The sequence below is a fragment of the Micromonospora sp. HUAS YX12 genome, from assembly GCF_040215685.1.
In the GTDB taxonomy this organism is placed as follows: domain Bacteria; phylum Actinomycetota; class Actinomycetes; order Mycobacteriales; family Micromonosporaceae; genus Micromonospora; species Micromonospora tulbaghiae.
This window is the reverse complement of sequence record NZ_CP157974.1, coordinates 57672-284649: the sequence shown is the minus strand read 5'-3', so window position 1 is coordinate 284649 and position 226978 is coordinate 57672. Positions and strand designations below refer to the sequence as shown.

Below are 226978 nucleotides of genomic sequence, written 5' to 3'. Positions count from 1 at the left end.
GAACCTCGCCATGATCCGGGACACCGTCTCGTACCTGGTGGCGCAGGGGCGGCGCGTCTTCGTCGACGGGGAGCACTGCTACGACGGGTTCCGGTTCGACCCCGGCTACACCTCGGCCGTCGCGGAGACCGCGCTGGCCGCGGGCGCCGAGCGGTTCGTGCTCTGCGACACCAACGGCGGCATGCTGCCCTCCCAGGTCACCGCCGTGATCGAGGGACTGGTGGCGCGGACCGGGATCGCGCCGGAACGGCTCGGCATGCACGCGCAGAACGACACCGCCTGCGCGGTCGCGAACACGATCGCCGCGGTCGAGGCGGGTGTCCGGCACGTGCAGGGCACCGCCAACGGGTACGGCGAGCGCCCCGGCAACGCCGACATCTTCGCGATCGTCGCGAACCTCCAGCTCAAGCTGGGCATGCCCGTCCTACCGGAGGGCTGCCTGGAACAGATGGTGCGGGTCTCGCACGCCATCGCCGAGATCGCCAACATCGCCCCCGACACCCACCAGGCCTACGTCGGGGCCGCCGCCTTCGCTCACAAGGCGGGGCTGCACGCGAGCGCGATCAAGGTCGACCCGTTGCTCTACAACCACGTGGAACCCGCTGTGGTGGGCAACGACATGCGGATCCTGGTGACCGAGATGGCCGGCCGGGCCAGCATCGAGCTCAAGAGCCGCGAGCTCGGTCTGGACCTGGCCGGCCATCCGGACGCCCTGTCCCGGGTCACCGGGCGGGTCAAGGAGCTGGAGGCCGACGGCTGGTCGTTCGAGGCCGCCGACGCCTCGTTCGAGCTGCTGGTCCGCTCCGAGCTGCCGGACGCCGCGCCGGCCCGGCCGTTCGCGCTGGAGTCGTACCGGGTGATCGTCGAGCACCGCGAGGACGGCGCGGTGGTCTCCGAGGCAACCGTGAAGATCCGGGTACGCGGCGAGCGGGTGATCGCCACCGCCGAGGGCAACGGCCCGGTCAACGCGCTGGACGAGGCGCTGCGGGTGGGCCTGACCCGGCACTACCCGGAGCTGCGCGAGTTCGAGCTGGCCGACTACAAGGTGCGCATCCTGGAGGGCAGCCACGGCACCGGCGCGGTCACCCGCGTGCTCGTGGAGACCGCCGGTGCCGGCCGCGACTGGACCACTGTCGGCGTGCACCCGAACGTGGTGGAGGCGAGCTGGCACGCCCTGGTCGACGCGCTCACCTACGGCCTGGACCGGGCCCGGGTGCCGGGCGGGACGGCGGCCTGACTCAGCCGGCCGGCAGCCTGACTCAGCCGGCCGGCAGGCGCAGCTCGGCCAGCAGCGCGCGGTGGTCGCTCCCCGGCACCGGGTGGGTGCCGGCGGCGCGTACCGCGATGCGCCGGTCCACAAGTACGTGGTCGATGGTGACCGGCGGGAGCGGGTCGCCGTCGTACGGGCCCCAGGTGCCGCCGAACCCGGCTCCCGTGGCGTCCGCCGCGTCGGTGTAGCCGGTGGCGATCAGGTTCCGCAGCGCCGCGTGGTCGAGCGTGGCGTTGAAGTCACCGGCCAGCACGCTCAGCCCGCCGTCCGGGGTGGCCGGTGGCTGGGCGCGCTGGTCGGTCCACCAGTCCGGCACCACGTCCGGGGCGTACGGCGCGGCCGGGTGCGCCGACTCCACCCGCAGCGGCGGCGCCCCCGGCACCGTCACCGTCGCGTACGCCTGGGCGAAGAAGAAGCCCTGGTTGCGCCGGTGACCGGTGTCGCGCAGCGGGTGCCGGGCGTACACGCCGGAGCCGGTCGAGCCGACCTCGGGGATCAGTGACCGGTGCGGCAGCAGCGTGGCCAGGCCGAGCCGGTCGAGCTCGGCCGCCAGCGGCGGGGTGAGTTCCTGCACCGTGAGCACGTCCACCCGACGCGTCCGGACCAGGTCCACCAGCGCCGCCGGGTCGGCCGAGCCGAGGCGCAGGTTGGCGGTGAGCAGCCGCAGTGTCGGCCCGCCGGCGGCGGGCCGGTCGCCGGGGATCGCGCGGGGCGCCACCGTGCCGATCAGCGCCAGCGCGGCGAGGGCGGCGACCACCGCCGGGGCGCGGCGCCGCAGGGCGAGCGCCGCCACCGCCACGACCGGGGCCACGGCGGCGACGTACGGCGTGAACGCGATCGCCAGCACCAGCGGACCGCGTTCCAGCCCGGTCAGGCGTACCGGCGCCCACGCGGCGACCGGCGCGACCGCGAGCCAGCACGCGACGGTGGCGAGGCGGCCGCCCCGGGTGCGGGCCCGGGGCGGGCGCGGCAGGGTGATCATGGCGGTGAGGCTACCCGGATCCGGGGTGGCGTGATGCCCTCCGAAACAATTTCGTGAATTGTTCCTCGCAGTTTTCGGGCATCTTTGCGAATCGGTCGGACACGCAATAACACTATTGACCGCCCCCATTTTCCGGTGCTAGGTTCCACCTGGTTGAGACGTCGCGACTCTCTGTAGTAAGGCCAGCTCACGAGCGGTGCGCTCCCGGCGGATACCCGATGATCCGCAATTTGACGCGCGCAGTCGCCGTATCACCACGGTCTACCAAGGGAGAACTCATGGCCACATTCTTCAAGCGAAAGGCGACGGTGGTGGCGCTCGCCGCGCTGTCGCTCAGCCTGGCCGGTGGCGGGATCGCCGCGGCTGCCCAGTCGGAGGCGAAGCCGCAGCCCGGCGCCCGCCACTCCACGGCGCAGCCGCCGGTGACCGCCGTCGAGCGGCAGGCCGCCCGAACCGCCGTGCGGGCCACCCTGGCGCCACCGGCCCCCGGCCAGGTCGCCTGGGCGGTCGTGGCGGCCAACGGGACCCTGTTGCAGCACTCCGGCAACGTGGTGTCCTCGTTCCGGTTCGCCCCGGGCCCCGGCGTCACCGCCGGGCAGTACCAGGTGCTGTTCGACTACAACGTCTCGGCCAAGTCGTACCACCTGTCCATCGGCACGAACGACTCGGCGAACGTCCCGCCGGGCGGCGAGATCTCAGGCGCGCCACGCACACTGATCCCGAACGCGGTCTTCGTGCAGACCCGCAACTCCACCGGCGGCGCCTCGGACCGGCCGTTCCACATCCTGGTCGCCAACTGACCCGTCCAACCGCACACCGGCCCCTGCTCCGGCGGGGGCCGGTGTCGTGTTCCGTACCGGTGCGGCCGGTGCCGCGCCGCTTCGTGCCGTTCCCGCCCGGCTGGGGAGATGCTGCCGGTCCGGCCCGCCGACCGCCGCCCCGGGGCCGATAATCCGACGTTTGTCGCCGGTCCGGCACGGGAAGCAAGCACCGTGACGGACATCTCGGACACCCCGGCCAGCGTGCTCAGCCCGGTCGACGCCGACGCGAGCGGCGTCGAGCTGGAACAGACCCTCGCCGAGGTCAAACGCGTGATCGTCGGGCAGGATCGGCTCGTCGACCGCCTGCTCACCGCTCTGATCGCCGACGGGCACTGCCTGCTGGAGGGCGTACCGGGGGTGGCCAAGACGCTGGCGGCGCAGACGCTCGCCACAGTGGTCGGTGGCACGTTCTCCCGGATCCAGTTCACCCCCGACCTGGTCCCGTCCGACATCGTCGGCACCCGCATCTACCGCGCCTCGACCGAGCAGTTCGACGTGGAGCTGGGGCCGATCATGGCGAACCTGGTTCTCGCCGACGAGATCAACCGGGCGCCGGCCAAGGTGCAGTCGGCGCTGCTCGAGGCGATGGCCGAGCGGCAGGTCTCCATCGCCGGCCGGAGCTGGCCGGTACCGGACCCGTTCCTGGTCCTGGCCACCCAGAACCCGATCGAGTCCGAGGGCGTCTACCAGCTCCCCGAGGCGCAACGCGACCGCTTCCTGATGAAGGTCGTGGTCGGCTACCCGAGCGACGCCGACGAGCTGGCCATCCTCTACCGGATGAGCACCGAGCGCCCCACCGCGCGTACCGTGCTCGACCCGGTCCGGCTGCGCGAACTCCAGCGCCGCGCCACCGACGTGTTCGTCCACCACGCGCTCGCCGAGTACGTGGTCCGCCTCATCCTCGCCACCCGCGACCCGGAGCGCTTCGGCCTGCCCGACGTCGCGCCCCTGCTGGCGTACGGGGCCAGCCCCCGGGCCACGCTCGGCCTGGTCGCCGCCGCCCGCGCGCAGGCGCTCATCCACGGCCGGGACTACGTGCTCCCCGAGGACATCCGGGAACTGGCGGTGGACGTGCTGGCGCACCGGCTCGTGCTCTCCTTCGACGCGATCGCCGACGGGATCTCCGGCGAGGACGTGGTGCGCCGCGTGATCGAGGCGGTGCCGCCGCCCCGGCTGGTGAACGGGCCCACGGAGACGGTGAACGACCTGGCGGCGGCATGACCGGCGCAGCCGAACCCAGGCTCGCCGATCTCACCCCGGACCAGCGGCTGCGCCGGCTGGAGCTGACGGTGACCCGACGGCTCGACGGCCTGCTGCACGGCCGGTACCGCGGCCTGCTGCCCGGACCCGGCAGCGAGGCGGCCGGCAGCCGCGAGTACCGCCCCGGCGAGGACGAGGTACGCCGGATGGACTGGGCGGTCACCGCCCGGACCACGGTCCCGCACGTACGGGAGGTCGACGCGGACCGGGAACTGACCACCTGGCTGCTCGTCGACGCCAGCCCCAGCATGGAGTACGGCACGTCCACGCTGGACAAACGGGAGCTGGCGGTGGCGGCCGTGGCGGCGGTCGGCTTCCTCACCGCCGGGGTCGGCAACCGGCTCGGTGCCCAGGTGCTCACGCCGGACGGGCTGCGCCGGTTCCCGGCCCGCAGCGGGCGTACCCATCTGCTCGGGCTGCTCCGCGCACTGCTCGGCGCCCCGCGTACCGGAGACGGGCCGGACTCCGACGGCGCGGACCCGCGGGACGCGGCACCGGGCCTGGTCGACGGGCTGGACGGTCTTCAGCGCGTCGCCACCCGGCGTGGGCTCGTGGTGATCGTCTCCGACTTCCTCGACGAGCTGCCCGACGACCCGGACGCCGCGCCGCCGCCGTGGGCCGCGGCGCTGCGCCGCCTCGCGGTACGGCACCAGGTGCTCGCGGTCGAGGTGACCGACCCGCGCGAGCTGGAACTGCCCGACGTCGGCCTGGTCACGCTCGTCGACCCGGAGAGCGGCCGGCACCGCGAGGTGTGGACCGGCGACCCGGGCCTGCGCGAGCGGTACGCGCGTGCCGCCGCCGAGCAGCGCGACCAGGTACGCCGCACGCTGCGCCGGGCCGGCGCGACCCACCTGGCGCTGCGCACCGACCGGGACTGGTGCGCGGACGTCGTCCGGTACGTGCACGAGCAGCGGCGGCTCGCCACGGTGCCGGCCGCCGCCCGCGGAGGTGTCGCATGACCTGGCAGTCACCCGCCCGCCTCTGGCTGCTGCTCGCCGTCGTCGCGCTGGTCGCCGGCTATCTGGTGCTGCAACGGCGGCAGAGCAGGTACGCGGTGCGCTTCACCAACCTGCGCCTGCTCGACCGGGTCGCCCCGCGCCGCCCGGCCTGGCGGCGGCACGTCCCGGCGGGCCTGTTCCTCGCCATGCTCGCGCTGCTCGTGGTCGGATTCGCCCGGCCCGAGGCGGAGGTGCGGGTGCCCCGGGAACGGGCCACCGTGATGGTGGCGGTGGACGTCTCCACCTCGATGCTCGCCGGCGACGTGGACCCGGACCGGTTGACTGCGGCCAAGGAGGCGGGCCGGCGGTTCGTCGACGGGCTGCCGGACGAGTTCAACGTCGGCCTCGTCGCGTTCGCCGGCAGCGCGGCGGTGCTGGTGCCGCCGAGCACCGACCGGGAGGCGCTGCACGACGGCATCGGGCGGCTGGCCGAGGGCATCACCGGCGTGCAGGGCACCGCCATCGGCGAGGCGATCAGCACCTCGCTCGGCGCGGTCAAGAGCCTGGACGCCACCGCCGCCAAGGATCCGCCGCCGGCCCGGATCATCATCCTCTCCGACGGCGCGAACACCTCCGGCACGGACCCGATGGAGGCCGCCGACCAGGCGGTCGCCGCGAAGGTGCCGGTGCACACCATCTCCTTCGGCACGCCCGGCGGCTCGGTCGACCGGGGTGGCCGGGCGATCCAGGTGCCGGTGGACGGCCAGACGCTGCGGGCGGTCGCCGAGCAGACCGGCGGCGGCTTCCACGAGGCGTCCACCACCGCCGAGCTGAAGGACGTCTACGAGGACATCGGCACCTCGGTCGGCTACCGCACCGAGCGGCAGGACATCTCGGCCCGCTTCATCGGTCTCGGGCTGGTCCTGGCGATGGGCGCCGCGGCCGGCTCGCTGCGGTGGTTCTCCCGGCTGCCCTGACCCGCACACCACGACCGCACGACACGTGAGGAGCCAGGCATGGCAGTGCAGACCGGACTCGGCGAGCCACGCGGACCGTGGTTCGTCTCGCCGGAGCTGGACCCGGACGGGCGCGGCTACCGGGACGTACCCGGGGGTGGGCCGGAGGCCGGGCGGCGGAGCCTGCGGCACCGGTTGCTGAGCGTGGCGGCGGTGGTGGCACTGTCCACCGTCTCCGGCGCGGCGGCCGGCACCTGGGCGGCCGACCGGGGCGCGCCGGGACCGTCAGCGGCGTCCGCCGCGCCGGTGCCGGCCGAGCTGGTCACCGCCGCCGGCAAGACGGTGCCCGGGGTGGTCTCGGTGATGGTCGGGGGCCGCTCCGGCGCGTCCGCGTCCGGCTCCGGGTTCGCCATCGACAACGAGCAGCACATCGTCACCAACGACCACATCCTGGCCCGGGGCGGTTCCGGCGCGGTGACTGTGGAGACCTCGGACGGGCGGCGCTTCCCGGCTGAGGTGGTGGGCCGGGAACCGGCCAGCGACCTGGCCGTGCTGAAGGTGCCCGCGTCGGCCGGGTTGCCGCCGTTGCCGCTGGCCAAGGCGAACTCGACGAGGGTTGGGGAGCCGGTGCTCGCGGTCGGGTCGCCGCTCGGGCTCGCCGGCACGGTCACCGCGGGCATCGTCAGCGCGCTCAACCGGCAGGTACGGATCGGCAACGGCCGGCACACGGCGGTGCAGACCGACGCCTCCATCAACCCGGGCAACTCCGGCGGGCCGCTGGTCAACGCGCGCGGTGAGGTGGTCGGCGTGAACACCGCGATCGCCACCATCGACGGCAACGGCTCGATCGGCATCGGCTTCGCCATCCCGATCGACCAGGTCCAGCAGACCGCCGACACCATCATCGGCCGGGGCGGCTGAGCCGCCGGGCGCGGGCCCCCCGCGGAGCCGGCCCGACGCCCGCGCGGCGCCGACCCGGCGCGCCGCGCGGCGCTGACCTGCACAAGCGCCGCAAGATCGGTGCGAAGTGTCGGATATCCGGCGTGGGATCATTGGGGCATAGAAATATTACGCTGAGTATGGATACTGGCGGAGGTGGAGCAAGCTGTCATTGCGGCCCTCCTCGTGGTGGGCCTGATCATCGGCGCCGGTGTCGGCGCGTCCTACGCGCGTGCGAAACGCGGCTGGACGGACTACCAGACGATCCGGACCAGCGTCCCCGGTGCCCGGCGCAACGCCTGGCTCGCGATCCGGGGCGTGGTCGTCAAGCTCGCGGTGATCGCCCTGCTGCTCGTCGGCGCGGCCGCGTACGCGGCGTCCGGCGGCGGCGAGGAGCGAGCCGGTCCCACGCCGAGCGCCACCCCCACCCCGAGTCACCGTCCCGGGCGCTAGCCTCGGGGAGTGGACGACGGACTGCGGGTCACCGATCGGCTCGTCGTGCCCGCCGCCGAGCTGCGGGAACGGTTCTCCCGCTCCTCCGGGCCGGGCGGGCAGGGAGTGAACACCACCGACTCCCGGGTGGAGCTGAGCTTCGACCTGGGCGGCTCGCCGAGCGTCCCGGAGACGCTGCGGGAACGGGCGCTGGCCCGGCTCGCCGGTCGTCTGGTCGGCGGCGTGCTCACGGTCACCGCCAGCGAGCACCGCGCCCAGCTGGCGAACCGGGAGGCGGCCCGCGAGCGGATGGCGGCGCTGCTGCGCGAGGCCGTCGGCCCGCCACCGAAGGCGCGCCGGCCGACCCGCCCGTCCCGTGGCGCGAAGGAGCGCCGCCTGGCCGAGAAGAAGCGTCAGTCCCAGCGCAAACGCGACCGCCGGGTGGACGGCGACTGACCGAAAACCCGTTGAGCCGCCGAGCACACCGATCGGAGAATTCCGCCTCGTGATCGACTTCTCCGTCAAGCCCACGCTCACCGGCGAGCGGGTGGTGCTGCGCCCGTTCCACGACGACGACCTGCCGGCGCTCGCCGAGATCCTGGCCGACCCGGAGGTGGCCCGCCTGACCGGCAGCCCGGCCGGCGAGACGTTCGAGCCGGCCCGGCTGCGGGCCTGGTACGGCACCCGCAACAGCCAGGACGACCGGCTCGACCTCGCGGTGGCGGACCGGGCCGGCGGCACCTGCGTCGGCGAGGTGGTCCTCAACGAGTGGGACCGGGCAAACGCGAGCTGCAACTTCCGCACGCTGATCGGCCCCGGCGGGCGCGACCGCGGGCTCGGCACCGAGGCGGTCCGGCTGATCGTCGGGTACGGCTTCGAGCAGCTCGGCCTGCACCGCATCGGCCTGGAGGTGTTCGCGTTCAACCCGCGTGCCCGGCGCGCCTACGAGAAGGTGGGCTTCGTCGCCGAGGGGACGCTGCGCCAGGTGCTGCGCGACGGCGACGGCTGGGTAGACGCCACGGTCATGTCGATCCTCGCCCCGGAGTGGAACCGGCACCGGGGGCATCCGGAGGGTTGAGCCGGCCGGCGCCGGCTCCGACCCGCGCCGCCCGGCCCCCGGTCAGGGGTGGCCGGCCGGCGCCGCCCGGTCCAGCGCGGCCAGCAGCCGGGCCCGCAACCCGGCGGCGCGCTCGGCGAACCCGCGCTGGGCGGCGGCGTACTCGGCCCGGCCCTCCGGCGTCTCCACCCGCACCGGCGGGTAGCCCAGGTCGGCCAGGTCGTAGGGGCTGGCCCGCATGTCCAGCGCCCGGATCTCCCGGGCCAGCGCGAAGCAGTCCGCCACCAGCTCCGACGGCACCAGCGGCGACAGCTTGTACGCCCACTTGTAGAGATCCATGTTGGCGTGCAGGCAGCCCGGCTGCTCCAGCGTGTGCTGACCCTCCCGGGTCGGCTGGAGCACGTTGAGCGGCCGGGCCGGCGCGGTGAAGAACCGGAACGCGTCGAAGTGGCTGCACCGCACGCCGCGCTCCTCGACCACCGCCGCCGTCGCCGCCGGGCTCAGCCGCAACGGCCAGGCGTTGTGCCGTACCTGCTCCTGGGTCTGCCGGTAGACCATCGCCCACTCGTGCATGCCGAAACAGCCGAACTGCGCCGGGCGCCCGGCGGTCGCCGCGAGCAGCGTACGGATCCAGGCGATCGACTCGGCGCGCCGCGCGCGTACCCGATCGGTGTCGAGGGTGAGCCCGGCGGCGCTCGCGGTGTAGTCCGGGCCGAAACCGGCCGGATCGGCGTCGCGCAGCACCACGCCCGCACCCGGATGCCAGCGGCGCAACTGCGCCGGGCGGTGCGAGTAGTAGGTGAACAGGAAGTCCTCCACCGGGTGCTTCACCCCGGTGCGGCGGCGGGCCAGGTGCGGCGTCAGCCAGGCGTCCACCCGCGCCTCGTGGGCGTGCCGGCGCGCCTGCCAGTCGGCCAGGTCGAGCGCGGGGGCGAGGGCGGCGGTCACACACCCCAGGGTACGACCGCCGCCCGTGCCCGGATCACGCCACGTCCACCCGCACGCCCGCGGAGAAGACGCCGCTGCGCAGCTCCAACCGCTTCGGTGGCTCGTCGCCGCGCATGGTGAACACCAGTGGCAGCAGCACCCGCCGCCCGGCGGCCACCGGCTGGGAGAAGACGTCCCGGCCCAGGTTCGCCACCCGGGTCGCGTCCTCGTCGGCTGCCACCCAGTTGCCGCTCGGCAGGTACGCGCGCTGCAACTGTCCGTGCCAGGTCTGGTCCTCGTTGGTGAGGTTGCGCACCCCGACCGTGGCCAGGCACGGCCGGCCGCCACCGGGCGCCGGTGGCAGGACGTCGGCGCCGCAGCTCACCCGGTAGACGGTGAACTCGAACGCGGTCTCGCGCAGCGGCTGGCCCAGCGCGCCGGTGACGCTGTTGCCCACCCACGCGCCGCTCGTCGGCTGCTTGGTGGTGTCCACGGCGGCCACCCGCTGCGTGGCCGACCAGGCCGCCGCGCCGACCACACCGGCGAGCACCGCCGCCGCCACGCCGACCACGAGCCAGACCGGCGGCCGGCGACGGCGGCTCGCGGGTGACGGCACCGCGGTACGCGGATAGACGGTGCCGCGCTCGGCCGGACCCTGGCCCGGTCCGCCCTGGCCCGGTCCGCCCTGGCCCGGTCCGCCCTGGCCCGGTCCGCCCTGGCCCGGTCCGCCCTGGCCCGGTCCGCCCGGCATGCCTCGGCCGGGTACGCCGCTTCCGGGGGCGCCGGTGTGCACGGCGCCGCCTCCGGGCGTACCGGTGGGCGTCGCGGCGCTTCCCGCGGCCGTGCGCCGGCGGCGGCGCCAGACCGCCCACCACAGCACACCGGCGGTGACCACCAGCAGCGCGGTGAACGCGGCGAGCAGCACCGGCGGCCGCCGCCAGGCCGGGGCGGCGGTGACCTGCGCCGCCGGGGCCGTCGCGGCGCCCACCCAGGTCGCCGTGGCGCAGTCGAACGGGCGGGTGCCGTCCGTGCCGTAGACGCAGGTGGGTGCGGTCACCGAGCGGCCCGGACCGGAAACCGATAGCGCGGTGTGCAGCGTGGTGGTGCTCTTCGCCGGCAGCCGCAGCCGCCAGGTCACCTCACCGGCGCTCATCCCGGCGGGCCGGCTGGCCCGGCCGCCGCCGGTCACCGTGGTGGCCCGCGACCCGTTCGGCAGCTCCTGCCGGACCAGCGTGTCGACGGGTGCCGTGCCGGCGTTGCGGACCTCGATCCGGTAGCCCGGCGCCGGGGTGCCCGACGCGCCCACCGCCACGCTGACTGGGGGCATCGACGGCCGGACCGGGGCCGGGCCGGTGGTCGGCACCGCCGGGGGCACCGCCGGCACGCCGGTCGGGATCGGGGTGGCCGCGGCACCGGGGATGACCGCCGGTGGTGGGGCCGGATGGGCGGGGGCGGCGGCCGCGCGGGGCGTCGCCGGGGACAGCGCCGGTACGGCGGCGATGACGCCGAGGCAGTTCACGAACACTGCCAGGGCCCTGTGGTGTCGTCTCGATGCAGGCATACCAACGAACCTCCGGACCCGAAGCTATGGGCCGCGGCCCGCCGGGCGGGTACGAAGCCGCCATTCCCGCCCCGTCCGGCGCGATCTCGCATACCCTGCGCGGCTCCTGCCGGTCGGTGCCGCCGGCGGCCCGCGAGGGTGGGGCGTGCGGCGGCCGGGGTGTGGCGCCTGCCGGTGTCCGCCGGGCGGCCCGCGGGCGGGGGATAGATTGGCCGGGTGCGTATCGCTCGTTTCGCTCATGCCAAGGGAATGTCGTTCGGGGTCGTCGAGGGCGAGCCGGAGGCCGGGCCGCAGGGCCTGACCATCGCCGAGATCGAGGGCCACCCGTTCGGGCAGATCCAGTTCTCCGGCGCCCGCTGGGCGCTCTCCGACGTCCGGCTGCTGTCGCCGATCCTGCCCAGCAAGGTGGTCTGTGTCGGCCGTAACTACGCCGAGCACGCCGCCGAGCACGGCAGCGAGGTGCCGAAGGAGCCGTTGCTCTTCCTCAAGCCGTCCACCTCGGTGATCGGCCCGCGCGACGCCATCCGCCTGCCGATCTTCTCCAAGCAGGTCGAACACGAGGCGGAACTCGCGGTGGTGATCGGCGCCCCGGGCGCCCGCCGGGCCGACCGGGCCGCCGCCGAGCGGGCCATCTTCGGCTACACCTGCGCCAACGACGTCACCGCGCGGGACCTCCAGCGCTCCGACGGGCAGTGGACCCGCGCCAAGGGCTTCGACTCGTTCTGCCCGATCGGGCCGTGGATCACCACCGGGCTCGACGTCAGCGACCTGGAGATCCGGTGTGAGGTGGGCCGCAACCCGGAGGAGATGGAGGTACGCCAGCTCGGCCGGACGAAGGACATGGTGTTCGACGTTGCGGGACTGGTGTCGTACATCTCGCACGTGATGACGCTGCTGCCCGGCGACGTGGTCCTGACCGGCACGCCGGCGGGGGTTAGCCCGCTCACCGAGGGGGATACGGTCACCGTGCGGATCCAGGGGATCGGGGAGCTGAGCAACCCGGTGGTCCCTGTCGCCTGATTCGCTCCGGTGCCTCGTTTCCGCTGGTCAGGTGGGTTTCGAGGGGTTGGATTTGGCCTGTCGGCACCGGGAGGGTAAAGTTCATTCCCGGCGCCGCAAGGGGCCAATGGGGTATGGGGTAATTGGCAGCCCGACTGATTCTGGTTCAGTTAGTCTAGGTTCGAGTCCTGGTACCCCAGCGCAACCGAGGGTTCGCGAGAACCCTCGGACGCTGGATTCCGGCAGCTCACGCTGACGGAGTGCAATGAAGGTTCTGGCCCCGTCGTCTAGCGGCCCAGGACGCCGCCCTCTCAAGGCGGTAGCGCCGGTTCGAATCCGGTCGGGGCTACAGCACCGACAGCCCGTCCCGTCTCACGGGGCGGGCTTTCTGCTGTCCGGCCACCTGCGCAGGGTGACCCCCCTCGGCGGTGCCGGACGCGATGCCGCTAGACTACTGCCACACCGCCCGGCAGGGTGGTGAAGCAGGAAAAGTGCCTGGCCCCGTCGTCTAGCGGCCCAGGACGCCGCCCTCTCAAGGCGGTAGCGCCGGTTCGAATCCGGTCGGGGCTACATCCACGAACGGCCCGTCTCGCCACGCGAGGCGGGCCGTTCCGCATTCCCCGCCCTGCCCCGTCCCCCGCCCCGTTGATCATGAAGTTAGCGGCAATCGGGGAGATCAAAATTGCCGCTAACTTCATGATCAACGCGAGGGGTGGGGGTGGGCGGGCGCAACCTCGGGGTGGGTCAGAGGCCGGACAGGCGCTGGCCGGCTCGGACGACGGCCATGGCGTGGCGTTCGCCGGGGCGGCGGCCGAGGCGCTCGATCGGGCCGGAGATGCTGATCGCGGCGATCACCCGCCCGGTCCGGTCGCGGATCGGCGCCGAGACGCTCGCCACACCCGCCTCCCGCTCGGCGACGCTCTGCGCCCAGCCGCGCCGGCGCACCTCGGCCAGCGTGCGGCCGGTGAACTTGGAGCGGGGGAGCAGTGGCATGACCGCCTCCGGTGGCTCCCAGGCGAGCAGGATCTGCGCCGCCGAACCGGCGGTCATCGGCAGCACCGAGCCGACCGGGACGGTGTCCCGCAGGCCGCTGGCGCGCTCGGCGGCGGCCACACAGATCCGCTCGTCGGCGCGGCGCAGGTAGAGCTGGGCGCTTTCGCCGGTGGCGTCCCGCAGCGCGGCGAGCAGCGGCTCGGCGGCGGTCAGGAGCACGTCCGGGGCCGCGTTGGCCAGCTCGCCCAGGCGTGGACCCGGGCGCCAGCGCCCCTGGGTGTCCCGGACGAGCATCCGGTGGATCTCCAGCGCCTGTGCCAGCCGGTGCGCGGTGGCCCGGGGCAGCTTGGTGCGTTCAACGAGTTCGGCCAGGCTGGCGCCGTCGACACAGGCGGCCAGGATGACCACCGCCTTGTCGAGAACGCCGACACCGCTCATACTGTGTCCCACAAGCCGAAATTTACCTCCCAGAATTTAGGATGTCCAGATGGTGGGAGTCACTCGACCGAGGACCCTGGCCGAGAAGGTCTGGGACGCACACGTGGTCCGCTCCGCCGCCGGCGAGCCGGACCTGCTCTTCATCGACCTGCACCTGCTGCACGAGGTGACCAGCCCGCAGGCGTTCGACGGGCTGCGTCTGTCCGGGCGCGGGGTCCGCCGTACCGATCTGACGATCGCGACGGAGGACCACAACACCCCGACCGGGTACGACGACCCGGCGTTCCGCTCCCGGCGCGGCGACCTGCTCACGATCGCGGACCCCACCTCCCGCACCCAGATCGAGACGCTGCGCCGCAACTGCGCCGAGTTCGGCGTCCGCCTGCACCCGCTGGGCGACGAGAACCAGGGCATCGTGCACGTCATCGGCCCGCAGCTCGGCCTCACCCAGCCCGGCATGACGATCGTGTGCGGCGACTCGCACACCGCCACCCACGGCGCGTTCGGCGCGCTGGCGTTCGGCATCGGCACCAGCGAGGTCGAGCACGTGCTGGCCACGCAGACGCTGCCGCAGGCCCGCCCGAAGACCATGGCCGTGAACGTCGTCGGCGAGCTGGCGCCCGGCGTCACCGCCAAGGATCTGGTGCTCGCGCTGATCGCGCAGGTCGGCACCGGCGGCGGGCGCGGTCACATCGTCGAGTACCGGGGCGAGGCGATCCGCGACCTCTCGATGGAGGGGCGGATGACGATCGCGAACATGTCCATCGAGTGGGGCGCCAAGGCCGGCATGATCGCGCCGGACGAGACCACGTTCGCGTACCTGAAGGGGCGGCCCAACGCGCCCCAGGGCGACGACTGGGACGCGGCGCTGGAGTACTGGCGGACGCTGCCCACCGACGAGGGCGCGACCTTCGACACCGAGGTCACGCTCGACGCGAGCCGGATCACGCCGTTCGTCACCTGGGGCACCAACCCCGGGCAGGGCGTGCCGCTGGGCGCCACCGTCCCGGACCCGGAGGAGTTCGTCACCGAGCCGGAGCGGGTCGCCGCCCGCCGGGCGCTGGAGTACATGGACCTCACCCCCGGCACCCCGCTGCGCGACCTCGCGGTGGACGTGGTGTTCGTCGGGTCGTGCACCAACGGCCGCCTGGAGGACCTGCGGGCCGCCGCCGAGGTGCTGCGCGGGCGGCGGGTCGCCGACGGCGTACGCATGCTCGTGGTCCCCGGCTCCGCCGCGGTCCGCGAGGCGGCCGAGATCGAGGGGCTGGACAAGGTCTTCACCGAAGCCGGCGCCGAGTGGCGCTTCGCCGGCTGCTCGATGTGCCTGGGCATGAACCCGGACACGCTGAAGCCGGGTGAGCGTTCCGCCTCGACCTCCAACCGCAACTTCGAGGGCCGCCAGGGCCGGGGCGGGCGTACCCACCTGGTGTCCCCGCCGGTCGCCGCCGCCACCGCCGTGGTCGGCCGGCTGGCCGCCCCCGCCGACCTGTAGAAGGGCAGCCGACAGATGGACAAGTTCACCACCCACACCGGCACTGCCGTGCCGCTGCGCCGGTCCAACGTGGACACCGACCAGATCATCCCCGCCGTGTACCTCAAGCGGGTGACCCGGACCGGATTCGCGGACGGTCTGTTCAACGCGTGGCGGGAGGACCCGTCATTCGTCCTCAACGATCCCGCCCATTCGGGTGCGTCGATTCTGATCGCCGGCCCCGAGTTCGGCACCGGATCCTCCCGGGAGCACGCCGTCTGGGCGCTGCGGGACTGGGGCTTCCGGGCCGTCATCTCGCCTCGCTTCGGTGACATCTTCCGCGGCAACGCGCTCAAGGAAGGTCTCCTTCCGGTCGAGCTGGAATTGAGAGCCGTGGAAGAACTGTGGGATCTCGTGGAATCCGAGCCGACCACGCCGATCACTGTCGACCTCGCCGCCCGTCAGGTCCACGCCGGTGACGCCACCTGGGCGTTCCCGCTGGACGACCACAGCCGTTGGCGGCTGATGGAGGGCTTGGACGACATTGGACTCACCCTCCGGCACGAGGCCGAGATCAGCGCGTACGAGGCCGCCCGACCGGCGTTCCTGCCCTCGATCGCCTGACTCCCAGCGCTATTCGCCCCCACCGGTGCATCCGGTGGGGGCGAATCCGTTGCGACACAAGGGCTTTTTTCCACCGAATGTTTGTGTCCAGGCAGCACAGGGCATACCGTGCGCGCAGAATGGCTCGCGTCGAGTCAGTTGCACAATCGGGAGGAAGTCGTGAACAAGGCCGAGCTCATCGAGGCGCTCGCCGTTCGCCTGGGGGACCGGAAGACGGCGACGGCCGCGCTCGACGCGGTTCTCGCTGAGGTCCAGGCGGCGGTCACCAAGGGCGAGAAGGTGGCGATCACCGGTTTCGGAGCGTTCGAGAAGCGCGTCCGGGGAGCCCGAACAGCGCGCAATCCGCGTACCGGCGAGGCGGTGAAGGTCAAGAAGACCTCCGTCCCGACGTTCCGGGCGGGCGCGGGCTTCAAGGAGATGGTGGCCAGCGGCAAGGTGCCGAAGGACACCGCCGCCGCGAAGAAGACCACCGGTGCCGCCAAGGCCACCGGCGGCCGGACCACCGCCGCCGCCAAGAAGACCACGGCGGCGAAGGCCACCAAGACCACCGCGACCAAGAAGGCCGCGCCGGCGAAGAAGGCCGCCGCGACCAAGACCACGGCGGCGAAGAAGACGACCGCGGCGAAGTCCACCGCGGCGAAGAAGACCACCACCGCGAAGAAGACGACCGCGGCGAAGTCCACCGCGGCGAAGAAGACCACGGCGGCGAAGAAGGCGCCCGCGAAGAAGGCGCCGGCCAAGAAGGCCGCCAGCCGGCGCTGACCGGACGGCCCACGAAAGGGCGCCCACCGTTCGCGGTGGGCGCCCTTTCGCATGGGTACGCGTTGACCGCCCGCCGTCGCGCCCCGCAGAATCGCCGTGCCGAAAACCCCCGTCGGTCACGAGAAGAGGCGCCCCGTGCGGCACCGTCACCTCTCCACCCTCACGCTCGCGCTGGGTATCGCGGTCCTGCTGGACGTGCTGCGGGTCTGGCTGCCGTCGGTCATCACCCTGTTCGGCCAGGCCGCCGAGACACCCGCCGAGCTGCTCGGCGCGTTCGCGCTCGGCTGGTTCCTGCTCGCCCTCGCCGCGCCCACGCTCGTACGCCGCATGGGTGCCGCCTCGGTCGGACTCGTCGCCGCGGGTGTGCTGGCGTCGGCCCGGCTGGCGCTCACCGCGCAACCCGGCGGCCCGGCCCAGCTCTGGCTGGCCTGCGCCGGGCTGCTCGCCGGCCTCGTCTGGCTCGCCGCCGTCGCCGCGTCGGTTCCCCGGCCGGTCGCCGGGCTGGCGCTCGGCCTGGCCGGGAACGCGGTCGGTCACGCCCTGCTCGGCACCGAGGATCTGGTGTGGCGCGGCGGCGTGCTCGCCTGGAGCCTGAGCGCCCTGCTGGTGCTGGCGTTCCTGGCCGCGTCGGTGGCGGTACGGCGGGAGCGCACGGCGGCGTCGAGTGCGGATGACGGCGGGTCGCGCGTGTCCACGCCGGGCCGCCGGGCCTGGTTGCTGTGCGGGCCGGCGTTGTTGCTGGCCGGTCAGGTGGCGCTCGCCCCGGCGATCTGGAGCGCCGCCGCCGGCACCGGATCGCCTGACTTCCCCGGTCTCGCCCGCCCGGCCGGCGGATCGCTGTGGGGCGCGCTCGCGGTGTTGCTGTTCCTCGCGGCGGCACTGTTCCGGACGCCGGCGCGCGTGGCCCGGGTGCTGTGGCCGCTGGCGCTGCTGGCCGGGCCGGTGCTGTTCGTGACCGGGCGTCTCGTCCCGGCGTACCTGCTCACCGCCGCCGGTCTCGGCGGCTGCCTGGCGCTCACCGACACGGCCGCCGGCGACGACCGAGCCGCCGCCCGCGACGAGCGAGGCGGTGGCGGCGACCGGACCGGGACGGCCGGGAACGGCGACGACGGGCGGGCGGGGGCGCGGCGCGGACGTGCGGCGGTGCTCGGGATGCTGGTGTTCGCGGTGGCCACGGTGGCGTACTACGCCGCCTACGACCTGGGGTACCCCAACGGTTGGGCGCCGGTCGCCACGGCCGTCCTGGTGGCTCTGGTGGCGGCTACGGCGCCTGTCCGACCCGCCCCGACGTCGCCCGGCGCGGCATCACCCGGTCCGGTGCTGCCCGCCACGGTCCGGGTCGCGGCCCTGGCGGGGCTCACCGCGCTGGCCGGGCTCGCCGCCGCACTGCACGTGCCGCCCGCGCAGGCCCGGGCCACCACCGCACCGGCGGCGGTACGGGTGGCCGCGTACAACATCCGGATGGGGTTCGGCCTGGACGGCCGGCTGGACCTGGACGCGGTGGCCCGGGTGTTGCGCGGCGCGGACGTGGTGCTGCTCAGCGAGGTCGACCGGGGCTGGTGGCTCAACGGCGGCCACGACACGCTGGCGTTGCTGGCCGGGCGGCTGGGGATGCCGTACGTCTTCGCGCCCGCCGCCGACCCGCTGTGGGGCGACGCGGTGCTCAGCCGCTTCCCGATGCGCTCCGGGCAGACCCGGCGGCTGACCGCGCACGGCGCGCCGACCGGGGCGCAGGCCCTCGGCGTCACACTCGACCTCGGCGGCCGGGAGTTGGCGGTGGTGGGCACGCACCTGCAACCGCCGCCCGGCCGGGATCCGGTCGAGCAGGCGGGCGAGGTGGCCGCGTTCGCCGGCCGGTACGCGAACGGCCGTCCACTGGTGCTCGGCGGCGACCTGAACACCGAGCCGGACGACCCGGCGTTCGCCGAGTTCACCCGCTCCGGGCTGGTGGACGCGCTGGCGCCGGCCCGGCCGCTGCGGACCAGCCCGGCCGACGATCCGCGCACCCAGATCGACCACGTCTTCGTCTCGCCGGGCCTGACCGCCGGTGAGGTACGCGCGCCGCGCACCGAGGCCAGCGACCACCTCCCGGTGACGCTCACCGTCACGCTGCCCTGAGCCGGCGCCGCCGCCGCACAACCGGAGCCGCTCACAACCGGAGCCGCTCACAACCGGAGCCGCTCACAGCCGGTCGGCGGCGACCAGCCGGTCACCGGCGAACGGCAGCAGCCAGCCGCCGCCCTTGGCGGTGGTGAAGTCCACGTCCACGCGGCCGGTGAGACGTTCCAGCGCGCCCGGGATCACCTTGCCCTGGCTGCACACCGCGACCGTCTCGACGGCCAGCGCCAGCGCGGTCAGCCGGGCCGCGGCGGCGAGCGCGCACTCCTCGACCTGCTGGCCCGGCGCCGGCTCGTCGAAGTCGCCGCAGACCTCGATCGGCAGGTCCAGCCGGGCCGCCGCCGGGTCCAGCGTCTGCACGCAACGCCGGGCCGAGGCGGACAACAGACGGGCCGGGCGGACCACCGCCACCAGCGGGACCAGCGCACGTGCCTGGGCCCACCCCTGCTCGTCCAGCGGGCGGCCGTGGTCCGGGCCGGTCCAGGTGCCGCGCTTGCCGGCGTGCGCGTGCCGGACCAGCAGCACCGTCGCGGTGACCGGCGGCAGCGCCGCGAACGCGGCGATCACCTCGGCGTCGTGCGGGTAGCTGACCCGGCGTACCGCGTCGTCGACCGGGAACCAGGCCACGTCGTCGACCTCGGTGCCGGGCTGGAAACCGCCGGTGCCGGCCGCCCGCATGGACCAGTAGTCGACCGCCTTGGCGAGACCCTCGCTGCGGTAGCGGACGGTGGGCAGGCGTACCTGCGGCACGGCCCGTACGTCGCTCTCCTCGGCCACCTCGCGGACGGCGGCCAAGAGCGGATGCTCGCCGCGGTCCAGCTTGCCCTTCGGCAGCGACCAGTCGCCGTACCGGGGGCGGTGCACGAGGCAGACCTCGACGCCGGCCGGACCCGGGCGCCACACCACGCCACCGGCGGCCCGGATCCGCACCGGTTCGTCGTCGCTCACCCGCTCACCGTATGCCCGCCCGGCACGCGCCACGGCCCGCTCAGTCCGCCCGGCCGCCGACCCGGCGCAGCAACAGATCCTGGAGGTGGGTCAGCCGCACGTCGCCGTCGCCGGTACGCCGGTGCCAGGTGCCGTCGGCGGCCAGCTCGAACGCGTCCACGTCGGGATCGAACGCGGCGGTGAGGACGTGGTCCAGCTCGGCCCGGGCCACCGGGTCGCTCACCTGCACCAGCGCCTCCACCCGGCGGTCCAGGTTGCGGTGCATCAGGTCGGCCGAACCCATCCAGAACTCGGCGTCGCCGTTGTTGCCGAACCGGAAGATCCGGGAGTGTTCCAGGAACCGGCCGAGGATCGAGCGGACCCGGATGTTCTCCGACAGGCCCGGCACGCCCGGCCGCAGCGTGCACATGCCGCGGATCAGCAGGTCCACGTGCACGCCGGCCCGCGACGCCCGGTAGAGCGCGTCGGTGATCTCCTCGTCCACCAGGGAGTTCACCTTGAACTGCACGAGCCCCGGCATGCCCAGCCGGACGTGTTCGATCTCCCGGTCGATGCGCTCGATCAGGCCGCTGCGGATGCCCTGCGGCGCCACCAGCAGCCGCCGATACGCGGTCTGCCGGCTGTAGCCGGTGAGCACGTTGAACAGGTCGGTCAGGTCGGCGCCGATCTCCGGGTCGGCGGTGAGCATGCCGAAGTCCTCGTAGAGCCGGGCGGTCTTCGGGTGGTAGTTGCCGGTGCCGATGTGGCAGTAGCGGCGGATCTGGTTGCCCTCCTGGCGTACCACCAGCGCGGTCTTGCAGTGCGTCTTGAGCCCCACCAGGCCGTAGACCACGTGGCAGCCGGCCCGTTCCAGCGTGCGCGCCCAGCCGATGTTCGCCACCTCGTCGAAGCGCGCCTTCAGCTCGACCAGCACCACCACCTGCTTGCCGGCGGCGGCCGCGTCGACGAGCGCGTCCACGATCGGGGAGTCGCCGCTGGTGCGGTAGAGCGTCTGCTTGATGGCGAGCACGTTCGGGTCGGCCGCGGCCTGCTCGACGAAGCGCTGCACGCTGGTCGCGAACGAGTGGTACGGGTGGTGCACCAGCACGTCGCCGTCGCGCAGCGTGGCGAAGACGCTGCGCGGCACCTCACCCTCGGCCAGGCGCGGATGGGTGGCCGGCACGAACGACGGGTCCTTCAGGTCGGGCCGGTCGGCCTCGCCGTAGACCTGCCAGAGCGCGGACAGGTCGAGCAGGCCGCGGACCCGCAGCACGTCCTGGCCGTCCATGTCCAGCTCGCGGACCAGCAGCTCCAGCATGTGGTCGGAGATGGAGGCGGCGACCTCCAGGCGTACCGGCGGGCCGAACCGGCGCCGGGCCAGCTCCCGTTCCAGCGCCTGGAGCAGATCCTCGTCGCGGTCCTCGTCCACCTCCACCTCGGCGTTGCGGGTCACCCGGAACAGGTGGCACTCGACGACCTGCATGCCGGAGAACAGCTGGCCGAGGTGCACCGAGATGAGGTCCTCGACCGGCAGGAACCGCACGCCCGGCTGGTCGCGGTGCACCCGGACGAACCGGGGCACGTTGTTCGGCACCTTGACCCGCGCGAACAGCTCCGAGCCGCCGTCCGGGTCGCGTACCGAGACGGCCAGGTTCAGCGACCGGCCGGAGATGTACGGGAACGGGTGCGCCGGGTCGACCGCCAGCGGGGTGAGCACCGGGAAGATGTGCTCCCGGAACCAGGTGCGCAGCCGCTCCCGCTCGGCGTCGTCCAGGTCGCTCCAGCGCAGTATGCGGATGTCCTCGGCGGCGAGCTTCGGCAGCACGTCGTCGACCAGGCAGGCGGCGTGCCGGGCGACCAGGTCGGCGGCCTTGGAGGTGACGAGGTCGAGCTGGGTGCGCAGCGGCAGCCGGTCACCGCCGCGTACCGGCAGGCCGGCGGAGAGCCGCCGCTTCAGCCCGGCGACCCGGACCATGTAGAACTCGTCCAGGTTGCTGGCGAAGATCGCCAGGAACTTCGCCCGTTCCAGCAGCGGGGTGCGCGGATCCTCGGCGAGTGCCAGCACCCGGGCGTTGAAGTCGAGCCAGGACAGCTCCCGGTTGAGGAAGCGGTCCTCCGGCAGCGGCGGCGCGGCCGGCGGGCCCGCCTCGGCGGGGGTCTCGCCGGCCGGGCCGGGGCCCTCCACCGGGTCGAGCGGCTCGTCCAGGCCGGTCGCGCCGGTCGCGTCCGGGTCGGCGTCGAGGCGCTCCTCCGGGGGCCGGGGCTGGCGGAACCGCCCGTCCGGGCCGCGGGTGGGGCGGCCGTTGCGGGGCGTGCCGGGGTCGAGGATCGGTGGCGGGCCGTCGGGGTGCTCGCGAGGGGTGCTCACCACCTCATGATTCCCCGATGAGGGTGAACGGAAAATGAACTCGGGCCAGGTTGTTCAGGCCATCGTCGGCAACGTCACCCGGACCACCTCGCCGTCGGCGTCCCGCTCGATCCGGACACGCTGCCCCAACCGGAGCAGCCGGAGCCCGGAGGCGTCGAACGCGCGGGCCGGGAACGCCAGTTCGGTGCCGTCGTCGAGGAGCAGCACGCCGCTGCGGGTCGACGCGTCGTAGGTCGCCACCGTGCCCTGCATGCCAGCACCGTACTCCACCGCTGCGGCGACCCGGGCCAGCAGCGCGGCGGTGCGCGGCCCCACGCCCAGCCCGGCGGCGTCGGCCAGGTCCGCCGGGGTGTCCACGTCCCGGCGCAGGCTGGGCCAGTCCCCGGCGAGCGGCAGCGCCCCGCTCGCCGCGTGCGCCGCGGCCGAGCCGGGCCCGAACTGCGGCGCCAGCGGCGCCCCGGCCGGCGCGGCGAGCAACACCGTGCCTCCGCCCGGGGCATCGGCCACGAACCCGCGTACCCCCTGGGTGGCCCGCAGCGCGGCGGCCAGGTCGGCCGGTCGCAGCGCCGGCAGGTCGGCGGTCAGGCCGGCCACGGCGGCGCGCGGCCCGGCGACGGCCGCGCCGTGCCGGAACGCCGCGTTCAGCCCGCCGCCGGGGTCGCCCGCCACGTGGGCACCCGCCGCGCCGGCCGCCGCGCTCACCCGCGGGTCGTCGGTGACCACGAGCACCCCGGCGACCGCCGGGCACGCCCGCACCGCGCGCAGCGTGTCGGCCGCCAGGGCCAGCGCCAGCTCCTCATGGGGTACGCCGGGCAGCGCGCCCCGCAGGCGGCTCTTCGCCGCCGGAAGGCGCTTCACCGGCATCACCACGGTCCAGCGGGCCTCAGACACGCCGACCATCCTGCCAGCGAGGGCGCCGGTACCCGCACTGGCCGCAGCGGGGGCGAACAGGCATGATTCTGTGCCGGGGCGCGAGGGCGGATCGAGGAGGCACTGTGGCACGGCGGAGGCTGGGGTTCTGGCGACGGCTCGCCGTGGTGCTGGTGAAGCCGCTGATGACGGTCTGGACCCGGCGCACCTGGCGGGGCATGGAGCACCTGCGCCGCGAGGGCGGCGTGATCCTCGTGCCGAACCACATCTCGCACGCCGACCCGCTCGTGGTCGCGCACTACATCTACGACGCCGGGCGCTGGCCGCGCTTCCTCGGCAAGGCCAGCGTGTTCCGGGTGCCGGTGGTCGGCTCGATCCTGCACCGGTGCCAGCAGATCCCGGTCGAGCGGGGCACCGTCGAGGCGGTCAAGTCGCTGGACAAGCTGGTCGCCGCGCTGGCCGAGGGCGGCGCGGTGGTGATCTACCCGGAGGGCACCACCACCCGGGAGCCGGACCTGTGGCCGATGAAGGGCAAGACCGGCGCGGCCCGGCTGGCGCTGGCCACCGGCGCCCCGGTGGTCCCGATCGCCATGGTCGGCCCGGAACGGATGTTCGACCCGCGTACGGCCCGGTTCGGGCTGCGCCCGCGTACCCCGGTGACGGTGATCGCCGGGCCGCCGGTGGACCTGAGCCGCTGGGCCGGCGCCACGCCGACCCGGCCGATCCTGGAGGAGATGACGGACACCATCATGCTGCGCGTCCGGGATCTGGTCGCGGAGATCCGCGGCGGCACACCACCGCCGCTCTGGCAGCGGCCCGCCCGCACCGGCACCCGGGAGGTCACCGAATGAGCGGGCACGTCGCCGTGCTGGGCGCCGGTTCCTGGGGGACCGCGTTCGCCAAGATCCTCGCCGACGCCGGGCGGGACGTGACGGTCCTGGCCCGCCGGGCCGCGGTGGCCGAGGCGATCCGGACCGGCCGGCACAACCCGGAGTACCTGCCGGGTGTGCGCCTGCCCGAGCGGGTGACCGCCACCGGTGACGCCGCCGAGGCGATCGAGGGAGCCGAGGTGGTGGTGCTCTCGGTGCCCTCGCAGACGCTGCGCGGCAACCTCGCCGACTGGACGCCGTACCTGGCGCCGGACGCCACGCTGGTGTCGCTGATGAAGGGCATCGAGCTGGGCACCACCAAGCGGATGAGCCAGGTGATCACGGAGACCGCCGGGGTGCCCGCCGACCGGGTGGTGGTCGTCTCCGGGCCCAACCTGGCGCCGGAGATCGCCGCCGAGCAGCCGGCCGCCACCGTGGTCGCCGGCACCGACAGCCGCCGGACCGCGCTGGTGCAGGCGTCCATCCGGACGCCGTACTTCCGCCCGTACACCAACGACGACGTGATCGGCTGCGAGCTGGGCGGCGCGGTGAAGAACGTGATCGCGCTGGCGTACGGCATCGCCACCGCGATGGGCTTCGGCGACAACACCCGGGCCATGCTGATGACCCGCGGCCTGGCCGAGACCGCCCGGCTGGGTGTGGCGCTCGGCGCCGACCCGCTCACGTTCGCCGGGCTGGCCGGCATGGGTGACCTGGTCGCCTCCTGCTCGTCGCCGATGGCCCGCAACCGCACCTTCGGCGAGCACCTGGGCCGGGGGGAGACGCTGGAACAGGCCCAGGCGGCCACCCGGCAGACCGCCGAGGGTGTGAAGAGCTGCCTGGCCATCCGCGACCTGGCCCGGGCGCACGGGGTGGAGATGCCGATCACCGAGCAGATCGAGCGGATCTGCCACGAGGGGATGGATCCGCGCCTGGCGGTGGACGCGCTGATGAGCCGTACCGCCAAGCCCGAGTCGTACGAGTGAGCGGAACCGGGATGACGAACGAGCACTGGGGTGACGGCACGCGCAGCGTGCACGCGGGCCTGCCGGACGCCGTACCGGGACAGCCGTTGCTGCCCGGCCCGGTCTTCGCCGCGCCGTACCACCTGGACCCGGAGCGCGGCCCGTCGGCGGCGGTGAACGGGTACGGACGGCCCGACAACCCCACCCGGCGGCTGCTGGAGTCGGCGATCGGGGAGCTGGAGGGCGGCGACTGCCGGGTCTTCGCCAGCGGCCAGGCCGCCATCACCGGGCTGCTGCTGACCGTGCTGCGCCCCGGCGACACCGTGCTGCTGCCCGCCGACGGCTACTACTCGGTGCGCTCGTTCGCCTCCGGCGCGCTGGAGCAGCTCGGGGTACGCGTGGTGCTCGTGCCGACGGCCGGGCCGTACCCGTCGTTCGAGGGCGTCCGGCTGGTGCTGCTGGAGACCCCGGCGAACCCCGGCCTGGACGTCGCCGACGTCCGGGCGGTGGCCGCCGCCGCGCACGCCGCCGGAGCGCTGGTGGCGGTGGACAACACCACCGCCACGCCGCTCGGGCAGCGCCCGCTCGACCTCGGCGCGGACGTGGTGGTCGCCTCCGGCACCAAGGCGCTGACCGGCCACTCCGACCTGTTGCTGGGCTACCTGGCCACCCGCGACGCCGGGCTGCGGGACGCGGCGACCACCTGGCGCAACACCACCGGCGGCGTGCCCGGCGCGTTCGACTGCTGGCTGGCCCACCGGTCGCTGGCCACGCTCGACCTGCGGCTGGCCCGGCAGACCGCGAACGCGCGGGCGCTGGCCGACCTGCTCGCGGGCCGCCCCGACGTCACCGGCCTGCGCTGGCCCGGACGGCCGGACGATCCGGCGTATCCGGTCGCGTCGGCCCAGATGCGGCGCGTACCGGGGGTGCTCTCGTTCGACCTGGGTGACGAGCGCCGGGTGGCCCGGTTCCTCGGCGCCTCCCGCCTGGTGGCCGCCGCCACCTCGTTCGGCGGCCTGCACACCACAGCCGACCGGCGGGCCCAGTGGGGCGACGACACGTCGCCGGGCTTCGTGCGGTTCTCCTGCGGCGTCGAGGACACCGCCGACCTGCTCGCCGACGTGACGGCGGCGCTCGACGCGGCGGGCTGACGGCGTATCGGCCGCTGGGCTAAGGTGACGGGCAGCCACGGCCCGTGCGGCCCCGACCCGAGGAGGTGAGTCCGATCCACCAGCAGAGGACCGGCGCTCCCTCCGAGTCCGCGTCGCTTCGGGGCTGAGGCGACGCCGGGGGCGCCGACGAGCGCTTCCCGAAAGGCTTGCCATGGCATCCACCGTGTTCACCCCCGACCGTCCGGCCCTCGTGCGGCGGCTGCGCGCCGCCGGTTGCGTCTTCGCCGAGGACGAGGCGGAACTGCTGATCGCCGCCGCCGACTCGGCGCAGGCGCTGACCCGGCTGGTCGACCGTCGCGTCGCCGGCCTGCCGCTGGAGCACCTGCTCGGCTGGGCCGAGTTCTGCGGCCGGCGGATCGCCGTACACCCGGGGGTCTTCGTGCCGCGCGGCCGGACCGCACTGCTCGTCGACACGGCGACGGCGCTGGCCGGGCAGGCGCCGGCGGTGCTCGACCTGTGCTGCGGCTCCGGCGCCGCCGCCGTGGTGCTGCACGAGCGGCTGGCGCCCCGCTGGCTGGTCGCCGCCGACATCGACCCGGTGGCGGTGGCCTGTGCCCGGCGCAACCTCGAACCGCTCGGCGTCCCGGTCTATCAGGGCGACCTGTTCGACGCGTTGCCGGCCGGGCGGCGCGGAGAGCTGGACCTGGTGGTGGCGAACGCGCCGTACGTGCCGACCGCTGCGGTGGCCTCGCTGCCGGCCGAGGCGCGCCTGTACGAGGCGCCGGTCGCGCTGGACGGCGGCGCGGACGGCCTGGCCGTGCTGCGCCGGGTCGCCTCCGGCGCGGCCGAGTGGCTCGCACCGGGCGGGCACGTCGTGGTCGAGGCGAGCGCCGCGCAGGCCCCGGAACTGTGCGGCGTGTTCACCGCCGCCGGGCTGGACCCGGCGGTGGTACGCGACGAGGAACGGGAGGCCACGGCGGTGACCGCCCGCCGCCCCGGCTGACCGGGGCGGGGGAGTCCTCGGGGGGCGTGGCGGGTGGGCCGGGCGGGAACTAGCCTCGGGTCAGGCGCGGCGGGAGGCGGTGGCGGTGGGCAGCGCAGGTGTGCCGGTGGTGGTGGGGCTGGACAACGGGGGCACGAGCGACAACGCCACGGTGCTGACCGTCGACGGCCGGTTCCTGGTGGACGGGCTGCTGGAGATCCCGAGCGACGTCGGCGCCGGGCCGGAGGCGGCGGTGGAGGCGCTGGCGCGGGCGTTCGACGGCGTCCTGGCCCACACCGGGGTGCCGCGTGACCTGGTCCGCGCGGTCGGGCTGGACACGCCCGGCCCGGCCAGCGCCACCGGCGTGATCTCGTCCCGTGGCTCGACGAACTTCTCCCAGCCCGCCTGGCGGGGCTTCGACGTGCGTACCGCGCTGGAGCGGCGGCTGGGCCTGCCGGTGGTGTACGCCAACGACGGCAACGCCGCCGCGCTCTACGCCCACCACGTGCACTTCGGCGCCGCGGCGATGGCGCGGTCGTCGGTGTCCGCGATCGTCGGCACCGGGCTCGGCGGGGGCGTGGTGGAGTCCGGCCGGGTGGTCGGCGGCGCGGCCGGCATGGCCGGTGAGTTCGGGCACGTGCACATCCCGCTGGACGGGCTGGTCGAGCCGGACCAGGCGGCGCCGGTCTGCGCCTGCGGCTTCACCGGGGACGCGGAGAGCGTCGCCTCGCTCACCGGGATCCGGCGCAACCTGCTGCCGTACTGGCTGGCCCGGCATCCGGAGCATCCGCTCGCGGCGGAGGAGCCGGACCGGGCGGCGAAGCTGCTGCGCGGCTACGGCGAACGCGGTGACCCGCTGGCCCGCCTGGTGTTCACCCAGCAGGCCAAGGCGCTGGGCCGGCTGTTCACCATCGCGGCCAACTTCACCGACCCGCACGCGTACTTCGTCGGCGGGGGTGTGGTGGAGGCGGCGCCGGAGTTCCGGGACTGGTTCCTCGCCGCCGTCGCCGAGCACACGGTGCTGCGGGAGGAGCAGCGGGCGGTGGCCACCTTCGCGCTGGTGCCGGACCGGGACATGGCCGGGGCGCGGGGGGTGGCCATCGCGGCGCTGGAGGCGGTACGCGGTGCCGTCACGGCCGCCGCCCCACTCGGCTGACGCCGCCGCCTGACGAGTCGCTCAGGCGCGCGGCGGCGCGGCGGTGAACGCGGCCCAGGCGTGCGGCGGGAACACCAGCACCGGGCCGGCCGGATCCTTGGAGTCGCGGACCGCCACCGCGCCGGGCAGCGGCGCCATCTCCACGCACGCGCCCTCGTCGCCGCTGTGGCTGCTCTTGCGCCAGCCGGCCGGTGCGGGGTTCGTGCGGTTCGTGCCGTTCATCTGGTCACCTCTCGTTCAGCAGGCGGAGGAGCTGGTCCCGACTGGCCGCCGGGCTCAGCGCCACGGTCCGCAGGTGCTCCATGATCTTGGCGCAGGTCCGCAGGTCACCCGGCCGGTCGAGGACCATCTGCCCGGCGACGGTCTCCACCGAGGCGATGATCGGATCCTCCGGGTCGGCGAACTCCAGGATGTGCAGCGATCCCCGGGTGCCCCGGTGGTAGCCGGCGGCGAGCGGGATCACCTGCACCGTGACGTTCGGCAGCTCGGCCATCTTCAGCAGGTGCTGGAGCTGGCCGGACATGACCGAGCGGTCACCGACCGGGCGCAGCAGCGCGCCCTCGTCGATGATGGCGTCGAGGATCGGCGGCTCGGCGCCGGAGAGCCGCTGCTGGCGGTCCAGCCGGAGCTGGACCCGCTGCTCCACCTGCTCGTCGGTGAGCGTGTGCGGCCCGCCGCGCATCACCCCGCGGATGTAGTCGGCGGTCTGGAGCAGACCGGGCACCACCGACGGCTCGAAGTTCGCGATGCCGGTGGCCTCGGCCTCCAGCGCGATGAAGTCGATGGTGCGCTGGTCCAGCAGGTACGAATAGGACACCCACCAGCCCGGCTTGCGGGCGTCCTTCGCGAGCTGCACCGCCGCGGCGATGTCGGCCGGGCCCACGCCGTAGCTGATCAGCAGCGCGCGCACGGTGGCGGGACTGACGAGCGTCTGCGCGTTCTCGTAGCGGGACAACGTGCTCCGGGTGCTGTTGATCTCGTCGGCCGCGGTCTCCAGGGTGAGGCCGGCGGCCTCCCGGTGGGTCCGCAGGGCGATGCCGAGCCGTCGGGCCCGGGCGGTCTTCGGCGCCATGCATCGATGGTCGCACATCCCGCGGGAAACCGGGCATGAGAGAAAGCCGATGAGAGTTGCATTCACGCCGGTGAACCTGTCAACGTGTGACGGCGTCCTCACCGCCGGTTGTCGTGGCGACGGTGGTGGTGAGCGACCGGAGGGGATGGGGCGCGCGGTGGTCGGATTCTTCACTCCCCCACGATCCGACCGCCGCGTGCCCCTGCCGGTTCCACGAGACGGGGAGGGGTCCAGCGGTGACCAGGTTCCTGGTGGTCCTGACCGACGTGCGTCCACCGGACGGCACCCGGCGTGACGAACGGACCAGCCCGGAACGCCGCCGTCAGGTGGTCGGCGCGAGCAGCCGGGAGGCGGCCGACCGGATCGCCGGCGCGTTCATGGCGCTGGGCATGGTGCGGGCCGGCCGGCAACGGGTGAAGGTCATCGCGGTCGGCCGCCGGCCCCGGCACCCGGCCTTCTGAGGGATCTCGTTCCGTTACTCCCTGTAGATGTCACCTTGACCGTTTGCCACGCGACTCCGTGTCTCCCCGGGTAACCACCACCGCTTGCGGCAACGCACAGTAAGGTCAGTCGGGTGAGCGCCACCGGCGAGCACGGCCAGCCGCAGTCGCGAACGATGAGGTGACCATGACCACCCCAGGCAAGACCCGTGTGGCGATCGTCTTCGGCGGCCGCAGCCCCGAGCACGGCATCTCCTGTGTCAGCGCCGGCAGCGTGCTGGCCGCGCTCGACCCGGACGAGTTCGAGGTGGTCCCGGTCGGCATCACCCGGCAGGGCCAGTGGGTCCTCGCCAGCGGCGACCCGAGCGGGCTCGCCATCACCGACCGGAAACTGCCGGAGATCACCGCCGGGTCCGGCGCCGAGCTGGTGCTGCGCGCCGATCCCGCCGCGGGTGGCCTGATGGTGCTCGACCCGACCCAGGGGCCGGTCGCGCTCGCCGACGTGGACGTGGTCTTCCCGGTGCTGCACGGCGCGTACGGCGAGGACGGCACCATCCAGGGGATGCTGGAGATGGCCGACATCCCCTACGTCGGGGCGAACGTCTTCGCCTCCGCCGCGGCCATGGACAAGGAGTTCACCAAGAAGCTCTGCGCCGCCGAGGGCATCCCGGTCGGCCCGTACGCGGTGCTGCGCGCCGGGATGTCACTGAGCGAGGAGGACAAGGAGCGCCTCGGGCTGCCCGTGTTCGTCAAGCCGTCCCGGGCCGGCTCCTCGTTCGGCATCACCAAGGTCGACGACTGGGCGGACCTGGACGCCGCGCTCGTCACCGCGCGCGAGATCGACAGCAAGGTGCTCGTCGAGGGCGCGGTGGCCGGCCGCGAGATCGAGTGCGGCGTGCTGGAAGGCGAGGCCGGCGGCGCGCCGGAGGCCTCAGTGCTCGCCGAGGTGCGGATGATCGGCGACCGCGACTGGTACGACTTCGAGGCCAAGTACATCTTCGCCGACGAGGTCTGCGAGTACGACGTACCGGCCGACCTGCCCGAGCCGGTGGCCCGGCAGGTGCGCGACTACGCCACCCGTGCCTTCACCGCGCTCGACTGCTCCGGCCTCGCCCGGGTCGACTTCTTCGTCACCCCGCAGATGGACGTCTACCTCAACGAGATCAACACGATGCCGGGCTTCACCCCGACGTCGATGTTCCCGCGCATGTGGTCGGCCAGCGGGCTGGAGTACCCGAAGCTGGTCAACCGGCTGATCCGTACCGCACTGCACCGCCGCGCCGGCCGCTGACCGCCTGCACCGCCGCGCCGGCCGCTGACCGGCCGGCCGGGCGTCAGGCGGAGCAGCCCGAGGGGGGCTGCTTCGCCGAGGGGACGGAGCTGACGATCGTGTCGGAGATCGAGGTCACCCACTGGAGCGGCGGCTCGTACGACTTCGGCACCCGGACCCGGATCGGGGTCTCCCGGTCGACCGTGGTCAGCACCGTGCCGCCGGCCTCCTCGGCCGCGTGCCAGCAGACCTTGTTGACCGTCCACACCTCGTCGGTGGGCGGGAACTGCGCCGGGCTTCCGCCGCAGGCCACCGTCAGCGCCGGGTCGCCGTACGCGGCGTTCTGCTCCGGGCCCGCGGTGACCGGGCGCTGCGGCAGGTCACGCACGCTGTCCGGGAGCTGCGACATCAGGGCGCGGCAGAGTACGGTCGGGCGCTCGGCCAGCGCCGGGGCGGGCATCTCGACCGGCGCGCTGGACTGCACCCGGGGACTCGCCGACGCGCTCGGCTCGGCGTCCGGCGACTCCGGGGCCAGCTTGGCGAACGTGAAGCCGGCCACCGCCACGGTCACCGGCACCGCGACGAGCGTCGCCCAGAGCGCGGCACGGCGGGTGGCGCCGTCCCGGCGGGGGGAGGTGTCCTTCTCGTCCACTTACAGCCGCACCACCGAACACGTGAGGGTGCGGGTGATGCCGGGCACCATCTGCACCTTGCTGACGATGAGTTTGCCGAGCTCGTCGACGGTGTTCGCCTCGGTGAGCACGACCACGTCGTACGGCCCGGTGACGGCGTCGACCCGTACCACGCCGGCCAGGTCCGCGATCAGACCGGCCACGTCACGCGCCCGGCCGACCTCGGTCTGGATGAGGATGTACGCCTGTACCACGACTCGACCTCCGTCCGTCGCCTCCGGGCGACCCGAAGGGTGAAACTACCGTACTGACCGGCAGTGATCCCTATCGGTTGCCGGTCGGACGCGGTGAGCGAGCACACGCCGGTACGGACAGGGGTGGGACGTGCGGAACGACGCAGCGGAGCGAGGGGACGGAATGACGGTCACTGATGTCGGTGAGTTCGGCCTGATCGACCGGGTGACCGCCCGGCTGGCGCAGGGACAGAGCTGCCTGCTCGGCCCCGGCGACGACGGCGCGGTGGTGGCGGCGCCGGACCGGCGGGTGGTCGCCTCGACCGACGTGCTGGTGGAGGGCCGGCACTTCCGCCGGGACTGGTCGGCGGCGCGGGACGTGGGGCACCGGGCGGCGGCGGCGAACCTCGCCGACATCGCCGCGATGGGCGCCAACCCGACCGCGCTGCTCGTCGCGCTCTGCATGCCGGCCGAGCTGGACCCGGCGTGGGCCGAGGAACTGGCCGACGGGCTGGGCGCGGAGGCGGCGCTCGTCGGCGCGAGCGTGGTCGGCGGGGACATGTCCGGCAGTCCGACGCTCACCATCGCGGTGACAGCGCTCGGCGACCTGGCCGGCCGCGCCCCGGTGGTCCGTTCCGGCGCCCGCCCCGGCGACGTGGTGGCGCTGGCCGGGCGTACCGGCTGGGCGGCGGCCGGCTACACCGTGCTGTCCCGGGGTTTCCGCACGCCCCGGCTGCTGGTCGAGGCGTTCCGCCGCCCCGAGGTGCCGTACGCCGCCGGACCCGCTGCCGCCGAGGCCGGGGCCACCGCCATGATCGACGTGTCGGACGGGCTGCTGGCCGACCTCGGGCACGTGGCGACCGCCAGCGGTGTGGCGATCGACCTGAGCCGGGACGCGTTCGAGGTGCCCCGGCAGATGCGGGACGCGGCGCAGGCGCTCGGCGTCGACCCGTACACCTGGATCCTGGCCGGCGGCGAGGACCACGCGCTGGCGGCGACGTTCCCGGGGGACGCCGCGCTCCCGGACGGCTGGCGGCCGGTCGGGCGGGTGGCGGCCGGCGCCGGGGTCACCGTCGACGGCGCCGCCTACAGCGGCCCGCGCGGCTGGGACCACTTCCGCCGGACGGCGGAATAGCCTGCACCGCCGGCGGACGCCGGAATAGCCTGCACCGCCGACGGACGCCGGAATAGCCTGCACCGCCGGCGGACGGCGGAATAGCCGGCACCGCCGCCGGACGCCGGAGTGATCTGCGTCCGACCCCGGGCCGCCGGGCCGGGCCGGGGGCGGCGGCGGTCGTAACCTGGCACGGTGAGCGAGATCGAGATCCGGGAGCGGCGCTTCGACGCGCCCGAGTCGCAGGCGCTGATCCGGGCGGCGCTGGCCGACCTGGGCGCCCGGTACGGCGGCAGCGGCGACGAGACCCCGGTCGACGCGGCCGAGTTCACCCCGCCGGACGGCACGTTCCTCGTCGCCTACCTCGACGGGCGGCCGGTGGGCTGCGGCGGGTGGCGCAGCCACGGCGAGGACGGCGACACGGCCGAGCTGAAGCGGATGTACACCGACCCGGCGGCCCGGGGCCGGGGCGTGGCCCGCTCGGTGCTCGCCGCGGTCGAGCGGTCCGCCCGCGACCACGGCCGCAAGCGGATCGTGCTGGAGTGCGGCGACAAGCAGCCCGAGGCGATCGCCATGTACACCTCGGCCGGATACGAGCGGATCCCGAACTTCGGCTTCTACAAGGACGCCCCGGGCTGCCTGTCGTACGGCCGCACGCTCTAGCCGACGGAGATCCGGATCTCGCTCGCGGCGCGGCGCGCGGCATTCGCGGCCTCGTCCGGGGTCGCGCCCCAGGCCATCAGGTGCCCGCTGCGGTGCGCCGAGGAGAGCAACTCCGGCACGGTCTGCCCGACCTTCGTCTCCACCTGCACGTCGAGCACGCCCGGCACGCGCAGCGCGTCGCGCCTGCCGTCCACGGCCGTGACCCGGCCGGGCGGGGCGATCAGGAACTCGATCGCCGCCGCGCCGGTCGCCCGCGCAGGCAGCGCCGGCCGTTCGCCGCGCAGGATCCGCAGGTACGCCTCGATGACGTCCCGTTCGTAGGCGATCGAGATGAGCGCGGTGATCATGTCGCCGGGCATCCGGGCCGCGCACTCCACCAGCGTCGGCACGCCGTCGGCGAGGATCCACTCGCTGTGCAGCATGCCGCTGCGGAAGCCGGCCGCCCCGGCGAGACGTACCGCGGCGGCGCGCAGCGCGTCGTGCGCGGCGGCGGGCAGCGCGGACGGCACTGTGTGGCCGGTCTCGACCGGGTAGCGGCCACCGGCGATCCGCTTGTCGGTGACGTTGGCGAAGATCACCTCGCCGTCCGCGACCAGCAGCTCGACGCTGTGCTCGGAGCCGACGAGCAGTTCCTCGACCAGGACACCGGTGGGCAGGCCGCGCTCGGTGGCCTCGGCCGGGTCGGGCGGGGCGGCGCTCGCCGCCCAGCGGGCCGGCACCTCGGCCGGGTCGGTGATCAGCTGCACGCCCAGGCTGCCCGAGCGGCGGGTCGGCTTGAGCACGCACCGGCCGCCGTGCGCCTCCGCGAACTCCACCGCCCGCGCCGGGTCGTCGACCAGCTCGTAGGCCGGGTTGGCCAGCCCGATCCGGTCGGCGAGCAGCCGCATCCGGTGCTTGTCGGAGAAGACGTCGGCGGCCTCCACCCCGGCACCCGGCAGACCGAGCCGTTCGGCGAGCCGGGCGGTGGCGCCGACCGCGTACTCCAGGCCGGGCAGGACCAGCCGGGCGTCGGCGAGGCCGGGCTCGCGGGCGAGCAGGGCGTCGGGGTCGAAGCCGGTCTGGTACTCGGCGGCGACGAGGCGCCCGATCATCGGCAGCCGCTCGGCGAACCGGGTCAGGTCGCGGCGGGCGATCACGTCCGGCTCCTCGACCAGCACCACGCTGCCGGGCGGCAGCTCCTGGTCGAACCAGCTCAGCGAGCCGAACGACGCGCCCACCACCACCAGTTGCTCGCGACCCAGATCGAGGTCCACCGGTCACCCTCCCCACGGCTCGCGCCGGAACCGGACGGCCGGCGCAGCAGCACCCTAACCGGCCGGTACCAGCCGGTCGCCGTACGGTCGGTCAGGGGTGCGGGGGCGGGTCGGTGGATTCGGCGCCCGGGCCGCCGGACACGACAGAAGCCGGCGGACCCCGAAGGGATCCGCCGGCGACCGACGATGTTCCGGTGGCGCTACCGCGTCAGGCGCGGGTGACCTTGCCGGCCTTGATGCACGAGGTGCAGACCTGCAACTTCTTGGTGGTGCCACCACCGGCCGGGGTACGCACCGACTGGATGTTCGGGTTCCAGCGGCGGTTGGTCCGCCGGTGCGAGTGGGACACGTTGTGGCCGAAGCCCGGCCCCTTGCCACAGACGTCGCACACGCTAGCCACGGGATACTCCTGGGATTGAAACGTTCATGAGGTCGCCGCCAGGCGCTGCCCGGGCAACCTGGTCAGGTTACCCGATGACAGTCGGTCCGCCCAACCGGCCCTTTCGCGAGCCCACCCAGCGTACCGGCGTCCCGGCCGGGCCGTCGGCCGGGGCGGACACGCGGCGGACGACCCCGGCGCGTGTCGGTGTGCGCCAGTAGGCTTCCCGACGTGCTGGAGACCCTCGACGCCGCAGCGGTACGCCGCTGGTGCGCGAGCGGGCTGACCGCCCTCCGGACCCACCAGGGCGAGATCGACGACCTGAACGTCTACCCCGTGCCCGACGGTGACACCGGCACCAACCTGGTGCTCACGCTCACCTCGGCCCAGCAGGCCCTGGCCATGGACCTCGGCACGCTCCCCGACGACGGGCACACCCCGCACGGGCACGCGCTGCGGCTGATGGCCCGGGGCGCGCTGCTGGGGGCGCGCGGCAACTCCGGCGTGATCCTCTCGCAGATCCTGCGCGGTCTCGCCGACACGCTCGCCGCCGTGCCCGCGGTGCGCGGGCGGCAGCTCGCCGACGCGCTGGCCGACGCCACCACCGCCGCCTACGCCGCAGTCGCCCGGCCGGTCGAGGGCACGCTGCTGAGCGTGGTCGCCGCCGCGGCACACGCGGCCCGCCGGGCGGACAGCGACGACCTGCGCGCCGTGGCCCGGGCCGCGGCCGAGGCGGCGGCGCACGCGCTGGCGCGTACCCCCGAGCAGTTGCCGGAGCTGGCCCGCGCGGGCGTGGTCGACGCCGGCGGGCGGGGCCTGTGCCTGCTGCTGGACGCGCTGGTCGAGGTGATCACCGGCGAGAGCCCGGCGCAGCCGGCGCCCGCGCCACCCGCCCGCCGCGCGTCGGTCACCGCCGTGCGGGAGAGCGGCTCCGACGCGTACGCCTACGAGGTGCAGTACCTGCTCGACGCCACCGACGAGGCGGTGACCCGGCTGCGCGCCGAGCTGGACGCGCTCGGCGACTCCCTGGCGATCGTCGGCGACGGCGCCGGCACCTGGAACGTGCACGTGCACGTCAACGACATCGGGGCGGCGGTCGAGGCGGGCGTGGTCGCCGGTCGCCCGCACCGGATCAGCGTGACCCGCTTCGCCGACCAGGGTGCCCCGGCACCGCAGGCGCCGCTGCCCGAGGGGCGGGCCGCCGTGGTGGTGGCCACCGGCGCGGGCATCGCGGAGCTGTTCGCCGCCGAGGGCGCCGTGGTGGTGCCCGCCAACCCGTCCACGGGTGAGCTGCTGGACGCGATCCGGGCCACCGGCGCCGCCCGGGTGGTGGTGCTGCCGAACGACCCGAACACCCAGTCGGTGGCGAGCGCGGCGGCCAAGGAGGCGCACGGCCTCGGCGTGAAGGTGAGCGTGGTGCCGACCCGCTCGCCGGTGCAGGCGCTCGCGGCGCTGGCCGTACGCGATCCGAAGCGACGGTTCGAGGACGACGTGATCGCGATGGCCGAGGCGGCCGGCGCCTGCCGGTACGCCGAGGTGTGCCACGCCGCCCGCGAGGCGCTCACCGTCGCCGGCCCGGCCCGCCCGGGTGACGTGCTGGCCCTGGTCGAGGGCGAGGTGCACCTGATCGGGCAGGATCTGGTCGACACCTGCACCGCAGTGGTGGACCGGATGCTCGGCGGTGGCGGCGAACTGGTCACGCTGCTGTGCGGCGCGGACGCGCCGGCCGGGCTGGCCGACCGGGTCCGCGCGCACGTCGAGGGGGCCTGGCCGTTCGTCGAGGTGCAGGCGTACGAGGGCGGGCAACCGCACTATCCGCTCCTGGTGGGGGTCGAATGACGAGCGAAGCGGCCACCGTGGACACGCCGCTGAAGAAGCTGGTCGGCGAGCGCACCGCGAAGGCGCTGGCCGGGCATCTCGACCTGCACACCGCCGGTGACCTGATCTACCACTTCCCGCGCCGGTACGACGAGCGCGGCGAGCACACCGACATCCGCTCGCTCGACGTGGGGGAGCAGGTCACCGTGCTGGCCCAGGTGCAGCGCACCGCGGTCCGCCCGATGCGCCAGCGGCGCGGCAACCTGCTGGAGGTGACCGTCGGTGACGGTTCCGGCGGCGTGCTCACCTGCACGTTCTTCGGCAACCAGGCGTGGCGGGAACGGGAGCTGCGGCCCGGCCGGTGGGGGCTGTTCGCCGGCAAGGTGACCGAGTTCCGGGGCAAACGCCAGCTCAACGGCCCGGAGTACGTCCTGCTCGGCGAGGGCGGCGAGGGCGAGGCGGCGGCCAACGAGGAGGTCGAGGAGTTCGCCGGGGCGCTGATCCCGGTCTACCCGGCCGCGGCGGCGGTGCCGACCTGGGTGATCGCCCGCTGCGTCCGCGTCGTGCTCGACACGTTCACCCCGCCGGAGGATCCGCTGCCGGCCACCGTGCGGGCCACCCGCAACCTGATCGACATCGGCACCGCGCTGCGCGAGATCCACCGTCCGACCAGCAAGGAGGCGCTCTACCGGGCCCGCCGCCGGCTGAAGTGGGACGAGGCGTTCGCCGTGCAGCTCACGCTGGTGCAGCGCAAGCACCGGGCGGCGGCGTCACCGGGGCGGGCCCGGCCGGCGAAGGCGGGCGGCCTGCTGGACGCGTTCGACGCCCGGCTGCCGTACGAGCTGACCTCCGGCCAGCAGGTCGTCGGGCGGGAGATCGCCGCCGACCTGGACCGGGCGCACCCGATGCACCGGCTGCTCCAGGGCGAGGTGGGTTCCGGCAAGACGGTGGTGGCGCTGCGCGCCATGCTCCAGGTGGTCGACGCCGGTGGGCAGGCCGCGCTGCTGGCCCCGACCGAGGTGCTCGCCGCCCAGCACCACCGGGGCATCCTCGACCTGCTCGGCCCGCTCGGCCGGGCCGGCGAGCTGGGCGCCGCCGACGACGCCACGCGGGTGGAGCTGATCACCGGCTCGCTCGGCGCGGCGGCCCGGCGCCGGGCACTGGCCGAGGTGGCCGAGGGTCGCGCCGGCATCGTGCTCGGCACGCACGCCCTGCTCTACGAGGGCGTCGACTTCCACGACCTCGGCCTGGTGGTGGTGGACGAGCAGCACCGCTTCGGCGTGGAGCAGCGCGACGCGCTGCGCGCCAAGGCCGAGCGGCCGCCGCACGTGCTGGTGATGACCGCCACTCCGATCCCGCGCACCGTGGCCATGACCGTCTACGGCGACCTGGAGACCTCCACGCTGTCCCAGCTTCCGCAGGGCCGCTCGCCGATCGCGTCGCACGTGGTCCCGGCCGCCGAGAAGCCGGCCTTCCTCGACCGGGCCTGGCGCCGGTTGCGCGAGGAGGTCGCGAAGGGCCACCAGGCGTACGTGGTGTGCCCGCGGATCGGAGAAGGGCCGGTGTCGGACGAGGAGGCGCCGCGGGAGGACGACAACGGCCGCCGCCCGCCGCTGGCGGTGACCGAGGTGGCCCCGCTGCTGGCCGAGGGCCCGCTGCACGGGCTGCGGATCGGGGTGCTGCACGGGCGGCTGCCGGCCGACGAGAAGGACGCGGTGATGCGCGCGTTCGCCGACGGCGAGCTGGACGTGCTGGTCGCTACCACTGTGGTCGAGGTCGGCGTGAACGTGCCCAACGCGACAGTGATGATCGTGCTCGACGCCGACCGGTTCGGTGTCTCCCAGCTCCACCAGCTGCGCGGCCGGGTGGGCCGGGGCTCGGCCGCCGGTCTGTGCCTGCTGGTCACCGAGGCGGCCGAGGGCTCCTCCGCGCGGGAGCGGCTGGACGCGGTCGCCTCCACCACCGACGGCTTCAAGCTCGCCGAACTCGACCTGGAACAGCGCCGGGAGGGCGACGTGCTGGGCGCGACCCAGTCCGGCCGGCGCTCGCACCTGCGGCTGCTGTCGTTGCTGCGCGACACCGAGCTGATCCGCGACGCGCGGGCCGAGGCGACCGAACTGGTCGAGGAGGATCCGGAGCTGGCCCGGCATCCGGCGCTGGCGGCGTCGGTCGCCGCGCTCGTCGACGAGGAGCGCGCCGAATACCTGGAGAAGGGCTGACGCGCGGGACCGGCCGGCGCTCCGCTGCGGCTTCGCGGGACTGCGGCACGGACGTCGCGTGCCTAGGCTCGCGCAGATGTCGACACCATTCCTCGAACGCGGTGTGCTGCTGCTGGCCCGAGGTGACGAACTGCTTGTGGACCGGGTCGCCGGAGCGGCCGACGAGACGTCCGGCCGGCCGTGCACCTCGGCCACCCGCTTCCAGATCGCCTCGATCAGCAAGCAGATGGCGGCCGTGGCGGTGCTGCTGCTCGCCGAACGCGGCGTGCTGCGCCTGACCGACCCCGTCACCCGGTGGCTGCCCGGCACGCCGCCGCCGGAGTGGTCCGGCATCACGCTGCACCACCTGCTCACCCACACCTCCGGCCTGGGCCACTGGGAGGAGTACCCGGCGGTCGACCTGCACGGACCGGCCGAGCCGGACGAACTGCTCGGCCGGTTCGCCGCGCTGCCGCCGCTGTTCCGGCCCGGGGCCGGGTGGCACTACAGCAGCCCCGGCTACGTGCTGCTGGCCCGGACCGTCGAGCGGGCGGCCGGGCGGCCGTACGCCGAGTTCCTCGCCGAGGAGGTCTTCGCGCCGCTGGGCATGACGGGCAGCTTCGCCGGTGCGGGCGACGGCCGGCCGGACGTGGCGGCCGGGCACGAGGGCGGCCGTCCGGTGCCGTCCTGGGACCTGGCGACGGTCAGCATGGGTGCGGGTGACGTCTGGTGCACCGCTGCGGACCTGTTGACCTGGCTGGACGTACCGCGCCGGGGCCGGCTGCTCACACCAGCCTCGGTGGCGGCGACGACCGCACCGCACGCGCCCACCGGGCGGCCCGGTGAGGCGTACGGCTACGGCTTCTTCGTCGGCCCGCTGGCCGGCCGGCGGGCGGTGCACCACTCGGGGGACAACGGCGGCTACAAGGCGTTCGCCGCCTGGCTGCCCGACTCGGACGAGCGGCTCGTCCTGCTGGCGAACCAGGCCGAGGTGAACCCGGCGGCTGTCACGTCGGTGCTCGACGCCGTCTGACCTGCCCGCGCCGGCCGAGGCCGCGCCCGCGCGGCGGGGTGGGTGCGGGGTGCGGGTGCGCGGTGGCGCCGCGGGCACGGCGAGGGCGCGCCGGCCGGGTGGCCGGACGCGCCCTCGGTCCGTTATGCATCTGAGATCATTGATGTACGTCGAGTCACGGATCGTCGCGCCGGGTACTTCGTCCACGCCTCGCGGCGTCGCGTAGCGTCGGGGCATGCGCAGGGAGCGACGGTGACCCGGATCGTGGCCGGCACGCTCGGCGGCCGGCGGATCGCCGCGCCGCCCGGCGCCGGCACCCGGCCCACCTCCGACCGGGTCCGCGAGGCGCTGTTCAGTGCCGTGCACTCCCACGTCGACCTGGACGGGGCGCGCTTCGCCGACCTGTACGCCGGTTCCGGCGCGGTCGGGCTGGAGGCGCTGTCCCGGGGCGCGGCCCATGTCCTGCTCGTCGAGTCCGACGCGCGGGCCGCCCGGGTGATCCGGGAGAACATCGCCGCGCTCCGGGCCGCGCCGGCCGCGCGCCTGGTCACCGGCAAGGTCGCCGGCGTGCTCGCGGCCGGGCCCACCGACGGGCCGTACGACGTGGTCTTCGCCGATCCGCCGTACGCGGTGCCGGACGCCGAGATCACCGCGATGCTGGCGGCGCTGGTGGACGGCGGCTGGCTCGCCCCGGACGCCCTGGTGATCGTCGAGCGGTCCAGCCGTACCGGACCGGTCACGTGGGTGGAAGGTGTCACTCCGGAGCGCAGCAGACGTTACGGCGAGACCACACTTTGGTACGGTCGCCGATCATGAGACGTGCGGTCTGCCCGGGCTCGTTCGACCCGGTCACCAACGGACACCTCGACATCATCGGCCGGGCCAGCCGGCTGTTCGACGAGGTGATCGTCGGAGTGCTGGTCAACCAGTCCAAGCAGGGCCTGTTCACCGTCGAGGAGCGGATCGCCATGCTCCGCGAGGTGACCGCCTCGTACGACAACGTCCGGGTGGAGTCGTTCCGCGGCCTGCTCGTCGACTTCTGCCGCGCCCAGCAGGCGAGTGTGCTGATCAAGGGCCTGCGTGCGGTGAGCGACTTCGACTACGAGCTGCAGATGGCCCAGATGAACATCGGCCTGGCCGGCGTGGAGACGCTGTTCATGCCGACCAACCCGCTCTACTCGTTCATCTCGTCCAGCCTGATCAAGGACGTGGCGAAGTGGGGCGGCGACATCTCCGCCCACGTCCCCGACCTGGTCCGAGCCCAGCTCTCCGCCCGCCTCCGCCCCTGACCCCCGCCCCCGTCCCCGCCCTGGCTCGGCCCCGCGATCTTGCACTTCCGGCCCGGACATTCCTCCCGCAAGGGACGAGTGCGGGGCCGCAAGTGCAAGATCGCCGGGGAGAGGGGTGAGGGAGGGCGCGGGGGAGGGCGACGCGCCGGGTGGGGCGGGTGGGGTGCTTGTGGCTCGGGCGCGACATGATGTCTGCAGCGCCGAGACGGGGCGCAGGCCGCATGATGGAGGGCGGCCGACGAAGACAGGAGTGAGGTACCGGTGGACCCGCTCGATCGCATCGACGAACTGATCGCCATGGTGGAGCAGGCCCGCTCCGTCCCGATGTCGCGCAACAACTGCATGGTCGACCGGGGCGAGATGATCGCCACGCTCGACGAGCTGCGCGCGGAGCTTCCCGCGGACCTGCGCCGGGCCGCCGCGCTGCTGGAGGAGCGGGACAAGATCATGGAGGCCGGCAAGCGTGAGGCCGACCGGATCATCAGCGAGGGTGAGGCGGAACACGCCCGGCTGGTTTCGGTCAACGAGATCACCGTCTCGGCCGAGCACGAGGGCGCGCGGATCATCGCCGAGGCGCGGGCTGAGGCGCAGCGCCTCCGCGAGGAGGTGGACGACTACGTCGACACCGCGCTGGCGAACTTCGAGCAGTTCCTCACCCGGGCGCTGGCCTCGATAGAGCGCGGCCGGGACAAGATGCACGCGCTGCGCGAGATCGGCACCTTCGCCGGAGACGAGGCGGACCGCCCGCTACCCTTCTGAGCGGCGCGCGAGCCGGTCGCCGACAGCCGGCTGCCGTCGAGCCGGAGGTGAGCCCCGGTTCGACGGTCCGCCCACCTGGCAGGTAACCTTCTTTGTCGGCCTCTCAACGGCCGGAGTCTGACTATGCCCAAACACTCGCCAAGCACACTCGACCCCAGGTCGCCGCTGGTCCTCGACACGAGGGAACTGCCGCGCCGACCTGGCGCGTTGCGTACGCACAAGCGGGTCGTGCCGGCACCGGCGGACCTCGGCGTGGAGTTGATCAGCGTGCCGGAGGGCGCGGACCTCGACCTCGACCTGAGGTTGGAGTCGGTGTCCGAGGGCGTGCTCGTCTCCGGGACCGTCACCGGTCCCGTCAAGGGCGAGTGCGGCCGCTGCCTGCGCGAGATCGACGACTCGTTGGCCGTGACGATCCAGGAGCTGTACGCGTACGAGAACAGCACCACGGACGACACGACCGAAGAGGACGAGGTGGGCCGGATGCAGGGCGATCTGATCGACCTGGAGCCGGCGTTGCGGGACGCGGTGGTGCTGGCGCTGCCGACGAACCCGCTCTGCCGGGAGGACTGCCCAGGCCTGTGCCCCGACTGCGGGGTGCACTGGGACGATCTGCCGGCCGACCACAGCCATCAGCAGGTCGACCCGCGTTGGGCGAGCCTGACGCAACTGACCCGTACAGAGGAGTAAGAACCGTGGCCGTCCCCAAGCGCAAGATGTCGCGCAGCAACACCCGCGCCCGCCGGGCGAACTGGAAGGCCTCGGCGGTGGCGACCGTGGCCTGCCCGCAGTGCAAGTCGGCCAAGCTGCCGCACGCCGCCTGCTCCGTCTGCGGCACCTACAACGGCCGTCAGGTCCTCGAGGTCTGACCCGGCCGCCGAGTGACGTCCCCGACCACCGGTCGGGTGACGCGCGCACCAAGGCTCTCGCCCGGTGCCCCGGCTCCCGCCGCCGCCGACCGGTCTCCGGCCGGCGGACTGTCGGAGCCGGGCACCGCGCGGATCGCCGTCGACCTCCTCGGCGGGGACGATGCTCCCGCCGTCGTGGTTGACGGCGCTCTGCGAGCGGTACGCACTGATCCCGCCCTGCACCTGCTGCTCGTCGGCCCGATCGAGGTGGCCGACGAGCTGATCGGTGCGCTCGACCCGGCTCAGCGCGCCCGGGTCACGGTCCGCCCGGTGCGGACCGCCGTCGGCATGGCCGACCATCCCACCGCCGCCCGCGGCGAGAGCACGGTACGCACCGCCGTGCAGGCCGTCCGCGACGGACTCGCCGACGCGATCGTCTCCGCCGGCTCGACCGGCGCCACCGTCACCGCCGCCGCGCTCGGCCTCGGCCGCTGGACCGGGATACGCCGGCCCGCGCTCGCCGCCACGCTGCCCGCCGTCGAGGGGCCGGTGGTGCTGCTGGACGTCGGCGGCACGCTCGAACCCGGCCCGGCCACGCTGGCCCGGCACGCCCTCCTCGGCGCCGCCTACGCGGCCGTGGCCCACGCCGTCACCGCACCCCGCGTCGGGTTGCTCTCCGTCGGCCTCGAGACGGGCAAGGGCGACCGGCTGCGCCGGATCGCCGCACCCGCGCTCGCCGCCGCGCCGCTGCCCTGCGACAGCCGCTACGTCGGCCTGGTCGAGGGGTACGACATCTCGCTCGGCACCCGCGCCGACGTCGTGGTGACCGACGGCTTCACCGGAAACGTCCTGCTGAAGGCCATCGAGGGCGCGTACGCCATGGCCGGCGGCCCACCGTCACGCGGCGGCGCCCCGCGTGCCGCGGCCCTGCTCGGGGTGGGCGGCACCGTGGTCGTGTGCCACGGCGCGGCCGGCCCCGAGGACGTCGCCTCCGGCATCGCGCTCGCGGCCCACCTGTGGCGCCGTGACGCCGCCGGGACGGTCCGCGCCCTGCTCGCCGACATCCCGCACGATCTCGCACCCGACCGAAACGACACCGAGGTAGCACCATGACCAACGACAAGCGGCGGCGTGCTCCCGTCGGCCACCTGGAGGCGGCCTTCGGGGTGTCGCTCGACCCGGAACTGCTGGAGCGCGCGCTGACCCACCGCTCGTACGCGTACGAGAACGGCGGCCTGCCCACGAACGAGCGGCTGGAGTTCCTGGGCGACTCGGTCCTCGGCGTGGTGATCACCACAGCGCTGTTCCACAACCACCCCGACCTGCCCGAGGGGCAGCTGGCGAAGCTGCGCGCCAGCGTGGTCAACATGCGGGCGCTCGCCGACGTGGCGCGTGGCCTGGGCCCGGACGGGCTCGGCGCGTACCTGCTGCTCGGCAAGGGCGAGGAGGCCACCGGCGGACGGGACAAGGCGAGCATCCTGGCCGACACGCTGGAGGCGCTGCTGGGCGCGATCTACCTCCAGTACGGCCTGGACACGGCGGCCATCGTCATCCACCGGCTGTTCGACCCGCTGATGGCCGAGTCGGCGGGCCGGGGCGCGGCGCTGGACTGGAAGACCAGCCTCCAGGAGCTGACCGCCGCGCTCGGGCTCGGCGTGCCCGAGTACCGGATCGAGGGCACCGGGCCGGACCACCTCAAGACGTTCACCGCCTGGGTGGTGGTGGCCGGCAACCGGTACGGCGGCGCGGAGGGGCGCAGCAAGAAGGAGGCCGAGCAGCGCGCGGCCGAGTCGGCCTGGCGCACGCTCACCGAGCAGGCCGAGGCGGAGGCGGCGGCGCAGGACCAGGACCAGGACGGGACGAGCCCGCAGGACGACACGACGGATGTCGAGGCGGGCGCCGGCCGTGCCTGAGCTGCCCGAGGTCGAGACCGTCCGGCTGGGACTCGCCCAGTGGGTGATCGGCCGGCGGATCGCCGCCGTCGAGGTACGCCACCCGAGGGCGGTACGCCGGCACGCGCCCGGCGGCGCGCACTTCGCCGACGTGCTCGCGGGCCGGACGATCACCGGCGTGCACCGCCGGGGCAAGTACCTCTGGCTGCCGCTGGACAGCGGCGACGCGGTGATCGGCCACCTCGGCATGTCCGGCCAGCTGCTGTTGCAGCCGGTCGGCGCGGCCGACGAACTGCACCTGCGCGTCCGGTTCCGGTTCGCCGACGACGGGCCGGAGCTGCGTTTCGTCGACCAGCGCACGTTCGGCGGGCTGTCCGTGTCGGCCGGCGGGGCGGAGCTGCCCGCCGAGATCGCCCACATCGCCCGCGATCCGATGGACCCGGAGTTCTCCGACGAGGCGTTCGTGGCGGCGCTGCGGCGCAAGCGTACGGAGATCAAACGCGCGCTGCTCGACCAGACGCTGATCTCCGGGGTGGGCAACATCTACGCCGACGAGGCACTGTGGCGGGCGAGGCTGCACGGCGCCCGCCCGGCCGACGCGCTGACCCGTCCGGCCGCGCTGCGGCTGCTCGGGCACGTCCGGGACGTGCTCGCCGAGGCGATCAAGCAGGGCGGCACCAGCTTCGACGAGCTGTACGTCAACGTCAACGGCGAGAGCGGCTACTTCGACCGGTCGCTCAACGCGTACGGCCGGGAGGGGGAGCCCTGCCCGCGCTGCGGCGCCCCGATCCGGCGCGAGGCGTTCATGAACCGGTCCTCCTACAGTTGCCCGCGATGCCAGCCGCGGCCCCGGGGCACCCTCCGGGGATGACCCCGAGCCGGTTCGGGGTTGCGCCGGTGTGCATCGCCAGACGGTCCCCGGGGACGCGCCGGAGCGTACCCGGAGATGCCCTTTTCCGCCCGGTCCGCGCGGCCGGAACCGGCTGCGCGGACCTCGCCGCCCGGATCGGGGACGAGCGGGGGCCGTTCCCCGATGTCGGGGCCCCGCCTGCTGCCTAGCGTCATCTGGGGTCGGCACAGGGCCGGCATCAGGAGGGTGGAACGCGGGACATGGGCAGGCGACCGGTGACCGTGCGGCTGGCACGGTGGAGTGCGGAGCATCCGTGGCGCGCGATCGCGTTGTGGGTGGTCTTCGTGGCGGTGTGTTTCGTCGGCGGCAGCGCCGCCGGGCTGAACGAGGCCACCGACGAGGATCAGGCGATCGGCGAGTTCGGACAGGCACAGCTGATCGTCGACAGTGGCGGGTTCGACCAGCCGGCGACCGAGAACGTGCTGATCACCGCCCGCTCGGGCTCGCTCGACCAGGCCGCCGCGAAGGCCGCCGCGCAGGACGCGGCGGACCGGCTGCGGCAGGTCGACGGCGTGGCCTCGATCGGTACGCCGATGCCGTCGCGCGACGGCAGCGCGCTGCTGCTGCCGATCACCATGTCGGGCGACCCGGGCACCGCCGGGGACCGGGTGCAGCCGCTGCGGGACACCACCGCGAAGGTGCAGGACGCGCACCCGCAACTGCGGGTGGAGCAGGTCGGCGGCCCGTCGATCGACAAGGCGCTCGACGACACGCTCGGCAAGGACTTCAAGCGCGCCGAGCTGCTCAGCCTGCCGGTGACGCTGGCCATCCTGATCATCGCGTTCGGCGCGCTGATCGCCGCCGGGGTGCCGGTGCTGCTGGCGCTCTCCTCGGTGGCCGCCGCGATGGGACTCTCCACACTCGCCTCGCACCTGGTGCCGGCCACCGACACCACCGCCAGCGTCATCCTGCTGATCGGCATGGCGGTCGGCGTGGACTACTCGCTGTTCTACGTGCGGCGGGAACGGGAGGAACGGGCCAAGGGCCGGTCCGGCCTGGACGCGGTGGAGATCGCGGCGGAGACCTCCGGGCACGCCGTGGTGGTCTCCGGCACCGCCGTGATCATCTCGATGGGCGGCCTGCTGCTCGCCCAGGACGCGATCTTCTCCTCGCTGGCGGTCGGCTCCATCCTGGTGGTGGCGGTCGCCGTGATCGGCTCGCTGACCGTGCTGCCGGCGCTGCTGGCGAAGCTGGGCCGCTGGGTGGACCGGCCGCGTGTGCCGCTGCTGTGGCGCCTCACCGCGCCGCGCAACGGTCAGTCCGCCCGGCCCCGGTTCTGGCCGGCGGTGCTCAAGCCGGCGCTGCGCGCGCCGGTGGCGACGCTGCTGATCTCGGTAGCGCTGCTGCTCGCGCTCGCCGCGCCCGCGCTCGGTATGAAGCTGAAGTTCCCCGGCCCGGAGGACGTGCCCCGCACCACGGCGGCCATGCAGGCGTACGACCGGCTCACCGCGGCCTTCCCGAGCAACGGCACCAGCCACACCGTCGCCGTGCGGGCGCCCGCCGAGCAGGCCGACCGGGTGCGGGCCGCGCTCACCGACCTGGCCGGCCGTACCGCCGCCGACCCGCTCTTCGCGCCGGCCGAGGGGGACGGCCCGGAGATCCGGGTGTCGGCGGACCGGCGGGTGTCGGTGCTGGAGGTGGCCACGCCGCACGCCAGCCGCTCCGACGAGGCGAACCGGTCGCTGCACGAGCTGCGCGAGGACCTGGTCCCGGCCACGCTCGGCGGCATCCCGGGCGTGGAGTACGCGGTCGGTGGCGGCGTGGCCGCCAGCGAGGACTACGCCGCCCACATCTGGGCGAAGCTGCCGATCGTCGCGGCGTTCGTGCTGGCGCTGACGTTCCTGGTGATGGCGTGGACGTTCCGGTCGGTGGTGGTGGCGCTGACCTCGATCGTGCTGAACCTGCTCTCCGCCGGTGCCGCGTACGGGCTGCTGGTGCTGGTCTTCCAGAGCGACTGGGCGGAGGGGCTGCTCGGCTTCACCTCGATGGACGCGATCGTCACCTGGCTGCCGCTGTTCCTGTTCGTGGTGCTGTTCGGACTGTCGATGGACTACCACGTCTTCGTGGTGAGCCGGATCCGCGAGGCGGTCGACCGGGGGATGCCCAACCGGGAGGCGGTGGCGCACGGCATCACCTCCTCGGCCGGGGTGGTGACCAGCGCGGCGGTGGTGATGGTGGCGGTGTTCTCCATCTTCGCCACGCTCAGCATGATCGACTTCAAGCAGCTCGGCATCGGCCTGGCGGCGGCGATCCTGCTGGACGCCACGATCATCCGCGCGGTCGTGCTGCCATCGGTGATGACGCTGCTCGGTGACGCGAACTGGTGGGCGCCACGCTTCATGCGCCGTCGGCGGCCCGTCCCGGCGGTCGAGCCGCCGCCCGCCCCGGCACCGGAGCTGGTCGGCGTCCGCTGATCCCGAGCGGACCCGCCCCGGGGCTCGGTCCCGGCGCCCAACCGGTGGTGCCGGACAGCTTGACATCAGCTCCGGCTCGTGCCGGCCGCTGAGAAGGCATTCGTGTTCGCGCGGTATACCTGAGAGTCATAGTTATGACTCTCAGGTATACCGCCTTCCGTGCGTCTATTCGCCGCTGATGGTCACGGAGAGTGTTGGCAGCTTTCGTACGGGATGATCGTCATCGGCGCCCCGCTCCCGGCGGGCGGGGCGGCGGGGTGTCACGGCAGGGCGCACGGCTCCCGCCAGGCGTCCAGCTCGCGGTCCTTGCGGATCGAGGCGAAGCCGTAGCCGACCGAGGTGACGCAGAAGTCCGCCGGCTCGCCGGTGTACTCGACGTGGAAGACCGGCTTGCCGGCGTCGACGAAGGGCAGCAGCTTCGCGCACTCGCGGCGGCGTACGCACTCCTGGTTGACCGCGAAGTCGAAGTCGGGGGCCAGCGCGGCCACCTGCGCCACGTCGTCGACCAGGCCGGGGGAGAGGTCCAGCTTGCGGGCCAGCCCGGCCAGCCGGCGGTTGAACAGCAACTGGTCGTCGAAGTCCAGCGGGTAGCCGGAGCGGTGCCGGTAGCCGTCCGCGTCGGCGAACGCCACCGCGCCGAAGCCCTTGCCCCGGCACAGCCGGAACCGGTCGGCCAGCACCGGCGCGAGCGCGTCCCAGTTCCGCACGTCCAGGAAGCGGCTTCCCGGACGCGCCGGCACCGCCGTGCCGCGTACGGCGGCGGGGAAGCGGGTGGCGTCCGGGTCGTCCGCGGCGTACGTGCCGACCCGGACGTGGCAGATCAGCCGGCGGTCCTGCTCGCGCAGCGCGGCGGTCTCGGCCGAGGTGGTCGCCACCGGGTCGAGGAGGAAGACGTCGGCGTCGACGGTGGTGTCCACCGGGGTGGTGAGCTGCCACTGCCACCGCCAGCTTCCGGCCTGCGCGGCCGGCCAGGGAGTGGGCGCGCCCGGCGGCGTGATCGGCCGGCGGCAGGCCGGCACCGGGGCGAGCAGCAGCGCGGTCAGCGCGAGCGCCACGCCCCGGCGCGGGCCACGTCGGCGGACGTGGGCCGGCCGGGAGCGCGGCACGGCCCACACCGGCCGGATCCGCATCGACAGCTCCCCGGACGCGGGCGGCCCGACGCCGCCCCCGACCGCTCAACGAGCGCCGGGCCGGTCACGACGCGCGCTCAGCTCGGGGTGGCGAAGACCTGCGTCCAGTACGGCCCGTTGCTGCGCGCCACACCCACCCCGATCTGGGTGTACGAGCAGTTGAGGATGTTCTTCCGGTGGCCTTCGGAGTTCATCCAGCCCTCCATGACCGCCGCCGGGGTCTGGTAGTTCCAGGCCACGTTCTCGCCCACCATGCGGTAGCTGTAGCCGGCGGCCTTGACCCGGTCCCAGGGCTGGCTGCCGTCGCTGCCCGTGTGGTCCATCTTCTGGTGGTCGGCCTGGTCCTGGCTGTGCCGCTGGGCGGCCAGGTTCAGCTTGGCGTTGACGGTGAGCGCCTTGCAGCCGGCCTTCGCCCGCTCCTGGTTGACGATCGTGACGACCTTCTGGAGTTCGGCGCTGAGCCCGGTCGTGGCGGTGGCCTTGGTGCTCGTGGAGCCGCCGCTCGACGTCCCGCCGCTCGGTGCGCTGCTGCGCTCCTGCTGCCGCGACGGCGCGGTGCTGCGGCTCGGCTTCGGGGTGGCCTTCTTCGTCGGGCTCGGCGCGGCGGTGGTCGGTACGGCCGACGGGCTCGCCGACTCGGGGGCGAGCGCGTCGGCGGGCGCCTCCTCCGACCCCTCGGGTGCCTGCGGCGCGGCGGCCACCGGCGCGTCGGCGGACGTGCGCTTCGTGCCCTGGTCGTCGCCGGGCAGCAGGACGGCACCCACGCCGAGGCTCACCACGAGCGTCGCCGCGGCGGCGGCCCCGCCGATCACGAGCGGCCGGGACAGGCGCCGCTTCGGGCGCCGCCGGTCGTCGGCCGGGCTGCCGGTCGCCGGCTGCCAGGTCGCGGCGGGCTGCTCCTGGCCCTGCCACGCCGCGGGCTGCTCGTGGTCCTGCCACGCCGCGGGCTGCTCGTGGTCCTGCCACGCGGGCTCCTGGCCGTGCCACGCGGCGGTCGGCTGCTCCTCGCCGTTCCACCGGTCCCGGGGCGGCGGGTAGGAGCCGGCGGGCGGCTGCTGCGCTCCGTCCCCGAACAGGTACGACGACCGCGGCTCGGGTCGGTCGCTGAGCCACGCCGGACCCTCGTCGGTCGGCGGCTCGGGACGCCGGCCGGCGCCCTCCGGTTCGATCGGGTCGTTCCAGCGGTACACGCCTGTCCCCTCCACGGGTCGGTTGCGGGCCCGGGTGACGCTACGGGCGCGCTCCGAGCTGCGGCAACGTGGCTAAGAAAGAGTTAAGGCGAAGCCGGCGGCAAGGATGAGTCGTTCACACATTTCCGGCGTACAGTAAAGGCGTCCGGACAGAGCGTGTCCGCGCCTTGTGGCAGCCCCCCCGGCGAGTGGACCGGCCGACGTGGAGATGATCTACGGCCTTGGTCAACTTGACGAAGGAGGGGGTTTCGGCTCAATATGTAGGTGTCGCCAGTCGCGCCCAGCCATGCCCCGATGCAGTGGGAATGGCAGCCGCGAACATCATGGGCGCGCGTTGGCCGGCCTTTCCGGCAGCGCACATCAAGGAGTCAGCATGGCGAAGGCCCTCTACGGCCACGTAAGTGCAGCGCCCGACCGGCGTCTGCTCGACGAGGTCACCCGACTGCGTGCCAGGGTTCAGGCACTGGAGTTCGAGATCACGCGTCTGCGCGCCGACAACGATCGGCTTGCGGCGGCAGCGGCGGAGGCCGATGACCTCCTCCGTCTGGCCGAGCCCGCGCTGACCTGATCTCCAGTTGCCGGAAAACTGAATCGCACCACACCGAAAAGCGCGCCGACACTCAAGTGCCGGCGCGCAGCCATGTGCGTACCCCATTTCTCCGCCGCCGCCGCAATTCTCGATCTTGCGGAGCCGCCCGGAATTGCGCCCGGTAATTGTGATCATGCGTTTCCGTTCCGCCCGCGACCACCGGGCGGAGAGCGGACAGCCGGGCCGGCGGGTGGGTCGCGTGGCGGCGGTGCCCCGGTCCCGGGTTAGTCTGCGGGTTCACCAGGTCCGCGCAGCCGGCGACGGTACGGCGGCCACCGGACGAGGATCGAGAAGGTGCATCTCAAGAGCCTGACGGTGAAGGGCTTCAAATCCTTCGCCTCCGCCACGACGTTGAAGCTGGAGCCCGGGATCACCTGCGTGGTGGGCCCGAACGGCTCCGGCAAGTCCAACGTCGTCGACGCCATCGCCTGGGTGCTCGGCGAGCAGGGCGCCAAGGCGCTGCGCGGCGGCAAGATGGAGGACGTCATCTTCGCCGGCACCGCCGGACGGGCGCCGCTGGGCCGGGCCGAGGTCACCCTCACCATCGACAACACCGACGGCGCGCTGCCGATCGAGTACACCGAGGTCTCCATCACCCGCCGGATGTTCCGCTCGGGCGAGAGCGAGTACGAGATCAACGGCGACTCCTGCCGTCTGCTCGACATCCAGGAGCTGCTGTCCGACTCGGGCATCGGCCGCGAGATGCACATCATCGTCGGGCAGGGCCGGCTCGACGGCATGCTGCACGCCAAGCCGGAGGACCGGCGGGCGTTCATCGAGGAGGCGGCGGGCGTCCTCAAGCACCGCAAGCGCAAGGAGAAGGCGCTGCGGAAGCTCGACGCGATGCAGACCAACCTCAACCGCCTGACCGACCTCACCGCGGAGCTGCGCCGCCAGCTCAAGCCGCTGGGCCGGCAGGCCGAGGTGGCCCGCCGCGCCGCCGGGATCCAGGCCAACCTGCGCGACGCCCGGCTCCGGCTGCTCGCCGACGACCTGCACACGCTGCGGACCACGCTCGACAAGGAGATCGCCGACGAGACCGCGCTGCGCGAGCGGCGCGAGCTGATCGAGGCCGAGCACGGCGAGGTGCAGGGCCGCCTCGGCGAGCTGGAGGCGGCGCTGGCCGAGGACGCCCCGCTGCTCGCCGCGGCGCAGGACACCTGGTACCGCCTCTCCGCGCTCCAGGAGCGGTTCCGCTCGATCGAGCAACTGGCCCGGGAGCGGCTGCGTCACCTCAGCGCCGCCGGCGACGACGAGCGCCCCGGCCGCGACCCGGAGCAGCTGGAGGCGGAGTCGCGACGCGTTCGCGAGCAGGAGGAGGAGCTGCGCGCCGCGCTCACCGAGGACCAGATCCGGCTGGCCGAGGCGGTCGAGCACCGCCAGGAGCTGGAACGGCAGCTCGCCGCCGCCGAGCGGGAACTGGTCGCCGCCGCCAAGGCGATCGCCGACCGGCGGGAGGGGCTGGCCCGCCTGACCGGCCAGGTCAACTCCGCCCGGGCGCGGACCACGAGCGCCGGCGAGGAGATCGAACGGCTCGCCGCCGCGCACACCGACGCGATGGGCCGCGCCGAGAAGGCGCAGGCCGACCTGGACGCGGTCGCCGAACAGTCGACCGAGGCGGACCGGGACAACGCCGACCTGGACGCGCGGCACGACGAGGCGGTGGCCGTCCACGAGCGGGCCCAGGCGGCGGTGCGCAGCCTGGCCGACGGTGAGCGCGCCGCCGAGAAGGACGCCGCCACCTGGAAGGCCCGCGAGGAGGCGCTCGCCATGGGCCTGCGCCGCAAGGACGGCGCCGGTGAGCTGCTCGCCCGCGCCGACCAGGTGCCGGGGCTGCTCGGCAGCCTCGCCGGACTGCTCACCGTCGCCCCCGGTGACGAGGCGGCGCTCGCCGCCGCGCTGGGCGGCCTGGCCGACGCGGTGGCGGTCAGCGGCGTGGACGAAGCGGTCGAGGCGATGCGGCTGCTGAAGATCTCCGATGCCGGCCGGGCCGGGCTGCTCGTGGGCAGCCCCGCCGGGCCGGGCATGGACGGCTCCGCCGACGCGCTGCGCCCGAAGCTGCCCGAGGGCGCCCGCTGGGCCCCCGACCTGGTGGAGTGCTCGCCCGCGATCCGCCCGGCCGTGCACCGGGCGCTGCGCGACGTGGCGCTCGTCGACGACCTGGCCGCCGCGTCCGCGCTCGTCGCCGCGAACCCGGAGCTACGCGCGGTCACCCCTGACGGCGACGTGGTCGGTGCGTACGCGGCGGCGGGCGGATCGGCCAAGGCGCCGAGCTTCATCGAGGTGCAGGCCGCCGTCGAGGAGGCGCGGGCCAACCGGGCCACCGCCGAACGCACCGCCGCCGAGCTGCGCGAACAGCTGGCCGAGGCGCGCGCCGAGGTGGCCACCGCCAAGGAGGCGGTGCAGCACGCCGCCGCCGCCAAGCGGGAGGCGGAGAGCCACCGCAATGCCGCCGCGCGCCGCCTCGCCGAACTGGGCGCCGCCGCCCGCTCGGCGAAGGCGGAGACCGACCGGCTCGGTGAGTCCCGGGCCCGCGCCGAGGCGGCCCGGGAGCGGGATCTCGCGGCGCTCGCCGAACTGGAGGAGCGGCTACGGCTGGCCGAGGCCACCCCGATCGACGCCGAGCCGTCCACCGAGGAGCGGGACCAGCTCGCCGCCATGGTGCCGCAGGCACGGCAGAACGAGATGGAGGTCCGGCTCGCGGTGCGTACCGCCGAGGAGCGGGTGGCCTCGATCGCCGGCCGGGCCGACTCGCTGGCCCGGCAGGCCACCGCCGAACGCGCGGCGCGGGAGCGCGCCGCGGCCCGGCGCGCGGCCCGCACGCGCGGCGCCCAGATCGCCCGCGCCGTGGTCGGCGGCGCCCGCGAGGCGCTCACCCGGCTCACCGTCTCCATCGCCCGGGCCGAGGAGCACCGCGACGCCGTCGCCCGCGAGCGCGCCGCCCGCGAGGCCGAGCTGTCCGAGGTACGCGGCGCGGCCAAGCGCCTCGCCGCCGAGCTGGAACGGCTCACCAGCCAGGTGCACCGCGACGAGGTGGCCCGCGCCGAGCAGCGGATGCGTATCGAGCAGCTGGAGGCCAAGGCCGCCGAGGACTTCGGGCTGGACGTGGCCACGCTCGTCGCCGAGTACGGCCCGGACCGGCTGGTCCCGCCCACCGACGCGGACGTGGCACTCGCCGAGAAGGACGGCCGGCCGGTGCCGGAGCCGGTCCGCTACGAGCGGCCGGTGCAGGAGAAGCGGGCGGCCAAGGCGGAGCGGGAACTAGCCCTGCTGGGCAAGGTGAACCCGCTCGCGCTGGAGGAGTTCGCGGCGCTGGAGGAGCGTTTCAAGTTCCTCTCCGAGCAGCTGGAGGACCTCAAGGCCACCCGGCGCGACCTGCTCACAGTGGTCAAGGACGTGGACGACCGGATCCTGGAGGTCTTCGCCAGCGCGTTCGAGGACACCGCCCGGGAGTTCGAGCAGGTCTTCACGGTGCTGTTCCCCGGCGGCGAGGGCCGGCTGGTGCTCACCGACCCGGAGGACCTGCTCACCACCGGTGTCGAGGTCGAGGCCCGCCCGCCGGGTAAGAAGATCAAGCGGCTCTCGCTGCTCTCCGGCGGGGAGCGGTCGCTGACCGCGGTGGCGATGCTCGTGGCGATCTTCCGCGCCCGGCCCAGCCCGTTCTACATCATGGACGAGGTGGAGGCGGCGCTCGACGACGTGAACCTCGGCCGCCTGATCACGCTGCTGGCGCAGTTGCGGGAGAAGAGCCAGCTCATCGTGATCACGCACCAGAAGCGGACCATGGAGATCGCCGACGCGCTCTACGGGGTGACCATGCGCGCCGGTGTGACCCAGGTGATCAGCCAGCGGCTCAACCGGGCCGACGACGAGGAACAGGTGACAGACGAGTGAGTCGGGAACGCGCCACGGCGCTCCTGGTGGACTTCGACGGCGTGCTGCGCCGCTGGGATCCGGCGGTGGCCGCCGGTGTCGAGCGGGAGTACGGGCTGCCCGAGGGCGTCCTCGGTGAGATCGCGATGTCCTGGGGGCTGCTCCAGCCGGTGCTCACCGGCCAGGTCAGCCACGCCAAGTGGATGGCGAGCGTGGCCGACGCGCTGACCCCGACGATCGGCGACCCGGAGCGGGCCCGGGCGGCCGTGGAGCAGTGGCAGAGCTACCGCGGCGAGGTCGACCCGGACGTGCTGGCGTTCGTCCGTGAGGTGCGGGCCGCCGGCGTACGGGTGGGTCTGGGCACCAACGCCACCGACCTGCTCGACGCCGACCTGGCCGCGCTGGGCCTGACCGAGGAGCTGGACGTGATCGTCAACTCCTCGGTCATCGGGGTGCACAAGCCGGCGAAGGAGTACTTCCAGGCCGCCTGCGAGGCGCTGGAGACGCCGCCGGGGCGGGTGCTGTTCGTCGACGACGAGGACCGCGCGGTGGCCGGCGCCCGGGTGGCGGGCCTGTCCGCGCACCGCTGGAGCGGACCGGCCGACCTGCGCTACCTGCGGGCGGCGCTGGCGTGCTGAGCCGGACGGGCCGTGTCCCGCCCGGCTCGTGCGCGGCTCACCGCAGGCCCGGCACCTCGGTGACCGTGAACGGCGGGGCGGGCGTGGTCGCGAAGAGTTGGCTGTCCACCCAGAGCAGCCGGCCGGCGTCGCGCGCCACCGAGGTCGGCGACCGCTCCGTGCCGACCGGGCGGGACCGGTCGACCACCCGGGCGATGCGCAGTCCGTCGTCGAGCCGGGCCAGGTTCACCAGGAAGCGGGTGCCGCCGGCACCGTCCGGTTCGTTCACCACCCCGTAGAGCCGGTTCCCCTCCAGCAGCAGGCCGTCCGCGCCCATCCGACCGCCGCTCACCTCGACCTCGGTCACGGACCGGCCGGCCAGGTCGACCCGGAACAGGCGCTCGCCGCCCTGCTCCGCGACGAGGGCGACGCGGCCCGACGGGTCGACCACGATGCCGTTGAGGAAGACCGGCACGGCCGGGAAGTCGTCCGGGCCCACCCAGGGCACCAGGGCGCCGACGCGCCCGCCGGTGAGCCCGGCCCGCCACACGGTGCCGGTGGCGGAGTCCGTGACGTAGACGGCGTCGCCGGTGACCGCCAGGTCGTTGAGGGCCGCGCCCGTTCCGGCGGCGCGACGGGCCAGCAGGGTGCCGTCCGGCGCGTACACGAAGAGCGTGCCGGTGGTCCAGCCCGCGACGAGGAGGCGGCCCCGGCGGTCCACCCGGACCCCGGCGGCGCTGGTCCGGCCGTCGGTGCCGGGGGCGAGGAACTGGTGCAGCCCGGCCCGGCGGGTGTCGCCCCGGTAGACCGCGCCGGTGGCCGAACTGGTGACGTACATCGTGCCGCTCGTAGTGACCGCGAGCCCTTCGGGCAGCACGCCCGGCGCGCGGGAGACGACGTAGGTGTCGGGACGGACGCTGGTGAGGGCGGGCCGAGGTACGCCGACGGTCACCGCCGTCAGGACCGCGGCGGCCGCCGCGAGGGGTTTCTTCACGCCACGCAGCGTCCGGCGGCGCCGACGGTCCCGGAAGCCCCTTTCGATACGGGCCGAATGATGGCTACCGTGCGCCGGTGACCATCCTGCGGCTCAACGCCGCCGACCTGAGCCGCACCGTCCTGCGGTCTGATCCGGCAGTGCTGGTCGAGCTGGCGATGGCCGCCCAGCGGCTGGTCCTGGCCGATGTGCCGGAGCACCTCGCCGGGTGGCGGTCCCGGACCCGGGCCGCGTTGCGCCCCGAGATGCGTCCCTACCTGGACCTGTGCCGGACGCCTCATCTGGTGCCGGACCTGGTGACCCCGCCGGTGTTCGACGGCGGACTCGACGCCCTGCTGGACCGGGTCGCCGGCACCCCGGACGAGGTGCTCGTCGCCGAGCTGGGCCCGCTGGTGGCGTCCGGCGCGCTGCCCGCCCGGGTGGCGCCGCTGGCTGCCGGGGAGACCGCCGCCCGGGCCCGGCTGCGGGCCGCGATGCTCGCCTTCCACGGCGTGGCGCTGGCGCCCTACTGGCCGGAGATCGAGGGCGCGGTACGGGCCGACCGGGCGGTCCGCGGCCACACGCTGGCGGCCGGCGGCCTGGACCGGGTGTTGCGCGAGCTCAGCCCGTACCTGGCCTGGGCCGAGACGGGGGAGCACTATGCGGTGTCCTACCGGTGCGCGGTCGCCGACGACTTCGAGGTGGCCGCAGGCGGGCGAGGACTGACGCTGCTGCCCTGCTACCTGGCCCCGCAGCCCTACCTGCTGGCGGACCCGGGCGGCCCGTTGGTGCTGGTCTACCCGATCCGGCCGGGGCGGCGTGAGCTGGGGGCCCGGGCGCCACTGGCCGACCTGCTCGGGCGGACCCGGGCGGCGGTGCTGGCGGCGACCGCCGACGCTCCCGGCACCTCCCAGTTGGCCCGCCGGGTCGGTGTCTCCCCGGCCACCGCCAGCGAGCACGCGGCGACCCTGCGGGCCGCCGGGCTGATCACCACGCGGCGGGACGGCGCGGCGGTGCGGCACTGCCTCACCCCGCTGGGCGAGCAGGTGCTGCGGGCAGGTGCTCCGGCCGGGGTCAGGACCCGGTGACGCCGTCGATGCGTTCCCGGATCAGGTCGGCGTGGCCGTTGTGCCGGGCGTACTCCTCGATCATGTGGACGTACACCCAGCGCAGGCTGATCTCGTTGAGGGTGTCGCCCCGGCGGTGGACGAAGGTGTGCTCCAGCGGCAGGTCCACCACCGCCTCCCGGCCCGCCTCGATCTCCGCGCGCAGCGTGGCGAACGCCTCGGCGGGGTCGGCGTCGGCGATGTCGTTGTGGTCCGCGTCCGGATCAGCGCTGTAGTCGAAGAGGTCGGGCAGCTCCAGGGCGGCGGCGTTGTGGCGGAACCACCAGCGCTCCACGTCGGCCATGTGCCGGACGAGGCCGAGCAGGGTCAGCCCTGAGGGTTCGACGCTGCGGGTACGCAACTGCTCGGCGGTCAGCCCGGCGCACTTGTGCACGAGGGTGTCGCGGTGGTGGTTCAGCCAGCCTTCGAGCATGGTGCGCTCGTCGGCGACGAAGGGCTCGTGGCGGCGGTCGATCTCGGGCACGGTCCAGGTCATGGGCGCAGATGTTAAGCGGGGGCCCCTTCACCTCGCGAGGCGTTAACAAGGGGCCCTTCCTTACGGGCTCAGAACGACTCGTTGAAGCGGTGCATCAGCCGGGCGAGGTCCGCCACGTCCTCCTGTGGCCAGCTTTCGAGTGAGCGCCTTATCTGTCCGAGCCGGGCCGCGCGGGCCGCGTCGAACCGCCGGGTGCCCTCCTCGGTGAGGCTGAGCTGGGCCGCCCGCCGGTCCGTCGGGTCCGGGTCGCGGCGGACCAGGCCCAGCGCCTCCAGCCCGCCGATCTGGCGGCTGAGCGTGCCCTTGCCGATGCCCAGCTTCGCGGCCAGGTCGGTGAGCCGGATCGAGCCGGAGCGGCGCAGCCAGAGCAGCAGGCCGTACGCGTTGGGCTCCAGGTTCGGGTGGACCTCGCGGGCGATCTCCCAGGACAGCGCCCGGCCGCGGCGCAGCAACGCGGTCAACTCGTGCTCCACGGCGCGCAGCGTCTCGTCCACGCTCAGAGGGTACTCAGTCGTCGTCGCTGAGTTGCTGTCGCGCCACCGGTCGCAGCTCGCCCTCGCTGGTCGTCCCCTCGATCACCACGGCGGCCCCGCGGCCCTGGTGAGTGAGCGTGGCCACCGCGTTGCCGAAATACGGCCCGGCCAGCTTCCGCCACCGCACCGGCGGGCGGCGTACCCCGGCCGAGCGCGCCAGCGCCCGGGTCGCCCCGGCCGGGCCGGGATTCCAGCCCAGCGTCATCAGCGGGCGCATGGCGGCCGGCACCTGGTTGTGGATCGGCGAACAGGTGAGCTGGTGCACGGGCGTACGGACGTTGCGGTCGGCGAACCGGGCCCGGGCCACGTACGAGTGGTGCACGTCACCGGAGAGCACGCTGATCGACGCCGGTCGCGCGTACGCCGGCCCGGCGCCCACCCGCGCCCCGGTGCGCGGCGCGGTGCCGCTGCCCAGCCGCGCGAACAGCTCGCCCAGCGCCTCGAACGAGCGCCGGAACGCCCCCCAGTGCTCCAGGTCCAGCGCCCGGCGGATCTGCTCGGAGAGCCGGGCCACCCAGGGGCGGCCCGAGTCGGCCAGGCGCTCGTTCCACGCCTCGACGTGGTGGATACCCGGCGGCAGCAGCCACGGCAGCGAGCTGCCCACCACCAGATGGTCGTAGGTGCCGTGCGCCTGGTCGAGGAACCACGACCACTCGCCCGGCGGCAGCATCGCCCGGTTGCCCGGCTGGAGCACCCGGCTGGACCGGTTGTCCAGCATGACCAGGCGGGTGCGGCCCAGGTCGAGTGCGTAGCTCCACTGGTACTGCACGGCCCGCCAGCGCTCGGTGTCGTGTGCCAGGTCGGCCTCCTTGTCGACCCGCTCGCCGAACTCGTGCAGCACGCTCGTGGCGTCCTCGGCGGCGATCACCTTCGCGTACACCGGGTCGGCGGCGATCTCGTCCGGGCTCAGGTTGCCCAGGTGCTGGTAGACCCAGTAGGAGGCGAGGCCGCTGCGGATCCGCTCGGCCCACCACGGCTGCTCGCGCATGTCCGCGCGCCACGACTGCGATGTGTTCCAGTCGTCGATCACCTCGTGGTCGTCGAAGATCATCACGCTCGGCACGGTGGAGAACAGCCAGCGGATCTCCGGGTCGCGCCACGACTCCAGGTAGAGCTTGGTGTACTCGTCGAAGCTGACCACCTGTGTCGCCGGGGCGTCCTTCGGCCGCCGCCGGCGCCGCTTGAGCAGCCGCCGCACGGTGGGGGAGGTCTCGTCCGCGTACACCTGGTCGCCGAGCAGCACCAGCAGGTCGGGCAGCACGGCCTCGCCGGGCGCGGCCATCACCCGGCGGGCGTACGCGTCCAGCGCGTCCGGCGGCAGCTTGCGCGCGGTGGAGTGCTGGGTGGTCTCCCGGCAGGAGCCGAACACCAGCCGCACCGGCTGGTCGGCGTCGTCGAGCGCGCGGGTCCGGATCACGCTGGGCGGGAACGACGAGTCGGGCAGCGGCCACGCCACCTCGTCGTCGATCAGCACCTCGTACGTCGTGGCGCTGTCCGGGGTGAGCCCGGTCACCACGACGATCGCGTAGTGGTGGTCGTACGCGGAGAAGGTGGGTGCGCTGCCGGTGGCGCCGTCGGCCGTGCGGACGGTGACCACCGCGGGCGCGCTGGCCTCCACCCAGACGGTCGCCCGCGTGTCGACGACCCGGCGCAGCAGCGGGCCGATGAGCAGGCGGGAACCGGGCACCACACACCTCCGACAAGATCGTTTCGGCTGTTCCCTACCCGGCCGGCGGTTGCGGTACGCCTTCCGGTGCGAGCGTACCCGCAGGTTGTTCGCGTGCCGAGGCGGTGAGTGGGACGCCGTCGCCGGCATCTGACAGGATTTCGGGCATGACGGAATACCTCCTCGTCGCTCTCGCCCTGCTCGGCGTGCTGATCATCGGCGGCCTGAGCCTCGTGGTGCCCCGGCTGCGCCGGCGCCCGCAGCCGCCGCTGCCGCGCACGGAGGTCGACACCCGGACGGAGGAGGACCTGGCCGGCCCGCCGGTCGAGGCCCCGGAGGCGGAACTCACCACCGGCGTGGTGGTCGAGGCGCCGCCGGCCCCTCCGGTCGAGGCGCCGCAGGTCGAGGTGCCGGAGCCCACCGCCGGCCGGCTGGTCCGGCTGCGCTCGCGGCTGTCCCGCTCGCAGAACGTCTTCGGCAAGAGCCTGCTCGGCCTGCTCAGCCGCGACCGGCTGGACGAGGACACCTGGGAGGAGATCGAGGACAGCCTGATCACCGCCGACGTCGGCATCGACGCCACCCGGGAGATCGTCGACCGGCTGCGCGAGCGGACCCGGGTGCTCGGCACCCGTACCGGGGACGAGCTGCGGACGCTGCTCGCCGCCGAGCTGGTCAACGCGCTCGACCCGGGCCTGGACCGCTCGCTGCGCACCGCGCCGAAGGACGGCGTCCCGGCGGTGGTGCTCGTGGTCGGCGTCAACGGCGCAGGCAAGACCACCACCTGCGGCAAGATCGCCCGGGTGCTGGTCGCGGACGGCCGCAGCGTGCTGCTCGGCGCGGCCGACACGTTCCGGGCCGCCGCCGCCGACCAGCTGGAGACCTGGGGCGGCCGGGTGGGCGCGGAGACGGTCCGCGGGCCCGAGGCCGCCGACCCGGCGAGCGTCGCGTTCGACGCGGTCAAGCGCGGCATCGACACCGGCGTGGACACCGTGCTCATCGACACCGCCGGCCGGCTGCAGAACAAGGTCGGCCTGATGGACGAGCTGGGCAAGGTCAAGCGGGTGGTGGAGAAGCACGGCCCGATCGACGAGACACTGCTGATCCTCGACGCCACCACCGGCCAGAACGGGCTGGAGCAGGCGCGGGTCTTCACCGAGGCGGTGAACGTCACGGGCGTGGTGCTGACCAAGCTCGACGGGACGGCCAAGGGCGGCATCGTGATCGCCGTGCAGCGCAAGCTCGGCATCCCGGTCAAGCTCGTCGGCCTCGGCGAGGGCAAGGACGACCTGGCCCCGTTCGACCCGGCACAGTTCGTCGACGCGTTGCTCGGCACCGAGCCGCCCGCCCGGGACGCGTAGCCTCTCCCGTGACGACTGACGATCGCGCCTACGCGGGGTGGCGCGACCCCAGCCACCCGTCGCCACGCCTCGGGAGACCGTACGTGACTTCGCAGGAGATCCCGCTGCACGGCGGGAACGTGAGCACCGTGGTCCGTGTGGGAGACACGGTCCGGCGCAACGCCGGCCCGTGGACGCCCTCCGTGCACGCGCTGCTGCGCCACCTGGAGTACGTCGGGTTCACCGGCGCGCCCCGGGCGCTCGGCATGGACGAGCGCAACCGGGAGGTCCTGTCGTACCTGGAGGGGGAGTGCGGGGAGTACCCGCTGGCGCCGCACTGGGTCACCGACGAGGCCCTGGTGACGGTGGCCACCATGCTGCGCATGTTCCACGACGCGCAGTACGGCTTCACCCCGCCGCCCGGCGCGGTCTGGCGCTCGTTCGGGCCGCCCCCGCCGGACACCGAGGTCATCTGCCACCACGACGCCGCGCCGCACAACGTGATCTGGCGGCCGGACGGCACGCTCGGGCTGATCGACTTCGACCTCGCCTCGCCCGGCGCCCGCATCTACGACGTGGCGTACGCGGCCTGGACCTGGGTGCCGATCTTCTCCGACCGCGACTCGATGACGCTCGGCTGGAAGCACCCCGACCGGCCGCGCCGGCTGCGGCTGTTCGCCGACGCGTACGGGCTGATCCCGCGCGACCGGCACCGGCTCATCCGCACCATCCGCAAGCGCATCGTCGACCACGTCGAGGGCATCCGGCGGATGGCCGCGGCCGGTGAGCCGGCGTTCGTCCGGATCGTCCACAAGGGCCACCTGCGTCGCCCGATGCGCGACCTGCGGCTGCTCGACTACGAGCGGCACCAGCTGGAGTACGCGCTGCGCTGACCAAGATCGGCGTTCTTCACACGCCGGAAACAACCCGTCACGCGTCGGAAATCGCGCGGTGTCGCTGAAGGAAACAGCCGGCGACAAAGCTTCCGCGCAACCGGCTGACGGGCGATGCTGCCAGGTCTTCAGCCGGAGGGAGGAATACGACACCGAGAGGAGGCAGCGTGGAGATCGACACCGGGAACACTGCCTGGTTGCTTGTCTCGACTGCCCTCGTGCTGCTCATGACCCCCGGTCTCGCGCTGTTCTACGGCGGCCTGAACCGGTCCAAGGGCGTTCTGAACATGATGATGATGAGCTTCTCGTCCATCGGGCTCGTCAGCATCCTGTGGCTTTTCTACGGCTTCACCGTCGCCTTCGGCGAGGGCGGCAGGTTCTGGGGTGACCTGGGCCAGTACCTGGGCACCAAGACCTTCGTCGGCGAGAACGACCTGTGGGGCGAGACGGGCATCCCGATCTACGTCTTCATCGCCTTCCAGATGATGTTCGCGATCATCACCGTGGCGCTGATCAGCGGCGCGCTGTCCGACCGGGTGAAGTTCGCCGGCTGGCTGCTGTTCGCGTTCGGCTGGGCCACCCTGGTCTACTTCCCGGTCGCCCACATGGTCTGGGGCGGCGGGCTGATCGGCGGCGACATCGGCGCGCTGGACTTCGCCGGTGGAACCGCAGTGCACATCAACGCCGGTGCCGCGGCGCTCGCGCTGGTGCTGGTGCTCGGCAAGCGGGTCGGCTGGCCACGCGAGAGCATGAAGCCGCACAACGTCCCGATGGTCGCCCTCGGCGCCGCGCTGCTGTGGTTCGGCTGGTTCGGCTTCAACGCCGGCTCCGAGCTGACCGCCGACGGGGTCACCGCGCTGGCGTTCATCAACACCCAGGTCGCCACCGCCGCCGCGCTGCTCGGCTGGATCGTGGTGGAGTGGCTGCGCGACGGCAAGCCGACCCTGGTCGGCGCCTCCTCCGGCGCCATCGCCGGTCTGGTCGCGATCACCCCGGCCTGTGCGTTCGTCACCCCGGCCGCAGCGGTGCTGCTGGGCGTGGTGGCCGGTGCGGTCTGCGCCCTCGCGGTCGGCCTGAAGTACCGGCTCGGCTACGACGACTCGCTCGACGTGGTGGGCGTGCACTTCGTCGGCGGCTGGATCGGCTGCCTCTGGATCGGCCTGTTCGGCACCGCCTCGGTCAGCTCGCTGGTGGAGACCGACGGCCTGTTCGTCGGCGGCGACGCCACGCTGCTCGGCAAGCAGGCGATCAGCGCGCTGATCGTGAGCGTCTACTCGTTCGTGGTCGCCTTCGCCCTGGGCTTCGTGATCGACAAGACGATCGGTTTCCGGGTCTCCGCCGAGGCCGAGGTCGACGGCATCGACATCGCCGAGCACGCGGAGAGCGGCTACGACCTGTCGCCCACCACGGGCAGCAGCGGTGGCGCGTTCGCGATGGCCGGGATCGGCGCCGGCAAGCCGGCCGCGGAGCCCGCCGTCGAGACCGACGAGTCCGCGCCGGTCAGCGAGAAGGTCGCCGGTTAACGTTCCTGGGATGGAGGGGTTGGACATGAAGCTGGTGACCGCGGTCATCAAGCCGTACCAGCTGGACGCGGTGAAGGAGGCCCTGCACGCGCTCGGCGTGGCCGGGCTGACCGTCAGCGAGGTCCAGGGCTACGGCCGGCAGAAGGGGCACACCGAGGTCTACCGGGGTGCCGAGTACACGGTCGAGTTCCTGCCCAAGATCCGGGTCGAGGTGCTCACCGACGAGATCGACGTCGACAAGATCGTGGACGCGATCGTCGGCGCCGCCCGGACCGGCAAGATCGGCGACGGCAAGGTCTGGGTGACCGGCGTCGAGGAGGTCGTCCGGGTGCGTACCGGCGAGCGCGGGCTCGACGCCCTCTGATCGCCGGATCCGCCGACGTGACCTCGTTGACCACCGCCACCGGCCCCGCCGGGGGCCAGGCGGTGGTCAACGAGGTCGCCGGCGTACCCGCAGGGATCGGCGCGGCGGCCCGGTCCGCGCGGGCCGACGCGCTCGACGCCTGGCTGTGCCGGGCCTTCCCGGAGCGGGACGGGGTCGCGCTCGTCGCGGTGGGCGGGCTGGGCCGCCGCCAGTGCGCCCCCTACGGCGACCTCGACCTGGTGCTGCTGCACGCCGGGGTGCCCGGCATCGACGAGCTGGCCGCGTCGCTGTGGTACCCGATCTGGGACGCCGGGCTGCGGCTGGACCACTCGGTGCGCACTGTCGCCGAGGCGCTGTCGGTGGCCCAGGACGACGTCAAGGTCGCCCTCGGCCTGCTCGACGCCCGGCACGTGGCGGGTGACCCGGCGCTCACCGACCAGCTCTCCCGTACCGCCACCGACCACTGGCGGCGCACCGCGATCCGCCAGCTCCCCGGCCTGCGCGAGATCACCGCCACCCGCTGGGAGGCGCACGGCGAACTGGCGTTCCTGCTCGAAGGCGACCTCAAGGAGGCCGCCGGCGGGCTGCGCGACGTGGGCATCCTGCGCGCCATCGCCACCGCCGGGGTCACCGACGCGCTCCGCCCGGCCGTGCACGCGGCACACCGGCGGCTGCTGGACACCCGCGACGCGCTGCACCAGCAGGTCGGCCGCCGGGTCGACCGCCTGGTCGCCCAGGAACGCGACGGCGTGGCGCGCCTGCTCGGCGCCGAGGACGGCGACGCGCTGCTGCGGCTGGTGGCCGGCGACGCCCGCACGGTGAGCCACGCCCTCGACGACGCCTGGCGGGCCGCCGACCGGCTCCGCTCCGGCCGGCACCGCGCCGCGCCCGGCCGCCCGCTGCGCCGCCCGGTCGCCCGGGACGTGGTGGAGCAGGACGGGGAACTGGTGCTCGCCCGCACCGCCATCGGGGCCCGCCCCGACCCGAGCCTGTCACTGCGCGTCGCCGCCGCGGCCGCCACCACCCGGCTGCCGATCGCGCGGGCCACCTGCGAGTGGCTGGCCGCGTACTGCCCGCCGCTGCCCGCGCCCTGGCCGCCGGCGGCCCGCGCCGCGCTGATCACCCTGCTCGGCGCCGGTGCCGGCCTGGTGCCCGCCTGGGAGACCTGCGACAGGTACGGGCTGATCGATCGCTGGCTGCCCGAGTGGACGCGGATGCGCAGCCTGCCCCAGCACAACCCGGTGCACCGGTTCACGCTCGACCGGCACCTGGTGCAGACCGCGTACGAGGCGAGCCGGCACACCCGCGACGTGGAACGGCCGGACCTGCTGCTGCTCGGCGCGTTCCTGCACGACATCGGCAAGGGACTGGACGGGGACCACTCGGTGGCCGGCGCGCCGCCGGCCGAGGCGGTCGCCACCCGGATCGGGCTGCCGCCGGCCGAGGCGGCGCTCATCGGCACGCTGGTCCGGCTGCATCTGCTGCTGCCCGACGTGGCCACCCGGCGCGACCTGTCCGATCCGAAGACCATCGCCGGGGTCGCCGAGCGCGTCGGCGACACCGGCACGCTGGAACTCCTGCACGCGCTGGTACGCGCCGACGCCGCCGCCACCGGCCCGGCCGCCTGGTCCGGCTGGAAGGGCCGGCTGATCGCCGAACTGGTGAGCCGGGTGCGGACCACGCTGGACACGGGGGTGGTGCCCGCCCCGCCGGCCCCGGACCCGGCGCTCGTGGCCGGGCCGCTGCCGGTCGTACACCTGGGGGAGGACCGGGTGTCGGTGGCCGCCGCCGACCGGCGCGGGCTGCTCGCGACGGTCGCCGGTTGCCTGGCGCTGCACCGCCTGGAGGTGATCTCCGCGGACGCCGCCACCGTCGACGGCCGGGCCCTGGTCGAGTGCCGGGTGCAGCCGCGCTACGGGCTGGCCCCGGACCCGATCGCGCTCAGCGCCGACCTGCGCCGCGCGGTCGGCGGCGACGTCTCGGTCATCCAGCGGCTGCGCGGGCGGGCGCTGGCCGCGCGCAGCCAGGGCGCCGCGCCACGGGTGGTCTGGCACCGGGAGGCGGCCACCGACGCGGTGCTGCTGGAGCTGCGGGCCGCCGACGCGGCCGGACTGCTGTACCGGGTGACCTGCGCGCTGGACGAGGCCGGCGCCCAGGTGCGGGCGGCCCGGATCTCGACGCTCGGCGGCGACGTGGTGGACGCGTTCTACCTGGTCGGCGGCGGGCCGTCGGACGAGGAACGGGCCCGGATCGAGGCCGCGGTGCTGGCCGCCGTGTAAGGAAGGGCCCCCTCTTAACGCCTCCGGTAGAGCAGGGGCCCCTTATTAACGGTGCTCACCCAGGGGCCCACCCGGCTCCAGGTGTACGCGGGCAAGCTGCTCCTGCTCGCGGTCGCCGCGCCGGCGGTGTTCGCGGTCGCGTTGCGCGCGGTGGCGCTGCCGGTCGGGTCGGGCCTGGTGTGGATGCTCGGCGAGCAGGCGCGTGGGCGCCGGGGCCGGAGCGGGCGGGTAGGCGGCGGGCTACCCTAGCGGTGGGCTGGACCGCCGGCCCGGCAGCATGTGCCCGCCGAAAACGACAAACGGGATGTTCGCGTGTTTGACACCTTGAGTGACCGCCTGTCCGGGATCTTCACCAAGCTCCGCGGCAAGGGCCGGCTCACCGACGCCGACATCGACGCCACCGCGCGCGAGATCCGGATGGCGTTGCTGGAGGCCGACGTCGCCCTGCCGGTGGTCAAGGGCTTCATCGCGAACGTCAAGGAGCGGGCGCGCAGCGCCGAGGTCTCCCAGGCGCTCAACCCGGCGCAGCAGATCGTCAAGATCGTCAACGAGGAGCTGATCAACGTCCTCGGCGGCGAGGGGCGGCGGCTCCAGTTCGCCAAGAACCCGCCGACGGTGATCATGCTGGCCGGTCTCCAGGGCTCCGGCAAGACGACGCTCGCCGGCAAGCTGGCCCGCTGGCTCAAGAGCCAGGGCCACCAGCCGCTGCTCGTCGCCGCCGACCTCCAGCGTCCCAACGCCGTCGGGCAGCTCCAGGTGCTCGGTGGCCGGGCCGGCGTCGAGGTGTACGCCCCGGCGCCCGGCAACGGCGTCGGCGACCCGGTGCAGGTGGCCCGCGACTCGATCGAGCACGCCCGCCGCGCCGCCCGGGACATCGTCATCGTCGACACCGCCGGCCGGCTCGGTATCGACACCGAGATGATGCAGCAGGCCGCGGACATCCGCGACGCGGTCCAGCCCGACGAGGTCATCTTCGTCATCGACGCCATGGTCGGCCAGGACGCGGTCCGCACCGCCGAGGCGTTCCGCGACGGTGTGGGCATCACCGGCGTGGTGCTGTCCAAGCTCGACGGCGACGCCCGCGGTGGTGCCGCGCTCTCCGTCCGCGAGGTGACCGGCCAGCCGATCCTGTTCGCCTCCACCGGCGAGAAGCTGGAGGACTTCGACGTCTTCCACCCGGACCGGATGGCCAGCCGGATCCTCGGCATGGGCGACGTCCTCACCCTGATCGAGCAGGCCGAGGCGGCCTTCGACTCCGATCAGAAGGAGAAGATGACCGCCAAGCTGATGGGCGGGGAGACCTTCACGCTGGAGGACTTCCTCGATCAGCTCATCGCGGTCCGGCGGATGGGCCCGATCGCCAACGTGCTGGCCATGATGCCGGGCATGGGGCAGATGAAGGACCAGCTCGCCGAGCTGGACGACAAGCACTTCGACCGGGTCACCGCGATCATCCAGTCGATGACCCCGGCCGAGCGCACCAACCCGAAGATCATCAACGGTTCCCGCCGGGCCCGCATCGCAGGCGGCTCCGGCGTCACCGTCATGGACGTCAACCAGCTGCTCAACCGCTTCGCCGACGCGCAGAAGATGATGAAGCAGATGGGCGGCATGATGGGCCTGCCCGGCGGTGGCCGGCGCAAGGCGACCAAGTCGCCGAAGAACAAGCGCAAGGGCACCAAGGGCGGCGGGCGGCCGCGTACCGGCGCCGGGATGCCGGGCGGCTTCCCGGGCGGGATGCCGCAGCTCCCGCCGGGCCTGGACCCGGGTGACCTGGCCGGTGGGCAGGGCCTGCCGCCGGGCTTCAAGCTTCCGAAGATCGACTTCAACAAGCTCGGCAAGGGCGGCGACAAGGGCCCGCGCTAGCGTGTCGGTGACGGTGGGCGATGTGATCATCACCTAGGGTCGGTTCGCCCCCTGGAAGGAGATGTCAATGACCGCGGCCCCGATCCTGCCGGAGCGGCACGAGTGGACGGTCGACGACCTGGGCGACCTGCCCAAGGACCTTCCGTACGAACTGATCAACGGAAGGTTGATCGTGCCGTCGCCCACTCTGCTGCACCAGGACATGTGCGTCCGTCTCCTGCTCGCGCTGGAGGTCAACTGCCCGAAGGAGTACCAGGTCGGGATCGACCTGTCGATGCGGGTCGACCATCGGAACGAGCCCCGGCCCGACGTCGTCGCGGTCGTGCGGGGTAACGCCAACCGGAGCCCGCTGCCGGTCGAGGACGCGGTGCTCGCCGTCGAGGTCATCTCGCCGACCTCCACCTTCCGCGACATGTACGACAAGGCCAGGGTCTACGCGTACGCCGGCGTCCGCTCCTACTGGGTGCTCGACCCCATCAAGGAGAAGATCACGCTGACCGAGTACGCGCTCGGCGGCAATCTCGAGTACAAGCAGGTCGGTCAGACAGACGATGTGTTCGTCACCGAGCGGCCCTGGAAGGTCTCGGTCGATCTGCCGGCGCTGACCGCGCGCCGCAACGACCTGCTCGCCGGCGAGGAGGACTGATCGGGTAGGACTGTGCACATGGCTCTGCACGTGCGCGGTGTGTTCCTTCCCGACGACGAGGTCCGGGACGTCTGGCTGGTCGGCGACCGGGTCACCTTCGAACCGGTGCCCGGCGCCGAGACGGTGGCCGACGGCGGCTTCGTCCTGCCCGGCCTGACCGACGCGCACTGCCACATCGGCATCGCCCGCGGCGGCAGCCCGATCACCTCGCTCGACCAGGCCCGAGAGCTGGCCCGGATCGACCGGGACGCGGGCGTGCTGGCGATCCGCGACGCGGGCTCGCCGTACCCGTACCCGGAACTGGAGGACGAGCCGGACCTGCCGCGACTGGCCCGCGCGGGCCGGCACGTCGCGCCGCCGAAGCGCTACCTGCGCGACATCGGCGTGGAGGTCGGCGCGGCGGAGGTGGCCGCGACGGTGGCCGCGCAGGCCACGGCCGGCAACGGCTGGGTCAAGCTGGTCGGCGACTGGATCGACCGCGGCGTGGGCGACCTGGCGCCGGCCTGGGACGCCGACACCATGACCGCCGCCGTCGCCGCCGCGCACGCCGCCGGGGTGCGCGCCGCGGTGCACACGTTCTCCGAGCCGGCGGTGGAGATCATGGTGCGCGCCGGGGTGGACTCGGTGGAGCACGGCACCGGGCTGAGCCTCGACCTGATCGACCTCATGGCCCGGCAGGGCACCGCGCTGGTCCCCACGATGATCAACATTCGGACGTTCGGCCACATCGCGGAGCAGGCCCGGCCCAAGTTCCCCGGGTACGCCGACCACATGCTCGCCCTGCGCGACCGCTTCCCCGAGGTGGTGCGTGCCGCGCACGAGGCGGGCGTGCCGATCTACGTCGGCACCGACGCGGGCGGCGGCATCGACCACGGCCTCGCGGCCGAGGAGATGCTGCTGCTGCACGAGCAGGCCGGGATGTCCGCCCCGGACGTGCTGGCCGCCGCCTCCTGGCGGGCCCGGGAGTGGCTCGGCTTCCCCGGGCTGGTCGAGGGCGGCCTCGCCGACCTGGTGGTCTACCCCGAGGATCCGCGCCGCGACCTGCGCGTGGTCAGGGCGCCCAGCCGGATCGTGCTGCGCGGCCGGGTCGTCCGCTGACCGGCCGTCGTCGGCGGCCGGCCTAGCGCGTCGTCGCCGCCATCAGGAACAGGCGCACGGCCAGGACGGCCAGCCGGTTGGCGGTCTCGTCGACCGGGCCGCCCGGCAGCACGATGTGGCTCACCACCAGGCGTACGACGCTGTCCGCCGCGAACGCCAGCGCCGCCGGATCGGCGTCGGGCAGGCGCTCGCCGGTCCACTCCAGCAGCGCCGCCGAGGCCTCGGCGAGCACCAGCTCGGACCGGGTGGTCAGGTACGGCAGCAGCTCCTCCGAGCCACCCCGGGTGCTGGTCAGGACCGCCCGGACCAGCGGGTTCTCGGCGGCCGAGGCGAGGGTGCGGTGGATCGCCGCGTACGTGGCCGCGCGGACGTCGGAGTCGTGCTCGTCGAGCGCGGACCGGACCTGGCCGACGAACCGGTCCACCTCGTGCCGGGCCAGCGCCTCGCCCAGGCCCGCCTTGGTGCCGAACTCGTTGTAGACCGTCTGCCGGCTCACCCCGGCCGCGTTCGCGACGGCGCCCATCCGGACCCCGGCCCAGCCGGTCGTGACGGTCAGCGAACGGGCGGCGTCGACGATCGCCTCGCGCACCGGTGTGTCGTTCCTCGGCTTAGGCATGGTGATCGAAGTCTACGGGCGCTGTTCAGCGCACCTCGAGTTCGTACTCCGCCTCGACCCAGAACCGCCCGCCGTCGTGGCCGGCGAAGGTCAGATGGTGCGTCCCCGGCGCGGGTGGCGGCACCAGACCCCACAGGCCCCAGCAGGAGACGTGCACCGGCCACGGCCACACGGTGACGACGTTGTTGAAGAAGCCCCGCACCGGGAACGAGGCGGGAGAGCCCGCCGGCCGCACCGGCACCGCGACCCCGTCCAGTTCCGCGTGCCCGCTGGCGTAGGGCATCGGCTCGGCCGGGTCGTCCCGGCGGCCGGGCTGCCACCAGCAGAAGGCCGGGAAGAACAGGGGACGGCCGGCCGGCACCACGCAACGCCGGGCGACCCCACCGCCCAGCGTGCCCGCGAGGAACCACACGTCGTCGGGCTGGTGGCGCCCGCCGTGCCGGCCGGTGGTGTCCTTGAGCGGGTTGACCGGCTGGCGGTGGGCGGCCACCCAGGCCACCCAGCGGGCGGCGAGCGGGGCCAGCGCCGGCGCCGGGCCGGGGGTGGGGGAGAGCATGACGGCAGATGGTAGTGCGGGCGCGCCCGGCTGCGCCGACCCGTCACGGGACGCATAGGATGTGTGGTCATGGCACGCGTGCTCACTCCCCGTGCGGAGGACTTTCCCCGCTGGTACCAGGATCTGATCGCCAAGGCGAAGCTGGCCGACAACGGCCCGGTCCGGGGGACCATGGTGATCCGACCGGCCGGCTACGCCATCTGGGAGCGGATGCAGGCCGAGATGGACGCCCGGATCAAGGCGGTCGGCGCGGAGAACGCGTACTTCCCGCTGTTCATCCCGGAGAGCTACCTCAAGCGGGAGGCCGAGCACGTCGAGGGCTTCTCGCCGGAGCTGGCAGTGGTCACGCACGGTGGCGGCAAGCAGCTCGCCGAGCCGGTGGTGGTGCGCCCCACGAGCGAGACGGTCATCGGCGAGTTCATGGCCAAGTGGATCGACTCGTACCGCGACCTGCCGCTGCTGCTCAACCAGTGGGCCAACGTGGTCCGGTGGGAGCTGCGCCCGCGGATCTTCCTGCGCACCAGCGAGTTCCTCTGGCAGGAGGGGCACACCGCGCACGCGACCCGTTCCGACGCCCGCGCCTACGCTCGGCGGATCCTGCACGAGGCGTACGAGGACCTGATGGTCAACGTGCTCGGCATCCCGGTGGTGGTCGGCCTGAAGACCGCCCGGGAGCGCTTCGCCGGCGCCACCGCCACGTACACGTGCGAGGGCATGATGGGCGACGGCAAGGCGCTCCAGCTGGGCACCAGCCACGAGCTGGGCCAGAACTTCGCCAAGGCGTTCGACATCAGCTACTCCTCGGCCGAGGGCGGCCGGGAGCACGCGTGGACCACCTCCTGGGGCACCTCCACCCGGATGCTCGGCGGCCTGATCATGTGCCACGGCGACGACAACGGGCTGCGGGTGCCGCCGAAGCTGGCGCCGGTCCAGGCGTACGTGATGATCGTCAAGGACGGCGAGGGCCCTGGCGGCCCTGCGGAGGCGGCACAAAAGCTTTATGACGCGTTGCGCGACGCCGGGGTGCGGGTGGCGCTGGACGACCGGACCGACACCGCGTTCGGCCGCCGCGCCGTCGACGCGGAGCTGCGCGGCTACCCGGTACGCGTCGAGGTCGGCCCGCGTGACCTGGCCGCCGGCAACGCCGTGGTGGTCCGGCGTACGGACGGCTCGAAGGCCCCGACGCCTGTCGCCGACGTGGTCGGCGCGGTCCTGGCGGCGCTGGAGGCCGACCAGCGCACGCTGCACGACCAGGCGCTGGAGTTCCGCCGGTCCCGCACCGTCGAGGTGTCGACGCTGGCCGAGGCGATCGAGGCGTCCGCCACCGGCTGGGCGCGGGTGCCGTGGTCGGCGGTCGGCGTCGAGGGCGAGGCCGAGGCGAACGGTCAGGGCGTGACGGTCCGCTGCCTGCTGCGCGCCGACGGCTCGGTGCCGGACTCGGAGGACGAGCCCGACCTGGTCGCGATCCTCGCCCGCGCGTACTGACGTGCGGGCGGGCGACGCGGCCGGCCGGTTCTCGCCGGGACGGCTGATCCTGCACCGGAACGTGCGCAACGGCCGGATCGGCTGGGTCCGGTCGGCCCGCGTGGTCTCCGACGACGAGCGTGGCCTGCTGCTCTGGGTGGCGCGGGAGGCGCCCGTCGCGCACGAGGTGAACGCCGCCGGTCTGGGCATGCGGGCCGTGCCGTTCGCCGAGTGGGTGGCGTCGTCCTACCGGCTCGCGCAGGGGCGGTGGAACGGCCCGCCGGTGCTGAAGTTCCTGCCCACGGGCGCGGCCCACTCGGTCTGGTGGTTCCGCGACGCGGCGGGCCGCTTCCAGAACTGGTACGTGAACCTGGAGGAGCCCGGCGTCCGCTGGGACGACGGCACGGTGGCCGGCGTCGACATGGTCGACCAGGATCTCGACGTGGTGGTGTACCCGGACCTGAGCTGGGAGTGGAAGGACGAGGACGAGTTCACCGAGCGGCTGGCGTTCCCGGAGCACTACTGGGTGGCCGACGAGAAGGCGGTACGCGCCGAGGGCGAGCGGGTGATCCGGATCGCCGAGGCGGGCGAGTTCCCGTTCGACGGCACCTGGTGCGACTTCACGCCGCCCGCCGAATGGGACGCACCGGACGAACTTCCCCCGGGCTGGGACCGCCCGCCGGTGCGCTGAACCGGTGTCCTGCGTCACGGCCCGAGCCGCCGTGGGCGTGGTGTCCGGGTCCGGTGTGAGAGTTCCGGGCCGGATCTGGCAGAATGGTTCGCTGGTATCCGGCGCGCGTCCGGCGCCCTCTAACCCGGGCGCGTCGCCAGTTCACCGAGCAGTCTCCGGCCCAAACCCCACTGTGCCGGTCGGCGCTCACCCGCACACCGCCCGGACGGGCCGGTGAGATCGCAACAGGAGCGAAACAACTGTGGCCGTAAAGATCCGGCTCCTGCGGATGGGCAAGATCCGCAACCCGCAGTACCGCATCGTCATCGCCGACTCGCGTACCAAGCGTGACGGTCGCGCGATCGAGTTCGTCGGCGTGTACCAGCCGAAGGAAGACCCTTCGGTGATCGAGGTCAAGTCGGAGCGGGTCCAGTACTGGCTCTCGGTCGGCGCCCAGCCGAGCGAGGCCGTGCAGCGCCTGCTGGAGCTGACCGGTGACTGGCAGAAGTTCAAGGGCCTGCCCGCCCCGCCGCCGCTGAAGGTCGCCCCCGAGCGGGCCGACCGCAAGGCGGCGTACGAGGCCGAGGCGAAGGCCGCCGCCGGCGTGGCGGACACCCCGGCGAAGCCGGCCAAGAAGGCCGCCAAGCCGGAGGCCGAGGCCCCCAAGGCCGAGGAGCAGACCGGTGCCGAGTCCGGCGAGCAGGCCTGACATGCCGCTGCGTCCCGCTCTGGAGCACCTGGTCAAGGGCATCGTCGACCACCCGGACGACGTCCGGGTGCGCATGGTCGACTCCCGTCGGGGCAAGCGCCTCGAAGTCCGCGTGCACCCCGAGGACCTCGGCACGGTGATCGGGCGGTCCGGCCGGACCGCCAAGGCGCTGCGCCAGGTGATCGGCTCCATCGGCGGGCGTGGGGTACGCGTCGACATCGTCGACTCGTACTGATGCTTCTCGTCGTCGGCCGGATCGGTAAGCCGCACGGCATCCGCGGTGAGGTCACCGTGGAGGTGCGTACCGACGAGCCCGAAGCACGGTTCGCCCCCGGTTCGGTGTTGACCACCGAGCCGGGGGTCACCCCGTCGGAGCCCGGTGCCTGGCGGGTGCCGCCGACACTCACCGTCGAGTCGGCCCGCTGGCATCAGGGCCGCCTGCTGGTCGCCTTCGAGGGCGTGCTGGGCCGGGACGTCGCCGAGGCGCTGCGCAACACGCTGCTCGGCGTGGACAGCGGCGACGTCGCCCCGCCGGAGGATCCGGAGGAGTTCCACGACCACCAGCTGGTCGGGCTCGCCGTGGTCACCCGCGACGGCGAGCACGTGGGCGAGGTCGCCCGCATCGACCACGCGCCCGCGTCCGACATGCTGGTGCTGCGGCGCCCCGGGGGGCGTACCGCGCTGGTCCCGTTCGTCAAGGCGATCGTGCCCGAGGTGGATCTGGCCGGCGGTCGCGTCGTCGTCGACCTGCCCGGCGGCCTGCTCGACCTCTAGCTGGAGCCCACCGCATGCGCGTCGACATCGTGTCGATCTTCCCCGAGTACTTCGCCCCGCTGGATCTCTCGCTCATCGGCAAGGCCCGGGCGAACGGCACGCTGCGGCTGGCCGTACACGATCTGCGGACCTGGACCCACGACGTGCACCGCACCGTCGACGACACGCCCTACGGCGGCGGTCCGGGCATGGTCATGCGCCCGGAGCCGTGGGGTGAGGCGCTGGACGCGCTGGCGCCCGGTGAGCTGAGCCCGGACGGGTACACGCTGCCGCGGCTGCTCGTGCCGTCGCCCGCGGGCGTCCCGTTCACCCAGGCCCTGGCGCACGAGCTGGCCGCCGAGTCGCACCTGCTGTTCGCCTGCGGCCGGTACGAGGGCATCGACCAGCGGGTGCTGGACCACGCCGCGACCCGGATGCCGGTGACCGAGGTCTCCCTCGGCGACTACGTGCTGTTCGGCGGCGAGGTGGCCGTGCTGGTGATCCTGGAGGCGGTCACCCGGCTGCTGCCCGGTGTGCTCGGCAACGCCGGGTCGCTGGACGAGGAGTCGCACGCGCACGGGCTGCTGGAGGCCCCGCTCTACACGAAGCCGGCGAGCTGGCGCGGGCTGGACGTGCCCGAGGTGCTGCGCTCCGGCGACCACGCCCGGATCGACCGCTGGCGGCGGGACGAGTCGCTGTTACGGACCGCGGCCCGGCGCCCCGACATGATCGGCGCGCTGGACCCGGAGACGCTCGACAAGCGGGACCGGGCGGCGCTGGACCGGGGCGGATTTTCCCCGCCACCGGGGCATGTGGCAAAGTAGAGGGGTTGCCGCATCCGTCCGCGCCGTGGGCGGTTGCGAGGACCCTCGACCGGGGCCGGTCCCGCCGGCCACCACCCGGGGGTCAGAATCACCCATCCGCGCATCGACTGACGATGCGCCGTGAGCCTCACGAGGACGCAGCGATGAACATCCTGGACGCCCTTGACGCCCAGTCGAAGCGTACCGACCTGCCCGACTTCCGCGCCGGTGACACCGTCAAGGTGCACGCGCGGGTCGTCGAGGGCAACCGGTCCCGGGTCCAGATCTTCCAGGGCGTCGTCATCCGCCGCCAGGGTGACGGTCTGCGCGAGACCTTCTCGGTCCGCAAGGTCAGCTTCGGTGTCGGCGTGGAGCGGACCTACCCGCTCAACGGCCCGGGCATCGACCGGATCGAGGTCGTGACCCGCGGTGACGTGCGTCGCGCCAAGCTCTACTACCTGCGTGAGCTGCGCGGCAAGAAGGCCAAGATCAAGGAGCTGCGGGAGAAGCAGCCGGCGAGCTGACTTCCGTACGCCACGCCGCCCGAGCTGCGCGGATGTCGTATCGACCAGACCGCATTACCCTGGTCGGTACGGGCGCAGCCGGACGGTGCGAAACGGTCCACTACCGCCCGTGGGGTCTCCGAGGGGACTCCCGGGCGGTAGTGTCGTTTCCGCGGACCGGAGAGTGGCATGGTGCAGATGGTTGACGAGGAGGGCGCCGTCGATCCATGGCGCCGCAGGGCCCGCCGTGGCCGCCGCCAGATGCCGCTCTGGCAGGAGCTGCCCCTGCTGCTGATCGTGGCGTTCTGCCTCGCCGTGCTGATCCGCACGTTCCTGCTCCAGGCGTTCTTCATCCCCTCCGGGTCGATGGAGAACACGTTGCTCGTCGGCGACCGGGTGCTCGTCAACAAGGTCGTCTACGACGTCCGCGACCCGGTCCGCGGCGAGGTGGTGGTGTTCCGGGGCACCGACCGCTGGGTCGCCCAGGAGGCGCCCGCGCCGCCGGCCGACTTCGCCGGCCGGGTCGGCCGTACGCTCGGCGACCTGGTAGGCGTCAGCCGTCCCGGCGAGAAGGACTTCATCAAGCGCGTCATCGGCGTGCCCGGCGACAAGATCTGGTGCTGCGACGACGGCCGGGTGGTGGTCAACGGGGTGCCGCTGGACGAGCAGGCGTACGTCTCCGAGGACTCCCCGGTCGAGCTGCCGCCCAATCCCAAGGAGTGCCGGTCCCGGCAGTTCACCGAGGTGGTCGTGCCGCCGGGGCAGATCTTCGTGATGGGTGACCACCGGCTGGTCTCGCAGGACGCCCGGTGTCAGGGGCCGGTGCCGATCGAGAACGTGGTCGGCCGCGCCTTCATGATCGTCTGGCCGTCGCAGCGGTGGACCTCTCTGCCCGTACCGGAGACGTTCACCAGCGTGCCCCGCGCGGACGCCGCGCCCGCGGGGCCGGCGCCGGTGGATCCCGACCCGGTCGGCGGCGTCGTCCTGATCCTCCCGGTCGCGGCGACGCTCACCGTTCTGGCGGGTTCGGGGCGACCGCGCCACACCCGGCGACGTAGGCTCCTCCCGTGATCGACGAGCAGACCGAGAAGCCCCGCAACTCCTTCTGGAAGGAGCTGCCCATCCTCCTGGGCGTGGCGATCCTGGTCGCGGTGCTGGTGCGTGCCTTCGTGCTGCAGACCTTCTTCATCCCGTCGCCGTCCATGGAGAACACCCTCAAGATCGACGATCGGGTGCTTGTCAACAAGCTGGTCTACGACTTCCGCTCGCCGCACCGGGGCGAGGTGATCGTCTTCAAGGCGCCCACCGAGTGGAGCGGCAGCCCCGACGGCGAGGACTTCATCAAGCGGGTGATCGGCGTCGGCGGCGATCACGTGGTCTGCTGCGACCGCACCGGCGGCCAGGAGCGGCTGGTCATCAACGGCAAGCCGATCGACGAGCCGTTCATCTTCCCCGGCAACAAGCCCGCCGACCAGGACTTCGACGTCACCGTGCCGAAGGGGCGCCTGTGGGTCATGGGTGACCACCGGGAGGCGTCCGGCGACTCGCTGGAGCACTGGCAGCAGTCGGGCGAGGACATCAACGTCGCCACCATCCCCGAGGGTGAGGTCGTCGGCCGGGCCTTCACCATCTTCTGGCCGGTCAGCCGCGCGACCTGGCTCAGCGTCCCCGAGCAGTTCGAGGGGATCCCCAATCCCTGAGCCGGCTCGCGCCACGCGCCGGCACGCCGGCCCCGCCTCGGCGGCGGGAGGGCGTGGTCGTTCGTCGCAGGCGTCTGGCAGGCTGGTGCGGTGACCGTCTACACCCCTCGTCGCGCGGCCCGGGTGCTGCTGGTCGACGCGTCCGACCGGGTGCTGCTCTTCGAGGGCAGTGATCCGGCCCGGCCGGGTCACCGCTACTGGTTCACCCCCGGCGGCGGGCTCGACCCGGGGGAGTCCCCGGCCGACGGCGCCGCCCGGGAACTGGCCGAGGAGACCGGCCTGCGGCTGGCCCCGGCCGAGCTGGGCGCGCCGGTCTGGTCGGAGACCGTCGAGTTCCCGTTCGACGGCGTCTGGTACCGCCAGGATCAGCAGTTCTACCTGGTCCGGGTGACGGGCTGGGAGGTCGACACGGCCGGCTTCAACGACATCGAACGGGCGAGCGTGCACGGGCACCGCTGGTGGCCCGTCGCCGAACTGGCGGCCTCCGCCGAGCGCTACTACCCGCCGGACCTGCCCGGCCGGCTCGGCGCCGTGCTGGCGGGAGGCGGCGGCGCATGCTGACCCCGCCGCGCACCGTGGTCCGCCGCGACGGCGGCCTCTACGCGCTGGAACGCGCCCTGCAACGGCGTGGCTTCCGGCACGTGGCGGGCGCCGACGAGGCCGGTCGCGGCGCCTGCGCCGGGCCGCTCGTCGCCGCCGCCGCGATCCTGCCCGAGGGCCGGCGCGGCGAGATCGACGAGCTGGCCGACTCGAAGCTGCTCACCCCCGCCGCCCGCGAGCGCGTCCACGACGAGGTGGTGGCACGGGCCCTGGCGTACGCCGTGGTGGTCATCCCGGCCGAGGAGGTCGACGCCCGCGGGCTGCACGTGTGCAACCTCGCCGCGATGCGCCGGGCGCTCGCCTCGCTCACCACCCGCCCGGAGTACGTGCTGACCGACGGCTTCGGCGTCGACGGGCTGGACGTGCCGGGCCTGGCGGTCTGGAAGGGCGACCGGGTGGCCGCGTGTGTGGCTGCGGCGAGCGTGCTGGCCAAGGTCACCCGGGACCGGATCATGGTGGAACTGGACGGGCGGTTCCCCGGCTACGGCTTCGCCGAGCACAAGGGCTACATCACGGCCGAGCACAGCGCCGCCCTGCGCGCGCTCGGGCCCTGCCGGGAACACCGCTTCTCGTACGTGAACGTGGCCGCCGTCTCCGGACGGGACGGCCGGCCTCCCCGCGCCCGCCGCCCGGCGGGCGACGGTGCCGGCGCGGCGCCGCCCGAGCCCGCGGCCGGGCTGCCGGGTCTGGGGCCCGGCGCGTTCGCCGGCCGCCCGGACGAGCCGATGGGGCGCGGCGGCGCGTCAGGGGGTACCGTCGGCGTGGCGTTGGGCGAGCAGCCGCGACCTCCGGCGCCGGTGGGGGAAGATGTGGTCATGGAAGGCGGAGTGCGATGAGCGCGGAAGATCTCGAGAAGTACGAGACCGAGATGGAGCTTCAGCTCTACCGGGAGTACCGCGACATCGTCCGTCAGTTCTCCTACGTGGTGGAGACCGAGCGCCGTTTCTACCTGGCCAACCAGGTCGACCTGCACGTGCGCAACTCCGACGGCGAGGTCTACTTCGAGGTCGAGATGCACGACGCCTGGGTGTGGGACATGTACCGCCCTGCCCGTTTCGTCAAGAATGTGCGAGTAATGACGTTCAAGGACGTCAATGTGGAAGAGCTCGAAAAGCCCGACATCTCGCTTCCCGCAGACTCCGGATTCGGGAGCTGATCCGGCGCCGGATCACTGCTCCGGCACGACCACCTCGACCCGCTGCACCAGGTTGTTCGCGAACCCGCCCCGGTTCCACGGCTGCTCGACCGGCTGGGTACGCCCCGACGCGTCGGTCGCCCGGGCACCCAGCACGTACCGCCCCGGAGTCGCCGTCCAGCTCACCGACCACCGGCGCCACGCCCACTCGCCCCCGGACGGCTCGTCCAGGACCGCCGGTGTCCACGTCTCGCCGCCGTCCGTCGTCACCTCGACCGAGGTCACCGGCGCGTGGCCGGACCAGGCGCGGCCGTCCAGAGTGCACGGTCCGGGCCGCAGCACCCGGGTACGGGACATGAAGTCCGGGAACCCGGGCGGACGCACCAGCGCACGCGGCTCGATCCGCGTCACCGGCACGCCCGGGTCGTCGGCGTCACGCCGCAGCCGGTAGGCCACCGCGTTCTGGTAGCCGTCGAACGGCTCGGTCGTCACAGTGATGTCGCGCAGCCACTTCACGTGCGCCATGCCGTACCAGCCCGGCACGATCAGGCGCAGCGGCGCGCCGTGCTGCGGCAGCAGGGGAGCGCCGTTCATCTCGTACGCCAGCAGCACCTCGTCGCGCAGCGCGTCGGCAATCGGCAGCGCCCGCTGGTAGTCCTGCTCGACGCCGCGCTCCACCCCGTGGTCCGCGCCGGTGAACACCACGTCCACGGCGTCGCCGGGCAGGCCGGCCTCGCGCAGCAGCGGGGCCAGCGGTGTACCGGTCCACTCGGCGTTGCCCACCGCCTCCACCAGCCAGGGCTGGCTGACCGGCCGGGGACGCAGCAGCGCCCGGCCGTTGCCCGCGCACTCCAGCGTGACCCGGTGGGTCACCCGGGGCCGGTCGCGCAGCGCCGCCAGGTCCAGCCGCAGTGGACGCTCGACCGCGCCGGACACGCTCAGCGCGTACGAGGCCGGGTCGACGTCCGGGATGTCGTAGTGGATGAGCAGGTAGTGCAGGCCCGCCGGGGTCACGTCGTACCGCAACGCCTCCAGCGGGATGCCGTGGTTGCGCGCGGCGAGCTGAAGCTCCTCGGCGCTGATCGCCTCGTCCGGCCCGGCCACCCGGGAGGGCCGGCTGACGTCGTCCACTATGGTCACGGCTGCTCCGTCCGCTCCAGCACGTCGTAGCCCACGAACTCGAACATCCGCGCCCCGGGCGCCAGGGGGCGGGGCGTGCCGGTGAAGCGGTGCGCGCCGACGCCCACACCGTCGGCCGGGCTGTTCACCGCGACCGGCTCGAAGCCCTCCTCGGCGAACCACTCGCAGATGACCGGCACCAGGTCCGGTTCGCGCCGGTGCCGCGTCCACAGCACAGTGCCGCCGGTGGCGCAGAGCGAGGCGCAGTGCCGCACCGTGGCCCGGATGTCGTCGTCGCCGATGTTGCCGAAGATGCCGCAGACCAGCACCAGATCCGCCGGGGCCAGATCGGCGTAGCGGTCGGTCAGCGAGGCGTCCCCGGTCACCACCTCCACACCGGTGAGCCCCGCGTCGGCGGCCGCGCGGCGGGCCAGATCGGCGTTTCGCGGATCCAGTTCGACCAGGCGGGCGGTCACGTCGGCGCCCCGGGGATGGGCGGCCAGCACCGGGATCAGGTCGCGGCCCTGACCCGCGCACAGACTCAGCGCGCGCAGCGGACCGGGCGGCGCGATGTCCAGCGCGTCGGCGACACGCTGCCGCACCTCGGCGAGCCGCCGGGCCAGTGCGGACTCGGGCTGGTCGTAGTCGCGGTGCCAGGCGTACCAGTCCTTCGTCACCCGGTCAGCATAGGCGTCCGGGGCGTAGCAGATCGGCCCCGATTTCGGCGCTCGTCCACAGCCGGGGCGTCGTCCACAGGGCGGGCGGGCCGGGCTCGCCCGGCAGCGCCCGGGCGGGGAGTGTGTGCGGCGTGCGTACTGCGATCAGCCGGTCTCTGCTGGTGGTGTCGGTCCTCGTCGCCTGCCTGCCGGGCGCCTCCGCGCCCTCCCGGGCGGCCGGGGCGTCGTCACCCTCGGCCGGACCGTTGCCGGGTTCTCCTGCGGATGTCTCGGCGGCGGGAACTCGGCGTGGGCCCGGCGGGGGGTTCCGGTGGCCGCTGCCGGGTGCGCCCCGGGTGGTGCGGCGGTTCGATCCGCCGCCGCAGCCCTGGCTGCCCGGGCACCGGGGCGTCGACCTCGCCGCCGCGCCCGGTGCGCCGGTGCTGGCGGCCGGTGCCGGGATCGTCCTGTTCGCCGGCGCCGTCGCCGGCCGGCCGGTGCTGACCGTCGGCCATTCCGACGGGCTGCGCACCACCTACGAACCGGTCCGCTCCCGGCTCACCGCCGGTACCCATGTGGACGCCGGCACGCCGGTCGGCACCCTGCTCGCCGGGCATCCCGGGTGCGCCGAGGCGGCCTGCCTGCACTGGGGGCTGCGACGCGACGCGGAATACCTCGATCCGCTGGCCCTGCTCGGGCTCGGTCGCGTCCGGCTGCTGCCGCTGCACCCCGTCCCCGACGACGTCGCCGGGTGATCGGGTGTATCGCTCAGCCCTGGGCGAGCAGCGTGGGCAGCCGGACGGCCAGCCGGTCGTACTCGTCGGGGGTGTTGTAGACCTGGCCGCACAGCCGCAGATAGCCGCGCCCGTTCCAGCCGGCGATCGAGACCTCGGCGGAGAGCCGGTCCGCGATCCGGGCCTGCAACTCCCGGGCCGCCTCCAGCGTCGTCGCGAGACCGGGTGGCAGCGGCACGAGCCGCATGGCGACCGCCGGTCCGCCGGGCTCCGGCAGCCGTTCGGGCGCCACACCGAGCGCGTCCCCGACGACCCGTTGCCCGTACGCGGCCAGCGCCGCGTTGTGCGCGCGTACCCGGTCCACGCCGAGGCTGCGCAACGTGAACAGTCCCACCGGGGCGGCCAGCCAGCCGGTGTAGTCGAGCGTCGCCTGCCACTCCACCCGGGCCGGGAAGCCGCTGTCCTGCTCCCACGAGACGACGACCGGCTGGATCTTCTCCCGCCACTGCGGCGCCACCACGAGCACTGCCGTGCCGCGCGGCGCGTACGCCCACTTGTGCAGGTTGCCGACCCAGAAGTCGGCGCCGACGGACGCGACAGTGGCCGGCAGCATGCCCGGCGCGTGGGCGGCGTCCACCAGCACCGGCACGCCCTGCTCCCGGGCCACCGCGACGATCGCCGCGGTGGGGAACAGCCGGGCGGTCGGCGAGGTGAGCTGGTCGACGATCAGCAGCTTGGTACGCCCGGGGCGCAGCCCGTTGCGGACGATCTCGACCACCTCCTCGTCGGTGGCGGTCAACGGCACCGGCAGCATGCGGGACACCGCCCCGGTGCGGGCGCACTCCCGGGCGACCGACAGCGCCACCGCCCCGTACCCGTGGTCGGTGGTCACGATCTCGTCGCCCGGGCGCAGCGTCAGCGACTGCAACACCACGGCGGAGCCCGCCGTGGCGTTACCGACGAGCGTGGTGCCGTCCGGGTCGGCGCCGAGGAACGCGGCCAGGTGCCGCCGGGCGTGGGCGATCCGGTCGACCAGGCCCTGCGTGAAGAACCGCAGCGGGTTGGCCTCCATCTCGTCGCGCAGGCGCTGCTGGGCGCGTTGCACGGCGATCGGTACGGCGCCGAACGCGCCGTGGTTGAGATGGCTGACGGAGGGATCGAGGGAGAAGAGCAGCCGAGCCCCGGGAATCGGCTCGGGTGGCTGCGGCACCGTCATCCGTCGATCCTAGCCCGAGATGGATCATGCGCTGGCCGGATTCCGCCCGCTGACCGTTCCACCGACGCTGCCTGCGCGCCCTCGGTGGTCAGGCGCGGGGGTGCGCCTGCCGGTACGCGGCGCGGAGCCGCTCGACCGAGACGTGCGTGTAGATCTGGGTGCTGGCGAGCGACGAGTGCCCCAGCATCTCCTGCACGGCGCGCAGGTCCGCGCCGCCTTCGAGCAGGTGCGTCGCGGCCGTGTGGCGCAGCCCGTGCGGCGTCACCCGCGGTACCCCGGCGGCACCGGCCCAGCCGGACACGATCCGCCGCGCGGTGGTCGGGTTGAGCCGTCCGCCCCGCGCCCCGAGCAGCAGCGCCCGGCCCGAGCCCGGGGCCAGCAGAGCGGGCCGGCCGTCGCGCAGCCAGGCGTCCAGCGCCCGCTGGGCCGGCACCCCGTAGGGCACCGACCGCTCCCGCCCGCCCTTGCCCAGCACGCGTACCACCCGGCGGGCCTGGTCGACGTCGGTGACGTCCAGGCCGCACGCCTCGCTGATGCGCACCCCGGTGCCGTAGAGCAGTTCCAGCAGCAGCCGGTCGCGCAGCAGCACCGCGTCGGGCGGTTCGTCGCCGGCCGGCTCGGCGGCCGTTCCGTGGTCGCGTCCGAGCCCGGCGCCGCCGGGGTGGACCGTCGAGCGGTCGGCCCCGGGCGGGCCTGGGCGCTGCCGCGCCGGGGCCTCCACCAGGGCGGCGGCTTGGTCCGTTCGCAGCACGGTGGGCAGTTCCCGCCGGGCCCGAGGGCTGGCCAGCGGCGCGGCCACGTCGTCGGCGAGCAGGCCGGTCCGGTGCGCCCAGGCGCTGAACGTCCGGGCCGCGGCGGCGCGCCGCGCCATCGTGGTCCGGGCCGCCCCCATGGTCCGCTGCTTCGCCAGCCAGCTGCGCACCACGGCGAGGTCCAGCTCCGGCAACTCGGCGCAGCCCATCCGGACGGCGTGGTCCAGGAGCGACACGAGATCCGTGACGTACGCCCGGACCGTGTGGACGGAGCGGTTGCGGACCCGCGACAGGTGGTCGGCGAAGTCGTCCACCGCCTCGCGCATCGAGGCGGGCAGTTCCTCGTGCGCGTCCCGGGTACCGCGCCGCCGTTGACTCACCGCGGCACCCGGTCCGGGCGCACGCGGTCGCGGCGGGGGAGGCGGACGGCGATCACCGCTCCAGCGTAAGGCCGCAGCGCCGCCGCGTCCGTCCGGCGCGGGATAGGCGCCGAGGCGCTGAGCGGGGTGGCAGAAGCGGGTCTGGACAGGGGAAACTCGTGCTGCGGCACGCTCCGGTGCGGCGACCGGCGGGCAGCGTGGCCGAGCCGGCCCCGACGGAGTCGATCCGGCTGCGATCAGGCGAACGCGTCCCCGTGACGGTGACGCCGGTACGAGGAGGGCCGAGAGTGGGAGTGGACGCCGTCCTCTACCGGCAGATATCGGCGGGCAACGGTCGTCGCCGGCCCGTGTACGTCTCGATCGAGGTCGTGGCGGACCCGCAGGACGTGCTGCTCGACCTGCTCAAGCGTGTCCGCGGCGGTGGCCGGACCCCGCTGCTGGACCGTGTCGATCCGCTCGGCGAGCTGGCCGTGGACGCCGAGCGGATGCCGCAACTGCTCGTCGAGCTGCGGTGCCTGGCCGAGGTGGCCGGGGCGCCGGCGGAGGTCGACCACGTGCACCGGCTGGCCCGGCTCGTCCGCCGGTGTGCGGAGCGCCGCGACGCCGAGATCCGGTTCGAGGGCGACTGACGCGCTCACGTACGGGCGGCCGGTGGCGGCGCGAGCGCGTAACCGCCGTCGCGGCGTACCACCATCGCCAGCTCCTCCAGCATGGACAGCTTGCGCATGGCGGTACGCAGGTCCACGCCCGCGCGCGCCGCGACGCTCTCCAGGTCGAGCGCCCGGCGGCGGGGCAGCGCCTCCAGCACCTGGGTGGCCTCCTCGTCGAGCCGGTCCCGGGGGCGCTCGGGCGCCCGGGCGGGCGGGGCCAGGTCGTACCCGATGCGCCCCACCTCCTCCAGTACGTGCGCGACGTTCGTGACCAGCCGGGCCTCCGGCCGTTCCCGCAGTACCTCGTGCCCACCGACCGACATCGCGGAGGTCACCGGCCCCGGCACCACCATCGCCGGCCGGTGCAGGCCGAGCGCCCGGTTGAGCGTCTGGGTGGCGCCGCTGCGGGCGGCGGCCTCGACCAGCACAGTGCCGTTCGTCGCCGCCGCGATCACCCGGTTGCGGATGAGGAACCGTGGCCGCAGCGGCTCCGCGCCCGGAACCCATTCGCTCACCAGGAGACCGGTCTCGGCGATCCGGTCGAACAGCGCGGCGTTGCCCATCGGGTACGGGCGGTCCACCCCGCACGCCAGCACGGCGACAGTACGCCCGCCCGCTGTCAACGCCCCGCGATGCGCGGCGGCGTCGATGCCGAACGCCCCACCGGACACCACGGTCCACTCCCGGTCGGCCAGGCCGTAGCCCAGCTCGGTGGCGACGTGCGCGCCGTAGGGGGTGGCGGCCCGGGCACCGACCACCGCCACCGAGCGCGCCAGCGCCTCGCCGAGCGGCCACGCCCCGCGTACCCAGAAGCAGAGCGGCGGGTCGGTCTCCACGTCGACTCGCCGGGTGGCCCCGGACAGCGCCAGCCGGCGCAGATCCCCGACCTGGGCCGGCCATTCGTCGTCCTCCGGGGTGACCAGCCGGGCCCCGAGCCGTTCGCCGCGGGCCAGCGCCTCCGCGGCGACCGCCCGGGCGTCGCCGGAGACGCCGCGCGCCGCGACGGCCGACCGGAGTGTCCGTTCCGGCGCCTCGCCGGACAGCAGCAGGTCGAGCGCGGCGACCGGGCCGATCCGTTCGACCAGGGCGTACACCGACCGGGTGCCGGGCTCGGCGAGCCAGGTGAGCGCGACCCGCGCCAGCCGGTGATCGTCGGCGCTCAAGCGACCTCCCCGGTCCTGAGCTGGATGGCCTCCGCGACGTCGTCGTGGCCGGGCCGGTCCCGCCCGTCCAGGTCGGCGATGGTCCAGGCGAGACGGAGTACGCGGTCGTAGCCGCGCGCGGACAGCGAACCGGTGTCGAGCCGGTGGCGCAGATCCGTGGTGACCCGGGCCGGCAGGTGCCACGGCGGGCGGCGCAGGTACGGGCCGGGGACGTCGGCGTTCACCCGGTGCCCGGTGGCCGCCCAGCGATCGGCCGCGGCGTGCCGCGCGGCGACGACCCGGGCGGCGACGGTGGCCGAGGACTCGTGCGCGGCGTCGGTGCTCAGCAACTCGGCCGCGCGTACCGCCGTCAGCTGGACCTGCACGTCCACCCGGTCGAGCAGCGGGCCCGACAACCGCCCCAGGTAGCGTCGCCGGGTCAGCGGCGGGCACTCGCAGTCGACGTCACCGGAGGGTTTGGCGCACGGGCAGGGATTGGCCGCCAGCACCAGTTGGGTGCGGGCCGGGTACTCGGTGGCGCCGCGGGTACGCGCCACCCGCACCCGGCCGCTCTCCAGCGGCTGCCGCAACGCCTCCAGCGCGCCCTTGCTGAACTCGGGCGCCTCGTCCAGGAAGAGGACTCCGCGGTGGGCGAGCGACACCGCGCCGGGCCGGGCCAGCCCGGAGCCGCCTCCGACGAGCGCGGGCACCGTGGCGGTGTGGTGCGGCGCCTGGAACGGGGGACGGCGCAGCAGCCCGCCGCCGGGTGGCAGCAGGCCGGCGATCGAGTGCAGCGCGGTCACCTCCAGGGCGGCCTCGTCGTCCAGTTCGGGCAGGATCGACGGCAGCCGCTCGGCGAGCATGGTCTTGCCGGCGCCGGGTGGACCGAGCAGCGCGAGGTGGTGGCCCCCGGCGGCGGCGATCTCCAGGGCGCGCCGCCCGAGTGGTTGCCCGGCGACGTCGACGAGGTCGGGCCCGGCCGGGCCGCCGGCCGGGACGTGGGCGGGTGGGGCGAGCAGCGGACTGCCGTCGCGGACGTGGGCGACGAGCCGGTGCAGGGTGTCCACCGCGTGCACCCGTACGCCCGGGATGACCGCCGCCTCGGCGGCGTTGCCGGCGGGCACGACGACGCGGGTGTGCCCGGCGCGGGCGGCGGCGGCGACCATCGGCAGCGTGCCGCGGACGGGGCGTACCGCGCCGTCGAGACCGAGTTCGCCGAGCACGACCGTGGCGTCCAGGGCGACCGGTGGCAGCTCACCCGAGCCGGCCAGGACGGCGAGCGCGATGGCGAGGTCGAACGCCGAGCCGTATTTGGGGAGGGTGGCGGGGAGCAGGTTGAGCGTGATGCGGCGGTTGGGCCATTTCTGGCCGGAGTTGACGATCGCGGCGCGGACCCGGTCGCGCGCCTCGTGCAGCGCGGTGTCCGGCAGGCCTGAGATGATCACGGCGGGCAGGCCGGGAGCCAGGTCTGCCTCGACCTCGACGAGATGCCCGGCGACTCCGGCCAGGCCGACGCTCAGCACCTTCGCGTACCCCATGTCAGAACGCGCCGCGGAGGTGCTCGACGCGGGCGGGGCCGGTGAGCGGGAGCCGGACGGAGAGCACGTCGAAGCGGACCTCGTCGGCTGTGGTGCCGGTCTCGGCGAGCCAGCGGGCGGCCAGGCCGCGCAGCCGGCGGGCCTTGGCCGGTACGACGGCCTCGGCGGGGGAGCCGAACTGCTCGGTACGGCGGGTCTTGACCTCGCAGACGGCGAGGACCGGGCCCTCCCAGGCGATGATGTCGATCTCCCCGTCGGGACAGCGCCAGTTGCGGGCGACCGGGCGCAGGCCCGTCTCGATCAGGTGCCGTAGCGCGCACCGCTCGCCGTACGCCCCGACGGCTCGGTTCCGGTTCGTCATGCCGGCCAGCATGCGACCGGCGGCCGCGATCAGGGGTGACGCGGATCGGTTGCCTGTGGACAAGGTGCCGCCTGTGGACGGAACGACGATCATGAGCTCGATCTGCTACGGAGCGGCCCGGCAGAGGCACGACGAGCCGACTACGGCTACTGACCGTGTCCCGGCGGCGACCCGGCGATATCGGCGCTGACCTGGGCCGATCGCCGGGCGACCCGAATGGCGCGGCTGGTGCCCGTCGCATACGGTGCCGGTCGTGGACGGACGACGGAGCTACTCCGAGGATGAGCAGGGGTCGCGATGGGGCGACCGGGGATACGAGTCGGACTGGCGCGCCGCGGGCGAGCCCCGCTACCGCGACGACGACTACCGCACGCCCGAGCAGCGCGCCGGTGAGAACCGGTACGCCGAGCCGGGCCGGTACTCCGCCGCCGATCCGCTGGTGGACGACACGAGCAGCTGGCGGTCGCAGCGGCCGGACGACCCGGAGGTCTCCGGTGAGCTGCCCGGGTCACGCGCCGGCCGCCGCGCGGCCCGCGAGTCGGCGGCCCGTGGCGCGGACGACCCGCTCGGCGCGGTGTCCCGCAGCGGCGTCGACGCGCTCGGCACCGCCGCGCACGGGAACCCGCTGTCGAGTTCGCTCGGTACGCCGGCGACCGCCCCGCTGACCGGGGCCGCCCCGGCCGGCACCGACCCGTACGGCCTCATCGCCCACGGCAGCGACCCGGCCGGCGGCCCCGGCGTCGACGCCCGGAGCGCTGCCGGCGTCGACAAGCCCCGGCTCAGCCCGATCGGCGGCTACCCGGTCGTCGAGGGGGCGCCGGGAACCACCGGCCCGGACGGCGGAGCCGAACCGGCCGCCGCGGCGCGGCTGCACCCCGGCGAGGCGACCCCGCTGCGGATCGGCGAGCGTCCGGGCGGTCCGGCCCAGCCGGTGGCGACCCCGAACCCGCTGGAGATGCCGACCGGGCCGATGCCCGCGGTGCTGCCGCGCCCGGACGGGCCGCCGCCCGGTGACGGCGTCTACCGGACCCGGCGCCCCGCGCTGGCGGTGCTGCTGGCGGTGATGGTGCTGGTGCTGGAGGTGCCGGCGGTACGGGTGTTGCTGCACGGCCTGTTCGGCGACCCGGTGTCGACGTCACACGTGGTGGTGGGCATCTTCCTGGTGGTCGGGCTGCCGATCTTCGGCACCGGCCTGTACGGGCTGCGTACCGGCGGGCTGGCGCTCGCCGACGGCAGCCGGGGCTGGCTGCGCCCGCCGACGGCGTACCTGACCGTCGGCCTGGTGCTGTTCCTCGCCGCCGCGCTCGCCGCCGGCTGAGCGGCAGTCCGCAGTCCGCTGATCCAGGCCGCAGCCGGCGAGCGGTTGCGGCCCGCGGTGACCGGGCGTGCTCCGCACCCGGGGGCCGGGCAGCGGAGAGGGCGCGTACACTGGTCGACTGGCGACCGCCTCGTGCGGTCGACCTCGCGTGCCCTCTCCACGGTCTCCTCCGTGGGGCGACGGCCTCCCTGGTCCCGGTCTGACATACCGGGCCCACCCTGGCCGGCGACCGGGCGCCAGGCGTCCGGCCGCCGGCCGGACGGACAACCAGGGACAACGTAGGAGTAACCCACCATGGCCGTCGTGACCATGCGTCAGCTGCTGGAAAGCGGTGTGCACTTCGGGCACCAGACCCGGCGCTGGAACCCGAAGATGAAGCGCTTCATCTTCACCGAGCGCAACGGTATCTACATCATCGACCTGCGCCAGACGCTCGACTACATCGAGAAGGCGTACGAGTTCGTCCGCACCACCGTCGCCGGTGGCGGCAGCATCCTGTTCGTCGGCACCAAGAAGCAGGCCCAGGAGGCCATCGCCGAGCAGGCGACCCGGGTCGGCCAGCCGTACGTCAACCACCGCTGGCTCGGTGGCATGCTGACCAACTTCCAGACCGTGTACAAGCGGCTGCAGCGGATGAAGGAGCTGGAGGCCCTGGGTGACCTGAGCGGCACCGCCGCCGGTTACACCAAGAAGGAGACGCTCCAGCTCTCCCGCGAGAAGATCAAGCTCACCAAGACCCTCGGTGGTCTGCGGGACATGCAGAAGCTCCCGGCCGCGGTCTGGATCGTCGACACCAAGAAGGAGCACATCGCCGTCGACGAGGCCCGCAAGCTGGGCATCCCGGTGATCGCGGTGCTCGACACCAACTGCGACCCGGACGAGGTCGACTTCCCGATCCCGGGCAACGACGACGCCATCCGCTCGGCCGAGCTGCTGACCAAGGTCGTCGCCGCCGCCGTCGCCGACGGTCTGATCGCCCGTTCCGGCCGTAACCGGGGCGCGGACGAGAAGCCCGAGGCCGGCCAGGTCGGCGCCGACGAGCCGCTGGCCGAGTGGGAGCGCGAGCTGCTCGAGGAGCCGAAGAAGGCCGACGAGCAGCCGGCGCCCGCCGCTGCCGAGCAGCCGGCGACCGCCTCCGCGGAGTGATCTCGCCGTCGCGTCCCCACCGTCCGGATTCCCGGCGGCGGGGACGCGACGGGTACGCCGGGCAGAACCGGCCCGGAACCGGGTAACCAGCACCCCAGACCACCTCACTGACACCGAAGAGAGAGTCATGGCCAACTTCACCGCCGCGGACGTCAAGAAGCTCCGCGACCTCACCGGCGCCGGCATGATGGACTCCAAGAAGGCGCTGACCGAGGCCGAGGGCGACTTCGACAAGGCCGTCGAGATCCTGCGCGTCAAGGGCGCCAAGGACGTCGGCAAGCGGGCCTCGCGCACCGCCGCCAACGGCCTCATCGCCCACTCCGGTCAGGCGCTGCTCGAGCTCAACTGCGAGACCGACTTCGTCGCCAAGAACGACGCCTTCATCGCGCTGGCCCAGCAGCTCGTCGAGCACGGCGTGGCCAGCGGCGCCACCAGCGCCGAGGAGCTGCTCGCCAGCAGCATCGACGGCAAGAGCGTGGCCGACCTGATCCAGGAGCAGTCCGCCAAGATCGGCGAGAAGCTGGTGCTCAACCGCTTCGCCAAGCTGGACGGCACCACCGCGGTCTACATGCACCGCAAGAGCCAGGACCTGCCCCCGGCCGTCGGCGTGCTGGTCGAGTTCACCGGCAAGACCGACGAGGCGGCCGACGCCGACGCGCGCGCCGTGGCGATGCAGATCGCCGCGATGCGGCCGAAGTACCTCACCCGTGACGAGGTGCCGGCCGAGACCGTCGAGTCCGAGCGGCGCATCGCCGAGCAGACCGCCCGCGAGGAGAACAAGCCCGAGGCGGCGCTGCCGAAGATCGTCGAGGGCCGGGTCAACGCCTTCTTCAAGGACTTCGTCCTGCTGGAGCAGGCGTCGGTCGCCGACAACAAGAAGACCGTCAAGCAGGTGCTGGCCGAGGCCGGCATCGAGGTGACCCGCTTCCTGCGGTTCGAGGTCGGCCAGGCCTGAGCCGCCGCACCGGGCCGTCCGGCCCGGGCACAGGGGAGAACGTCGACGAGGAGGCCGCCGGTGTACGCGACAGGCACCGCGGCCTCCTCGTCACATAGGGTCGGCAGGGGCACGTACGCGACGCTCGCGCGATGCGCGGGGAGAAGGGGCGGGGCGGATGACGCAGGTTGTGAGTGACCGGAGCCTGGCGGCGGAGGATCCGACCGCCCCTCCGCCCGGTCGGTCCCGCCGGGTGGTGCTGAAGCTCTCCGGTGAGGTCTTCGGCGGCGGCGCGATCGGCGTCGACCCCGACGTCGTGCAGGGCATCGCCCGCCAGATCGCCACCGTGGTACGCCGCGGCGTGCAGGTGTCGGTGGTGGTCGGCGGCGGCAACTTCTTCCGCGGCGCCGAGCTGCAGAAGCGCGGCATGGACCGCGCCCGCGCCGACTACATGGGCATGCTCGGCACGGTCATGAACTGCCTGGCCCTCCAGGACTTCCTGGAGAAGGAGGGCATCGAGACCCGGGTGCAGAGCGCGATCACCATGGCCCAGGTCGCCGAGCCGTACATCCCGCTGCGCGCGATCCGGCACCTGGAGAAGGGCCGTGTGGTCATCTTCGGCGCCGGCGCCGGCATGCCGTACTTCTCCACCGACACGGTGGCCGCCCAGCGGGCGCTGGAGATCCGCGCGGACGTGGTGCTGATGAGCAAGAACGGCGTGGACGCGGTCTACACCGCCGACCCCCGGATCGACCCGACCGCGAGCAAGCTCGACTCGATCACCTTCTCCGAAGTGCTGCGCCGTAACCTGCGGGTGGCCGACGCCGCCGCGTTCAGCCTCTGCATGGAGAACGGCCTGCCGATGCTGGTCTTCGGCGCCCAGGGCGACGACACCATCGTCCGGGCCGTCGGCGGCGAGAAGATCGGCACCCTGATCACCGCCTGACCGGCCCGCCGGACCGGCAGCGGTCCCTCTGCCACGGCAGCACCCGCACCACACACGACGAGCGACAGAAGGAGGCGAGGAGACCGGTGATCGACGACACCCTCCTCGAGGCGGAGGAGAAGATGGAGCGTGCCATCGAGCACGCCAAGGAGGAGTTCGGCGGCATCCGTACCGGACGCGCCAACGCCGCCATGTTCTCCCGGATCGTCATCGACTACTACGGCAGCCCGACCCCGCTGCCGCAGATGGCGTCCATCGCGGTGCCCGAGCCGCGCATGGTGATCATCAAGCCGTACGACAACTCGCAGCTGGGCGCCATGGAGAAGGCGATCCGCGACTCGGACCTCGGGGCCAACCCGAACAACGAGGGCAACCAGCTCCGCATCGTCCTGCCGCAGATGACCGAGGAGCGGCGCCGCGACATGATCAAGGTCGCCCGGCAGAAGGGCGAGGAGGCCAAGGTCGCCGTCCGCAACATCCGCCGCAAGGCCAAGGAGGAGCTGGACCGCCTGGTCAAGGACGGCGAGGTCGGCGAGGACGAGGGCCGGCGCGCGGAGAAGGAGCTGGACGACCTGACCCAGCGCTTCGTCGCGACCGTCGACGAGCTGGTCAAGCACAAGGAGAGCGAGCTGCTCGAGGTCTGAGCACCCGCGTACCTGCACGGCACCGCGCCGCCGTCGCCCGCCCGGGCGGCGGCCCGGTGCCGTCGTCGTGCCCGGCGGCGCACACCCTCGGCGCTGCGGCGGGTGCAGTAGGCTCGGCACGATTCCCGACCACCACGGGGTGAACGGCGGGAGTCGCCCGGCCGTCGGTCGGTAAACAGGAAGTCTCACGCCGGTAGGGGATGGTCTTGGTCTTGCGTCATGTGGTGGCTCTCGTACCGGCTGCCGGTGCGTGATGTCCCACCCCGACCCCTACGGCAACACCGAGTCGCGTGGCTGGGACCGCCCGGCCCTGCCCTGGCCGGACACCGATCTGGAGCCCGGTCCGTGGCGGCCCGGCCCGGCCGCGCACGGCCACCCCGCCGAGCCGGACACCTACGCCCGTCCCGGGGCCGGCCCGGACACGTACCCCGGTCCGGACACGTACCCCGGTCCGTACCCGACGGCCTCGCGGCACCACGACGGCCCGGGCCGGTACGACGGACCGCCGGCCGGTGACCGCGGCCGGCCCGACGGGCCGGAGCACCGCGGCCCGTGGGGTGAGCCCGCCCGCGACGACGAGTACCCGACCGCGCAGATCGCGCCGGTCCGGGACGAGCCCACCGAGCAGATCCCGGCGGTACGCGACGAGCCCGCACCCACGCCCGAGCCCGAGCCGCCGGCCGGCCGCCGCGGGCCGGGACGCCGTCGGGCGAGCGCGGAGCGTCCGCCGACCACCGCACCGAAGGCGTCCCGGGCGGGGCGCAACCTGCCGGCCGCGATCGGCGTCGGGGTGGCCCTCGGCGCGGCGGTCGTGGTGCCGCTGTTCTTCTTCATGCCGGCGTTCCTCGCCGTGCTCGCGGCCGCGGTGGGGATCGGCATCTGGGAGATGGCCCGCGCGGTACGCCGCAGCGGCGCCCACCCGCCGCTGGCGCCGCTCGTCGCCGGTGGCGTGATCACCGTGGGCCTGGCCTGGTACGCGGGCCCCGACGCGCTGTGCCTGGGGCTGCTGGTCACGGTGCTGGGCACGATGATCTGGCGGCTGGGCGACGGGCCCGGCAACTACCAGCGCGACCTGACCGCGGCCACCCTGATCGCGGTGTACGTGCCGTTCCTCGCCGGGTTCGCGGCCATGCTCGCGGCGGCGCCCGACGACGGGGCCCTGCGGGTGCTGGTGACGCTGGCGGCGGTGGTGCTCTCCGACACCGGCGGGTACGCCGCGGGCGTGAGTTTCGGCAAGCACCCGATGGCGCCGACGATCAGCCCGAAGAAGTCCTGGGAGGGCTTCGCCGGCTCGGTGACGGCCGCGGCGGCGGGCAGCGCGGCGCTGCTGTGGGCGTTGTTCGACGTGGCCCCCTGGTGGGGTGCGCTGTTCGGGATGGCGATCTCGGTCTCGGCGGTGCTCGGTGACCTCGCCGAGTCGATGATCAAGCGGGATCTCGGCGTCAAGGACATGAGCAACCTGCTGCCCGGGCACGGCGGCCTGATGGACCGGCTCGACTCGATCCTGTTCGCCGTGCCGGTGGCCTACCTGCTGCTCGCCGTCTTCGTCCCGGTGGTGAGCTGAGGCATGCGTCACGGCGGCGACCCGCTGCGGACCGGGTGGCCGGGGGCGATTCGACACGTACGGACGGGTGCGTCCGGGCGGGAGCGTGTCAGACTGGACGCGCCATGACGAGTCTCCCGCTGATTTCCGTAGACCCCGACGCCCGCGGCCGCCGGCCCGCGATGCCTCCCCGCCACCTCGCCGACCTGGACCTGCCGGGCCGGCAGGCGCTCGTCGCCGAGCTGGGTGAGCCCGCGTTCCGCGCCAAGCAGGTCTCCAACCACTACTTCGGCCGCCTGGTGCGTGACCCGGAGCAGATGACCGACCTGCCGGCGGCGACCCGGGAGCGGCTGGCGGGTGAGCTGCTGCCCAACCTGCTCACCCCGGTACGCGAGCTGGCCTGCGACGACGGCGCGACCCGCAAGGCGCTCTGGCGGCTGCACGACGGCTCGCTGGTGGAGAGCGTGCTGATGGGCTACCCGGACCGGGTGACCGTCTGCATCTCCAGCCAGGCCGGCTGCGGCATGGCCTGCCCGTTCTGCGCCACCGGCCAGGCCGGGCTGACCCGCAACCTGTCCACCGCCGAGATCGTCGACCAGGCGGTCTACCTGGCCGGGGTGGCCGCCTCCGGCGCGGTGGCCGGTTCGCCGCCGCGGCTGTCGCACGTGGTGTTCATGGGCATGGGCGAGCCGCTCGCCAACTATTCGCGGGTGGTGGCGGCGATCCGCCGGCTGGTCGCCCCGGCGCCGGAGGGGCTGGGCCTGTCGCAGCGGCACATCACCGTCTCGACGGTCGGCCTGGTACCGGCGATCCGCCGACTGGCCAGCGAAGACCTCTCGGTGACCCTTGCGTTGTCGCTGCATGCCCCCGATGATGAGCTGCGCGACGAACTCGTCCCGGTCAACCAGCGCTGGAAGGTGTCCGAGGTGCTGGACGCGGCGTGGGACTACGCGGCCACGACGGGGCGTCGCGTGTCCATCGAATACGCGATGATCAAGGACGTGAACGATCAGCCGTGGAGAGCCGATCTGCTCGGGCGGCTGCTGGCCGGCAAGCTGGCCCACGTGAACCTGATCCCGCTCAACCCGACTCCGGGCAGCCGCTGGGACGCCAGCCCGAAGCCGGTCGAGCGGGAGTTCGTCCGGCGGTTGCGCGACGCCGGGGTGTCGACCACGGTGCGCGACACCCGGGGACGCGAGATCGACGGGGCCTGTGGGCAGCTCGCCGCAGCCGGGGACACGGACGGCGACTCACGCGCGGCAACGGCGTAGCGGTACGAGACCAGGAGACATAGTGGCGAGTCAGGGTCAGCGTTTCCGGCGTAAGGCGCTCCGCCGGGGCTACAAGGTCGACGAGGTCGACGCCTTCCTGGACCGGGTCGAGGCGACACTCGACGGCCAGCCGATCGGCGCGCCCGTGGCCTCCCAGGAGGTCCACGACGTCGTCTTCCGGGTCCGGTTCAACGGCTACGACGAGTGGCAGGTCGACCTGCACCTCGACCGGGTCGAGCGGCAGCTCGCCGAGCTGGAGGAGCGCGGTGGCGCACCGGCCGGGCGCGGTGGCGATCCCCGGATGGCCGACCGGCTCGGCCCGCCGATGCGCGACGACCGGGGCATGTCGCCGGTGCCGCAGCCGCCGATGCCGCCCCGGCAGATGCCCGCTCAGCCCGGCGCGCCCGCCGACCGCTACGGCAACCGCTACGACGAGCCGACCGGCGCGTTCGCCGGTGGCTACGACGGCCCGCGCGGTGGCTACGACGGCCCCCGCGGCCCGGGTGGTCCCGGCCCGATGGGTCCGGGTGCGCCGATGGGCCACGGCGGCCCGCCGTCGCGCGGCCTGCCCCCCGGCCCGGGCGGCTACGGTGCGGACAACGGCCCCGGCGGCTACGGCCCGCCGGACAACGGCCCCGGTGGGTACGGCCCGCCGGACGGCGGCCCGGGTGGCTACGGTCCGCCGGAGGGTGGCACCGGTGGGTACGGCCAGGAGAACCGGTTCGACGGGTTCGAGGCCGGGCGGCGCGGGCGTGCCGACATGACCGCCGAGATCCGCATGCCCGAGCGCGAGCTGCGTGGTCGTGGCCCCGGCGGCCCGCCGGCGCTGCCGCAGCAGGGCTACGGCGCGCCGGAGCCCGGCTACGGCCCGCCCGACCCGGGTTACGGTCCGCCGGACCAGGGCTACGGCCCGGGCCCCTCGATGACCGGCCCGCCGCTCGTGGGTCCGCCGGTCGCCGGTCCGCCGATGGTGGGACCGCCGATGGCCGGCCCGCCCGGCAGTGACCTGTACCGGGTCGACCAGATCCGGCGCAGCTTCCAGGTCCGCCGGTTCGGCAGCGGGTACGACCCGGACCAGGTCGACCGGTTCTTCGAGACGCTGCTCGGCGGCATGCAGGGGCGCAACCCGATGCCGGTGAACCCGAAGGAACTCGACACGCTGCGCTTCGGGCTGGTCCAAGGTGGCTACTTCGAGGCCGAGGTCGACGCCGCGCTCAAGGACGTGCAGGACATCCTGCTCGGCCGCTGACCCCGGCCGCGAGACGACGAAGGGCCCGCCCCCTCACCGGGGGGCGGGCCCTTCGCGCACTACCGTGGGCGCCGCGCGTCAGGACCGCAGGCCGTTGCGGCGCAGCACGGCGTCGCCGATGACGATGGCGATCAGCAGTCCGGCGATCCCGAACAGCCAGATGTGCTCCACCCGGCCCTCCTCGATCCCGCAGAACGCCATCAGAACCAAGGCCAACGCCGACAGCACCGCACCGATCCGTCCGGACTTGCGGTGTCCGGGCTTGTGCTGATCTGGCGCGGTTACCGGCTCGTCTCCTGCCACTGTCGGTCCTTCCCTCGCGATCGGATCTCCGATCAGTCTGGCACGCGCCCAACCGGGCCCGGCGCAGGGTCCGGCCTCCTGTGCCGGGGATGACCCGGGCGGGCGACCGCAGGCGGCCCGGCCGGCCCGGGTCGTTGGTCCCGTCCCGGTGGGGGCGGATGGCCACTACCGGCGTCGCGGGACGGCGAGCACACTGCCTCCGGTAGCGTCTTGACGTACACCTTGATGCCTTTTTGAGGAGGACTGCGGTGCGAGTGACCGGTACGGGGCATGCCAGCATGCGGATCGACACGCCCGCGGGCAGCATCCTGTGCGACCCGTGGGTCAACCCCGCCTACTTCGCCTCGTGGTTCCCCTTCCCGGACAACTCCCTCCTCGACTGGGCGACCCTCGGCCAGGTCGACTACCTGTACGTGTCGCACCTGCACCGGGACCACTTCGACGCGAAGCACCTGCGTGACTTCGTGTCCAAGGACGCCACCGTCCTGCTGCCCGAGTTCCCCACCTCGGAGATGGAGGACGAGTTCCGGGAGCTGGGCTTCACCAAGTTCCTCAGGGCCCCGAACGAGCAGGTGGTGGAGCTGCCCGGCGGCCTGAAGATCATGATTCAGGCGCTGACCAGCCCGACCGACGGCCCGATCGGCGACTCCTCGCTCTGGGTCGAGTACGACGGCGTGCGGCTGCTCAACCAGAACGACGCCCGGCCGACCGACCTGAGCGTGTTCGCCGAGCTGGGCCACGTGCACGCGCACATGCTCCAGTTCTCCGGCGCGATCTGGTACCCGATGGTCTACGAGCTGCCGCAGGCGGCGAAGACCGCGTTCGGCAAGCAGAAGCGGGACCGGCAGTTCGACCGCACCTGGCGCTACATCGACGACCTGAAGGCCGACCACGTCTTCCCGATCGCCGGCCCGCCGTGCTTCCTCGACGACGAGCTGTGGCAGTTCAACGACATCTTCGGCGACGAGGGCAACATCTTCCCCGACCAGTCGGTGTTCCTGGCCGAGTACGCCAAGGTCGGCGGCACCAACGGCATCGTGCTGCTGCCGGGCAGCGTCTCGGAGATCACCACCGAGGGCGCGACCACCACGCACCCGGTGCCGGTGGAGGAGTTCTTCGCGAACAAGGTCGCCCACCTGGAGGAGATGCGGGAGCGCAAGCGCGGCGTGATCGAGGCCGAGAAGGCGTCCTGGCGGCACCCCGAGGTCGACGTGCTGGCCGAGATGAAGCGCCGGATCGAGCCGCTGCTGGACGAGTCGATCTACCTGGCCAAGGGCGTCGGCGGCCCGGTGCGGTTCGACCTGGTCGGCTACGACGGTTCCGAGGTCGAGTCGATCGTGGTGGACTTCCCGGGCAAGGAGGTCCGGCCGTACGCGGACGAGAAGGTCCGCTACCGGTTCCGTACCGAGCGGGCGCTGATCGAGCACCTGCTGCACATCGGCGAGGTGGACTGGGTCAACTCGCTCTTCCTGTCCTGCCGTTTCTCCGCGGCCCGCATCGGCCAGTACAACGAGTTCGTCTACGCCTTCTTCAAGTGCCTGTCCGAGGAGCGCCTCCAGTACGCCGAGGGCTGGTACGACGAGCACGAGCGGGCGGTCGACGCCGAGGACATCACGCTCGACGGCTGGGTGGTGCAGCGGCGCTGCCCGCACCTGAAGGCGGACCTGAGCCGGTTCGGCATCGTCGACGGCGACCAGCTCACCTGCCAGCTGCACGGCTGGAAGTTCGACCTCGCCAGCGGGCGCTGTCTGACCAGCGTCGGGCACAAGATCCGCGCGCACCGCGCCGACGCGGAGACCCCGGCGCCGGCCGGGGAAGCGGCCATCTGACGGTTTCCGCCCCGTCCGCCGCCCCCGGCACGCGACCATCGGTCGTGAGGGGGCGGCGTGACGGGTGCGGACAGGGAGCCGGAATACCGGTTCGGGCGCGGCAACGAGATGGCGCGCGACGCCTCCCGGGTGGAGGCGTTCAGCGACGCGGTGATCGCCATCGTGCTCACGCTGATGGCCGTCGAGCTGCTGTCGTTCAGCCCGGACACGCCGCAGGACGACGGGCTGCCGGCCGCGCTGCGGCACGAGTGGCGCGCCTACCTGGCGTACGTGATCACCTTCGCCATCGTCGGCCAGGTCTGGCTGACCCACCACAACATGTGGCGTTACGTCCGGCGGGTCGACCAGATGCTGCTGGTGCTGAACCTGCTGCTGCTGATGTTCGTGGCGGCGATCCCGTTCACCGCCGACCTGCTCGCGGACAACCTGCGCGGCACCGTCCGCGACCAGCGGCTGACCGCCGCGCTGTACGCGGGCGTGGTGCTCGGTGAGGCGCTGTTCTTCAACCTGAGCTGGTGGTGGGCGCGCCGCCGCGGGCTGCTGCACCCGGGCCTCGACCCGAGGCTGGCGCGGGCGGTGGCCCGCCGGTTCCGCCTCGGTCCGCTGCTCTACCTGGTCGCGTTCGCGATCGTGTTCGTCGACCCGGTGCTGAGCCTGCTGGCGTACCTGCTGCTGGTCGGCGTCTACCTGGTGCGCGGTCCGGGCGACCTCCCGTCCGCCGGCCAGGAGGCGCCCGAGACGCCGTGAGCGGCTGTTAAGAAGGGGCCCTTCCTCTACCGGAGGCGTTAATAAGGGGCCCTTCCTTACATCTCGGCGAGGATGCGCCGGGCCGCGTTGTGCCCGGCCGCGCCGATCACACTGCCCGCCGGGTGGCAGCCGGCGCTGCCCGCGTACACGCCGTCCACACCCGTCGCGTACGGCATCCGGTCGGTGAACGACACGGTGTTGTCGACGTGGTGGATGTGCCCGCCGGTGATGCCGAAGTGCGCCTCGATCCCCGGCGGCGGCAGCGGCACCGCGTCCGCGACGAGGCCGGCGGCGCCCGGGGCGTACCGCTCGCAGATCGCGAGCAGCCGCTGCACGTAGCCGGGCAGTGCCGCCTCCCAGGTGGTGCCGGCCAGCTCGTAGGGGACGGACTGCACGAACAACGCCGACGAGTGGTGCCCCGCGTCGTCGGACAGCGACGGATCGACTGTGGTGTGCAGGTACCACTCGATGGTCGGCTCGTCCGGCAGCCGCCCGGCCCGCACGTCCGCCCACATGCCGCGCAGCGCCGCCATCGGCGACTCGCCGCCGTCGCCGACGAGCGACGCCGAGCCGGGCAGCAGGTGGATGGTCGAGCCGAACGGGCTCGGCGCGTCCTCCGGCAGGCAGGAGAAGCGCGGGAGCCCGGTCAGCGCCAGGTTGAGCTTGAGCGTGGTGCCGGGGCGGCGGACCGCCGCCATCCGCGCGCCCAGCTCCGCCGGGAGCGCGCCGTCGGGCAGCAGCTCCATCAGCCGGTACGGGTCACAGGCGCCGAGCACCACGGAGGCGTCCACCTCCCGGCCGTCGGCGAGCGTCACCCCGGCGGCGGCGCCCCCGGTCAGCCGGATGGCGGTGACCGGCGCGTCGGCCACGATCCGCGCCCCGGCGCGCTCGGCGGCCTCGGCGAACGTGCGCGACACGGTGCCCATGCCGCCCCGGGTGATCATCCAGGTGCCGTCCGCGCCCGGGAGCCGGCACATGTTGTGCACCAGGAAGTTGTGGCCGGTGCCGGGGTCGTCCGGGCCGGCGTTGAGCCCGGACAGGCCGTCGGTGACCGCGTACATGCTGACCAGCAGCTCGGAGCGGAAGTCGAAGCGGGCCAGGTGGTCGGTCACCGAGCCGCGGACCAGGTCGACGAAGACCTGCCGCAGCGCGGGCCGGACGTAGCGTTCGGCGGTCTCCTCGACCGGCAGCGGCTCGGCCAGCCACGCCGGGGCGAGATCCTCCCGCAACTGGGCCAGCTCGGCGTGCAGCGCGTCGTCGGCGGCGACGTCGGCGGGGGAGAACATCTCCGCGAGCTGCCGCCGGCCGGCCGCGACGTCGCTGCCGGCCAGCAGGTACGGCGAGCCGAGCCCGCCCGGCGTGGGCAGGAAGTAGTGCGGGTCGCGGCGCAGCACCGGGATGGTCACGTCGAGCGTGGCCAGCAGTTCCGGCGGCATCAGCCCGAGCAGGTACGACCCGGTGGAGTGACGCAGCCCGGGCACCTTCGGGAACGGGTTCTCGGTGCGGGTCGCCCCGCCGATCACCCCTGATGCCTCCAGCACCAGCACGTCCAGGCCGGCCCGGGCCAGCAGGATCGCCGAGACCAGGCCGTTGTGTCCGGCGCCGACCACGACGACGTCGGCGCGGGACGGCAGCTCACTCGCGTCGCTCATGGGACCGCAGCGTAGCGGCGGCCGGGCACGGGCGGGAGGGTTCGCGGCGGGGCGCTACCGTTCCCCGCATGTCCCCGGCTGTCCAGATCGCGCTCGCGGTGGTGCTCGTCGTGGTGGTGTTCCTCCTCCTGCTCGCGCTGCGGCGCGGCCGTCCCCGGGATCTGGTCGCCCCGGACCGTCCGGCCGGCGACGGGCAGGCCGAGGTGCTCCGGCTGGCCCGGGAGGGACGCACCGTGGAGGCGGTCAAGGTGCTGCGCGAGCAGACCGGGCTGTCGCTGCTGGACGCGAAGCGGGTGGTCGACCTGCTGGCCTCCGGCGGAACCTGGTCGCCCGGTGCCCCGGTGCCGGGAACGGCAGTCGACGACGCGGTGCGGGCCGAGGCCGCGCGGCTGCTGCACCGGGGCAAGAAGATCCAGGCGGTCAAGGTGGTGCGGGAGCACACGCACATGTCGCTCGCCGACGCCAAGCGGTACGTCGAGGGCCTCTGACGCCGGACGGCCGTCACCCCGCGTTCACCCTATAGTGGCAGTTGTCGATGCATTTCCGTCCTACCGTCGACGGGACACCCACCGCCTCCGGGAGGTAATCCCCGATGGATCGTCGTACCGTCCTGCGTGCCACCGCCGCCGGTGGCGCCGCCGCCTTCGCCGGTGGTCTCTGGGCCGCCGCGGCCGCCCCCGCCCAGCCCGCCCAGCCCGGCCCCGGCCCGTACGGCGACCTGCTGGCCGCCGACGCCAACGGCCTCCAGTTGCCGGCCGGCTTCACCAGCCGGGTGATCGCGCGGTCCGGTCAGCGGGTCGCGGGCACCTCGTACACCTGGCACCCGGCGCCGGACGGCGGCGCCTGCTTCCCGGCCGGCGACGGCTGGATCTACGTCTCCAACTCGGAGGTGCCGCTCGTCGGCGGCGCCTCGGCGGTGCGGTTCACCGCCGACGGCGCGATCGCCGCCGCGTACCGGATCCTCGGCGGCACGAACGTCAACTGCGCGGGCGGGCCGACCCCGTGGGGGACGTGGCTGTCCTGCGAGGAGGTGCCGCTGGGCCGGGTCTTCGAGACCTGGCCGGCCGGCGGCCGGTCCGGCGAGGAGCGGACCCGGATGGGTCGCTTCAAGCACGAGGCGGCGGCCTGCGACCCGGTGCGGCGGGTGGTCTACCTGACCGAGGACGAGGGGGACGGCTGCTTCTACCGGTTCGTCCCGGACACCTGGGGCGACCTGCGCACCGGCCGGGTGCAGGTGCTCTGCGCCCCGGACGGCCAGGTGACCGGGGCCGTGACCTGGCGGGATCTGCCGGACCGCGACGGGTTCCCGGTGCCCACCCGCTACCAGGTGGCCGCGGCGCAGACGTTCGACGGCGGCGAGGGCTGCTGGTACGCCGACGACACCTGCTGGTTCACCACCAAGGGGGACAACCGGGTGTGGGCGTACGACGCGGTGAACCAGCGGCTCGACCTCGCGTACGACGACTCGCTGGTGCCGGCCGGCGCCGCGCCGCTGACCGGCGTCGACAACATCACCGGCACCGCCGGCGGTGACCTCTACGTGGCCGAGGACGGCGGCGACATGGAGATCAACGTGATCACGCCGGCCGGTGTGGTGACCCCGTTCCTGCGGCTCCTCGGGCAGTCCGAGTCGGAGATCACCGGGCCGGCGTTCTCGCCGGACGGCAGCCGGCTCTACTTCTCCTCGCAGCGCGGCACCAGCGGCGCCCGGGCCGGCACCGGCGGCATCACGTACGAGGTGCGCGGCCCGTTCCGGCGCTGACCCGCGGCCGTCAGGCGCGGGCCGCCTCCCGGGTGGCCCGCCACCGGCTCGCCGCCAGCGTGGCCGAGTAGCCGGACAGCACGATCACGTGGAACAGGTACAGCCAGAGCAGCACCGCCACGCCGCCCCCGATCTCGTCGAAGCCGCCGAACGGCACGCCCAGGTCCAGCGGCAGCGAGCAGAACAGCACGAAGCCGTGCACGAAGCCGGACAGGTTCGCCGCCGTGAACGAGCCCAGCGCCACGGTGGCGAGCCAGTCCGGGGAGGCCGGGCCGACCACCCGGAACACCCAGATCAGCACCGGCGTGAGCACCAGCCACACCGCCAGGAACGACAGCACCACGCCGAGCGCGCCGATCCAGCCGCCCTGGCGTACCAGCCGCGTGGTCATCGGTAGCCCGAGCAGGATCGACAGCAGCAGCGCCGGGGCCGGTGCCAGCAGCGGGAGCAGCAGCAGCCGGCCCCGCCAGCCGACCAGCGCGCCGGACTCGGCGCGCGGCTCGGCCACCGAGACGAAGGCGCGGCGCAGCCCCTCCCCGTAGAGGGAGGCCGGCAGCAGAGAGGCCAGCGCCAGCAGCGGGGTCAGCCCCAGCCCCGCCTCGACGAGCGCGGCCGCCGCCCGGTGCGCGCCGATCTCGGTGGGCAGCGTGTCGATGGCGTACCCGGTCAGCCGCCGCACCCGGTCCGCCCCGGCGAGCAGCCCGGTCAGCCAGATCGCCAGCAACGCGACCGGCACCACGGCGATCGCGCCGTAGAAGGTGATCGCGGCGGCGTGCAGCGACAGATCCCGGCCACGGACCGGCCGGAACGCCGCAGCCGTGATCCGCTTCGTCCGCTCCCACCCGCCGCCCATCGCCCTCTCGTTCCCCGTACGGGCGCGCGCCACGCATTACGATCCGGCGGCATGACGATCGCCACGACCGAGCGGCTGGTGCTGCGCGACTGGACCGAGTCTCCAGGCGACCTGGCCCGGATCTTCGACATCTACTCCCGGGACGAGGTGATGCGCTGGCTGGGCGGCGGCAAGGGGCGGATGACCGACCCGTCCGAGGCGCGCGAGCGGGTCCAGCTGTGGCGGGAGCGCTGGTCGCCGTACGCCGGCCGGTGGGGCCTGTGGGCGATCGAGCCGCGCGACGGCGGGCCGGTGGCGGGGAGCATCCTGCTCAAGCCGCTACCGGGCCGCGACGGCGTCACCCTGACCGACGACATCGAGGTCGGCTGGCACCTGCACCCCGACGCCCAGGGCCACGGCTACGCCACCGAGGCGGCCCGCGCGGTGCTGGAACGCGAGTTCGCCACCGGAACCCCGAGGGTGTACGCGGTGGTGATGGCCGGGAACGACCCGTCGATGGCGGTGGCCCGGCGCCTCGGCATGACGCACGCGGGTGTGCGCACCGACTGGTACGGCGGGGTCGAACTGGAGACCTTCGTCCTGGAGCGCCCCGCCTGACCGGTCGGAGCGGCGGGACGCACAGCGGGTGCGACCGGCGGTCCCGGGAACGTGCGAGCCTCGGGCGCGATCGGCAGGTTTCAGCGTCGCCAGGTGAGAGGATGAGGCATTCAGTGAGGTGGAGAAGGTGAGCGCCCCCATGTCGACCGAGCGCAACCCGGACTGGCCGGGCACGGTTCACGTGCCGGCCGACGAACTCGCACGGCGCCAGGGCGTCGAGCCGGTCACCAGTCTCGACGACCTTGCCCGTCCGGACCTGATCGAATCGGACGAGGAACTCGAACGCTTCCTCGCCGACCTGTACGCCTCGCGGCGCGAGGGACTGGCTTGAGCATCATCGTCCTGGACACCGACGTGGCATCGGCGATCCTGCGAGGCCGGGTGGACGAGCGGTTGAGAGCGCGGCTGACCGGGTCGACCCTCGCCATCACCTTCGTGACGTTGGGAGAGCTGACCAAGTGGACCGTGGTCCGCAGCTGGGGCCCGCGCAAGTTGGCTGACCTCGCGCGCTGGCGCCGGAACCTGGTCCTGCTGCCCTTCGACGAGGCCGTCGCGGTACGTTGGGGGCGAATTCAAGCAGCGGCCCAGCTTCGTGGACGGCCGCGGCCGGTCAACGACTCATGGATCGCCGCATGCTGCCTGGTCCACCGGCTTCCGCTCGCGACCTTCAACGGCAAGGACTACGCGGACTTCGCCGACCATGACGATCTCAAGCTCCTCGACCTGGCCTGACCGCGACCCGTCCGGCGGGTCGCTGGATCTGCTCGGCCGCCGGGATCAGCCCTGGACGGCCGCGGCGGCACTCGACCTGCTGCCGGAGAACAACGGCCCGAGGATCGAGGTGCTGCGTGGCTGTGTGATCGTCACGCCGGGCAGCGGCGTCGACCGGCGTACGGCACATCTCCATCTCGCGTACCGGATCGGGGTGGCGGCCCGGGCCGCCGGCCGGTGGGGCTGTCGGTCGGTCAACCTGGTGTCCGGTGACGACCTGTTCGTTCCCGACCTGGTCGTGCTGCGACGGCCGGCCGGCGGCCGCCGGGCTGCGATCGTGGCGGACGTGCTGCTGGTGGGGGAGATCGCACCGTCAGGCGTGATCGACAGGCCACGGGAGTACGCGGCCGCCGGTGTGCCCTACTTCCTCCGGGTCGACCTGCGCAACCGGGTGCCCGCGCTCGCCCTCTACGAACTGGTCGAGGGTGAGTACCGGCCGCTGGCGGCCGCGGCCGCCGGTACGACGTTCGTGATGCGGGAGCCGTTCGAGTTCAGCATCGACCCGGCCGACCTGCTCGACGAGGAGGCGCCGCAGGCGTGATCGACACCGGTTCGCCGAAGTGGTGGCATCGCGGCAACCCTGATGCCGCCACCTCGGCAAAGTGGAGTCGATCATGTCGCCGGGCACTCCGGGACGAACCGGGGTGAGGCGCTGGGGAACAATGGTCCGGTGACCACTCCCCGAGATCTCGTGCTGCTCGGCTCGACCGGCTCGATCGGCACCCAGGCCATCGACATCGTCAAGCGCAACCCGGACCGCTTCCGGGTGGTGGCCCTCGGCGCGGGTGGCGGCAACGTGGAGTTGCTGGCCGCGCAGGCGCTGGAACTAAGCGTGGAGGCGGTCGGTGTGGCCCGCGCGTCCGCCGCGCAGGATCTCCAGCTCGCGTTCTACGCCGAGGCGAGCCGGCGTGGCTGGGCCACCGGCGACTTCAAGCTGCCCAAGATCGTGGCCGGGCCGGACGCGATGACCGAGCTGGCGCAGTGGCCGTGCGACGTGGTGCTCAACGGTGTGGTCGGCTCGCTGGGCCTGCCGCCGACGCTGGCCGCGCTGCACGCCGGGCGTACCCTCGCGCTCGCCAACAAGGAGTCCCTGGTGGCCGGCGGCCCGCTGGTCAAGGGCGCGGTGACGCGGCCGGGGCAGATCGTCCCTGTCGATTCCGAGCACTCGGCGCTGGCGCAGTGCCTGCGCGGCGGCGCCCGGGGCGAGGTGCGGCGGCTGGTGGTCACCGCCAGCGGCGGCCCGTTCCGGGGGCGGCGGCGCGACGAGCTGACCGCCGTCACACCGGAGCAGGCGCTGGCGCACCCGACGTGGAACATGGGCCCGGTCGTCACGATCAACTCGGCCACGATGGTCAACAAGGCGCTGGAGGTGATCGAGGCGCACGAGCTGTTCGACGTGCCGTACGCCGACATCGAGGTGATGGTCCACCCGCAGTCGGTGATCCACTCGATGGTCGAGTTCACCGACGGCTCCACGCTCGCCCAGGCCAGCCCGCCGGACATGCGGCTGCCCATCGCGCTGGGTATCGGCTGGCCGGACCGCGTGCCCGGCGCCGCCTCGGCGGTCGACTGGACGAGCGCGCACACCTGGGAGTTCTTCCCGCTCGACGACGCGGCGTTCCCGGCGGTCGCGCTGGCCAAGGCGGCGGGCGAGGCCGGGCGCTGCCGCCCGGCGATCTACAACGCGGCGAACGAGGAGTGCGTGGCCGCGTTCGTCGCGGGCCGGCTGCCGTTCCTCGGCATCGTCGACACCCTCCAGCGGGTGCTGGAGGACGCTCCCGATTTCGGCGAACCAGGTACCGTCGAGGACGTGCTCGCCGCCGAGTCGTGGGCACGGGCGCACGCCCAGGAGATCATCGTCGGGTCGGTGGAAGGAGCTCGATGAGCTATCTGCTCGGGGTGGTGCTGTTCGCCCTGGCGATCCTCATCTCGGTGAGCCTGCACGAGGCGGGGCACATGCTGACCGCCAAGGCGTTCGGGATGAAGGTCACCCGCTACTTCGTCGGCTTCGGCCCGACGCTCTGGTCGTTCAAGCGGGGCGAGACCGAGTACGGCATCAAGGGCATCCCGCTCGGCGGCTTCTGCAAGATCGTCGGCATGACCCCGCAGGACGACGACGTCGAGCCGGGGGACGAGAAGCGCGCCATGTGGCGCTACCCGGTGTGGAAGCGGACGATCGTGATGTCCGCGGGCTCGATCACCCACTTCGCCCTGGCCCTGATCGCGCTCTGGATCATCGCGGTGTCGGTCGGGCTGCCGAACCCGAAGTTCCCCAGCACCGAGGCCGGCTTCCGGGCCGAGCCGGCGGTGATCGCCATCGCGCCGTGCGTGGTGGTGGAGAACGCGGCCCGCGCCTGCGAGTCCGGCGACCCGGCCAGCCCGGCCGCCCAGGCCCAGCTCAAGGACGGCGACCGGATCACCGCGGTGAACGGCAAGCCGGTCTCCACCTGGGGCGACATGCTCGACGTGGTCCGCGCCACCCCGCCCGGCACGGCCACCGTCGCCTTCGTGCGTGACGGCAGGCCGGACGAGGCGCGGGTCGACCTGGCCTCGGTGCAGCGTCCGCCGCTGGGCGACCCGAAGGGCGCCACCTCGGCGGTCTCCGCGCTCGGCGTGGCGCTCTCGCCCAGCACCCCGACCCGGGTCGAGTACGGCCCGGTCGCCGCGTTCGGCGCCACCGCCGACTTCACCGGCACCATGGCCGTGCAGACCGCGCACGCCATGCAGCGCATCCCGCAGAAGGTGCCCGCGTTGTGGGACGCGATCACCGGCGGCGAGCGTGACGTGGACACCCCGATCAGCGTGGTGGGCGCCAGCCGGCTCGGCGGCGAGGCCGTGGAGAACAACGCCTGGCTGGTGTTCTTCATGCTCTTCGTGTCGCTGAACTTCTTCATCGGCGTGTTCAACCTGCTGCCGCTGCTCCCGCTGGACGGCGGCCACATCGCCATCGCCTGGTTCGAACGGGCGCGGTCCTGGCTCTACGCGCGCATCGGCCGCGCCGATCCCGGCCGCGTCGACTACCTCAAACTCATGCCGTTCACGTACGCGGTGATCCTGATCGGTGGCGCGTTCACGCTGCTGACCGTCACCGCTGATGTCATCAACCCCATCACGCTCTTCTCAAGGTGAGTGCCTGAAGTGACCGCTGTCAGTCTCGGTATGCCCCCCGTACCGCCGCCGCCGCTGGCCCCGCGCCGGGCCAGCCGCCAGATCATGGTCGGTTCGGTGCCGGTCGGTGGTGGCGCGCCGGTCTCGGTGCAGTCCATGACCACCACCCTCACCGCCGACGTCAACGCCACGCTCCAGCAGATCGCCGAGCTGACCGCGTCCGGCTGCCAGATCGTCCGGGTCGCCGTGCCGTCGCAGGACGACGTGGAGGCGCTGCCCGCGATCGCCAAGAAGTCGCAGATCCCGGTGATCGCCGACATCCACTTCCAGCCGAAGTACGTCTTCGCGGCGATCGACGCCGGTTGCGCCGCGGTCCGGGTGAACCCGGGCAACATCCGGCAGTTCGACGACAAGGTCAAGGAGATCGCGCGGGCCGCGGGCGACGCGGGTGTGCCGATCCGGATCGGCGTCAACGCGGGCTCGCTGGACAAGCGCCTGCTGGCCAAGTACGGCAAGGCCACCGCCGAGGCCTTGGTGGAGTCGGCGCTGTGGGAGTGCTCGCTGTTCGAGGAGCACGGCTTCCGGGACATCAAGATCTCGGTGAAGCACAACGACCCGGTGGTGATGATCCGCGCGTACCGGCTGCTGGCCGAGAAGTGCGACTACCCGCTGCACCTCGGCGTCACCGAGGCGGGCCCGGCGTTCCAGGGCACGATCAAGTCGGCGGTGGCGTTCGGTGCGCTGCTGGCCGAGGGGATCGGCGACACCATCCGGGTTTCGCTGTCCGCCCCGCCGGTCGAGGAGATCAAGGTCGGCGCCGCGATCCTGGAGTCGCTGGGCCTGCGCGAGCGTGGCCTGGAGATCGTCTCCTGCCCGTCCTGCGGCCGGGCGCAGGTCGACGTCTACAAGCTGGCCGAGGAGGTCACCGCCGGCCTGGAGGGCCTGCCGGTGCCGCTGCGCGTCGCGGTCATGGGCTGCGTGGTGAACGGTCCGGGCGAGGCCCGCGAGGCCGACCTGGGCGTGGCCTCGGGCAACGGCAAGGGCCAGATCTTCGTGAAGGGCAAGGTCGTCAAGACCGTGCCCGAGGCGCAGATCGTGGAGACGCTGATCGAGGAGGCGCTGCGGATCGCCGACGAGATGGGCGCCGAGATCCCCGAGGAGCTGCGTGACCTGGTGCCGGGTGGCGCCACTGTCACCGTGCACTGATCCGGTTTCCGCGTCACCGTGCGGCCGTCCCCGACATCGGGGGCGGCCGCACGCGCGTTCGCGGGCCGCTGCGAGCGCTCACTCGGACTCGGCGAGGATGGCGTAGAGCTTGCGCCGGGTCTCGTCGAGCACCTGGGCGGCCCGGGCGCGCTGGTCGTCGGTGCCGGTGGTCATCACCTGCCGCAGCGCCTGCATGGCCTGCGCGCCGGCGTCGCGGATGTCGTGCCAGCTGTTGACTGTCTGCTCGGCGAACTCCGCCCAGGGCGGGGTCTGCGCCGCGCCGGCCGCCTCGGCCTGGCCCGCCTCGGTCAGCGCGAACCGCTTGCGCCCGCCCTCGGAGTCGGGGGCGGTCGCGATGAGCCCCTCGTCCTCCAGCAGTTGCAGCGTCGGGTAGATCGAGCCGGGGCTGGGCCGCCAGGCCCCGCCGGTGCGGGAGTCGATCTCCTGGATCATCTCGTAGCCGTGCATCGGCCGCTCGGTGAGCAGGGCCAGCACGGCGCCGCGCACGTTGGGCCGCCGGCCGCGTCCGCGCCCGCCCCGGCCCCGCCCGTGACCGTGGGGCCCGGGGGAGAAGGGCGGCGGGCCCGGGGGTACGGGCGGGAAGCCGAAGCCGCCATGGCGGCGCATCTCGTCGTGCATGGCGTGCATGCGTCGATGGAAACCCATCAGTTCTCTCCTTCTGTCGCCGTATCACTGATGCATCGACGATATATCGGCAATGCATCGGCGACAAGACGTCGAGCAAACCGGGCTGCAAACCGTACGTACGTATTGCTAGGGTGCGGGTGTGCGCCTGCTTCCCGAACCGGGCCCGTCCCGGACCCTCGCCCTCTCCACGCTCGTCAACACCGTCGGGCGGGGCACCTGGCTCACCGCCAGCGCGCTGTTCCTGACCCGGTCGGTCGGGCTCTCAGTGACCCAGGTCGGCGTGGCGCTCACGCTCACCGCGCTGGTCAGCCTGGTGGCGAGCACGCCGATGGGCTACCTCGCCGACCGCCTCGGCCCGCGCGGGCTCCAGATGGCCGCGCTGCTCGCCTCGGCCGGGTGCACGGCCGCCCTGGTCACCGTGCGCTCGTTCACCGGATTCCTGGTCGTCGGCGTGCTGATGGCGGTCGCCGACGCGGGCACCCGTGGTGCCCGGGGCGCGCTGATCGCCGGGGCCGTCCCGCCCGGCCAGCGGGTACGCACCCGCGCCTACCTGCGCGCGGTCACCAACGTCGGCATCTCGGTGGGCACGGTGCTGGCCGGGTTCGCGCTCGCCGCCGACACCCGCGGCGCGTACGTCACACTGATCCTGCTCGACGCCGCCACCTACGTGCTGGCGGCAGCGGTGCTGCTGCGGCTCCCGCCGGTGCCGCCGATGCCCGCCCCGGCGCACGGGCCACGGCTGATCGCGCTGCGGGACCGCCCGTTCCTCGCCTTCACCGTGCTGGACGGGCTCATGTCCATGCACTTCTCGCTGATCAACATCGCCCTGCCGCTGTGGATCGCCGGGCACACCACCGCGCCGAACTGGCTGATCTCCGCCTGTCTGCTCGTCAACACCGTGGTGGTGATCCTGTTCCAGGTCCGCGCCTCGCGGGGCACCGAGGACCTGACCGGCGCGGGCCGGGCCGCCCGCCGGGCGGGTGTCCTGCTCGCGGTCGCCTGCGCGCTGTTCGCGGCCGGAGGCGGCGTACCGGTCGCGGTGGCGGTGCCGTTGCTGCTGGCCGGCGCGCTGGTGCACGTCGTGGGGGAGCTGTGGCACGCGGCGGCCGGCTGGGGCATCTCCTTCGGCCTGGCCCCGGCGCACGCGCACGGGCAGTACCAGGGCGCGTACGGGATGGGCATGCAGCTCGGCTCGATGGTCGCCCCGGTGGTGGTGACCACGCTCGCGATCGGCTGGGGCGTACCCGGCTGGCTGGTGCTCGGTGTGGTGTTCCTGCTGCTCGGCGCGCTGGTGCCGCCGGTGGTGCGGTGGGCCGCCCGGACCCGGCCGGCGGCGCCCGAACCGGCGCCGGCGCCGGTCGGCTGAGCGCCGTGCGGCAGGTGCCCGGTCGGCCCGCGCACGCCGGGGTGGATCTGGCAGGCTGGTAGCCGTGCTCACGGTGCCGGTACGCCAACTGGGGGAGTCGGAGCGCCGCGCGGTCGAGCGGCTGCTCGACCTCGACCCGTACGCCGGCGCGCAGGTCGCCGAGCGGGTGGCGGCACGCGGGCTGGCCTGGTGGCGGGCCGAGGCGCGGATCCTCGGGTACGGCTCCCGCCGGCACCTGGAGTCGATCTGCTGGCTGGGCGGCAACCTGACCCCGGTGCTCGCGTCCGAGTCGGCGGTGACCGCGTTCGCCGACCAGTTGAGCGCCGAGGAGCGGCTCTGTTCCTCGATCGTGGGCCGCGCCGACGCGGTGCTCGGGCTCTGGGACCGCCTCTCCGCGCATTGGGGGCCGGCTCGGGACGTACGCCCGAACCAGCCGCTGCTGGCGACGGACGCGCTGCCCGCCGTGGCGCCCGACCCGCACGTGCGGCGGGTGCGCGGCAACGAGGTCGACCGGCTGTTCCCGGCGGCGGTGGCGATGTACACCGAGGAGGTCGGGGTGTCGCCGCTGGCCGAGGACGGCGGGCGCGGCTACCGGCGGCGGGTGACCGAGCTGGTACGCGCGGGCCGCGCCTACGCCCGCTTCGTCGACGGGCGGGTGATCTTCAAGGCGGAGCTCGCAGTGGTGACCCGCCGGACCGCGCAGGTGCAGGGCGTCTGGGTGGCGCCCGAGTGGCGCGGCCGGGGCATCGCCACCGCCGCGATGGCCGCCGTGGTCCGCGACGCGCTGGAGCGGGTCGCGCCCACCGTGAGCCTCTACGTCAACGACTTCAACCTGCCCGCCCGCCGGGTCTACGAGGGCTGCGGCTTCCGCCCGGTCGGCACGCTCGCCACAGTGCTGTTCTGAGGATCACTCCCGCCAGACGTCCCGAACCGGACACCCGGCGCTATGCTGGGCATGTTTTTGTACTGACTAGTCAGTTCGGAATTCGGGGTCGGGATGAACATCGTCGAGGCCGGCGGCCTGGGGCTGCGCACCCGCCGCGGCTGGGTCTACCGGGACGTCGACCTCACCGCCGCGAGCGGTGAGCTGCACGCCGTCACCGGCCCGCCCGGCAGCGGGCGCACCTCGCTGCTGCTGGCGCTGGCCGGGTGTTTCCCGCACAACCACGGCGAGCTTCGCCGCCGCGGCCCGGCCGCGCTCGGCCAGGTGGCGGGCGTGCACGAACCCGACCCGACGCTCACCGTCGCCGAGCACATCACCGAACGCCTGCTGCTGCTCGGCCCGGTGCCACGCCGCCGGCGCCGGCTGGTCCCGGTGGCAGCGGTACGGGCGCGCCGGGCCTACCGCCGCGACGCCTACGCCGCAGCCATCGCCGGCGCCGGGCTCACCGACGCGCCGCTGGACCCCGACCGGTACGGCCGCGACCTCACCCCGGTCGAGCGCCAGGTGCTCGGGCTGGTGCTGGCCAGCCTCGGCGGCCCCAGCCTGATCGTCGCCGACGACGTGGACGCCGGCGCCGACCGCCCCGAGCGGGAGTGGATGTGGGGTGCGCTGGAACGCCTCGCCGGCCAGGGGTACGCGGTGGTCGCCAGCGCCCGCGCCGTCGAGCCCGGAGTGGCCGCCACCGTGCACCGCATCGGCGACCCGGTCCCGCCCGTCCCCGCCCTGACCGTTCCCACCGAGCCCGCCGAGGTACCCGCATGAGCGTCCTGCGACTGGCCCTGTTCGAGCTGCGCCGGATGACCCGGGGCCGGCTGCCACGCGCCGCGCTGGCGGTGCTCACCATCGTCCCGCTGCTCTACGGCGCCCTCTACCTGTACGCGTTCTGGGATCCCTACGGGAAGATGGACCGGATCCCGGTCGCCCTGGTCGACGCCGACCGCCCGGCCACCGCCGGTGACGGCAGCGAGGTGCACGCCGGCCGCGACCTGACCGAGAAGCTGCTCGACCGGCGGGTGTTCGGCTGGACCGTGACCGACCAGGCCGACGCCACCAAGGGGCTGCGCGACGGGCGCTACCACCTGATCTTCTCCATCCCGGAGGACTTCTCCGCCACCCTCGCCGCCGGCCCGGAACCGGACCGCCCGGCCCGGCAGGGCGAGCTGAAGGTCGTCAACGACGACGCCACCAACTACCTCTCCGGCCTGCTGGCCCGGTCGGCGTTCAGCGAGATCCGGGCCGCCGCGGCGCAGAGCACCGCCGCCACGTACTTCGACAAGATGCTGATCGGCTTCACCGACGCCAAGGCCGAGACCGGACGCGCCGCCGACGGCGCCGGGAGGATCGCCGACGGGCTCGGCAGCTCCCAGCAGGGCGCGGACAAGATCGCCGACGGGCTCGGTGACGCCGAGGACGGCGCCGGGCAGCTCGCCGGTGGCCTGAACCAGTCGGTCCAGGGCGCGGACAAGCTCGCCAAGGGCCTCGACCAGCTGCGTACCGGCGCCGCCCAGCTCGCCGACGGCGCCGGGCGCGCCGCCACCGAGACCAAGGCCGCGGCGGCCACCGTGAACGCCGCCGCCGACAGGTACGAGCCGGTGCTGCGCCGCAACGCCGACAGGATCGAGAAGGCGGCCACGCTCGTCGCCGACGGCGCGCAGCAGCTCGCCGCCGGGCTGGACGCGCTGCCGGGCAAGGCCGCCGAGGTGGTCGCGAGCGCCGAGGAGGTCCGCGACCGGCTCGACGCGGTCGCGAAGGAACACCCCGAGCTGGCGGACGATCCCGGATTCGCCGCCGCCCGCAAGGCCGCCGACCGGGCCGTCACGCAGGCCCGGTCCGTGGTGGCCGCGCTGGACAAGACCGACATGGCCACGCTGCGCAAGCAGATGACCGACGTGGCGAAGACCGCCCGCGAGGTGGCCGCCGCCGCGCCGCACCTGGCCGACGACGTCGCCTCCGCCCGCGCCAAGGTGAACGAGCTGGCCGGCGGGCTCGCCACGCTGGCCCAGGGCAGCGCCGAGCTCCGCGACGGACTCGGCGACGCGTCGACCGGCGCGGACCAGTTGCGTGGCGGGCTCTACCGGCTCGCCAGCGGCGCCCGCCAGCTCGACGGCGGCCTGGCCCAGCTCGGCAGCGGCAGCAACCGGCTGGTCGACGGGCTGACCCGCCTGGAGGGCGGCGCCGGCGACCTCGCCGACGGGCTCGCCGCCGGGGAACGGAAACTGCCCGGGTACGACGACGCGGCCACCCGCGCCGGCGTGCTCGGCGACCCGGTCGGCCTGATCCGCGACTCGCAGAACCCGGCCGGCTCGTACGGCGTGGGCTTCGCTCCCTACTTCCTGTCGCTGGCGCTCTGGGTCGGCGCGATGATCACGTACATGCTGTTGCGGCCGGTCAACCGGCGGCACGTGATGTCCGGCGCGCCCGGCTGGCGGGTCGTGCTCGCCGGGTGGCTCCCGGCCGCCGGGATCGGCCTGGCCCAGGTCGCGGTGCTCTACGCGGTGGTGACGCTCGGGCTCGGGCTCGACCCGAGGCACGGCCCGGCCACGTTCGGGCTGCTCGCCCTCACCTCGCTGGCGTTCACCGCGATCACGCAACTGCTCGGCGTGGCACTCGGCCCGGCCGGGCGGCTGGCCGCGCTGGCGCTGCTGATGCTCCAGCTCACCTCGTCCGGCGGCACCTACCCGGTGCAGACCTCGCCCGGCTTCTTCCAGGCGATCCACCCCTGGCTGCCGATGACGTACGTGGTGGACGGCCTGCGGCACACCATCAACGGCGGTACGACCGCCCCGGTGGTCACCGCCGCGCTGGTGCTGCTCGCGTTCGGGCTGGGCGCGATGGCGCTGACAGTCGGCGCGGCCCGCCGCTCCCGGCGGCTGACCCCGGCCAAGCTGCACCCCGAACTGACCATGTGAGGATGAGCCGGTGACGGACGGACGGACACGCCGGCGCGAGGACACCCGCCAGCGACTCTTCGTGGCGGCGGTGGACCTCATCGCCGAGCAGGGCTTCTCGGCCACCACAGTGGACGACATCGCGGCCCGGGCCGGCGTGGCGAAGGGGACCGTCTACTACAACTTCGAGTCCAAGACCGTCCTGTTCGAGGAACTGCTGCGGCACGGCATCGGCCTGCTCACCGCCGAGTTCCGGGCCGCCGTCGACGGGCTGCCGCCGCTGGAGGCGCTCGGCGCGCTGGTCCGCGCCCAGCTGGAGTACATCCGCCGCTACCGCGCCTTCGCCCAGCTCCTGCTCTCGGAGATGTGGCGGACCAACCGGGAGTGGCAGCAGACGCTGCGGCTGCTGCGCGGCGAGGCCATCGCGGTGATCGCCGAGACGGTGAGGGCCGGGGTGGACAGCGGCGACCTCCCGGCTGACCTGGACGTGCGTACCGCCAGCTCGGCGCTGTTCGGCGTCGGGCTGGTGGTGGCGGTGGACTGGCTGGTCTTCTCGCCGGAGCGGCCGATCGACGAGGTGCAGGAGTCGCTGCTCGGCATCGTCCGGCGGGTCGCCCGGACCTGACCGGCGGTCGGTAATTCGGTTGATTCCGGGCCGCCGGAAGGGCGAGGGTGAGGGCACCGCCCCCACCGATCCGAGTCCGGAGGACCTTCCATGCGCCTGCTCCGAGATCTCTGGGCCACGGCGCCCCGCCGGATGGCGGCGGTCCTGCTGCTGATCGTGCTCGGCGCCGGTGGTCAGGCGGCCGCTTCCGCGCTGGCCGGGCCGGTGCTGGTGCACCGCTCGTCCGGCTGGTTCGTCGCGCTCTCCGTCGCGCTCGTCGCCGCTGTCGTCACCGACCTGCTGATCGGCCTGATCATGGCCCGGCTCACCGCCGACTGGTCGGCCGACGTGCGGCGGCGGCTCTGCCGGGTCGCGCTCGGCCAGGATCTGCCCACCCTGGAGACCACGCCGGTCGGCGAACTGCTCGACCGGATCGACAACGACGTCTACCAGGTCGCCGCCGAGATGCGGAACACCGGCGTACGGCTGGCGCAGGGCCTCGCGGTCTGCGCCCTCGCGACGGTGAGCGCGCTGATCGTCTGGTGGCCCGCCGGTGTCGGCATGATCCTGCTCATCTCGCTGCTCGCGGTGACGCTGCGCCGCCCGACCGCCCGGATCGCCCCGGCCCGGATGGCCGAGGAGGAGGCGTGGTCCGACCTCGCGGCCGTGATGGAGGAGGCGGTGCACGGGCAGGACGACGTGCGCACCAGCCTCGCCCGGCCGTACGTGCTGCGCCTCTACGCCCGCCGCGCGGCCGAGGTGATCGCCCGGTGCGGGCGGGTGTTCCGGCTCTCCGCCCGGGTCACCGCGATCGCCGCCGGCGCGGTCCGGGTCGGCATCGCCGGGGTGGTGCTGGGCGGCGCGTGGGCGCTCGCCACCGGCCGGGTCGACGCCGCCCGGCTCACCGCGATCTGGCTGCTGGCGATCGCGTTCGGCGCGACCGTCGAGCAGATCGCCCGCTGGGTGCCGCACCTGCAACAGGCGTTCGGCGCGTGGGGCCGGGTGCAACTGCTGGCCGGGTCGCCGCAGGAGCCCGACGGCGGGACCGCCCCGGCCGACGGCGACCTGACCGTGCGCGGGCTCACCTACCGCTACCCGGCCGGCGGGGACGACCGCGGGCCGGCGCTGCGCGACGTGCACCTCGACTTCGTCCGCGGCCGCTCGTACGCGCTCGTCGGGCGTACCGGCTCGGGCAAGTCGACGCTGGCCAAGGTGCTCACCCGGGCGGTGGACGTGCCGCGCGGCACGGTGTTCCTCGGCGGCACCGACGTGGTCGACCTGGACGTGGAGGAACTGCGCCGGTGGATCGCCGTGGTGCCGCAGCGCACCGAGATCCTGGCCGGCACGCTCGCCGAGAACGTGGCGCTGTTCGACCCGGAGCTGCTGGACGCCGCCGAGCGGGCGCTCGCCGAACTGGGCCTGGCCGGCTGGATCGCCGAACTGCCCGACGGCGTGCACACCCGGCTCGGCGACGGCGGCTACGTGCTCTCCGCCGGGCAGGAGCAGCTCGTCGCGTTCGCCCGCATCCTGGTCCGCGACCCGCACGTGGTGATCCTCGACGAGGCCACCGCGCGGCTCGACCCGGTCACCGAGAACCGGGTACGCGAAGCCACCGAACGGCTGCTCACCGACCGGATCGGCATCGTCATCGCGCACCGGCTCTCCTCGGTGCGCCGCTGCGACGAGGTGGTCGTGATGGCCGACGGCGCGGTGCTGGAGGCCGGTCCGCTGCGCGAGTCGGCCCGCTTCGCCGAGCTGCTCGCCACCAGCCACGCCGGGGCGTACGCCGGGGTGGGCGCCCGGCGCGGCGGCGTGGACCTGCTCGACGCGCCCGCCTGGGACGACGCGCCCGCCACACCGGCCGCGCCCGCGACGCGGCCGGCCGCCGTGCCGCGCACCGACCCGCCACCCGCGCCGCCGGCGCCCCCCGCGCGGACCATGCGGGAGATCCTCCGGCTGGGCTTCAACGACCCCCGGTACGGCCTGATCTCGGTCGCGCTGTTCATCGTGATGACTGTGCTCGGGATGGACGGCGCGGTGCTGCCCTGGCTCTGGGCCGACGTGGTCGGCGGCGGCGACCCGTGGCTGCCGGCGCTGGGCATCGTGGCCGCGCTGCTCGTGGTGCTGCCGCTGCCGTACCTGACCAACCTGTGGTTCCCGCAGTGGTGGATCCGGCAGATGCTGCGGATCAGTGCCCGGCTGGTGCACGGGCAGACCGGCGCGCGCCGGGTCAGCGGGCACACCCCGGCCGAGGTGGTCGCACAGGGCGGTGACACCGACCGGGTGGTGCACCTCGCGGACAACCTGATGGACCAGTTCATCTCGCTGACCATCGTGGTCACGATGACGCTGGTGACCGGCAGTTTCGTGCCGGCGGTGTTCTTCGTCGGCACGATGGTGGTCTCCGGGCTGGCGGCGACGCTGTTCGGGCCCCGGCTGGAACGCACCGCGGCCGGCACGGTGAAGGCGCGCGCCGCGTTCGCCACCGCGCTGGTGTCCGCGCTGTCCGCCGCCCGTACGGTGAAGCTGGCCGGAGCGACCCGTCCGGTGCTGCGCCACCTCGCCCGGCTGGACGAGGTACGCAGCGAGCGGCAGCGACGCGAGATCGCCATGCAGGTGTGGGCCCGGTCCACCCCGTCGGTCGCGAGCGGCCTGCTGCCGATCGCCGCGTGGGCGCTCTACCTGGCCGGTGAGCTGTCCGCCGGTGCCACGCTCGTGGCCGTCTCCACCCTGGGCGCGGCCCGCTGGTTCGCGTGGACCACCGCGTCACTGGTCTCGCAGTACCCGTCGGCGCGGGTGTGGACCAAGCGGACGGTGGCGATGACCGGTGAGGCCGTGTACGCCGCGCCGGTGCCCGGGCTCGATCTGGTCGCCGGCACCGCGCCCGCGCCCGAGCCGCCGCCCCGGCACCCGCTGCGCCGCCTGGAGCTGTCCGGCTTCGGCGCGCTGCACTCCGACGGCACGCTCGCCGTCCGCGACGTCGACCTGGTGGTCGAGCGCGGACAGTTGGTGCTGGTCGTCGGCCCGGTCGGATCCGGCAAGTCGTCGCTGCTGCGCGCGCTCGCCGGGATCGTGCACCACGTCGGCGAGCTGCGCTGGAACGGCGACCCGGTCACCGAGCCGGAGATGTTTCTGCGGCCCAACCAGGTCGGGTACGTGGGCCAGCTGCCCCGGGTGCTCTCCGGCACGGTGGCCGACAACATCGCGCTCGGCCACCAGGTGGACGCCGCCGGGGCGGTCTCGACCGCCCAGCTCGAACACGACCTGGCCGCCGCCGGGGGCGGGCTCGGGCTGCTGATCGGGCACAAGGGCACCCGGCTGTCCGGCGGTCAGCTCCAGCGGCTGGCGCTGGCCCGGGCGCTCGCCCCGCGTACCGAGCTGCTGGTGGCCGACGACGTGTCGTCGGCGCTGGACGTGAGCACGGAGCTGGCGCTGTGGGCGGCGTTGCGCGAGCACGGGGTGACAGTGGTCGGCTCGACCGCCAAGCGGGCCGCCCTGGTGCGGGCCGACCGGGTGGTGGTGCTGATCGACGGCACGGTGGCCGACCAGGGCACCTGGACCGACCTGGAACCCCGCTGGAACCACCTGGCCGGGTGACCCAGCGGGGCAGGTAGAAGGTCAGACGGCTCGGGTGTACTGGTCGGGCCAGGCCGGGGTGGCGCCGAGCTTGGCGGCGGCGCGGCGCGGCCAGTACGGGTCGCGCAGCAGTTCCCGGCCCAGCAGCACCAGGTCCGCCTCGCCGCCGGCCACGATCTGCTCGGCCTGCTCGGGCTCGACGATCAGGCCCACGGCGCCGGTCGGCACCCCGGCGTCGCGGCGGATCCGGGCGGCGAGCGGCACCTGGTAGCCGGGTCCGACCGGGATGGACGCCTGGACCGCCGCGCCTCCGGAGGAGGCGTCGATCAGGTCGACCCCGGCGGCGGCCAGCTCACCGGCGAGCACCACGCTGTCCTCGACGGTCCAGCCGCCGTCGGTCCAGTCGGTGGCGGAGATCCGGGTCAGCACCGGCACGGACTCGCCGACTGCGGCGCGTACCGCGCGGGCCACCTCCAGCGTGAGCCGCATCCGGGCGGCCCGGTCGCCGCCGTAGCCGTCGGTGCGCCGGTTGGTCAGCGGGGACAGGAACTCGTGCAGCAGGTAGCCGTGCGCGGCGTGGATCTCCACGGCGGCGAACCCGGCGTCCAGCGCCCGTCCGGCGGCGGTGGCGAAGGCGTCCACCACGGCCGCGATGCCCGCCTCGTCCAGCGCGGTCGGCGTGCGGTAGTCCGGCACGAACGGCTGGTCGCCCGGGCCCACAGGGGTCCACCCGCCCTCGGCGTCCGGCACGCCGCCGCGCCCGGGTGCCCACGGCCGGTACGTGGACGCCTTGAACCCGGCGTGCGCGAGCTGCACGGCCGGCACCGCGCCGTGGGCGGCGACGAACGCGGTGATCGGACGCCACGCGTCGACGTGCGCGTCGGACCAGAGGCCGGTGTCCTGCGGGCTGATCCGGCCCTCGGGCACCACAGCGGTCGCCTCGGTGATCACCAGCCCGGCCCCGCCGACCGCGCGGGAGCCCAGGTGGACGCGGTGCCAGTCGGTGGGCAGGCCGTCGGGTCCGGCGCTGTACTGGCACATGGGCGCCAGCGCGATCCGGTTGGGCAGGGTGACGCCGCGCAGGGCGAGCGGGGTGAACAGGGCGCTCATACTCAGATCCTCCGGTCATGACTCCGGGTGCGCCCCCGGTCGGGGACGCACCCGGAAGGGTGTGGATCAGGCGGGTACGGGGTCGAGCCGCTCGGTCTCGACCGGCTCGATCAGGTCACGCTTGCCGGCCGAGTCGTACGCGGCCCGGTCGAGCGTGCCCTCCCGGGCGGCCACGATGGTCGGCACGACGGCCTGCCCGGCCACGTTGGTGGCGGTACGGATCATGTCCAGGATCGGGTCGATGGCCAGCAGCAGGCCGGCGCCGGCCAGCGGCAGGCCCAGCGTGCTCAGGGTCAGCGTGAGCATGACGATCGCGCCGGTCAGGCCGGCGGTCGCGGCCGAGCCGACCACCGAGACGAACGCGATCAGCAGGTAGTCGGTGACGCCCAGGTCCACGCCGAACACCTGCGCCACGAAGATCGCGGCGAGCGCCGGGTAGATGGCCGCGCAGCCGTCCATCTTCGTGGTGGCGCCGAACGGCACCGCGAAGGAGGCGTACTCACGCGGGACGCCGAGGCGCTCGACCGAGCGCTGGGTCACCGGCATGGTGCCCACCGAGGAGCGGGAGACGAACGCCAGCTCGATGGCGGGCCAGGCGCCGGCGAAGAAGCGCAGCGGGTTGAGCCTGCCGGCCACTGCCAGCAGCACCGGGTAGACCACGAACAGCACCAGGGCGCAGCCGACGTAGACGGCTGTGGTGAACTTCGCGAGCGGGGCGAGTAGATCCCAGCCGTACGAGGCGACGGCGTTGCCGATCAGGCCGAGCGTGCCGATCGGGGCGAGCCGGATGACCCACCAGAGCGCCTTCTGCACGATCGACAGCAGCGAGCGGTTGAGCGCCACGAACGGCTCGGCGGCGTCGCCGACCAGCAGCGCGGCGGCGCCCACCACCAGGGCGAGGAAGACGATCTGGAGGACGTTGCCCTCGACGAACGCGCCGACCGGGTTGGTCGGGACGATGCCGGTGAGGAAGTCGATCCAGGAGCCGGTGGTCTTCGGCGCGGTGGCGCCGGCCGGGTCCAGGTTGACGCCCCGGCCGGGGTCGGTGAGCAGGCCGATGCCGATGCCGATGCTCACCGCGATGAGCGCGGTGACGCCGAACCAGAGCAGCGTCTTGACGGCGAGCCGGGCGGCGTTGGCGACGCCGCGCAGGCTGACCACGCTGACCACGATGGCGGTGAAGACCAGCGGCGGCACGGCCAGCTTGAGCAACTGGACGAAGAGGCCGCCGACGGTGTCGAGCGTGCTTGCCAGCCAGGCGAGGTCGGCGGCGCGGGCGAGGAAACCCAGCGCCACGCCGAGCACGAGGCCGAGCAGGATCTGGACGGAGAAGGGAATTCTGCGCAGGACGGAGGTCATGAGGACGAATCCAAGGTCTGGAGAGGGAAGGCGGGCGTCGGGGCGTGGCGCTACGCCGGACAGACGCCGCTGGCCTGCCGTCGGAGATCGACGTACAGGCGTTCGGTGAGGCACCAGACATTGGTCATCGTCGCGGAACGTTACTCTCCTCCCGCGCCGGAACGGAAGGACCGTAGCCGGTGAGGCTCCTTACAGCCAGGTAGCCCGAGGTGGCCAGTCCCCAGGCGGCGGCCACTGCCAGCAGCACCCGTTCCGACACCCCGAGCAGCGTGCTGCGCCCGACCAGCAGCAGCGCCAGCCCGACCACGGCGGCCACCGGCAGCGCCAGCGCCGCGCCGATCGCGGCGATCCGCCGCAGCCCCCGGTCCGCGGCCGGGGAGAACAGCAGCACCAGCATGGCGAGCACCACCGCGGCGGTCGCCGCGATGCTGGCCCCGCCGTGCACCAGGTCGGCCACCGTGGTCGCCTCGAACGGCGGCAGCGGGCAGCCCTCACTGCACGTCACCGCGCCGGAGACCACCGTGGCGACCGCACCGGCGCCGAGCAGCCCGGCCGCCGCGCGCGACCCCGGTGGCAGCGCCCCGGCGAGCAGCAGCAGCGACGCGGCCACCGAGAAGATCCCCACCCGGTACGCCCCGGCGTACCCGCTGTCCGTGATGCCCGCTTCGCTCACGTACGCGGCGGGGCCCGGACCGGGACCGGCGACCACCGCGACCGTCACCGCGGCCACGCCGGCCGCCAGGCAGACGGCGGCGAACGCGGCGGCGATCCGGCGGCCTGTGTCCTCAGCCACGTCCGTGCGGGGTGGTCCAGCCGGACAGGTCCGGCCCGAGCGGCACGATCCGGGTCGGGTTGATCATGTCGTGGGTGGCGTAGTAGTGCCGCTTGATGTGGTCGAAGTCCACCGTCTCGCCGAAGCCCGGCGTCTGGAACAGGTCCCGCGCGTACGCCCAGAGCACCGGCATCTCGGTGAGCTTGCGCTCGTTGCACTTGAAGTGCCCGTGGTACGCCACGTCGAAGCGCACCAGCGTGGTGAACAGGCGCACGTCCGCCTCGGTGATCGTGCCGCCCATCAGGTAGCGCCGCCCGGCGAGCCGCTCGCTCAGCGCGTCGAGGCGGGCGAACAGCGCGATGAACGCCTCGTCGTACGCCTCCTGGGAGGTGGCGAAGCCGCACCGGTAGACGCCGTTGTTGACGTCCCGGTGGATCTCCGCCATCAGCGCGTTCATCTCCGGGCGCAGCTCGACCGGGTACAGGTCCGGGGCGTCCGGCGCGTGGAACCGCCGCCACTCGGTCGAGAAGTCGAGCGTGAGCTGCGGATAGTCGTTGGTGACCACCCGTCCGGTGAGCGTGTCCACGAGCGCCGGCACCGTCACCCGGCCGGTGTAGTCCGGGTCGGTGGACAGGTACGCCTCGGACAGGAAGCCGATGCCGAGCACCGGGTCGAAGCCGTCCTGGTCGAGCGCGAACCGCCAGCCCCGCTCGTCCCGGATCGGGTCGACGGTGCCCAGCGAGATCACCTCGTCCAGCCCGAGCAGGCCGCGCACGATCCGGGCCCGGTGGGCCCACGGGCAGGCCCGGCACCAGATCAGCCGGTAGCGCCCCGCCTCCAGCGGCCAGCGCCCCTGCTCGTCCGGCCCCCCGCCCTCCGGTGAGGTGGAGTGCGGGGTGACCCGTCCGGTGAACCGGTTGGGCTGGCGGACGAACGCGCCGCCGCCGCTGTTCTCTGCGCTGAACTGAGCCCCGGACATGCGGCAAACCTATCCGCTCCGGTCACGGATATCCTGACGCCGGGTATCCCCGAGACCCGCCGACCGACCCCTTCCCACCCCCGAAGGACGTACGCGCGATGACAGTGGCCTATCTCGTTGCCGGAGTCCGCACCCCGATCGGCCGGTACGCCGGCGCGCTGGCCGGGGTCCGCCCCGACGACCTGGCCGCGCACGTCGTCCGCGAGTTGGTGGCCCGCCACCCCTCGGTCGACTGGGCCCGCACCGACGACGTGATCCTGGGCTGCGCCAACCAGGCCGGCGAGGACAACCGCAACGTGGCCCGGATGGCCGCGCTGCTCGGCGGCCTGCCGGAGGAGGTGCCGGGCAGCACCGTCAACCGGCTCTGCGGCTCCGGCCTGGACGCGCTCGCCTCCGCCGCCCGCGCGATCGTCGCCGGGGAGGCCGACCTGATGGTGGCCGGCGGCGTGGAGAGCATGAGCCGCGCGCCGTTCGTCATGCCGAAGGCGGCCACGCCGTTCGCCCGCACCGCCGAGGTGTACGACACCACGATCGGCTGGCGGCTGGTCAACCCGCTGATGCGCAAGGGCTGGGGCATCGACTCGATGCCGGAGACGGCGGAGAACGTCGCCGCCGAGTTCGGCGTGGACCGGGCCGCGCAGGACGCCTTCGCGTACCGGTCGCAGCAGCGGGCCGCCAAGGCGCAGGCCGACGGCCGGCTGGCCGAGGAGATCGTCCCGGTGACGGTGCCGGCCGGCAAGCGCGAGACGAAGCTGGTCGAGGTCGACGAGCACCCGCGCGAGACGACGCTTGCGAAGCTCGCCGCGCTGCCCACCCCGTTCCGCGAGGGCGGCACGGTGACCGCCGGGAACTCCTCCGGCGTCAACGACGGCGCCGTCGCGCTGCTCGTCGCCTCCGCGGCCGCCGTCGAACGCTACGGCCTCACCCCGCTGGCCCGGGTACGCGGTGCCGCGTCCGCAGGCGTACCGCCGCGGATCATGGGCATCGGCCCGGTCCCGGCGACCCGGAAGCTGCTCGACCGGACGGGCCTGTCGCTCGCCGACGTCGACGTGATCGAGCTGAACGAGGCGTTCGCCGCGCAGTCGGTTGCGGTGCTGCGCGAGCTGGGCCTGCCGGAGGACGCCGAGCACGTCAACCCGGGCGGCGGGGCGATCGCGCTCGGTCACCCGCTCGGCGCCAGCGGCGCCCGGCTGGCGTTGACCGCCGCGCTGGAACTGCGCCGCCGGGGCGGGCGGCGGGCGCTGGCCACCATGTGCATCGGCGTCGGCCAGGGCATCTCGCTGCTGCTGGAATCGGCCGCCTGACCCGGGCCGGCAGCATCGCCGCCGGTGGATCTCCCGTACCTGGCCGGACCGGCCTAGAGTGGTCTGGACCACATGATCCGCCATCGACGGCGGACGACGACCTGGGGGACCGAGCGATGCAGACGCCGGAGAGCCTGCCCACCGAGATCGACCTGAGCCGGCCGAGCGCTGCCCGGGTCTACGACTACTTCCTCGGCGGGGCGCACAACTTCGAGATCGACCGGCAGCTCGCCGAACAGATCGCGGCCATGACGCCGAACCTGGCCGCCACCATGCGCTCCGGGCGGGAGTTCCTGCGCCGGGCCGTACGGGTGCTGCTCGACGCCGGCATCGACCAGTTCCTTGACATCGGCTCCGGCATCCCCACCGTCGGCAACGTGCACGAGGTCGCCCAGGCCGCGAACCCGGACGCCCGCATCGTGTACGTCGACATCGACCCGGTGGCCGTGGCGCACAGCCACGAACTGCTCGCCGGCAACGACCGGGCCACCGCGGTCCTGGCCGACCTGCGCGAGCCGAAGCTGATCCTGGACCACGCCCGCGCCAGCGGCCTGATCGACTTCGACCGGCCGCTGGGCATCCTGCTCGCCGGCGTGGTGCACTTCGTGCCCGACGCCGACCGCCCGGCCGACATCCTGGCCACCCTGCGCGCCGCCGCCGCGCCCGGCAGCTACCTGGTCATCTCCCACTCCACCTTCGAGGACCAGCCGCAGGAGATGCTGGACGCGCAGCGGCTGTCGGCGCGTACCGCCACCGAAATCACGCTGCGCTCGCGGGCCGAGATCACCGGCTTCTTCGGCGACTGGACGATCCTCGAACCGGGCGTGGTGCACATGCCGCTGTGGCGGCCCGACTCCCCGTCGGACGTGGACGAGCACCCGGAGCGGTTCGGGGCCTTCGGCGGCGTCGCCCGGCACGACCGCGCAGCCGGCTGAGCCCATGCGCGCCCCGGACAGCGACGGGGGAGACGTCAGCCGGCCCGGCGCCGCCGCGTACGCCGCCGAGTGGGCTCGGGCGGTGCGCCGCATCGGGTTCGTTCCGCTGAGCGCGGCCGAAACCGAGCGCCTGCTGGTGCCGCTCACCGAGCGGCTCGGCGAGGCCCTGGTCGCCCCCACCTTCTCCGCCCGCCCGGCGGAGGAGGTGGGGCGTGCCCTGGTCGAGGCGCACCTCACCGAGCCCGGCGTGCTCGACTGGTCGGTGCAGGCGCTCGGCGACCGGTTCCTGCCCTGGGTGCTGCCGTCGCGGACGGAGTCGCCGGAGCTGCGCGAGCGGGTCGCGCTGCTCCAGGGCGCGTTCGCGGCCGGGTTCGCCCGCGCGCTGCGCGACCGGGTCTTCAGCCAGCAGGAGCGGATCGCCCGGTCCGCGTGGCAGGCCCGGGACACCGTCGAGCAGGCGCTGCGGGACAGCGAGGCGCGTTTCCGGGCGGTCTTCACCGGCGCCGCCATCGGCATCGGCATCGCCGGGGTGGACGGGCAGATCATCGAGGTCAATCAGTCCTTCGCGGACATGCTCGGCTACACCGTCGCGGAGATACGGCGAATCAACGTGTCGGCGTTGTTCCACGCCGACGACGCGGCCGGGATGTGGGAGCTGTACCAGGAGCTGATCGAGGGCAAGCGGGACAGCGCCCGGGTGGAGAAGCGCTACTACCGCAAGGACGGCACCGTGGTCTGGACCGACCTCGCGGTGTCGCTCATCCGGCACGACGACGGCCGGCCCCGGTTCACCGTCGCCATGGTGGAGGACATCACCCAGCGGTACGAGTTGCAGCAGCGGCTGCGCTTCCAGGCGCTGCACGACCCGCTGACCGGCCTGCCCAACCGGACGCTGTTCTTCGAACAGCTCGGCGCGGTCTTCGAGGGCGCCGGCCCGGACCAGCGCGTCGGGCTCTGCTTCATCGACCTGGACGGCTTCAAGGCGGTCAACGACAGCCTCGGCCACGACCTGGGCGACCGGCTGCTCAAGGTGATCGCCCGCCGGCTGAGCGACTGCGTGGCCGGGCGCGGCCACCTGGTGGCCCGGATGGGCGGCGACGAGTTCGTCATCCTGGTCGACTCCGACGGCGGCATCGACGACGCGGTGGAGGTCGCCGAGCTGGCCCTGGCCGCGGTGTCCGCGCCGGTGCACGTCGGTGACCAGCAGCTCGCCGTGTCGGCGAGCATCGGCATCGTGGAGTGCCCGGCGGCGGAGACGAGCGTCGGCGACCTGATGAAGGCCGCCGACACGACGCTCTACTGGGCCAAGGCGGAGGGCCGGGGTCGCTGGGCGGTGTACGACCCGGAGCGCAGCGCCGCCGACATCGCCCGCTCCTCGCTGGCCGCCAACCTGCCCGCCGCACTGGACCGGGGCGAGTTCGTGCTGCACTACCAGCCGATCGTGTCGCTGCTGGACGGCACGATGGTGGCGGTCGAGGCGCTGGTGCGCTGGCAGCACCCGGAGCTGGGGCTGATCGGGCCGGACCGGTTCATCGGGCTGGCCGAGGAGACCGGCCTGATCGTCCGGCTCGGCGCCTGGGTGCTGCGTCAGGCGTGCCGCGACGCCGAGTCGTGGCGGCGCGCGTACCCGGACACCACGCCTGTGGTGAGCGTCAACCTGGCCGCCCGGCAGGCCGACGACCCGGCCATCGTGGAGACGGTGGCCGAGGCGTTGCAGCACACCGGCCTGCCGGCCGAGCTGTTGCAGCTGGAGCTGACCGAGAGCGCCGTCATGGGCAGCGCCGGTGAGCCGTTGCGGACGCTGCACCAGCTCGCCGGCCTCGGACTGCGGCTGGCCATCGACGACTTCGGCACCGGCTACTCGAACCTGGCGTACCTGCGGCGGCTGCCGATCCACTGCGTGAAGCTGGCCGGGCCGTTCGTCGAGGGGATACGCGGCGACGGCGCGGACGCGGTCGCCGACCACCGGGACGAGCGGATCGTGGACGCGCTGGTCCGGCTGGCGCACGCGCTGGAGCTGTCGGTGACGGCCGAGGCGGTGGAGACCGAGGTGCAGGCCGAACGGCTGCGGGCGCTGCGGTGCGACACCGGGCAGGGCCGGCTGTTCGGCGCCCCGATGCCCGCCGACGGCATCCGCGCCCGCCTGGGCGGGTAAGGAAGGGCCCCCTGTTAACGCCTCCGGTAGAGGAGGGGGCCCCGCTTAACACCTCCCGCGCACGCGGCAGGCGAGGAAGGGAGAACCGGTGAGCCTCACCGATTCGCAGGCAGTGGTGTCGGTGGTCGCCGCGCTGGCGATCGTCGCCGGCCTGGCCGGAGTGATCGTGCCGGGGCTGCCGGCGCTGCCACTGTGCTGGGGTGGCGTGCTGGTGTGGACGCTGTTCGGCGATGCCGGGCCGGGCCGCTGGGCGGTGCTCGCCGCCGCCACGGTGATCGCCGCAGGCGGCACCGTGCTCAAGTACCTGTGGCCGGGGCGCAACCTGAAGCGGACCGGCGTGCCCACCACCTCGCTGCTGGCCGGCGGGCTGCTCGGCGTGGTCGGGTTCTTCGTGATCCCGGTGGTCGGGCTGCCGATCGGCTTCGTCGGCGGGATCTTCGGCGCGGAACGGCTGCGGCTGGGCGACACCCGGCTCGCCTGGCCTGCCACCGTGCAGGCGCTCAAGGCGGCCGGGTTGTCGATGGTCCTGGAGTTCACCGCCGGCCTGATGATCGCCGCGCTGTGGGTCGCGGGGTTGCTGTTCGTCTGACCGTCGCCGGACCACCCGGCGACCACCCCACCGGTACGGTCGACCGGATGCGGACAACCGTCCTGGGCGGCCTCGGCGCCTTCCCCACCGCCCACCAGCCCTGCGCCGGCTTCCTCGTCGAACACGACGGCTTCCGGCTGCTGATCGACCCCGGCTACGCGACGCTGCAACCGTTGCTGGCGCTCACGAGGGCGGAGCACGTCGACGCCGTCTACGTCAGCCACGGCCACCCCGACCACTGCGCGGATCTGCAACCGCTGGTCCGCGCGCGGGTGCTCGCGAACCGGTCCGGGCCGCCCCTGCCGGTGTACGCCCCCACGGACAGCCTCGCCGGACTGCTCGCGATCGACGAGCCGGGCCTGATCGAACCCGGGTACCGGATGACCGGGTTCACCCCGGGGGAGACGCTGCGTTTCGGGCCGTACGAGGTGCGGACGTTCGCGTTGCCGCACTGGGTGCCGAACGCCGGGGCCCGGTTCTCGGCGGCGGGCCTGGTGCTCGCCTACACCGGGGACACCGGACACAGCCCGGCGCTCGTCGAACTGGCCCGCGACGCGGACCTGCTGATCGCGGAGGCGACCTATCCGGACGACATCCCGCAGCGGCACGCGGGCAACCTGTCCAGCGCCGCCGAGGTCGGCCGGTACGCCGCCGAGGCCGGGGCGAGGCGCGTGCTGCTCACCCATCTGTGGCCGGGGACGGAGCCGCGGGACGCGCTGGCCGCCGTACGGCGCGGGTTCGCCGGCCCGGTGGAGGTGGCCGCGCCCGGGCTCACGGTGACCGTCGGCCGGTAGGGAGCGGCGGCGCGGGGCGTCCGGAGGGTACGGCCGATCGCCGTACATCAGTGAGAGAGAGGTGGACGCCGCGCGCCGCCGCGGACCGGGCGTTGCCGAGCGCCCGGTGCCGGCCCGTCGGGTCGGGCCTGGTCACGCCCACAATGATGCCCCCCGTGGGATCCGGCGACAACGCAATTACCGGCGCACGTATTGACCTCCTTGATCGGCTGGGAGCACACTGCGAGCACTCGCACGAGCATCGCCTCGAGGAGGTGTGCAGTGGCCACGACGCCCGCGCCGACCGCCGAGCAGCCGATGGACGACGACGCCCGACGACTCGCCGAACTCGGCTACAAACAGGAGCTGCGCCGCAAGTGGAGCGGCTTCTCCAACTTCGCGATCTCGTTCTCCATCATCTCGATCCTGGCCGGCTGCTTCACCACGTTCGGCCAGGCGTGGAACAACGGCGGCCCGGTGGCGATCTCCTGGGGCTGGCCGCTGATCTCGCTGTTCATCCTGATCATCGGGTTCTGCCTGGCCGAGCTGGTGTCGGCGTACCCGACCGCGGGCGGGATCTACTGGTGGGCGGCGACCATGGGCCGGCCGGTGCACGGCTGGTTCACCGGGTGGCTCAACCTGATCGGGCTGGTCGCGGTGACCGCGTCGGTCGACTACGGCTGCGCCACGTTCCTCAACCTGACGCTGTCGGCGCTGTTCGACGGCTGGGCCGGCACCGGGCACCATACGTTCGGGCTGTTCGTGGTGATCCTCGCGCTGCACGGGCTGATCAACATCTACGGGCACCGGATCATCGACGTACTCCAGAACGTCTCGGTCTGGTGGCACGTGGCCGGCGCGGCCGCCGTGGTGCTGATCCTGGTCCTGGTCCCCGACAACCACCAGAGCTTCCAGTTCGTCTTCACCGAGCGGTTCAACAACTCCGGCTTCGGTGACGGCGACACCGGCGGGCTGGCGTTCTGGTTCTACGTGCTGCCGCTGGGCTTCCTGCTCACGCAGTACACGATCACCGGCTTCGACGCCTGCGCCCACGTCTCCGAGGAGACCCGGGGTGCCTCCAAGGCCGCCGCGCAGGGGCTGTGGCGGTCGATCTTCTACTCCGCGGTGGGCGGCTGGATCCTGCTGCTGGCGTTCCTGTTCGCGGCCACCGACGTGGACGCGATCAACGAGGCGGGCGGCTTCTCCGGGGCGATCTTCGAGTCCGCGCTGACGCCGTTCTTCTTCAAGGCCGTCATCATCATCTCCACCATCGGGCAGTTCTTCTGCGGCATGAGCTGCGTGACGTCGATGTCGCGGATGGCGTACGCGTTCAGCCGGGACCGGGCGGTGCCCGGCTGGCGGCTGTGGTCGAAGGTGAACCGCAACGGCACGCCCGTCAACGCCATCATCGGCGCGACGCTGGCCGGGCTGGTGCTCACGCTGCCCGCGCTCTACCAGCGCGGCGGCATTCCGGTCGCGTTCTACGCGGTGGTGTCGGTGGCGGTGATCGGGCTGTACCTGTCCTTCATCATCCCGATCTTCCTGCGGCTGCGGATGGGTGACCGGTTCACGCCGGGCCCGTGGACGCTCGGCCGGCGCTACAAGCTGCTCGGCTGGATCGCGGTGGTCGAGATCGCTGTCATCTCGGTCTACTTCGTGCTGCCGATCGTCCCGGCCGGTGTGCCCGGCAACCCCGACTTCAGCTGGACGGCGGTGAACTACGCGCCCATCGCGGTCGGCGGCGTGCTGCTGGGTGTCGGCATCTGGTGGTACGCCTCGGCCCGCAAGTGGTTCACCGGCCCGCGCCGCACCGTCGACCAGCCCGAACCCGAGCCCGAGCCCGCCGAGCCGTCGTGACGTGTCGGTGGGGCCTGCCATGATCCGGCCATGGAGGCGGAAGCGGTGGTACGCGCGTTGTGGGATCGCATGCAGGCCCGGGACTGGACCGGCGTCGGCGACCTGCTGGCCGACGACGTGGTGGTCGAGTGGCCGGTCAGCGCCGAGCGGATCGTGGGCCGCGACAACTACGTGAAGATCAACGCCGAGTACCCGGAGGGCTGGTCGATCCGGGTGCTGCGGGTGGTGGCGTCGGGCGACACGGTGGTGTCCGAGGTGGAGGTGCCGCACGAGGAGATGGGCGTGCACCGGGTGGCGTCGTTCTGGACCGTGCGCGACGGGCGGATCGTCGACGGCCGGGAGTACTGGACGAGCCTCGGCGCGGACCCGTCCCCGCAGTGGCGATCCGCCTGGGTCCAGCCGATGTGAGTACCGGGCCGTCCGGAGATCTCGGCGACGGCTTGTCGGTCAGGTCGCAGGCCCGGTCTGCTTGGCCAATGCGAGGAAGGACTGCCACGAGGACGGCGTGACGTGGAGGGTGGCGCCGTCGCGGTCCTAGCTGTCGCGCACCAGCACCACTCCCGGGAGGTTGTCGGCCACCTCGACGCAGTCGGCGTTGCCGCTCCGAGTCGCCTTGCGCCAGGTCGCGCCGCTCAGATCCATGACTGCGTTCACCTCTTCCGGAGCTAGGACGTCGGTCACCAGCAGATCTTGGCGAGTTGTCGTTCGGTGCGAACAAGAACTCGCCAAGGTCGCCCCGTGGCGGCCTGTGGGGTCAGGCAGCGGGTGCGGCCTGCTTGGCCAGTGCGACGAACGCACGCCACGAGGACGGGGTGACGTGGAGGGTGGCGCCGTCGCGGTCCTTGCTGTCGCGTACCAGCACCACTCCCGGCAGGTTGTCGGCCACCTCCACGCAGTCGCCACCGCTCGTGCCGCTGCGGGTGGACTTCTTCCAGATCGCGTTACTGAGGTCCATGCTGACTCTCCACTTCCTTTATCAGGGCGACCGAGAGGGTCTGCGGCAAGGCTACGCTGCGGACGCCTTCCCACCGTGCCAGGAGCGTCGCCATCGCATCCTCGCCATCGATGAGCAGGCCGTCAAGCTGGTTCTCCAGGTGTCCCACCCAGCCGCCTTCCGCCGAGTGGGCCAGCGCCAGCGGCCCGGAAAGGCCGACGTGATGACCGGCATCGGCTGGAATGACGTGTAGTTGGACGTGCGGGAGTTCGGCCATGTGCAGCAGGTGCGCGAGCTGCTCGGCCATGATGGCGTCACGGCGGCGGAGCGCTGACTCATCAGTCACTGCGATGACGAGCGGGGGATGGTCGCGGAGCAAGATCTCCTGCCGCTCCAATCGTGCAGCTACCCGCTTCTCCACTTCCTCGGCAGGTCTCGTGCTGTCGAAGCGCAGCACCATGCGGGCATAGTTCGCCGTCTGAAGCAGGCCAGGGATCAGGGACGGATTGAAATACCGAAGCTGACGGGCCGAGCGCTCGGCCTCCAGCCAGGGACGGAACCACGAAGGCTGGCTCTCCCGTTCGGCCATCTTCAGCAGCGTCGTCAGCAGATCGCCGGTCTTCAGCGCCTCATCTGCTCGCGCAAGGAACACGCGATCCAGCGGACGCGTCCCGGTCTCCACTGCCGAGACCATGGAGGCGGAGTAGTGCACGAGCCTGCCGAACTCCTCCTGACTGAGACCGGCGGCGGAGCGCATCCGGCGGAGCTGCGATCGGATGAGATCGGCTGTCGGTTCCTCCACAGTTCCTCCACAGTCCGTGCGTGAACTTCATTCGACATCTGCAGGCCGGCCCGGTGCTTCACTCGTGCGCCGTGACCAGGCTCGATGCCTTCCGACCGTAGCGGTGTCCTCACCAGACTGTCACGCATGCGGATCCGCTCGTCGCAGGCGAGCACGGGCGGATTCCAGCCCGGGGCCGCCCGGTCCCGACGATGCCGGGCGGCCCCCTCCATGAACGAGGAGGCCGATGTGCGTGTCCGATGGTTCCGGTGCCGTACCCGGGAGCTGCCCACCCTGCCGAAGCGAGACCCCGGCAGCAACCTGCCGGCGTGGATGCGCGAGCCGACCCGGGTGTTTCCCACGGTTCGCCCGGGCAGCCCAGGTCGTCTGACACCGGCGCAGGAGTGGCGGGCGAACGGGGGCCGCTGGTGACGGCTCTGGTCGGTGTCCTCAGCGCCATCGGGCACGTCGGGTATCAGCCGGACTGGACATGCGAGCGCTGCCGGGAGCCGTGGCCGTGTCCCACTCTGCGTCGCATTCCCCGCGACCAGCTCGAACCGGCGGCGCTCATCCGGATGATGGCGTTCCTCGTCCGTGGGGCGATCCGGGATCTACGTGGCCGAGTCGAGGGGCCGGAACCGCCCGAGATCGTCCGGCGGTTCTTCTGGTTCCTTCCGCTCAGCGACGACGAGGCGCGTGCGATCGCCCGAAGGCTGCGGTGATGGGCCGTTGCGTGGTTCCGCACCTGCCTCTGCGGCCGCTGTGGCGGTGCCGCAACTGCGGCGCGGAGTGGCCCTGCCAACCGGCCCGTCTGTCGCTGCTCGTCGAGTACCGGGAGGACCGCACCGCGCTGCTTCTCTATCTCGGCGGGCTGATGGCCGAAGCGCGGGAACAACTCGCCCAGCTGAATCCGGACCATGCGCCGGACCTGCACGGCCGCTTTCTGGCCTGGGCGCGGGTTCGTGGCTGACGCGGGGACGCTGTCCGCGTACCCCCGGGGTCAGATCGTGGGGCGGCGGTGGGTGAGCGGGAAGCGGAGGATGCGGTCGTCGCCGGCCGCCGGGGTGCCGCGGCCGTCGCGGTTGCTCGTCGCGACCCAGAGCGCGCCGTCGGGGGCCACCTCGACGGTACGCAGGCGGCCGTAGGTGCCGGCCAGCTCCGCCACCGGCACGCCGACGCGGCCGGCGGCGTCGACGGGCACCGCCCAGAGCCGGGCGCCGCGCAGCGCGGCGACGTAGAGCGTGCCCCTGCTGAACGCGGCGCCGCTCGGGGACGCCTGCGCGGGCGGCCAGACGACGACCGGGTCGCGGAACCGGGGATCACCGGCGACGCCCTCGGCGAGCGGCCAGCCGTAGTTGCCGCCGGGCACGATCCGGTTCACCTCGTCCCAGGTGCTCTGCCCGAACTCGGTGGCGAACAGCCGGCCGTGCCGGTCCCAGGCGAGGCCCTGCACGTTGCGGTGGCCGTAGCTGTAGACGAGCGAGCCGGGGAACGGGTTGCCCGCCGGCACCCCGCCGTCCGGCCGGATCCGCAGGATCTTGCCGTTGCGGCTGGTCAGATCCTGCGCGCGGGCGGACACCCCGGCATCGCCGATCCCGGCGTAGAGCATGCCGTCGGGGCCGAACGCGATCCGGCCGCCGTCGTGGACGGCGCTGCGGGCGATGCCGCTGACCAGCACCTGCGGCGCCCGCGACGAGCCGAGGCGGAACCGGACGATCCGGATGTCGGTCGCCGTGGTGTAGGCGGCGTAGACCCACCGGTCCCGGCGGTACCCGGGGGAGACCGCGAGCCCGAGCAGGCCCGCCTCGCCGCCGGCGGCCACGTCGGCGATCCGGGCCACCTGCCGGGCCGGGCGTCCCGGGCGTACGCGCAGGATCGTGCCCCGGTCCCGCTGCGCGACCAGGGCGCTGCCGTCGGGGAGGAAGTCCAGCCCCCACGGCGCCTCCAGCCCGGTCGCGACGACGCGGGGACGGGTCAGGTCGTAACCGGACCGGCCGGCGCGCCCGTCGAACCCGCGCAGGTCGAGCGCGACCGGGCGCGCGTCGGCGGGGACCGGCCGGTCCGGGCCGCCCGCGGGCCGCTCGCCGGTGGGCCGGTCGCCCGCTTGGGCGTCGGTCACGGCGAGCACGATCGCGAGGACGGCGGCGACGACAGCGACGGTACGACGGCGCATGTGTGCTCCTCGGTTTCGGGCCCGGCCCCGCCGGGGCATTGACGGTGATCCGGTTTGCCAGTAGACCTTGGTGATGGAGGCCCCTGATGAAGCAAACGCCGCTCTCGCTGGAACAGTTGCGGGTCGCCGTCACCGAGGGTGAGATCGACACGGTGGTGCTCGCCCTCACCGACATGCAGGGCCGACTGCAGGGCAAGCGGTTCCACGCGCCCTACTTCCTCGACCAGGTGGTCACGCACGGCAGCGAGGGCTGCAACTACCTGCTCGCCGTGGACGTCGACATGAACACCGTCGACGGGTACGCGATGTCGAGCTGGGAACGCGGCTACGGCGACTTCGCCATGCGCCCCGACCTGGACACGCTGCGCCGGATGCCCTGGCAGCCCGGGTCCGCGCTGCTGCTGGCCGACCTGGAGTGGCTGGACGGCTCCGGCCCGGTGGTCGCCTCGCCCCGGCAGATCCTGCGCAAGCAGCTCGACCGGCTGGCCGCACACGGGCTGACCGCGTACGCCGGCACCGAACTGGAGTTCGTGCTCTACCGCGACTCGTACGAGGAGGCGTGGCAGCGCGGCTACCGCGACCTGACCCCGGCCAACCAGTACAACGTGGACTACTCGCTGCTCGGCACCGCCCGGGTCGAGCCGCTGCTGCGCCGCATCCGCACCGAGATGGCCGGCGCCGGGCTCACCCCGGAGAGCGCGAAGGGCGAGTGCAACCTCGGCCAGCACGAGATCGCCTTCCGGTACGACGAGGCGGTGCGCTGCGCCGACCATCACGTCATCTACAAGAACGGCGCGAAGGAGATCGCCGCCCAGGAGGGCATGGCGATCACGTTCATGGCCAAGCCGAACGAGCGGGAGGGCAACTCCTGCCACATCCACTTCTCGCTGCGCGACGCCTCCGGCTCGTCGGCGATGCTGGGGGACGGGCCGGCGCACCTGAGCGTCACCGGGCAGCGGGTGCTGGCCGGGCTGCTCGCCACCATGCGCGAGTTCAGCCTGTTCTTCGCCCCGAACATCAACTCCTACAAGCGCTACCAGCCCGGCTCGTTCGCGCCGACCGCGCTGCGCTGGGGCACCGACAACCGCACCTGCGCGCTGCGGCTGGTCGGGCACGGGCAGGGGCTGCGGGTGGAGAACCGGGTGCCGGGGGCCGACGTCAACCCGTACCTGGCGATCGCCGCGCTGGTTGCCGGGGCGGTGCACGGCATCGAGAACGAGCTGGAGCTGGCGGACGAGTGCACCGGCAACGCGTACGACGACCCGCACGCCGAGCGGGTGCCCACCACGCTGCGCGACGCGCTGGACCTGTGGCAGCGCTCGGAGGTGGCCCGGAAGGCGTTCGGCGACGAGGTGGCCGCCCACTACGCCAACCAGGCGAAGGTCGAGCTGACCGCCTTCGACGCCGCGGTGACGGACTGGGAGCTGACCCGTGGCTTCGAACGCCTCTGACCCGCCGCGTTCCCGCGCCCCCGCGCCCCGCTTTCCGCGATCTTGCACTTGCGGCCCTCGGTGCGGGCGTTGTGCGGCTTTCGCCGGGGCGGCAACCGCAAGATCGCCGGGGGCGAGAGGGAGAGGGGGGGACCGCGTGGGTGAGGTGATCTCGCCTGTCGACGGGGCGGGGATCGGGGTCGTGCCGGGGTGCTCCGTCGACGACGTGGATGCCGCTGTCTCGCGGGCGGCGGCGGCGTTCGAGGCGTGGCGTCGGGTGGCGCCGGGGGATCGGGGGCGGCTGCTGCGGCGGTTCGCGGCCGAGGTCGACGCGCACCTGGAGGAACTGGCCCAGCTCGAGGTACGCAACGCCGGGCACACCATCGGCAACGCGCGCTGGGAGGCGGGCAACGTCCGCGACGTGCTCGACTACTACGCGGGCGCGCCGGAACGGCTGACCGGCCACCAGATCCCGGTGCCCGGCGGGCTCGACGTCACGTTCCACGAACCACTCGGCGTGGTCGGCGTGATCGTGCCGTGGAACTTCCCGATGCCGATCGCCGGCTGGGGATTCGCCCCGGCGCTCGCCGCCGGCAACACGGTGGTGCTCAAGCCGGCCGAGCTGACCCCGCTGACCGCGCTGCGCCTGGCCGAGCTGGCCCGCGACGCCGGGTTGCCCGACGGCGTGTTCACCGTGCTGCCCGGCCGGGGCAGCGTGGTCGGCGAGCGGTTCGTCACCCACCCGGCGGTCCGCAAGATCTGTTTCACCGGCTCGACCGAGGTCGGCACCCGGATCATGGCCGGCTGCGCGGCCCAGGTGAAGCGGGTGACGCTGGAGCTGGGCGGCAAATCCGCCAACATCGTCTTCGCCGACGCGGACCTGGAGAAGGCGGCGGCCACCGCGCCGTACGCCGTCTTCGACAACGCCGGCCAGGACTGCTGCGCCCGCTCCCGGATCCTGGTCCAGCGCCAGGTGTACGACAGGTTCCTGGAACTGCTCGAACCGGCCGTACGGGCGGTGCGGGTGGAGGACCCGGCCCGGGAGAGCGCCGAGATGGGCCCGCTGATCTCCGCCGCGCACCGGGACCGGGTCGCCGGCTACGTCGACGGCGCGGACGTCGCCTTCACCGGCTCCTGCCCCGACGGCCCCGGCTTCTGGTACGCCCCGACGGTGCTGCTCGCCGGCTCCCCGGCGGACCGGCACTGGCGGGAGGAGGTCTTCGGCCCGGTCGTCTCGGTGCTGCCGTTCGACGACGAGGCGGACGCGATCCGGCTCGCCAACGACACCGAGTACGGGCTCTCCGGCTCGATCTGGACGCGGGACGTCGGGCGCGCGGTGCGGGTGGCCCGCGCCGTCGACTCGGGCAACCTCAGCGTCAACTCGCACTCCTCAGTGCGCTACTGGACGCCGTTCGGCGGGATGAAACGCTCCGGCCTGGGCCGGGAGCTGGGACCGGACGCGCTGCACGCCTTCACCGACGTCAAGAACGTGTTCATCGGCACCGAGGAGTGATCACAGTGCAGGGACGGCTTTCCGACCGGGTGGCAGTGGTGACCGGCGCGGGCAGCGGCATCGGGCTCGCCACCGTACGGCGCTTCGCCGCCGAGGGGGCCCGGGTGGTCTGCGTGGACATCGACGCCGACGCCGGCACCCGGGCCGCGCAGGAGGTGGGCGGCGAGTTCGTCGCCGCCGACGTGGCCGACGAGACGGCCGTCCGCGACCTGTTCGACGGGGTGGTGCAGCGGCACGGCCGGGTGGACGTGTCGTTCCACAACGCGGGCATCTCGCCGCCGGACGACGACTCCATCCTGGAGACCGGGATCGACGCCTGGGAGCGGGTGCTGCGGGTGAACACCACGAGCGTCTACCTGTGCTGCAAGTACGTCATCCCGCACATGCGCCGGCAGGGCAAGGGCTCGATCATCAACACCGCCTCGTTCGTGGCGCTGATGGGCGCGGCCACGTCGCAGATCGCGTACACGGCGAGCAAGGGCGGGGTGCTGGCGATGACCCGGGAGCTGGGCGTGCAGTTCGCCCGGGAGGGCATCCGGGTCAACGCGCTGTGCCCCGGGCCGGTGGCCACGCCGCTGCTGCTGGAGCTGTTCGCCAAGGACCCCGAGCGGGCCGCCCGGCGGCTGGTGCACGTGCCGATGGGCCGGTTCGGCGACCCTGCCGAGATCGCCGCCGCGGTGGCGTTCCTCGCCAGCGACGACGCCTCGTTCATGACCGCCGCGCAGTTCGTCGTCGACGGCGGCATCACCGGCGCCTACGTCACCCCACTATGAGGCCGGTCATCGGCATCACCGCGTACGTCGAGCCGGCCGGCTGGGCGGTGTGGCGGGACGTGCCGGCGACGCTCGTGCCGCACGCGTACGTCCGGTCGGTCACCGCGGCGGGCGGCCGGGCCGTGGTGCTGCCCCCTGACGACGCCGACGCCGACGTGCTGGGGCTGCTGGACGGGCTGCTGCTCGCCGGCGGCGCGGACGTCGGCCCGGAGCGGTACGGCGAGCCGCCGGACCCGCGCACCGAGAGCCGGCCGGACCGCGACGCCGGGGAGGTGACGCTGCTGACCGCCGCGCTCGCCGCCGACCTGCCGGTGCTGGGCGTGTGCCGGGGGATGCAGTTGCTGGCGGTGGCGTACGGCGGCCTGCTGCACCAGCACCTGCCGGACGTGGCCGGGCACGACGGGCACCGCCCCGCGCCGGGCGTGTACGGGTCGCACCCGGTGCGCTTCGCCCCGGGCAGCCTGACCGGGCGGGTGATGGCCGGGGTGGAGCGGGTCAACTCGTACCACCATCAGGCGGTGGCCGACCCCGGCGGCCTGGCGGTCACCGGCTGGGCCGACGACGGGGTGATCGAGGCGGTGGAGGACCCGGCGCGGCGCTTCGTGCTCGGCGTGCAGTGGCATCCGGAGAACGAGGCCGACCCGCGGCCGGTGGCCGCACTGGTCCGGGCCGCGATGTCGGCCAGATCACACACCCGCGTTTCGTAAGTCAGGACAGCCGAATCGGCGGTCCGGTCAACCGGCGAGGACTGCCCGGCTCGCCCCGGCCCGCCGGTTACGCCAGGATGAGGCGGAGGTAAGCAGCGTCGGACGGGGCGGGTGCGTTACGTTGCTCGTCCGCCGGGGTAGTAGGCGGGGACGGTCGGCGTAGCAGCGCCGACCGTCGTGATCATGGCCGGAGCGGGAGGCTTCATGGGCTCGGCCCTGGGGGGCGGGGACGACGGTCGTTCGTCCCCGGCGGCCGGCGACGCGTCACTACCGCCGCTGCTCGCCGCGGCGTTCGCCGCCGGCGGTGAGATGGGCGAGCGGCTGCGCGGCTTCGACTGGTCGACCACCGCCCTCGGTACACCGGACGGCTGGCCCGCCGCGCTCTGCCACGCGCTCAGCACCATGCTGTCGTCCCGGGCGCAGATGGTGGTGTTCTGGGGCGAGGACCATCTGGCCTTCTACAACGACGCCTACCGGCCGACCATCGGCGACAAGCACCCGGCCGTGATCGGGCAGCCCGCCCGGCGGCACTGGGCGGAGACCTGGGACGTGCTCGGCCCGCTGCTGGACGGGGTACGCCGCACCGGCGTGCCCTACCGGGGCGAGAACCATCCCTTCGTGATCAACCGGCACGGTTTCCTGGAGGACGTCTACTTCGACGTCTCGTACGACCCGATCCGTGGTGCCGACGGCGCCGTCGGCGGCCTGTTCTGCTTCGTCAACGAGACCACCGGCCGGGTGCTCGGCGAGCGCCGGCTACGCGCCCTCGCCGAGCTGGGCAACGAGCTGGGCGACGTACCGGGCCTGCTCGAACTGGGCCGGGCCGTCACCCGGGTGCTCGACGCCCACCGCGCGGACGTGCCGTTCAGCGCGCTGTGGTTCCAGGGTGAGGGCGGTTCGCTGGTGCCGGCCGGCTGCGCCGGGGTGGACCGGGCCACCGTCGCCGGTCCGCCGCCCGGACTGCCCGACGACGGGCCGCTCACCGAGCCGCGCTGGATCGCCACCGCCGACCTGCCCGGCGCGGTGCCGCCGGACGCCGCCGACCAGGCGCTCCTGCTGCCGCTGACCGCCACCAACGAACCGGCCGGCGTGCTGCTGCTCGGCGTGTCCCGCCGGCTGCCGTTCACCGACGACTACCGCGACTTCGTCGGCCTGGTCGCCTCGCAGGTCTCCCGGGCGGTGGGCAAGCAGCGGGCGTACGAGCAGGAACGCGCCCGCGCCGCCGAGCTGGCCGCGCTGGACCGTGCCAAGACCAACTTCTTCGCCAACGTCAGCCACGAGTTCCGGACCCCGCTCACGCTGGTCCTCGGACCGCTGGAGGAACTGCTCGCGGACCGGGAGCTGCCCGAGCGGTACCTCGACCGGCTCACCGTCATGCACCGCAACGGGCTGCGCCTGCTCAAGCTGGTCAACACGGTGCTCGACTTCTCCCGGCTGGAGTCCGGCCGGCTGGCCGCCCGCTACCAGCCCACCGACCTGTCCGACTACACCTCCCGGCTGGCCAGCACGTTCCGCTCGGCCACCGAGCGGGCCGGGCTGCGCCTGGTGGTGGACTGCCCGCCGCTGCCCGCGCCGGTCTACGTCGACCGGGACATGTGGGAGAAGATCGTCCTCAACCTGCTGTCGAACGCGGTCAAGTTCACGTTCGACGGCGAGATCCGGGTCCGGGTCCGCGCGGACGACGGCGCCGCCGTCCTGGAGGTGACCGACACCGGCGTCGGCATCGCGCCGGAGGAACTGCCGCAGGTCTTCGAGCGGTTCCACCGGGTGGCCGGCGCCCGCTCGCGTACCCACGAGGGCACCGGGATCGGGCTCGCCCTGGTCCGCGAGCTGGTCGAGATGCACGGCGGCACGGTGACCGCGCACAGCGTCGTGGACCGGGGCACCACGTTCACCGTGACCATGCCCTTCGGGTACGCGCACCTGCCCGCCGACCGGGTGGCCGCCCTGTCGCCGGTCCCGCTGACCGAACCGGAGCAGGCCCGCCTGTACGTCGCCGAGACGGCGCTCTGGACCGACGAGGTGGCCCGCCCCACCGGGCTGCCGGAGGCGTCCGGCGCGCCGGGTGGGTCCGGTCGCATCCTGTTCGCCGACGACAATTCCGACCTGCGCGAGCACGTCGTCCGGCTGCTGTCCCCGGCGTACGAGGTGGTGGCCGTGCCGGACGGCGTGGAGGCGCTGCGGCTGGCCGTCGAGACCCCGTTCGACCTGGTGCTGACCGACGTGATGATGCCCCGGCTGGACGGCTTCGGGCTGGTCGCCGCGCTGCGGGCCGAGCCGGCCACCCGGCACGTGCCGATCGTGCTGCTCTCCGCACGGGCCGGCGCCGCCGAGGAGGTCGCGGGTCTGTCCACCGGCGCCGACGACTACCTGACCAAGCCCTTCTCCAGCCAGGAGCTGGTGGCCCGGGTCCGGGCCAACGTCGAGCTGGGCCAGTTGCGCGGGCAGATCATCCGCCGGCTGCGGGCACTCGCCGACGCCGCCGTGGAGATCAACACTGCCCGGTCCACCGCCGAGGTGGTCCGGGTGGCCGCCCGGCACGCGCTGCGCCTGGCCGAGGCCGGACGAGTCCGGGTAACCGCCACCGGAGCCCGCCACGAGGAGGACGCCGGCGGCGACCTGCCCGCCGAGCCGACAGTGGTGCTGCCGCTCACCGGCACCGCCGGCGAGCAGCTCGGCGAGCTGCGGGTGTGGCGCCGCGAGGGCGGCGGCACCGAGGAGGCGGCGCTCACCGAACTGGCCCGGCTGATCGGCGTGCGGCTGGAGAACGCCCAGCTCTACGAGGCCGAGCACCACATCGCGACCACACTCCAGCACAGCCTGCTGCCGCGTACGCTGCCGCAGTTGCCCGGCGCGGTGGTGGCCAGCCGCTACCTGCCAGGCAGCGCCGACGTGGAGGTCGGCGGCGACTGGTACGATGTGATGGCCACCGCCGACGACGACCTGGTGCTGGTCATCGGCGACGTGGTGGGCAAGGGCGTGCGGGCCGCCGCGGCGATGGGCCAGCTCCGCAACGCGCTTCGGGCGTACGTTCTGGAGGGCTACGACCCGGGCGAGGCGCTGACCCGGCTCAACCGGCTGGTCCACTCCGCCGGCAGCGGCTCCTTCGCCACTGTGGTCTGCCTCGGCTTCTCCCCGCGCACGGGCAGGATCCGGTACGCGAGCGCGGGTCATCCGTCACCCCTGCTGATCCGAGGAGACGACGTGGCGTTCCTGCACGATCGGGCTCTCGGACCGCCGATCGGGGCGATCCCCGGCGCCGTCTACCCGGCCGCCGAGGGCGAACTCGCGCCGGGAAACCGGCTCCTGCTCTACACCGACGGCCTGATCGAGGACCGGTCCGCGGGCATCGACGCCGGGCTGGGCCAGTTGCGGGCCGACGCGACGGCGCGCGCCGGGCACGTGGCGGACCTGGTCGACGCCGTCATGGCCCGGGTGGCCGAGCGGTCCCGGCACGACGACGTGGCGGTGCTCGCGCTGGAGGCGGCCGAACTGAACCGGTTCGCGCTGCGCCTGCCCGCCGACCCGACCCGGCTCAGCGTGCTCCGCAAGCGGCTGGAGGACTTCCTCGTCGCCCACCAGGTCGGCGAGACCGACCTGTTCGACCTGACCGTGGCGGTCTCCGAGGCGGCGGCGAACGCGATCGAGCACCCGGTCGACCCGGTGGACCCGACGATCGAGGTCGAGGTGACGATCGCCGACCGTACGGTCACCGCGACCATCCGGGACAGCGGACGCTGGCGGGAGTCGAGCGGGTCGACCTTCCGGGGGCGCGGGCTGGCGCTGATCCAGGCGCTGGGGGAGATGAACGTGACCCGTTCCGCGAACGGCACCGAGCTGACGCTGCGCCGCCGGCTGGCCGACTAGCCGGCCAGCCAGTCCTGGTCGCCCAGGCCGGAGATCTCCAGCACGCGCCGGACCTGCGGGGACGGCAGCACGGTCAGCGCGTCCGGGAACCGCTGGGCGAGACGGACCACCGCGTGGATCGCGGCCGAGTCGAAGAAGGTGACCGCCCGCAGGTCGAGCGTGAGCCGCTTGGCGGGCTCGCGGAGCGCGGTCTGGAACATGGTGTCGGCGGTCGCCATGTCGACCTCGCCGGTCACCTGGACGCGCAGTTGGTCGCCGTCGGCCTGCGCCGTCACGGAGAAGACGGGCGCCGAGCCCCCTTGATCCACGGAGCAACAATGGCACAGCGTTTGCGGCACGGCAACAACCTGCCCGGCGGGCCTGTGGCGGGGGGCACACCGGCCCCGGCGATAGGCTTGCGCCATGACCGTCCGTGCGCCGCTGACCCCCGGCACGCTCTCCCCGTGGCGAGCGGTCCCCGCCCACATCCCGCGCCCGGAGTACGTGGGTAAGAAGCGCCCCCAGGAGTGGCGCGGCTCGCACGTGCAGACGCCGGAGACCATCGAGAAGATGCGCGTCGCGGGGCGTCTCGCCGCCCAGGCCACCCAGCTCGCCGGTGAGCACTGCAAGCCCGGGGTGACCACCGACGAGATCGACAAGGTGGTGCACGAGTTCCTCTGCGACCACGGCGCCTACCCGTCGACGCTCGGCTACCGGGGCTTCCCCAAGTCGTGCTGCACCAGCCTCAACGAGGTGATCTGCCACGGCATCCCGGACACCACGGTGCTCCAGGACGGCGACATCATCAACGTCGACGTCACCGCGTACCTGAACGGCGTGCACGGCGACACCGACGCCACGTTCTGCGTGGGCGAGGTGAGCGAGGAGGCCCGCCTGCTGGTCGAGCGGACCCACACGGCGATGATGCGCGGCATCAAGGCGATCGCCCCGGGGCGGCAGATCAACGTCATCGGCCGGGTGATCGAGTCGTACGCCAAGCGCTTCGGCTACGGCGTGGTCCGCGACTTCACCGGGCACGGCATCGGTGAGGCGTTCCACAGTGGCCTCTACGTGCCGCACTACGACAGCCCGCGCCCCACCGACGTGATGGAACCGGGGATGACGTTCACCGTCGAGCCGATGATCACGCTCGGCACCTACCAGTACGACATGTGGGACGACGGCTGGACCGTGGTCACCAAGGACCGCCGGTGGACGGCCCAGTTCGAGCACACCATCGTCGTGACCGACGACGGCTACGAGATCCTGACGCTGCCGTGACCGACACTCCCGCGGCACTGCGCGAGGCGCACCACGCGGACGTCTCCGGCGGGTGGCTGCGTCCGGCGGTCTTCGGCGCGATGGACGGGCTGGTCACCAACATCGCGCTGATCGCCGGTGTGGGGGGCGGCGGGGTGTCCCCGCGCAGCGTGGTGCTGACCGGCACGGCCGGCCTGGTGGCCGGCGCCATCTCGATGGGCCTCGGCGAGTACACGAGCGTCCGGTCAGCGAACGAGCAGGTCGCCGCCGAGGTGGCCAAGGAGCGGCGCGAGCTGGAACGCCACCCGGAGGCCGAGGCCCGGGAACTGGCCGACGCGTGGGTCGCCCGTGGACTGCCCCGGGACCTGGCGACACAGGTCGCCGAGGCGGTACGCGCCAACCCCGAGGAGGCGCTGCGCGTGCACGTACGGGAGGAACTGGGCGTCGACCCCGACGACCAGCCCAGCCCGTGGGCCGCCGCGATCTCGTCGTTCATCTGTTTCTCGATCGGCGCGCTGGTGCCGCTGCTGCCGTACCTGCTCGGCTTCACCAGCCTCTGGCTGGCGCTCGCCGTCGGCGGCGTGGGGCTGTTCGTGGCCGGTGCGGTCGTGGCCCGGTTCACCAACCGCGCCTGGTGGCGCAGCGGCCTGCGGCAGTTGCTGCTCGGTGCGCTGGCGGCCGGCGCCACCTACCTGATCGGCGCGCTGATCGGCGTCGGCGGCGGCATCGGCTGACGCCGAGCCGTCCGCGACCGTCAGCGGTCAGCCGGACAGCAGGTCGTCGATGGTGCCGTCGACCGGGCGGCCCCGGGCGGCCAGCTCCTCGGCCTGGTGGGTCAGCGCCGCGCCCACCTCGGTCATGTCCGCCCCGGCCAGCCCGGTACGCCGCACCGCGTCCCCTGGGTCGCGGAAGTAGGTGCGGCTGAACAGCCCCTGCACTGTTGCGGCGGCCAGCCGTGCCTCGCCGAGCATGAGCAGCGCCTGGTCCGTCTCGTACCACTCGGCCAGCCGCAGCGCCCGGGCGTGCGCCGCGCTGCCCCGGTACCACGCCTGCCGCGCGGCGCTCGTGAACTCCGCCGGCCGGGCCCGTGCCAGCCGCGCCAGGTGCTCGTCGCGCAGCTTCCGCAGCCAGCCGGTCGGATCGTGCAGGGCGCGCGTGGTGACGTACCGGTCCGCGGCCAGCGGCCAGCGGGACGTGATCGTCGTCGCCCGGCGCAGGTAGTCGTCCGCCCCGGCCACTGTCAGGTCGACGAGCACCCCGTCCACCCGCCGGGTGGCGGGCGGCGGTCCGGCGCCGGGCCGGTAGGTGACGACCAGCAGGCCGACCTCGCGGTCCCCGCCGCCGTCGTCGTCGCCGTGCGCGAGCGGACCGTGTACGGCGACCGCCAGCACATCGGCCGGGAACCGCCGCAGGACGGCGTCACCGACGCGCTCGGCCACCTGCCATCGCGGGTCGTCCAGACGCCGCTCGGCGTTCACGTCGAGCGCCACGGTCCACCTCCGCCCGAGCGGTCGCCTGCGGCAACCCTAGCCAGATCGCGGACCAGTAGTTCCATCGAAGGACCCCACGGCAGCTCGGAGTGCCCGGCAACTCGCCAGCCGTTGCGGCGATAGATGCCGTTCGCCCGGCTTCGCGGATCGGAGGCGAGGGTCGCCCAGCTCTCCTGGCGCCCCTGAAGAAGCCGACGCATCAACTCCGCGCCGACGCCACGAGATCGATGCCGCGGATGCACGATCCATTCCAGTACGGCGAACTTGTCGCGGTTCCGTACCTCGGCCGGGGGTTCATCCTTCGCCCGAGACCACCAGGTGCCGGCGGCCATGGTCCACCCGTACGCCGCTCCGATCAGTTCCTCGCCTTCCCAGGCCAGGACGAGGTGGAATCCCGGCCGCGCCGCCTCGTCGGGCAGCCCGGTTCGGAACCGGGCGACCTGTGCCGGGCCTTCGAGGTAGGGCGGCTCGGCGTAGACCAGCGCGTACAGGTCGGCGAGAGCGTCGACGACAGACGTCAGCTCGTCCGGACGGCGTCGGTCGAAGGTGACGGACGGCGGAGGCGTCACCGCTGGACTCGGTCCATCAGTTCCCGGTAGAGCGGCCGGTGCCGCTCTCTGTCGGGTACCGCCGCCGTGACCTGCATAGTGACCGCGCGCACCAGTTCGTTGTGTTGTTCCCGTGGCAGGCGGTCGAGCAGATCGGCCGCCGCCGTCAGACCGTCGGTGATGTGACCGGCCCGGACCGTCGCCGCTGCCTGATGCAGTTGTACCTGCGTGCGCAGCCGGATCTGGGTAGCGGGATACAAATCCAGGGCCCGGGCCTGCGCTGCCGCAGCCGCCTTCTGGTCACCGGAATGGGTGTAGACCCAGGACTCCGTGTGTCGCAGACGATGTTCCGGCCAGCCCCAAAGCGATTCGACGTCCCCGACGACGGTGGCCGGGAGTCTCTCGATCTGCTCGCTCAGATGACGCACGGTCGCGACCGCCTCGTCGTGCCGCCCGGCGAGGGAGAGTGCCTGCGCCCGGCCCGCCAGCAGACCGCAAGTGGCTGCCGACGGCCTGCCGGCGAGCGGCAGGACCTCTTCGGAGATCGTGACGACGGTGGCGGGTCGTCGACCGTCGTAGCAGCCGTTGACGATGTCCCAGGCGCGCGTCAGGACTCGTGTGTCGGGATCGCGGGATTCGTCGGCGGCTCTCTGGGCGCTGGCCCACCATCTCCTCGACAGCAGGCCGTGTCCCGACGCGACGAGGCTGAGCGCGACGATCACCGACAGCGCCGCGGCGGCACGTAGCAGCTGTGGGCGGCGCCGATCGTCAACTGCGGCGAGTTGATGCTGAAGGACCGTCAGATCCCGGCCGAGTTGGGTCATCAGCTGATCGTGCGGCTGGCGATAGTAGGCCGTGCCGTAGGAGGAGACGATCTCGGTCCACGCGTCGGAGTCGACGTCGACCGCGGTGTCGAGGCCGTGCCGCAGCGCTTCCCAGCCGACCAGCCGGTCGACTGTGGGGAGAGCAGCGAGCGAAGTCATGGCTTGGAGGACCGACCGTCTCGGCATGTCGATGTCGTCGGCACACCTGCTGTCGTACGCCTTCTTGAGCGATCCGTCCATCGACAGTGCCCGGTCATAGGCGGCCACGACGGCGGGGTTGACGGGTCGGTCGCCACGCTCGATCTGCCCGAGGTAGCCGAAGTCGTACCTGATGAGGTCGGCGAACTTCCGCAGTGACCAACCGGCGGCTACCCGATGCTGCCTGAGTATGTCCCCGAAACGGTCCATGCCGTCCTTCCCGGCTGTGGGCTTGCGTGTGGGCCCACTGCTCACCGCTGCCGCCTGCTCTCCGTAATCGGGATGCTACCCATGCCGACCTATTCGGCGCGGCCCGTGTGAGCCCTGTCGGCGTACCGCGATTCACGCTGCGACGGCAGGCGCCGGGAGCGGGCCGTCATCGGCCCGCTCTCCACGGCCGGATGGCACCGACGAAGGACAGGTTCGATGAGGATCATCCCTTTCCGACGCCGACGCAACCGTCGGCCCGAGCGCCGTGCGACGTGCTATCGCTCTGCGGCGTACCGGACGCTGCGCCCCTGGCAGGTCCGGGAGCGAACGTTCAGATCCACACCACTGGGCCGGCGCGGGCTCGACCCCGAGCAGATCCGGGAGTTCCTGGAACTGGTGGCGGGCGACCTGGCGACGGTCTACGACGCGCTGGCCGAGAGCCGCCGGGAGACCGGCCGGGTGAAGGACGCCCTGCGGCGCTGGCAGTCCGAGCAGGCCCGTGCGCGGGCCGAGCGGGAGCAGGAGCGATGACCGAGCGGTGGGTCATCCATCTGCCGATGGTCGTCAACGACCTCGTGTCGGCGCAGCGACTTGCCCGTGTGGTGGCACATTGGAGCCACGTCCTCCCGCAGACCGAACCAGGCGGCACCAGCGTCTCGCCCGAGGACGACCAGAACGTACGGCACTGGGTCTTCTGCGACCGAAACCTGTCCGAGGGACGACGCTGCCTGCTCCGACCCGATCACGACGGCGACTGCTCGCCGCGATTCCGGCCACGGTGAGCCGTCGCTCAGGCGTTCGGGACCAGCCGGAACACGCGGATCTCGCGGCCACCGGCCCGCTCGACGTACGTGCGGTACGCGGGCCACTCCTGCACCAGCCGCTGGAACAGCCGTTCCCGTTCCTCGCCGGTGACCTGCTCGGCGGTGACCGGGATCCGGCGTCCCTTGACGTCCACCTCGGCGGCCGGGTCGGCCATCAGGTTGAACGTCCAGGACGGCTGGTGCTGCTGCCCCCAGTTCGAGCCGATCACCACGTAGGCGTCGCCGTCCGGGACGTACACCAGGGGGTTGCTGCGGGGCTTGCCGGAGCGGCGGCCGGTGGAGGTGAGCACCAGCGTGGGCACGAGCCCGAAGGCGACCACACGGCCCTTCGTCATCCGGCCGACGAGCCGGTCGGCGGGGACGAGCAGGCGCATGGTGGCGCCGAACCAACGTTGGTGACCGAGGCGGCGGGCGAGGGTTCCCAGGGCGGACACCCGACCAGTGTGCCGCCCGCGCCGCGCCCCGTCACCCCCTCGGACGGTCAGTCAGTCGAGCCGGCGTTCGATCGGCAGGCGGGAACGGGTGAACAGCGCCGCGCCGCCCATCGCCACCAGCGGCACCACGACCAGCACGGCGAGCGTCACGCCGGGCACCGTCACCGGGTACGGCGGCTGCACCGGCCAGGATTCGGCGTACCGCTGGTTGAGTGAGGCCAGGACGACCACGGCGGAGCCGAGCCCGGCGACGATGCCCAGCGCGGAGCCGAGCACCGCGATGACTCCGGCCTGGCAGAGCGACAGCAGGCGGCGTACCCGGGGATCGGCGCCCACCGCCGCGAGCGTGGACAGGTCCCGGCGGCCCTCGGCCGCGGCGAGGCCGGTGGCGACCGCGGCGGCGCCCAGCGTGATCACCCCGGAGGCCACCGCCAGCAGGAGCAGCATCGAGCGCTGGTCCGACGGCGGCTCGGCGGTGGCCACCTGCGCGGACATGGGCCCGATGTCGAACAGCTCGTCGGTCAGCATCTCGACCTGCCGGTCGGTGGGCGAGCCGGCGGTGTCCAGCAGGTAACCCATCGGCACGGCGGACAGGCCGAGCGCGTCCGCGGCGGCGGGGGAGAGCACCAGCCGGTCGACTGTGAGACCGCCGCGCAGCGCGTACCCGGGCAGGAGACGCCCGGTGGGCGGGCCGTCGGAGTTGTAGTTGACCTCCACGCGGACCTGCCCGTCCACCACCCGCCGGGCGTCGGTGACCACCACGCCCCCGGCGGCGAGCGTCCGGCGCGCGGCGGCCAGCTCGTCGTCCGGCGCGCCGGTGAGCGCGGCCAGCGCGGCGCCGTCGTCCACGAGCGCCGGCAGGTAGACGTCGACCGGCTCCTGGAAGGGGCTCACGCAGCGCGAATCCCGCCGGGCCGAGTCGGGGACGACCGGGTCGGCGGAGGTGTACGGGCAGTGGTGCGCGGCCGGCATGAGCGCGGTGGGGGTGCAGTCGTCCTTCTCCCGGGCGGTGCCGGCACAGCCGGAGACGGCGACGGGTGTCACAGTGGCGCCGGGCAGGACCGTGCGGGCCCGGGTGGCGACGACCTCGGCCGACGGCGGGTCCGCCGGGGTCGGCCCGGAGTGGGTGAGCAGCACGTTCCCCGGCGGCAGGCCGGGTTGCCAGAGCGCCCGTGAGCGGGTCTCGTCGCTCGCCACGTAGACGCCGAGCGCGACGCTTCCGGCCACCGCCGCCATCACCGCCGAGATGGCGGGCGCGGCCGAGGACCGGTTGCGGCTGGCGTCGCGCAACGCGAGCCGGGGGGTCAGCGGCAGCAGCCGCCCGGCCCGGCCCAGCACGCCGACGAGCGACGGGGTGCAGAACACCAGCCCCAGCTCGCCCAGCGCGACACCGGCCAGCACTCCGGTCTGCGAGGTGCGGCCGGCGGCGAACGCGGCGATCGCGGTCCCGGCGACGGTGAGCGCCACCCCGACCAGCAGCCAGCGGCGGCGTGGCCGGGTCGCGTCGCGCCGGCCGGCCAGGCCGGTCGCCACGTCCTGCCGGGCCGCCGCCCAGGCCGGCGCCATCGCCGCGAGCACCCCGGCCAGCACCGCCGTCGCGGCGATCGCCACCAGCGCGGCCGGGAAGATCCGGTACGCCCCGAGGCGCTCCCCGAGCAGGTACTGCTCGACGATCGGCCGGCCGGCGAACGCGGCGCCGATGCCGAGCAGCAGGCCGAGGGCGGCCCCGCCGGCCCCGAGCACCACCCCGTCGGCGAGCACGATCCGGCGCAGGTGGGAGGCGTCCCCACCGGCCACCGCGACGAGTGCGAGATCCCGCCGCCGGCGACGGACGCTCACCGCGAAGGCCGGGCCGACCAGCAGCACCACCTCCAGCAGGCCCAGCCCGCCGACCACTCCGATGACGCCGGCCTCGTCGGCGTCCGGTACGCGCATGCCGCGGGTGAACTCCTGCCGTCCCGGCAGCGGGCTGCGCGCGACGACCTGGATGCCCTGCGCGTTCAGCCGGTCCACGAGCCCCGGTTCCAGCGGGCCGGGCAGGTCCACCAGCCAGGTGTCGCTGCCGGCCATGCCCTCCGAGGTCACAGCGGGCAGCGTGATCACGTCCCGGAGGTTGTCCGGGTACTCCACCACCCCGACCACCCGGTACGTGGCGCCGTCGATGCTGCGAACCGGGTCGCCGATGCGGGTGTCGAGCCGGCGCAGCGCCGCCGGGCTGACCGCGATCTCGTCGGGTCGTACCGGCGGCCGGCCGTCGAGAACCCGGGCCAGCGGCCGGGTGAGCGGGTCGGTCAGGTCCACGGCGCGGGCGTCGAGCGACTCGACGTGCCGGCCGACCCGCGTCGAGAAGGTCATCCACCAGCGCGTGCGGGCGACCCGGCTGCCGTCGGGCAGCAGCGCGCGCACCTCCTCGGCGGTCGCCGGACGGGTCCGGCCGACCCAATCGCCCTGGACCGGCCAGGCCGACTCGCCCCAGGCGTCCTGCGTCACCGGGACGAGGCTGTCCCAGCGCAGCGCGACGTCGCCGCCGCCGAGCTGGCGCTCGATGCGCTCGGCGCGGGTCAGATCGCCCATGTCGTAGCTGACCGCGGCGAAGCTGAGGCCGAGCACCGGCAGCGCGATCATCACCAGGACCAGCAGCGTGCGCCGCCGGGACCGCCGGGCCTCCCGGCGGGCGATCCGCAGCGCGGTCCGCCACGACCCGCGTACGGCGGCGAGGCGGCCGCCGGTCACCGGCTGCTGCCGCTGAGCAGGTGGTCGACGCCGATCAGCGGGGCGGTCGAGTCGACCATCACCCCGTCGCGCAGGAAGACCACCCGGTCCGCCCAGCCGGCGTGCCGGGCCTCGTGGGTGACGAGTACCCCGGCCGCTCCGGCGTCCACCCGGCGGCGCAGCAGATGCAGCACCGCCTCGCCGGTCTGGGAGTCCAGCGCGCCGGTCGGCTCGTCGGCGAGGACCAGGCGGCGCTCGCCGACGAGTGCCCGGGCGATCGCCACCCGCTGCTGCTGGCCACCCGACATCTGGTCCGGGAAGCGGTCGGCCAGGTCCTCGAGGTCGACCTCGCGCAGCGCGGCCAGCGCGAGCTGGCGGGCCGCCCGTACGCCGGTGCCGTCCAGTTCCAGCGGGAGCGCCACGTTCTCCACGGCGGTCAGGCTGCCGAGCAGGTTCAGGTCCTGGAAGACGTACCCGATCCGGCGGCGGCGCAGCCGGGCCAGCTCGCGGGCGGACAGCCCGACCAGCGCCTCGCCCTCGACCACCACCTCGCCGCCGGTGGGCCGGTCCAGGCCGCCGGCCAGCGCCAGCAGCGTGGACTTGCCGGACCCGGAGGGGCCCATCACCGCCACCAGCTCACCGGCCCGCACGGTCAGGCTCACGCCGCGCAGCGCGTGCACGGCGGCCGCACCGGCACCGTGGGTCCGGCGTACGTCCCGCAGCTCCAGCACCCCGTCGATCGGGTCCATCAGCGCCTCCCGTGCCGGGTCACCGGCGGGCTTCGTCGCCGGCCCGGTCCACCGCCTCGGGGTGGTCGACCGCCCGGATCGGCGCCGGGCGGTGCCGGACCAGGCTCGTCTCACAGTGGTCGAGCCACCGCACCTCGGCCTCGGTCTGGAAGATCATCGCGTCCAGCACCAGCCGCCAGGGTAGATCCTCCGGCTTGTCGCTCGTGTACTTCAACCGGGTGAACTCCTGGAGCGCGCGCATGGTGGCGGTGCGCTGGGTCTGCACCACCGACCGCACGTCGACGCCGGGGGTGGTCAGCGCCAGCGCCAGCTTGATCGACAGCTCGTCGCGGGGGCGGTCGGCGCGGCTGATCGGCGTGGCGAACCACAGCGCCAGGTCCGCCCGTCCGGCGTCGGTGATCTCGTACGGCCGCTGCCCGCTCTCGTTCTCCGGCAGCGGGCGGACCAGTCCGTCCCGCTCCAGCCGGGCCAGCGTCGTGTAGACCTGTCCGATGTTCAGCGGCCAGGTCGACCCGGTGGACTCCTCGAACGCGGCACGGAGCTGGTAGCCGTACATCTGGCCGCGCTCGAGCAGGGCAAGCAGGCCGTGACGGATGGACATGACCGCGAGTATGCATACCTGGTATGCGCTACGCAACCGGAGGGTTCCGCCACGTGACCGGCGTCGCGCTCAGGCCGGGCGGCCCGGGAACGGAACGGTGACCGGCGTCATGCCCGCCGTACGCCGCCAGCGGGTGGCGCGCAACGCGCAGTCGGTGAGCGCGGCGAGTGCGGTGTTCCGGTCCGCGCCGGTGGTGTGCGGAAGCGCGGCCCGCCAGTGCCCGGCCGTCCGCTCCTCGATCTCCACCGCCAGGCGCAGCGCGCTCGCCCGGTCCGTCACCGGGTAGGGCAGCGCGTATCCGGCCCGGTCCGCGGGCACCTGCCCGGAGCCCTCGGCGAGCTGGAGCAGCAGCGCGTCGCGGCGGGACCGGTGGGCCGCCTCGGCGGCACGGGCGGCCGTACGCGCCGCCTCGGTCAGGTGCACGCCGATCACCCCGTACGCCCAGATCGCCGCGTACTCGGCGGCGAGCGCGTCGGCGAGCGCCGTGGCCGGACCACTTGTCGGGTTCACTTGAGCGCCTCCACGTGGGTGGCCCGGGCGGCGGCGATCGAGCCGAGCAGCGCGGCCCGCTCGGCCGGGGCTTCGGCGCACGCCCTGGCCGCGTTCGTCCGGCCCTCCTGCTCGGCCCGGCGCAGCTCGGTGAGCACGGCGTCGGGCGCGGGCGCGCTCGCCGAGCCGGCGCCCGCCGGCGTGCCGGAGGGCGCCGGCCTGCCGATCACGCGGCGTAGCTCCTCGGCGTGCGCCCGGTGCGCGTCGGCGATCGGGCCGAGCCGCCCGGCCAGCGCCGGCTCGGCGGTGGCGGCGGCCCGGTAGCGGGCCTCCAGCGCGAGCGCCTCGGCGGCGAGCGGCTCCAGCGCGTCCGGCGCCGGTGGCTCCTTGTCGCGGTCGAAAAGATCACAACCGGTCAGCGGCGCGGTTGCGCCGCCGAGCGCCACGAGCCCGCCGGCGCGCAGCAGCCAGCGCCGGGAATGCCCCGCTCTGACCTGGTCGGATGGTGTTCTGCCGATCCCCACCTGACAGAGTCAACACCATCCGCGCCGCTCCGTGGGGCAGGGTCTCGGTGCGCCGCCGGGTCCGTCGGCGGCCACAAGCGTTACGCTCTGCGCAACCACCGGGCGCGGACGCCCCGGTGGCGCGCCGGTATGGCGGGCCGATCGCCCGCACCGGCCCGGGACAACACGGCCCGCGGGTCGTGGCAACAGCAGGAGAGGTGCGCGCAATGACGCAGCGTGGCCGTACCACCCGGTCGACGGGGCCCGCCGGGCGGCCCCGCCGGTCCGACGGGCCCCGCGGCACGGACCGGACCGGCGCACCCCGCGGCGATCTCGCCGCCCGCCGCAACCGGCTGCGTGAGGTGATCGAACCGGTCGTCACGGCGGCCGGTTACGACCTGGAGGATCTCTCCGTCTCCCGCGCCGGCCGGCGGCACGTGGTCCGGGTGATCGTGGACGCCGACGGCGGGATCAACCTGGACGCCGTGGCGGACGTCTCCCGCGCGGTCTCGGCGGCGCTGGACGCGGCCGAGGAGGCCGGCGGCGACATCGTGGCCGGCGAGTACCAGCTGGAGGTCAGCTCGCCCGGCGTGGACCGCCCGCTCACCCTGCCCCGGCACTGGCGGCGCAACGCCGGGCGGCTGGTCAAGGTCACCGTCCGCGGTGACGCGGGGGACCGCCAGCTCACCGGCCGGATCACGGCCGCCGACGACGAACGCGTGGTGCTGGAGACCGACGCCGGCCCCGCCGAACACCCGTACGCCGAACTCGGGCCCGGCCGGGTCCAGGTGGAGTTCAACCGCCTGGACGACCTGGCCGACGAGGACTTCGGTGACGACACCGACGACGACGAAGATCTGGAGGACGAGGAGAGGTGAACATCGACCTCGCGGCGCTGCGCGCCCTGGAGCGCGAGCGGGAGATCCCGTTCGACACGATCCTCGCGGCGATCGAGACCGCGCTGCTGACCGCCTACCGGCACACCGACGGCGCCGAGCCGCACGCCCGGGTGGAGATCGACCGCAAGAGCGGGGCCGCCTCGGTCTACGCGCAGGAGCTGGACGCCGACGGCACGGTGACCCGGGAGTGGGACGACACCCCGCACGACTTCGGGCGGATCGCCGCCATGACCGCCAAGCAGGTGATCCTCCAGCGGCTGCGGGAGGCCACCGACGAGGTGCACTTCGGCGAGTACGTCGGCCGCGACGGTGACCTGGTCACCGGCGTGGTGCAGGCGCACGAGACCCGCCGCGAGAAGGGCATCGTCAGCGTCGATCTGGGCAAGCTGGAGGGCGTCCTGCCGCAGTCCGAGCAGGTCCCCGGCGAGCGGTACGAGCACGGCGAGCGGATCCGCTGCGTGGTCGTGCACGTCGCCAAGGGAATGCGCGGCCCGCAGATCACGCTGTCCCGGTCGCACCCGGCGCTGGTGAAGAAGCTGTTCGCGCTGGAGGTGCCGGAGATCGCCGACGGCACCGTGGAGATCGGCGCGATCGCGCGTGAGGCAGGTCACCGTACGAAGATCGCCGTGCGCTCGACCACGTCCGGCGTCAACGCCAAGGGCGCCTGCATCGGCCCGATGGGCCAGCGGGTCCGCGCCGTGATGAGCGAACTGCACGGCGAGAAGATCGACATCATCGACTGGTCGGACGACCCGGCGACGTTCGTCGGCAACGCGTTGTCGCCGGCCAAGGCGCTGCGGGTCGAGGTGGTCGACCTGGCCACCCGTACCGCCCGGGTGACCGTCCCGGACTTCCAGCTCTCGCTCGCGATCGGCCGGGAGGGGCAGAACGCCCGCCTCGCGGCCCGCCTGACCGGTTGGCGCATCGACATCCGGTCCGACGCGGAGACCACGGCGCCGCAGAGCCGGGGCGGAGCTGATCACGTACCGGAGCCGGGCGGCGCGATCTCCGGCAGCTAGGGGTAGACTTTCTCAGTGGTACGACGCGCGCTGCCGGAGCGCACCTGTGTGGGCTGCCGGAAACGAGCGCCGGCCAGCGAGTTGTTGCGGGTCGTCGCGATCGGTGACGAGGCTGGTCACACCAGCCTCCGGCCCGATCCGGCCCGCAGACTGCCGGGTCGGGGAGCGAACATGCACCCTGATCCGGCCTGCTTCGCGCAGGCGGTGCGGCGTCGCGCCTTCGGGCGGGCACTGCGCCTCACCGGGGTTCCCGACCACGGTGCGCTTGCGGAGCACGTCGACGCGCAACCCCCGACGACCGGTCAAGCCCGTCCGGTCGAGGGTCGCTAGCAAGGTAGGACGACCGACATGAGCACACGATGAAGTCCCTGAAATGACCAGGCTTCAAGTGCAGGAGTGAGGTCGCTGCGGGTGCTGCCCGCACGACCTCGGAGTGAGGAGTGCAGTGGCAGGAAAGGCCCGCGTACACGAGCTTGCCAAGGAGCTCGGGGTCGAAAGCAAGACCGTTCTCGCCAAGCTCAAGGAGATGGGCGAGTTCGTGAAGTCCGCGTCCAGCACCGTCGAGGCGCCCGTCGCCCGGCGGCTGCGTAGCGCGTTCGTAGCCGGTTCGTCGGCGCCAGCCGGCCCGCCGGCTGCCGCGCCCAGTGGCCCGGCACCGACCCCGACGCCCACCCCGACCCCGGGTGCCCCCCGGGTCTCGGCCAGGCCGATGCCGCCCCGGCGGCCGGCCGCGCCGACCCCTGGACCGAAGCCCAAGGGCCCGGTCCCCGGCCCGCCGCAGCCGGCGACCCCGGTCGCCAAGCCGGCGAGCGCGCACGACATCGAAGTGGCGGCCGCCGAGGCGCGTGCCGCCGCGCTCAAGGCTGAGCAGGAGGCCGCGGTCAAGGCCGCCCAGGCCGCCCGCCAGCAGCAGCGCGAGACCGTACGCCGGGAGCCTCCGGCCGAGGGCGGTCCCCGCCCCGGTCCGCGGCCCGGCCCGAACGCCATGCCGCCGCGTCCGGGTTCCCCGGCCGCCGGTCGTCCCGGCGGTCCGGGTCAGGGTCAGGGCCCCGGTGCCCGGCCCGGCGGTCGTCCGCCGGCGCGCGGCGCCGGTAACAACCCGTTCGGTATCCAGGGCGGCCAGCAGCAGCGGCCCCCGGCCGCCGGTGCGGGCGGTCCCCGTCCCAGCCCGTCCGGCATGCCGCCGCGGCCCAGCCCGGCGTCGATGCCGCCGCGGCCGAGCCCGGCCTCGATGCCGAGCCAGCGCCCGACCACCGGCCGCCCCGGCGGCGGCCCCGGTGGCGGTCGTGGTGGACCCGGCGGCGGCGCCGGTCGCCCCGGTGGTGGCGGCGGTGGCGGTGGCTACCGCGGTGGACCCGGTGGTGGCGGCGGTGGCGGTGGCTACCGTGGCGGTCCCGGTGGTGGCGGCGGTGGCGGTGGCTACCGTGGCGGTCCCGGTGGCGGTGGCGGTGCCCCCGGCGGTGGTTTCCGTCCGGGTGGTCCGGTCGGCGGCGGTGGCCGTCCCGGCGGCGGTGGCCGTGGCCGTGGCGGTGGCGCGGCGGGTGCCTTCGGGCGTCCGGGTGGCCGGCCGACCCGCGGTCGCAAGTCCAAGAAGCAGCGCAGACAGGAGTTCGACAACCTGTCGGCCCCGACCATGTCCTCGGGCGCGCCCCGCGGTCAGGGTCAGGTCGTCCGGTTGTCCCGTGGCGCCTCGCTGTCGGACTTCGCCGACAAGATCAACGCCAACCCGGGTTCGCTGGTCCAGGAGATGTTCAACCTGGGCGAGATGGTGACGGCGACCCAGTCGTGCTCCGACGAGACCCTGCAGCTGCTGGGTGAGCACCTCGGCTTCGACGTGCAGATCGTCAGCCCGGAGGACGAGGACCGCGAGCTGCTCGCGCAGTTCAACATCGACCTCGACGCCGAGGTCGCGGAGGACCGCCTGGTCAGCCGTGCGCCGGTGGTGACCGTCATGGGTCACGTCGACCACGGTAAGACCAAGCTGCTCGACGCGATCCGCAAGGCGAACGTGGTGGCCGGCGAGGCGGGTGGCATCACCCAGCACATCGGCGCCTACCAGGTCCACGTCCCGCACGAGGGCGAGGACCGCGCGGTGACGTTCATCGACACCCCGGGTCACGAGGCGTTCACCGCCATGCGTGCCCGTGGTGCCCAGGTCACGGACATCGTGATCCTGGTGGTCGCGGCCGACGACGGCGTCATGCCGCAGACCATCGAGGCGCTCAACCACGCCAAGGCGGCGGACGTGCCGATCGTGGTCGCGGTCAACAAGGTCGACAAGCCCGAGGCGAACCCGGACAAGGTCCGCCAGCAGCTGACCGAGTACGGCCTGGTCGCCGAGGAGTACGGCGGCGAAACCATGTTCGTCAACGTGGCGGCCAAGCCCGGCATCGGCATCGAGGAACTGCTCGAGGCCGTGCTGCTGACCGCCGACGCGTCGCTGGAGCTGACCGCTCCGATCGACGGGCCGGCGCAGGGTGTCGCGATCGAGGCGCACCTGGACAAGGGCCGTGGCGCGGTGGCGACCGTGCTGGTGCAGAAGGGCACCCTGCGTGCCGGTGACTCGATCGTCGCCGGTGGGGCGCACGGCCGGGTCCGGGCCATGCTGGACGAGAACGGCAAGCCGGTCGATTCGGCCGGTCCGGCCCGTCCGGTCATGGTGCTGGGTCTGACCACGGTGCCGGGTGCGGGTGACACCTTCCTGGCCGCCGAGGACGACCGCACCGTGCGGCAGATCGCCGAGCAGCGGCAGGCGCGGAGGCGGGCGGCGTCGTTCGCCAACTCCCGTGGCCGGGCCACTCTCGAGACGCTCATGGAGCAGCTCAAGGAGGGCGAGAAGACCTCGCTCAACCTGGTGCTCAAGGGCGACGTCTCCGGTTCCGTGGAGGCGCTCGAGGACGCGCTGTTCAACCTCGACATCCCGGAGGAGGTCCAGCTTCGGATCATCCACCGGGGCGTGGGCGCGATCACCGAGAGCGACGTCATGCTCGCGAGCGCCTCGTCCGAGGCGGTCACGATCATCGGCTTCAACGTGCGGGCCTCGAACAAGGTCCGCGAGATGGCCGACCGCGAGGGCGTGGAGATCCGGTACTACACCGTCATCTACCAGGCCATCGAGGAGATCGACGCCGCGCTCAAGGGCCTGCTCAAGCCGGAGTACGAGGAGGTCGAGCTGGGCACCGCGGAGATCCGCGACGTCTTCCGCTCGTCCAAGATCGGCAACATCTCCGGCTGTATCGTCCGGTCCGGCCTCATCCGCCGCAACGCCAAGGCGCGGCTGCTGCGGGACGGGGCGGTCGTGGCGGACAACCTCACGATCAGCTCCTTGAAGCGGTTCAAGGACGACGCGACCGAGGTCCGCGAGGGCTTCGAGTGTGGTCTGACGCTGGGCGGCTACAACAACGTCCAGGTCGGCGACGTCATCGAGACGTTCGAGATGCGCGAGAAGCCGCGCGCCTGAGAACCACGCGTACGACCGGCCGGCGGCCGGGGCCTTCGGGCCCCGGCCGTCGCCGTTTCCGCAGGCTGCGACAATCTCCGGCGTGATCCGGTACGCACTGCTCCTCGCCCCCTCCGCCAACCGCGTCTACGCCGACGCGGCGGCCCGGCTGGCCCGCGCCGAACTGGCCGTGTTCGCCGGCTCCGGTGTGCTCGGCGTCGTACCGGCCGACGCGGAGGTGACGCGGATCGGCGGCGTGGAGTACCTGACGTTCACCACCCCCGGACCCGGGCTGGGCGAGCGGGACCTGGCCCACCTGGCGAACCTGTCGGCGGCGTACGCGCTGTTCGAGCGGGTCGGCGACGACCTGCTCCGGCCGGTGCCGCTGCGCCCGCTGGCCCGGTACGACTCCGACCTGATCACCATTCCCAAGTACGCCGGCAAGACCAACGAGCAGTTCACCCGGCTGCTGCTCAACGTCACGGTGCTCGCCTCCGCCGCCGCGCCGCGGATGCTGGACGGGCCGGTGGTGGTGCTGGACCCGCTCTGCGGCCGGGGCACCACGCTCAACCAGGCGCTGATGTACGGCTACGACGGCATCGGCATCGAGCGTGACAGTCAGGACGTGGAGGCGTACGCGGCGTTCCTGCGCACCTGGCTGCGCCGCAAGCGGCTCAAGCACACCGCCGAGTCGACGTCGGTGCGCCGGGACCGCAAGCTGGTGGCCCGGCGGTTCGAGGCGGTGCTCGCGCCGTCGCGGGACGAGCACCGGGCCGGGGCCACCCAGCGGGTCACGGTGCTGAACACCGACACCACCCGGGCCCGCGAGGCGTTGCGCGCCCGCTGCGCCGACGTGATCGTCACCGACGCGCCGTACGGGGTGGCGCACGGCAGCCGTACCGATCAGGGGTTGTCCCGCAGCCCGCTGGAGCTGCTCACCGCCGCCGTGCCGGTGTGGCGGGAGCTGCTGCGTCCGGGCGGCGCGCTCGGGCTGTCCTGGAACACCCACGTGGCGCCGCGGGCGCAGGCGGAGGCGGTGCTGGCCGACGCCGGTCTGCGCGTGCTCGACGGCCCCGGCTTCGGTGACTTCGCACACCGGGTCGACCAGGCGATCGAGCGGGACGTGCTGGTGGCGGTCGCGCCTTAATCGCGTGCCGGGTTGCGCCGCCCGGCGTACCGTTGCTCGCCGTGTATACCGGAACCGCGCTGTTCGACCTGTTGCTCCCGGGTGACTCCCGGTCCCTGAAGGCCAAGCGGTCCTACGTCCGGCCGATCGTCGCCGCGCTGCGCAAGTTCGAGGTCTCCGCCGCCGAGGTGGGGGCGCTGGACCTGCACGGCCGGGCCGAGATCGGGGTGGCCGTGGTGGCCGCCGAGCCGGCCCACGTCCGCGAGGTGCTCGACTCCTGCGAGCGGCTGGTCGCCGCCCGCCCGGAGACCGAGCTGCTGTCGGTGCGCCGTCGTCTGCACGGCGAGGACGACTGACGGCCCGTCGCGTGGCACTCCGGCCGTGCCGCGCGACGTCCGGCCGGGCGCGGGTAGTGTTCTTCAGCGTTGGGCGGTCGGACCCGGCGGCGCCCACGCGCCCGTCGTCTCCGGCCGACGGCCCGGATCGCCTGGTGATCCGGCGTCGTCATTGGTAAAGGTGATCCCGGAGGTGGGGGACATGTCGGATCCGGCCAAGGTACGCAGGCACGCGGAGCGCATCCGGGAACTCGTCGCGTCGTTGGTGCGCAGCCAGATCAAGGATCCCCGGCTCGGCATGATCACGATCACCGACGCCCGGATCACCGCGGACCTGCGCGACGCCACCGTCTTCTACACGGTGCTCGGTGACGCGGCGGCCCAGGCGAGCACCGCCGCGGCGCTGGAGAGCGCCAAGGGCATGCTGCGCAGCACCGTCGGCAAGGCGCTCGGGCTGCGGCACTCGCCGACGCTGACCTTCGTCCTGGACGACGTGCAGGACCAGGTCAAGCACATCGACGACCTGCTCGCCGCCGCGCGTACCGCCGACGCCGAGGTGCAGCGGCTGGCCGCCACGTCCTCGTACGCGGGCGACGCCCAGCCGTACCGGGTCGAGGAGGACGACGAGGACGGCGAGGACGCCCCGGCCCAGGACGAGGACGACGACGAGCCGCGCGCCGGCGAGCGCCGGTGACCGAGGCCGCCGCGGGTGGCGCGCCGGCCGGGCCCACCGAGACCGAATGGGCGGCCGCCGTCGCGGCGGTACGCGATCTCCCCGCCGACGCGCGGGTGCTGCTGATCTGCCACGTGAACCCGGACGGGGACGCGCTGGGCAGCATGCTCGGCTTCGGGCTGGGCCTGCGCCGGCTCGGCGTACGCGATCTCCAGGCCACCTTCCCCGGCCCGCCGGAGGTGCCCGAGCCGTTCCGGTGGATGCCCGGCGTGGACCTGCTGGTGCCGCAGGACGACGCGTACCCGGCTCCGGACCTGGTGATCTGCTTCGACGCGGCGAGCGAGTCCCGGCTGGGCGACCTGGTGGACCGGCTGGAGACGGCGGGCACGTCGCTCGTGCTCGACCACCACGCCTCGAACAGCGGGTTCGGCCGGATCAGCCTGGTCGACCCGCACGCCGCCGCCACCTCGGTGGTCGCGCTGGAGTTGCTGGACCGGCTCGGCGTGACGCTGGACGCGGAGATGGCGACCGGGCTGTACGTCGCGCTGACCACCGACACCGGCTCGTTCCGCTTCGAGGCGACCACCCCGGCCGTGCACGAGATGGCCGCGCGTCTGGTCGCCACCGGCATCCGGCCCGGTGACATCTCCCGGCGGATCTTCGACACCCGCCCGTTCGGCGCCGTCCGCCTGTTCGGCGAGGTGCTCGGCCGGGCCACGCTGGAACCGGCGGCCGCCGCCGGGCACGGCCTCGTCTGGACGTACGCCACCCACGACGACCTGGTCCGCCACGACCAGCCCGCGTACGTGCTGGAGGCGCTGATCGACTCGGTGCGCTGCACCGCCGAGGCGGACGTGAGCTGCGTGGTGAAGCAGGCCGGCGAGGCCGAGTGGGCGGTGTCGCTGCGCAGCAAGGGCGCTGTGGACGTGAGCCGGGTGGCGGTGGCGCTCGGCGGCGGCGGGCACCGGTTCGCCGCCGGCTTCACCGGCCGGGGAGCGCTCGACGAGGTGGTCGGCCGGATCCGCGCCGAACTCGCGGTAGCCCGTTAAGGGATGGATTGCCCCTAGATTTCCGTCGCGCCGAGGCGCGGCGGCGATCCGACGGGTGAGCTGATCCGCGGCTTTCCGGGGATTACGAGGCGTGCCAGCCTTTCCGCCGTCCGTGACGGTGGGGACAATCGGGTGATGGATCATCCCCGTGAGCTCACCGTCGAGGCGCCCCGGGCCTGGGACCGGCCGGTCGTCTCCGTGCCGGTGCTGATCTGCCTCTCTCTGGTCGGCGGCCAGATGCCGTCCTTCTCGACCGCGGCGAACCTCTACATCCTCACCACCGGCGGGGGGTTGATCTGGGTCGGCCTGAACAACCGGGTGCCCCGGCGTCCGGCGCCGCGCCGGCTGCCGTCGGTCACGCTCTGGTGGCTGGTCCCGGTGACCGTCTTCGGGGTCTTCGAGGGGGCGACGTTCGTGATGGCGGCGGGTGACGACTTCCCCACCTTCTCCCGGCTGGCCGATCCGCTGCTGGAGGACAACCTGGCCCGTTCGGCGGCCTGGTTCGCGTGGCTGTCCGCGTTCTGGGGACTGGTGCGCCGATGATGCGGGCACTGGCGATCGGCGGGTTCGGAGTCTCGATCGTGCTGTTCGCCGTCGTCGAGTGGGCCGCACGCCGGGAGGGGTCGCGGATCCCGTCGCTGGCCGACGTCTGCGCGTTCGTGATGCGGTACGAGGTGGGCCCGGTCCCGGTCGGCCGGATCGGGCTGTTCGGTTTCTGGTGGTGGCTGGGCTGGCACTTCCTGGCCCGCTGACCGCCCTCGCCGGGCCGGGACGACGACGTTGATCTTTCCGCATTTCGGGAACAGTGGGCAGTATCTGGAAAGTGAACGTTAATTTGGGTGCGGGACCGGCGCTTCGCGGCGCTGGTCACGGGCGGTGGTGCCGCACCCGGCCTCGCCTCCCTCCAGGGTCGGAACCGACCCGGGCTCCCGCTGCCAGGCGAGCCGCTCCGGTGATCCCGGACCGCTGCCGGGCGCTCAGCCGCCGACGACTCCCGGTCGCGGCGCGACCCGTCGTCGCGCCGAGCCGGAGCGCCGGGCGCCCGTAGGACCGCCACGTCCCGGCGGTCCGCACCCTGGAAGGACCTCAGATGCCCAGCAAGCGCAAGCCGCAGACCGAGACCACCACCGACGAGGCGCGCGAGCAGATGCGCCGCGCGCTGCAGACCTCGATGGACACCCGTCAGTGACGTACGCCGTCCGGCGGTGACGCCGGCCGGGCCCGAGGACCACACCCCGGCCCGACGCCGACGTCACCGCCGCTCGGGGCGCATCGCCGCCCCGCACGCCGCTACCCACGGCCCGGTTCCTGGCCGACGTACGTAAGTAGTCCCCTGCCTTGCGGACCTTACCGGGGGCGTGCCAGGATCGGCGGCGATGAGCACCACTCCCGCCCCCGCCGTCACCGCCTCGCCGCGGCGGATCGCCGCGCTCGCGCTGCCCGCCCTCGTGGTGCTGGCCGCCGAGCCGCTCTACGTCCTGGTCGACACCGCGGTGGTCGGTCACCTCGGCCGGGTGCCGCTGGCCGCGCTCGCCGTCGGCGGCACGGTCATGACACTCACCGCCTGGGTCGGCACCGTCGTCGCGTACGGCACCACGGGCCGCTCGGCCCGCCGCTTCGGGGCGGGGGACCGGGCCGCCGCGGTCGCCGAGGGCGTCCAGGCGTCCTGGCTCGCGCTCGCCACCGGAGTGCTGGTGGCGGTCGCCATCGGCATCGGCGGCGGCGCGCTGGCGCGTACCCTCGTCGGCGGCCCCGGCGAGGTGGCCGACGCCGCCGCCGGATGGCTGCGGATCGCGGCGCTCGGCGCGCCCGGCCTGCTGCTCGCCGCCGCCGGCAACGGCTGGCTGCGCGGCATCCAGGACACCCGCCGCCCGCTGCTGTTCGTGCTCGGCCCGAACCTGCTCTCCGCGCTGCTCTGCCCGCTGCTGGTCTACCCGGCCGGGCTCGGCCTGGTCGGCTCGGCGGTGGCGAACGCGATCGCGCAGACGCTCTCCGGGGTGCTGTTCGCGGCGGCGCTCGTGCGCGAGCGGGTCTCGCTGCGCCCCCGGCCCCGGGTGATCGGTCAGCAGCTCGTGCTCAGCCGGGACCTGCTCGTGCGGGGCGTGGCGTTCCAGGCCAGTTTCCTGTCCGCGACCGCCGTCGCGGCCCGATTCGGCGCCGCCGCGGTCGGCGCGCACCAGATCGCCGTACAACTGTGGTTCTTCACCACGCTGGTGCTCGACGCGCTGGCCATCGCCGCGCAGTCGCTGGTCGGCGCCGCGCTCGGCGCCGGCGACGCGGCCGGCGCGCGGTTCGTGGCCCGCCGCGTCGCGCTGTTCGGCGGGCTATGCGGCGTGGCCTTCGCGGTGCTCATCGCCGCCGGTGCCGGCGTGGTGCCGTCGTGGTTCAGCTCCGATCCGCAGGTACGCGAGCAGGCCATGACGGCCTGGCCCTGGTTCGTCGCGCTCCAGCCGATCGGCGGCGTGGTGTTCGCGCTCGACGGGGTGCTGATCGGCGCGGGCGACGTGCGCTACCTGCGCAACCTCACCATCGTGTGTGCGTTCGGCGGGTTCCTGCCGGCGATCTGGCTGGCCTACGGGTTCGATCTCGGGCTGGGCGGGATCTGGGCCGGGCTGACGCTGTTCGTGGTGCTGCGGCTGGCCGGCCTGCTGCTGCGGATGCGCTCGGGCGCGTGGGCGGTGGTCGGCGCGGTCCGCTGACGCCGGTCAGCAGGGCTGGTACGAACCGGGGCCGCCCATCCACCGCTCGACCACGAAGAAGCCCTCGCCCAGCCGGGCGCAGTCGACGTTGTTCGTGCTCGCCTGCGCGGAGACGAGCCAGAGCCCGCGCTGCGCCGCGGGCAACCCCTCGGAGCGGGGAACCTCCCAGACGACCCGGTCGCGGATGGTGGCGATCCCGGCCCGGCCCGGTGCCGTCCGTGGCACGTCGAACGCGTACATCCAGACGTACTCTGTGGTGATCCGCAGGATCGGCCGGCCGTCGTCGCCGGTGACGGCCCGGTAGCGCATCTCGCCCTGGACCCGGATCTCGTCCGCGCGGTCCTGGGAGCCGATCCGGGTGGCGTAGTTCAGGAACGACGAGTCCTCGAAGTCGGTACGCAGCTGAGCGCGCGCGGCAGGCGCGAGCAGTGCCAGGAACGGCTCCGTGTCGCCGAGGATCATGGACAGGTCGAGCCGAGCCTGGATCAGCGCGGCCCTGACCTGGGCGAGTGCCGCGGCCACCTCGCGGGCGGTGAACGGCGGCCGCGCCGTGGCCTGCGGCAGGACGATCCCGGCTTCCCCGATCGCGAAGTCCGCGCCGAGGGTGCCCGCGAACAGGTCGCGCGGCTCGCCGACCCGGCTGAGCGGAACCGGCGACGGGCTGGCCCCGGCCGAGGCCGCGGCGGCGGTTCCGGACCGTACCCGGTCGACGGTGACCCGGCCGAGCACGGCCGTGCCGACGATCAGCACCAGCGCGAGCACCACCACGAGCGCGACGTGACGCTTGCCGCGCTGCCGGGACCAGACCATGCGGAAGCGCTCGGCACGGGTCAGCGGGACGTCCGCGTCCGCGCCGGTCATCCAGCTCGGCAACCGGATCTCCTCGCCCCGGGAGGCGACGGCGTAGGGGTCCGGCTCGGGTGGGGTGGTCCCGGGTTCGGTGCTCATGCGGCGTTCCAGAGGGGTGCAGGGGCAGCGGGCGCATGATCATTGCACCCGGACGCCCGATCCCGCTGTCCCTCTCCGTGCCGGTCAGATCCGCTGGTGGCGGATCGCCCACGCGAGGCAGAGCGTGCCGACGACGAGCAGCGTCGCGGTCACCGCGACGAACACGAACGAACCGATCGCGGCCAGCGCCGGGTGCCGGTCGCCGAACCGGCTCCGGCCCCGCCACGCCCACATCCGGCGGCGTGCCGCCGCCAGCGCCGGTACGCGGTCGACGAGGCCGGACAGACGGCGGCCGAGCGTCCGGCGCGGCGGCTCCGGATGGCGCATCCACTCGGGCAGGTCGACCCGGGCGCGGTGGGGTGGTGAGGGCATCGGTGGCTCCCGGGACGAGGCGAACGGGTCAGCAGGTGTCCGGCAGGTCGACCGTCTTGTCCGGGTCGAAGACGGCCTCCGGGTCCGGGTCGGCCGGCCCGCCGAACGACGGCTTGCCGAGCGCGAGCAGGCCCTTGTCGAACGCCGCGCAGTCGATGTTGGAGGCGTACGAGTCGGCCTTGTCGATCCACAGCCCGGCCGAGCTGCGGTCCACGTCGTCCGGGTGCGCCACGCTCCACACCACCGTGTCGTGCACCACCACGACACCGTCGCCCGGCTCGGTGCTCGCGGTGGGGAACGCGTAGGCCCAGACGAAGTTCGTCGTCACCTCCAGCAGGCGGATGCCCTGGGAGTCCTTCGTCGCGCGGTAGCTGACCCGCCCCTTGACCCGGGGCTGGTCGGCGGTGAGCCGGGCGCCGGGGGCCAGCCGGGTCGCGTAGGTGCCCGCCTCGCCGGTGGGGAAGTCGTCGCGCAGGTCGGCGCGCGCGTCCGGGGCGAACTGGCGGACCAGGCGCTCCGGATCCTTCGCGGTGAAGAACGTGCGGTCCAGCCGGGCGGTGACCAGGGCTTTGCGTACCCGGGTCAGGGTGTCGGCCACCTGCTTGTCGGTGAACGGGCCGGTCCGCTTGGCCCGGGGCAGCGCGATCCCGGCCGCACCCTCCGGGAAGCCGGCCGCCGGGGTGCCGTCGAACGGGCCGGCGGCCGGCGGTGGAGAGGCCGACGAGGACGCCTGCTCACCGACCGGCAGGCTCACGGTGGGGTGTTCGGCGGCCGGCCCGCGCCAGCGCTGGAAGCCCTGGTAGCCCAGGCCCCCGACGAGCCCGAAGAACGCGAGCAGCACCAGCACGAGTACGCCGCCGAGCAGCTTGCCGGAGTGCCCGCCGAGTGCGATCCGCAGGCGGTCCGCGCGGCCGGGCGCCACCTCGGGCGCGGGCTGGCGCAGCCACTCGGGCACCCGTCCCAGCTCGTCCTCCGGCACTCGGCCGGTGGGGTAGGGGTCGGGGGCGGAGCGGTGATCGGTCATCGGGCTTCCCGGGCAGACGGGGCGGGGGCGCACGATCTTGACACCCCGCCGAAGCTGGGCGGTATCCCCCGCAGGGCCGATCACCGCCGTCTGGCAGGCTTGGCGGTCGTGAGCACAGACGGTCTGATCGTGGTCGACAAGCCAGGCGGCATGACGTCGCACGACGTCGTGGCCCGCATCCGGCGGCTGGCCCGTACCCGCCGCGTCGGCCACGGCGGCACGCTCGACCCGATGGCCACCGGCGTCCTGGTGATCGGGGTGGGCCGGGCGACCCGGCTGCTCACGTACGTGATCGGCGCCGGCAAGAGCTACGCCGCGACGATCCGGCTGGGACAGGCCACGGTCACCGACGACGCCGAGGGCGAGGTGGTCGCGACCACCCCGGCCGGCGCGGTCACCGACGACGGGGTACGCGCCGCGCTGGCCGCCCTCACCGGCGAGATCGACCAGGTGCCGAGCGCGGTCAGCGCCATCAAGATCAACGGGCAGCGGGCGTACAAGCGGGTCCGTGACGGCGAGGCGGTCGAGCTGCCCGCCCGGCGGGTCACCGTGTCGCGGCTGGACGTGCGCGCGATCCGCCGGGACGTCCCGGACGTGGTGGACGTGGACGTGGACGTGACCTGCTCGTCCGGGACGTACATCAGGGCGCTGGCCCGCGACGCAGGCGCGGCCCTCGGCGTCGGCGGTCACCTCACCGCGCTGCGCCGGACCGCCGTGGGCGGGTTCACGCTGGCCGAGGCGGCCACGCTCGACCAGCTCGAACAGCGCGCGCCGGACGTGGTGAACCTGCCGCTGGACGCCGCCGCCGCGCGGTTCTTCCCGCGCCGGGACGCCACCGCCGACGAGGCCCGGGTGCTGTCCCACGGCGGGCCGCTGGCGCCGGCCGGGATCACCGGGCCGTACGCGGTCTTCGACCCGGCGGGCGGGCTGATCGCTATCGTCAGCGAGCGGGACGGCCGGGCCCGCGCGGAGATCGTGCTGGCCCCGGCCTGAACGGCACGCGGGCGGACAGGGGGAGGAACGGCATGCAGCGGTGGCGGGGGTACGAGGCGGCGCCCGGCGGCTGGGGACGCTCGGTGGTCACCATCGGCGTCTTCGACGGCGTGCACCGGGGGCACCAGGCCACCATCGGTCACGCCGTGGCGCGGGCCCGGGAGCTGGGCGTCAAGTCGGTGGTGGTGACGTTCGACCCGCACCCGGCCGAGGTGGTACGCCCCGGCTCGCACCCGGCGGTGCTGACCGAGCCGGCCCGCAAGGCCGAGCTGATCGAGGCGCTCGGCGTGGACGTGCTCTGCGTGGTGCCGTTCACAGTCGATTTCTCCCGGCTGCCACCCGAGGCGTTCGTGCACGACGTGCTGGTCGCGCACCTGCACGCCGCGCTGGTGGTGGTCGGCGACAACTTCCGCTTCGGGCACCGGGCGGCCGGTGACGTGCCGCTGCTGGAGCGCCTGGGCCGTACCTTCGGCTTCGCCGTCGAGGGGGCGCCGCTGGTCGCCGAGGCGGGGACCGTCTTCTCCTCCACGTACATCCGGTCCTGCGTCGACGCGGGCGACGTGGGCGCGGCAGCCGCGGCGCTCGGCCGGCCGCACCGGGTCGAGGGCGTGGTGGTCCGCGGCGACCAGCGCGGACGTGAGCTGGGTTACCCCACCGCCAACCTGCTGACCCACAGGTACGCGGCGGTGCCGGCCGACGGCGTCTACGCGGCTCGCCTGGTACGCCGCGACGGCGAACCGCTGGCGGCGGCGGTGTCGATCGGCACCAACCCGACGTTCTCCGGCCGGGAGCGGCGGGTGGAGGCGTACGCGCTGGACTTCACCGGCGACCTGTACGGCGAGCGGCTGGCCCTGGACTTCGTGGCGCACCTGCGTGAGCAGCGGACATACGACGCGATCGAGCCGCTGGTGGCTCAGATCGCCGAGGACGTGGAGCGCACCCGCCGGGCGGTGCTCTGACCCGCTTCGGCGACCTTGACCGGCCGTCCGGCCCGAGGGCTGGTAGGCTGGCGGAGACGTCGGCTGACCGACGGGGGCCTCGCGTGCCTGCACGACGCCGCGGGTGCGAGGAACCGGTCCGTTGCACCGGTCACCACGACCGCTCCGGACCTCATCGAATGACCCACGAAACAGGGAGAACATGGCGCTCGACCAGGAAGCCAAGGCCAAGATCCGCCAGGAGTACGCGACCGCCGAGGGCGACACCGGCTCGCCCGAGGTGCAGGTCGCGGTCCTGACCAAGCGGATCGCTGAGCTCACCGAGCACCTGAAGGTGCACAAGCACGACCACCACAGCCGCCGTGGGCTGCTGCTGCTGGTCGGCCGGCGCCGCCGGCTGCTCAACTACGTCCAGAAGAAGGACATCAACCGCTACCGGTCGCTCATCGAGCGGCTCGGCCTGCGCCGATGACCTGACGGGGGAGTGGCCGCCTGGCCGCTCCCCCGTTGCAGTACCACCGAAGAACCCGGCCGCGCGACACCCGAGAGGGAGCCGGTCAGCACCGGTCTCCGGTAGTGGCCCCCGGGAACCCCGGCACGATGCCGGCCACCCCGGGCGCTTCGATCGAAGACCGGCCGCCTGAGCAGTTCCCGTGTCGTCGGCCGACGATGCGAAGGAGCACCACAGCACATGACCGAGACCAACCTCGGCACCGAATCCCGCACCGCGGTGATCGACAACGGGGCCTTCGGCACCCGTGAGATCACCTTCTCCACCGGCCGCCTGGCCCGCCAGGCCGCCGGCTCCGTCGTCGCCCAGCTCGGCGAGACGGTCGTCCTCTCCGCCACCACGGCCGGCAAGCAGCCGCGCGAGTCGTTCGACTTCTTCCCGCTGACGGTGGACGTCGAGGAGCGGATGTACGCCGCGGGCCGGATCCCCGGCTCGTTCTTCCGCCGTGAGGGCCGGCCCAGCGAGGACGCCATCCTCACCTGCCGGCTGATCGACCGGCCGCTGCGCCCGTCGTTCGTCAAGGGCCTGCGCAACGAGGTCCAGGTCGTCGAGACCGTGCTGGCGCTCGACCCGCAGCACCCGTACGACGTGGTGGCGATCAACGCCGCGTCGATGTCGACCAAGCTCTCCGGCCTGCCGTTCTCCGGCCCGATCGGCGCGACCCGGGTCGCGCACGTCGACGGCCAGTGGGTCGCCTTCCCGACCCTGGAGGAGCTGGAGCGGGCCACCTTCGACATGGTCGTGGCCGGCCGCACCCTGCCGGACGGCGAGGTCGCGATCATGATGGTCGAGGCCGAGGCCACCCCGAACGCCGTGAGCCTGATCTCGGGCGGCGCCACCGCGCCGACCGAGGAGATCGTGGCCAGCGGCCTGGAGGCCGCCAAGCCGGCCATCCGCGAGCTGTGCCGGGCGCAGAGCGAGCTGGCCGAGGTGGCCGCCAAGCCGGTCGCCGAGTTCCCGATCTTCCTGGACTACCAGGACGACGTGTACGACGCGGTGGCCGAGGTGGCCCGCGCCGACGTCGCCGAGGCGCTGAAGATCGCCGGCAAGGCCGACCGCGAGGAGGCCCTGGACCGGATCAAGGCCAAGGTCGCCGAGGAACTGGCCGGCCGGTTCGAGGGCCGCGAGAAGGAGCTCTCCGCCGCGTTTCGTTCGCTGACCAAGTCCGAGGTCCGCAACCGGGTGCTGCGCGAGCAGGTCCGCATCGACGGCCGCGGCCCGCGCGACATCCGTCCGCTGACCGCCGAGGTCGGCGTGCTGCCGCGGGTGCACGGCTCGGCGCTGTTCGAGCGCGGCGAGACCCAGATCCTGGGCGTCACCACGCTGAACATGCTGCGCATGGAGCAGATGGTGGACACCCTGTCCCCGGAGAACCGCAAGCGCTACATGCACAACTACAACTTCCCGCCGTACTCGACCGGTGAGACCGGCCGGGTCGGCTCGCCGAAGCGGCGCGAGATCGGCCACGGCGCGCTCGCCGAGCGGGCGCTGATCCCGGTGCTGCCCTCGCGCGAGGAGTTCCCGTACGCCATCCGGCAGGTCTCCGAGGCGCTCGGCTCCAACGGCTCCACCTCGATGGGTTCGGTCTGCGCCTCGACGCTGGGCCTGCTCTCGGCCGGTGTGCCGCTGAAGGCGCACGTGGCCGGCATCGCCATGGGCCTCATCTCCGACGAGGTCGACGGCAAGACCCAGTACGTGACGCTGACCGACATCCTCGGCGCCGAGGACGCGTTCGGCGACATGGACTTCAAGGTCGCCGGCACCCGGGACTTCGTCACCGCGCTGCAGCTCGACACCAAGCTGGACGGCATCCCGTCGGACGTGCTGGCCGCCGCGCTCCAGCAGGCGCACGAGGCCCGGCAGACCATCCTCGACGTGATGCAGCGGGCCATCGAGGCGCCGGCCGAGATGTCGGACTACGCGCCGCGGGTGACCACGGTCAAGATCCCGGTCGACAAGATCGGCATGGTGATCGGCCCGAAGGGCCAGACCATCAACGCGATCCAGGACGAGACCGGCGCCGAGATCTCCATCGAGGACGACGGCACGATCTACGTCGGCGCGACCAACGGGCCGGCGGCCCAGGCCGCGGTGGACCGGATCAACGGGATCGCCAACCCGACGCTGCCCAAGGTCGGGGAGCGGTTCCTCGGCACCGTGGTGAAGACCGCCGCGTTCGGCGCCTTCATCTCGCTGCTGCCGGGCCGCGACGGCCTGCTGCACATCTCCAAGGTGGGCGACGGCAAGCGGGTCGAGAAGGTCGAGGACTTCCTCAACGTCGGCGACAAGGTCGAGGTCGAGATCGCGGACATCGACGCCCGCGGCAAGATCTACCTGGACAAGATCCGCCCGGAGGGCGCCGAGGCGCCGGCCGAGGGCGGGGCCGGCGGCGGCGACCGTCCGTCGGGCCGGGACCGCGGCGGCGACCGCGGCCCGCGTGACCGGGGTGACCGCGAGCGTCGCTCCGAGGGTGGCGAGCGTCGCTCCGAGGGTGGCGAGCGTCGCTCCGAGGGCGGCGAGGGTGGCGGCGAGTCCCGCCCGCGCCGCCGGACCCGGCACAGCTGATCCACCGACCGGCCCGGGTGACGTCCGCGTCACCCGGGCCGGCCCACGGCTCCAGGTCGCCTGCGCGAGCTGGAGCCGTCGTACGTCCCGCCGTTCCTCGTCATCCGGAGAGCAGGTTCTCGTGAGTTCGTCAGTCGCCTCGACGGGACGGGGGGTGGCGTCGACCGGTTCGGCGGCCCGCGCGATCACCCGGACGCTCAGCGAGGACCCGCTCGGCGGCACCGTCCGCCGTACCGTGCTGCCCAGCGGGCTGCGGGTGCTCACCGAGGCGGTCCCGGCGATGCGCAGCGTGTCGTTCGGCATCTGGGTGGCGGTCGGCTCCCGCGACGAGACCGGCTCCCAGGCCGGCGCCGCGCACTTCCTGGAGCACCTGCTGTTCAAGGGCACCAACAAGCGCAGCGCGCTGGAGATCTCGGCGCAGATCGAGGCCGTGGGCGGCGAGACCAACGCCTTCACCACGAAGGAATACACCTGCTACTACGCGCGGGTGCTCGACGAGGATCTGCCGCTGGCCATCGACGTCATGTGCGACCTGGTCGCCGACTCGGTGCTGACCGCCGCCGACGTGGAGACCGAACGCGGCGTCATCCTCGAAGAGATCGCCATGCACGACGACGAGCCCGGCGACGAGGTGCACGACCTGTTCGCCCGCGCCGTCTACGGCGACCACCCGCTGGGCCGGCTCATCTCCGGCACGGAGGAGACGGTCACGCCGATGACCCGGCGGCAGATCCAGGGCTTCTACCGCCGCCGCTACACGGCGCCGCAGATCGTGATCGCCGCCGCCGGGAACCTCGACCACGCCGCCGTGGTCAAGCTGGTCCGGCAGGCGCTGCGCGGCACCCCGCTGGACACCGACCCGGCGTCGCCGGCGCCGCACCGCCGGGCCACCCCGACGGTACGCACCAAGCCGGCCACCACGCTCGTCGAGCCGAAGGAGACCGAGCAGGCGCACGTCATCCTCGGCTGCCCGGGGATCGACCGCACCGACGAGCGGCGGTTCGCCCTCGGCGTACTGAACAACGTGCTCGGCGGCGGCATGTCCAGCCGGCTGTTCCAGGAGATCCGGGAGCAACGCGGCCTGGCGTACTCGGTCTACTCCTACGCCAGCCAGTACGCCGACAGCGGCGTGTTCGCCGTCTACGCCGGCTGCGCGCCCGGCAAGGTGGACGAGGTACTGGACCTCACCCGCGCGGAGCTGGCGCGGGTCGCCGCTGAGGGGATCACCGAGGCCGAGCTGGCCCGGGGCAAGGGGATGAGCAAGGGCTCGTTCGTGCTCGGGCTGGAGGACACCGGCTCGCGGATGAGCCGGCTCGCCAAGGGGGAGCTGCTCTACGGCAACCTGATGCCGGTCGACGACCTGCTCGCGCGGGTGGACGCGGTGACGCTCGCGGACGTGAACGCGCTCGCCGCCGAGCTGCTCAGCCGGCCGATGTCGCTGGCCGTGGTGGGCCCGTTCGACGAGGGCAGCTTCACCGTCGGCCGCTGAGCGGCGGCCGGGCCCGCCGGATGCCGGGCGGCGGTGCGGTCCGCCGCACCCCGCCGTGCGGGCTGGGATAGGTTGTGGCCCGTGACTGAGCAGCAGAACGCGGTGGCCCGGGTCGGTGTGCTGGGCGCCCGGGGCCGGATGGGCATGGAGGTCTGCAAGGCGGTCGACTCCGCCGCCGACCTGGAGCTGGTCGCGGCCGTCGACCAGGGCGACGATCTGGACGCGTTGGCGCAGGCGGGCGCCGAGGTGGTCGTCGACTTCACCACCCCGGACGCGGTCATGGACAACCTGCGCTGGTGCGTCGAGCACGGCGTGCACGCGGTGGTCGGCACCACCGGCTTCACCGAGCAGCGGCTCGCCCAGGTGCGGGAGTGGCTGTCCGACCGGCCCGGCGTGGGCGTGGTGATCGCCCCCAACTTCGGTATCGGCGCGGTGCTGATGATGCAGTTCGCGGCGCGCGCCGCCCGCTACTTCGAGTCGGTCGAGATCATCGAACAGCACCACCCGCGCAAGCTGGACGCGCCGAGCGGCACCGCCACCCACACCGCCCGGCTGATCGCCGCCGCCCGCGCCGAGGCCGGCCTGGCGCCCGCGCCGGACGCCACCCGCGACGAGGTGGCGGGTGCCCGCGGCGCCGACATCGACGGGGTACGCGTGCACGCGGTACGCGCCACCGGCCTGGTCGCCCACCAGGAGGTGCTGTTCGGCACCACCGGTGAGACGCTGACCATCCGGCACGACTCGTACGACCGGGTGTCGTTCATGCCCGGCGTGCTGCTCGCGGTCCGGGAGGTGGGTCGCCGGCCCGGTCTCACCGTCGGCCTGGACGCCCTGCTCGACTGAGCGGGGGCGGACGCCGCACGGTGGCCCCGGGCTGCTGCGGGAAACCGTTTTGCCTGGTCGGCGGCGTAGAACTAGGCTATTTCCATGATCGATTTCGGACATTCCGACCGCCTCGGCCGCCGGGTGACGCTGCGCCCGGTCGACGACGACAACTGGCGGGCGGTGGCGGACGTCGCGCCGCGTGACGACCAGCGTGCCTTCGTGGCCGCGCTGGCCGCCCGCTACCTGCTGCTCACCGAGCGCTCAGACGTCTGGAACTCGCTGGCCGTCTACGCCGACGAGACCGTTGCGGGACACGTCATGTGGGGCGTGGACGACGACGGGTCGCGGTGGATCGGCGGCATGGTGATCGACGCCGCCGAGCAGGGCCGCGGCCTGGGCCGCGCCACCGTGCGGACGCTCGCGGACTGGCTCGCCGAGGCGGGCCAGCCGATCCGTCTGAGTTACCACCCGGAGAACACCGCTGCCGCCGCCCTCTACACCTCCCTGGGTTTCCGCCCCACCGGCGCCCGCGAGGACGACGAACTGGTAGCCGAACTCTCCACCCCCTGACTCCGCCTCAGGCCCCTGCCCTGCCGCGCCGAGGCCCTGCCCGGCCCAACCTGCGGTCGATGACCAAGGGGTTCGCGTCCGGTTCCGACGTCCCGCCCGACACAAACCCCTTGATCACCACCGGTTCCGGGCGCGGGCGACCCGACGTCCGCAGTATCCGCTGAGCTCGGCGCGGCGCTGTTGGCCACGATCCCGGTGGCGGTGCTGTTCGTGATCTTCCAGCGCTACTTCGTGCGCGGCGCCAACGAGGGCGCGGACAAGGGATGACCGGCGGCCGGCGGTCCCGCCCCGTGCCGGGACCGCCGGTCTCTCCCGTCAGGGGTCAGACCGGCGACCGGGCGGAAACTCATCGCTGCGCCGGCACACCTTCTGCCGGGACGGCCACGTGCAGCCGGAGCTGGGGGACCAGCATGTCGTCCACGTCCAGCGCGCGGGCCGCCCCGTCCGGCTCCCAGCCGGTCGAGCCGAGGAACTTCCGGGTCGCCGCGTCGGCGTCGAACGCCCACGCCACCGCCCGGGTCAGACCGTCGGCGCGCCAGTGGTCGACCGCCGCGGCGAGCAGCCGGCTGCCGTGCCCGCGCCGCCCCCACCGGGGCTCGACCAGCAGGTCCGTGACCGCCGCGACGCCCGAGCCGAGCGCCTCGGCCGGCTCGTCGGGGGCGAGCGCGTCGGCATCGGCCGGACCGGAGGCGATGAACCCCACCAGATAGGATTGCGCCGCCTGTTCGACGGCGACGAGCACCCGGTGCGCGCCCGAGGGCGGCTCCTGCACCGCCGCGCCCCACCGCCGCGCGAGGTACGCCTCGTCGAGGTTGTCGAGCACGTGCCGGGGCAGGATCCGGCGGTACGCGACCCGCCAGGTCGCGAGCTGGATGCGTGCGATCTCACCGGCGTCCTCGGGACGCGCGGGCCGGACGTAGCCTGCAGCCATGGCACGTGAGCCTACGCAGGGCGAGGAGGGTGACGGTGGCGCAGGGTGCCGGGCGGACGATCGCGCAGGTCGTCGCCGTGGTGGCGCTCGCCGCGGCGGTCACCGTGTTCCTCTCCGTGGCGGCGGTGCGGCACGGCTTCTTCGACCTCCAGGTCTACTACGGCGCGCTGACCTACTGGGCGCGTGACGGCGGGGAGATCTACGACTTCCTGCGCCCCGGCACGCAGTACGGCTTCACCTACCCGCCGTTCGCCGCGCTGGTGATGCTGCCGATGGCGTACCTGCCGTGGAGTGCGGCGATCGTGGTGAGCGTGACACTGACGGTGCTGGCCAGCGCCGTGGTGATCTGGCGGCTGCTGGACCCGGTGGCCCGCCGGTCCGGCTGGACCCGCTGGTTCGCCCTCGCGGTCGCGCTCTGCCTGGCTGCCGCGTACGAGCCGATGCGCGAGACGGTCAACTTCGGCCAGGTCAACATGCTGCTGCTGTTCCTGGTGGCGGTGGACCTGCTGTGGCTGCTGCCGGCACGCAGCCGCTGGGCGGGCGTGGGCATCGGCCTGGCCACCGCGATCAAGCTGACGCCGGGCATCTTCATCGTCTATTTGCTGGTCACCGGCCGCTGGCGGGCCGCGCTGACCACTGTCGGCACGGCCGCCGTCGCCACGCTCGTGGCCGCCGGTCTCTTCCCAGACGCCTCCCGGGAGTTCTGGACCGAGGCGCTGTGGAACACCGACCGGGTCGGTGAGCTGGCGTTCGTCTCCAACCAGTCGCTGCGCGGAGTGGTGGCCCGGCTCGACCCGCAGCACCCGAGCACGATCGCCTGGCTGGTGCTCGTACTCCTGACGCTCGTGGTGTGGGCGTGGCGTTCGCGGGCGGCGGTGGCCGCCGGCGACGAGGCCACCGGCCTGGCGCTCACCGGCGCCGTGATGTGCCTGGTCAGCCCGGTGACCTGGGTGCACCACCTGGTCTGGCTGCTGCCCGGGCTGATCCTGCTCGTCGACAACGGCATGGCGGCGCCCGCGCGCAGCCGCCGGCGCCGTCTGCTGCTGGCCGCCGCGTCGATCGGGTACGCGCTGCTGTGCAGCCGGATCGTCTGGTCCTGGGAGAAGGACTTCACCGGCGTGGACGGTTTCCTCGGCAGCAACACGTACGTGTGGATCAGCCTGGCGTTGCTGCTCGGGCTGCCGATCCGCCGCCGGCCCACGCCGACGGGCGGTGAGCGTCCCGGGGCCGTGCCGGCCGGGTCAGCTTCCGGCGGTGTACCGCAGTTCGCGGAGCAGGATCGGGGCGCGTCCGCCGTGCAGCGGCACCGGGTAGGTGGACTCCTCGCCGTCCGGTAGGTGCCCGGCCCGCTCGTAGAAGCGGCGGGCCCGGGCGTTGTCGGCGAGCACCCAGAGCCGGTACGCGGTCCAGCCCCGCTCGGCCAGGCCGTCGCGGGCCGCCGCGAGCAGCGTCCGGGCGGCGCCCGAGCCCCAGTGCGCCGGCTCCAGGTAGATCGCCAGCAACTCGCCGTGCGCCGGGTCGAGGTCGCCGCGGTCCTGGTTGTTCCGGTACGGCCCGAACGTGGTGAACCCGACGACCGTGCCGCCGTCCTCGGCGACGAGCGTGGTGAACGGGTGCTCCGGGTCGGCGGTGCCGAGGTCGCGGCGGCGCTGCGCCCAGGCGCGGGGGTTCAGCCGGCTCAGCACCTCCTCGGGCATGATCCCGGCGTAACCGGCCTGCCAGCCGTGGACGTGCACCCGGGCGATCGCCTCGGCGTCGTCCGGTTCCTCCCGGCGAATGGTGAGCACCTGTCCGTTCTATGCCCCGCCGGGCGCTCGGTCCAGCCGCCGCTCCCGGCCCGGCGCGTCCGGCGTCGTGTCGTACCGGTGGATTAGGGTCGCCGACGATGGCCGTACCGGAATCGCTCTCCCTCGCCCAGGCCCGCCGGATCGCCCTGGCCGCCCAGGGCTTCGCCGACCCGGCGCCCACCGGCGTGCCCACCCGGCGGCACCTGCGCCGGGTGCTCGACCGGGTCGGGCTGATCCAGATGGACTCGGTGAACGTGCTCCAGCGGGCGCACTACCTGCCGCTCTACAGCCGGCTCGGGCCGTACCCGACGGCGCTGCTGGACACCGCCGCCTACCGCCGCCCGCGCGAGCTGTTCGAATACTGGGCGCACGAGGCGTCGCTGGTGCCGGTGGGGCTGCACCCGGTGTTGCGCTGGCGGATGGCCAAGGCCCGCGACGAGGCGTGGGGCGGGATGCGCCGGATCGCCGAGGAGCAGCCCGGGCTGGTCGCCTGGGTCCGCGACGAGGTGGCCGCGCGGGGGCCGCTGACCGCGGCCGAGATCGAGCACGACGCGCCACGGGAGACCGGCAACTGGGGCTGGAACTGGTCGGCCGTGAAGCGGGCGCTGGAGTTCCTGTTCTGGGCCGGCGAGGTCACCGCCGCCGACCGCACCAACTCGTTCGCCCGCCGCTACGACCTGCCCGAGCGGGTGCTCCCGGCCGCCGTGCTGGACGCGCCCACCCCGGCCGACGCCGAGGCACACCGCACGCTCGTCTCGATGGCCGCCCGCTCGCTCGGCGTGGCCGCCGAACCGGAGTTGCGCGACTACTTCCGGCTGCCGGTCGCCGGGGCGCGGCGGGCGGTGGCCGAGCTGGTCGAGGCGGGCGAGCTGACTCCGGTCACGGTGCAGGGCTGGCGGCAGCCCGCCTACCTGCACGCGGACGCCCGGCTGCCCCGCTGGGTACGCGGCAACACGCTGGTCAGCCCGTTCGACCCGCTGGTCTGGGAGCGGGCGCGCACCGAGCGGCTGTTCGGGTTCACCTACCGGATCGAGATCTACGTGCCGGCGCCCCAGCGGGTGTACGGCTACTACGTGCTGCCGTTCCGCCAGGGCGAGCGCTTCACCGCCCGGGTCGACCTGAAGGCCGACCGGAAGGCCGGGGCGCTGCTGGTGCCCGCCGCCTGGGTCGAGCCGGGCGCCGACCCGGGGGAGACCGCCGTGGCGCTCGCCGCCGAGCTGTACCGGCTCGCCGGCTGGCTCGGCCTGGACGCGGTCGCCCCGCCCGCCGCCGGCGACCTGGCGGGGCCGCTGGCCGCCGCGCTGGTGGGCGTGGCCGGTGTACGGTGAGCGCGTGACGAGCGTTGACCGGCCTGCCACCGCGCCCGACCCGCACCCCGAGCCCCACCCGCACGGGCACGCGCAGCCGGAGTCCGGATCGCCGTCGCACGCTCCCGCCGGGCTGCCGTCGGACGCCGAGGTGCACGCGCACGCCTCGGTGCCGTCGTTCGCGCACGCCGGAGCGCCCGGAGCGCCCTGGCCGGGGGGTTACCCGGTGGCGTACCAGCCGGTCGAGACCGACCGGTTCACCCGGATGGTGATGCGCCTGCACGCCCGCGCCCCGCGCTGGGCGGTGCCGCTGGCCGCGCTCGGCTGCGTCGGCATCGGCATGGCGTACGCGCTGATCAGCGACCCGACCCGGAGCGACCCGGACGCCGCGCCGACCTGTCTGCTCAAGCTCACGACCGGGCTGGACTGCCCGGGCTGCGGTGGCACCCGCGCGCTCTGGTACGTGCTGCACGCCGACCTGCCCGCCGCCGCCCGCCACCACTTCCTGTTCGTCTTCGCGCTGCCGTTCCTGACCTGGCTCTTCGTGGCCTGGGCCGGCAACCGGGCGTTCGGGTGGAAGCTCCCCGAGATCCAGTTCAGCCCGAAGGTCGTCGGCATGTTCCTGGCCGCCTGGGCGGTCTTCTCGGTGGCCCGCAACCTCCCCTGGGCTCCCTTCACCTCGCTCTACGTCTAGCCTCCCGCCGGAGCGCTTCCGCTATCCGGGATCAAAGTCCCGCAAAGCGGGACCAGAGGAGATCTTGGATGCGTAGCGCCCCTATGAGCGCCATTTCCTGCCAAGATCTCGAGAGCCGGAGCGCCTGCTGGTCGGCTGCGTGCCCGATTTCCGCGGCGGGCGCGAGCCAACTACAGTCGCTGGAATGCCGGAGATGGTTCAGCCCCAGGTCAAGTTGATCGCGTGGACCCAGTTCCAGGCGCCTGAAGAGGTGCCCTGGTCCACCGACGCCGACGGCGGGCAGGCGCTCGCCGAGTTCGCCGGCCGGGCCTGCTACCAGAGCTGGAAGAAGCCGAATCCGGCCACCGCCACCAACGCCGGTTACCTGGCGCACATCCTGGAGGTCGGCCACCTGAGCGTGCTGGAGCACGGCTCGGTGAGCTTCTACTTCAGTGGCGTCTCCCGCTCGTTCACCCACGAGCTGATCCGGCACCGGCACTTCTCCTACTCGCAGCTCTCCCAGCGCTACGTGCCCGAGCGGGACGCGGCGATGGTCGAGCCGTCGGTGATCGCCGACGACCCGGAGCTGCACAAGAAGTTCGTCGAGGCCACCGACGCGGCGGTGCGGGCGTACACCGAGTTGCTGGAGGGGCTGGAGGCCCGCTTCACCGACGAGCCCAACCCGACGCTGCGCCGCAAGCAGGCCCGCCAGGCGGCCCGGGCGGTGCTGCCGAACGCCACCGAGACGCGGATCGTGGTGACCGGCAACTACCGGGCCTGGCGGCACTTCGTCAAGATGCGCGCCACCGAGCACGCCGACGTGGAGATCCGCGAGCTGGCCGTCGAGTGCCTGCGCCAGCTCAAGGGTGTCGCGCCGAACGTCTTCGCCGACTTCGAGATCTCCACCCTGCCCGACGGCACCGAGGTGGCAGCGTCGCCGCACGCGGAGTGACTCGTCGCCCTTCGCCGCCGGACCACCGGTGGCCGTCCGCTAGGTTGTGAGCATGACGCACGACCACTCCGCCGCCCCGAGCCGGGGCGCGTCGCGCCCGTTCGGGCGAGTGATGACGGCCATGGTGACCCCGTTCACGCCGGACGGCGGCCTGGATCTCGACGGCGCCGCCCGGCTGGCCGAATACCTCGTCGACCAGCAGGGCAACGACGCGCTGGTGCTCAACGGCACCACCGGCGAGTCCCCGACCACCACGGAGGCGGAGAAGGAGTCGCTGATCCGTACCGTGGTCGAGGCGGTCGGCGACCGGGCCCGGATCGTCGCCGGGGTGGGCACCAACGACACCCGGCACACCGTCGAGCTGGCCACGCAGGCCGAGAAGGCCGGCGCGCACGGCCTGCTGGTGGTCACGCCGTACTACAACAAGCCGCCGCAGGCCGGGCTGCTGCGTCACTTCACCACCGTCGCGGACGCCACCGGCCTGCCGGTCATGCTCTACGACATCCCGCACCGCGCGGGCGTGGCGATCGCCACCGAGACGCTCGTGAAGCTGGCCGAGCACGGCCGGATCGTCGCGGTGAAGGACGCCAAGGGCGACCTGTTCGCCACCTCGGAGGTGCTCAGCCGCACCGACCTGGCCTACTACAGCGGCGAGGACGCGCTCACCCTGCCGATGCTGTCGGTGGGCGCGGTCGGCGTGGTCGGCACCTCCACCCACTTCACCGGTGCGCTGACCAAGCAGATGATCGAGGCGTTCGAGGCGGGCGACAACGCCCGGGCGCTCGCTCTGCACCGGCAGTTGCTGCCGCTCTACACCGGCATCTTCCGCACCCAGGGCACGATCCTGGTCAAGGCCGGCCTGGGGGCGCAGGGTCGCCCGGCCGGTCCGGTGCGGCCGCCGCTCGTCGACGCCACCGGTGACGAACTGGCCCAGCTGCGCGCCGACTGCGCCGCGGCGGGCCTGCCCCTGCCCGAATGAATCAACGACACGACGGACGCCGCGCGACGGCGTCGCAGAATGAGGTGACGCGTGACCGAGGCGCACATCGAGGGTGAACTGCCCCCGCCGCTGCCCGAGGGCGGCCTGCGGATCATCCCGCTCGGCGGACTCGGCGCCATCGGCCGGAACATGACCGTCTTCGAGTACGACGGCAAGCTGCTCATCGTCGACTGCGGGGTGCTCTTCCCCGACGTCGAGCAGCCGGGCGTGGACCTGATCCTGCCCGACTTCGCCCCGATCCTGGACCGGCTGGCCGACGTGCAGGCGATCGTGCTCACGCACGGCCACGAGGACCACATCGGCGCGGTGCCGTACCTGCTCGCACACAAGCCGGACATTCCGCTCGTCGGCTCCCAGTTCACGCTCGCGCTCGTCGAGGCGAAGCTGGCCGAGCGGCGGATCCAGCCGTACACGCTGACCGTGCGGGAGGGCGGCCGGGAACGGCTGGGCCCGTTCGAGTGCGAGTTCTTCGCGGTGAACCACTCGATCCCGGACGCGCTCGCGGTGGCCATCCGTACCCCGGCCGGCCTGGTGCTGCACACCGGCGACTTCAAGATGGACCAGCTTCCGCTGGACGGTCGGATCACCGACCTGGCCGGGTTCGCCCGGCTCGGCGCCGAGGGCGTCGACCTGCTGCTGTCCGACTCGACGAACGCGGAGATCCCCGGGTTCGTCACGCCGGAGCGGGAGATCGGCCCGGTCCTCGACTCGATCTTCGCGAAGGCCAAGGGGCGGATCATCGTCGCCTCGTTCGCCTCGCACGTGCACCGGGTGCAGCAGGTCTTCGACTCGGCCGCCGAGCACGGCCGCAAGGTGGCGCTGATCGGCCGGTCCATGGTCCGCAACATGGGCATCGCCCGCGACCTGGGCCTGCTCAACATCCCGTCCGGCCTGGTGGTCGGGATCGAGGAGGCCACGAACCTGCCGCCCGAGCAGATCGTGCTGATGTCCACCGGGTCGCAGGGCGAGCCGATGAGCGCGCTGGGCCGGATGGCCAGCGGCGACCACCGGCACATCACCATCGCGCCGGGCGACACGGTGGTGCTGGCGTCCTCGCTGGTGCCCGGCAACGAGACCTCGGTCTACCGGGTGATCAACCGGCTGGCCCGGGCGGGCGCCGTGGTGGTGCACAAGGACGTGGCGAAGGTGCACGTCTCCGGACACGCGCCGGCCGGCGAGCTGCTCTACCTGCTCAACGTCGTACGCCCGAGCAACCTGATGCCGGTGCACGGCGAGTGGCGGCACCTGCGGGCGCACGCCCGGCTCGGCATCGAGTCCGGCGTCGCGCCGGACCGGGTCGTGCTCTGCGAGGACGGCGACGTGGTCGACCTGGTCGAGGGCCGCGCCAGCCTGGTCGGGCGGGTCAGGAGCCGGTACGTCTACGTCGACGGTCTCGCCGTCGGCGACGTCAGCGAGTCGCTGCTCACCGAGCGCCGGATCCTCGGCGACGGCGGGTTCATCGCCGCGACTGTCGTGGTCGACTCGGTCACCGGCAAGGTGGTCGCCGGGCCGACCGTCTCGGCGAAGGGCTTCTCCGAGGATCCGGAGGCGTTCAACCCGGTGGTCCCGCTGGTCACCGAGGCGCTGAACCGGGCCGCCGCGGACGGCATCACCGACCCGCACCAGCTCCAGCAGATCGTCCGCCGCACTGTGGGCCGCTGGGTCAACGACGCGTACCGCCGTCGGCCCATGATCGTCCCGACCGTCGTCGAGGTCTGACCCGGCCGCGCCGCGCGCCGGTCCACCCTCCGCGGTGGGCCGGCGCCGTCGCTTTCCGGGTACGCCCCGACACGGCGCGTCGAAACGTGGTGACCGTACTCATCCGATCGGCGTCCGTCTCCGTACCTCCAGACGGCCGGCGTGCCCCTGCGCCGGTCGGAGGGAGCGTGGCGGATGGACCGCAGACGGATGACAGCCATCGGCGTACTGGTGGCGGCGGCCGGGTTGACGGCGGCGGTGACCGTACCGTCGTTCGCCGGTGAGGAACCCCGGCGGGCCGCACCGGCGGCCGACGGCGTCGCCCCGGAGGTTCTGGACGCGATGGGCCGCGACCTCGCGCTGACCCGCGACCAGGCGGTGAAGCGGCTGCGGACCGAGCGGTGGGCGGCCGGCACCGTCACCCGGCTGCGCGGCGAACTCGGCGCCGGTTACGGCGGCAGCTGGCTCAGCGAGGACGGCGCCACGCTCACCGTCGCGGTGGCCGACCCGGCCGGCGAGGCGCGGGTACGGGCCGCGGGCGCGGTCCCGAAGCGGGTCGCCCGGGGCGTCGGCGAGCTGGACGCGGTGAAGAGCCGGCTGGACGCGGCGGGTGCCGACGCCAGCCCGGACGTCGCCGGCTGGTACGTCGACGTGGCCGACAACGCGGTGGTCGTGATCGCCCGGCCGGGCGCGGAGGCAGACGGACGCCGGTTCGCCGCCGCCGCGGGGTCGAAGGCCACCATGGTCCGGGTGCGTACCGCCGACGAGGCTCCCCGTCCGCTGTTCGACGTGCGGGGCGGCGACGCCTACCTGATCAACAACGCGGGCCGCTGCTCGGTCGGCTTCTCCGTGGTCGGCGGGTTCGTCACCGCCGGGCACTGCGGCCGGCCGGGGGACCGCACCACCGGATCCAACCGGGTCGCCCAGGGCACGTTCGCCGCCTCCTCGTTCCCCGGTGACGACTGGGCGTTCGTGCGGGTCAACGCCGACTGGACGCCGCAGGGCGTGGTGACCGACTTCAACGACGGCGGCACGGTGGCGGTGAACGGCTCCACCGAGGCGCCGGTCGGCGCGTCGATCTGCCGGTCCGGCTCCACCACCGGCACCCGCTGCGGCCTGATCCAGGCGAAGAACGCCACTGTCAACTACCCCGAGGGGACGGTCACCGGGCTGACCCGCACGAACGTCTGCGCCGAGCCGGGTGACTCCGGCGGCGCGTGGCTCTCCGGCGACCAGGCGCAGGGCGTCACCTCCGGCGGCTCCGGCGACTGCACCCGGGGCGGCACCACGTTCTTCCAGCCGGTCAACGAGATCCTCGAGCGCAACAACCTGACGCTGGTGACCGCCGGCGACCGGCCCGCGCCCACCCAGCCTCCGGCGGGCGGCGGCGAGACCACCCCGCCCGCGACCGCCGAGCCCACCCCGCCGGCCGGCGACACCGACTGCTCCGGTCAGGTGAGCCGGACCGGCCGGATCGCCGCCGGACGGACCCAGGTCCAGCCGGACGGGCGCTTCTTCCGGGTGCCCGACGGCACCCAGGAGGCGTGTCTGTCCGCGCCGGACGGCGCCCGCGTCGTGCTGGAGCTGCAACGCTTCACCGGCGGCGCGTTCCGCACCGTGGCCCGCGCGGCCTCCGCCGACGGCACGGCCCGGCTGACCGCCGAGACCCAGGCCGGCGCCTACCGGTACCGCGTCGCCGGGTTGTCCGGCTCCGGCGAGTACACGCTGGCGTTCTCCGCCCGCTGACCGCCGCACCCAGACCGCGGCCCCCGACCACCACCGCCCGGTGGCCGGGGGCCGCGCCGCGTCGGCGGCACGCTTCGCCGGTCGGTCGGCCGGTCGGTCGCGGCGGGGGCTCAGGGCAGCGCGGCGACCGCTTCGGCGTACGCCGTACCGGTGCGGACCGCGGCGGCCACCAGCACCGCGAGCTGCGCCGGGGCCACCCCGCAGGACAGGTCGGTGGAGACGCCCGCGGCCAGCACCAGCGTCCCGTCGCCGGGCTCGTGCACGTACGCGGCGGGCAGCAGCCGGTCGTGGTTCCAGGCGTTGCAGAACGCGTACGCCTCGGCGCGCCGCCCGGCCGGCAGCCGCCGCTGCGCCACCACCCGGGCGTGCAGCACGTCCCCCTGCCGGCCGAGCAGGCGGAACTGGATCGTGGCCTCGCCCCACCGCCCGGCGAGTGTGCCGTCCGGCTCAGCCGTGTACGGCTCGCCCCGGGCGTCGAGCGCGGCGGCGAGCATTGCCGCGTCCAGCGGTGCCGGTTCCTCCGGTCCGGGCGGCCCGGGTTCGGCCGGATCGGCTTCCGGCTCCTCGTCGAGCTCGCTCTCGGCAGCCAGCGACACCGGCGCGGCGAGCGGCCGCTCGGCCAGCCAGGAGGCGATCCGGCCGGACTGGTGCCCGGTGCCGTTGCGGGCGTCGAAGCTGCCGGCGAGCGCTGTCGCCAGCGCCTGCAACTGCGTACCCAGCGTCGCCACGTCCACCTCGGCGGCGGGCCGGGGACCGTGCCCGGGGCGGTGGATGCGCCGCCCGCCCAGCCCGGACTCGGTGGCCAGGCCGCACAGCAGCGCGCCCGCCGCGGCGAACTCCATCGCGGACAGGTCGTCGGCCGGGCGGTCCAGCTCGGGCAGTTGCTCGGTCAGGATCTCCAGCCCGCGGTGCAGGTAGCCGCCCAGCGCGCAGAAGCGCAGGTGCGCGGCGAGCAGCGGGAACGCGGTCCGCTCGCCGCGGTGCCGGCGGTACGCGCGCACGTGGGCCCGGGCCGCCCGGGTCACCGCGCCGGTCCGCAGCCACGGCAGCAGCCCCACCGCGAGCGCCCGTTCCGGCTGGTCGGTGCAGGCCGTTGCCCCGGCCGCCGCCGCCTGCCGTTCGCCCCGCCGGGTCGGTGGCGCCTGCGGCTCGGCCCAGCCGGTCAGCGCCGGCGCCAGCGCCGCCAGCGCCGGCGCCAGCGCCGCCAGCGCCGCGTCCGGCTCACCCCAGCCGGCCAGCAGGTCGGCCCGCCGCGCCGGGGCGCACCCCGCACAGCCGCCCACCGGGTCCGTGGCGTCCGCCGCCGACCAGCGCTCGTACGCGCGCCGGGCGGCCGGCTCGTCGCCGAGGTGGTCGGCGAGCCGGCAGCGCAGCTCCGCCACCGGTGCCGCGTCCTCGCCCAGCTCCGCGGCGAGCGCGTCCAACAGGGATCGGGCCTGGTCGAGGCCCACCCGGGGCGTGCCGAACGACGCCTCCACCGCCTGCCGCTGATGCCGGCGCAACCGGGTCAGCTCGTCGGGGCGGGCGTCCAGCAGGCCGGGGTGCCCGGCCAGCGTGGCCCGCATCCGCCGGACCGGTTCCACCGCACGCCACCGCTCGCCCCGGTGCAGGTACGCCTCGACCAGCGCGAGCCGCGCCGACAGGGCGGTACGCGGGTCGCCCGTGGCGTCCGCCCGGGATGCGATCCGCTCCAGCTCGGCGCAGCGCTCCGCGCCGTCGGGCCGGTCCCGGGCGTCGGCGAGCGCGGCGGCCAGCCCCCGGTCGCGTGCCGTGGTCACCGGAGCGTCCCGCCGGCCAGCTCGTCGACGGCGGCGGCGAGCTGGCACCCGGTGGTCACGCCACAGTCGACGAGCCGGTCGAGCTGGTGCGGCGTCACCCCGCGCTCCAGGTCGGTGGTGACCTCGCCGCACACCTGGGCCGACCCGTCGTCGGCGACGTGCACGTACGCCTTCGGCCAGAGCCGGTCGTGGTTCCACGTGTTGCAGAAGGCGTGCAGCTCGGGCACGCGCTCGATGCCGAAGTGGTGCGCGACGACGGTGCGCACCTGGAGCAGCTCACCGGCCGCGCCCCGGCGGTGGAACCAGATCAGGTTCCGCTCCCAGCGGCCCACGAGCGCGCCGTCGGGTTCCTCGGCCACCGCGTACCCCCGGTGGCCGAGCACGGCGGCGATCAGCTCGCCGGTCAGCGGGCGCAGTTCCTGCGGGTGTCCGGCCAGCGGACCGTCCGGACCGTCCTCGATCTCCGGCGACGCCATCGGGCATCCCTTCTGAGGCGAATAACACAAACGACGGTCCGACCCGTGCTGCGACGCGCGGACACGACCCGGAAAAGCGGCGATCCACCGGGTGCCGCCGTTACCGTGACTCTATGGCGGGCCGTACCTCTCAGGCGAGCCGGCGGCGCGGCGCGTCGCCGCGTGGCACCACGAACAACCGCGCCCGTCAACCGGCGAAGAAGACGGCGGCGCGGAAACCGGCGCGGCGGCGCCCGGCCCCCGGGCCGGGCCCGGCCGCGTTCGTCGGCCGGGCCGTGGGCGCCGTCTGGATGGGACTCGCCCACTCGGTGGGCTGGGCGTTCCGGGCGGCCGGGCGGCAGGCCGCGTCCACCCGGGAGCTGGATCCGGAGCACCGCCGCGACGGCGCCGGGCTGCTGCTGTTCGGCCTGGCCATCCTCAGCGCGGTGGGCATCTGGGGCGGGGGCGCCGGGCCGGTGGGCCGGCACCTGGCCGACACCGTACGCCTGTTCATCGGCGCCATCTCGATAATCCTGCCGGTGCTGTTCATGGTCGGCGCGTGGCGGCTGATGCGGAGCCCGGCCGACCCCGAGCACCGCGGTCGCGGCCTGGTCGGCTGGGGCTCGATGATGCTGGCCACCGCCGCGATGCTGCACATCGGGCAGAACCCGGTCGACGAGGTCCAGCGTGACTTCGCCGGCGGCCTGATCGGCGCGGGCGTGGGCGACCTGCTGAGGTCGGCGGTGACCGCCTGGGTGGCCATGCCGCTGCTGCTCCTGCTGCTGGTGTTCGGCCTGCTGGTGGTCACCGCGACGCCGATCAACAAGATCCCGGAGCGGCTCGGCCTGCGCGCCGGCCCGGCCGGGCCGGACGTCGATGACGAGCTCGCCGAGGACGAGGCGCCGGTGAAGCCCGCCCGCAAGCGGCCGGCGAAGCGGATGCCGCCGCCGCTGGAGCCGCTGGACCCGGACGACGAGCTGGCCGGCGTCGACCTCCAGGAAACCCTGGTGCTGCCGCGCAAGCAGCCGAAGGTGCCGGCGAACCGCAAGCCGGTCGAGCCGCCGGAGCACTCGCCGCTGCCCACCCGCGCCGAGCAGCTCGCGCTCACCGGGCTGGCCGGCGACTACACGCTGCCGCCGGCGAACCTGCTCGGCAGCGGCGCCAAGCCGAAGAGCCGGAGCAAGGCCAACGACGAGGTGATCGCCGCGCTGACCGGCGTCTTCGAGCAGTTCGACGTGGACGCCGCCGTCACCGGCTTCACCCGCGGCCCGACAGTCACCCGGTACGAGGTGGAGCTGGGCCCGGGCGTCAAGGTCGAGCGGATCACCCAGCTCTCCCGCAACATCGCGTACGCGGTGAAGTCGCCGGACGTCCGCATCCTCAGCCCGATCCCGGGCAAGAGCGCGGTCGGTGTGGAGATCCCGAACACCGACCCGGAGAACGTGTCGCTCGGCGACGTGCTGCGCTCCCGCGAGGCGACGAGCGACCACCACCCGATGGTGGTGGCGCTCGGCAAGGACATCGAGGGCGGCTACGTGGTGGCCAACCTGGCGAAGATGCCGCACATCTTGATCGCGGGTGCCACCGGCGCGGGCAAGTCGAGTTGCCTGAATAGTCTACTTGTATCCATTTTGACCAGAGCCACGCCGGACGAGGTGCGGCTGCTGCTGATCGACCCGAAGCGCGTCGAGATGACCGGCTACGAGGGCATCCCGCACCTGGTCACGCCGATCGTGACCAACCCGAAGAAGGCGGCCGACTCGCTGGAGTGGGTCGTCCGCGAGATGGACATGCGCTACGACGACCTCGCCGCCAACGGGGTCCGGCACATCGACGACTTCAACCGCAAGGTGCGCAACGGCGAGATCAAGGCACCGCCGGGCAGCGAGCGGGAGATGCGGCCGTACCCGTACCTGCTGGTGATCGTGGACGAGCTGGCCGACCTGATGATGGTCGCGCCGCGCGACGTGGAGGACTCCATCGTCCGGATCACCCAGCTCGCCCGGGCCGCCGGCATCCACCTGGTGCTGGCGACCCAGCGGCCCTCGGTCGACGTGGTCACCGGCCTGATCAAGGCGAACGTGCCGTCCCGGCTGGCGTTCGCCACCTCCTCGCTCGCCGACTCCCGGGTCATCCTGGACCAGCCGGGCGCGGAGAAGCTGCTCGGCCGCGGCGACGGCCTGTTCCTGCCGATGGGCGCGTCGAAGCCGCAGCGCATCCAGGGCGCCTGGGTCACCGAGCGCGAGATCTCCGACGTGGTCAAGTTCTGCAAGGACCAGCGCGAGCCGGAGTTCCGCCCGGACGTGCTCGCCCCGGCGCAGGACAGCAAGAAGAAGATCGACGAGGACATCGGCGACGACCTGGACCTGCTCGTGCAGGCGGTCGAGCTGGTGGTCACCTCGCAGTTCGGGTCGACCTCGATGCTCCAGCGCAAGCTGCGGGTCGGCTTCGCCAAGGCGGGCCGGCTGATGGACCTGATGGAGACCCGGGGCGTGGTCGGCCCGTCCGAGGGCTCCAAGGCCCGCGACGTGCTGGTCAAGCCGGACGAGCTGGAGGAGGTCCTGGCCGGCCTGCGCGGCGGCGAGGACTGACGACCCACGACGGACGACGGCGGCCCCCACCATCAGGTGGGAGCCGCCGTCGGCCGTTGCGGGTCAGTTGAGCAGTGCGGCGACGAGCACGGCGCCGATCACCGCGCCGACCACGCTCGCGGCGGCGGCGTACCAGCCCAGCGGCTTGTCACCGAGGACGGCGCCGACGATGCCGAGGATCAGGCCGAGGACGCCGAAGATCAGCGGGGACAGGAAGATCGCGAGGGCCGCGAAGACGAACGCGACGATCGTGCAGATCCGGGCGGCGTTGCTGCGCGGACGGGCGCTGGCGTGGATGTCGGCCATGGGGTCCTCCGTGATGATCGCTCTGTCGGTCAACGGAAGACCGGGTACCCCGGGCGGCACATCGTCCAAACCGGATGCGTGCGATCAGGCGAAGAGCTTCAGCCCGATCACGCCGGCCACCACCAGCAGCAGGCAGGCCACCCGCGGCAGGTTGACCGGTTCGCCGAGCGCGAGCATCCCGACCAGCGCGGTACCGACCGCGCCGATGCCGACCCACACCGCGTAGCCGGTGCCGACCGGGATGTCGCGCAGCGCGTACGCCAGGCCGGCCATGCTGCCGACGAGCGTGACGGCGAAGACGGCGGAGGGGAGCGGACGGGTGAAGCCGGCGCTGCGGTCCAGCGCGATCGCCCACGCGGTCTCCAGGAGTCCGGAGATCACCAGCACGATCCAGGCCATGGATATCACCTCTGACGGGCGGGCCCGGCGCGGGAGCGGGCCGGGCGACGGTCGGGTCACGCGGGGCGTCTTGGCCTGACCGGGTACGCCCACCACTCGTCCGGGACGGCCCGCGGGCCGTCGTGGCCGACGGTAGCACCGGGCGGGCCGGACCGGCGGCGTGGTGAGAAAGGCCACCATCAGTGGAGTTGACGTCAACTTCAAGTTGCAGGATGGATGCCATGACCCTGCTCTTCTCCGACGACGACGTCGCGGCCGCCGTGGACGCCCCGCTCACCGTCGCGGCCATGCGGGACGCGCTGCTGGCCGCGTACGCCGGGCGGCTCATCGCCCCGCCCCGGGCGTCCGCGCCGCTGGGCGGGGGCCGGATGGTGCTCACCGCCGGTCACCTCACCGGGCAGTGGTACGGCTTCCGCTCGTACGACACGTTCGGCCACCCGGAGAGCAGCCAGCTCGTCGTGCTGCACGACGCGAGCACCGGCGCGGTACGCGCCATCGCCGTCGGCGAGGAACTCGGCTCCCGGCGTACCGGAGGACTCGGTGGCGTGGCGGTGGACGCCCTGGCCCGCGCGGACGCCGCCACCCTCGGCGTGGTGGGGTCCGGCCGGCAGGCGTGGACCCAGGTCTGGGCCGCGGCGGCGGTGCGGCCGCTGCGCGAGGTGACCGTGTTCAGCCGCTCGGCGGCCCGGCGGGAGGCGTTCGCCGCACGGGTCCGCGCCGAGCTGGGCGTCCCGGCCCGCGCCGTCGGCTCGGCCGCCGCCGCGGTACGCGACCGGGACGTCGTGGTGCTCGCCACCACCAGCACCGTCCCGGTGCTCGACGCCGCCGACCTGGCACCCGGCACCCACGTCAACACGGTCGGCTTCAAGCAGGCCGACCGGCACGAGTTCGGCACCGACCTGCTCGACGCCGCCGACCTGCTGGTCACCGACTCACCCGGGCAGGCCACCGCGTACGTCCCGCCGATGCTCGCCGCCGTCGAGCCGTACGCCGGGCGGTTGCGCGACCTGGGCGCGGTGCTGGCCGGCGCGGTTCCCGGCCGGACCACCGCGGACCAGATCTCGGTCTTCTGCTCCACCGGCCTGGCCGGCACGGAGGTGTTCCTCCTCGACCGGCTGGCCCGGGTGGCCGTGTCCGCCCGCTGAACCGGCCGGACGGGTGCGCGGCGGTCCGGAACCGGCCCGGTACCCTCGGATGGTGTCTGCCTCCTCCTCCACCCCGCGATCCGACGGGCGCCGCGTCGCCCTGCTGACCCTCGGCTGTGCCCGCAACGAGGTCGACTCGGAGGAGCTGGCCGCCCGGCTGCACGCCGACGGCTGGCAGGTGACCACGGACGGCGAGGGCGCCGACGTGGTGGTGGTGAACACCTGCGGTTTCGTCGAGAAGGCCAAGCAGGACTCGATCCAGACGCTGCTGGCCGCCGCCGACACCGGCGCGAAGGTCGTCGCCGCCGGGTGCATGGCCGAGCGGTACGGCCGTGAGCTGGCCGACAGTCTCCCCGAGGCGCAGGCGGTGCTGAGCTTCGACGACTACCCGGACATCGCCGCCCGGCTCGACTCGGTGCTGGCCGGTGAGCCGATCGGCGCGCACACCCCCCGCGACCGGCGGGAGCTGCTGCCGCTGACCCCGGTGAAGCGCCGCGACGCGGCGGTGTCGCTGCCCGGGCACGGCACCCCGGCCCGGGTCGTCCCGGAGACCGACGCGCACACCCCGGCCCACCTGCGGCAGGTGCTGCGGCACCGGCTCGACACCGGCCCGGTGGCCTCGCTGAAGCTCGCCAGCGGCTGCGACCGGCGGTGCGCGTTCTGCGCCATCCCGGCGTTCCGCGGCGCGTTCGTCTCGCGTACCCCGGACGAGCTGCTCGCCGAGGCCGAGTGGCTGGCCAAGACCGGCGTACGGGAGCTGGTGCTGGTCAGTGAGAACTCCACCTCGTACGGCAAGGACCTGGGCGACCCCCGCGCGCTGGAGAAGCTGCTGCCGCAGCTCGCCGCGATCGACGGGATCGTGCGGGTACGCGCCAGCTACCTCCAGCCCGCCGAGACCCGGCCCGGCCTGGTCGAGGTGATCGCCACCACGCCGGGCGTGGCCGCGTACTTCGACCTGTCGTTCCAGCACTCCAGCGAGCCGGTGCTGCGCCGGATGCGGCGCTTCGGCTCCACCGACCGGTTCCTGGAACTGCTCGCCTCCGCCCGCGCGCTGGCGCCGGACGCGGGCGCGCGCAGCAACTTCATCGTCGGCTTCCCCGGCGAGACGAAGCAGGACGTGGCCGAGCTGGTCCGGTTCCTCACCGAGGCGCGGCTGGACGCGATCGGCATGTTCGACTACAGCGACGAGGACGGCACCGAGGCCGCCGGCCTGACCGGCAAGGTCTCCGCCGCCACGATCAAGCGGCGGTACGACAAGCTCAGCGCGCTGGCCGACGAACTCTGCTCGCAGCGCGCCGAGGAGCGCCTCGGCGCGACGGTGGAGGTGCTCGTGGACTCGACCGCCGACGGCGTGGTGGAGGGGCGGGCCGCCCACCAGGCGCCCGAGGTCGACGGCTCGACCACGCTCGTCGCGCCCGTCGGCGGAGGCGTCGACCTGGCCGCGTTGCGCCCCGGTGACCTGGTCCGGGCCACGGTCACCGCGACCGAGGGCGTGGACCTGGTCGCCGTACCGGATGAGATGATCTCGGCGGCGCCCGGCGCGGTACGGTGACGGCGGGCCCGGACGGAGCGGGGAAGCCACGTGGGGCGATGCGGGACATGACGGGAGCGGAGTCGACGGCGGCTGCCCCCGTACCGCTGCTCAACGCGGCGAACCTGCTCACCGGCGCGCGCCTGGTGCTGGTGCCGGTCTTCGTGGCCACCGTGATCGCCTCCGGCATGAGCCACGCGGGCTGGCGGATGGCCGCCTGCGTGATCTTCGTGGTGGCCTCCGCGACCGATCTGGTCGACGGCTGGATCGCCCGCCGGTACGAACTGGTCACCTCGCTCGGCAAGGTCGCCGACCCGATCGCCGACAAGGCGCTCACCGGCGCCGCCCTGGTGCTGCTCTCCTTCTACGACCGGCTGCCCTGGTGGGTGACGGTGTTGATCCTGGTCCGCGAGCTGGGCATCACCGGGCTGCGCTTCTGGGTGATCCGGCACGGGGTGATCGCCGCCAGCCGGGGCGGCAAGGTCAAGACCGCGCTGCAGATCCTGGCCATCACCTGGTACCTCTGGCCGATGCCGGAGGTGCTCGCCGTGATCGGGCCGTGGATCATGGGGGCGGCCGTGGTGGTCACCGTGGTCACCGGGTTCGACTACATCGCCCAGGCGTTGCGGCTGCGCCGCCCGGTCCGTTGAGCCGGTCGGCGGGACCGTCGATCCGGATGGCCGATCCGTCGATCCGTGCGGCGGACGAGTAAGCAGGCGGGGCGCGGGAGAAGGGGGCGGGCATGGACACCGACGCGAGAGACCACCGGCCCGCCGGCAGCCCGGCAGCCGCCGTGGTGCACCGGCTGCACGAGTGCGGCGAGACGCTGGCCACCGTCGAGTCGCTGACCGGCGGCCTGCTCGCCGCCGCGATCGTGGAGATCGCCGGGGTCAGCTCGATCTACCGGGGCGGCATGGTGGTCTACGCCACCGAACTCAAGGCGACGCTCGCCGGCGTACCGGAGAACCTGCTGGCCGACCGCGGCCCGGTCGACCCGGACGTGGCGGCCGCGCTGGCCGAGGGCGGGCGCCAGCGGTGCGGCGCCGACTGGGGCCTGGCCACCACCGGTGTGGCCGGGCCGGAACCGCAGGACGGCAAGCCGGTCGGCCTGGTCTACGTCGCGGTCGCCGGGCCGGACGGCACGCAGGTGCGCCGGCTCGAACTCGACGGCGGTCGCGACCACATCCGCTCGGCCGCGGTGATCGAGGCACTGCGCCTGCTCGCCGACCGCATCCAGCTCCCCCAGGACGCCGACCCCGCCGAGGCGGCGGGGGCCGGCCGCCGGTGAACCGGCGTCACGCCCGGCACGCCCGGCGGCGGGACCGCCGGACCGGCCGATCCGCCCGGATTGGGGAGGCGGGGTGGGATGTCGTCGTGGCGACCAACGGGTACGGTTGCGGGAAGGCTCCGGCGGTCGCCGTCGGCGCCGGGGCGGTCCGCCGCGTCCGGCGCGACGCGGACGGCCGGGGATGGTGGTCCCGTTCAGGGGGAGGTGCGATGGTCCTGCTACGCCGGGTGATCGGTGACGCGCTGCGGGCACGCAGGCAAGGGCAGCACCGCACCCTCCGCGAGGTCTCCTCCGCCGCCAACGTCAGCCTCGGCTACCTCTCCGAGATCGAACGCGGCCAGAAGGAACCCTCCAGCGAGTTGCTGGCCGCGATCTGCGACGCGCTCGGCGCCCGCCTGTCCGAGCTGCTGCGCGAGGTGAGCGACACGGTCGCCCTGGCCGAGCAGATGCCCGGCGTGCTGGTGCCGGTGGCCGACGAGCCGGCCTCGGTGGCGCCGGCCGCCGTGCGCAAGGCGACGAACAGGGGTGTCCGGCAGGTCACCTCCGACGGCGGGGTCGCCGTCCAGGTCCGGCAGGACTCGCCGCTCAAGGCCACGCTGCGCAGCACCCGCGTACGCCCCGCCGAGCGGGACGTGGTCTGCGCCGCCTGACCCCGGCCACCGCGTCGTGGGCGGTGCTGGCGTTCGCGTCGTACTGTTGATCAGGAGCGTACGGGTGCCGGAGTGGCGTCCGGCTGGGACGATGTAGGCGCGACGCTACTGAGGGGACGAGGCGGAGATGGCGAACCCGTTCGTCAAGGGTTGGAAGTACCTGATGGCGCTCTTCGGCGCGAAGATCGACGAGCACGCCGATCCGAAGGTGCAGATCCAGCAGGCCGTCGAGGAGGCGCAGCGCCAGCACCAGGCGCTGGTCCAGCAGGCGGCCGCGGTGATCGGCAACCAGCGCCAGCTGGAGATGAAGCTGTCCCGGCAGATGACCGAGGTCGAGCAGCTCCAGGGCAACGCGCGGCAGGCGCTCGCAGTGGCCGACCAGGCCCGGGGCAGGGGCGACGAGACCGAGGCCGGACGCTACGAGCAGACGGCCCAGATGCTCGCCACCCAGCTGGTCTCCGCCGAGCAGGCGCTGGAAGACCTCAAGACGCTGCACGACCAGGCGCTCGGCGCGGCGGCACAGGCCCGCAAGGCGGTCGAGAACAACTCGATGATCCTCCAGCAGAAGCTGGCCGAGCGCACCAAGCTGCTCAGCCAGCTGGAGCAGGCCAAGATGCAGGAGAGCGTGGCCCGCTCGCTGGAGTCGATGTCGTCGCTCACCGCGCCCGCCAACACCCCCTCGCTGGACGAGGTACGCGACCGGATCGAACGCCGCTACGCCACCGCCATGGGCCGGGCCGAACTGGCCGGCAACTCGGTCGAGGGCCGGATGCTGGAGATCCAGAAGGCCACGCTCGACTCGGCCGGATCGGCGAGACTGGAGCAGATCCGGTCGAGCATGGCCGGCGAGCAGCTCGGCAGCCGGTCCGAGACCCCCGCCGCGGGGCAACCGGCCGACCCGGCCGCCGCCGCCCGGCTCGACGAGATCCGGGCCAGCATGAGCCGGGAACGCGGCACCGGGGAGACCACGACCGGCTGACGGAGGGGCGGACACGATGGCGGACGAACGGGCCCGGCACTTCCGCAGGCTGCGCAGACTGCGCAACTCGGCGCGACGGTGGAGCGTGCTCGCCGGAGGGCTCGGCGGCGCCGCGGCGGTGCTGACCCCGTACGCCGGACTGGGCCTGGCGGACGCGGCCTGGGCCGGCGCCGCGGGCAGCGCGATCGCGGTGGCCGCCTGGCGCTGGGTCGACCACCGCGCGCTGGCCGCCGTCCCGCCCCCGCCCGCCCTGGACCCGGCGGAGGCCGCCGCCCGCTCCCGCGCCCGGCTGGTCGCCGCCGTCGAGCGGCTGCCCGTCGGGCCGGGCGTCGTGGCCGAGGTACGCCGGGTCCGCTCCCGCCTCGCGCTGCGCGGCACCGCCGCCGCCGAGCCGTGGGCCCGGCTGGACCGGGCCGCGCTCACCCTGGCCGGGCTGGCCGGGCGGCTGACCGGGCTGGCCGAGCCGGCGGTCCGGGAGGCGGCCGAGGCCGACCGGTCCCTGCGTGAGCTGGCGACCCGGGTGGCTGGCGTGGAACGCGCGGCGAAGCTGACCCCGCAGAGCCCGCTGAACGAGGTGCACGCCACGCTGGTGACCCAGTTGGAGGACGGGGTGGCCGCGTACGAGCGGCTGGTGGTGGCCGCCGCCGGTTACGTGGCCGAGGACGCACGCCCGAACACCGAGCACCCGGCCGCCGCGCGGCTGACCGAGGCCACCGACCTGCTGCACGGGGTGGCCTCCGCCCTGGCCGAACTCCGCACCCCGCTCCGCGCCCCCTGACGGTCCCGCTGCCTCGTCTCCCCGGCTCTCCCCCGGCTCCCCCCGGGCTCTCCCCGTTGATCAAGGAGTTTGTGTCCTCCCCACGGCCGGATCCCGACACAAACCCCTTGATCACCGCCCTGGGCGCCCTGGGCCGGGCGCCCGACAAGCGCGATCATGAGGTTGACGGCAACTTTGATCTCCATTCCTGCCGCCAACCTCATGATCACCGGATTCCGGCACGGCGCACCGGCGCTCTGCCCGGCGCCCTGCCCCTCGCGCGCCGCCCCTGGCCTCGCTCCCGCTCCGCCCGCTCCGCCCGCTCCGCCCGCTCCGCCCGCTCCGCTCTCCGCGGTGATCAAGGAGTTTGTGTCCTAGGGCGAGTCCGATGCGGACACAAACTCCTTGATCAACGGGGCTGGGCGGGGACGGGGCGGGGAGGGGGCGGGAACAGGGGGCGCGGGGGGTCAGGTGGGGGTGGTTGTTCGGGCGGGAGGGGCCCAGGGGGAGGTGCCAACGACGTTTGTGGCGCGTACCCGGTAGTAGTAAGTGGCGCCGCGGGCCAGGCCCGTGTTGGTGAAGCTGCGGCCGGTTACGTGGAACGTCGCCGGTTCACGGGTGAAGGCGGCGTCGGTGGCGCGCTGCACGATGAACCCGGCGCCCGGTCCGGCCGGCGTCGGCGCCGACCAGCTCACCGTCACGGTGGCGGTGTCCGGCCCGGACACGCTCGCGGTGACGCTCACCCCGGTGGGCGCGACCGGGCGGGCCGGGGTGGTCACGGTGGCCACCGTCGACCAGGGCGAGGCGGCGCCCAGGTACGTCGTGCGTACCCGGTAGTAGTACGTGGTGTCCGGCGCGACGGCCGGGTCCACGTGGGCCTCGCCCACGGCGATGGCCGTGGTGCCCGGACCGCTGGTGAACGTGGGGTTGGTGGCCCGCTGCACGTCCACTCCGGTGGCGAAGGAGTGGTTGGCCCAGCGCAGCGCCACCCGCAGCGGCGCGGTCGGTGGCAGTACCGCGGTCAGCCGGGTCGGCGCGGCCAGGTGCACCGCCGCCGGTACGGCGTTGGACCAGGACGAGCAGCCCACGGCGTTCTCGGCCCGGATCCGGTAGTGGTAGGTGACGCCGGGGGTGACCGTGGCGTCGGTGTAGCGGGTGGCGGTGGCGGCCACCGTGATCTCGGTCAGTCCGGTGGTGAAGGTGCTGTCGGTGGCGCGCTGGAGCCGGTGGCTGGTGGGTACGGGCCGGCTGCCGTTGCCGGTCCAGGTCAGCGCGATGGCGGGTAGCGCGGTGGCGCTGCCGGGCGCCGGGGTGGCGGTGAGCCCGGTCGGCGCCTTGGGCGCCACGCGCAGGACCAGCGGGCGGCTCATGCCCTGGTCGCGCAGTCCGGCCGAGCGGGTCTGCCAGCGGTACTCCCAGCCCAGGTTGACCAGCTGGTTGACCACGACCGCGGGGCGGCCGTCGACCGGGCTGACCGGGCCGGCGTCCAGCCGTGCGCCGGCCGGGCGGGCCGGGTCGAGCAGCCGTACGCTGTCGCCGATCTTGAACGGCAGGGCGGGCGGGACGGGACGCAGCGCCACCACGACGTCCTCCCGGGGGTTGACCCGGACGGTGTCCTTCCAGCCCAGCTCGCCCGGGTCCGGCGGGCGGACCGTCCCGTCCCAGCCGACCCGGTTGACCAGCTGCACGTCGCAGCCCTCGATGTGGACCGGATGGGTGCGCGGGGCGTCGCCGACGATCCGCCAGAGCTGCGTGCCGTCGCCGGGCGCCCCGACCGCCACGGCCGGGTCGGTGGCGTGCAGCACCTCGGTGGCCGGGTCGGCCGGTCCCAGCGGCAGGGTGGCCGGGGCGAGCGGCCCGGCGACCGGGTGGCCGACGCCGAGCCGTCCCACCGCGCGGCCGTGCCGGGCCTCGAACACCTGCCCGACTGATTTCACCGCCAGCGGCAACGTGACCGGGGCGGTCGCGCCCGCCGGGGTGAACGTGACCGAGGTGGCCCGCGCGGGAACGAGCGCCGGGCGCGGGGTGGAGGTGCCGATCGCGGCGTCGTACGCGGGTTGCGGCACGATCGGCGGTGGCTGGCTGCGGGCGTACGCCCCGGGCAGCCGCTCGGCGAGCCGCCGCGTGTCGTACGGCTCCGCCGGGGTGCCGGTGACCCGGATCTGGAGCAGGGTACGGGTGTTCGGGCCGTACCCGGGGCGGGTCGGCGGCAGGCCCCCGGCGGCGGTGCGGTCCGGCGCGCCGGTGTGGTGGTCGTGGCGCGGGTCGAACCGGGGCAGCGGCGCGGGGCAGTCGTTGTAGAGGATGAGCGTGCTGCCCGGCGGCACTGCGGAGAAGTCCACCACCACGTCGGCCCGTTCGCCGGGGGCGAGCAGCAGCGCGTGCCCGTCCACGTTGAGCACCGTCGGGTCCTGCCTGTCGTACCGGTAGTCCACCGGCCGGTTGGTCAGCACCACCGGGGCGGGGAGCAGGCCGCCCTCGTTGCCGATCTGGATCATCTCGGGTCCGGCGGCGGCCGGGTCGGGCACCCCGCCGTCTCGTCCGTCCGCCGGCCAGTACGCGGGCCGCCCCGGCGCGCGTACCGCCTCGACCATGGGCACCTCACCGGCGTCCGGGTCGGCCGGGCTGCCGTCGGCCGCCCACATCGGCGCGTCGGAGGCGGCCCGGTAGAGCTGGAGGTTGAGCGCCCGGTCCGCGCAGGCGTTGAGGATCCGGAACCGGTACGCGCGCGGCGCCACCTCCAGGTACGGGTAGGCCACGCCGTTGACCAGCGGGGTGTCGCCATACGCGTCGGGGACCGCCGACGGGTGCGGCACGCCCGGTACCAGCGGCGGCTCGTCGGGGTCGGTGTCGGGGTCGTGGTGCGGGTTCGGCACCGGGGCGACCCACGGGCTGGCGCCGCCGTCCGGGTCGTGGGTCCACGGCCCGTAGTCCCAGCGTCCGGTCGGGTTGGTGCCGGTGAGCCGGTACGGGTTCTGCCGCGGCTGGTAGACGTGCGGGTGCCACAGGCTGCCCTTGGCGCCCCAGCGGTCCCGGTCCCAGGTGGGGTCCTGGGCGGCGAGCTGCGCGTCGTCGGGTACGAACGTCTTGTCCTCGATCACCAGGGGGAACTGGTCGGCGGGCAGCACGCCGTCGTCGACGAGCTGCTCCTCGGCCGGGTCGGTGAGCAGGTAGAGCGCGATCTGCCCGGAGTAGACGGTGAGCCGGGACAGGCCGAGCGTGTTGTCGTGCAGCCACATCAGCCGCCCGCTCTGGTCGTTCGGGAAGTACAGCGTGGTGGCGCCCGCGCCGGGCGGCGGCATGTCCGGCACCGGCGTGAGACCCACACCCACCGGGTACGGCGTGATCTCACCGGCCGGGGTCACCCACTGCCACGGGTTGCCGGCGCTGATCCACCCGGTCTGCGCGCCGGACAGGTGCGGCACGGCCCGGTTCTGCGGGTACGGCGCGGGACCGTCGAGCGGCCCGGCGCCGGCGCCGTCGACTGTCTCGTCGACCGGCAGGAACAGCTCGCCGGCCCGTCCGGTGGGGAGCTGGTTGATGAACTTGATCCGCACCGGGCGGCCCCGCCGGGCCACGATCATCGGGCCGAGGTGCCAGGGGCGGCCGGGTGGGCTGACCGTGTTGTGCCCGGAGGCGTCGGTGCCCAGGTTGAGCTGGCGGTAGCCGCGCAGCCGGGTGGCCGGCAGGTCGCGGTGCAGGCGCTGCGCGTACTCCTGGAGGCCGATCTCGTAGTAGTCGCAGCCCGGCCAGGTGATGGTGTCGGGGACGGCGACGGGCAGGCGGGCGCCGAGCCCGGCGGTGGCCGGCTGCCCGGGCAGCGGCAGCGGGTCGACGAACTTGCGGAGGCCGGTGCCGGGGACCGGGCGGCCGTCCGGGTCGAGTGTGGGCAGCGGGCTGGCGGCGGTGTTCGGCACCGGGCCGAACAGGCGCGGGACGGCGGCGGGGTCCAGGCTCGCCGGCGCCGGGCCGCCTCCCGGTTCCTCGTCGCCGCCGCGAGCGGCCGGAACGGCGGGCGCGACGGGACCGGCCGGCGCGGTCGGCACGGTCTCCTCGGTGACGACGGCGGCGCGGTCCGGGCGTCCGGGCCGGCTGCGGCGGAACAGCACCATGGCTCTCCCCGGGGTCGGGGCGCGCCGGCCGACACCCCGGCGTGGCGGGCGTACGCGCTGCTGACGATCCGTGAGCGGTCCACCGCAGCATGCGACGTCACAGGGGTGAGGCGGAAGTACCCAATCGTCCCTATCTCGGCCGATCTTGGGCGTTTCGTGGAAGTTCCACGCCGGGCTGGCAGGCCGGGCACCAGTAGGTGACCCGTTCGCCCAGTTCCTCCTTGCGGATGGCGGTCCCGCAGCGGCGGCACGGCTGCGCCCGGCGGCCGTAGACGTAGCTGGTGCCGCCCCGGTGCAGCACCCCCGTGGTGCTCTGCGTCCAGCGGCCCCGGTTGGCCGCCAGCAGCCGCTGGGCCAGCGCGACGGTGCCGGGAAGGTCCGGCACCGCGCCGACCGGCGTCCACGGCGACACGCCGCGCAGGAACAGCACCTCGCACTTGTAGAGGTTGCCCACCCCGGCCAGGTTGCGCTGGTCGAGCAGCGCCTCGCCGATGGTGCGGTCCGGGTCGGCGGCGAGCCGGCGGACCGCCTCGTCGGCGTCCCAGTCCGGGCCGAGCAGGTCCGGGCCGAGGTGGCCGACGAGTGACTCCTCCTCGGCGGTCGGCACCAGCGCCAGTTCGTGCAGGTGGTAGCCGACGGCGACCGCGGCGGGGGAGCGCAGCACCACCCGGATCAGGTGCGCCGGCCGAGCGGTCCAGCGCTCACCCGGGGCGTACGCCCGCCAGGCGCCGTCCATCCGCAGGTGCGAGTGCAGCGTCCAGGGTCCGCCGTCGGTGCCGGTCAGGCGCAGCAGCAGGTGCTTGCCCCGGCTCGCCGACTCGCGCACGGCCCAGCCGGTGAGGTCGGTGGCGGCGAGCTGCGGCACGCGGAAGTCGGACCCGGTGAGGCGGGCCCCGGCCAGCGCGCGTTGCAGGACGCGCGCGGTGTTCCAGACGGTGTCGCCTTCGGGCACCCGGCCATTGTCCCCCGGCCGAGCAGAATTCGCATGTGTCGCTATTTGTACTGAGGTTCCACTTGATCTGCGGAAACGCCAGGATCAGGGGGGTTCTGAGGAGATGCCCATGGCATATTCACGACGTCGTACCGTCGTCGCCCTGACCGCCCTGCTCACCGTGGCCGCCGGACTGCCCGGCACGCCCGCGCCGGCCGCGCCCCCGCCCACCACCGCACCGGCCCGCACCGCCGCGCCCGGCCCCGAACGCTGGTCGGTCGACCTCGCCGTCGCCGGCGGCGACGACGTCAACGTCGCCTGGCGGTCCGGCCGCCTGCGGCTGGCCGACCCACGGCCCACCGCCCGCACCCGCCCGGCCGCCGTGGGCATCCTGCTCTCCGCGCCGCGCGCCCTGGACCGGCCCGCGACCCGGGTACGCGCACAGCTCACCGCCCGCACCGGCGACGGGGGTACGGCCGTGGCGCAGGTGCGCGGCTGGCGTGCCCGCGGCTGGACCGAGTGGCGAGACGCCACCGAGGCGGTCTTCGACGCACCGGTCAGCCGGGTCCAGGCGCGCGTGGTGCTGACCACCAGCGACGCCGCGTCGGAGGCCACTGTCACCGGGCTGACCCTGGCTGCCGACGGGGTCGCCACCACGGCGGTCCAGCCGGCCGCCGCGCTCACGTACCGGGTGTACGCGACGCGGATCGGCTTGGTCGGCGGCGTCACCGCCAACGGGCACACGGTGCGTACCCGGGACCACTTCGCGGCGCTGCCCACCCGGCGCAGCCTGTCCCCGCGCGGCACCGGCGACTACACGGTCAAGGTCTGCACGACGAGCGGCAGCCGCTGCGAGTACGCCCCGGTCTGGGACGTCGGCCCGTGGAACACCCGGGACGACTGGTGGAACCCGGCGTCGGTCCGGGAGAACTGGAAGGACCTGCCGCGCGGGTTGCCGGAGGCGCAGGCGGCGTACCAGAACGGCTACAACGGCGGGCGCGACCAGTTCGGCCGTATCGTGCGCAACCCGGCCGGTATGGACCTGGCCGACGGGACGTTCTGGGACGGGTTGCGGCTCACCGACAACGCCTGGGTGGACGTCACGCTGCTGTGGACCGGGGGCGGGGCGCGGGCGGTGGTCGGCTCCGGGCCGCTGAACCTGCGCGCCGGGGCGAGCACCTCGTACGCGAGCCGGGGCCTCGCCGCCACGTACGCCCACGTGCCGGTCCAGTGCTACGTGACCGGGCAGCGCATCGCCGGCACGTACCGCACCACGACGAGGTGGTACCGCCTGGTCGGCGGCAACTACGTCAGCTACGCCTACCTGTCCTCGATCTACGGCGGCACAGCCCCCCGCTGCTGACCCCCTCCCCTCCCGCCCTCTCACCCTCCCCCTCTCTCCTCCGCGATCTTGCAGTTTCGGCCCGCTCGTCGGGGCATTCGCCCCTTTTGCCGGGGCGCCAAGTGCAAGATCGCGGGGGAGGGCGGGGGTCAGGGGTGGGTGATCTTGACTACGGCGCCTGGGGTGGTTTTGAGGGTGTCGGCGGCTCGGCCGGTGTTGACCGCCACGGCCACCAGGCCGGCGGAGTCGACGTAGACCACCAGGGCGCCGGGCTCGGCGTCGCCGAACGTGCGGCCGTGCACCGCCTCGTGGCCGTTCACCAGTACCCGGGACGGCAGGCCGTCGAGCAGCGCGCCCGGCGCGGCGAGCTGGACGTTGCCGAAGTGGTCGACGGTCAGCACCTCGGCGCTGAGGCCGCCGGGCTCGGCGCGTACCACCGGTTCCGGCAGCCGGACCAGCGCGCCCGGGTCCACGGCCGGTCCCGCCTCGGCCGGCGGCGCGCCCAGCGCCAGCCGGGCGGCCATCGGCGCGAACACGTCCCGCCCGTGGAACGTGCGGGACACGACCGGGCCGAGCCAGTCCGGGTTGGTCAGCTCCACCGCGGCGGTCACCCCGCCGAGCGCCTCCGCGGCCGGGATCAGCAGGCCGTTGTCCGGCCCCACGAGCAGCCCGCCGGGCGTGGCGAGCGCGATCCCGCGCCGCGTGGTGCCGACACCCGGGTCGACCACCGCCACGTGCACGCCCCACGGCAGGTACGGCACTGTCTGCGCGAGCACCGCCGCGCCCCGGCGTACGTCGGCGGGTGGGATCAGGTGCGTCACGTCGATCACCCGGACGGCCGGGGCGAGCCGGGCCAGCACCCCGTGGCACGCCGCCACGAATCCGTCGGAGAGCCCGTAGTCGGTGGTCAGCGAGACACACCGGGGGTTGCCGTTCACCGCAGGTCCGCCGGGGTCAGCTGCCGGGACAGGCGCAGTTCGTCGTGCAGCGGGATCCCGTCCGCGCCGACGTGCGGGATCGTCGGCTTGACCGCCCGGGCCCGGTCCACAGCGCCCGTGTCCACCGCGACGATCCGCAGGCCCCGGCGCTGGTAGAAGCGCAGCGCGTCCAGGTTGTCGTTGGTGGTGACCAGCCAGATCCGGTCCGCCCCGGCAGCGACGGCCACCTCCTCGGCGGCGGCCAGCAGGGCGCTGCCCGCGCCGGTGCCCGGTGCCGACGCGGCCAGGCTCACCACTTCCAGCCCGCCGGCGCCGACCCGGTACACCAGCGCCCCGGCGAACGCGCCGCCGTCGTCGACCGCCACCAGCGCGGGCAGGTCACGCAGGTCGTAGCGGGTGTCGTGGACCACCACGATCGGTCCGCCCCACTCCCGCTCGTGCAACGCCGTCAGCGCGGCGCGGTCCCCGTCGCGCGCCTGTCGTACCCGGATCGAGGCCACCGGCACACCCTACGTTCCCGCTCCCCCGGGACTCGGGGTGGTCAGCCGCGCAGGCGCAGGCCGCGCGGGGTGGCGCGGAAACCGGCGGCGGTGAGCGCGTCGCGCAGCGGGGACGCGTGCACGGCCTCGCCGTCGGCGCGCTCCACCGAGATCGCGCCGAGCGCACCGGAGTGCACCGCGTCGGCGAGCGCCTTGCCGGCCGTGCCGAGCGTGTCGGTGTCGTCGGTGAACGACAGGATCGTCCGGCCGCCCCGCTCGACGTAGAGCACCAGGTCGCCGCCGACGAGCACGACCAGCGCACCCGCCTTGCGCCCGGCCCGGTGGCCGGTGGCCGGTGCCGCGCCGTCGCCGGAGTCGACCACGCGTTCCGGCCAGGGCAGCGCCGCGCCGTACGGGTTCGCCGGATCGGTCGCCGCGAGCACGATCGTCGGCCCGCCCCGGCCCTGGGTGTCGTCGGCGAGTGCCCGGATGCGGTCCACCGCGCCGGGCACCGCGAACTGCGCCGCGCCGAGCCCTTCGACGAAGTAGCCGCGCCGGGCCGCCCCGCGTTCCTCCATCGCGGACAGCACCGGGTAGACCCCGGCGAAGCCGCCGGTGACCTGCTCGGCCACGACCGCGCCCCGGGTCACCACGCCGTGCCGTTCCAGCAGCAGATCGGCCAGGGCGGCGGCCCGGCGGGTGGGGTCGAGGTCGCGTTCGGGCAGCCGGGACCAGCGACCGGCCATGGTGGGCGGACCGCCCCGGCTGGGCAGCGCCACCCGGCCCGGACGGCGGTAGCGGGTGCGCGGCGCCGACGGCCGGGACCGGTGCGCCCCGCCCGCGCCGAGCGCGGCCCGCAGCGGGGCGAGCGTGTCGTTGGTGAGGTGACCGGCCCACACCAGATCCCACACCGCGCCCGACAGGGCGGCGTCGTCGGTGGCGCCGACCCGGTCGGACAGCGAGCGGAAGAACAGCGCCTGCCCGTCGGCGAGCGCGTCGAGCACCGACTCGTGCAGCGGGGTCAGCGTCAGCGCCTCGTCCGGCGGTGGGAGCAGCAGCGGCGCGACGTCGGCGTACGCGAGCGTCACCCACCCGTCGCCGCCGGAGATCGCGCCCGCGCCGGCCCACACCACCTCGCCACCGGCGCACAGCTCGTCGAGCTGGGCGGGGGAGTAGTCGGCGACCCGGGCGGGCAGCACCAGGCGTTCCAGCGCGGACGCCGGCACGCTCACGCCCTGCAACTGCTCGACGGCGGCGGCGACGGCCTCGACGCCCCGGGCCGACGAGCCGACCTGCTGCCAGCGGGGCAGGAACGCGGCGAGCGCGCGCGGCGGCACCGGCTCGATCTCCCGGCGCAGGGCCGCCAGCGAGCGGCGGCGCAGCAGGCGCAGCACCTCCGCGTCGCACCACTGGGTGCCCACCGTGTCCGGCGCGAACTCGCCCGAGACCACGCGGCCGCCCGAGGCGAGCCGGCGTAGCGCCTGCTCCACCACGAACACGCCGAGCCCGAACCGGGCCGCGCAGGTGGCCGCCGCGAACGGGCCGTGCGTGCGGGCGTACCGGGCGACCAGGTCGGCGAGCGGATCGGCCACCGGCGCGAGGTACGCCTCGGCGACCCCGACGGGCAGCGCCACCCCGAGCGCGTCGCGCAGCCGGGCGGCGTCCTCGACGACCACCCAGCGTTCCTCGCCGGCGATGCGGACCCGCAGCACCCGCCGGGCCGCCCCCAGCTCGTCGGTCCAGGATTCCGGTACGCCCCGCTCGGCCAGCTCGGCGCCGCTCAGGTCACCGACCACGCGCAGCAGCTCGACCACGTCCTCCGGGTCGCGGGGGCGCCGCTGCTCGGTGAGCCAGCGCAGCTGGCGTGCGGTCTCGGCGAGCACCTCCGGGTCGAGCAGTTCCCGCAGGTCGACCCGGCCGAGCAGCTCGCTGAGCAGCCCGGAGTCGAGCGCCAGCGCGGCAGCCCGCCGCTCGGCCAGCGGGGCGTCGCCCTCGTAGAGGAACGCGCCGACGTACCCGAACAGCAGCGACCTCGCGAACGGCGACGGGCGCTCGGACTCCACCTCGACCAGGCGTACCTTGCGGGCGGCCAGGTCGCGCATCAGCTCGCCGAGGGCGGGCTGGTCGAAGACGTCCTGGAGGCACTCGCGGGCGGCCTCCAGCGTGACCGGGAAGTCGGCGTACTCGCGGGCCACGTCGAGCAGCTGCGCGGCGCGCTGGCGTTGCTGCCACAGCGGCTGCCGCCGCCGGGGGTCACGCCGGGGCAGCAGCAGCGACCGGGCCGCGCACTCGCGGAACCGGGACGCGAACAGCGCCGACGTGCCCACCGACTCCTCGACGAGCTGGGCGATCTCGTCCGGCTCGAAGGCGACGACATCGGCTCCGGGCGGGGTGTCCGCGGTGTCCGGCAGGCGCACCACGATGCCGTCGTCGGAGGGCATGACCTGGGCGTCCACGCCGTACCGCTCGGCCAGCCGGCGGCCGATCGCCAGCGCCCACGGCCCGTTGACGCGGGCGCCCAGCACCGAGTGCACGGCGAGCCGCCAGTCGCCCAGCTCGTCGCGGAACCGTTCGACCACCACCGTCCGGTCGTCCGGCAGCGACCGGGTGGCCGCCTTCTGCTCGCGCAGGTAGTTCATCAGGTTGCCGGCGGCCCAGTCGTCGAGCCCGCCGGCCCGCAGCGCCGCGACCGCGTCGGCGTCGGACTGCCGCAGCAACGCCCGGACCCGGGCGCCGATGGCCCGGCCCAGCTCGACCGGGCGGCCGAGCTGGTCGCCCTTCCAGAACGGCATCCGGGCCGCCTGGCCGGGCGCGGGGGAGACGAGCACCCGGTCGGGGGTGATCTCCTCGATCCGCCAGGACGACGAGCCGAGCAGGAACACGTCACCAACCCGGGACTCGTAGACCATCTCCTCGTCCAGCTCACCGACCCGCGCCGCCCGCTCGGCGCCGGCCAGGAAGACGCCGAACAGGCCCCGGTCGGGGATGGTGCCGCCGCTGGTCACGGCGAGCCGCTGAGCGCCGGGCCGGCCGGTCAGCACGTCGGTGGCGCGGTCCCAGACCAGCCGGGGACGCAACTCGGCGAAGGCGGTCGACGGGTAGCGCCCGGAGAGCATGTCGAGCACCGCGTGCAGCGCCGAGTCGGGCAGCTCCGCGAACGGCGCCGCCCGGCGGACCAGCACCGCCAGGTCGCCGAGCCGCCACGGCTCCAGCGCCACCATCGCGACGATCTGCTGGGCCAGCACGTCGAGCGGGTTGCGCGGGTAGTGCAGCTCCTCGATCGCCCCGGCGCCCATCCGCTCGGCCACCACGGTGCAGGAGAGCAGGTCGCCCCGGTGCTTCGGGAAGACGACGCCGCGCGAGACCGCGCCGACCTGGTGCCCGGCCCGCCCCACCCGTTGCAGCCCGGCCGCCACGCTCGGCGGCGCCTCGATCTGCACCACCAGGTCGACGGCGCCCATGTCGATGCCCAGCTCCAGGCTGGACGTGGCGACCACGGCGGGCAGCCGGCCGGACTTGAGCGCCTCCTCGATCTGCTTGCGCTCCTTCCGGGAGACGCTGCCGTGGTGCGCCCGCGCGATCACCGCCGCCGCCCCGGCCGCCGCGCCGGACTGCGCCATCACCTCCGCCGGCTGCCGCGGCGCGCGCACCGGCCCGGCCCCGTCGCCGGCCGGCGGGCCGTCGGCGCCGGGCAGCAGATCGGATACGCGCACCGGCTCCCCGCCCCGGGCCACGCGGCTGCCGTCCGGGGTGGCAGCCGCCTCCATCTCCTCGGCGGCCAGCTCGTTGAGGCGGGCGCAGAGGCGTTCGGCGCTGCGCCGGGAGTTGGTGAACACGATCGTGGACCGGTGCGAGCGGATCAGCGCGAAGACGCGTTCCTCGACCGCCGGCCAGATCGACGGGCGGCGGGGTGCGAGGCCGCCGAGGTCGTCCTCCGGCGGCTCCTGCTCGTCGAGGCGGGTCATGTCCTCCACCGGGACCTGGACGCTGACCTCGATGGTCTTGTTCGACGGCGGCTGCACCACGTCGACCGGGCGCGCGCCGCCGAGGAAGCGGGCGCACACGTCGATCGGCCGGACGGTGGCGGACAGCCCGATCCGTTGCGCGGGGCGCTCCAGCAGCGCGTCGAGCCGTTCCAGGGACAGCGCCAGGTGGGCGCCGCGCTTGGTGCCGGCCACCGCGTGCACCTCGTCCACGATCACCGTGTCGACGCCGCGCAGCGAGTCGCGTGCGGCGGAGGTGAGCAGCAGGAACAGCGACTCGGGCGTGGTGATGAGGATGTCCGGCGGGGTGCGGGCGAACGCCCGGCGTTCGTCGGCGGGAGTGTCGCCGGTCCGCATGCCGACTGTGATGTCGGGCGGGACCAGGCCGAGCCGGGAGGCGGCCTGGCGGATGCCGGTGAGCGGGGCGCGCAGGTTGCGTTCCACGTCGACGGCGAGCGCCTTGAGCGGGCTGACGTAGAGCACCCGGCAGCGGCGCCGGGGATCGGCCGGCGGCGGCTCCTTGGCGAGCCGGTCGAGCGACCAGAGGAACGCCGCGAGAGTCTTGCCGGAGCCGGTCGGCGCGACGACGAGGGCGTTGCGGGCGGCGGCCACCGAGCGCCAGGCGCCCTCCTGGGCCGGGGTGGGCGCGGCGAACGCCGCGGTGAACCACTCCCGGGTCGCCGCGCCGAACTCCTCGAGCACCCCGCCTGAGCCATCTGACCCGCCTGGCCTGCCTGCCCCGCCTGACCGGGTCACCTCGTCCGCCACGCTCCCATCCTGCCGCGCGGGTGTGACATCCGGCCCGCCGCCGGAGCGTTCCGTCCCGCCCGCAGCAGTCCGAGAATAGAATGGGCGATTATTCCGTTAAGTCTTACTTAACTGCTTGCTTGTGGGCTGCAACATAAAGTAACTTCACTCGCGATGCGGCGTGGGGTGGAGGCGTGGATGACCGTCGAGGACCGAGGTCTGGGCTCCGGAACCGACGTGCTCATCCGTAAGGTCGACAGTCGCCTGGCCGCGCTCCGCGCCGGGCTGCGGGGCCCCGATCTGGAGCTGGCCGAGGAACTGGCCGCGCGGCTGCGCGAGATGATCCTGGCGACCGCCCGGTCCAGCGCCGCCGACCGCGCCCGGGTCCGGGCCGCCGTGCACTACTTCGTCCAGCGCCGGGAGAGCCGCGACGCCCGGCTGCCGCTGCGCTCCCTCGCCGCCGCCCAGCGCGCCGTCGACCGCGCCGCCCGCCAGCTGGCGACCCCCAACCCCACCCCCTGACCACCCCACCACCCCGGTGATCAAGGAGTTTGCGGCGGGATCGGGCGCGCTCCCGGACACGAACTCCTTGATCAACGCCCGAGAGGCCGGGAAGGCCGGGTGAGGGTAAGGGTGGGTTTTGGGGAAAACGGCCCGGTTCGGTGCCTCTGTGGCGTGTGATCGGTTGCGAAACCAGCGTGTTCTGCGCGCTGTCACCTCGACCGGGAGTACGCGTGCTCGTCCTGCTGATCGTGCACCTGGTGGCGGCGCTGCTCGCCCCGCTGCTGGTCCGCCGGTGGGGTCCGCGCGCCTGCCTGCTGCTCGCGCTCGCCCCGGCCGCCACAGCGGTCTGGGCGGCGGCGCACACCGGTGCGGTACGCGACGGCGGCGAGGTGGTCGAGACGTACCCCTGGATCTCGCAGCTCCAACTCGACGTGGCGCTGCGGGTCACCACGCTGTCCTGGCTGATGCTGCTGCTCGTCGGCGGCGTCGGCGCGCTGGTGCTGGTCTACTCCGCCCGCTACTTCCCGCCCGGGTCGGTCGGGCTGGCCCGGTTCGCCGCCGTCATGGTCGCCTTCGCCGGGGCGATGCTCGGCCTCGTCGTCTCCGACGACCTGCTGCTGCTCTACGTGTTCTGGGAACTGACCACTGTCTTCTCCTACCTGCTCATCGGGCACAGCACCGAGCGCCGGTCCAGCCGGTGGGCCGCCGCGCAGGCGCTCACCGTGACCACGCTGGGCGGGCTGGCCATGCTCGTCGGGTTCCTGCTGCTCGGCCACCACGCCGGGGGCTACCGGTGGTCGGAGGTGGCGGCGGCGCCGCTGCCCGGCGGCGGGTACCTGACCGTCGCGGTGCTGCTCATCCTCGCCGGGGCGCTGGCGAAGTCGGCGGTGTTCCCGTTCAACGCCTGGCTGCCGGTGGCGATGGCCGCCCCGACGCCGGTGAGCGCGTACCTGCACGCGGCGGCGATGGTGAAGGCCGGCGTCTTCCTCGTCGGACTGCTCGCCCCGGTGCTCGCCCCGGTCGGCGGGTGGCGGCCGGTCACAGTGGTCGCCGGCCTGGTCACGCTCGTCATCGGCGGGTGGGCGGCAATGCGGCAGACCGACCTGAAGCTGCTGCTGGCGTACGGGACGGTCAGCCAGCTCGGCCTGCTCATGGTGTTGTTCGGCGCGGGCACCCCGAAGGCGGCGCTGGCCGGCGTGGCGATGCTGGCCGCGCACGCCCTGTTCAAGGCGGCGCTGTTCCTGGTCGTCGGCATCCTCGACCACGAGGCCGGCACCCGCGACCTGCGGGAGCTGTCCGGGGTGGGACGGGCCGCGCCGGTGCTGGCCACCGTCGCCGCGCTGGCCGCCGCCTCGATGGCCGGGGTGCCGCCGCTGCTCGGGTTCGTCGGGAAGGAGGCGGCGCTCGCCGCGTTCACCGGCGATCCACTGGTCCTGATCGTGCTGGTGGTCGGCAGCGCGCTCACCGTCGCGTACAGCATCCGGTTCCTCTGGGGCGCGTTCGGCGCCCGGCCCGGCGTGCCGGACACCGAGCTGGCCCGGCCGCCCGCCGCGATGCTCGTACCCCCCGCTCTGCTCGCCGTGGCCGGCCTCGCCGCTGGTCCGGCCGCCGGGTCGCTGAGCGGCCTGTTCGAGCCGTACGCCGAGCTGCTCGGGCCGGTCGGGGAGCACCTGGCGCTCTGGCACGGACCCACGGCGGCGCTCGGCCTGTCCGCCCTCGTGCTGGCCGGCGGTGTGGTGCTGCACCTCGTCCGCGGCCCGCTGGCGCCCGCGCTGGCCCGGCTGCGCTCGCCGGTGAGCGGCAACCAGGGGTACGAGTGGGTGACGCACGGCTTCGACCGGCTCGCCATCGAGGTCACCGGCGCCACCCAGCGCGGCTCGCTGCCGCAGTACCTCGGCACCGTGCTGCTCGCGCTGGTGTTCGTGCCGGGCGGGGCGATGGTCGCCACCGCGCCGTGGCGGGTCGACCTGGCGGCCTGGGACAGCCCGGCCCAGCTCGTGGTCTGTGTGGTGATCGCGGTCGCCGCGCTGCTCGCGGTCGGCGCGCGCCGCCGGCTCACCGCGATGCTGCTGGTCGGCGTGACCGGCTACGGCACCGCGATGATGTTCGTCCTCTACGGCGCGCCGGACGTGGCGCTCACCCAGTTCCTGGTGGAGACCGCCACGATCGCCGTGTTCGTGCTGGTGCTGCGGCGGCTGCCGGAGCGCTTCTCGGCCCGTCCGCTGCGCCGCAGCCGCTGGGTACGGCGCGGCATCGGGATCGCCGCCGGCGTGGTGATGGCCGGTCTGGCGCTGGCCGCTGCCGGGGCGCGGCGGGCGCCGTCGATCTCCGCGGCCTTCCCCGACCTCGCGGCCGTCGAGGGGTACGGCCGCAACGTCGTGAACGTGACGCTCGTCGACATCCGGGCCTGGGACACGATGGGGGAGATCTCGGTGCTCGTCGTGACAGCGACCGGCGTGGCCAGCCTGATCTACGAGCGTTCCCGCACCGGGCCGCGCCCCCGCCGTCCCCAGCCGGTCGCGTTGCGCGCCGGCGACCGGCGCACGGTGTGGCTGCGCGGCGGGCAGACGCTGCCGGAACGCCGGCGCTCGATCGTGTTCGAGGTGATCACCCGGCTGATCTTCCACACCGTCCTGATCTTCTCCCTGTTCCTGCTCTTCTCCGGGCACAACGCCCCGGGCGGCGGCTTCTCCGGCGGGCTCGTCGCCGGGCTCGCGCTGTCCCTGCGTTACCTGGCCGGCGGCCGGTACGAGCTGGCCGAGGCGGCACCGGTCGGGGCCGGCACGGTGCTCGGCGCGGGTCTGGGCATCTCGGTCGGCAGCGGTGTGCTCGGCCTCGCGCTCACCGGTGAGGTGCTCCAGAGCGTGAAGGTCAACCTGTGGCTGCCGGTGGTCGGCGACTTCTACCTGGTCACGTCGCTGTTCTTCGACATCGGCGTCTACCTGGTGGTGGTCGGGCTGGTGCTGGACATCCTGCGCAGCCTGGGCGCCGAGGTGGACCGGCACGTCGAGGCCGCGGGCGAGGCGGGGCACGGGCTGGTCGTCCAGCGGGAGTCCTCATGATGAGGGGAGCGGCCGGGCCGACGCTGGTGCTGGTGCTGGCGGTCGGGGTGCTCGTCGCCGCCGGTGTCACGCTGCTGCTGGAACGCAGCCTGACCCGGATCCTGCTCGGCATCATCCTGCTCGGCAACGGCGTGAATTTGCTCATCCTGCTCGGCGGCCGGTCCGGCGCCGCACCGCTCGTGGGTTCCACCTCGCAGAGCGCGATGAGCGACGCGCTGCCGCAGGCCATGGTGCTCACCGCCGTGGTGATCACGTTCGGGTTGACCGCGTTCCTGCTCGCTGTCGCCTACCGGAGCTGGTACACCAGCGGCGACGACGAGGTGCAGGACGACCTGGAGGACCGGCAGATCGTGCGGCTCGCCGAGAGCAACGAGGTGTCCACGGCGGACCTCGGCGGCGAGGGCCCGGACGACGACCCGGAGCAGGTGGACCCGGAGCCGGCCCGCCGGCGGCTGCGCCGGGGCGGTGAGGCGCAATGAGGACCCTCGTGCCGTTGCCGGTGGTGGTGCCGCTGCTCGGCGCGGCGCTCACCCTGCTGCTGTCCGGCCGGCCCCGGTTGCAGCGCTCGGTGAGCGTGCTCTGCCTGTCCAGCGTCCTGGTGGTGGCGGCGGTGCTGCTGGTGCAGGCGTACCGGTTCGGGCCGGTGGTGGTGCAGGTGGGCGGCTGGCCGGCGCCGGTGGGCATCGTGCTGGTGGCGGACCAGCTGGCGGCGCTGATGGTGCTCGTCTCCTCGGCGGTGACGCTGTGCGTGCTGATCTACTCGATCGGCCAGGGCCGGGGGGAGACCGGTGAGACGGCGCCGGTGAGCATCTTCCACCCCACGTACCTGGTGCTGACCGCGGGCGTGACGAACGCCTTCCTGGCCGGTGACCTGTTCAACCTCTTCGTCGGTTTCGAGATCCTGCTGGCCGCGAGCTTCGTGCTGATCACGCTGGGCGGCACCGAGGTGCGGTTGCGGACCGGATCGACGTACGTGGTGGTCAGCATCCTGTCGTCGCTGCTGTTCCTGTCCGCCGTGGGGCTGGTGTACACGGCCACCGGCACGCTGAACATGGCGCAGCTCGCCGGCCGGCTGGACGCGCTGCCGTCGGGCGTACGTCTGACCCTGCAACTGACGCTGCTGCTCGCGTTCGGGATCAAGGCGGCGGTGTTCCCGCTGTCGGCGTGGCTGCCGGACAGTTACCCGACCGCGCCCGCCCCGGTCACCGCGGTCTTCGCCGGCCTGCTCACCAAGGTCGGCGTGTACGCGATCATCCGCACCGAGACGCTGCTGTTCCCCGGCGGGCAGGTCGCCACGCTGCTGATGGTGGTGGCCGGGCTGACCATGGTGGTCGGCATCCTCGGCGCGGTGGCCCAGTCGGACCTGAAGCGGCTGCTCTCCTTCACGCTGGTGAGTCACATCGGCTACATGATCTTCGGGGTGGCGCTGAGCAGCGTCGCCGGACTGTCCGGGGCGATCTTCTACGTGGTGCACCACATCACCATCCAGACCACGCTGTTCCTGGTCGCCGGCCTGGTCGAGGAACGCGCGGGCAGCACCGACCTGCGCCGTATCGGCGGCCTGGCGCGGATCGCCCCGATGCTCGGCGTGCTCTTCTTCGTCCCCGCGATGAACCTCGCCGGCATTCCGCCGTTCTCCGGCTTCCTGGGCAAGCTCGGCCTGCTCCAGGCCGGCGTGGCGGCAGGCGGGGCGCTGCCCGCCGTGCTGGTCGCGGCCGGCACGCTGACCAGCCTGCTCACGCTCTACGCCGCCTCCCGGGTGTGGAACATCGCGTTCTGGCGGGAGCCCCGGCTGGCCACCGCCACCCCGCCGGCCCGGCTGCCCGGGCTGATGGTCGGGGCGACCACCGCCCTGGTGGCGCTGGGCGTGCTGTTCACGCTGCTGGCTGGGCCGCTGTTCCAGGTCACCGCGGACGCAGCCACCGACCTGCGCGAGCGCACCCCGTACGTGCGGGCGGTCCTGCCCCGGGACGTGCCGTGACCGACGACCTGCCCCCGGGCGCGGGGGCGACCGGTGAGCCCGCGGGCGTACCCCGGGCCGCGCCCGCACCGGACGCGCCGGCGCCGACGGTCGGCCGGGGTGGGCGGCGGCGGGACCAGGCGGTCGCGCTCGCCTGGCTGGTCGTCGCCTGGATGCTGCTGTGGGGCGACGTGTCCTGGGGCAACCTGTTCGCCGGCCTGGTGGTCGGCGTGGCCGTGCTGCTGTTCTTCCCGCTGCCGCCGGTCACGTTCGGCGGCCGGGTACGCCCCCGCGCGCTGCTGGTGTTCGCTGCCACGTTCGTGGTGGAGCTGATCAGCGCCAGCGTGCACGTGGCCGGCGTGGCGTTGCACTTCGGCTACCGCCCGCGCGGCGCGATCATCGCGGTGCCGCTGCGCGTGCGCACCGATCTCAACCTGGCGCTCACCGCCGAGGTGATCTCGCTGGTGCCGGGCACGCTGATCCTCGACGTCGACCGGGCCGAGGGCGTGCTCTACGTGCACCTGCTCGACGTGCGCGGACCCGAGGACATCACCGCCAGCCGCGAGCGCGTGCTCGCCGTCGAACGGCGCATCGTGCGCGCCATCGGATCTCCCGACGAGGTACGCCGGCTCGACATCGAGCCCGTGGAACGGAGGAACCACCAGTGACAGTCCTGCTCGCCGTCGCGCTCACCGTGCTGCTCTCGGCCACCGCGCTGCTCGCCCTGGCCCGGATCTACCGCGGCCCGTCCCTGCTCGACCGGGTCGTCGGCGCCGACCTGCTGCTGTCGGCGATGCTCGCCGCGGTGGGGGCGGAGGCCGCTGTGAACCGGCACGCCACCACGCTGCCCGTCCTGGTGGTGCTCTCCCTGCTCGGCTTCATCGGGTCGGTGTCGCTGGTGCGCTTCGCGGTCCGGGCCGAGTCATGAGTGCGGCCACCCTGGCGGACTGGGTGGGTGGGGTGCTGCTGCTGGCCGGGGCGGCGCTGGCCCTGGTCGCCGGCATCGGGCTGGTGCGCTTCCCGGACGTCCTGGACCGGATGCACGCGGCCACCAAGCCCCAGGTGCTGGGCGTCCTGCTGCTGCTGGCCGGGCTGGCGCTGCGCCTGCGTACCCCCTCGGATCTGGGCATGCTGGTCCTGGTGGCGATCTTCCAGCTCTCCACCGCGCCGGTGGCCGCGCAGATGATCGGCCGGGCCGCGTACCGCTCCGGGCGGGTCGACCGCACGCTGCTGGACGCCGACGAACTGGCCGGGCGCTGAACCGGACGTGCGGGAGGCTTCCCGGCACCCTCAGCGAACATCCAGCGTCCCCCGATAAAATGGGCGGCATGATCGACTCTCCTGCCCCGGAGGGCAGCAGTAGCCGGCCGGGTCATACCCGGCGAATTCCCTCCCCGACGACCCCGGGAGCCCTGAACCTCCCGTGTTGATCCTCGTCGGTCTCCTTCTCATCACCGTCCTCACCGCCGCCACCGGTTACTTCGTGGCCCAGGAGTTCGGTTACGTCGCCGTGGACCGGGGCAAGCTCAAGCAGCTCGCCGACGGTGGCGACCGTGCCGCGGCCCGGGCCCTGGAGGTGACCGGGCGGCTCTCGTTCATGCTGTCCGGCGCGCAGCTCGGCATCACCGTGACCGCCCTGCTGGTCGGTTACGTCGCCGAGCCGTACCTGGGCGCCGGGCTGGCCGACCTGCTCGGCCTGGCCGGGCTGTCCAGCTCGGTGTCGCTGCCGCTGTCGGTTGCCCTCGCCCTGATCATCGCCACGGTGGTGCAGATGGTCCTCGGCGAGCTGGCCCCGAAGAACCTGGCCATCGCGCGGGCCGAGCCGCTCGCCCGGGCGCTGTCCCGGTCCACCCTGATGTACCTGAAGATCGCCGGTCCGCTGATCACGCTGTTCGACCGGGCCGCCGTACGGCTGCTCCGCCGGGTCGGCATCGAGCCGATCGAGGAGCTGCCCAGCGGCGCCACCCCACAGGACCTGGAACAGATCATCGCCGAGTCCCGGGAGGAGGGGCATCTCGACGCCGAGATGTCCGACCTGCTGGACCGGGGTCTGGACTTCCGGGAGCTGACCGCCGGGGAGGCGATGGTGCCCCGGGTCGACGTGCACACCGTCCGGGCCGACGAGCCGGTCAGCCGGATCGTCGAGCTGCTGGACACCGGCCACTCCCGGTTCCCGGTCAGCGGCGCCGAGGGCGTCGACGACCTGATCGGCGTGGTCGGCATCGCCGACGTGCTCGGGGTGCCCCCGGCGCAGCGCGCGACCACCCGGGTCGACGCGGTGGCCGTACCCCCGTTGCTGGTGCCCGAGACGTTGCCGCTGCCGACGGTGCTGGACCGCCTGCGGTCCGGGCACCGGCAGCTCGCCTGCGTGGTCGACGAGTACGGCGGCTTCGCCGGCGTGATCACGCTGGAGGACCTGGCCGAGGAGCTGGTCGGGCCGATCCGCGACGAGGACGACCCGCCGGACCGGGCCGCGGCCCGGCAGGAGGACGGCTCCTGGGTGGTCCCGGCGCGCTGGCGCATCGACGAGGTCGCCGACAGCACCGGCATCGAGCTGCCCGAGGCGCCCGAGTACGACACGCTCTCCGGTCTGGTGATGCGGGAGCTGGGCCGGGTGCCCGAGGTCGGTGACCGGCTGGAGATCCCGGTCGCCACCGACGGCGACCGGCCGGCCGGCGGCCGGCGGGTGCTGGTCGAGGTGCTGGCGGTGGACCGGCATGTGGCCGACTCGGTGCGGCTGCGGCCGACCGCCGACGTGTCCGGGGAGGGTGCCGCATGAGCGCCGGGTTCGCGTTGCTCTTCTCCGTGGTGCTGCTGGCGCTCAACGGGTTCTTCGTGGCCGCCGAGTTCGCGCTCGTCGCGGCCAAGCGGTACCGGCTGGAACAGGCGGCGGCCGGTGGTGGCCGGGCGGCCCGCGCGGCGCTGGACGGCGTCCGCGAGCTGAGCCTGATGCTGGCCGGCGCACAGCTGGGCATCACGCTGTGCACGCTGGGTCTGGGCGCGCTGGCCGAACCGGCCATCGAGCACCTGCTCAGCCCGCTGCTGCACGCGGTCGGCCTGCCCGAGGCGGTCAGTCACGTGGTCGCGCTGGTGTTCGCGCTGTCCCTCGTGACGTTCCTGCACCTGGTGGTCGGCGAGATGGCCCCGAAGTCGTGGGCGATCACCGACGCGGAGCGGTCGGCGATGCTGCTGGCGCTGCCGTTCCGGGCGTTCGCCCGGATCGTCCGGCCGGTGCTGTCCGTGCTCAACGGGCTCGCGAACGCGATGCTGCGCCTGTTCGGGGTGCAGCAGCAGGACCAGTTGGCCCAGGTGCACGGTCCGGACGAGCTGCGCATCCTGCTGGAGCAGTCCCGGGAACACGGGCTGCTCGGCGCCGAGCAGCACCAGCTGCTCAGCAGCATGCTGGAGCTCCAGGGCACCACTGTCGCCCAGGTGATGGAGCCGTTCGACCGGATCGTCACGGTGGGCCGGGGCGAGACCGCCGAGCGGATCGAGCACGTCTCCCGCGACAGCGGCCGCTCCCGGCTGGCGGTGGTCGACAGCGGTGGCGAGGTGTGTGGCCTGGTGCACGTACGCGAGGCCGTGCGGGCCGTCACCACTGGCCGCCCGGCGACCGCTGAGGAGCTGATGACCAGCGCCTTCACGCTGCCGGCCGAGGCGTCGGTGACCGAGGCGGTGGCCGCGATGCGGGCCCGGCAGGCGCAGCTCGCGCTGGTGAGCAACGGCGGTGGGCCGACCCGGCCGATCGGCTTCGTCGCGCTGGAGGATCTCCTGGAGGAGGTCATCGGCGAGTTCGACGACGAGACCGACCCGGTGCCGCGAGGCCGCCGGATGCGCTGAGCGTCGTGACGCCGGCCCGGCGAGGTGGGAGACCACCCCGCCGGGCCGGCGTCCGTTCCGGCCGGGCATGGCCGGGCGGGCAGCGGGAAAGCCCCGGCATGCGGCTGACCGGCGTGTCGCGGGACTCCGCCTGGACCGGGCTCTCGGTGAGCACCACGGTGCCCAACCCGAGCACCCGGCCGGGCCTGCGCCTGCCGGGCCGGGTGACGCTGAGCGCCGGTGGCTCGGACGTGCCGGTCCGGCACATCCGGCTGGGGCTGGTGACCCAGGTCGAACCGGAGGACCCGGAGGCGCCGCGCCGCCTGGTGCAGTTCCAGACGTGGACGATCGCGGGACGGTTCGTGGTGCCGGCCGGGCGGCGGCGCGCGGTCGACTTCGCCGTGCCGCTGGCCTGGGAGTCGCCGGTGACCACGTACGGCGGGGTGCCGTTGCTGAGTCTGCGTACCGGGCTGCGCACCGAGGTGTCGGTGGACCCGGAGGTGGACCAGGGCGCGATGGTGCCGGTGCTGATCCACCCGCTGCCCACCCAGGAGCACGTGCTCGCCGCGCTGGACACGCTCGGCTTCGCGATCCGTCAGGCGGGGCTGCGGGACGGCCGGCTGCCGGGCGTGGAGCAGACGCTGCCGTTCCAGCAGTGGTACGGGTTCTGGGCCGCCCCGCTGTACGCCGGCCCGATGACCGAACTCGAAGTGATCATGCTGACCGACCCGGCCGGCATGGAGGTGCTGCTCTGGCTGGACCGGCGGCTCTCCCTGGCCGGGATCACCCACCAGAGCATCAGCCGGTTCCGGGTCTGGCACGCCGGGGCCGACCAGCGGGACTGGGTGGCCACCGTGGACGGCTGGCTGCGGCACGCCATCGACAGGCACGCGGCGGCCGCCGCGCACGCCGACTGGTCCGCGACGATCCGCGAGTCGGCGCACGTCAGCCGCCGCCCCGACCGGCCCGTGGCACCGGGCTACGGGCTCGGTGGGACGGCCGGTGGCGCGGGCGTCGGCGGTGGTGGCGGAGGCGGCGACGGCAGCTGAGCGGCGGCGCCCGTCAGCCGGCGGCGAGCTTGAGGCTGAAGCCGAGGAACAGCACCGCGACCGCTGTGGTGCCGCTCGCGGCGAGCCGGCGGCGCTGCCGGAACTGGGCCGCCAGGTACGTGCCGGTGAAGATCAGCACGGTCAGGTAGAGCGCGCTGGCGACCTGTGCGATCAGTCCGAGCAGCAGGAACGACAGCGCCGGCCACGCGTACCCGGGGTCGACGAACTGGATGAAGAACGAGACGAAGAACAGGATCGCCTTCGGGTTGAGCAGGCTGATCACCAGCGCCCGCCGGAACGGCTCCCGCTGCTCCGCCGGCTCCACCTCGTCGATCAGGCGCGGCGTGGCCGGGTCGTTGCGGTCGCGCCAGCGCCGCCAGGCGCCGCGCAGCATGGCCAGCCCCAGATACCCGAGGTACGCCGCGCCGGCGTACTTGATCACCAGGTAGAGCGGCGGGTACGCCTGGAGCAGCGAGGCCACCCCGGCGGCGGAGAGGACCATCAGCACCGCGTCGCCGACGAACACCCCGGCCGCGGCCCGGTAACCGGTGGCCACGCCCCGGCGGGCGGCGGTGGCCAGCACGAAGATCGAGTTCGGGCCGGGCAGCAGCACGATCGCCACGGTGCCCAGCACGTACGTCCAGATGTCGGTGATCCCTAGCACGCCGGACATCATGACGCCGCGCCTGCCGTCGGGCGAAGCCTTTCCCGCAGGCTGACCTGTGCCTTCGGCCACTCCTGCGCGAGCATGGAGTACTGCACGGTGTCCCGCCAGGAGCCGTCGGCGCGCTGCTTGTGCTGCCGCAGCACGCCCTCCCGGCTCGCGCCGAGCCGTTCGATCGCCCGCTGCGAGCGTTCGTTGCGGATGTCGGTGTGCCAGACCACGCGGACCGCGTCCAGGTCGTCGAAGGCCCGGCGCAGCAGCAGCAGCTTCGCCTCGGTGTTGACGCCGGTACGCCACCACGGGCGGCCCAGCCAGGTGTGGCCGATCGCCAGCGACCGGCGGACCGGGTCGATCTCGTAGTAGGAGGTCGTGCCGATCACCGCGCCGGTGACGGCGCAGCGCTGCGTCCAGCACACCTGCTCGCCGCGCTCCTGCGCGTCCAGGTAGCCGGCGACCACCCGGCGCATCTCGGCGGCGCCGGTCGGCTGCGTCCCGCCCAGGTGCCGCCAGACCTCGGGGTCGGCGGTGGCGGCGTACAGCTCGTCGGCGTGGGCGAGGTCGAGCGGCTCCAGCACGACGTGCTCGCCGCGCAGCACCGCCGGCTCGTGCCACGGCGAGCGGGCCGCCCGCAGGTACGTCGGCACCGCCGCGCTCACCCCGGGAGCCGGTTCGGGGCGGCCGGGCGTGAGGCGCAGCGGCACCACACCGGCCCAGTACGGCAGCGCCTCGTCGGCCGGCTCGTCGTTGACCCCGCCGGTGCGCATCCGTACCGACACCTCGCGCAGCGGCAGCGCCAGTACCGCCGTCTCGGCCAGCTCACGCCGGTTCGGCGGGCGGCTGTCGGCGGACCGGCCGGCGGCCACCTTCTCCACCAGCGCGGTCATCACCGCGGCCTTCTCGGCGGCGTCGTCGACCAGCCGGGCGGTGCCGTGCGCCACCACCGACCGGTAGTTGGCGCTGTGGTGGAACTGGGAGCGGGCGTAGATCAGCCCGTCGAGGTGGGTGACGGCGACGCAGACCGGCAGCCCGGCCTCGCCCCGGGCGGCCAGCAGCGGCCGGCTGCCGGTGGACCCGTGCAGGTAGAGCGTGTCGCCGAGGCGGACGTGCAGCGTCGGCAGGACGCGCGGCTCACCGTCCACCGTGAACGCGAGCGCGCAGTGGTACGCCTCGTCGAGCAGCGTGTGGGCGGTGGCCCGGTCGTAGTGCATCCGGTCGCGGGCACGGCTGGCGGTGGTGCGTTCGGTCGGGGGGTACACGTGACATCCCACCTTTGTTCTAGTACAATCTCCGAACTGTGGCAGCACATTATCAGATCGTCGGGTCCACCTCGGCCGCGATTTCGGCAAGCGTCGAAGCCGGCATCCGCACCGGTGATCTCGCCCCGGGCGACGCACTGCCCGCGGTCCGCGCCCTCGCCGCCGACCTCGGCGTCAGCCCGGCCACAGTCGCGAAGGCGTACCAGGAACTGCGGCAGCGCGGCCTGGTCGCGACCGCCGGCCGGCACGGCACCCGGGTCCGCCCCCGCCCGCCGGTCGCCGCCCGCCGCGCCGAGCTGCTGCCCCCGCCGCTGGCCGGTGGCCGCGACCTCTCCGCCGGTCAGCCGGACCCCCGGCTGCTGCCCCCGCTCGGGCCGCACCTGGCCGCGCTCGCCGCCGAGAACGGACCCCCCGGCGGGTACGCGACCGACGCCGTGCTGCCCGACCTGGCCGCCCTGGCCCGGGACCGGCTCGCCGCGGACGGGGTGCCGGCCGCCGACCTGACCGTCACCGGCGGCGCGCTCGACGGCATCGAACGGCTGCTCGCCGCCCACCTGCGCCCCGGTGACGCGGTGGCGGTGGAGGACCCGGGCTGGGCCAACCTGCTCGACCTGATCGCCGCGCTCGGGCTGCGTACCGTCGGGGTGCCGGTGGACGACGAGGGCCCCACGGCCGGCGGCGTCCGAGCGGCGCTGGCCGCCGGGGTCCGGGCACTCGTGGTGACCAGCCGGGCGCAGAACCCGACCGGCGCGGCCGTCTCCGCCGCCCGGGCCGACGCGCTGCGGACGCTGCTCGCCGGCCGGGCCGACCTGCTGCTGATCGAGGACGACCACGCCGCCGAGCTGGCCCGCGTACCCCTGCACCCGCTCGCCGGGGCGACCCCGGCGTGGGCCTTCGTCCGGTCGGTGAGCAAGCCCTACGGGCCCGACCTGCGGCTGGCGGTGCTGGCCGGCGACGAGGCCACAGTGGCCCGGGTGGCCGGTCGGGCCCGGGTCGGCGCCGGCTGGGTCTCCACGGTGCTGCAACGCCTGGTCGTGTCGCTCTGGCGCGACCCGGCCACCGCCGGGCTGGTGCGGCGCGCGGCGGACAGCTACGACCGGCGGCGCGACGGGCTGGTGGCCGCGCTCGCCGCGCGCGGGGTGGCCGCGCACGGGCGTACCGGGATCAACGTCTGGGTGCCGGTGCCCGACGAGACGGTGGCGGTCACGACGCTGCGCGACGCCGGCTGGTCGCTCGCCCCCGGCGGCCTGTACCGGATCGCCGCCGCCCCCGCCGTGCGCGTCTCGGTGAGCGCGCTGGACGAAACAGACATCCCCGCGCTCGCCGACGCGCTCACTGCGGGAAGGAAGGGCCCCCTATTAACGCATTCGGTATAGGAAGGGCCCCTTCCTAACACCTCCGGACAGCGCGGCGGGCCGCTCGCGTGGGCGGCGGCGGACGGGGTAGAACGATCGGCATGGCCGAGACCGAGAGCGCCCCCGGAGCGCAGGAGTTCATCCCGCCGTCGGCGGACACCATCGACGAGCTGCGCGCCGCGGCGGGCGGCTGCCGGGGCTGCGACCTGTACCGGGACGCCACCCAGACCGTCTTCGGCCGCGGTGACGAACACGCGCGCGTGGTCTTCGTCGGCGAGCAGCCGGGCGACATCGAGGACCAGAAGGGACTGCCGTTCGTCGGCCCGGCCGGGCGGCTGCTGCGCAAGGCCGTCGACGACGCCGCGCTCGACCCCGCCCAGATCTACCTGACGAACGCCGTGAAGCACTTCCGGTTCGAGATGCGCGGCAAACGGCGCATCCACCAGACCCCGGACCGGGTGCACGTCACCGCCTGCCGGCCCTGGCTGGTCGCCGAGTTCGCCCGGCTGCGCCCGGAGATCGTGGTGGTGCTCGGCGCCACCGCCGCCAAGGCGCTGCTCGGCCCGTCGTTCCGGGTGACGAAGCAACGCGGCGAGCTGATGCCCTGGCCGGCCGCCGCCCAGCACCCGGAGGACTTCGAGCGGGTACCGGTGGACCGGACGGGCCGGGTCGCCGACGCCCCGGCGGCCCGGCTGCTCGCCACCATCCACCCGTCCGCGGTGCTGCGCGCCGACAACCAGGACGTCGCGTACGAGGGCCTGGTCGCCGACCTGAAGGTGGCCGCGAAGGCGCTGAGCTGAGTCAGGCGCGCTGCTGCCAGGTGCAGAGGCAGACCCGGTTGCCGTCCGGGTCGGCGAGCACCCAGAAGCTCGGCGCCTCCGCGTCGCTGACGAGCGTGCCGCCGGCCGCCAGCGCCGCCGCGATGCGCGCGTCCACCTCGGCCGGGTCGACCCACACGTCCGGATGCCACCGCTGCCGGGGCTCGTCCCGGCCGGAGCGCTGGAACCACACCGTCGGCAGCACGCCGTCCGGGTCGCGCACCTCGTCGTCGTCGGGGCCCCGGCCGCCCGGCGACTGCCAGGCCAGGACCGCCCGCCAGAACGGCAGCACCGCCGCGTGCTCCGGAGTGTCCAGCGCAAGTTCCAGGCGGGACAGCCCGGCCGCCGACAGGGTCAGTCCGGCGTCGGCGGCCAGCGCCGAGATCGTCCGGGCCAGCCGCAGGTCACGCTGGGTCACGCCGCCTGCGTCGTGCGACCACAGCCGCACGTCCACGTGGGTGTAGCGCAGGTCCAGGTCCGGATGATGGTCGACCCGCTCGGCCTCCGCGCCCACCGCGGCCACCAGCGCCAGTCCGGCCGCGAAATCGGGGGTACGGATGCGCGTCTGCAACGCCCCCAGCAGGTACGTCCACCCGTCCAGCCCGGCCTCGGCGACCTGTTTCCCCGTGAGTGTGCTCATCCCGCCATCCTGGTCCACCGCGCGGCGGCGGGCCACCCTGCCCGGTTCGCCCCTGTCCGGCGCGGGTGAGCGGTGCCAGACTGGCCGGCATGGAGCAGCATCTCTACGAGCCCGTGCACGACGAGTTCCGCGACCTGTGCCGCCGGTTCCTGACCCGGGAGGCGGTGCCGCACCACGAGCGCTGGGAGGCCGACGGGATCGTCGACCGGGAGGTGTGGCGGGCCGCGGGCGCGGCCGGGCTGCTCGGCCCGGACGTGGACCCGGAGTACGGCGGCGGCGGGCAGCACGACTTCCGGTTCAACGCGGTGCTGGACGAGGAGATCGTCGCGGCCGGGTGCACCGGTCTGGGGTTCGGGCTGCACAACGACGTGGTCGCGCCGTACCTGACCGAGCTGACCACCGGCGACCAGCGCAAGCGGTGGCTGCCGGGCTTCTGCTCCGGCGACCTGGTCACCGCCATCGCGATGAGCGAGCCGGGCGCGGGCAGCGACCTGGCGGGCATCCGCACCACAGCGGTCCGCGACGGCGACAGCCTGGTCCTCAACGGGCAGAAGACGTTCATCACCAACGGTGAGATGGCCGACCTGGTGGTCGTGGTGGTCAAGACCGCGCCGGACCAGGGCGCGCACGGGGTGAGCCTGGTCGTGGTGGAGAACGGCACGCCGGGCTTCAGCCGGGGCCGCCGGCTCGCCAAGGTCGGGTTGAAGGCCAACGACACCGCCGAGCTGTTCTTCGACGACTGCCGGGTGCCGGCGGAGAACCTGATCGGCACCGAGAACCACGGCTTCTACCACCTGATGGCCAATCTGCCCCGGGAACGGCTGAGCATCGCCGTCGCAGCGGTGGCGGCCTGCGAGAAGCTGCTCGCGCTGACGATCGAGTACGCCCGCTCCCGCGAGGCGTTCGGCCG

217 protein-coding genes, 3 tRNA genes, 3 pseudogenes and 1 riboswitch (2 of these 224 only partly in view) are annotated in these 226978 nt (G+C 73.9%); of the genes and pseudogenes, 155 read left to right on the top strand and 68 right to left on the bottom strand.

Annotated elements, in window-relative coordinates; translation table 11 throughout:
• Positions 1–1237, top strand: the 3' portion of a protein-coding gene (gene cimA / locus ABIH81_RS01395; RefSeq protein WP_349878645.1) for a citramalate synthase. It extends 362 nt beyond the left edge of the window; 1237 of the gene's 1599 nt are visible here — the last part of the coding sequence; the start codon falls outside the window, past its left edge; its stop codon occupies positions 1235–1237.
• 22 nt (positions 1238–1259) lie between these two features.
• Here cimA and ABIH81_RS01390 read toward each other — a convergent pair whose 3' ends face one another.
• Positions 1260–2252 carry an endonuclease/exonuclease/phosphatase family protein gene (locus ABIH81_RS01390; protein ID WP_349878644.1) on the bottom strand — a complete coding sequence of 331 codons (993 nt, stop codon included), beginning with the start codon at positions 2250–2252 and terminating at the stop codon, positions 1260–1262.
• A gap of 278 nt (positions 2253–2530) precedes the next feature.
• Here ABIH81_RS01390 and ABIH81_RS01385 point away from each other — a divergent pair, with 278 nt between their 5' ends.
• The 8 genes from ABIH81_RS01385 to ABIH81_RS01350 all read left to right on the top strand — a co-directional run bounded on the left by ABIH81_RS01385 (position 2531) and on the right by ABIH81_RS01350 (position 8676).
• Positions 2531–3052, top strand: coding sequence for a hypothetical protein (locus ABIH81_RS01385; RefSeq protein WP_349878643.1), 522 nt, complete (start codon positions 2531–2533; stop codon positions 3050–3052).
• A 192-nt stretch (positions 3053–3244) separates the two neighbouring features.
• Positions 3245–4294 (top strand): MoxR family ATPase, encoded by a 1050-nt coding sequence (locus tag ABIH81_RS01380; RefSeq protein ID WP_349878642.1) that lies wholly within the window; start codon positions 3245–3247, stop codon positions 4292–4294.
• A complete protein-coding gene (locus ABIH81_RS01375) occupies positions 4291–5292 on the top strand; it encodes a DUF58 domain-containing protein (RefSeq protein ID WP_349878641.1) in 1002 nt (333 codons plus the stop codon). The genes ABIH81_RS01380 and ABIH81_RS01375 overlap by 4 nt, the downstream gene beginning before the upstream one ends.
• On the top strand, positions 5289–6248 hold the full coding sequence (locus ABIH81_RS01370; protein ID WP_349878640.1) for a VWA domain-containing protein: 960 nt from the start codon (positions 5289–5291) through the stop codon (positions 6246–6248). Before ABIH81_RS01375 ends, ABIH81_RS01370 begins: the two co-directional genes overlap by 4 nt.
• A 39-nt stretch (positions 6249–6287) precedes the next feature.
• A complete protein-coding gene (locus tag ABIH81_RS01365; protein ID WP_349878639.1) occupies positions 6288–7148 on the top strand; it encodes a trypsin-like peptidase domain-containing protein in 861 nt (286 codons plus the stop codon).
• A 174-nt stretch (positions 7149–7322) separates the two neighbouring features.
• Positions 7323–7619 carry a hypothetical protein gene (locus ABIH81_RS01360; RefSeq protein WP_349878638.1) on the top strand — a complete coding sequence of 99 codons (297 nt, stop codon included), beginning with the start codon at positions 7323–7325 and terminating at the stop codon, positions 7617–7619.
• A gap of 9 nt (positions 7620–7628) precedes the next feature.
• Positions 7629–8054, top strand: a complete 426-nt coding sequence (arfB, locus tag ABIH81_RS01355; protein WP_349878637.1) for an alternative ribosome rescue aminoacyl-tRNA hydrolase ArfB — start codon at positions 7629–7631, stop codon at positions 8052–8054.
• Positions 8055–8103: 49 nt separating this feature from the next.
• Entirely contained in the window at positions 8104–8676 is a 573-nt protein-coding gene (locus ABIH81_RS01350) for a GNAT family protein (protein WP_349878636.1), read from the top strand.
• A 42-nt stretch (positions 8677–8718) separates the two neighbouring features.
• Here the strand turns inward: ABIH81_RS01350 and ABIH81_RS01345 are convergent, their stop codons facing one another.
• Together ABIH81_RS01345 and ABIH81_RS01340 are read right to left on the bottom strand one after the other, a co-directional pair.
• A complete protein-coding gene (locus tag ABIH81_RS01345; RefSeq protein ID WP_349878635.1) occupies positions 8719–9603 on the bottom strand; it encodes a 3-methyladenine DNA glycosylase in 885 nt (294 codons plus the stop codon).
• Positions 9604–9637: 34 nt separating this feature from the next.
• A complete protein-coding gene (locus ABIH81_RS01340; RefSeq protein ID WP_349878634.1) occupies positions 9638–11143 on the bottom strand; it encodes a hypothetical protein in 1506 nt (501 codons plus the stop codon).
• Positions 11144–11359: 216 nt separating this feature from the next.
• Here ABIH81_RS01340 and ABIH81_RS01335 point away from each other — a divergent pair, with 216 nt between their 5' ends.
• The 4 genes from ABIH81_RS01335 (at position 11360) to ABIH81_RS01320 (ending at position 12712) form a co-directional block, all read left to right on the top strand.
• Complete coding sequence (locus tag ABIH81_RS01335; protein ID WP_120571218.1) at positions 11360–12163, top strand: fumarylacetoacetate hydrolase family protein; 804 nt, start codon at positions 11360–11362, stop codon at positions 12161–12163.
• Positions 12164–12270: 107 nt separating this feature from the next.
• Positions 12271–12342 (top strand) — tRNA-Gln (locus ABIH81_RS01330).
• Between the two features lie 76 nt (positions 12343–12418).
• A tRNA-Glu gene (locus tag ABIH81_RS01325) sits at positions 12419–12491 on the top strand.
• 148 nt (positions 12492–12639) lie between these two features.
• Positions 12640–12712 (top strand) — tRNA-Glu (locus ABIH81_RS01320).
• Positions 12713–12886: 174 nt separating this feature from the next.
• Here ABIH81_RS01320 and ABIH81_RS01315 read toward each other — a convergent pair.
• Complete coding sequence (locus tag ABIH81_RS01315; protein WP_013284529.1) at positions 12887–13573, bottom strand: IclR family transcriptional regulator; 687 nt, start codon at positions 13571–13573, stop codon at positions 12887–12889.
• 49 nt (positions 13574–13622) lie between these two features.
• Here ABIH81_RS01315 and leuC point away from each other — a divergent pair, with 49 nt between their 5' ends.
• From leuC to ABIH81_RS01295, 4 genes are all read left to right on the top strand, one after another.
• Complete coding sequence (gene leuC, locus ABIH81_RS01310; RefSeq protein WP_349878633.1) at positions 13623–15065, top strand: 3-isopropylmalate dehydratase large subunit; 1443 nt, start codon at positions 13623–13625, stop codon at positions 15063–15065.
• Positions 15066–15080: 15 nt separating this feature from the next.
• The gene (gene leuD, locus ABIH81_RS01305) at positions 15081–15668 is read left to right on the top strand and encodes a 3-isopropylmalate dehydratase small subunit (RefSeq protein WP_349878632.1); all 588 of its coding nucleotides are present in this window, start codon (positions 15081–15083) and stop codon (positions 15666–15668) included.
• A gap of 159 nt (positions 15669–15827) precedes the next feature.
• Complete coding sequence (locus tag ABIH81_RS01300) at positions 15828–16430, top strand: HU family DNA-binding protein (protein WP_349878631.1); 603 nt, start codon at positions 15828–15830, stop codon at positions 16428–16430.
• Between the two features lie 135 nt (positions 16431–16565).
• The gene (locus ABIH81_RS01295; protein WP_349878630.1) at positions 16566–18548 is read left to right on the top strand and encodes an endonuclease/exonuclease/phosphatase family protein; all 1983 of its coding nucleotides are present in this window, start codon (positions 16566–16568) and stop codon (positions 18546–18548) included.
• A gap of 63 nt (positions 18549–18611) precedes the next feature.
• On the opposite strand, the gene ABIH81_RS01290 is transcribed toward ABIH81_RS01295, so the two are convergent.
• The 4 genes and pseudogenes from ABIH81_RS01290 to cofC form a co-directional block, all read right to left on the bottom strand.
• On the bottom strand, positions 18612–19529 hold the full coding sequence (locus ABIH81_RS01290) for an NUDIX hydrolase (protein WP_349878629.1): 918 nt from the start codon (positions 19527–19529) through the stop codon (positions 18612–18614).
• A 7-nt stretch (positions 19530–19536) separates the two neighbouring features.
• Entirely contained in the window at positions 19537–21681 is a 2145-nt protein-coding gene (locus tag ABIH81_RS01285) for an RNA degradosome polyphosphate kinase (RefSeq protein WP_349881270.1), read from the bottom strand.
• A 216-nt stretch (positions 21682–21897) separates the two neighbouring features.
• Positions 21898–22095 carry a cold-shock protein gene (locus tag ABIH81_RS01280; protein ID WP_043330566.1) on the bottom strand — a complete coding sequence of 66 codons (198 nt, stop codon included), beginning with the start codon at positions 22093–22095 and terminating at the stop codon, positions 21898–21900.
• A 39-nt stretch (positions 22096–22134) separates the two neighbouring features.
• Positions 22135–22743: pseudogene (cofC, locus tag ABIH81_RS01275) on the bottom strand (2-phospho-L-lactate guanylyltransferase); the annotation flags it as partial.
• A gap of 95 nt (positions 22744–22838) precedes the next feature.
• On the opposite strand from cofC, the gene ABIH81_RS01270 reads away from it, so the two are divergent.
• The 5 genes from ABIH81_RS01270 to ABIH81_RS01250 all read left to right on the top strand — a co-directional run bounded on the left by ABIH81_RS01270 (position 22839) and on the right by ABIH81_RS01250 (position 27797).
• Positions 22839–23564, top strand: coding sequence for a lysophospholipid acyltransferase family protein (locus ABIH81_RS01270; protein WP_349878628.1), 726 nt, complete (start codon positions 22839–22841; stop codon positions 23562–23564).
• Positions 23561–24568 carry an NAD(P)H-dependent glycerol-3-phosphate dehydrogenase gene (locus ABIH81_RS01265; RefSeq protein ID WP_349878627.1) on the top strand — a complete coding sequence of 336 codons (1008 nt, stop codon included), beginning with the start codon at positions 23561–23563 and terminating at the stop codon, positions 24566–24568. The genes ABIH81_RS01270 and ABIH81_RS01265 overlap by 4 nt, the downstream gene beginning before the upstream one ends.
• Positions 24569–24579: 11 nt before the next feature.
• Positions 24580–25698, top strand: coding sequence for a cystathionine gamma-lyase (locus ABIH81_RS01260; protein WP_349878626.1), 1119 nt, complete (start codon positions 24580–24582; stop codon positions 25696–25698).
• Between the two features lie 172 nt (positions 25699–25870).
• Positions 25871–26662: a putative protein N(5)-glutamine methyltransferase gene (locus tag ABIH81_RS01255; RefSeq protein ID WP_349878625.1), complete on the top strand. Its 792-nt coding sequence runs from the start codon at positions 25871–25873 to the stop codon at positions 26660–26662.
• Between the two features lie 85 nt (positions 26663–26747).
• The gene (locus ABIH81_RS01250; protein WP_349878623.1) at positions 26748–27797 is read left to right on the top strand and encodes an ROK family protein; all 1050 of its coding nucleotides are present in this window, start codon (positions 26748–26750) and stop codon (positions 27795–27797) included.
• A gap of 21 nt (positions 27798–27818) precedes the next feature.
• Here the strand turns inward: ABIH81_RS01250 and ABIH81_RS01245 are convergent, their stop codons facing one another.
• On the bottom strand, positions 27819–28019 hold the full coding sequence (locus ABIH81_RS01245) for a DUF397 domain-containing protein (RefSeq protein ID WP_349878621.1): 201 nt from the start codon (positions 28017–28019) through the stop codon (positions 27819–27821).
• 4 nt (positions 28020–28023) lie between these two features.
• Positions 28024–28869, bottom strand: coding sequence for a helix-turn-helix transcriptional regulator (locus ABIH81_RS01240; RefSeq protein WP_349878619.1), 846 nt, complete (start codon positions 28867–28869; stop codon positions 28024–28026).
• 236 nt (positions 28870–29105) lie between these two features.
• Between ABIH81_RS01240 and ABIH81_RS01235 the strand changes: the two genes are divergently transcribed.
• Both ABIH81_RS01235 and ABIH81_RS01230 read left to right on the top strand, forming a co-directional pair.
• Entirely contained in the window at positions 29106–29330 is a 225-nt protein-coding gene (locus ABIH81_RS01235; protein ID WP_216932463.1) for a hypothetical protein, read from the top strand.
• Between the two features lie 166 nt (positions 29331–29496).
• A complete protein-coding gene (locus tag ABIH81_RS01230; protein ID WP_349878617.1) occupies positions 29497–30600 on the top strand; it encodes a D-alanine--D-alanine ligase family protein in 1104 nt (367 codons plus the stop codon).
• 43 nt (positions 30601–30643) lie between these two features.
• Here ABIH81_RS01230 and ABIH81_RS01225 read toward each other — a convergent pair whose 3' ends face one another.
• Complete coding sequence (locus ABIH81_RS01225; protein ID WP_349878615.1) at positions 30644–31231, bottom strand: DUF3515 family protein; 588 nt, start codon at positions 31229–31231, stop codon at positions 30644–30646.
• Positions 31232–31465 carry an Lrp/AsnC ligand binding domain-containing protein gene (locus ABIH81_RS01220; protein WP_013284547.1) on the bottom strand — a complete coding sequence of 78 codons (234 nt, stop codon included), beginning with the start codon at positions 31463–31465 and terminating at the stop codon, positions 31232–31234. It lies immediately after the preceding gene.
• Positions 31466–31628: 163 nt separating this feature from the next.
• On the opposite strand from ABIH81_RS01220, the gene ABIH81_RS01215 reads away from it, so the two are divergent.
• Together ABIH81_RS01215 and ABIH81_RS01210 are read left to right on the top strand one after the other, a co-directional pair.
• Complete coding sequence (locus ABIH81_RS01215) at positions 31629–32579, top strand: thiamine-phosphate kinase (RefSeq protein ID WP_349878613.1); 951 nt, start codon at positions 31629–31631, stop codon at positions 32577–32579.
• Positions 32580–32753: 174 nt separating this feature from the next.
• The gene (locus ABIH81_RS01210; protein WP_349878612.1) at positions 32754–33221 is read left to right on the top strand and encodes a GNAT family N-acetyltransferase; all 468 of its coding nucleotides are present in this window, start codon (positions 32754–32756) and stop codon (positions 33219–33221) included.
• On the opposite strand, the gene ABIH81_RS01205 is transcribed toward ABIH81_RS01210, so the two are convergent.
• Together ABIH81_RS01205 and rpmB are read right to left on the bottom strand one after the other, a co-directional pair.
• Complete coding sequence (locus ABIH81_RS01205; protein WP_349878610.1) at positions 33218–34474, bottom strand: ATP-grasp domain-containing protein; 1257 nt, start codon at positions 34472–34474, stop codon at positions 33218–33220. The two genes, ABIH81_RS01210 and ABIH81_RS01205, sit on opposite strands and share 4 nt — an antisense overlap.
• A 208-nt stretch (positions 34475–34682) precedes the next feature.
• Complete coding sequence (rpmB, locus tag ABIH81_RS01200) at positions 34683–34874, bottom strand: 50S ribosomal protein L28 (protein WP_013284551.1); 192 nt, start codon at positions 34872–34874, stop codon at positions 34683–34685.
• Between the two features lie 210 nt (positions 34875–35084).
• On the opposite strand from rpmB, the gene ABIH81_RS01195 reads away from it, so the two are divergent.
• The 12 genes from ABIH81_RS01195 (at position 35085) to ABIH81_RS01140 (ending at position 47990) form a co-directional block, all read left to right on the top strand.
• The gene (locus ABIH81_RS01195; protein ID WP_349878607.1) at positions 35085–36692 is read left to right on the top strand and encodes a DAK2 domain-containing protein; all 1608 of its coding nucleotides are present in this window, start codon (positions 35085–35087) and stop codon (positions 36690–36692) included.
• Positions 36689–38890: an ATP-dependent DNA helicase RecG gene (gene recG, locus ABIH81_RS01190; RefSeq protein ID WP_349878606.1), complete on the top strand. Its 2202-nt coding sequence runs from the start codon at positions 36689–36691 to the stop codon at positions 38888–38890. The genes ABIH81_RS01195 and recG overlap by 4 nt, the downstream gene beginning before the upstream one ends.
• A gap of 76 nt (positions 38891–38966) precedes the next feature.
• A complete protein-coding gene (locus tag ABIH81_RS01185) occupies positions 38967–39902 on the top strand; it encodes a serine hydrolase domain-containing protein (protein ID WP_349878604.1) in 936 nt (311 codons plus the stop codon).
• A 231-nt stretch (positions 39903–40133) separates the two neighbouring features.
• Positions 40134–40697 (top strand): 16S rRNA (guanine(966)-N(2))-methyltransferase RsmD, encoded by a 564-nt coding sequence (gene rsmD, locus ABIH81_RS01180; protein WP_349878602.1) that lies wholly within the window; start codon positions 40134–40136, stop codon positions 40695–40697.
• Positions 40694–41170 carry a pantetheine-phosphate adenylyltransferase gene (gene coaD, locus ABIH81_RS01175; RefSeq protein ID WP_128138481.1) on the top strand — a complete coding sequence of 159 codons (477 nt, stop codon included), beginning with the start codon at positions 40694–40696 and terminating at the stop codon, positions 41168–41170. Before rsmD ends, coaD begins: the two co-directional genes overlap by 4 nt.
• 261 nt (positions 41171–41431) lie before the next feature.
• Positions 41432–41929 carry a hypothetical protein gene (locus ABIH81_RS01170; protein ID WP_334459366.1) on the top strand — a complete coding sequence of 166 codons (498 nt, stop codon included), beginning with the start codon at positions 41432–41434 and terminating at the stop codon, positions 41927–41929.
• Positions 41930–42052: 123 nt separating this feature from the next.
• Entirely contained in the window at positions 42053–42616 is a 564-nt protein-coding gene (locus ABIH81_RS01165) for a YceD family protein (protein WP_349878599.1), read from the top strand.
• 5 nt (positions 42617–42621) lie between these two features.
• Positions 42622–42795: a 50S ribosomal protein L32 gene (gene rpmF, locus ABIH81_RS01160; protein WP_030500827.1), complete on the top strand. Its 174-nt coding sequence runs from the start codon at positions 42622–42624 to the stop codon at positions 42793–42795.
• 108 nt (positions 42796–42903) lie between these two features.
• Positions 42904–43887, top strand: a complete 984-nt coding sequence (locus ABIH81_RS01155; RefSeq protein ID WP_349881269.1) for a phosphate acyltransferase PlsX — start codon at positions 42904–42906, stop codon at positions 43885–43887.
• Positions 43884–44687, top strand: a complete 804-nt coding sequence (rnc, locus tag ABIH81_RS01150) for a ribonuclease III (RefSeq protein ID WP_349878596.1) — start codon at positions 43884–43886, stop codon at positions 44685–44687. The genes ABIH81_RS01155 and rnc overlap by 4 nt, the downstream gene beginning before the upstream one ends.
• Complete coding sequence (gene mutM, locus ABIH81_RS01145) at positions 44680–45537, top strand: bifunctional DNA-formamidopyrimidine glycosylase/DNA-(apurinic or apyrimidinic site) lyase (RefSeq protein WP_349878595.1); 858 nt, start codon at positions 44680–44682, stop codon at positions 45535–45537. Before rnc ends, mutM begins: the two co-directional genes overlap by 8 nt.
• Positions 45538–45776: 239 nt before the next feature.
• Complete coding sequence (locus tag ABIH81_RS01140; protein WP_349878593.1) at positions 45777–47990, top strand: MMPL family transporter; 2214 nt, start codon at positions 45777–45779, stop codon at positions 47988–47990.
• A 260-nt stretch (positions 47991–48250) separates the two neighbouring features.
• Here ABIH81_RS01140 and ABIH81_RS01135 read toward each other — a convergent pair whose 3' ends face one another.
• The gene (locus ABIH81_RS01135) at positions 48251–49120 is read right to left on the bottom strand and encodes an endo alpha-1,4 polygalactosaminidase (RefSeq protein WP_349878591.1); all 870 of its coding nucleotides are present in this window, start codon (positions 49118–49120) and stop codon (positions 48251–48253) included.
• Positions 49121–49197: 77 nt separating this feature from the next.
• Positions 49198–50310 carry a CAP domain-containing protein gene (locus tag ABIH81_RS01130; RefSeq protein ID WP_349878589.1) on the bottom strand — a complete coding sequence of 371 codons (1113 nt, stop codon included), beginning with the start codon at positions 50308–50310 and terminating at the stop codon, positions 49198–49200.
• 373 nt (positions 50311–50683) lie between these two features.
• Between ABIH81_RS01130 and ABIH81_RS01125 the strand changes: the two genes are divergently transcribed.
• From ABIH81_RS01125 to ABIH81_RS01115, 3 genes are all read left to right on the top strand, one after another.
• Complete coding sequence (locus tag ABIH81_RS01125) at positions 50684–50878, top strand: hypothetical protein (RefSeq protein ID WP_013284566.1); 195 nt, start codon at positions 50684–50686, stop codon at positions 50876–50878.
• 315 nt (positions 50879–51193) lie between these two features.
• Complete coding sequence (gene smc, locus ABIH81_RS01120) at positions 51194–54793, top strand: chromosome segregation protein SMC (protein ID WP_349878587.1); 3600 nt, start codon at positions 51194–51196, stop codon at positions 54791–54793.
• Complete coding sequence (locus ABIH81_RS01115) at positions 54790–55410, top strand: HAD-IA family hydrolase (RefSeq protein WP_349878585.1); 621 nt, start codon at positions 54790–54792, stop codon at positions 55408–55410. Before smc ends, ABIH81_RS01115 begins: the two co-directional genes overlap by 4 nt.
• Positions 55411–55447: 37 nt before the next feature.
• On the opposite strand, the gene ABIH81_RS01110 is transcribed toward ABIH81_RS01115, so the two are convergent.
• A complete protein-coding gene (locus ABIH81_RS01110) occupies positions 55448–56383 on the bottom strand; it encodes a superoxide dismutase (protein WP_349878583.1) in 936 nt (311 codons plus the stop codon).
• A 77-nt stretch (positions 56384–56460) separates the two neighbouring features.
• Here ABIH81_RS01110 and ABIH81_RS01105 point away from each other — a divergent pair, with 77 nt between their 5' ends.
• The gene (locus ABIH81_RS01105; RefSeq protein WP_349878581.1) at positions 56461–57450 is read left to right on the top strand and encodes a helix-turn-helix domain-containing protein; all 990 of its coding nucleotides are present in this window, start codon (positions 56461–56463) and stop codon (positions 57448–57450) included.
• Here the strand turns inward: ABIH81_RS01105 and ABIH81_RS01100 are convergent.
• The 3 genes from ABIH81_RS01100 to ABIH81_RS01090 all read right to left on the bottom strand — a co-directional run bounded on the left by ABIH81_RS01100 (position 57437) and on the right by ABIH81_RS01090 (position 60184).
• Positions 57437–57964, bottom strand: a complete 528-nt coding sequence (locus ABIH81_RS01100; protein WP_349878579.1) for a DinB family protein — start codon at positions 57962–57964, stop codon at positions 57437–57439. The genes ABIH81_RS01105 and ABIH81_RS01100 overlap by 14 nt on opposite strands.
• A gap of 68 nt (positions 57965–58032) precedes the next feature.
• Complete coding sequence (locus ABIH81_RS01095) at positions 58033–58458, bottom strand: MarR family transcriptional regulator (protein WP_120571185.1); 426 nt, start codon at positions 58456–58458, stop codon at positions 58033–58035.
• Positions 58459–58471: 13 nt separating this feature from the next.
• The gene (locus ABIH81_RS01090; RefSeq protein WP_349878577.1) at positions 58472–60184 is read right to left on the bottom strand and encodes an alkaline phosphatase D family protein; all 1713 of its coding nucleotides are present in this window, start codon (positions 60182–60184) and stop codon (positions 58472–58474) included.
• A gap of 146 nt (positions 60185–60330) precedes the next feature.
• On the opposite strand from ABIH81_RS01090, the gene ftsY reads away from it, so the two are divergent.
• From ftsY to ABIH81_RS01045, 9 genes are all read left to right on the top strand, one after another.
• Positions 60331–61521 carry a signal recognition particle-docking protein FtsY gene (gene ftsY, locus ABIH81_RS01085; protein ID WP_349878575.1) on the top strand — a complete coding sequence of 397 codons (1191 nt, stop codon included), beginning with the start codon at positions 60331–60333 and terminating at the stop codon, positions 61519–61521.
• Positions 61522–61529: 8 nt separating this feature from the next.
• Positions 61530–62393, top strand: a complete 864-nt coding sequence (locus ABIH81_RS01080) for an aminoglycoside phosphotransferase family protein (protein ID WP_349878573.1) — start codon at positions 61530–61532, stop codon at positions 62391–62393.
• 227 nt (positions 62394–62620) lie between these two features.
• Positions 62621–63916: an ammonium transporter gene (locus ABIH81_RS01075; protein WP_349881268.1), complete on the top strand. Its 1296-nt coding sequence runs from the start codon at positions 62621–62623 to the stop codon at positions 63914–63916.
• 25 nt (positions 63917–63941) lie between these two features.
• Positions 63942–64280 (top strand): P-II family nitrogen regulator, encoded by a 339-nt coding sequence (locus ABIH81_RS01070; RefSeq protein WP_174537509.1) that lies wholly within the window; start codon positions 63942–63944, stop codon positions 64278–64280.
• Between the two features lie 17 nt (positions 64281–64297).
• The gene (locus tag ABIH81_RS01065; protein WP_349878572.1) at positions 64298–66559 is read left to right on the top strand and encodes a [protein-PII] uridylyltransferase; all 2262 of its coding nucleotides are present in this window, start codon (positions 64298–64300) and stop codon (positions 66557–66559) included.
• Between the two features lie 51 nt (positions 66560–66610).
• Positions 66611–66808: a hypothetical protein gene (locus tag ABIH81_RS01060; RefSeq protein WP_349878571.1), complete on the top strand. Its 198-nt coding sequence runs from the start codon at positions 66611–66613 to the stop codon at positions 66806–66808.
• 63 nt (positions 66809–66871) lie between these two features.
• Complete coding sequence (gene ffh, locus ABIH81_RS01055) at positions 66872–68425, top strand: signal recognition particle protein (protein WP_349878569.1); 1554 nt, start codon at positions 66872–66874, stop codon at positions 68423–68425.
• 67 nt (positions 68426–68492) lie between these two features.
• On the top strand, positions 68493–69071 hold the full coding sequence (locus ABIH81_RS01050) for a Uma2 family endonuclease (protein ID WP_349878568.1): 579 nt from the start codon (positions 68493–68495) through the stop codon (positions 69069–69071).
• A gap of 18 nt (positions 69072–69089) precedes the next feature.
• Positions 69090–70169, top strand: a complete 1080-nt coding sequence (locus ABIH81_RS01045) for an amidohydrolase family protein (protein WP_349878566.1) — start codon at positions 69090–69092, stop codon at positions 70167–70169.
• A 22-nt stretch (positions 70170–70191) separates the two neighbouring features.
• Here the strand turns inward: ABIH81_RS01045 and ABIH81_RS01040 are convergent, their stop codons facing one another.
• Together ABIH81_RS01040 and ABIH81_RS01035 are read right to left on the bottom strand one after the other, a co-directional pair.
• The gene (locus ABIH81_RS01040; protein ID WP_349878564.1) at positions 70192–70785 is read right to left on the bottom strand and encodes a TetR family transcriptional regulator; all 594 of its coding nucleotides are present in this window, start codon (positions 70783–70785) and stop codon (positions 70192–70194) included.
• A 25-nt stretch (positions 70786–70810) separates the two neighbouring features.
• Positions 70811–71341 carry a hypothetical protein gene (locus ABIH81_RS01035; protein ID WP_349878562.1) on the bottom strand — a complete coding sequence of 177 codons (531 nt, stop codon included), beginning with the start codon at positions 71339–71341 and terminating at the stop codon, positions 70811–70813.
• A 69-nt stretch (positions 71342–71410) separates the two neighbouring features.
• Here ABIH81_RS01035 and proS point away from each other — a divergent pair, with 69 nt between their 5' ends.
• From proS to ABIH81_RS00975, 12 genes are all read left to right on the top strand, one after another.
• Entirely contained in the window at positions 71411–72826 is a 1416-nt protein-coding gene (gene proS / locus ABIH81_RS01030; protein ID WP_349878561.1) for a proline--tRNA ligase, read from the top strand.
• 1 nt (position 72827) lies between these two features.
• The gene (locus ABIH81_RS01025; RefSeq protein ID WP_349878559.1) at positions 72828–73496 is read left to right on the top strand and encodes a DUF402 domain-containing protein; all 669 of its coding nucleotides are present in this window, start codon (positions 72828–72830) and stop codon (positions 73494–73496) included.
• Between the two features lie 241 nt (positions 73497–73737).
• Positions 73738–74184 carry a 30S ribosomal protein S16 gene (gene rpsP / locus ABIH81_RS01020; protein WP_282313285.1) on the top strand — a complete coding sequence of 149 codons (447 nt, stop codon included), beginning with the start codon at positions 73738–73740 and terminating at the stop codon, positions 74182–74184.
• Positions 74159–74419, top strand: a complete 261-nt coding sequence (locus ABIH81_RS01015; protein ID WP_026268109.1) for an RNA-binding protein — start codon at positions 74159–74161, stop codon at positions 74417–74419. The genes rpsP and ABIH81_RS01015 overlap by 26 nt, the downstream gene beginning before the upstream one ends.
• A complete protein-coding gene (gene rimM, locus ABIH81_RS01010) occupies positions 74419–74958 on the top strand; it encodes a ribosome maturation factor RimM (protein WP_349878557.1) in 540 nt (179 codons plus the stop codon). The genes ABIH81_RS01015 and rimM overlap by 1 nt, the downstream gene beginning before the upstream one ends.
• Before the next feature lie 14 nt (positions 74959–74972).
• Positions 74973–75761 (top strand): tRNA (guanosine(37)-N1)-methyltransferase TrmD, encoded by a 789-nt coding sequence (gene trmD, locus ABIH81_RS01005; RefSeq protein ID WP_349878555.1) that lies wholly within the window; start codon positions 74973–74975, stop codon positions 75759–75761.
• A 143-nt stretch (positions 75762–75904) separates the two neighbouring features.
• Positions 75905–76264, top strand: coding sequence for a 50S ribosomal protein L19 (rplS, locus tag ABIH81_RS01000; protein WP_018786333.1), 360 nt, complete (start codon positions 75905–75907; stop codon positions 76262–76264).
• A gap of 168 nt (positions 76265–76432) precedes the next feature.
• A complete protein-coding gene (lepB, locus tag ABIH81_RS00995) occupies positions 76433–77314 on the top strand; it encodes a signal peptidase I (protein WP_349878553.1) in 882 nt (293 codons plus the stop codon).
• Complete coding sequence (lepB, locus tag ABIH81_RS00990; protein WP_349878551.1) at positions 77311–77943, top strand: signal peptidase I; 633 nt, start codon at positions 77311–77313, stop codon at positions 77941–77943. The genes lepB (ABIH81_RS00995) and lepB (ABIH81_RS00990) overlap by 4 nt, the downstream gene beginning before the upstream one ends.
• A gap of 90 nt (positions 77944–78033) precedes the next feature.
• The gene (locus ABIH81_RS00985) at positions 78034–78504 is read left to right on the top strand and encodes an NUDIX domain-containing protein (RefSeq protein ID WP_349878550.1); all 471 of its coding nucleotides are present in this window, start codon (positions 78034–78036) and stop codon (positions 78502–78504) included.
• A complete protein-coding gene (locus tag ABIH81_RS00980) occupies positions 78498–79379 on the top strand; it encodes a ribonuclease HII (RefSeq protein WP_349878548.1) in 882 nt (293 codons plus the stop codon). The genes ABIH81_RS00985 and ABIH81_RS00980 overlap by 7 nt, the downstream gene beginning before the upstream one ends.
• On the top strand, positions 79376–79699 hold the full coding sequence (locus ABIH81_RS00975) for a DUF2469 domain-containing protein (RefSeq protein ID WP_011905215.1): 324 nt from the start codon (positions 79376–79378) through the stop codon (positions 79697–79699). Before ABIH81_RS00980 ends, ABIH81_RS00975 begins: the two co-directional genes overlap by 4 nt.
• Before the next feature lie 12 nt (positions 79700–79711).
• On the opposite strand, the gene ABIH81_RS00970 is transcribed toward ABIH81_RS00975, so the two are convergent.
• Complete coding sequence (locus ABIH81_RS00970) at positions 79712–80818, bottom strand: sulfite oxidase (RefSeq protein ID WP_349878545.1); 1107 nt, start codon at positions 80816–80818, stop codon at positions 79712–79714.
• Positions 80815–81474, bottom strand: a complete 660-nt coding sequence (locus ABIH81_RS00965; RefSeq protein WP_349878544.1) for a class I SAM-dependent methyltransferase — start codon at positions 81472–81474, stop codon at positions 80815–80817. Before ABIH81_RS00965 ends, ABIH81_RS00970 begins: the two co-directional genes overlap by 4 nt.
• A gap of 164 nt (positions 81475–81638) precedes the next feature.
• Between ABIH81_RS00965 and ABIH81_RS00960 the strand changes: the two genes are divergently transcribed.
• Positions 81639–82208: a M23 family metallopeptidase gene (locus ABIH81_RS00960; RefSeq protein WP_349881267.1), complete on the top strand. Its 570-nt coding sequence runs from the start codon at positions 81639–81641 to the stop codon at positions 82206–82208.
• Between the two features lie 13 nt (positions 82209–82221).
• Here the strand turns inward: ABIH81_RS00960 and ABIH81_RS00955 are convergent, their stop codons facing one another.
• Complete coding sequence (locus ABIH81_RS00955; RefSeq protein WP_349878542.1) at positions 82222–83403, bottom strand: aminotransferase class V-fold PLP-dependent enzyme; 1182 nt, start codon at positions 83401–83403, stop codon at positions 82222–82224.
• A gap of 88 nt (positions 83404–83491) precedes the next feature.
• The gene (locus ABIH81_RS00950) at positions 83492–84481 is read right to left on the bottom strand and encodes a tyrosine recombinase XerC (protein WP_349881266.1); all 990 of its coding nucleotides are present in this window, start codon (positions 84479–84481) and stop codon (positions 83492–83494) included.
• 341 nt (positions 84482–84822) lie between these two features.
• Between ABIH81_RS00950 and ABIH81_RS00945 the strand changes: the two genes are divergently transcribed.
• Entirely contained in the window at positions 84823–85164 is a 342-nt protein-coding gene (locus tag ABIH81_RS00945) for a hypothetical protein (protein ID WP_349878541.1), read from the top strand.
• A gap of 5 nt (positions 85165–85169) precedes the next feature.
• Here ABIH81_RS00945 and ABIH81_RS00940 read toward each other — a convergent pair whose 3' ends face one another.
• Genes ABIH81_RS00940 through ABIH81_RS00930 form a run of 3 tightly spaced genes read right to left on the bottom strand, consistent with a single transcriptional unit; the run spans position 85170 to position 88226 of the window.
• Positions 85170–86348 carry a DNA-processing protein DprA gene (locus tag ABIH81_RS00940; RefSeq protein WP_349878539.1) on the bottom strand — a complete coding sequence of 393 codons (1179 nt, stop codon included), beginning with the start codon at positions 86346–86348 and terminating at the stop codon, positions 85170–85172.
• The gene (locus ABIH81_RS00935) at positions 86345–87865 is read right to left on the bottom strand and encodes a YifB family Mg chelatase-like AAA ATPase (RefSeq protein WP_349878537.1); all 1521 of its coding nucleotides are present in this window, start codon (positions 87863–87865) and stop codon (positions 86345–86347) included. The genes ABIH81_RS00940 and ABIH81_RS00935 overlap by 4 nt, the downstream gene beginning before the upstream one ends.
• Position 87866: 1 nt before the next feature.
• Complete coding sequence (locus ABIH81_RS00930; protein WP_349878535.1) at positions 87867–88226, bottom strand: YraN family protein; 360 nt, start codon at positions 88224–88226, stop codon at positions 87867–87869.
• A 253-nt stretch (positions 88227–88479) separates the two neighbouring features.
• On the opposite strand from ABIH81_RS00930, the gene ABIH81_RS00925 reads away from it, so the two are divergent.
• The 8 genes from ABIH81_RS00925 (at position 88480) to ABIH81_RS00890 (ending at position 97277) form a co-directional block, all read left to right on the top strand.
• Positions 88480–89544 (top strand): hypothetical protein, encoded by a 1065-nt coding sequence (locus ABIH81_RS00925; protein WP_349878533.1) that lies wholly within the window; start codon positions 88480–88482, stop codon positions 89542–89544.
• Positions 89545–89838: 294 nt separating this feature from the next.
• A complete protein-coding gene (gene rpsB, locus ABIH81_RS00920) occupies positions 89839–90690 on the top strand; it encodes a 30S ribosomal protein S2 (RefSeq protein ID WP_349878532.1) in 852 nt (283 codons plus the stop codon).
• A 127-nt stretch (positions 90691–90817) separates the two neighbouring features.
• A complete protein-coding gene (gene tsf, locus ABIH81_RS00915; protein ID WP_349878530.1) occupies positions 90818–91645 on the top strand; it encodes a translation elongation factor Ts in 828 nt (275 codons plus the stop codon).
• Positions 91646–91802: 157 nt separating this feature from the next.
• Positions 91803–92570, top strand: coding sequence for a UMP kinase (pyrH, locus tag ABIH81_RS00910; RefSeq protein WP_013284607.1), 768 nt, complete (start codon positions 91803–91805; stop codon positions 92568–92570).
• A gap of 86 nt (positions 92571–92656) precedes the next feature.
• Positions 92657–93214, top strand: a complete 558-nt coding sequence (gene frr, locus ABIH81_RS00905) for a ribosome recycling factor (protein ID WP_135243773.1) — start codon at positions 92657–92659, stop codon at positions 93212–93214.
• A 253-nt stretch (positions 93215–93467) separates the two neighbouring features.
• On the top strand, positions 93468–94778 hold the full coding sequence (locus tag ABIH81_RS00900) for a phosphatidate cytidylyltransferase (protein WP_349878528.1): 1311 nt from the start codon (positions 93468–93470) through the stop codon (positions 94776–94778).
• 104 nt (positions 94779–94882) lie between these two features.
• On the top strand, positions 94883–96028 hold the full coding sequence (rlmN, locus tag ABIH81_RS00895) for a 23S rRNA (adenine(2503)-C(2))-methyltransferase RlmN (protein WP_349878526.1): 1146 nt from the start codon (positions 94883–94885) through the stop codon (positions 96026–96028).
• A 22-nt stretch (positions 96029–96050) separates the two neighbouring features.
• Positions 96051–97277 (top strand): DivIVA domain-containing protein, encoded by a 1227-nt coding sequence (locus ABIH81_RS00890; protein ID WP_349878524.1) that lies wholly within the window; start codon positions 96051–96053, stop codon positions 97275–97277.
• A 78-nt stretch (positions 97278–97355) separates the two neighbouring features.
• Here ABIH81_RS00890 and ABIH81_RS00885 read toward each other — a convergent pair whose 3' ends face one another.
• Entirely contained in the window at positions 97356–97580 is a 225-nt protein-coding gene (locus ABIH81_RS00885) for a hypothetical protein (protein WP_081635946.1), read from the bottom strand.
• A gap of 248 nt (positions 97581–97828) precedes the next feature.
• Here ABIH81_RS00885 and ABIH81_RS00880 point away from each other — a divergent pair, with 248 nt between their 5' ends.
• Together ABIH81_RS00880 and ABIH81_RS00875 are read left to right on the top strand one after the other, a co-directional pair.
• Positions 97829–99409, top strand: coding sequence for a Rieske 2Fe-2S domain-containing protein (locus tag ABIH81_RS00880; RefSeq protein WP_349878523.1), 1581 nt, complete (start codon positions 97829–97831; stop codon positions 99407–99409).
• Positions 99410–99517: 108 nt separating this feature from the next.
• On the top strand, positions 99518–100156 hold the full coding sequence (locus ABIH81_RS00875; RefSeq protein ID WP_349881265.1) for a TMEM175 family protein: 639 nt from the start codon (positions 99518–99520) through the stop codon (positions 100154–100156).
• 56 nt (positions 100157–100212) lie between these two features.
• On the opposite strand, the gene ABIH81_RS00870 is transcribed toward ABIH81_RS00875, so the two are convergent.
• The gene (locus tag ABIH81_RS00870) at positions 100213–101808 is read right to left on the bottom strand and encodes an NAD(P)/FAD-dependent oxidoreductase (RefSeq protein ID WP_349878521.1); all 1596 of its coding nucleotides are present in this window, start codon (positions 101806–101808) and stop codon (positions 100213–100215) included.
• A 68-nt stretch (positions 101809–101876) separates the two neighbouring features.
• On the opposite strand from ABIH81_RS00870, the gene ABIH81_RS00865 reads away from it, so the two are divergent.
• Positions 101877–102296, top strand: coding sequence for a 50S ribosomal protein L7/L12 (locus ABIH81_RS00865; protein ID WP_349878520.1), 420 nt, complete (start codon positions 101877–101879; stop codon positions 102294–102296).
• Between the two features lie 104 nt (positions 102297–102400).
• Positions 102401–103570: an alkaline phosphatase PhoX gene (locus tag ABIH81_RS00860; RefSeq protein WP_349878518.1), complete on the top strand. Its 1170-nt coding sequence runs from the start codon at positions 102401–102403 to the stop codon at positions 103568–103570.
• 10 nt (positions 103571–103580) lie between these two features.
• Here ABIH81_RS00860 and ABIH81_RS00855 read toward each other — a convergent pair whose 3' ends face one another.
• Positions 103581–104423 (bottom strand): YhjD/YihY/BrkB family envelope integrity protein, encoded by an 843-nt coding sequence (locus ABIH81_RS00855; RefSeq protein ID WP_349878517.1) that lies wholly within the window; start codon positions 104421–104423, stop codon positions 103581–103583.
• A 51-nt stretch (positions 104424–104474) separates the two neighbouring features.
• Here ABIH81_RS00855 and ABIH81_RS00850 point away from each other — a divergent pair, with 51 nt between their 5' ends.
• The 7 genes from ABIH81_RS00850 (at position 104475) to ispG (ending at position 110105) form a co-directional block, all read left to right on the top strand.
• Positions 104475–105020 carry a GNAT family N-acetyltransferase gene (locus ABIH81_RS00850; RefSeq protein WP_349878515.1) on the top strand — a complete coding sequence of 182 codons (546 nt, stop codon included), beginning with the start codon at positions 104475–104477 and terminating at the stop codon, positions 105018–105020.
• A gap of 139 nt (positions 105021–105159) precedes the next feature.
• Positions 105160–105351 carry a hypothetical protein gene (locus ABIH81_RS00845; RefSeq protein ID WP_349878514.1) on the top strand — a complete coding sequence of 64 codons (192 nt, stop codon included), beginning with the start codon at positions 105160–105162 and terminating at the stop codon, positions 105349–105351.
• A complete protein-coding gene (locus ABIH81_RS00840) occupies positions 105348–105752 on the top strand; it encodes a type II toxin-antitoxin system VapC family toxin (RefSeq protein WP_120571149.1) in 405 nt (134 codons plus the stop codon). The genes ABIH81_RS00845 and ABIH81_RS00840 overlap by 4 nt, the downstream gene beginning before the upstream one ends.
• Positions 105721–106332, top strand: coding sequence for a Uma2 family endonuclease (locus ABIH81_RS00835; protein ID WP_349878513.1), 612 nt, complete (start codon positions 105721–105723; stop codon positions 106330–106332). The genes ABIH81_RS00840 and ABIH81_RS00835 overlap by 32 nt, the downstream gene beginning before the upstream one ends.
• A gap of 129 nt (positions 106333–106461) precedes the next feature.
• The gene (gene dxr, locus ABIH81_RS00830; protein ID WP_349878511.1) at positions 106462–107676 is read left to right on the top strand and encodes a 1-deoxy-D-xylulose-5-phosphate reductoisomerase; all 1215 of its coding nucleotides are present in this window, start codon (positions 106462–106464) and stop codon (positions 107674–107676) included.
• Positions 107673–108920 (top strand): site-2 protease family protein, encoded by a 1248-nt coding sequence (locus ABIH81_RS00825; RefSeq protein WP_349878509.1) that lies wholly within the window; start codon positions 107673–107675, stop codon positions 108918–108920. Before dxr ends, ABIH81_RS00825 begins: the two co-directional genes overlap by 4 nt.
• Before the next feature lie 9 nt (positions 108921–108929).
• On the top strand, positions 108930–110105 hold the full coding sequence (ispG, locus tag ABIH81_RS00820) for a flavodoxin-dependent (E)-4-hydroxy-3-methylbut-2-enyl-diphosphate synthase (RefSeq protein WP_030504228.1): 1176 nt from the start codon (positions 108930–108932) through the stop codon (positions 110103–110105).
• Between the two features lie 78 nt (positions 110106–110183).
• Here the strand turns inward: ispG and ABIH81_RS00815 are convergent, their stop codons facing one another.
• Positions 110184–110771, bottom strand: a complete 588-nt coding sequence (locus ABIH81_RS00815; RefSeq protein ID WP_349878507.1) for a PadR family transcriptional regulator — start codon at positions 110769–110771, stop codon at positions 110184–110186.
• A gap of 121 nt (positions 110772–110892) precedes the next feature.
• Here ABIH81_RS00815 and ABIH81_RS00810 point away from each other — a divergent pair, with 121 nt between their 5' ends.
• The 6 genes from ABIH81_RS00810 (at position 110893) to ABIH81_RS00785 (ending at position 120151) form a co-directional block, all read left to right on the top strand.
• On the top strand, positions 110893–112119 hold the full coding sequence (locus tag ABIH81_RS00810; protein ID WP_349878506.1) for an MFS transporter: 1227 nt from the start codon (positions 110893–110895) through the stop codon (positions 112117–112119).
• A gap of 64 nt (positions 112120–112183) precedes the next feature.
• Positions 112184–113023, top strand: a complete 840-nt coding sequence (locus tag ABIH81_RS00805) for a GNAT family N-acetyltransferase (RefSeq protein ID WP_349878505.1) — start codon at positions 112184–112186, stop codon at positions 113021–113023.
• 93 nt (positions 113024–113116) lie between these two features.
• Positions 113117–113824, top strand: a complete 708-nt coding sequence (locus tag ABIH81_RS00800) for an ATP-binding cassette domain-containing protein (protein ID WP_349878503.1) — start codon at positions 113117–113119, stop codon at positions 113822–113824.
• Positions 113821–115971, top strand: a complete 2151-nt coding sequence (locus ABIH81_RS00795; RefSeq protein ID WP_349878502.1) for a YhgE/Pip domain-containing protein — start codon at positions 113821–113823, stop codon at positions 115969–115971. Before ABIH81_RS00800 ends, ABIH81_RS00795 begins: the two co-directional genes overlap by 4 nt.
• Positions 115972–115981: 10 nt before the next feature.
• A complete protein-coding gene (locus tag ABIH81_RS00790; protein ID WP_349878501.1) occupies positions 115982–116575 on the top strand; it encodes a TetR/AcrR family transcriptional regulator in 594 nt (197 codons plus the stop codon).
• Between the two features lie 90 nt (positions 116576–116665).
• Positions 116666–120151, top strand: coding sequence for an ABC transporter ATP-binding protein (locus ABIH81_RS00785; RefSeq protein ID WP_349878499.1), 3486 nt, complete (start codon positions 116666–116668; stop codon positions 120149–120151).
• 21 nt (positions 120152–120172) lie between these two features.
• On the opposite strand, the gene ABIH81_RS00780 is transcribed toward ABIH81_RS00785, so the two are convergent.
• The 4 genes from ABIH81_RS00780 to ABIH81_RS00765 form a co-directional block, all read right to left on the bottom strand.
• The gene (locus ABIH81_RS00780; RefSeq protein WP_349878498.1) at positions 120173–121240 is read right to left on the bottom strand and encodes an NADH:flavin oxidoreductase/NADH oxidase; all 1068 of its coding nucleotides are present in this window, start codon (positions 121238–121240) and stop codon (positions 120173–120175) included.
• 66 nt (positions 121241–121306) lie between these two features.
• Complete coding sequence (locus tag ABIH81_RS00775) at positions 121307–122587, bottom strand: dicarboxylate/amino acid:cation symporter (RefSeq protein WP_349881264.1); 1281 nt, start codon at positions 122585–122587, stop codon at positions 121307–121309.
• Positions 122588–122723: 136 nt separating this feature from the next.
• A complete protein-coding gene (locus ABIH81_RS00770; RefSeq protein WP_349878496.1) occupies positions 122724–123392 on the bottom strand; it encodes a DUF998 domain-containing protein in 669 nt (222 codons plus the stop codon).
• The gene (locus ABIH81_RS00765) at positions 123385–124350 is read right to left on the bottom strand and encodes a glutathione S-transferase C-terminal domain-containing protein (RefSeq protein WP_349878494.1); all 966 of its coding nucleotides are present in this window, start codon (positions 124348–124350) and stop codon (positions 123385–123387) included. Before ABIH81_RS00765 ends, ABIH81_RS00770 begins: the two co-directional genes overlap by 8 nt.
• A 98-nt stretch (positions 124351–124448) precedes the next feature.
• On the opposite strand from ABIH81_RS00765, the gene pcaF reads away from it, so the two are divergent.
• The 7 genes from pcaF (at position 124449) to ABIH81_RS00730 (ending at position 132371) form a co-directional block, all read left to right on the top strand.
• Complete coding sequence (gene pcaF / locus ABIH81_RS00760; protein WP_349878493.1) at positions 124449–125654, top strand: 3-oxoadipyl-CoA thiolase; 1206 nt, start codon at positions 124449–124451, stop codon at positions 125652–125654.
• Positions 125655–125770: 116 nt separating this feature from the next.
• Complete coding sequence (locus ABIH81_RS00755) at positions 125771–126589, top strand: SAM-dependent methyltransferase (protein WP_302903700.1); 819 nt, start codon at positions 125771–125773, stop codon at positions 126587–126589.
• Between the two features lie 4 nt (positions 126590–126593).
• The gene (locus ABIH81_RS00750; RefSeq protein ID WP_349878492.1) at positions 126594–128744 is read left to right on the top strand and encodes an EAL domain-containing protein; all 2151 of its coding nucleotides are present in this window, start codon (positions 126594–126596) and stop codon (positions 128742–128744) included.
• An 88-nt stretch (positions 128745–128832) separates the two neighbouring features.
• Positions 128833–129333 (top strand): DUF456 domain-containing protein, encoded by a 501-nt coding sequence (locus ABIH81_RS00745; protein ID WP_269701405.1) that lies wholly within the window; start codon positions 128833–128835, stop codon positions 129331–129333.
• Positions 129334–129380: 47 nt separating this feature from the next.
• Positions 129381–130127 (top strand): MBL fold metallo-hydrolase, encoded by a 747-nt coding sequence (locus ABIH81_RS00740; RefSeq protein WP_349878491.1) that lies wholly within the window; start codon positions 129381–129383, stop codon positions 130125–130127.
• A 261-nt stretch (positions 130128–130388) separates the two neighbouring features.
• The gene (locus ABIH81_RS00735; RefSeq protein ID WP_349878490.1) at positions 130389–131963 is read left to right on the top strand and encodes an amino acid permease; all 1575 of its coding nucleotides are present in this window, start codon (positions 130389–130391) and stop codon (positions 131961–131963) included.
• A 30-nt stretch (positions 131964–131993) separates the two neighbouring features.
• Positions 131994–132371: a nuclear transport factor 2 family protein gene (locus ABIH81_RS00730; RefSeq protein ID WP_349878488.1), complete on the top strand. Its 378-nt coding sequence runs from the start codon at positions 131994–131996 to the stop codon at positions 132369–132371.
• Positions 132372–132410: 39 nt separating this feature from the next.
• On the opposite strand, the pseudogene ABIH81_RS00725 reads toward ABIH81_RS00730, so the two are convergent.
• The 3 genes and pseudogenes from ABIH81_RS00725 to ABIH81_RS00715 form a co-directional block, all read right to left on the bottom strand.
• A pseudogene (locus ABIH81_RS00725) lies at positions 132411–132605 on the bottom strand (DUF397 domain-containing protein).
• A 112-nt stretch (positions 132606–132717) separates the two neighbouring features.
• Positions 132718–132918 (bottom strand): DUF397 domain-containing protein, encoded by a 201-nt coding sequence (locus ABIH81_RS00720; RefSeq protein ID WP_349878487.1) that lies wholly within the window; start codon positions 132916–132918, stop codon positions 132718–132720.
• Positions 132905–133654, bottom strand: coding sequence for a helix-turn-helix transcriptional regulator (locus ABIH81_RS00715; RefSeq protein ID WP_349881263.1), 750 nt, complete (start codon positions 133652–133654; stop codon positions 132905–132907). Before ABIH81_RS00715 ends, ABIH81_RS00720 begins: the two co-directional genes overlap by 14 nt.
• Before the next feature lie 452 nt (positions 133655–134106).
• Between ABIH81_RS00715 and ABIH81_RS00710 the strand changes: the two genes are divergently transcribed.
• Entirely contained in the window at positions 134107–134400 is a 294-nt protein-coding gene (locus ABIH81_RS00710) for a hypothetical protein (RefSeq protein WP_334459291.1), read from the top strand.
• 11 nt (positions 134401–134411) lie between these two features.
• Positions 134412–134648, top strand: coding sequence for a flavin reductase (locus ABIH81_RS00705; protein WP_349878485.1), 237 nt, complete (start codon positions 134412–134414; stop codon positions 134646–134648).
• Between the two features lie 30 nt (positions 134649–134678).
• Here ABIH81_RS00705 and ABIH81_RS00700 read toward each other — a convergent pair whose 3' ends face one another.
• The gene (locus ABIH81_RS00700; protein WP_349878483.1) at positions 134679–135851 is read right to left on the bottom strand and encodes a PQQ-dependent sugar dehydrogenase; all 1173 of its coding nucleotides are present in this window, start codon (positions 135849–135851) and stop codon (positions 134679–134681) included.
• 86 nt (positions 135852–135937) lie between these two features.
• Between ABIH81_RS00700 and ABIH81_RS00695 the strand changes: the two genes are divergently transcribed.
• The 5 genes from ABIH81_RS00695 to ABIH81_RS00675 all read left to right on the top strand — a co-directional run bounded on the left by ABIH81_RS00695 (position 135938) and on the right by ABIH81_RS00675 (position 144141).
• On the top strand, positions 135938–137302 hold the full coding sequence (locus tag ABIH81_RS00695) for a glutamine synthetase family protein (RefSeq protein ID WP_349878482.1): 1365 nt from the start codon (positions 135938–135940) through the stop codon (positions 137300–137302).
• A 136-nt stretch (positions 137303–137438) separates the two neighbouring features.
• The gene (locus tag ABIH81_RS00690; protein WP_349878481.1) at positions 137439–138794 is read left to right on the top strand and encodes an aldehyde dehydrogenase family protein; all 1356 of its coding nucleotides are present in this window, start codon (positions 137439–137441) and stop codon (positions 138792–138794) included.
• Positions 138795–138799: 5 nt separating this feature from the next.
• Positions 138800–139567 (top strand): 3-oxoacyl-ACP reductase, encoded by a 768-nt coding sequence (locus tag ABIH81_RS00685; protein WP_349878479.1) that lies wholly within the window; start codon positions 138800–138802, stop codon positions 139565–139567.
• A complete protein-coding gene (locus tag ABIH81_RS00680) occupies positions 139564–140274 on the top strand; it encodes a gamma-glutamyl-gamma-aminobutyrate hydrolase family protein (protein WP_349878477.1) in 711 nt (236 codons plus the stop codon). Before ABIH81_RS00685 ends, ABIH81_RS00680 begins: the two co-directional genes overlap by 4 nt.
• Positions 140275–140478: 204 nt before the next feature.
• Positions 140479–144141: a SpoIIE family protein phosphatase gene (locus ABIH81_RS00675; protein WP_349878476.1), complete on the top strand. Its 3663-nt coding sequence runs from the start codon at positions 140479–140481 to the stop codon at positions 144139–144141.
• Here the strand turns inward: ABIH81_RS00675 and ABIH81_RS00670 are convergent.
• Positions 144138–144449, bottom strand: a complete 312-nt coding sequence (locus ABIH81_RS00670; protein WP_349878475.1) for an STAS domain-containing protein — start codon at positions 144447–144449, stop codon at positions 144138–144140. The two genes, ABIH81_RS00675 and ABIH81_RS00670, sit on opposite strands and share 4 nt — an antisense overlap.
• A gap of 94 nt (positions 144450–144543) precedes the next feature.
• Between ABIH81_RS00670 and map the strand changes: the two genes are divergently transcribed.
• Together map and ABIH81_RS00660 are read left to right on the top strand one after the other, a co-directional pair.
• A complete protein-coding gene (gene map / locus ABIH81_RS00665; RefSeq protein WP_013284652.1) occupies positions 144544–145401 on the top strand; it encodes a type I methionyl aminopeptidase in 858 nt (285 codons plus the stop codon).
• Positions 145398–146114, top strand: coding sequence for a VIT1/CCC1 transporter family protein (locus ABIH81_RS00660; protein ID WP_120571123.1), 717 nt, complete (start codon positions 145398–145400; stop codon positions 146112–146114). Before map ends, ABIH81_RS00660 begins: the two co-directional genes overlap by 4 nt.
• Positions 146115–146141: 27 nt before the next feature.
• Here ABIH81_RS00660 and ABIH81_RS00655 read toward each other — a convergent pair whose 3' ends face one another.
• Genes ABIH81_RS00655 through ABIH81_RS00645 form a run of 3 tightly spaced genes read right to left on the bottom strand, consistent with a single transcriptional unit; the run spans position 146142 to position 148650 of the window.
• Positions 146142–146870, bottom strand: a complete 729-nt coding sequence (locus ABIH81_RS00655) for a nucleotidyltransferase domain-containing protein (protein ID WP_349878473.1) — start codon at positions 146868–146870, stop codon at positions 146142–146144.
• Positions 146855–147439 (bottom strand): GNAT family N-acetyltransferase, encoded by a 585-nt coding sequence (locus tag ABIH81_RS00650; RefSeq protein ID WP_349878472.1) that lies wholly within the window; start codon positions 147437–147439, stop codon positions 146855–146857. Before ABIH81_RS00650 ends, ABIH81_RS00655 begins: the two co-directional genes overlap by 16 nt.
• On the bottom strand, positions 147436–148650 hold the full coding sequence (locus ABIH81_RS00645) for a helix-turn-helix transcriptional regulator (RefSeq protein WP_349878470.1): 1215 nt from the start codon (positions 148648–148650) through the stop codon (positions 147436–147438). Before ABIH81_RS00645 ends, ABIH81_RS00650 begins: the two co-directional genes overlap by 4 nt.
• A 216-nt stretch (positions 148651–148866) precedes the next feature.
• Between ABIH81_RS00645 and ABIH81_RS00640 the strand changes: the two genes are divergently transcribed.
• The gene (locus ABIH81_RS00640; RefSeq protein ID WP_349878468.1) at positions 148867–149181 is read left to right on the top strand and encodes a DivIVA domain-containing protein; all 315 of its coding nucleotides are present in this window, start codon (positions 148867–148869) and stop codon (positions 149179–149181) included.
• A complete protein-coding gene (locus ABIH81_RS00635; protein ID WP_013284657.1) occupies positions 149178–149432 on the top strand; it encodes a hypothetical protein in 255 nt (84 codons plus the stop codon). The genes ABIH81_RS00640 and ABIH81_RS00635 overlap by 4 nt, the downstream gene beginning before the upstream one ends.
• Before the next feature lie 8 nt (positions 149433–149440).
• On the opposite strand, the gene ABIH81_RS00630 is transcribed toward ABIH81_RS00635, so the two are convergent.
• The 6 genes from ABIH81_RS00630 to ABIH81_RS00605 all read right to left on the bottom strand — a co-directional run bounded on the left by ABIH81_RS00630 (position 149441) and on the right by ABIH81_RS00605 (position 154905).
• Positions 149441–149908 (bottom strand): nitroreductase family deazaflavin-dependent oxidoreductase, encoded by a 468-nt coding sequence (locus ABIH81_RS00630; protein ID WP_349878467.1) that lies wholly within the window; start codon positions 149906–149908, stop codon positions 149441–149443.
• A gap of 51 nt (positions 149909–149959) precedes the next feature.
• Positions 149960–152641 carry an FtsX-like permease family protein gene (locus tag ABIH81_RS00625; RefSeq protein ID WP_349878465.1) on the bottom strand — a complete coding sequence of 894 codons (2682 nt, stop codon included), beginning with the start codon at positions 152639–152641 and terminating at the stop codon, positions 149960–149962.
• A complete protein-coding gene (locus ABIH81_RS00620) occupies positions 152638–153369 on the bottom strand; it encodes an ABC transporter ATP-binding protein (protein ID WP_349878464.1) in 732 nt (243 codons plus the stop codon). The genes ABIH81_RS00625 and ABIH81_RS00620 overlap by 4 nt, the downstream gene beginning before the upstream one ends.
• Positions 153370–153388: 19 nt before the next feature.
• Positions 153389–153970, bottom strand: a complete 582-nt coding sequence (locus tag ABIH81_RS00615; protein ID WP_013284661.1) for a PadR family transcriptional regulator — start codon at positions 153968–153970, stop codon at positions 153389–153391.
• Between the two features lie 69 nt (positions 153971–154039).
• Complete coding sequence (locus ABIH81_RS00610) at positions 154040–154480, bottom strand: ferritin-like domain-containing protein (RefSeq protein ID WP_349878463.1); 441 nt, start codon at positions 154478–154480, stop codon at positions 154040–154042.
• Positions 154477–154905, bottom strand: a complete 429-nt coding sequence (locus ABIH81_RS00605) for a hypothetical protein (protein ID WP_349881262.1) — start codon at positions 154903–154905, stop codon at positions 154477–154479. The genes ABIH81_RS00610 and ABIH81_RS00605 overlap by 4 nt, the downstream gene beginning before the upstream one ends.
• A gap of 284 nt (positions 154906–155189) precedes the next feature.
• Between ABIH81_RS00605 and rimP the strand changes: the two genes are divergently transcribed.
• From rimP to ABIH81_RS00550, 11 genes and pseudogenes are all read left to right on the top strand, one after another.
• Positions 155190–155840, top strand: coding sequence for a ribosome maturation factor RimP (gene rimP, locus ABIH81_RS00600; RefSeq protein ID WP_349878461.1), 651 nt, complete (start codon positions 155190–155192; stop codon positions 155838–155840).
• Positions 155837–156880: a transcription termination factor NusA gene (gene nusA / locus ABIH81_RS00595; RefSeq protein WP_349878459.1), complete on the top strand. Its 1044-nt coding sequence runs from the start codon at positions 155837–155839 to the stop codon at positions 156878–156880. Before rimP ends, nusA begins: the two co-directional genes overlap by 4 nt.
• Positions 156881–156895: 15 nt before the next feature.
• Positions 156896–157232: pseudogene (locus ABIH81_RS00590) on the top strand (YlxR family protein).
• A gap of 93 nt (positions 157233–157325) precedes the next feature.
• The gene (gene infB / locus ABIH81_RS00585) at positions 157326–160340 is read left to right on the top strand and encodes a translation initiation factor IF-2 (RefSeq protein ID WP_349878457.1); all 3015 of its coding nucleotides are present in this window, start codon (positions 157326–157328) and stop codon (positions 160338–160340) included.
• Between the two features lie 82 nt (positions 160341–160422).
• Positions 160423–161466 (top strand): SAM-dependent methyltransferase, encoded by a 1044-nt coding sequence (locus tag ABIH81_RS00580; RefSeq protein ID WP_349878456.1) that lies wholly within the window; start codon positions 160423–160425, stop codon positions 161464–161466.
• 41 nt (positions 161467–161507) lie between these two features.
• Positions 161508–161801 (top strand): DUF503 domain-containing protein, encoded by a 294-nt coding sequence (locus tag ABIH81_RS00575; RefSeq protein ID WP_043325814.1) that lies wholly within the window; start codon positions 161508–161510, stop codon positions 161799–161801.
• Between the two features lie 181 nt (positions 161802–161982).
• Positions 161983–162474: a 30S ribosome-binding factor RbfA gene (rbfA, locus tag ABIH81_RS00570; RefSeq protein ID WP_349878454.1), complete on the top strand. Its 492-nt coding sequence runs from the start codon at positions 161983–161985 to the stop codon at positions 162472–162474.
• The gene (locus ABIH81_RS00565; protein ID WP_349878452.1) at positions 162471–163502 is read left to right on the top strand and encodes a bifunctional oligoribonuclease/PAP phosphatase NrnA; all 1032 of its coding nucleotides are present in this window, start codon (positions 162471–162473) and stop codon (positions 163500–163502) included. The genes rbfA and ABIH81_RS00565 overlap by 4 nt, the downstream gene beginning before the upstream one ends.
• A gap of 135 nt (positions 163503–163637) precedes the next feature.
• Positions 163638–164045, top strand: a complete 408-nt coding sequence (locus ABIH81_RS00560) for a hypothetical protein (protein ID WP_349878450.1) — start codon at positions 163638–163640, stop codon at positions 164043–164045.
• Positions 164045–164254, top strand: coding sequence for a DUF6186 family protein (locus tag ABIH81_RS00555; protein ID WP_175438725.1), 210 nt, complete (start codon positions 164045–164047; stop codon positions 164252–164254). The genes ABIH81_RS00560 and ABIH81_RS00555 overlap by 1 nt, the downstream gene beginning before the upstream one ends.
• 624 nt (positions 164255–164878) lie before the next feature.
• Positions 164879–166201, top strand: a complete 1323-nt coding sequence (locus ABIH81_RS00550; protein WP_349878449.1) for an MATE family efflux transporter — start codon at positions 164879–164881, stop codon at positions 166199–166201.
• A gap of 6 nt (positions 166202–166207) precedes the next feature.
• On the opposite strand, the gene ABIH81_RS00545 is transcribed toward ABIH81_RS00550, so the two are convergent.
• The 3 genes from ABIH81_RS00545 to ABIH81_RS00535 form a co-directional block, all read right to left on the bottom strand.
• The gene (locus ABIH81_RS00545; RefSeq protein WP_349878447.1) at positions 166208–167149 is read right to left on the bottom strand and encodes a hypothetical protein; all 942 of its coding nucleotides are present in this window, start codon (positions 167147–167149) and stop codon (positions 166208–166210) included.
• Between the two features lie 84 nt (positions 167150–167233).
• On the bottom strand, positions 167234–167521 hold the full coding sequence (locus ABIH81_RS00540; RefSeq protein ID WP_349878446.1) for a hypothetical protein: 288 nt from the start codon (positions 167519–167521) through the stop codon (positions 167234–167236).
• Between the two features lie 28 nt (positions 167522–167549).
• Positions 167550–168545, bottom strand: coding sequence for a hypothetical protein (locus ABIH81_RS00535; protein WP_349878445.1), 996 nt, complete (start codon positions 168543–168545; stop codon positions 167550–167552).
• 108 nt (positions 168546–168653) lie between these two features.
• On the opposite strand from ABIH81_RS00535, the gene truB reads away from it, so the two are divergent.
• The 7 genes from truB (at position 168654) to ABIH81_RS00500 (ending at position 176436) form a co-directional block, all read left to right on the top strand.
• On the top strand, positions 168654–169538 hold the full coding sequence (truB, locus tag ABIH81_RS00530) for a tRNA pseudouridine(55) synthase TruB (RefSeq protein WP_349878443.1): 885 nt from the start codon (positions 168654–168656) through the stop codon (positions 169536–169538).
• Positions 169539–169570: 32 nt separating this feature from the next.
• The gene (locus ABIH81_RS00525; RefSeq protein WP_349878442.1) at positions 169571–170497 is read left to right on the top strand and encodes a bifunctional riboflavin kinase/FAD synthetase; all 927 of its coding nucleotides are present in this window, start codon (positions 169571–169573) and stop codon (positions 170495–170497) included.
• A gap of 181 nt (positions 170498–170678) precedes the next feature.
• On the top strand, positions 170679–170948 hold the full coding sequence (rpsO, locus tag ABIH81_RS00520; RefSeq protein ID WP_013284678.1) for a 30S ribosomal protein S15: 270 nt from the start codon (positions 170679–170681) through the stop codon (positions 170946–170948).
• A gap of 219 nt (positions 170949–171167) precedes the next feature.
• On the top strand, positions 171168–173552 hold the full coding sequence (locus ABIH81_RS00515; RefSeq protein ID WP_349878439.1) for a polyribonucleotide nucleotidyltransferase: 2385 nt from the start codon (positions 171168–171170) through the stop codon (positions 173550–173552).
• 121 nt (positions 173553–173673) lie between these two features.
• Positions 173674–175041 carry a pitrilysin family protein gene (locus tag ABIH81_RS00510; protein WP_349878438.1) on the top strand — a complete coding sequence of 456 codons (1368 nt, stop codon included), beginning with the start codon at positions 173674–173676 and terminating at the stop codon, positions 175039–175041.
• Between the two features lie 81 nt (positions 175042–175122).
• Complete coding sequence (dapB, locus tag ABIH81_RS00505; RefSeq protein WP_349878436.1) at positions 175123–175884, top strand: 4-hydroxy-tetrahydrodipicolinate reductase; 762 nt, start codon at positions 175123–175125, stop codon at positions 175882–175884.
• 84 nt (positions 175885–175968) lie between these two features.
• Positions 175969–176436 carry a GNAT family N-acetyltransferase gene (locus ABIH81_RS00500; RefSeq protein WP_349878435.1) on the top strand — a complete coding sequence of 156 codons (468 nt, stop codon included), beginning with the start codon at positions 175969–175971 and terminating at the stop codon, positions 176434–176436.
• Between the two features lie 346 nt (positions 176437–176782).
• On the opposite strand, the gene ABIH81_RS00495 is transcribed toward ABIH81_RS00500, so the two are convergent.
• Positions 176783–177367 carry a GNAT family N-acetyltransferase gene (locus tag ABIH81_RS00495; RefSeq protein ID WP_349878434.1) on the bottom strand — a complete coding sequence of 195 codons (585 nt, stop codon included), beginning with the start codon at positions 177365–177367 and terminating at the stop codon, positions 176783–176785.
• Between the two features lie 35 nt (positions 177368–177402).
• Here ABIH81_RS00495 and ABIH81_RS00490 point away from each other — a divergent pair, with 35 nt between their 5' ends.
• A complete protein-coding gene (locus ABIH81_RS00490; protein ID WP_349878432.1) occupies positions 177403–178704 on the top strand; it encodes a glycosyltransferase family 87 protein in 1302 nt (433 codons plus the stop codon).
• Here ABIH81_RS00490 and ABIH81_RS00485 read toward each other — a convergent pair.
• A complete protein-coding gene (locus tag ABIH81_RS00485; RefSeq protein WP_349878431.1) occupies positions 178609–179154 on the bottom strand; it encodes a GNAT family N-acetyltransferase in 546 nt (181 codons plus the stop codon). The two genes, ABIH81_RS00490 and ABIH81_RS00485, sit on opposite strands and share 96 nt — an antisense overlap.
• Before the next feature lie 98 nt (positions 179155–179252).
• Here ABIH81_RS00485 and ABIH81_RS00480 point away from each other — a divergent pair, with 98 nt between their 5' ends.
• The 6 genes from ABIH81_RS00480 to ABIH81_RS00455 all read left to right on the top strand — a co-directional run bounded on the left by ABIH81_RS00480 (position 179253) and on the right by ABIH81_RS00455 (position 186530).
• A complete protein-coding gene (locus ABIH81_RS00480) occupies positions 179253–180482 on the top strand; it encodes a crosslink repair DNA glycosylase YcaQ family protein (RefSeq protein ID WP_349878430.1) in 1230 nt (409 codons plus the stop codon).
• A 130-nt stretch (positions 180483–180612) separates the two neighbouring features.
• A complete protein-coding gene (locus ABIH81_RS00475) occupies positions 180613–181155 on the top strand; it encodes a DUF2752 domain-containing protein (RefSeq protein ID WP_349881261.1) in 543 nt (180 codons plus the stop codon).
• Positions 181156–181348: 193 nt separating this feature from the next.
• The gene (gene thyX, locus ABIH81_RS00470; RefSeq protein ID WP_026268015.1) at positions 181349–182086 is read left to right on the top strand and encodes an FAD-dependent thymidylate synthase; all 738 of its coding nucleotides are present in this window, start codon (positions 181349–181351) and stop codon (positions 182084–182086) included.
• Positions 182087–182138: 52 nt separating this feature from the next.
• Positions 182139–183065: a 4-hydroxy-tetrahydrodipicolinate synthase gene (gene dapA, locus ABIH81_RS00465; RefSeq protein WP_349878428.1), complete on the top strand. Its 927-nt coding sequence runs from the start codon at positions 182139–182141 to the stop codon at positions 183063–183065.
• A gap of 51 nt (positions 183066–183116) precedes the next feature.
• The gene (locus ABIH81_RS00460; RefSeq protein WP_349878427.1) at positions 183117–184805 is read left to right on the top strand and encodes a ribonuclease J; all 1689 of its coding nucleotides are present in this window, start codon (positions 183117–183119) and stop codon (positions 184803–184805) included.
• 174 nt (positions 184806–184979) lie between these two features.
• Complete coding sequence (locus tag ABIH81_RS00455) at positions 184980–186530, top strand: S1 family peptidase (RefSeq protein ID WP_349878425.1); 1551 nt, start codon at positions 184980–184982, stop codon at positions 186528–186530.
• A gap of 110 nt (positions 186531–186640) precedes the next feature.
• On the opposite strand, the gene ABIH81_RS00450 is transcribed toward ABIH81_RS00455, so the two are convergent.
• Together ABIH81_RS00450 and ABIH81_RS00445 are read right to left on the bottom strand one after the other, a co-directional pair.
• The gene (locus ABIH81_RS00450; protein ID WP_349878424.1) at positions 186641–188308 is read right to left on the bottom strand and encodes a YbjN domain-containing protein; all 1668 of its coding nucleotides are present in this window, start codon (positions 188306–188308) and stop codon (positions 186641–186643) included.
• Positions 188305–188784: a YbjN domain-containing protein gene (locus tag ABIH81_RS00445; protein ID WP_194799809.1), complete on the bottom strand. Its 480-nt coding sequence runs from the start codon at positions 188782–188784 to the stop codon at positions 188305–188307. Before ABIH81_RS00445 ends, ABIH81_RS00450 begins: the two co-directional genes overlap by 4 nt.
• A gap of 113 nt (positions 188785–188897) precedes the next feature.
• Here ABIH81_RS00445 and ABIH81_RS00440 point away from each other — a divergent pair, with 113 nt between their 5' ends.
• Complete coding sequence (locus ABIH81_RS00440) at positions 188898–191354, top strand: DNA translocase FtsK 4TM domain-containing protein (protein ID WP_349878422.1); 2457 nt, start codon at positions 188898–188900, stop codon at positions 191352–191354.
• 63 nt (positions 191355–191417) lie between these two features.
• Here the strand turns inward: ABIH81_RS00440 and ABIH81_RS00435 are convergent, their stop codons facing one another.
• Together ABIH81_RS00435 and ABIH81_RS00430 are read right to left on the bottom strand one after the other, a co-directional pair.
• Positions 191418–191660 (bottom strand): hypothetical protein, encoded by a 243-nt coding sequence (locus ABIH81_RS00435; protein WP_349878421.1) that lies wholly within the window; start codon positions 191658–191660, stop codon positions 191418–191420.
• Positions 191661–191744: 84 nt separating this feature from the next.
• Positions 191745–192059 carry a multidrug efflux SMR transporter gene (locus ABIH81_RS00430; protein ID WP_013284696.1) on the bottom strand — a complete coding sequence of 105 codons (315 nt, stop codon included), beginning with the start codon at positions 192057–192059 and terminating at the stop codon, positions 191745–191747.
• A gap of 59 nt (positions 192060–192118) precedes the next feature.
• Positions 192119–192184: riboswitch (guanidine-III (ykkC-III) riboswitch) on the bottom strand.
• A 96-nt stretch (positions 192185–192280) separates the two neighbouring features.
• On the opposite strand from ABIH81_RS00430, the gene ABIH81_RS00425 reads away from it, so the two are divergent.
• The 7 genes from ABIH81_RS00425 to ABIH81_RS00395 all read left to right on the top strand — a co-directional run bounded on the left by ABIH81_RS00425 (position 192281) and on the right by ABIH81_RS00395 (position 198430).
• Positions 192281–193204 (top strand): ornithine cyclodeaminase family protein, encoded by a 924-nt coding sequence (locus ABIH81_RS00425; protein WP_349878419.1) that lies wholly within the window; start codon positions 192281–192283, stop codon positions 193202–193204.
• Between the two features lie 49 nt (positions 193205–193253).
• Complete coding sequence (gene rimO / locus ABIH81_RS00420; protein ID WP_349878418.1) at positions 193254–194756, top strand: 30S ribosomal protein S12 methylthiotransferase RimO; 1503 nt, start codon at positions 193254–193256, stop codon at positions 194754–194756.
• Positions 194757–194803: 47 nt separating this feature from the next.
• The gene (pgsA, locus tag ABIH81_RS00415; RefSeq protein WP_349878417.1) at positions 194804–195385 is read left to right on the top strand and encodes a CDP-diacylglycerol--glycerol-3-phosphate 3-phosphatidyltransferase; all 582 of its coding nucleotides are present in this window, start codon (positions 194804–194806) and stop codon (positions 195383–195385) included.
• A gap of 92 nt (positions 195386–195477) precedes the next feature.
• Entirely contained in the window at positions 195478–196023 is a 546-nt protein-coding gene (locus ABIH81_RS00410) for a CinA family protein (protein WP_349878416.1), read from the top strand.
• 209 nt (positions 196024–196232) lie between these two features.
• The gene (locus tag ABIH81_RS00405; RefSeq protein ID WP_091419790.1) at positions 196233–196673 is read left to right on the top strand and encodes a helix-turn-helix transcriptional regulator; all 441 of its coding nucleotides are present in this window, start codon (positions 196233–196235) and stop codon (positions 196671–196673) included.
• Positions 196674–196800: 127 nt separating this feature from the next.
• Positions 196801–197652: a PspA/IM30 family protein gene (locus ABIH81_RS00400; RefSeq protein ID WP_349878415.1), complete on the top strand. Its 852-nt coding sequence runs from the start codon at positions 196801–196803 to the stop codon at positions 197650–197652.
• Positions 197653–197668: 16 nt separating this feature from the next.
• The gene (locus ABIH81_RS00395) at positions 197669–198430 is read left to right on the top strand and encodes a hypothetical protein (protein ID WP_120571087.1); all 762 of its coding nucleotides are present in this window, start codon (positions 197669–197671) and stop codon (positions 198428–198430) included.
• A 446-nt stretch (positions 198431–198876) separates the two neighbouring features.
• Here the strand turns inward: ABIH81_RS00395 and ABIH81_RS00390 are convergent, their stop codons facing one another.
• A complete protein-coding gene (locus ABIH81_RS00390; RefSeq protein ID WP_349878414.1) occupies positions 198877–202521 on the bottom strand; it encodes a fibronectin type III domain-containing protein in 3645 nt (1214 codons plus the stop codon).
• A gap of 130 nt (positions 202522–202651) precedes the next feature.
• Positions 202652–203473: a DNA-formamidopyrimidine glycosylase family protein gene (locus ABIH81_RS00385; RefSeq protein ID WP_349878412.1), complete on the bottom strand. Its 822-nt coding sequence runs from the start codon at positions 203471–203473 to the stop codon at positions 202652–202654.
• A gap of 109 nt (positions 203474–203582) precedes the next feature.
• Between ABIH81_RS00385 and ABIH81_RS00380 the strand changes: the two genes are divergently transcribed.
• Positions 203583–204815: a hypothetical protein gene (locus tag ABIH81_RS00380; protein ID WP_349878410.1), complete on the top strand. Its 1233-nt coding sequence runs from the start codon at positions 203583–203585 to the stop codon at positions 204813–204815.
• A 128-nt stretch (positions 204816–204943) separates the two neighbouring features.
• Here the strand turns inward: ABIH81_RS00380 and ABIH81_RS00375 are convergent, their stop codons facing one another.
• From ABIH81_RS00375 to ABIH81_RS00365, 3 genes are read right to left on the bottom strand one after another with little or no spacing between them, the layout of a single operon-like run.
• The gene (locus tag ABIH81_RS00375; RefSeq protein ID WP_349878409.1) at positions 204944–205732 is read right to left on the bottom strand and encodes an SAM-dependent chlorinase/fluorinase; all 789 of its coding nucleotides are present in this window, start codon (positions 205730–205732) and stop codon (positions 204944–204946) included.
• A complete protein-coding gene (locus ABIH81_RS00370) occupies positions 205729–206232 on the bottom strand; it encodes a GNAT family N-acetyltransferase (protein WP_349878407.1) in 504 nt (167 codons plus the stop codon). Before ABIH81_RS00370 ends, ABIH81_RS00375 begins: the two co-directional genes overlap by 4 nt.
• Positions 206233–206273: 41 nt before the next feature.
• Positions 206274–210950 (bottom strand): DEAD/DEAH box helicase, encoded by a 4677-nt coding sequence (locus ABIH81_RS00365; RefSeq protein WP_349881260.1) that lies wholly within the window; start codon positions 210948–210950, stop codon positions 206274–206276.
• 189 nt (positions 210951–211139) lie between these two features.
• Between ABIH81_RS00365 and ABIH81_RS00360 the strand changes: the two genes are divergently transcribed.
• From ABIH81_RS00360 to ABIH81_RS00315, 10 genes are all read left to right on the top strand, one after another.
• Entirely contained in the window at positions 211140–211463 is a 324-nt protein-coding gene (locus ABIH81_RS00360) for a hypothetical protein (RefSeq protein WP_349878406.1), read from the top strand.
• A 212-nt stretch (positions 211464–211675) separates the two neighbouring features.
• Positions 211676–214507, top strand: a complete 2832-nt coding sequence (locus ABIH81_RS00355; RefSeq protein WP_349878405.1) for a Na+/H+ antiporter subunit A — start codon at positions 211676–211678, stop codon at positions 214505–214507.
• A complete protein-coding gene (locus ABIH81_RS00350) occupies positions 214504–214986 on the top strand; it encodes a Na(+)/H(+) antiporter subunit C (RefSeq protein WP_349878404.1) in 483 nt (160 codons plus the stop codon). Before ABIH81_RS00355 ends, ABIH81_RS00350 begins: the two co-directional genes overlap by 4 nt.
• Positions 214983–216488: a Na+/H+ antiporter subunit D gene (locus tag ABIH81_RS00345; RefSeq protein WP_349878402.1), complete on the top strand. Its 1506-nt coding sequence runs from the start codon at positions 214983–214985 to the stop codon at positions 216486–216488. Before ABIH81_RS00350 ends, ABIH81_RS00345 begins: the two co-directional genes overlap by 4 nt.
• Entirely contained in the window at positions 216485–217135 is a 651-nt protein-coding gene (locus ABIH81_RS00340) for a Na+/H+ antiporter subunit E (protein ID WP_349878400.1), read from the top strand. The genes ABIH81_RS00345 and ABIH81_RS00340 overlap by 4 nt, the downstream gene beginning before the upstream one ends.
• Entirely contained in the window at positions 217132–217395 is a 264-nt protein-coding gene (locus ABIH81_RS00335) for a monovalent cation/H+ antiporter complex subunit F (protein WP_120571077.1), read from the top strand. Before ABIH81_RS00340 ends, ABIH81_RS00335 begins: the two co-directional genes overlap by 4 nt.
• The gene (gene mnhG / locus ABIH81_RS00330; RefSeq protein WP_349878399.1) at positions 217392–217727 is read left to right on the top strand and encodes a monovalent cation/H(+) antiporter subunit G; all 336 of its coding nucleotides are present in this window, start codon (positions 217392–217394) and stop codon (positions 217725–217727) included. Before ABIH81_RS00335 ends, mnhG begins: the two co-directional genes overlap by 4 nt.
• A gap of 163 nt (positions 217728–217890) precedes the next feature.
• Complete coding sequence (locus ABIH81_RS00325; RefSeq protein ID WP_349878397.1) at positions 217891–219246, top strand: hemolysin family protein; 1356 nt, start codon at positions 217891–217893, stop codon at positions 219244–219246.
• Positions 219243–220307 carry a hemolysin family protein gene (locus ABIH81_RS00320; RefSeq protein ID WP_349878396.1) on the top strand — a complete coding sequence of 355 codons (1065 nt, stop codon included), beginning with the start codon at positions 219243–219245 and terminating at the stop codon, positions 220305–220307. Before ABIH81_RS00325 ends, ABIH81_RS00320 begins: the two co-directional genes overlap by 4 nt.
• 98 nt (positions 220308–220405) lie before the next feature.
• The gene (locus ABIH81_RS00315) at positions 220406–221335 is read left to right on the top strand and encodes a sporulation protein (RefSeq protein ID WP_349878395.1); all 930 of its coding nucleotides are present in this window, start codon (positions 220406–220408) and stop codon (positions 221333–221335) included.
• A 13-nt stretch (positions 221336–221348) separates the two neighbouring features.
• Here ABIH81_RS00315 and leuE read toward each other — a convergent pair whose 3' ends face one another.
• The gene (leuE, locus tag ABIH81_RS00310; protein ID WP_349878393.1) at positions 221349–222011 is read right to left on the bottom strand and encodes a leucine efflux protein LeuE; all 663 of its coding nucleotides are present in this window, start codon (positions 222009–222011) and stop codon (positions 221349–221351) included.
• Positions 222008–223255 carry a bifunctional pyridoxamine 5'-phosphate oxidase family protein/GNAT family N-acetyltransferase gene (locus ABIH81_RS00305; RefSeq protein ID WP_349878391.1) on the bottom strand — a complete coding sequence of 416 codons (1248 nt, stop codon included), beginning with the start codon at positions 223253–223255 and terminating at the stop codon, positions 222008–222010. The genes leuE and ABIH81_RS00305 overlap by 4 nt, the downstream gene beginning before the upstream one ends.
• Before the next feature lie 38 nt (positions 223256–223293).
• On the opposite strand from ABIH81_RS00305, the gene ABIH81_RS00300 reads away from it, so the two are divergent.
• Positions 223294–224631, top strand: a complete 1338-nt coding sequence (locus ABIH81_RS00300) for an aminotransferase class I/II-fold pyridoxal phosphate-dependent enzyme (protein WP_349878390.1) — start codon at positions 223294–223296, stop codon at positions 224629–224631.
• 80 nt (positions 224632–224711) lie between these two features.
• Positions 224712–225410 (top strand): UdgX family uracil-DNA binding protein, encoded by a 699-nt coding sequence (locus ABIH81_RS00295; RefSeq protein ID WP_349878389.1) that lies wholly within the window; start codon positions 224712–224714, stop codon positions 225408–225410.
• Between the two features lies 1 nt (position 225411).
• On the opposite strand, the gene ABIH81_RS00290 is transcribed toward ABIH81_RS00295, so the two are convergent.
• Positions 225412–226068 carry a 4a-hydroxytetrahydrobiopterin dehydratase gene (locus tag ABIH81_RS00290; RefSeq protein WP_349878388.1) on the bottom strand — a complete coding sequence of 219 codons (657 nt, stop codon included), beginning with the start codon at positions 226066–226068 and terminating at the stop codon, positions 225412–225414.
• A gap of 89 nt (positions 226069–226157) precedes the next feature.
• Between ABIH81_RS00290 and ABIH81_RS00285 the strand changes: the two genes are divergently transcribed.
• A protein-coding gene (locus tag ABIH81_RS00285) for an acyl-CoA dehydrogenase family protein (protein ID WP_349878387.1) crosses the window boundary here: on the top strand, positions 226158–226978 show its 5' portion. Its footprint extends 322 nt past the window's final position; 821 of the gene's 1143 nt are visible here — the first part of the coding sequence; it begins with the start codon at positions 226158–226160; its stop codon lies off the right edge, out of view.

Excerpts from the sequence above, each read along its gene's own strand:
- ABIH81_RS00845 (WP_349878514.1), top strand. The coding sequence starts at position 105,160 with ATGTCGACCGAGCGCAACCCGGACTGGCCGGGCACGGTTCACGTGCCG.
- ABIH81_RS01230 (WP_349878617.1), top strand. The coding sequence starts at position 29,497 with ATGACCACCCCAGGCAAGACCCGTGTGGCGATCGTCTTCGGCGGCCGC.
- ABIH81_RS00635 (WP_013284657.1), top strand. The coding sequence starts at position 149,178 with ATGACCGAGCGGTGGGTCATCCATCTGCCGATGGTCGTCAACGACCTC.
- ABIH81_RS01035 (WP_349878562.1), bottom strand. The coding sequence starts at position 71,341 with ATGCTCTCCCCCACCCCCGGCCCGGCGCCGGCGCTGGCCCCGCTCGCC.
- ABIH81_RS00720 (WP_349878487.1), bottom strand. The coding sequence starts at position 132,918 with ATGGACCTCAGTAACGCGATCTGGAAGAAGTCCACCCGCAGCGGCACG.
- ABIH81_RS01260 (WP_349878626.1), top strand. The coding sequence starts at position 24,580 with ATGACGAACGAGCACTGGGGTGACGGCACGCGCAGCGTGCACGCGGGC.
- ABIH81_RS00380 (WP_349878410.1), top strand. The coding sequence starts at position 203,583 with ATGGCATATTCACGACGTCGTACCGTCGTCGCCCTGACCGCCCTGCTC.
- ABIH81_RS01265 (WP_349878627.1), top strand. The coding sequence starts at position 23,561 with ATGAGCGGGCACGTCGCCGTGCTGGGCGCCGGTTCCTGGGGGACCGCG.
- ABIH81_RS01255 (WP_349878625.1), top strand. The coding sequence starts at position 25,871 with ATGGCATCCACCGTGTTCACCCCCGACCGTCCGGCCCTCGTGCGGCGG.
- pcaF (WP_349878493.1), top strand. The coding sequence starts at position 124,449 with ATGACAGTGGCCTATCTCGTTGCCGGAGTCCGCACCCCGATCGGCCGG.
- ABIH81_RS00850 (WP_349878515.1), top strand. The coding sequence starts at position 104,475 with ATGACGATCGCCACGACCGAGCGGCTGGTGCTGCGCGACTGGACCGAG.
- ABIH81_RS00495 (WP_349878434.1), bottom strand. The coding sequence starts at position 177,367 with ATGGCTGCAGGCTACGTCCGGCCCGCGCGTCCCGAGGACGCCGGTGAG.
- ABIH81_RS01240 (WP_349878619.1), bottom strand. The coding sequence starts at position 28,869 with ATGGCGCCGAAGACCGCCCGGGCCCGACGGCTCGGCATCGCCCTGCGG.
- ABIH81_RS00860 (WP_349878518.1), top strand. The coding sequence starts at position 102,401 with ATGGATCGTCGTACCGTCCTGCGTGCCACCGCCGCCGGTGGCGCCGCC.
- ABIH81_RS00555 (WP_175438725.1), top strand. The coding sequence starts at position 164,045 with ATGCGGGCACTGGCGATCGGCGGGTTCGGAGTCTCGATCGTGCTGTTC.
- ABIH81_RS01070 (WP_174537509.1), top strand. The coding sequence starts at position 63,942 with ATGAAGCTGGTGACCGCGGTCATCAAGCCGTACCAGCTGGACGCGGTG.
- ftsY (WP_349878575.1), top strand. The coding sequence starts at position 60,331 with ATGACGGAATACCTCCTCGTCGCTCTCGCCCTGCTCGGCGTGCTGATC.
- ABIH81_RS00560 (WP_349878450.1), top strand. The coding sequence starts at position 163,638 with ATGGATCATCCCCGTGAGCTCACCGTCGAGGCGCCCCGGGCCTGGGAC.
- ABIH81_RS00320 (WP_349878396.1), top strand. The coding sequence starts at position 219,243 with ATGAGCGCCGGGTTCGCGTTGCTCTTCTCCGTGGTGCTGCTGGCGCTC.
- ABIH81_RS00695 (WP_349878482.1), top strand. The coding sequence starts at position 135,938 with ATGAAGCAAACGCCGCTCTCGCTGGAACAGTTGCGGGTCGCCGTCACC.
- ABIH81_RS01045 (WP_349878566.1), top strand. The coding sequence starts at position 69,090 with ATGGCTCTGCACGTGCGCGGTGTGTTCCTTCCCGACGACGAGGTCCGG.
- ABIH81_RS01185 (WP_349878604.1), top strand. The coding sequence starts at position 38,967 with ATGTCGACACCATTCCTCGAACGCGGTGTGCTGCTGCTGGCCCGAGGT.
- pgsA (WP_349878417.1), top strand. The coding sequence starts at position 194,804 with ATGACGGGAGCGGAGTCGACGGCGGCTGCCCCCGTACCGCTGCTCAAC.
- tsf (WP_349878530.1), top strand. The coding sequence starts at position 90,818 with ATGGCCAACTTCACCGCCGCGGACGTCAAGAAGCTCCGCGACCTCACC.
- ABIH81_RS00855 (WP_349878517.1), bottom strand. The coding sequence starts at position 104,423 with ATGGGCGGCGGGTGGGAGCGGACGAAGCGGATCACGGCTGCGGCGTTC.
- ABIH81_RS01165 (WP_349878599.1), top strand. The coding sequence starts at position 42,053 with ATGCCCAAACACTCGCCAAGCACACTCGACCCCAGGTCGCCGCTGGTC.
- rpsB (WP_349878532.1), top strand. The coding sequence starts at position 89,839 with ATGGCCGTCGTGACCATGCGTCAGCTGCTGGAAAGCGGTGTGCACTTC.
- ABIH81_RS00540 (WP_349878446.1), bottom strand. The coding sequence starts at position 167,521 with ATGCCCTCACCACCCCACCGCGCCCGGGTCGACCTGCCCGAGTGGATG.
- ABIH81_RS01125 (WP_013284566.1), top strand. The coding sequence starts at position 50,684 with ATGGCGAAGGCCCTCTACGGCCACGTAAGTGCAGCGCCCGACCGGCGT.
- ABIH81_RS00430 (WP_013284696.1), bottom strand. The coding sequence starts at position 192,059 with ATGGCCTGGATCGTGCTGGTGATCTCCGGACTCCTGGAGACCGCGTGG.
- ABIH81_RS01280 (WP_043330566.1), bottom strand. The coding sequence starts at position 22,095 with ATGCAGGGCACGGTGGCGACCTACGACGCGTCGACCCGCAGCGGCGTG.
- ABIH81_RS00680 (WP_349878477.1), top strand. The coding sequence starts at position 139,564 with ATGAGGCCGGTCATCGGCATCACCGCGTACGTCGAGCCGGCCGGCTGG.
- ABIH81_RS00615 (WP_013284661.1), bottom strand. The coding sequence starts at position 153,970 with ATGTCCATCCGTCACGGCCTGCTTGCCCTGCTCGAGCGCGGCCAGATG.
- ABIH81_RS00935 (WP_349878537.1), bottom strand. The coding sequence starts at position 87,865 with ATGGGGTACGCGAAGGTGCTGAGCGTCGGCCTGGCCGGAGTCGCCGGG.
- rpsO (WP_013284678.1), top strand. The coding sequence starts at position 170,679 with ATGGCGCTCGACCAGGAAGCCAAGGCCAAGATCCGCCAGGAGTACGCG.
- rlmN (WP_349878526.1), top strand. The coding sequence starts at position 94,883 with ATGACGAGTCTCCCGCTGATTTCCGTAGACCCCGACGCCCGCGGCCGC.
- ABIH81_RS01135 (WP_349878591.1), bottom strand. The coding sequence starts at position 49,120 with ATGCGGATCCGGCCGGTGTGGGCCGTGCCGCGCTCCCGGCCGGCCCAC.
- ABIH81_RS01375 (WP_349878641.1), top strand. The coding sequence starts at position 4,291 with ATGACCGGCGCAGCCGAACCCAGGCTCGCCGATCTCACCCCGGACCAG.
- ABIH81_RS00515 (WP_349878439.1), top strand. The coding sequence starts at position 171,168 with ATGACCGAGACCAACCTCGGCACCGAATCCCGCACCGCGGTGATCGAC.
- ABIH81_RS00360 (WP_349878406.1), top strand. The coding sequence starts at position 211,140 with ATGACCGTCGAGGACCGAGGTCTGGGCTCCGGAACCGACGTGCTCATC.
- ABIH81_RS00455 (WP_349878425.1), top strand. The coding sequence starts at position 184,980 with ATGGACCGCAGACGGATGACAGCCATCGGCGTACTGGTGGCGGCGGCC.
- ABIH81_RS00870 (WP_349878521.1), bottom strand. The coding sequence starts at position 101,808 with ATGAGCGACGCGAGTGAGCTGCCGTCCCGCGCCGACGTCGTCGTGGTC.
- ABIH81_RS00980 (WP_349878548.1), top strand. The coding sequence starts at position 78,498 with ATGCTGACCCCGCCGCGCACCGTGGTCCGCCGCGACGGCGGCCTCTAC.
- ABIH81_RS00480 (WP_349878430.1), top strand. The coding sequence starts at position 179,253 with ATGGCCGTACCGGAATCGCTCTCCCTCGCCCAGGCCCGCCGGATCGCC.
- ABIH81_RS00545 (WP_349878447.1), bottom strand. The coding sequence starts at position 167,149 with ATGAGCACCGAACCCGGGACCACCCCACCCGAGCCGGACCCCTACGCC.
- ABIH81_RS00390 (WP_349878414.1), bottom strand. The coding sequence starts at position 202,521 with ATGGTGCTGTTCCGCCGCAGCCGGCCCGGACGCCCGGACCGCGCCGCC.
- ABIH81_RS01140 (WP_349878593.1), top strand. The coding sequence starts at position 45,777 with ATGGGCAGGCGACCGGTGACCGTGCGGCTGGCACGGTGGAGTGCGGAG.
- ABIH81_RS00445 (WP_194799809.1), bottom strand. The coding sequence starts at position 188,784 with ATGGCGTCGCCGGAGATCGAGGACGGTCCGGACGGTCCGCTGGCCGGA.
- ABIH81_RS00955 (WP_349878542.1), bottom strand. The coding sequence starts at position 83,403 with ATGACGGTGCCGCAGCCACCCGAGCCGATTCCCGGGGCTCGGCTGCTC.
- ABIH81_RS01315 (WP_013284529.1), bottom strand. The coding sequence starts at position 13,573 with ATGAGCGGTGTCGGCGTTCTCGACAAGGCGGTGGTCATCCTGGCCGCC.
- thyX (WP_026268015.1), top strand. The coding sequence starts at position 181,349 with ATGGTTCAGCCCCAGGTCAAGTTGATCGCGTGGACCCAGTTCCAGGCG.
- ABIH81_RS00645 (WP_349878470.1), bottom strand. The coding sequence starts at position 148,650 with ATGGACCGTTTCGGGGACATACTCAGGCAGCATCGGGTAGCCGCCGGT.
- mnhG (WP_349878399.1), top strand. The coding sequence starts at position 217,392 with ATGAGTGCGGCCACCCTGGCGGACTGGGTGGGTGGGGTGCTGCTGCTG.
- ABIH81_RS00750 (WP_349878492.1), top strand. The coding sequence starts at position 126,594 with ATGCGCGCCCCGGACAGCGACGGGGGAGACGTCAGCCGGCCCGGCGCC.
- ABIH81_RS00835 (WP_349878513.1), top strand. The coding sequence starts at position 105,721 with ATGACGATCTCAAGCTCCTCGACCTGGCCTGACCGCGACCCGTCCGGC.
- ABIH81_RS00435 (WP_349878421.1), bottom strand. The coding sequence starts at position 191,660 with ATGGCCGACATCCACGCCAGCGCCCGTCCGCGCAGCAACGCCGCCCGG.
- ABIH81_RS00620 (WP_349878464.1), bottom strand. The coding sequence starts at position 153,369 with ATGGACCCGATCGACGGGGTGCTGGAGCTGCGGGACGTACGCCGGACC.
- ABIH81_RS00800 (WP_349878503.1), top strand. The coding sequence starts at position 113,117 with ATGAACATCGTCGAGGCCGGCGGCCTGGGGCTGCGCACCCGCCGCGGC.
- proS (WP_349878561.1), top strand. The coding sequence starts at position 71,411 with ATGGCACGCGTGCTCACTCCCCGTGCGGAGGACTTTCCCCGCTGGTAC.
- ABIH81_RS00815 (WP_349878507.1), bottom strand. The coding sequence starts at position 110,771 with ATGGGTTTCCATCGACGCATGCACGCCATGCACGACGAGATGCGCCGC.
- ABIH81_RS00295 (WP_349878389.1), top strand. The coding sequence starts at position 224,712 with ATGGCCGAGACCGAGAGCGCCCCCGGAGCGCAGGAGTTCATCCCGCCG.
- recG (WP_349878606.1), top strand. The coding sequence starts at position 36,689 with ATGACGAGCGAAGCGGCCACCGTGGACACGCCGCTGAAGAAGCTGGTC.
- ABIH81_RS00550 (WP_349878449.1), top strand. The coding sequence starts at position 164,879 with ATGAGCACCACTCCCGCCCCCGCCGTCACCGCCTCGCCGCGGCGGATC.
- ABIH81_RS00500 (WP_349878435.1), top strand. The coding sequence starts at position 175,969 with ATGATCGATTTCGGACATTCCGACCGCCTCGGCCGCCGGGTGACGCTG.
- ABIH81_RS00765 (WP_349878494.1), bottom strand. The coding sequence starts at position 124,350 with ATGTCCGGGGCTCAGTTCAGCGCAGAGAACAGCGGCGGCGGCGCGTTC.
- ABIH81_RS01050 (WP_349878568.1), top strand. The coding sequence starts at position 68,493 with ATGACCGCGGCCCCGATCCTGCCGGAGCGGCACGAGTGGACGGTCGAC.
- ABIH81_RS00825 (WP_349878509.1), top strand. The coding sequence starts at position 107,673 with ATGAGCTATCTGCTCGGGGTGGTGCTGTTCGCCCTGGCGATCCTCATC.
- rnc (WP_349878596.1), top strand. The coding sequence starts at position 43,884 with ATGACCAACGACAAGCGGCGGCGTGCTCCCGTCGGCCACCTGGAGGCG.
- ABIH81_RS00740 (WP_349878491.1), top strand. The coding sequence starts at position 129,381 with ATGCGGACAACCGTCCTGGGCGGCCTCGGCGCCTTCCCCACCGCCCAC.
- ABIH81_RS00730 (WP_349878488.1), top strand. The coding sequence starts at position 131,994 with ATGGAGGCGGAAGCGGTGGTACGCGCGTTGTGGGATCGCATGCAGGCC.
- ABIH81_RS00715 (WP_349881263.1), bottom strand. The coding sequence starts at position 133,654 with ATGCGCTCCGCCGCCGGTCTCAGTCAGGAGGAGTTCGGCAGGCTCGTG.
- ABIH81_RS01100 (WP_349878579.1), bottom strand. The coding sequence starts at position 57,964 with ATGACCTGGACCGTGCCCGAGATCGACCGCCGCCACGAGCCCTTCGTC.
- ABIH81_RS00785 (WP_349878499.1), top strand. The coding sequence starts at position 116,666 with ATGCGCCTGCTCCGAGATCTCTGGGCCACGGCGCCCCGCCGGATGGCG.
- ABIH81_RS01215 (WP_349878613.1), top strand. The coding sequence starts at position 31,629 with ATGACGGTCACTGATGTCGGTGAGTTCGGCCTGATCGACCGGGTGACC.
- ABIH81_RS01245 (WP_349878621.1), bottom strand. The coding sequence starts at position 28,019 with ATGAACGGCACGAACCGCACGAACCCCGCACCGGCCGGCTGGCGCAAG.
- dapA (WP_349878428.1), top strand. The coding sequence starts at position 182,139 with ATGACGCACGACCACTCCGCCGCCCCGAGCCGGGGCGCGTCGCGCCCG.
- leuD (WP_349878632.1), top strand. The coding sequence starts at position 15,081 with ATGGACAAGTTCACCACCCACACCGGCACTGCCGTGCCGCTGCGCCGG.
- ABIH81_RS00865 (WP_349878520.1), top strand. The coding sequence starts at position 101,877 with ATGTCCCCGGCTGTCCAGATCGCGCTCGCGGTGGTGCTCGTCGTGGTG.
- ABIH81_RS00950 (WP_349881266.1), bottom strand. The coding sequence starts at position 84,481 with ATGCGCGAGGCGGTGGACGACTTCGCCGACCACCTGTCGCGGGTCCGC.
- ABIH81_RS00780 (WP_349878498.1), bottom strand. The coding sequence starts at position 121,240 with ATGAGCGCCCTGTTCACCCCGCTCGCCCTGCGCGGCGTCACCCTGCCC.
- ABIH81_RS00535 (WP_349878445.1), bottom strand. The coding sequence starts at position 168,545 with ATGACCGATCACCGCTCCGCCCCCGACCCCTACCCCACCGGCCGAGTG.
- rimP (WP_349878461.1), top strand. The coding sequence starts at position 155,190 with ATGACGCAGCGTGGCCGTACCACCCGGTCGACGGGGCCCGCCGGGCGG.
- ABIH81_RS01340 (WP_349878634.1), bottom strand. The coding sequence starts at position 11,143 with ATGCCTGCATCGAGACGACACCACAGGGCCCTGGCAGTGTTCGTGAAC.
- coaD (WP_128138481.1), top strand. The coding sequence starts at position 40,694 with ATGAGACGTGCGGTCTGCCCGGGCTCGTTCGACCCGGTCACCAACGGA.
- pyrH (WP_013284607.1), top strand. The coding sequence starts at position 91,803 with ATGACGCAGGTTGTGAGTGACCGGAGCCTGGCGGCGGAGGATCCGACC.
- ABIH81_RS00755 (WP_302903700.1), top strand. The coding sequence starts at position 125,771 with ATGCAGACGCCGGAGAGCCTGCCCACCGAGATCGACCTGAGCCGGCCG.
- leuE (WP_349878393.1), bottom strand. The coding sequence starts at position 222,011 with ATGATGTCCGGCGTGCTAGGGATCACCGACATCTGGACGTACGTGCTG.
- ABIH81_RS01075 (WP_349881268.1), top strand. The coding sequence starts at position 62,621 with ATGACCCCCGGTCTCGCGCTGTTCTACGGCGGCCTGAACCGGTCCAAG.
- leuC (WP_349878633.1), top strand. The coding sequence starts at position 13,623 with ATGGTGGGAGTCACTCGACCGAGGACCCTGGCCGAGAAGGTCTGGGAC.
- ABIH81_RS00405 (WP_091419790.1), top strand. The coding sequence starts at position 196,233 with ATGGTCCTGCTACGCCGGGTGATCGGTGACGCGCTGCGGGCACGCAGG.
- ABIH81_RS00795 (WP_349878502.1), top strand. The coding sequence starts at position 113,821 with ATGAGCGTCCTGCGACTGGCCCTGTTCGAGCTGCGCCGGATGACCCGG.
- rbfA (WP_349878454.1), top strand. The coding sequence starts at position 161,983 with ATGTCGGATCCGGCCAAGGTACGCAGGCACGCGGAGCGCATCCGGGAA.
- ABIH81_RS00930 (WP_349878535.1), bottom strand. The coding sequence starts at position 88,226 with ATGACGAACCGGAACCGAGCCGTCGGGGCGTACGGCGAGCGGTGCGCG.
- ABIH81_RS00675 (WP_349878476.1), top strand. The coding sequence starts at position 140,479 with ATGGGCTCGGCCCTGGGGGGCGGGGACGACGGTCGTTCGTCCCCGGCG.
- ABIH81_RS00425 (WP_349878419.1), top strand. The coding sequence starts at position 192,281 with ATGACCCTGCTCTTCTCCGACGACGACGTCGCGGCCGCCGTGGACGCC.
- ABIH81_RS00315 (WP_349878395.1), top strand. The coding sequence starts at position 220,406 with ATGCGGCTGACCGGCGTGTCGCGGGACTCCGCCTGGACCGGGCTCTCG.
- ABIH81_RS01365 (WP_349878639.1), top strand. The coding sequence starts at position 6,288 with ATGGCAGTGCAGACCGGACTCGGCGAGCCACGCGGACCGTGGTTCGTC.
- ABIH81_RS00400 (WP_349878415.1), top strand. The coding sequence starts at position 196,801 with ATGGCGAACCCGTTCGTCAAGGGTTGGAAGTACCTGATGGCGCTCTTC.
- ABIH81_RS01390 (WP_349878644.1), bottom strand. The coding sequence starts at position 2,252 with ATGATCACCCTGCCGCGCCCGCCCCGGGCCCGCACCCGGGGCGGCCGC.
- ABIH81_RS00395 (WP_120571087.1), top strand. The coding sequence starts at position 197,669 with ATGGCGGACGAACGGGCCCGGCACTTCCGCAGGCTGCGCAGACTGCGC.
- ABIH81_RS00900 (WP_349878528.1), top strand. The coding sequence starts at position 93,468 with ATGTCCCACCCCGACCCCTACGGCAACACCGAGTCGCGTGGCTGGGAC.
- ABIH81_RS00640 (WP_349878468.1), top strand. The coding sequence starts at position 148,867 with ATGAGGATCATCCCTTTCCGACGCCGACGCAACCGTCGGCCCGAGCGC.
- lepB (WP_349878553.1), top strand. The coding sequence starts at position 76,433 with ATGGTGCAGATGGTTGACGAGGAGGGCGCCGTCGATCCATGGCGCCGC.
- rimO (WP_349878418.1), top strand. The coding sequence starts at position 193,254 with ATGGTGTCTGCCTCCTCCTCCACCCCGCGATCCGACGGGCGCCGCGTC.
- ABIH81_RS00875 (WP_349881265.1), top strand. The coding sequence starts at position 99,518 with ATGGCGCGCGACGCCTCCCGGGTGGAGGCGTTCAGCGACGCGGTGATC.
- ABIH81_RS00440 (WP_349878422.1), top strand. The coding sequence starts at position 188,898 with ATGGCGGGCCGTACCTCTCAGGCGAGCCGGCGGCGCGGCGCGTCGCCG.
- ABIH81_RS00350 (WP_349878404.1), top strand. The coding sequence starts at position 214,504 with ATGATGAGGGGAGCGGCCGGGCCGACGCTGGTGCTGGTGCTGGCGGTC.
- map (WP_013284652.1), top strand. The coding sequence starts at position 144,544 with ATGACCGTCCGTGCGCCGCTGACCCCCGGCACGCTCTCCCCGTGGCGA.
- ABIH81_RS00525 (WP_349878442.1), top strand. The coding sequence starts at position 169,571 with ATGCAGCGGTGGCGGGGGTACGAGGCGGCGCCCGGCGGCTGGGGACGC.
- ABIH81_RS00410 (WP_349878416.1), top strand. The coding sequence starts at position 195,478 with ATGGACACCGACGCGAGAGACCACCGGCCCGCCGGCAGCCCGGCAGCC.
- ABIH81_RS00700 (WP_349878483.1), bottom strand. The coding sequence starts at position 135,851 with ATGCGCCGTCGTACCGTCGCTGTCGTCGCCGCCGTCCTCGCGATCGTG.
- rimM (WP_349878557.1), top strand. The coding sequence starts at position 74,419 with ATGCTTCTCGTCGTCGGCCGGATCGGTAAGCCGCACGGCATCCGCGGT.
- ABIH81_RS01385 (WP_349878643.1), top strand. The coding sequence starts at position 2,531 with ATGGCCACATTCTTCAAGCGAAAGGCGACGGTGGTGGCGCTCGCCGCG.
- ABIH81_RS01370 (WP_349878640.1), top strand. The coding sequence starts at position 5,289 with ATGACCTGGCAGTCACCCGCCCGCCTCTGGCTGCTGCTCGCCGTCGTC.
- ABIH81_RS00290 (WP_349878388.1), bottom strand. The coding sequence starts at position 226,068 with ATGAGCACACTCACGGGGAAACAGGTCGCCGAGGCCGGGCTGGACGGG.
- ABIH81_RS00975 (WP_011905215.1), top strand. The coding sequence starts at position 79,376 with ATGAGCGCGGAAGATCTCGAGAAGTACGAGACCGAGATGGAGCTTCAG.
- ABIH81_RS00345 (WP_349878402.1), top strand. The coding sequence starts at position 214,983 with ATGAGGACCCTCGTGCCGTTGCCGGTGGTGGTGCCGCTGCTCGGCGCG.
- trmD (WP_349878555.1), top strand. The coding sequence starts at position 74,973 with ATGCGCGTCGACATCGTGTCGATCTTCCCCGAGTACTTCGCCCCGCTG.
- rplS (WP_018786333.1), top strand. The coding sequence starts at position 75,905 with ATGAACATCCTGGACGCCCTTGACGCCCAGTCGAAGCGTACCGACCTG.
- ABIH81_RS01040 (WP_349878564.1), bottom strand. The coding sequence starts at position 70,785 with ATGCCTAAGCCGAGGAACGACACACCGGTGCGCGAGGCGATCGTCGAC.